The 227,447-nt window shown below is 56.8% G+C and carries 223 protein-coding genes, 2 tRNA genes, 1 pseudogene and 1 riboswitch (2 of these 227 cut by a window edge); of the genes and pseudogenes, 113 read left to right on the top strand and 113 right to left on the bottom strand.

The genetic code is table 11. The features are described from left to right. Positions 1–1,255: the 5' portion of a TonB-dependent receptor plug domain-containing protein gene (locus ACWFTY_RS03035; protein ID WP_447525924.1), read on the bottom strand. The gene continues 728 nt to the left of window position 1, outside the view; the window shows 1,255 of its 1,983 coding nt (coding positions 1–1,255); it begins with the start codon at positions 1,253–1,255; its stop codon lies beyond the left edge, outside the window. 225 nt (positions 1,256–1,480) lie between these two features. Here ACWFTY_RS03035 and ACWFTY_RS03030 point away from each other — a divergent pair, with 225 nt between their 5' ends. After that, positions 1,481–2,302 (top strand): hypothetical protein, encoded by an 822-nt coding sequence (locus ACWFTY_RS03030; RefSeq protein WP_447525923.1) that lies wholly within the window; start codon positions 1,481–1,483, stop codon positions 2,300–2,302. A 132-nt stretch (positions 2,303–2,434) separates the two neighbouring features. Next, on the top strand, positions 2,435–3,646 hold the full coding sequence (locus ACWFTY_RS03025) for a hypothetical protein (RefSeq protein ID WP_447525922.1): 1,212 nt from the start codon (positions 2,435–2,437) through the stop codon (positions 3,644–3,646). A gap of 34 nt (positions 3,647–3,680) precedes the next feature. On the opposite strand, the gene ACWFTY_RS03020 is transcribed toward ACWFTY_RS03025, so the two are convergent. Next, complete coding sequence (locus ACWFTY_RS03020) at positions 3,681–4,580, bottom strand: prephenate dehydratase (RefSeq protein ID WP_447525921.1); 900 nt, start codon at positions 4,578–4,580, stop codon at positions 3,681–3,683. A 211-nt stretch (positions 4,581–4,791) separates the two neighbouring features. Between ACWFTY_RS03020 and ACWFTY_RS03015 the strand changes: the two genes are divergently transcribed. Next, positions 4,792–5,421, top strand: coding sequence for a c-type cytochrome (locus tag ACWFTY_RS03015; protein ID WP_447525920.1), 630 nt, complete (start codon positions 4,792–4,794; stop codon positions 5,419–5,421). Positions 5,422–5,455: 34 nt separating this feature from the next. Here the strand turns inward: ACWFTY_RS03015 and ACWFTY_RS03010 are convergent, their stop codons facing one another. Further along, positions 5,456–6,325 (bottom strand): LOG family protein, encoded by an 870-nt coding sequence (locus ACWFTY_RS03010; protein WP_447525919.1) that lies wholly within the window; start codon positions 6,323–6,325, stop codon positions 5,456–5,458. A 49-nt stretch (positions 6,326–6,374) separates the two neighbouring features. Next, a complete protein-coding gene (locus ACWFTY_RS03005) occupies positions 6,375–7,052 on the bottom strand; it encodes an extensin-like domain-containing protein (RefSeq protein WP_447525918.1) in 678 nt (225 codons plus the stop codon). Between the two features lie 253 nt (positions 7,053–7,305). Between ACWFTY_RS03005 and ACWFTY_RS03000 the strand changes: the two genes are divergently transcribed. From ACWFTY_RS03000 to ACWFTY_RS02975, 6 genes are all read left to right on the top strand, one after another. Then, positions 7,306–7,617 (top strand): PepSY domain-containing protein, encoded by a 312-nt coding sequence (locus ACWFTY_RS03000; RefSeq protein WP_447525917.1) that lies wholly within the window; start codon positions 7,306–7,308, stop codon positions 7,615–7,617. A 115-nt stretch (positions 7,618–7,732) separates the two neighbouring features. After that, positions 7,733–8,905: a phosphoserine transaminase gene (locus tag ACWFTY_RS02995; protein ID WP_447525916.1), complete on the top strand. Its 1,173-nt coding sequence runs from the start codon at positions 7,733–7,735 to the stop codon at positions 8,903–8,905. Positions 8,906–9,018: 113 nt separating this feature from the next. Next, positions 9,019–10,602 (top strand): phosphoglycerate dehydrogenase, encoded by a 1,584-nt coding sequence (gene serA, locus ACWFTY_RS02990; protein ID WP_447525915.1) that lies wholly within the window; start codon positions 9,019–9,021, stop codon positions 10,600–10,602. Between the two features lie 65 nt (positions 10,603–10,667). After that, on the top strand, positions 10,668–11,783 hold the full coding sequence (locus ACWFTY_RS02985) for an ATP phosphoribosyltransferase regulatory subunit (RefSeq protein WP_447525914.1): 1,116 nt from the start codon (positions 10,668–10,670) through the stop codon (positions 11,781–11,783). A 12-nt stretch (positions 11,784–11,795) separates the two neighbouring features. Next, a complete protein-coding gene (locus tag ACWFTY_RS02980; protein WP_447525913.1) occupies positions 11,796–13,085 on the top strand; it encodes an adenylosuccinate synthase in 1,290 nt (429 codons plus the stop codon). Positions 13,086–13,182: 97 nt separating this feature from the next. Beyond that, a complete protein-coding gene (locus ACWFTY_RS02975) occupies positions 13,183–14,469 on the top strand; it encodes a dicarboxylate/amino acid:cation symporter (RefSeq protein ID WP_447525912.1) in 1,287 nt (428 codons plus the stop codon). Between the two features lie 52 nt (positions 14,470–14,521). Here ACWFTY_RS02975 and ACWFTY_RS02970 read toward each other — a convergent pair whose 3' ends face one another. From ACWFTY_RS02970 to ACWFTY_RS02935, 8 genes are all read right to left on the bottom strand, one after another. Beyond that, on the bottom strand, positions 14,522–15,760 hold the full coding sequence (locus ACWFTY_RS02970; RefSeq protein ID WP_447525911.1) for a dicarboxylate/amino acid:cation symporter: 1,239 nt from the start codon (positions 15,758–15,760) through the stop codon (positions 14,522–14,524). A gap of 72 nt (positions 15,761–15,832) precedes the next feature. After that, the gene (locus ACWFTY_RS02965; RefSeq protein WP_447525910.1) at positions 15,833–17,632 is read right to left on the bottom strand and encodes an SLC13 family permease; all 1,800 of its coding nucleotides are present in this window, start codon (positions 17,630–17,632) and stop codon (positions 15,833–15,835) included. A gap of 3 nt (positions 17,633–17,635) precedes the next feature. Beyond that, positions 17,636–18,202, bottom strand: coding sequence for a hypothetical protein (locus ACWFTY_RS02960; protein WP_447525909.1), 567 nt, complete (start codon positions 18,200–18,202; stop codon positions 17,636–17,638). Next, positions 18,199–19,266, bottom strand: coding sequence for a chorismate synthase (gene aroC, locus ACWFTY_RS02955; RefSeq protein WP_447525908.1), 1,068 nt, complete (start codon positions 19,264–19,266; stop codon positions 18,199–18,201). Before aroC ends, ACWFTY_RS02960 begins: the two co-directional genes overlap by 4 nt. A 69-nt stretch (positions 19,267–19,335) precedes the next feature. Then, entirely contained in the window at positions 19,336–20,139 is an 804-nt protein-coding gene (fabI, locus tag ACWFTY_RS02950; RefSeq protein WP_447525907.1) for an enoyl-ACP reductase FabI, read from the bottom strand. A 66-nt stretch (positions 20,140–20,205) separates the two neighbouring features. Continuing rightward, positions 20,206–21,141, bottom strand: coding sequence for a YihY/virulence factor BrkB family protein (locus tag ACWFTY_RS02945; RefSeq protein WP_447525906.1), 936 nt, complete (start codon positions 21,139–21,141; stop codon positions 20,206–20,208). 18 nt (positions 21,142–21,159) lie between these two features. After that, a complete protein-coding gene (locus ACWFTY_RS02940) occupies positions 21,160–22,080 on the bottom strand; it encodes a DnaJ C-terminal domain-containing protein (protein ID WP_447525905.1) in 921 nt (306 codons plus the stop codon). Positions 22,081–22,149: 69 nt separating this feature from the next. Continuing rightward, complete coding sequence (locus tag ACWFTY_RS02935) at positions 22,150–22,608, bottom strand: ABA4-like family protein (protein ID WP_447525904.1); 459 nt, start codon at positions 22,606–22,608, stop codon at positions 22,150–22,152. A gap of 103 nt (positions 22,609–22,711) precedes the next feature. Here ACWFTY_RS02935 and pdxH point away from each other — a divergent pair, with 103 nt between their 5' ends. Then, positions 22,712–23,287: a pyridoxamine 5'-phosphate oxidase gene (gene pdxH, locus ACWFTY_RS02930; protein WP_447525903.1), complete on the top strand. Its 576-nt coding sequence runs from the start codon at positions 22,712–22,714 to the stop codon at positions 23,285–23,287. Next, positions 23,284–24,078: a PhzF family phenazine biosynthesis protein gene (locus ACWFTY_RS02925; RefSeq protein ID WP_447525902.1), complete on the top strand. Its 795-nt coding sequence runs from the start codon at positions 23,284–23,286 to the stop codon at positions 24,076–24,078. Before pdxH ends, ACWFTY_RS02925 begins: the two co-directional genes overlap by 4 nt. A gap of 33 nt (positions 24,079–24,111) precedes the next feature. Here the strand turns inward: ACWFTY_RS02925 and ACWFTY_RS02920 are convergent, their stop codons facing one another. Then, positions 24,112–25,254, bottom strand: coding sequence for a serine hydrolase domain-containing protein (locus ACWFTY_RS02920; RefSeq protein ID WP_447525901.1), 1,143 nt, complete (start codon positions 25,252–25,254; stop codon positions 24,112–24,114). Between the two features lie 29 nt (positions 25,255–25,283). On the opposite strand from ACWFTY_RS02920, the gene ACWFTY_RS02915 reads away from it, so the two are divergent. Beyond that, entirely contained in the window at positions 25,284–25,652 is a 369-nt protein-coding gene (locus ACWFTY_RS02915; RefSeq protein WP_447525900.1) for a hypothetical protein, read from the top strand. A 1-nt stretch (position 25,653) separates the two neighbouring features. Here ACWFTY_RS02915 and mnmA read toward each other — a convergent pair whose 3' ends face one another. Then, the gene (gene mnmA, locus ACWFTY_RS02910; RefSeq protein WP_447525899.1) at positions 25,654–26,787 is read right to left on the bottom strand and encodes a tRNA 2-thiouridine(34) synthase MnmA; all 1,134 of its coding nucleotides are present in this window, start codon (positions 26,785–26,787) and stop codon (positions 25,654–25,656) included. 189 nt (positions 26,788–26,976) lie between these two features. Between mnmA and ACWFTY_RS02905 the strand changes: the two genes are divergently transcribed. The 6 genes from ACWFTY_RS02905 to ACWFTY_RS02880 all read left to right on the top strand — a co-directional run bounded on the left by ACWFTY_RS02905 (position 26,977) and on the right by ACWFTY_RS02880 (position 34,321). Then, entirely contained in the window at positions 26,977–27,309 is a 333-nt protein-coding gene (locus ACWFTY_RS02905; protein WP_447525898.1) for a hypothetical protein, read from the top strand. A gap of 120 nt (positions 27,310–27,429) precedes the next feature. Continuing rightward, positions 27,430–27,729: a CtrA inhibitor SciP gene (gene sciP / locus ACWFTY_RS02900; RefSeq protein ID WP_089133443.1), complete on the top strand. Its 300-nt coding sequence runs from the start codon at positions 27,430–27,432 to the stop codon at positions 27,727–27,729. Between the two features lie 165 nt (positions 27,730–27,894). Next, positions 27,895–28,158: a GlsB/YeaQ/YmgE family stress response membrane protein gene (locus tag ACWFTY_RS02895; protein WP_447525897.1), complete on the top strand. Its 264-nt coding sequence runs from the start codon at positions 27,895–27,897 to the stop codon at positions 28,156–28,158. 251 nt (positions 28,159–28,409) lie between these two features. After that, a complete protein-coding gene (locus ACWFTY_RS02890; protein ID WP_447525896.1) occupies positions 28,410–29,588 on the top strand; it encodes an efflux RND transporter periplasmic adaptor subunit in 1,179 nt (392 codons plus the stop codon). Positions 29,589–29,615: 27 nt separating this feature from the next. Next, positions 29,616–33,041: an efflux RND transporter permease subunit gene (locus tag ACWFTY_RS02885; RefSeq protein WP_447525895.1), complete on the top strand. Its 3,426-nt coding sequence runs from the start codon at positions 29,616–29,618 to the stop codon at positions 33,039–33,041. Positions 33,042–33,115: 74 nt separating this feature from the next. Continuing rightward, on the top strand, positions 33,116–34,321 hold the full coding sequence (locus tag ACWFTY_RS02880) for a DUF445 domain-containing protein (protein WP_447525894.1): 1,206 nt from the start codon (positions 33,116–33,118) through the stop codon (positions 34,319–34,321). On the opposite strand, the gene ACWFTY_RS02875 is transcribed toward ACWFTY_RS02880, so the two are convergent. Together ACWFTY_RS02875 and ACWFTY_RS02870 are read right to left on the bottom strand one after the other, a co-directional pair. Then, positions 34,318–38,994, bottom strand: a complete 4,677-nt coding sequence (locus ACWFTY_RS02875; protein ID WP_447525893.1) for an NAD-glutamate dehydrogenase — start codon at positions 38,992–38,994, stop codon at positions 34,318–34,320. The genes ACWFTY_RS02880 and ACWFTY_RS02875 overlap by 4 nt on opposite strands. Positions 38,995–39,187: 193 nt before the next feature. After that, positions 39,188–40,765 (bottom strand): PAS domain-containing protein, encoded by a 1,578-nt coding sequence (locus ACWFTY_RS02870; protein ID WP_447525892.1) that lies wholly within the window; start codon positions 40,763–40,765, stop codon positions 39,188–39,190. A 9-nt stretch (positions 40,766–40,774) separates the two neighbouring features. Between ACWFTY_RS02870 and ACWFTY_RS02865 the strand changes: the two genes are divergently transcribed. Further along, positions 40,775–40,850: transfer RNA gene (locus ACWFTY_RS02865), tRNA-Thr, on the top strand. 217 nt (positions 40,851–41,067) lie between these two features. Here the strand turns inward: ACWFTY_RS02865 and ACWFTY_RS02860 are convergent. The 11 genes from ACWFTY_RS02860 to ACWFTY_RS02810 all read right to left on the bottom strand — a co-directional run bounded on the left by ACWFTY_RS02860 (position 41,068) and on the right by ACWFTY_RS02810 (position 53,717). Continuing rightward, the gene (locus tag ACWFTY_RS02860; protein WP_447525891.1) at positions 41,068–41,439 is read right to left on the bottom strand and encodes a hypothetical protein; all 372 of its coding nucleotides are present in this window, start codon (positions 41,437–41,439) and stop codon (positions 41,068–41,070) included. 187 nt (positions 41,440–41,626) lie between these two features. Further along, complete coding sequence (locus ACWFTY_RS02855; RefSeq protein WP_447525890.1) at positions 41,627–42,301, bottom strand: hypothetical protein; 675 nt, start codon at positions 42,299–42,301, stop codon at positions 41,627–41,629. Positions 42,302–42,417: 116 nt separating this feature from the next. Then, positions 42,418–43,410: a sterol desaturase family protein gene (locus ACWFTY_RS02850; RefSeq protein ID WP_447525889.1), complete on the bottom strand. Its 993-nt coding sequence runs from the start codon at positions 43,408–43,410 to the stop codon at positions 42,418–42,420. Between the two features lie 210 nt (positions 43,411–43,620). Further along, positions 43,621–45,387 (bottom strand): allophanate hydrolase, encoded by a 1,767-nt coding sequence (atzF, locus tag ACWFTY_RS02845; protein WP_447525888.1) that lies wholly within the window; start codon positions 45,385–45,387, stop codon positions 43,621–43,623. After that, positions 45,387–48,983, bottom strand: a complete 3,597-nt coding sequence (uca, locus tag ACWFTY_RS02840) for an urea carboxylase (RefSeq protein ID WP_447525887.1) — start codon at positions 48,981–48,983, stop codon at positions 45,387–45,389. The genes atzF and uca overlap by 1 nt, the downstream gene beginning before the upstream one ends. Then, a complete protein-coding gene (locus tag ACWFTY_RS02835; protein ID WP_447525886.1) occupies positions 48,980–49,615 on the bottom strand; it encodes an urea amidolyase associated protein UAAP2 in 636 nt (211 codons plus the stop codon). Before ACWFTY_RS02835 ends, uca begins: the two co-directional genes overlap by 4 nt. A gap of 20 nt (positions 49,616–49,635) precedes the next feature. Continuing rightward, the gene (locus ACWFTY_RS02830) at positions 49,636–50,460 is read right to left on the bottom strand and encodes an urea amidolyase associated protein UAAP1 (RefSeq protein ID WP_447525885.1); all 825 of its coding nucleotides are present in this window, start codon (positions 50,458–50,460) and stop codon (positions 49,636–49,638) included. Further along, entirely contained in the window at positions 50,457–50,945 is a 489-nt protein-coding gene (locus tag ACWFTY_RS02825) for a CopG family ribbon-helix-helix protein (protein WP_447525884.1), read from the bottom strand. Before ACWFTY_RS02825 ends, ACWFTY_RS02830 begins: the two co-directional genes overlap by 4 nt. A 13-nt stretch (positions 50,946–50,958) precedes the next feature. Continuing rightward, entirely contained in the window at positions 50,959–51,777 is an 819-nt protein-coding gene (locus ACWFTY_RS02820) for an ABC transporter ATP-binding protein (RefSeq protein ID WP_447525883.1), read from the bottom strand. Further along, positions 51,774–52,589, bottom strand: coding sequence for an ABC transporter permease (locus tag ACWFTY_RS02815; protein WP_447525882.1), 816 nt, complete (start codon positions 52,587–52,589; stop codon positions 51,774–51,776). Before ACWFTY_RS02815 ends, ACWFTY_RS02820 begins: the two co-directional genes overlap by 4 nt. Positions 52,590–52,631: 42 nt before the next feature. Next, entirely contained in the window at positions 52,632–53,717 is a 1,086-nt protein-coding gene (locus ACWFTY_RS02810) for a putative urea ABC transporter substrate-binding protein (protein WP_447525881.1), read from the bottom strand. A 212-nt stretch (positions 53,718–53,929) separates the two neighbouring features. On the opposite strand from ACWFTY_RS02810, the gene ACWFTY_RS02805 reads away from it, so the two are divergent. From ACWFTY_RS02805 to ACWFTY_RS02785, 5 genes are all read left to right on the top strand, one after another. Further along, a complete protein-coding gene (locus ACWFTY_RS02805; protein ID WP_447525880.1) occupies positions 53,930–54,991 on the top strand; it encodes an MBL fold metallo-hydrolase in 1,062 nt (353 codons plus the stop codon). A gap of 17 nt (positions 54,992–55,008) precedes the next feature. Further along, positions 55,009–56,019, top strand: a complete 1,011-nt coding sequence (locus ACWFTY_RS02800) for an MBL fold metallo-hydrolase (protein WP_447525879.1) — start codon at positions 55,009–55,011, stop codon at positions 56,017–56,019. Positions 56,020–56,053: 34 nt separating this feature from the next. Next, a complete protein-coding gene (locus ACWFTY_RS02795) occupies positions 56,054–57,010 on the top strand; it encodes a Vgb family protein (RefSeq protein WP_447525878.1) in 957 nt (318 codons plus the stop codon). A 307-nt stretch (positions 57,011–57,317) separates the two neighbouring features. Continuing rightward, complete coding sequence (locus ACWFTY_RS02790) at positions 57,318–58,331, top strand: sterol desaturase family protein (RefSeq protein ID WP_447525877.1); 1,014 nt, start codon at positions 57,318–57,320, stop codon at positions 58,329–58,331. Between the two features lie 213 nt (positions 58,332–58,544). Next, entirely contained in the window at positions 58,545–60,914 is a 2,370-nt protein-coding gene (locus tag ACWFTY_RS02785) for a TonB-dependent receptor (protein ID WP_447525876.1), read from the top strand. Positions 60,915–61,020: 106 nt separating this feature from the next. On the opposite strand, the gene ACWFTY_RS02780 is transcribed toward ACWFTY_RS02785, so the two are convergent. Then, on the bottom strand, positions 61,021–62,604 hold the full coding sequence (locus ACWFTY_RS02780) for a tetratricopeptide repeat-containing sulfotransferase family protein (protein ID WP_447525875.1): 1,584 nt from the start codon (positions 62,602–62,604) through the stop codon (positions 61,021–61,023). 245 nt (positions 62,605–62,849) lie between these two features. Between ACWFTY_RS02780 and ACWFTY_RS02775 the strand changes: the two genes are divergently transcribed. The 3 genes from ACWFTY_RS02775 (at position 62,850) to ACWFTY_RS02765 (ending at position 66,494) form a co-directional block, all read left to right on the top strand. Then, the gene (locus ACWFTY_RS02775; RefSeq protein ID WP_447525874.1) at positions 62,850–65,234 is read left to right on the top strand and encodes a molybdopterin cofactor-binding domain-containing protein; all 2,385 of its coding nucleotides are present in this window, start codon (positions 62,850–62,852) and stop codon (positions 65,232–65,234) included. A gap of 14 nt (positions 65,235–65,248) precedes the next feature. After that, entirely contained in the window at positions 65,249–65,704 is a 456-nt protein-coding gene (locus tag ACWFTY_RS02770) for a (2Fe-2S)-binding protein (protein ID WP_447525873.1), read from the top strand. 241 nt (positions 65,705–65,945) lie between these two features. Next, complete coding sequence (locus tag ACWFTY_RS02765; protein ID WP_447525872.1) at positions 65,946–66,494, top strand: GNAT family N-acetyltransferase; 549 nt, start codon at positions 65,946–65,948, stop codon at positions 66,492–66,494. 234 nt (positions 66,495–66,728) lie between these two features. Here the strand turns inward: ACWFTY_RS02765 and ACWFTY_RS02760 are convergent, their stop codons facing one another. From ACWFTY_RS02760 to ACWFTY_RS02745, 4 genes are all read right to left on the bottom strand, one after another. Continuing rightward, positions 66,729–67,055: a DUF423 domain-containing protein gene (locus ACWFTY_RS02760; protein ID WP_447526934.1), complete on the bottom strand. Its 327-nt coding sequence runs from the start codon at positions 67,053–67,055 to the stop codon at positions 66,729–66,731. Between the two features lie 291 nt (positions 67,056–67,346). Then, a complete protein-coding gene (locus ACWFTY_RS02755) occupies positions 67,347–68,222 on the bottom strand; it encodes a class I SAM-dependent methyltransferase (protein WP_447525871.1) in 876 nt (291 codons plus the stop codon). 15 nt (positions 68,223–68,237) lie between these two features. Continuing rightward, a complete protein-coding gene (locus ACWFTY_RS02750) occupies positions 68,238–68,636 on the bottom strand; it encodes an ArsR/SmtB family transcription factor (protein WP_447525870.1) in 399 nt (132 codons plus the stop codon). After that, the gene (locus ACWFTY_RS02745) at positions 68,633–69,265 is read right to left on the bottom strand and encodes a peroxiredoxin (protein WP_447525869.1); all 633 of its coding nucleotides are present in this window, start codon (positions 69,263–69,265) and stop codon (positions 68,633–68,635) included. Before ACWFTY_RS02745 ends, ACWFTY_RS02750 begins: the two co-directional genes overlap by 4 nt. Positions 69,266–69,365: 100 nt before the next feature. Between ACWFTY_RS02745 and ACWFTY_RS02740 the strand changes: the two genes are divergently transcribed. The 8 genes from ACWFTY_RS02740 to ACWFTY_RS02705 are packed head-to-tail and all read left to right on the top strand — an operon-like array spanning position 69,366 to position 77,097. Further along, positions 69,366–70,283: an MBL fold metallo-hydrolase gene (locus ACWFTY_RS02740; RefSeq protein ID WP_447525868.1), complete on the top strand. Its 918-nt coding sequence runs from the start codon at positions 69,366–69,368 to the stop codon at positions 70,281–70,283. After that, positions 70,283–70,723 carry a YeeE/YedE family protein gene (locus tag ACWFTY_RS02735; protein ID WP_447525867.1) on the top strand — a complete coding sequence of 147 codons (441 nt, stop codon included), beginning with the start codon at positions 70,283–70,285 and terminating at the stop codon, positions 70,721–70,723. The genes ACWFTY_RS02740 and ACWFTY_RS02735 overlap by 1 nt, the downstream gene beginning before the upstream one ends. Continuing rightward, positions 70,720–71,127, top strand: a complete 408-nt coding sequence (locus ACWFTY_RS02730) for a DUF6691 family protein (protein ID WP_335651446.1) — start codon at positions 70,720–70,722, stop codon at positions 71,125–71,127. The genes ACWFTY_RS02735 and ACWFTY_RS02730 overlap by 4 nt, the downstream gene beginning before the upstream one ends. A gap of 28 nt (positions 71,128–71,155) precedes the next feature. Next, a complete protein-coding gene (locus ACWFTY_RS02725; RefSeq protein WP_447525866.1) occupies positions 71,156–72,751 on the top strand; it encodes a TIGR01244 family sulfur transferase in 1,596 nt (531 codons plus the stop codon). A gap of 8 nt (positions 72,752–72,759) precedes the next feature. Then, positions 72,760–74,529 carry a SulP family inorganic anion transporter gene (locus ACWFTY_RS02720; protein ID WP_447525865.1) on the top strand — a complete coding sequence of 590 codons (1,770 nt, stop codon included), beginning with the start codon at positions 72,760–72,762 and terminating at the stop codon, positions 74,527–74,529. Then, the gene (locus ACWFTY_RS02715; RefSeq protein WP_447525864.1) at positions 74,526–75,947 is read left to right on the top strand and encodes a cytochrome ubiquinol oxidase subunit I; all 1,422 of its coding nucleotides are present in this window, start codon (positions 74,526–74,528) and stop codon (positions 75,945–75,947) included. The genes ACWFTY_RS02720 and ACWFTY_RS02715 overlap by 4 nt, the downstream gene beginning before the upstream one ends. Continuing rightward, a complete protein-coding gene (cydB, locus tag ACWFTY_RS02710; protein ID WP_447525863.1) occupies positions 75,944–76,948 on the top strand; it encodes a cytochrome d ubiquinol oxidase subunit II in 1,005 nt (334 codons plus the stop codon). The genes ACWFTY_RS02715 and cydB overlap by 4 nt, the downstream gene beginning before the upstream one ends. Further along, entirely contained in the window at positions 76,948–77,097 is a 150-nt protein-coding gene (locus ACWFTY_RS02705; RefSeq protein ID WP_339821567.1) for a DUF2474 domain-containing protein, read from the top strand. Before cydB ends, ACWFTY_RS02705 begins: the two co-directional genes overlap by 1 nt. 22 nt (positions 77,098–77,119) lie before the next feature. Here ACWFTY_RS02705 and polA read toward each other — a convergent pair whose 3' ends face one another. Together polA and ACWFTY_RS02695 are read right to left on the bottom strand one after the other, a co-directional pair. Further along, positions 77,120–79,924 carry a DNA polymerase I gene (gene polA, locus ACWFTY_RS02700; RefSeq protein ID WP_447525862.1) on the bottom strand — a complete coding sequence of 935 codons (2,805 nt, stop codon included), beginning with the start codon at positions 79,922–79,924 and terminating at the stop codon, positions 77,120–77,122. A 50-nt stretch (positions 79,925–79,974) separates the two neighbouring features. Further along, a complete protein-coding gene (locus ACWFTY_RS02695; RefSeq protein ID WP_447525861.1) occupies positions 79,975–80,823 on the bottom strand; it encodes a GGDEF domain-containing protein in 849 nt (282 codons plus the stop codon). Between the two features lie 356 nt (positions 80,824–81,179). On the opposite strand from ACWFTY_RS02695, the gene ACWFTY_RS02690 reads away from it, so the two are divergent. Next, positions 81,180–81,596, top strand: a complete 417-nt coding sequence (locus ACWFTY_RS02690) for an MAPEG family protein (protein ID WP_447525860.1) — start codon at positions 81,180–81,182, stop codon at positions 81,594–81,596. A 36-nt stretch (positions 81,597–81,632) separates the two neighbouring features. After that, entirely contained in the window at positions 81,633–82,148 is a 516-nt protein-coding gene (locus ACWFTY_RS02685) for a DUF1993 family protein (RefSeq protein ID WP_447525859.1), read from the top strand. Positions 82,149–82,155: 7 nt separating this feature from the next. Here the strand turns inward: ACWFTY_RS02685 and ACWFTY_RS02680 are convergent, their stop codons facing one another. Next, positions 82,156–82,875 (bottom strand): energy transducer TonB, encoded by a 720-nt coding sequence (locus ACWFTY_RS02680; RefSeq protein WP_447525858.1) that lies wholly within the window; start codon positions 82,873–82,875, stop codon positions 82,156–82,158. An 84-nt stretch (positions 82,876–82,959) separates the two neighbouring features. After that, positions 82,960–83,043, top strand: a riboswitch (ZMP/ZTP riboswitch). An 18-nt stretch (positions 83,044–83,061) separates the two neighbouring features. Here ACWFTY_RS02680 and ACWFTY_RS02675 point away from each other — a divergent pair. Next, entirely contained in the window at positions 83,062–83,745 is a 684-nt protein-coding gene (locus ACWFTY_RS02675) for a DJ-1/PfpI family protein (RefSeq protein ID WP_447525857.1), read from the top strand. A 52-nt stretch (positions 83,746–83,797) separates the two neighbouring features. Then, a complete protein-coding gene (locus tag ACWFTY_RS02670) occupies positions 83,798–85,012 on the top strand; it encodes an MFS transporter (protein WP_447525856.1) in 1,215 nt (404 codons plus the stop codon). On the opposite strand, the gene ACWFTY_RS02665 is transcribed toward ACWFTY_RS02670, so the two are convergent. The 5 genes from ACWFTY_RS02665 to ACWFTY_RS02645 all read right to left on the bottom strand — a co-directional run bounded on the left by ACWFTY_RS02665 (position 85,009) and on the right by ACWFTY_RS02645 (position 90,103). Beyond that, positions 85,009–86,013: an NADP-dependent oxidoreductase gene (locus ACWFTY_RS02665; protein WP_447525855.1), complete on the bottom strand. Its 1,005-nt coding sequence runs from the start codon at positions 86,011–86,013 to the stop codon at positions 85,009–85,011. The genes ACWFTY_RS02670 and ACWFTY_RS02665 overlap by 4 nt on opposite strands. Before the next feature lie 106 nt (positions 86,014–86,119). Further along, the gene (locus ACWFTY_RS02660) at positions 86,120–87,193 is read right to left on the bottom strand and encodes an MBL fold metallo-hydrolase (protein ID WP_447525854.1); all 1,074 of its coding nucleotides are present in this window, start codon (positions 87,191–87,193) and stop codon (positions 86,120–86,122) included. 21 nt (positions 87,194–87,214) lie between these two features. Continuing rightward, on the bottom strand, positions 87,215–88,591 hold the full coding sequence (locus ACWFTY_RS02655; protein ID WP_447525853.1) for an L-serine ammonia-lyase: 1,377 nt from the start codon (positions 88,589–88,591) through the stop codon (positions 87,215–87,217). A gap of 179 nt (positions 88,592–88,770) precedes the next feature. Next, a complete protein-coding gene (locus ACWFTY_RS02650) occupies positions 88,771–89,058 on the bottom strand; it encodes a putative quinol monooxygenase (RefSeq protein WP_447525852.1) in 288 nt (95 codons plus the stop codon). A gap of 25 nt (positions 89,059–89,083) precedes the next feature. Further along, positions 89,084–90,103 carry a zinc-binding alcohol dehydrogenase family protein gene (locus tag ACWFTY_RS02645; RefSeq protein ID WP_447525851.1) on the bottom strand — a complete coding sequence of 340 codons (1,020 nt, stop codon included), beginning with the start codon at positions 90,101–90,103 and terminating at the stop codon, positions 89,084–89,086. A gap of 112 nt (positions 90,104–90,215) precedes the next feature. Between ACWFTY_RS02645 and ACWFTY_RS02640 the strand changes: the two genes are divergently transcribed. Then, a complete protein-coding gene (locus tag ACWFTY_RS02640) occupies positions 90,216–91,115 on the top strand; it encodes a LysR family transcriptional regulator (protein WP_447525850.1) in 900 nt (299 codons plus the stop codon). A 64-nt stretch (positions 91,116–91,179) separates the two neighbouring features. On the opposite strand, the gene groL is transcribed toward ACWFTY_RS02640, so the two are convergent. After that, positions 91,180–92,832 (bottom strand): chaperonin GroEL, encoded by a 1,653-nt coding sequence (groL, locus tag ACWFTY_RS02635; RefSeq protein WP_447525849.1) that lies wholly within the window; start codon positions 92,830–92,832, stop codon positions 91,180–91,182. A gap of 46 nt (positions 92,833–92,878) precedes the next feature. Further along, positions 92,879–93,169 (bottom strand): co-chaperone GroES, encoded by a 291-nt coding sequence (groES, locus tag ACWFTY_RS02630; RefSeq protein ID WP_447525848.1) that lies wholly within the window; start codon positions 93,167–93,169, stop codon positions 92,879–92,881. Between the two features lie 327 nt (positions 93,170–93,496). Here groES and ACWFTY_RS02625 point away from each other — a divergent pair, with 327 nt between their 5' ends. The 7 genes from ACWFTY_RS02625 to sppA are packed head-to-tail and all read left to right on the top strand — an operon-like array spanning position 93,497 to position 99,011. Further along, positions 93,497–93,790 carry a BufA1 family periplasmic bufferin-type metallophore gene (locus tag ACWFTY_RS02625; RefSeq protein WP_447525847.1) on the top strand — a complete coding sequence of 98 codons (294 nt, stop codon included), beginning with the start codon at positions 93,497–93,499 and terminating at the stop codon, positions 93,788–93,790. Positions 93,791–93,808: 18 nt separating this feature from the next. Continuing rightward, positions 93,809–94,723: an MNIO family bufferin maturase gene (gene bufB, locus ACWFTY_RS02620; protein ID WP_447525846.1), complete on the top strand. Its 915-nt coding sequence runs from the start codon at positions 93,809–93,811 to the stop codon at positions 94,721–94,723. Beyond that, positions 94,707–95,435, top strand: a complete 729-nt coding sequence (locus tag ACWFTY_RS02615) for an HvfC/BufC family peptide modification chaperone (protein ID WP_447525845.1) — start codon at positions 94,707–94,709, stop codon at positions 95,433–95,435. The genes bufB and ACWFTY_RS02615 overlap by 17 nt, the downstream gene beginning before the upstream one ends. Before the next feature lie 4 nt (positions 95,436–95,439). Continuing rightward, the gene (locus ACWFTY_RS02610) at positions 95,440–95,880 is read left to right on the top strand and encodes a DoxX family protein (RefSeq protein ID WP_447525844.1); all 441 of its coding nucleotides are present in this window, start codon (positions 95,440–95,442) and stop codon (positions 95,878–95,880) included. 4 nt (positions 95,881–95,884) lie between these two features. Next, complete coding sequence (locus ACWFTY_RS02605; RefSeq protein ID WP_447525843.1) at positions 95,885–96,409, top strand: sigma-70 family RNA polymerase sigma factor; 525 nt, start codon at positions 95,885–95,887, stop codon at positions 96,407–96,409. 28 nt (positions 96,410–96,437) lie between these two features. Next, positions 96,438–97,064 (top strand): NrsF family protein, encoded by a 627-nt coding sequence (locus tag ACWFTY_RS02600; RefSeq protein WP_447525842.1) that lies wholly within the window; start codon positions 96,438–96,440, stop codon positions 97,062–97,064. 51 nt (positions 97,065–97,115) lie between these two features. Further along, a complete protein-coding gene (gene sppA / locus ACWFTY_RS02595; protein WP_447525841.1) occupies positions 97,116–99,011 on the top strand; it encodes a signal peptide peptidase SppA in 1,896 nt (631 codons plus the stop codon). On the opposite strand, the gene ACWFTY_RS02590 is transcribed toward sppA, so the two are convergent. From ACWFTY_RS02590 to mdh, 9 genes are all read right to left on the bottom strand, one after another. Next, on the bottom strand, positions 98,984–99,616 hold the full coding sequence (locus ACWFTY_RS02590; protein WP_447525840.1) for a trimeric intracellular cation channel family protein: 633 nt from the start codon (positions 99,614–99,616) through the stop codon (positions 98,984–98,986). The two genes, sppA and ACWFTY_RS02590, sit on opposite strands and share 28 nt — an antisense overlap. Next, the gene (locus tag ACWFTY_RS02585) at positions 99,613–100,293 is read right to left on the bottom strand and encodes a PepSY domain-containing protein (protein WP_447525839.1); all 681 of its coding nucleotides are present in this window, start codon (positions 100,291–100,293) and stop codon (positions 99,613–99,615) included. The genes ACWFTY_RS02590 and ACWFTY_RS02585 overlap by 4 nt, the downstream gene beginning before the upstream one ends. Before the next feature lie 149 nt (positions 100,294–100,442). Further along, entirely contained in the window at positions 100,443–101,159 is a 717-nt protein-coding gene (locus ACWFTY_RS02580; RefSeq protein ID WP_447525838.1) for a hypothetical protein, read from the bottom strand. A 29-nt stretch (positions 101,160–101,188) separates the two neighbouring features. Continuing rightward, complete coding sequence (lpdA, locus tag ACWFTY_RS02575) at positions 101,189–102,595, bottom strand: dihydrolipoyl dehydrogenase (protein ID WP_447525837.1); 1,407 nt, start codon at positions 102,593–102,595, stop codon at positions 101,189–101,191. A gap of 101 nt (positions 102,596–102,696) precedes the next feature. Next, entirely contained in the window at positions 102,697–103,959 is a 1,263-nt protein-coding gene (gene odhB / locus ACWFTY_RS02570; RefSeq protein WP_447525836.1) for a 2-oxoglutarate dehydrogenase complex dihydrolipoyllysine-residue succinyltransferase, read from the bottom strand. Positions 103,960–103,976: 17 nt separating this feature from the next. Continuing rightward, positions 103,977–106,763, bottom strand: a complete 2,787-nt coding sequence (locus ACWFTY_RS02565) for a 2-oxoglutarate dehydrogenase E1 component (protein WP_447525835.1) — start codon at positions 106,761–106,763, stop codon at positions 103,977–103,979. A 179-nt stretch (positions 106,764–106,942) separates the two neighbouring features. Next, positions 106,943–107,236: a GIY-YIG nuclease family protein gene (locus tag ACWFTY_RS02560; protein WP_447525834.1), complete on the bottom strand. Its 294-nt coding sequence runs from the start codon at positions 107,234–107,236 to the stop codon at positions 106,943–106,945. Between the two features lie 104 nt (positions 107,237–107,340). Then, positions 107,341–108,231, bottom strand: a complete 891-nt coding sequence (gene sucD / locus ACWFTY_RS02555) for a succinate--CoA ligase subunit alpha (protein ID WP_447525833.1) — start codon at positions 108,229–108,231, stop codon at positions 107,341–107,343. 76 nt (positions 108,232–108,307) lie between these two features. Next, entirely contained in the window at positions 108,308–109,270 is a 963-nt protein-coding gene (gene mdh / locus ACWFTY_RS02550) for a malate dehydrogenase (protein ID WP_447525832.1), read from the bottom strand. 311 nt (positions 109,271–109,581) lie between these two features. Here mdh and ACWFTY_RS02545 point away from each other — a divergent pair, with 311 nt between their 5' ends. Then, the gene (locus ACWFTY_RS02545) at positions 109,582–110,676 is read left to right on the top strand and encodes a hypothetical protein (RefSeq protein WP_447525831.1); all 1,095 of its coding nucleotides are present in this window, start codon (positions 109,582–109,584) and stop codon (positions 110,674–110,676) included. Beyond that, entirely contained in the window at positions 110,673–111,713 is a 1,041-nt protein-coding gene (locus ACWFTY_RS02540) for a phosphotransferase (RefSeq protein WP_447525830.1), read from the top strand. Before ACWFTY_RS02545 ends, ACWFTY_RS02540 begins: the two co-directional genes overlap by 4 nt. Here ACWFTY_RS02540 and zapE read toward each other — a convergent pair. The 7 genes from zapE to ACWFTY_RS02505 form a co-directional block, all read right to left on the bottom strand. Then, positions 111,710–112,825: a cell division protein ZapE gene (gene zapE / locus ACWFTY_RS02535; RefSeq protein ID WP_447525829.1), complete on the bottom strand. Its 1,116-nt coding sequence runs from the start codon at positions 112,823–112,825 to the stop codon at positions 111,710–111,712. The two genes, ACWFTY_RS02540 and zapE, sit on opposite strands and share 4 nt — an antisense overlap. Next, positions 112,822–113,316: a PaaI family thioesterase gene (locus tag ACWFTY_RS02530; protein WP_447525828.1), complete on the bottom strand. Its 495-nt coding sequence runs from the start codon at positions 113,314–113,316 to the stop codon at positions 112,822–112,824. The genes zapE and ACWFTY_RS02530 overlap by 4 nt, the downstream gene beginning before the upstream one ends. Positions 113,317–113,337: 21 nt before the next feature. Next, positions 113,338–114,120, bottom strand: coding sequence for a succinate dehydrogenase iron-sulfur subunit (locus ACWFTY_RS02525; RefSeq protein WP_447525827.1), 783 nt, complete (start codon positions 114,118–114,120; stop codon positions 113,338–113,340). A 104-nt stretch (positions 114,121–114,224) separates the two neighbouring features. Continuing rightward, positions 114,225–115,016: an alpha/beta hydrolase gene (locus ACWFTY_RS02520; protein WP_447525826.1), complete on the bottom strand. Its 792-nt coding sequence runs from the start codon at positions 115,014–115,016 to the stop codon at positions 114,225–114,227. Between the two features lie 599 nt (positions 115,017–115,615). Beyond that, complete coding sequence (gene rpsI, locus ACWFTY_RS02515) at positions 115,616–116,155, bottom strand: 30S ribosomal protein S9 (protein WP_447525825.1); 540 nt, start codon at positions 116,153–116,155, stop codon at positions 115,616–115,618. Continuing rightward, positions 116,155–116,634, bottom strand: a complete 480-nt coding sequence (gene rplM / locus ACWFTY_RS02510; RefSeq protein ID WP_447525824.1) for a 50S ribosomal protein L13 — start codon at positions 116,632–116,634, stop codon at positions 116,155–116,157. The genes rpsI and rplM overlap by 1 nt, the downstream gene beginning before the upstream one ends. A 238-nt stretch (positions 116,635–116,872) precedes the next feature. Next, on the bottom strand, positions 116,873–117,925 hold the full coding sequence (locus tag ACWFTY_RS02505) for a COX15/CtaA family protein (protein WP_447525823.1): 1,053 nt from the start codon (positions 117,923–117,925) through the stop codon (positions 116,873–116,875). A 200-nt stretch (positions 117,926–118,125) separates the two neighbouring features. On the opposite strand from ACWFTY_RS02505, the gene ACWFTY_RS02500 reads away from it, so the two are divergent. The 6 genes from ACWFTY_RS02500 to ACWFTY_RS02475 all read left to right on the top strand — a co-directional run bounded on the left by ACWFTY_RS02500 (position 118,126) and on the right by ACWFTY_RS02475 (position 124,049). Further along, positions 118,126–118,494 carry a MerC domain-containing protein gene (locus tag ACWFTY_RS02500; RefSeq protein WP_447525822.1) on the top strand — a complete coding sequence of 123 codons (369 nt, stop codon included), beginning with the start codon at positions 118,126–118,128 and terminating at the stop codon, positions 118,492–118,494. Between the two features lie 46 nt (positions 118,495–118,540). Further along, positions 118,541–118,999 (top strand): Fur family transcriptional regulator, encoded by a 459-nt coding sequence (locus ACWFTY_RS02495; RefSeq protein ID WP_447525821.1) that lies wholly within the window; start codon positions 118,541–118,543, stop codon positions 118,997–118,999. 97 nt (positions 119,000–119,096) lie between these two features. Further along, on the top strand, positions 119,097–121,025 hold the full coding sequence (dxs, locus tag ACWFTY_RS02490) for a 1-deoxy-D-xylulose-5-phosphate synthase (protein ID WP_447525820.1): 1,929 nt from the start codon (positions 119,097–119,099) through the stop codon (positions 121,023–121,025). 50 nt (positions 121,026–121,075) lie between these two features. Next, a complete protein-coding gene (locus ACWFTY_RS02485) occupies positions 121,076–121,759 on the top strand; it encodes a pyrimidine 5'-nucleotidase (protein WP_447525819.1) in 684 nt (227 codons plus the stop codon). Continuing rightward, a complete protein-coding gene (gene dapD / locus ACWFTY_RS02480; protein ID WP_447525818.1) occupies positions 121,756–122,592 on the top strand; it encodes a 2,3,4,5-tetrahydropyridine-2,6-dicarboxylate N-succinyltransferase in 837 nt (278 codons plus the stop codon). The genes ACWFTY_RS02485 and dapD overlap by 4 nt, the downstream gene beginning before the upstream one ends. Beyond that, a complete protein-coding gene (locus ACWFTY_RS02475; RefSeq protein ID WP_447525817.1) occupies positions 122,592–124,049 on the top strand; it encodes a carotenoid oxygenase family protein in 1,458 nt (485 codons plus the stop codon). The genes dapD and ACWFTY_RS02475 overlap by 1 nt, the downstream gene beginning before the upstream one ends. A gap of 90 nt (positions 124,050–124,139) precedes the next feature. Here the strand turns inward: ACWFTY_RS02475 and ruvB are convergent, their stop codons facing one another. From ruvB to ACWFTY_RS02430, 9 genes are all read right to left on the bottom strand, one after another. Next, positions 124,140–125,165: a Holliday junction branch migration DNA helicase RuvB gene (gene ruvB, locus ACWFTY_RS02470; RefSeq protein WP_447525816.1), complete on the bottom strand. Its 1,026-nt coding sequence runs from the start codon at positions 125,163–125,165 to the stop codon at positions 124,140–124,142. Then, the gene (locus ACWFTY_RS02465; RefSeq protein WP_447525815.1) at positions 125,158–125,871 is read right to left on the bottom strand and encodes a hypothetical protein; all 714 of its coding nucleotides are present in this window, start codon (positions 125,869–125,871) and stop codon (positions 125,158–125,160) included. Before ACWFTY_RS02465 ends, ruvB begins: the two co-directional genes overlap by 8 nt. Further along, entirely contained in the window at positions 125,871–126,476 is a 606-nt protein-coding gene (gene ruvA, locus ACWFTY_RS02460; protein ID WP_447525814.1) for a Holliday junction branch migration protein RuvA, read from the bottom strand. The genes ACWFTY_RS02465 and ruvA overlap by 1 nt, the downstream gene beginning before the upstream one ends. Positions 126,477–126,597: 121 nt before the next feature. After that, positions 126,598–127,068 (bottom strand): crossover junction endodeoxyribonuclease RuvC, encoded by a 471-nt coding sequence (gene ruvC / locus ACWFTY_RS02455; protein ID WP_335653331.1) that lies wholly within the window; start codon positions 127,066–127,068, stop codon positions 126,598–126,600. A gap of 1 nt (position 127,069) precedes the next feature. Next, entirely contained in the window at positions 127,070–127,420 is a 351-nt protein-coding gene (locus ACWFTY_RS02450) for a DUF3147 family protein (RefSeq protein WP_447525813.1), read from the bottom strand. Then, the gene (locus ACWFTY_RS02445; RefSeq protein ID WP_447525812.1) at positions 127,420–128,169 is read right to left on the bottom strand and encodes a YebC/PmpR family DNA-binding transcriptional regulator; all 750 of its coding nucleotides are present in this window, start codon (positions 128,167–128,169) and stop codon (positions 127,420–127,422) included. The genes ACWFTY_RS02450 and ACWFTY_RS02445 overlap by 1 nt, the downstream gene beginning before the upstream one ends. Positions 128,170–128,191: 22 nt before the next feature. Then, on the bottom strand, positions 128,192–128,512 hold the full coding sequence (locus tag ACWFTY_RS02440; RefSeq protein ID WP_447526933.1) for a heavy metal-binding domain-containing protein: 321 nt from the start codon (positions 128,510–128,512) through the stop codon (positions 128,192–128,194). Between the two features lie 42 nt (positions 128,513–128,554). Beyond that, positions 128,555–128,797 carry a DUF2312 domain-containing protein gene (locus tag ACWFTY_RS02435; RefSeq protein ID WP_067197204.1) on the bottom strand — a complete coding sequence of 81 codons (243 nt, stop codon included), beginning with the start codon at positions 128,795–128,797 and terminating at the stop codon, positions 128,555–128,557. A 44-nt stretch (positions 128,798–128,841) separates the two neighbouring features. Then, the gene (locus tag ACWFTY_RS02430) at positions 128,842–129,150 is read right to left on the bottom strand and encodes a DUF1244 domain-containing protein (protein ID WP_447525811.1); all 309 of its coding nucleotides are present in this window, start codon (positions 129,148–129,150) and stop codon (positions 128,842–128,844) included. An 86-nt stretch (positions 129,151–129,236) separates the two neighbouring features. Here ACWFTY_RS02430 and pyk point away from each other — a divergent pair, with 86 nt between their 5' ends. Then, positions 129,237–130,688 carry a pyruvate kinase gene (gene pyk / locus ACWFTY_RS02425; protein WP_447525810.1) on the top strand — a complete coding sequence of 484 codons (1,452 nt, stop codon included), beginning with the start codon at positions 129,237–129,239 and terminating at the stop codon, positions 130,686–130,688. Here pyk and ACWFTY_RS02420 read toward each other — a convergent pair. The 3 genes from ACWFTY_RS02420 to galE all read right to left on the bottom strand — a co-directional run bounded on the left by ACWFTY_RS02420 (position 130,685) and on the right by galE (position 132,552). Next, positions 130,685–131,272, bottom strand: coding sequence for an HAD family hydrolase (locus ACWFTY_RS02420; RefSeq protein WP_447526932.1), 588 nt, complete (start codon positions 131,270–131,272; stop codon positions 130,685–130,687). The two genes, pyk and ACWFTY_RS02420, sit on opposite strands and share 4 nt — an antisense overlap. Positions 131,273–131,320: 48 nt before the next feature. Beyond that, positions 131,321–131,446 carry a type B 50S ribosomal protein L36 gene (ykgO, locus tag ACWFTY_RS02415; protein WP_011415100.1) on the bottom strand — a complete coding sequence of 42 codons (126 nt, stop codon included), beginning with the start codon at positions 131,444–131,446 and terminating at the stop codon, positions 131,321–131,323. A gap of 101 nt (positions 131,447–131,547) precedes the next feature. Further along, positions 131,548–132,552: a UDP-glucose 4-epimerase GalE gene (gene galE / locus ACWFTY_RS02410; protein ID WP_447526931.1), complete on the bottom strand. Its 1,005-nt coding sequence runs from the start codon at positions 132,550–132,552 to the stop codon at positions 131,548–131,550. Positions 132,553–132,705: 153 nt separating this feature from the next. On the opposite strand from galE, the gene ACWFTY_RS02405 reads away from it, so the two are divergent. Together ACWFTY_RS02405 and ACWFTY_RS02400 are read left to right on the top strand one after the other, a co-directional pair. Continuing rightward, the gene (locus ACWFTY_RS02405) at positions 132,706–133,314 is read left to right on the top strand and encodes a DUF4136 domain-containing protein (protein ID WP_447525809.1); all 609 of its coding nucleotides are present in this window, start codon (positions 132,706–132,708) and stop codon (positions 133,312–133,314) included. Beyond that, a complete protein-coding gene (locus ACWFTY_RS02400; protein ID WP_447525808.1) occupies positions 133,311–134,435 on the top strand; it encodes a M14 family metallopeptidase in 1,125 nt (374 codons plus the stop codon). The genes ACWFTY_RS02405 and ACWFTY_RS02400 overlap by 4 nt, the downstream gene beginning before the upstream one ends. A 42-nt stretch (positions 134,436–134,477) precedes the next feature. Here ACWFTY_RS02400 and ACWFTY_RS02395 read toward each other — a convergent pair whose 3' ends face one another. Then, on the bottom strand, positions 134,478–134,666 hold the full coding sequence (locus ACWFTY_RS02395; RefSeq protein WP_447525807.1) for a BBE domain-containing protein: 189 nt from the start codon (positions 134,664–134,666) through the stop codon (positions 134,478–134,480). A gap of 33 nt (positions 134,667–134,699) precedes the next feature. Beyond that, the gene (locus ACWFTY_RS02390) at positions 134,700–135,116 is read right to left on the bottom strand and encodes a DUF4135 domain-containing protein (protein ID WP_447525806.1); all 417 of its coding nucleotides are present in this window, start codon (positions 135,114–135,116) and stop codon (positions 134,700–134,702) included. 41 nt (positions 135,117–135,157) lie between these two features. Between ACWFTY_RS02390 and ACWFTY_RS02385 the strand changes: the two are divergent. The 4 genes and pseudogenes from ACWFTY_RS02385 to ACWFTY_RS02370 all read left to right on the top strand — a co-directional run. Continuing rightward, positions 135,158–135,421, top strand: a pseudogene (locus tag ACWFTY_RS02385) (hydroxymethylglutaryl-CoA lyase); the annotation flags it as partial. 116 nt (positions 135,422–135,537) lie between these two features. Beyond that, positions 135,538–137,595, top strand: a complete 2,058-nt coding sequence (locus tag ACWFTY_RS02380) for a hydantoinase/oxoprolinase family protein (protein WP_447525805.1) — start codon at positions 135,538–135,540, stop codon at positions 137,593–137,595. 1 nt (position 137,596) lies between these two features. Continuing rightward, a complete protein-coding gene (locus tag ACWFTY_RS02375) occupies positions 137,597–139,471 on the top strand; it encodes a hydantoinase B/oxoprolinase family protein (protein WP_447525804.1) in 1,875 nt (624 codons plus the stop codon). Next, positions 139,468–140,679 carry a CaiB/BaiF CoA transferase family protein gene (locus ACWFTY_RS02370; RefSeq protein WP_447525803.1) on the top strand — a complete coding sequence of 404 codons (1,212 nt, stop codon included), beginning with the start codon at positions 139,468–139,470 and terminating at the stop codon, positions 140,677–140,679. Before ACWFTY_RS02375 ends, ACWFTY_RS02370 begins: the two co-directional genes overlap by 4 nt. 228 nt (positions 140,680–140,907) lie before the next feature. On the opposite strand, the gene ACWFTY_RS02365 is transcribed toward ACWFTY_RS02370, so the two are convergent. From ACWFTY_RS02365 to ACWFTY_RS02355, 3 genes are all read right to left on the bottom strand, one after another. Further along, positions 140,908–142,422 carry an aldehyde dehydrogenase family protein gene (locus ACWFTY_RS02365; protein ID WP_447525802.1) on the bottom strand — a complete coding sequence of 505 codons (1,515 nt, stop codon included), beginning with the start codon at positions 142,420–142,422 and terminating at the stop codon, positions 140,908–140,910. Next, a complete protein-coding gene (locus ACWFTY_RS02360; RefSeq protein WP_447525801.1) occupies positions 142,422–143,354 on the bottom strand; it encodes a polysaccharide deacetylase in 933 nt (310 codons plus the stop codon). The genes ACWFTY_RS02365 and ACWFTY_RS02360 overlap by 1 nt, the downstream gene beginning before the upstream one ends. A gap of 301 nt (positions 143,355–143,655) precedes the next feature. Beyond that, positions 143,656–144,849 carry an FAD-dependent oxidoreductase gene (locus tag ACWFTY_RS02355; RefSeq protein ID WP_447525800.1) on the bottom strand — a complete coding sequence of 398 codons (1,194 nt, stop codon included), beginning with the start codon at positions 144,847–144,849 and terminating at the stop codon, positions 143,656–143,658. Between the two features lie 426 nt (positions 144,850–145,275). On the opposite strand from ACWFTY_RS02355, the gene ACWFTY_RS02350 reads away from it, so the two are divergent. From ACWFTY_RS02350 to ACWFTY_RS02340, 3 genes are all read left to right on the top strand, one after another. After that, positions 145,276–145,956 carry an isochorismatase family protein gene (locus tag ACWFTY_RS02350; protein ID WP_447525799.1) on the top strand — a complete coding sequence of 227 codons (681 nt, stop codon included), beginning with the start codon at positions 145,276–145,278 and terminating at the stop codon, positions 145,954–145,956. Positions 145,957–146,006: 50 nt separating this feature from the next. Then, complete coding sequence (locus tag ACWFTY_RS02345; RefSeq protein WP_447525798.1) at positions 146,007–146,774, top strand: maleate cis-trans isomerase family protein; 768 nt, start codon at positions 146,007–146,009, stop codon at positions 146,772–146,774. Positions 146,775–146,899: 125 nt separating this feature from the next. Beyond that, positions 146,900–147,523 (top strand): isochorismatase family protein, encoded by a 624-nt coding sequence (locus ACWFTY_RS02340; protein WP_447525797.1) that lies wholly within the window; start codon positions 146,900–146,902, stop codon positions 147,521–147,523. Here the strand turns inward: ACWFTY_RS02340 and ACWFTY_RS02335 are convergent. Beyond that, positions 147,505–148,311, bottom strand: coding sequence for an IclR family transcriptional regulator domain-containing protein (locus ACWFTY_RS02335; RefSeq protein WP_447525796.1), 807 nt, complete (start codon positions 148,309–148,311; stop codon positions 147,505–147,507). The two genes, ACWFTY_RS02340 and ACWFTY_RS02335, sit on opposite strands and share 19 nt — an antisense overlap. 298 nt (positions 148,312–148,609) lie before the next feature. Here ACWFTY_RS02335 and ACWFTY_RS02330 point away from each other — a divergent pair, with 298 nt between their 5' ends. Then, entirely contained in the window at positions 148,610–149,407 is a 798-nt protein-coding gene (locus ACWFTY_RS02330; RefSeq protein WP_447525795.1) for a crotonase/enoyl-CoA hydratase family protein, read from the top strand. A 174-nt stretch (positions 149,408–149,581) separates the two neighbouring features. Next, a complete protein-coding gene (locus tag ACWFTY_RS02325; RefSeq protein ID WP_447525794.1) occupies positions 149,582–151,231 on the top strand; it encodes a GMC family oxidoreductase in 1,650 nt (549 codons plus the stop codon). A gap of 38 nt (positions 151,232–151,269) precedes the next feature. Here the strand turns inward: ACWFTY_RS02325 and ACWFTY_RS02320 are convergent, their stop codons facing one another. After that, a complete protein-coding gene (locus tag ACWFTY_RS02320) occupies positions 151,270–152,211 on the bottom strand; it encodes an alpha/beta fold hydrolase (RefSeq protein ID WP_447525793.1) in 942 nt (313 codons plus the stop codon). Between the two features lie 220 nt (positions 152,212–152,431). On the opposite strand from ACWFTY_RS02320, the gene ACWFTY_RS02315 reads away from it, so the two are divergent. After that, entirely contained in the window at positions 152,432–153,736 is a 1,305-nt protein-coding gene (locus ACWFTY_RS02315) for a class I SAM-dependent methyltransferase (RefSeq protein WP_447525792.1), read from the top strand. A gap of 173 nt (positions 153,737–153,909) precedes the next feature. Next, positions 153,910–155,109, top strand: a complete 1,200-nt coding sequence (locus ACWFTY_RS02310; RefSeq protein WP_447525791.1) for a DUF1330 domain-containing protein — start codon at positions 153,910–153,912, stop codon at positions 155,107–155,109. 232 nt (positions 155,110–155,341) lie between these two features. On the opposite strand, the gene ACWFTY_RS02305 is transcribed toward ACWFTY_RS02310, so the two are convergent. Continuing rightward, a complete protein-coding gene (locus ACWFTY_RS02305) occupies positions 155,342–156,502 on the bottom strand; it encodes a class I SAM-dependent methyltransferase (RefSeq protein ID WP_447525790.1) in 1,161 nt (386 codons plus the stop codon). Positions 156,503–156,746: 244 nt separating this feature from the next. On the opposite strand from ACWFTY_RS02305, the gene ACWFTY_RS02300 reads away from it, so the two are divergent. Next, complete coding sequence (locus ACWFTY_RS02300; protein WP_447525789.1) at positions 156,747–158,357, top strand: GMC family oxidoreductase; 1,611 nt, start codon at positions 156,747–156,749, stop codon at positions 158,355–158,357. Between the two features lie 112 nt (positions 158,358–158,469). Here the strand turns inward: ACWFTY_RS02300 and ACWFTY_RS02295 are convergent, their stop codons facing one another. Further along, positions 158,470–159,117, bottom strand: coding sequence for a hypothetical protein (locus ACWFTY_RS02295; protein ID WP_447525788.1), 648 nt, complete (start codon positions 159,115–159,117; stop codon positions 158,470–158,472). A 67-nt stretch (positions 159,118–159,184) separates the two neighbouring features. Here ACWFTY_RS02295 and ACWFTY_RS02290 point away from each other — a divergent pair. The 4 genes from ACWFTY_RS02290 to ACWFTY_RS02275 all read left to right on the top strand — a co-directional run bounded on the left by ACWFTY_RS02290 (position 159,185) and on the right by ACWFTY_RS02275 (position 162,577). After that, positions 159,185–160,530, top strand: a protein-coding gene (locus ACWFTY_RS02290) for an IS3 family transposase (protein ID WP_447524529.1) whose coding sequence is annotated in 2 segments (ribosomal slippage) — positions 159,185–159,514 and positions 159,517–160,530 — 1,344 coding nt in all. Because the reading frame shifts where the segments join, the coding sequence is not laid out codon by codon here. Between the two features lie 235 nt (positions 160,531–160,765). Further along, on the top strand, positions 160,766–161,242 hold the full coding sequence (locus ACWFTY_RS02285; protein WP_447525787.1) for a hypothetical protein: 477 nt from the start codon (positions 160,766–160,768) through the stop codon (positions 161,240–161,242). Next, on the top strand, positions 161,239–161,955 hold the full coding sequence (locus ACWFTY_RS02280; protein WP_447525786.1) for a M48 family metallopeptidase: 717 nt from the start codon (positions 161,239–161,241) through the stop codon (positions 161,953–161,955). The genes ACWFTY_RS02285 and ACWFTY_RS02280 overlap by 4 nt, the downstream gene beginning before the upstream one ends. Before the next feature lie 22 nt (positions 161,956–161,977). Next, the gene (locus tag ACWFTY_RS02275; RefSeq protein WP_447525785.1) at positions 161,978–162,577 is read left to right on the top strand and encodes a hypothetical protein; all 600 of its coding nucleotides are present in this window, start codon (positions 161,978–161,980) and stop codon (positions 162,575–162,577) included. 111 nt (positions 162,578–162,688) lie between these two features. Here ACWFTY_RS02275 and ACWFTY_RS02270 read toward each other — a convergent pair. After that, positions 162,689–162,776 (bottom strand) — tRNA-Ser (locus ACWFTY_RS02270). Between the two features lie 208 nt (positions 162,777–162,984). Here ACWFTY_RS02270 and ACWFTY_RS02265 point away from each other — a divergent pair. From ACWFTY_RS02265 to ACWFTY_RS02240, 6 genes are all read left to right on the top strand, one after another. Next, a complete protein-coding gene (locus tag ACWFTY_RS02265) occupies positions 162,985–163,965 on the top strand; it encodes a peptidylprolyl isomerase (protein WP_447525784.1) in 981 nt (326 codons plus the stop codon). Positions 163,966–164,459: 494 nt separating this feature from the next. Continuing rightward, positions 164,460–165,449: a peptidylprolyl isomerase gene (locus ACWFTY_RS02260; RefSeq protein ID WP_447525783.1), complete on the top strand. Its 990-nt coding sequence runs from the start codon at positions 164,460–164,462 to the stop codon at positions 165,447–165,449. Positions 165,450–165,535: 86 nt separating this feature from the next. Continuing rightward, positions 165,536–166,657, top strand: coding sequence for an alanine dehydrogenase (ald, locus tag ACWFTY_RS02255; RefSeq protein ID WP_447525782.1), 1,122 nt, complete (start codon positions 165,536–165,538; stop codon positions 166,655–166,657). Positions 166,658–166,788: 131 nt separating this feature from the next. Further along, positions 166,789–167,760, top strand: coding sequence for an oxidoreductase (locus tag ACWFTY_RS02250; protein WP_447525781.1), 972 nt, complete (start codon positions 166,789–166,791; stop codon positions 167,758–167,760). Continuing rightward, positions 167,757–167,966 carry a DUF5818 domain-containing protein gene (locus ACWFTY_RS02245; RefSeq protein WP_447525780.1) on the top strand — a complete coding sequence of 70 codons (210 nt, stop codon included), beginning with the start codon at positions 167,757–167,759 and terminating at the stop codon, positions 167,964–167,966. The genes ACWFTY_RS02250 and ACWFTY_RS02245 overlap by 4 nt, the downstream gene beginning before the upstream one ends. Next, complete coding sequence (locus ACWFTY_RS02240) at positions 167,963–168,481, top strand: GNAT family N-acetyltransferase (RefSeq protein ID WP_447525779.1); 519 nt, start codon at positions 167,963–167,965, stop codon at positions 168,479–168,481. The genes ACWFTY_RS02245 and ACWFTY_RS02240 overlap by 4 nt, the downstream gene beginning before the upstream one ends. On the opposite strand, the gene rpoN is transcribed toward ACWFTY_RS02240, so the two are convergent. The 5 genes from rpoN to ACWFTY_RS02215 form a co-directional block, all read right to left on the bottom strand. Further along, complete coding sequence (gene rpoN / locus ACWFTY_RS02235) at positions 168,478–169,983, bottom strand: RNA polymerase factor sigma-54 (protein WP_447525778.1); 1,506 nt, start codon at positions 169,981–169,983, stop codon at positions 168,478–168,480. The genes ACWFTY_RS02240 and rpoN overlap by 4 nt on opposite strands. Before the next feature lie 2 nt (positions 169,984–169,985). Continuing rightward, on the bottom strand, positions 169,986–170,747 hold the full coding sequence (gene lptB / locus ACWFTY_RS02230) for an LPS export ABC transporter ATP-binding protein (RefSeq protein ID WP_447526930.1): 762 nt from the start codon (positions 170,745–170,747) through the stop codon (positions 169,986–169,988). A 232-nt stretch (positions 170,748–170,979) separates the two neighbouring features. Then, positions 170,980–171,528 carry an LptA/OstA family protein gene (locus ACWFTY_RS02225; RefSeq protein ID WP_447525777.1) on the bottom strand — a complete coding sequence of 183 codons (549 nt, stop codon included), beginning with the start codon at positions 171,526–171,528 and terminating at the stop codon, positions 170,980–170,982. Next, positions 171,529–172,173 (bottom strand): LPS export ABC transporter periplasmic protein LptC, encoded by a 645-nt coding sequence (gene lptC / locus ACWFTY_RS02220; protein ID WP_447525776.1) that lies wholly within the window; start codon positions 172,171–172,173, stop codon positions 171,529–171,531. It lies immediately after the preceding gene. Positions 172,174–172,230: 57 nt separating this feature from the next. After that, positions 172,231–172,848, bottom strand: coding sequence for a ribonuclease D (locus tag ACWFTY_RS02215; protein ID WP_447525775.1), 618 nt, complete (start codon positions 172,846–172,848; stop codon positions 172,231–172,233). 234 nt (positions 172,849–173,082) lie between these two features. Here ACWFTY_RS02215 and ACWFTY_RS02210 point away from each other — a divergent pair, with 234 nt between their 5' ends. Together ACWFTY_RS02210 and ACWFTY_RS02205 are read left to right on the top strand one after the other, a co-directional pair. Continuing rightward, positions 173,083–173,445: a DUF4870 family protein gene (locus ACWFTY_RS02210; RefSeq protein WP_447525774.1), complete on the top strand. Its 363-nt coding sequence runs from the start codon at positions 173,083–173,085 to the stop codon at positions 173,443–173,445. Between the two features lie 188 nt (positions 173,446–173,633). Further along, positions 173,634–174,308: a cold-shock protein gene (locus ACWFTY_RS02205; protein WP_447525773.1), complete on the top strand. Its 675-nt coding sequence runs from the start codon at positions 173,634–173,636 to the stop codon at positions 174,306–174,308. Positions 174,309–174,459: 151 nt separating this feature from the next. Here the strand turns inward: ACWFTY_RS02205 and ACWFTY_RS02200 are convergent, their stop codons facing one another. From ACWFTY_RS02200 to ACWFTY_RS02185, 4 genes are all read right to left on the bottom strand, one after another. Then, positions 174,460–177,969, bottom strand: coding sequence for an autotransporter domain-containing protein (locus ACWFTY_RS02200; protein ID WP_447525772.1), 3,510 nt, complete (start codon positions 177,967–177,969; stop codon positions 174,460–174,462). Positions 177,970–178,312: 343 nt separating this feature from the next. Then, entirely contained in the window at positions 178,313–178,777 is a 465-nt protein-coding gene (locus tag ACWFTY_RS02195; RefSeq protein ID WP_447525771.1) for a Dps family protein, read from the bottom strand. A 137-nt stretch (positions 178,778–178,914) separates the two neighbouring features. Beyond that, positions 178,915–179,481, bottom strand: coding sequence for a TMEM165/GDT1 family protein (locus ACWFTY_RS02190; RefSeq protein ID WP_447525770.1), 567 nt, complete (start codon positions 179,479–179,481; stop codon positions 178,915–178,917). Positions 179,482–179,492: 11 nt separating this feature from the next. Next, on the bottom strand, positions 179,493–179,828 hold the full coding sequence (locus tag ACWFTY_RS02185; RefSeq protein ID WP_447525769.1) for a hypothetical protein: 336 nt from the start codon (positions 179,826–179,828) through the stop codon (positions 179,493–179,495). A gap of 197 nt (positions 179,829–180,025) precedes the next feature. Here ACWFTY_RS02185 and rpmG point away from each other — a divergent pair, with 197 nt between their 5' ends. Next, entirely contained in the window at positions 180,026–180,193 is a 168-nt protein-coding gene (rpmG, locus tag ACWFTY_RS02180; protein WP_066741431.1) for a 50S ribosomal protein L33, read from the top strand. A gap of 18 nt (positions 180,194–180,211) precedes the next feature. Here rpmG and ACWFTY_RS02175 read toward each other — a convergent pair whose 3' ends face one another. Continuing rightward, positions 180,212–180,580 carry a response regulator gene (locus ACWFTY_RS02175; RefSeq protein ID WP_089133587.1) on the bottom strand — a complete coding sequence of 123 codons (369 nt, stop codon included), beginning with the start codon at positions 180,578–180,580 and terminating at the stop codon, positions 180,212–180,214. 52 nt (positions 180,581–180,632) lie between these two features. Between ACWFTY_RS02175 and ACWFTY_RS02170 the strand changes: the two genes are divergently transcribed. The 5 genes from ACWFTY_RS02170 to ACWFTY_RS02150 are packed head-to-tail and all read left to right on the top strand — an operon-like array spanning position 180,633 to position 183,988. Then, positions 180,633–180,923 (top strand): DUF3572 domain-containing protein, encoded by a 291-nt coding sequence (locus ACWFTY_RS02170; protein WP_447525768.1) that lies wholly within the window; start codon positions 180,633–180,635, stop codon positions 180,921–180,923. Beyond that, complete coding sequence (locus ACWFTY_RS02165) at positions 180,916–181,593, top strand: HAD family hydrolase (protein WP_447525767.1); 678 nt, start codon at positions 180,916–180,918, stop codon at positions 181,591–181,593. The genes ACWFTY_RS02170 and ACWFTY_RS02165 overlap by 8 nt, the downstream gene beginning before the upstream one ends. A 12-nt stretch (positions 181,594–181,605) precedes the next feature. Continuing rightward, positions 181,606–182,073, top strand: a complete 468-nt coding sequence (locus ACWFTY_RS02160; RefSeq protein ID WP_447525766.1) for a RidA family protein — start codon at positions 181,606–181,608, stop codon at positions 182,071–182,073. Next, positions 182,070–182,828, top strand: a complete 759-nt coding sequence (locus tag ACWFTY_RS02155; RefSeq protein WP_447525765.1) for a glycerophosphodiester phosphodiesterase family protein — start codon at positions 182,070–182,072, stop codon at positions 182,826–182,828. Before ACWFTY_RS02160 ends, ACWFTY_RS02155 begins: the two co-directional genes overlap by 4 nt. A 5-nt stretch (positions 182,829–182,833) precedes the next feature. Beyond that, positions 182,834–183,988 (top strand): GNAT family N-acetyltransferase, encoded by a 1,155-nt coding sequence (locus tag ACWFTY_RS02150; protein ID WP_447525764.1) that lies wholly within the window; start codon positions 182,834–182,836, stop codon positions 183,986–183,988. Between the two features lie 18 nt (positions 183,989–184,006). Here ACWFTY_RS02150 and ACWFTY_RS02145 read toward each other — a convergent pair whose 3' ends face one another. Then, positions 184,007–184,303, bottom strand: coding sequence for a hypothetical protein (locus tag ACWFTY_RS02145; RefSeq protein WP_447525763.1), 297 nt, complete (start codon positions 184,301–184,303; stop codon positions 184,007–184,009). A 173-nt stretch (positions 184,304–184,476) separates the two neighbouring features. Beyond that, entirely contained in the window at positions 184,477–185,316 is an 840-nt protein-coding gene (panC, locus tag ACWFTY_RS02140; RefSeq protein WP_447525762.1) for a pantoate--beta-alanine ligase, read from the bottom strand. A 101-nt stretch (positions 185,317–185,417) separates the two neighbouring features. Between panC and ACWFTY_RS02135 the strand changes: the two genes are divergently transcribed. The 3 genes from ACWFTY_RS02135 to pgmG all read left to right on the top strand — a co-directional run bounded on the left by ACWFTY_RS02135 (position 185,418) and on the right by pgmG (position 188,178). Continuing rightward, positions 185,418–186,242 carry a division plane positioning ATPase MipZ gene (locus ACWFTY_RS02135; protein ID WP_447525761.1) on the top strand — a complete coding sequence of 275 codons (825 nt, stop codon included), beginning with the start codon at positions 185,418–185,420 and terminating at the stop codon, positions 186,240–186,242. Positions 186,243–186,245: 3 nt separating this feature from the next. After that, a complete protein-coding gene (locus tag ACWFTY_RS02130) occupies positions 186,246–186,680 on the top strand; it encodes a J domain-containing protein (RefSeq protein WP_447525760.1) in 435 nt (144 codons plus the stop codon). 88 nt (positions 186,681–186,768) lie between these two features. Then, complete coding sequence (gene pgmG, locus ACWFTY_RS02125) at positions 186,769–188,178, top strand: phosphoglucomutase/phosphomannomutase PgmG (RefSeq protein ID WP_447525759.1); 1,410 nt, start codon at positions 186,769–186,771, stop codon at positions 188,176–188,178. Positions 188,179–188,363: 185 nt separating this feature from the next. Here the strand turns inward: pgmG and ACWFTY_RS02120 are convergent, their stop codons facing one another. Then, positions 188,364–188,486, bottom strand: a complete 123-nt coding sequence (locus tag ACWFTY_RS02120; RefSeq protein ID WP_276308613.1) for a hypothetical protein — start codon at positions 188,484–188,486, stop codon at positions 188,364–188,366. 359 nt (positions 188,487–188,845) lie between these two features. On the opposite strand from ACWFTY_RS02120, the gene ACWFTY_RS02115 reads away from it, so the two are divergent. The 4 genes from ACWFTY_RS02115 to ACWFTY_RS02100 are packed head-to-tail and all read left to right on the top strand — an operon-like array spanning position 188,846 to position 192,327. After that, complete coding sequence (locus ACWFTY_RS02115) at positions 188,846–189,244, top strand: MAPEG family protein (protein WP_447525758.1); 399 nt, start codon at positions 188,846–188,848, stop codon at positions 189,242–189,244. 8 nt (positions 189,245–189,252) lie between these two features. Further along, positions 189,253–190,959, top strand: a complete 1,707-nt coding sequence (locus ACWFTY_RS02110) for an N-acyl-D-amino-acid deacylase family protein (RefSeq protein WP_447525757.1) — start codon at positions 189,253–189,255, stop codon at positions 190,957–190,959. Positions 190,960–190,991: 32 nt separating this feature from the next. Next, on the top strand, positions 190,992–191,405 hold the full coding sequence (locus ACWFTY_RS02105) for a DUF1801 domain-containing protein (RefSeq protein WP_447525756.1): 414 nt from the start codon (positions 190,992–190,994) through the stop codon (positions 191,403–191,405). A gap of 7 nt (positions 191,406–191,412) precedes the next feature. Beyond that, complete coding sequence (locus ACWFTY_RS02100) at positions 191,413–192,327, top strand: histone deacetylase family protein (protein WP_447525755.1); 915 nt, start codon at positions 191,413–191,415, stop codon at positions 192,325–192,327. Here the strand turns inward: ACWFTY_RS02100 and ACWFTY_RS02095 are convergent. After that, positions 192,317–193,408, bottom strand: a complete 1,092-nt coding sequence (locus tag ACWFTY_RS02095; protein ID WP_447525754.1) for an AI-2E family transporter — start codon at positions 193,406–193,408, stop codon at positions 192,317–192,319. The two genes, ACWFTY_RS02100 and ACWFTY_RS02095, sit on opposite strands and share 11 nt — an antisense overlap. Before the next feature lie 181 nt (positions 193,409–193,589). Here ACWFTY_RS02095 and ACWFTY_RS02090 point away from each other — a divergent pair, with 181 nt between their 5' ends. From ACWFTY_RS02090 to ACWFTY_RS02075, 4 genes are all read left to right on the top strand, one after another. Further along, a complete protein-coding gene (locus ACWFTY_RS02090) occupies positions 193,590–196,100 on the top strand; it encodes a ligase-associated DNA damage response DEXH box helicase (protein WP_447526929.1) in 2,511 nt (836 codons plus the stop codon). A gap of 58 nt (positions 196,101–196,158) precedes the next feature. After that, positions 196,159–197,109: a retroviral-like aspartic protease family protein gene (locus ACWFTY_RS02085; protein ID WP_447525753.1), complete on the top strand. Its 951-nt coding sequence runs from the start codon at positions 196,159–196,161 to the stop codon at positions 197,107–197,109. A 105-nt stretch (positions 197,110–197,214) separates the two neighbouring features. Then, positions 197,215–198,189 (top strand): retroviral-like aspartic protease family protein, encoded by a 975-nt coding sequence (locus tag ACWFTY_RS02080; protein WP_447525752.1) that lies wholly within the window; start codon positions 197,215–197,217, stop codon positions 198,187–198,189. Positions 198,190–198,361: 172 nt separating this feature from the next. Beyond that, positions 198,362–199,186, top strand: a complete 825-nt coding sequence (locus tag ACWFTY_RS02075) for a transporter (RefSeq protein WP_447525751.1) — start codon at positions 198,362–198,364, stop codon at positions 199,184–199,186. 521 nt (positions 199,187–199,707) lie between these two features. On the opposite strand, the gene ACWFTY_RS02070 is transcribed toward ACWFTY_RS02075, so the two are convergent. Next, positions 199,708–200,358, bottom strand: coding sequence for a glutathione S-transferase (locus ACWFTY_RS02070; protein ID WP_447525750.1), 651 nt, complete (start codon positions 200,356–200,358; stop codon positions 199,708–199,710). Then, a complete protein-coding gene (trhO, locus tag ACWFTY_RS02065; protein ID WP_447525749.1) occupies positions 200,355–201,293 on the bottom strand; it encodes an oxygen-dependent tRNA uridine(34) hydroxylase TrhO in 939 nt (312 codons plus the stop codon). Before trhO ends, ACWFTY_RS02070 begins: the two co-directional genes overlap by 4 nt. Before the next feature lie 81 nt (positions 201,294–201,374). Here trhO and pdeM point away from each other — a divergent pair, with 81 nt between their 5' ends. From pdeM to ACWFTY_RS02040, 5 genes are read left to right on the top strand one after another with little or no spacing between them, the layout of a single operon-like run. Next, complete coding sequence (gene pdeM, locus ACWFTY_RS02060) at positions 201,375–202,103, top strand: ligase-associated DNA damage response endonuclease PdeM (RefSeq protein WP_447525748.1); 729 nt, start codon at positions 201,375–201,377, stop codon at positions 202,101–202,103. A gap of 17 nt (positions 202,104–202,120) precedes the next feature. Beyond that, positions 202,121–203,263 carry an 8-amino-7-oxononanoate synthase gene (locus tag ACWFTY_RS02055; protein ID WP_447525747.1) on the top strand — a complete coding sequence of 381 codons (1,143 nt, stop codon included), beginning with the start codon at positions 202,121–202,123 and terminating at the stop codon, positions 203,261–203,263. Continuing rightward, the gene (bioD, locus tag ACWFTY_RS02050; protein ID WP_447525746.1) at positions 203,260–203,889 is read left to right on the top strand and encodes a dethiobiotin synthase; all 630 of its coding nucleotides are present in this window, start codon (positions 203,260–203,262) and stop codon (positions 203,887–203,889) included. The genes ACWFTY_RS02055 and bioD overlap by 4 nt, the downstream gene beginning before the upstream one ends. Further along, entirely contained in the window at positions 203,886–205,151 is a 1,266-nt protein-coding gene (locus ACWFTY_RS02045; protein ID WP_447525745.1) for an adenosylmethionine--8-amino-7-oxononanoate transaminase, read from the top strand. The genes bioD and ACWFTY_RS02045 overlap by 4 nt, the downstream gene beginning before the upstream one ends. 57 nt (positions 205,152–205,208) lie before the next feature. Then, complete coding sequence (locus ACWFTY_RS02040) at positions 205,209–207,059, top strand: cation:proton antiporter (protein WP_447525744.1); 1,851 nt, start codon at positions 205,209–205,211, stop codon at positions 207,057–207,059. Here the strand turns inward: ACWFTY_RS02040 and ACWFTY_RS02035 are convergent, their stop codons facing one another. After that, a complete protein-coding gene (locus ACWFTY_RS02035; protein ID WP_447525743.1) occupies positions 207,060–207,749 on the bottom strand; it encodes a YggS family pyridoxal phosphate-dependent enzyme in 690 nt (229 codons plus the stop codon). A 35-nt stretch (positions 207,750–207,784) separates the two neighbouring features. Between ACWFTY_RS02035 and ACWFTY_RS02030 the strand changes: the two genes are divergently transcribed. Further along, on the top strand, positions 207,785–208,357 hold the full coding sequence (locus ACWFTY_RS02030) for a thiamine phosphate synthase (protein ID WP_447525742.1): 573 nt from the start codon (positions 207,785–207,787) through the stop codon (positions 208,355–208,357). 10 nt (positions 208,358–208,367) lie between these two features. On the opposite strand, the gene ACWFTY_RS02025 is transcribed toward ACWFTY_RS02030, so the two are convergent. Beyond that, positions 208,368–209,105, bottom strand: coding sequence for a hypothetical protein (locus tag ACWFTY_RS02025; RefSeq protein WP_447525741.1), 738 nt, complete (start codon positions 209,103–209,105; stop codon positions 208,368–208,370). A gap of 350 nt (positions 209,106–209,455) precedes the next feature. Here ACWFTY_RS02025 and ACWFTY_RS02020 point away from each other — a divergent pair, with 350 nt between their 5' ends. The 4 genes from ACWFTY_RS02020 to holA are packed head-to-tail and all read left to right on the top strand — an operon-like array spanning position 209,456 to position 214,004. Next, entirely contained in the window at positions 209,456–209,905 is a 450-nt protein-coding gene (locus tag ACWFTY_RS02020; RefSeq protein WP_447525740.1) for a DUF3576 domain-containing protein, read from the top strand. Between the two features lie 27 nt (positions 209,906–209,932). Then, positions 209,933–212,461 (top strand): leucine--tRNA ligase, encoded by a 2,529-nt coding sequence (gene leuS / locus ACWFTY_RS02015; RefSeq protein ID WP_447525739.1) that lies wholly within the window; start codon positions 209,933–209,935, stop codon positions 212,459–212,461. Further along, positions 212,458–212,979, top strand: a complete 522-nt coding sequence (lptE, locus tag ACWFTY_RS02010) for an LPS assembly lipoprotein LptE (protein WP_447525738.1) — start codon at positions 212,458–212,460, stop codon at positions 212,977–212,979. Before leuS ends, lptE begins: the two co-directional genes overlap by 4 nt. Further along, positions 212,976–214,004 carry a DNA polymerase III subunit delta gene (gene holA, locus ACWFTY_RS02005; RefSeq protein WP_447525737.1) on the top strand — a complete coding sequence of 343 codons (1,029 nt, stop codon included), beginning with the start codon at positions 212,976–212,978 and terminating at the stop codon, positions 214,002–214,004. The genes lptE and holA overlap by 4 nt, the downstream gene beginning before the upstream one ends. 15 nt (positions 214,005–214,019) lie before the next feature. Here holA and ACWFTY_RS02000 read toward each other — a convergent pair whose 3' ends face one another. Further along, positions 214,020–214,565 (bottom strand): DUF4402 domain-containing protein, encoded by a 546-nt coding sequence (locus ACWFTY_RS02000; RefSeq protein ID WP_447525736.1) that lies wholly within the window; start codon positions 214,563–214,565, stop codon positions 214,020–214,022. A 115-nt stretch (positions 214,566–214,680) separates the two neighbouring features. Here ACWFTY_RS02000 and msrB point away from each other — a divergent pair, with 115 nt between their 5' ends. Continuing rightward, positions 214,681–215,079 carry a peptide-methionine (R)-S-oxide reductase MsrB gene (msrB, locus tag ACWFTY_RS01995; RefSeq protein ID WP_447525735.1) on the top strand — a complete coding sequence of 133 codons (399 nt, stop codon included), beginning with the start codon at positions 214,681–214,683 and terminating at the stop codon, positions 215,077–215,079. 86 nt (positions 215,080–215,165) lie between these two features. Further along, the gene (locus tag ACWFTY_RS01990) at positions 215,166–217,280 is read left to right on the top strand and encodes a transglycosylase domain-containing protein (protein WP_447525734.1); all 2,115 of its coding nucleotides are present in this window, start codon (positions 215,166–215,168) and stop codon (positions 217,278–217,280) included. A 9-nt stretch (positions 217,281–217,289) separates the two neighbouring features. Here the strand turns inward: ACWFTY_RS01990 and ACWFTY_RS01985 are convergent, their stop codons facing one another. Genes ACWFTY_RS01985 through ACWFTY_RS01975 form a run of 3 tightly spaced genes read right to left on the bottom strand, consistent with a single transcriptional unit; the run spans position 217,290 to position 219,089 of the window. Beyond that, a complete protein-coding gene (locus tag ACWFTY_RS01985; protein WP_447525733.1) occupies positions 217,290–218,036 on the bottom strand; it encodes a M48 family metallopeptidase in 747 nt (248 codons plus the stop codon). After that, complete coding sequence (locus ACWFTY_RS01980) at positions 218,023–218,469, bottom strand: YcgN family cysteine cluster protein (protein WP_447525732.1); 447 nt, start codon at positions 218,467–218,469, stop codon at positions 218,023–218,025. Before ACWFTY_RS01980 ends, ACWFTY_RS01985 begins: the two co-directional genes overlap by 14 nt. Next, entirely contained in the window at positions 218,457–219,089 is a 633-nt protein-coding gene (locus ACWFTY_RS01975; RefSeq protein ID WP_447525731.1) for an SCO family protein, read from the bottom strand. Before ACWFTY_RS01975 ends, ACWFTY_RS01980 begins: the two co-directional genes overlap by 13 nt. 95 nt (positions 219,090–219,184) lie before the next feature. Here ACWFTY_RS01975 and ACWFTY_RS01970 point away from each other — a divergent pair, with 95 nt between their 5' ends. Continuing rightward, positions 219,185–219,838, top strand: a complete 654-nt coding sequence (locus ACWFTY_RS01970; RefSeq protein ID WP_447525730.1) for an ankyrin repeat domain-containing protein — start codon at positions 219,185–219,187, stop codon at positions 219,836–219,838. A 10-nt stretch (positions 219,839–219,848) separates the two neighbouring features. Here the strand turns inward: ACWFTY_RS01970 and ACWFTY_RS01965 are convergent, their stop codons facing one another. The 11 genes from ACWFTY_RS01965 to ACWFTY_RS01915 all read right to left on the bottom strand — a co-directional run bounded on the left by ACWFTY_RS01965 (position 219,849) and on the right by ACWFTY_RS01915 (position 226,984). Continuing rightward, on the bottom strand, positions 219,849–220,364 hold the full coding sequence (locus ACWFTY_RS01965) for an MmcB family DNA repair protein (protein WP_447525729.1): 516 nt from the start codon (positions 220,362–220,364) through the stop codon (positions 219,849–219,851). An 80-nt stretch (positions 220,365–220,444) separates the two neighbouring features. Continuing rightward, positions 220,445–221,152 (bottom strand): cell wall hydrolase, encoded by a 708-nt coding sequence (locus ACWFTY_RS01960; protein WP_447525728.1) that lies wholly within the window; start codon positions 221,150–221,152, stop codon positions 220,445–220,447. Between the two features lie 203 nt (positions 221,153–221,355). Then, on the bottom strand, positions 221,356–221,694 hold the full coding sequence (locus ACWFTY_RS01955) for a DUF1491 family protein (protein ID WP_447525727.1): 339 nt from the start codon (positions 221,692–221,694) through the stop codon (positions 221,356–221,358). Continuing rightward, the gene (locus tag ACWFTY_RS01950; RefSeq protein WP_447525726.1) at positions 221,687–222,169 is read right to left on the bottom strand and encodes a PaaI family thioesterase; all 483 of its coding nucleotides are present in this window, start codon (positions 222,167–222,169) and stop codon (positions 221,687–221,689) included. Before ACWFTY_RS01950 ends, ACWFTY_RS01955 begins: the two co-directional genes overlap by 8 nt. A gap of 9 nt (positions 222,170–222,178) precedes the next feature. Continuing rightward, positions 222,179–222,646, bottom strand: coding sequence for a PTS sugar transporter subunit IIA (locus ACWFTY_RS01945; RefSeq protein ID WP_447525725.1), 468 nt, complete (start codon positions 222,644–222,646; stop codon positions 222,179–222,181). Between the two features lie 128 nt (positions 222,647–222,774). After that, positions 222,775–223,347: a ribosome hibernation-promoting factor, HPF/YfiA family gene (gene hpf, locus ACWFTY_RS01940; protein WP_447525724.1), complete on the bottom strand. Its 573-nt coding sequence runs from the start codon at positions 223,345–223,347 to the stop codon at positions 222,775–222,777. A 47-nt stretch (positions 223,348–223,394) separates the two neighbouring features. Further along, on the bottom strand, positions 223,395–224,093 hold the full coding sequence (dnaQ, locus tag ACWFTY_RS01935) for a DNA polymerase III subunit epsilon (protein WP_447525723.1): 699 nt from the start codon (positions 224,091–224,093) through the stop codon (positions 223,395–223,397). Positions 224,094–224,120: 27 nt separating this feature from the next. Further along, positions 224,121–224,726 (bottom strand): dephospho-CoA kinase, encoded by a 606-nt coding sequence (gene coaE / locus ACWFTY_RS01930; protein WP_447525722.1) that lies wholly within the window; start codon positions 224,724–224,726, stop codon positions 224,121–224,123. After that, positions 224,726–225,544 carry a shikimate dehydrogenase gene (gene aroE / locus ACWFTY_RS01925; protein ID WP_447525721.1) on the bottom strand — a complete coding sequence of 273 codons (819 nt, stop codon included), beginning with the start codon at positions 225,542–225,544 and terminating at the stop codon, positions 224,726–224,728. Before aroE ends, coaE begins: the two co-directional genes overlap by 1 nt. Then, a complete protein-coding gene (locus ACWFTY_RS01920; RefSeq protein WP_447525720.1) occupies positions 225,541–226,146 on the bottom strand; it encodes a Maf family protein in 606 nt (201 codons plus the stop codon). Before ACWFTY_RS01920 ends, aroE begins: the two co-directional genes overlap by 4 nt. Continuing rightward, on the bottom strand, positions 226,139–226,984 hold the full coding sequence (locus ACWFTY_RS01915; protein WP_447525719.1) for a pyruvate, water dikinase regulatory protein: 846 nt from the start codon (positions 226,982–226,984) through the stop codon (positions 226,139–226,141). Before ACWFTY_RS01915 ends, ACWFTY_RS01920 begins: the two co-directional genes overlap by 8 nt. A gap of 301 nt (positions 226,985–227,285) precedes the next feature. On the opposite strand from ACWFTY_RS01915, the gene hemE reads away from it, so the two are divergent. Next, on the top strand, positions 227,286–227,447 hold the beginning of the coding sequence (gene hemE / locus ACWFTY_RS01910; protein WP_447525718.1) for a uroporphyrinogen decarboxylase. The gene runs 873 nt beyond the window's last position; only the first 162 of its 1,035 coding nucleotides appear in the window; it begins with the start codon at positions 227,286–227,288; the stop codon falls past the right edge of the window.

The raw sequence follows: 227,447 nt of genomic DNA, 5'->3' as shown, positions 1-227,447 counted from the left end.
TCCAGTTGCCCGGCTTGTACAAAGCCGACAGTCGGGGGCTGAACTGCGTGCCGAATTCGTCATGAAAGTCGACCCGGGCGCTGGCAGCAAGCGTGAGGTCATAGGTCGCCTCCTGCTCGATCTGCGCGAAGACTGCCGGGACCTTGTAGCTATAGTCGAAGGCCGGAAAGCGGTCCGAGCGGAAGCCGTCTGACTGGTAAGCCACACCGCCGACCCAGGACGTACTACCGCTGGTTCCTGCAACAGAAGCCTCGACGAAAGCATTGCTGTGCCGGTCATCTTCGACAACCGCGCCAAAGCGATGAAGATGCTCCTGCCGCATGGCAGAGGCTCGCAAATGCAGACTGACAAGCTCGCTAATCGGCTTTTCCGCGACCAGCCCGGCATCATATCGCTCGGTATCCTGCGCTTGCACGAACGTCGTGCCGTCGGGGACAGTGCGTCCCGGAAGCGTGCCGCCCACCCGGTCCTCGGTCATCGCGCAGAGCGTGACGTACAGGGAAGAGCCGTCCTCGCCATTCCACTGGAAGCGCGGTCGGGCAGTGAAGCGATCATAACCAGCCATATCATACCAGCCGTCGCCATCGAGATCCTGACCGCTTTGCCGGTGCGCTCCGGCGGTCAGGGAAAGGCCGCTATTGGCGCTGATCGGCCCGGCAACATAAGCGGTCAGATCCTGCCCGTTGCGGGTGGTTGCATTGGCGAGAATGTCGGCTTCGAACTCATCACCCGGCCGCTTCGAGACGAGATTGATCACGCCGCCCAGCGCCGATGCGCCGTAGAGGGCCGATGCAGCCCCTTTTATCACTTCCACCTGCCCGAGATCCGTTGGCGGAATCTGCAGCAGCCCCAGCGACGCCGCCTGACCGCCATAAAGCGGAAGATTGTCGGCCAGCAATTGCGTGTACCGTCCCTCGAGCCCCTGAATGCGGATATTCGCCGCCCCGAGCGCAGGCGAGGTTACCTGTACCCGCACGCCGCCAGTCTCGTTGACCAGCATGGCGATGTTTCCGGGCCGCATGATCGCCTTTTCTTCAATCTCTTCACCGGCAATGACTTCGACGCGGATCGGTTCGTCCTGGACACGGCGATTCAGCCGTGTGCCCTGGACAATGATATAGTCATTTTCCTCTTCCGACTCATCGTGGACCTGGCCTGCCTCGACTCGACCAATCACTTGCGCAGAGAGCGGTATCGGGAGGACGAAAACAGGCAAGGGGCAAAGCAACAGAAAACGCAGGCGGCTGGGGATCACGACAACAGTCCTTTTTGAACAATATCAACGCGGCGGCCTATGCACCCTCTAGTGGCTATAGGGTCAAGCCATCCTGAAAAGCGAATGGCTGAATTTTACGTGGCAAACGGCAATGACCTCGCGGACATCTTCAACATATCCGGCAAGATACACCCCCTCTTTCCTACAGTGTACCATATCGGTTATATTGCGGTCTTCTTGCAACCAAAAAAATTGGATAAGGATATGATCGACCAACCGTTCCCCAATGATGCTCCCCAACCCCCGACACCAAGCTGGACCCCTGAAAAACAACGTGAATTCCTGGAAGCGCTCGCACGTTGCGGCTCGGTCAAGGCGTCAGCCGCCTATGTCGGAATGAGTCGCGAAGGCGCTTATCGCTTGCGCCGACGGCAGGAAGGGCGCGCTTTTGACCGGGCGTGGGATGCAGCGCTGATCCATGCCCGCGATCTTTATACCGAAACTCTGCTCGAAACCGGGCTGCACGGCTGGACCGAGACGGTCTGGTATCACGGCGAGGAAGTGGGTGAACGGACGCGCTTTTCCGCCGGACTGCTGCTCGCGGCGCTGGCGCGGCTCGATGCCAAGGCCGATGGTCTCGATCTGGCCGGCGAGCCCGCGCGCGAGGCGGCGGCAGATTTTGACGCAATGGTCGAAGCAATCGGCGAAGGTGATGATTGCTCTGCCATGCTCGAAGCGCAGGATCGCGCGGCGCAGACCCGGCGGGCACCGCCGCCGAACCCCTATATGGCCGGATCAAGCGATGATGAGTTGCTCAACCGGCTCGAAATGTTTCAGGAACGCGAGCGGATCGGCGCAATGGCACCGGAAGACGTCGATACGTCCGATCTCGATCCATACGAGGCGGACGACTGGGATGATCTGCAATGGTCGCGCGCCGAGCGCAGCGGCATGATGGATCAGCCCGGCTTTTGGGAAAAAGCCAATCCCGTCGGATGCGATGATGACGGCCGCGACGATGACGACTGCAACGATGGCTCTGATGATGGGAATGGCCCGGGTGAGGATGGTCCGTCTTTCCACTAAAGGGGGTGTGACCCGTGTGACCCTGAATAGCGTCGACACCCCGTGTTCAGCCTTGCACGAGAAACCCGTCGACAAGCAATCCGCGACAGGCCTATCCTCCTTTTTCTTTCGCCACCATCATCGGACCCTGCCTTGCTATTGAATATTCTCATCATCCTGTCGGTGATCGCCACCGGTTTGCTGCTGCTCGCGCCGCGCCTGTCAAAGTCGCAGGTCTGGCGCGCAACGGTGACGCCACTGGCCTCGATCATCGGCAGCGGATTCCTGGTGCTCGCGCCGATATTGGTATCGGATTACGGCTATATCGCCCCGCTGATCATGGCCGGACTATGTCTCGGTGCCTATCTGTTCGGGGCGGCGATCCGCTTCAATATCTTTCACCGCAATGTCCGCGAACCGGTCCAGAACGACGGGATTGACCGGCTGGAAATTGCCGCTTCCTGGGCGCTGGTCTTCGCCTTCACCATTTCGGTCGGCTATTATCTAAACCTGTTCGGCGCCTTTGGCGTCAGCCTGACCGCGTTCGACAGCCCGGCCAATGCCAAGCTGCTGACCTCGGCCATCTATATACTGATCCTGATCGTCGGATGGACCCGAGGGTTCAAGGCGCTGGAAAGGATGGAATATAGCGCCGTGACGCTAAAGCTGGCGATCATCGTCGGCCTGCTGGTCGGACTGACCTGGTATTTCTATCAGAAGGCAAGCGCCGAGACGCTCTTCATGCATCCGCCTATGCTCTCCGGCTGGCCCGCGCTCACCCTCGCCTTCGGCCTGATCATCACGGTGCAGGGTTTTGAAACCTCTCGCTATCTAGGGCGAAACTATGATGCGACGACCCGGATCAAGTCGATGCGCCTCGCCCAGATCGTCAGCGCGGTAATCTACATGATCTACATCGGACTATTTGCCTATAGTTTCGAGCGTGAACAATTTGCCCTGACCGAGACCGCGATTATCGACATGATGGGGATCATCACACCGATCCTTCCGCTGCTGCTGGTCGCCGCTGCGCTGGCGGCGCAGTTCAGCGCCGCGATTGCCGATACCAGTGGCTCGGGCGGGCTGGTCGAGGAACTGACCAAGGGTCATGTCAAGGCGCGCACCGGCTATGCGATATTGGTCGGCATCGGCCTGCTTTTGACCTGGAGCGCCAATATCTTCCAGATCATCGCTTATGCCAGCCGTGCCTTCGCGCTCTATTACACGCTGCAATCGGTGATCGCGGCGCGGCGAGCCTTCCTGATAAAGGGTGAACGGCTAAAGGGTTTCGGCTTCATCCTGCTGGCGATGCTCGGGGTGATGATCGTGTTGTTCGGCAATGATGTCGAATCGTCGAACGCGTGAGCAAGCGGCGAAACGGTACGCCAGGGCAAGCCGGCTAGGCGATGACCGTCCGCGGCCGCGCCTGCCGATAGGTGCCGAGTATCCGCACGCTGTTGCAGTGGAAGCCGAGTTCGGCGAGCGCCCGGTCAATCGCCGGATCGCCGGGTGCGCCCTCGATATCGGCGAAAAATTCGGTGGCGGCGAAGCTGCTGCCCTGCTGGTAGCTTTCCAGCTTGGTCATGTTGACGCCATTGGTCGCGAAGCTGCCGAGCGCCTTGTAGAGCGCCGCTGGAATATTTTTGACCTCGAAAATGAAGGTCGTCATCACCGGCCCATTGGGTTCGGGTATCGCCGCTTCCGGAGCGAGCACGACAAAACGGGTGATATTGTCCGGCGCATCCTCGATCGCATCGGCGATCGGCTGCAGGCCGTAAATTTGCGCGGCAAGCTTGGGCGCGATGGCAGCGGCATGCGGATCATCCTGCTGGGCAACGAAGGCGGCGGCGGCGGCGGTATCGGCATAGGCCACGGGAATGATCCCGCGCTTGCGGAGATAGTGGCGACACTGGCCGAGCGCCTGCGGATGGCTCATCGCTGTGCGGATCTCGGCATCAGCCGATCGCGCCATCAGGCAATGGCTGATCTGCATGAAATATTCGTCGACGATATGCAGGCCCGATTCGGGGAGCAGAAAATGGATATCGGCGACCCGGCCGTTGAGAGAATTTTCGATCGGAATGATCGCGCTACCCGCCGTGCCATGCTTCACCGCATCGATCGCATCCTCGAAGGCGAAGCAGGGAACCGGCAGGCCGTCCGGCGCATAGTCGAGCGCGGCGAGATGGGAGTTGGCACCGGGCGCGCCCTGAAAGGCAATCGCCTTTTCCGGCTTTTCAGCGCCTTTTTCGGTCATTTTGCGGACCATGCCCAATGCGTTTTTCGGAAAACTGTCCATCTCGTCCCTCTTTTACGCTGCTGCGATAGTCGAACCGGATGCAGCGGGGCAAGAGGGAAGTGGCCCGCCCGTCAGGGGGGTGTACATTTCGCATGGGCCGTAGCATAATTTACGGCAATTGAGGCCTTGCGTTGGTCCGTTGCTCTCTTTACAGACAGCACAAATTTGGCAGGCCCTTGGCCGCCGCTCACTCAGGGGTTTGAGAGACAATATGAGCAACAATAACACCATCGCAGGTTGGGTCCTGGCTGGCGGCATCGCTGCCCTCGGCTTTTCCATTGTCAGCGGAAAATATTTCCACGCCGGCAAGCACGAACGTCCCGAAGTCATGGGCTATGTGATCGAAGGTGTTGAATCCTCCGGTGGCGCTGCTGATGCGGGCCCGTCGATCGAGACCCTGTTGCAGACAGCCGATGCCGCTGCCGGTGAAAAGGTCTTTGCCAAATGCGCAGCCTGCCACACGATCAACCAGGGCGGTGCCAATGGCATCGGTCCGAACCTTTATGCTTCCATGGGCAAGCCACACGGCCATGTCGCCGGCTTTGCCTATAGCGACGCGCTGAAAAGCGTTCCCGGCAACTGGGACTGGACGAGCATGGACGCCTGGCTGACCTCGCCGCGCAAATATGCCAATGGTACGAAGATGACCTTTGCCGGCCTCGGCAAGGCTGAAGACCGCGCCAATCTCATGGTCTATCTGAATGCGCAGGGGTCTAACATTCCGCTCCCGGCTGCACCGGTGGCCGAAGAGCCTGCGGCAGACGAAGCAGAAGCAGAAGCTGGCGTTGATGCAGAAGCCCAGGAAGCGGTTGAAGCGGACGCAGCGGCAGCTGAAGAATAAGACGAAGCCCGGATTGCCCGGCAGCCTGAATGGGCTAGTCGCAATCCAGCCCGTAAAATTGCTGGATAATATCCCAGGCCTCGCCTGCAGTTTCGACAAACTGGAACAGCTCGAGGTCCTTGCGGCTGATCGTGCCTTCGTCGGCCAATGCGTCGAAGTTGATCACGCGATTCCAGAAATCCTTGCCGAACAGCAAGATCGGCAGCTTCTCCATCTTGCCGGTCTGCACCAAAGTGACCAGCTCTAGAAATTCATCCAGCGTGCCGAAGCCGCCCGGAAAAACCGCGACCGCTCTGGCTCGCAGCAGGAAGTGCATCTTGCGCAGCGCGAAATAGTGGAACTGGAAACTTAGCGACGGCGTGACATATTCATTGGGCGCCTGTTCGTGCGGCAGGACGATATTGAGCCCGATCGACTCCTCGCCGGCATCGGCAGCGCCGCGATTGGCCGCCTCCATGATCGAAGGGCCACCGCCGGAGCAGACAACAAAATCGCGTTTGCCATTTTCTGCAATGCCGCAGGCGCTGGCCAGCCGCGCCAGATTGCGGGCCTCATCATAATATTTGGCTTTCTCTTTCAACCGCTCGGCAATTCTGCGCGATTCGTCGTCAACCGCCGCCTCGATCAGCGCATCGGCCTTGTCCGGCTCCGGAATCCGAGCCGACCCGTACATCACCAGGGTCGAGCCTATGCCGGCTTCGTCGAGCAGCATTTCCGGCTTGAGCAGTTCCAGTTGGAAGCGGACGGGCCGCAACTCCTCGCGGAGCAGGAATTCGGTATCCTGAAATGCCAACCGGTAGGCCGGGTCCCGGGTCTGCGCCGTTTCCAAATGGGCCTTTTCGGCAAATTCGGCTTCCTGCTTGGCACGGTAAAAGCGGCGGTCGTGGAGATCTTTATTGGTCATGCCCTAGCCCTAAAGCATAGATTTGTGACTGGCCAGTGGCCTTATGGTCCTATCGACAATATCCGTTTCCACTCATGTCGAGATGGAAATGGTCGCGGTGCGCTGCATTGTAATTGGGACTGAGAACGGTGCCAAAGCGCTTGCAGGCGCTGTCATGGATCGCGGCGAGGAACTGCATTTCCCGACGGCCGCTTTTCCAGTTATTCTCGACCGTTATCCGGCGACCGTCGGTGAGTACGAAAGCGGAAACGTCGATCGCATTGGCGTGCGCGTGCTGCGACAATTTGCCCGACCCGGCGATATTGCGGCAACTATAGCTGCCCATGGTCTCGATCCGCTTGAGGTCGCTGCCGAGATATTTGCGGGCCGCGCGTTTGACGGCATATTCGGTCCAGGCGGCAAATTTGCCGGCCAGTTCGCATTTGACCGGACCGAGATTGGTGACATCAGCACCGACATCGAGCAGCTTGATACTGTCGATCTGGCTGCACCCGCCGCTGAACTGACGGTTGGGCAAGGGAGAGAAGCGGACGTTCGCCTTGCCAAGATCGCTGAAACACTGGCGGGCGGAGGGTGTGGGATCGAAAGATCCCAGACCAGCCGAGGCCTGTGGCCGCGGCGATTGACCACTGCTGCCTACCGGAATTGCCCCGCAAGCGCTAAGCATCAACGAGCCGAGACCCAAAACTCCTATGGCCCGCCCGCGACGTCCAATATTCGATTTCATATCCATGACGGACGCAATGACAGAAGATGGTTAAATCCAGACTGAAACTCATGGTAAATGAAATCTTACCGACGACCTGACGCGATGGATGCGACAAATTACTACAAATTTATACTAGACCATCGCGTCTACAAAACCCATGATCAGCCCATGTTCTTTCTGTCGTGCGAGGCTTTAGATTTTATGGCAAATAGCAGGACAGAAGCCAGCAGTGCGAATCGCTGAAAACCGATAAGACTTGGAGACAATGAAGATGAAATATACCGTAATAACCGCCGCCGCAGCTGCTCTAGTTGCCACTGCAGGCCTGTCATCCCCTGCCCTCGCCACCGGCAAGATGACATGCGACGCCGGACCGGAATCCGGCTGGAAAACCCGCACAGAGCTGGAAGCCGCGTTGGTCAAGCAGGGCTGGACAGTCAAAAAATCCAAAGTCGATGGCGGCTGCTATGAAGTCTACGGCACCACCCCCGAAGGTGATCGCGTAGAGGCCTATTTTAACCCGGTATCATTAGAAAAACTGCTGGTTTCAAAGCGCGGCAAGATTCTTTTCCAGAAGAAATAGCCGGTTTCATCCGCAACCAAGATCACGCTTGACATGCTGCGGCGCACAAGACAAAGCGGCGCCGGGCCACGCGGTCCCAACGCCGCGCGAGCTCTCTGTAAGGAGAAGCGTTTAAATGACTGATACTAATGTACCGACGCCAGAATTGCGTCCTGACTGCCCGAATTTTTCTTCGGGCCCTACAGCCAAATTCCCCGGCTGGTCCCTCGACAAAATCAACACCATCGCCATGGGTCGCTCGCATCGCAGCGCCACCGGTAAAGCTCGGCTGAAATATGCCATTGATCTGAGCCGCGAACTGCTCGGCATCCCGGACGACTATCTGATCGGCATTGTGCCGGCTTCCGATACCGGAGCCGTCGAACTGGCGATGTGGAATATGCTGGGTGCCCGTCCGGTTACCGTTGCTGCGTGGGAAAGCTTTGGCAATGTCTGGATTCAGGACGCTGTAAAGCAGCTCAAGCCTGCCAATCTGACCGTCCTTGAAGCCGATTATGGCGAAATTCCCGACCTGACCACGATCGACAAGGGTGATGATGTTGTCTTCACCTGGAACGGCACGACCTCGGGCGCAAGAATTCCCGATACCGACTGGATTGCCGCCGACCGTGAAGGTGTCACCATCAACGACGCGACCAGCGCCGTCTTTGCCCAGCCGATGGACTGGTCCAAACTCGATGCAACCACCTTTAGCTGGCAGAAGGTCATGGGATCAGAAGCCGCTCACGGCATGCTGATCCTCAGCCCGCGCGCCGTCGAACGGATTGAAAGCTACACCCCGTCCTGGCCGCTGCCGAAAATCTTCCGCGTGAAGAAAGGCGACAAGCTCAACACCGCGATTTTTCAAGGGGCTACGATCAATACGCCTTCGATGCTCGCGACCGAAGATTATATCGCTGCGCTCGAATGGGCAAAGTCGATCGGTGGCCTGTCCGAACTGCACGCCCGCGCTGACCGCAACGCCAAAACCGTTCACGACTGGCTCGAAGCCACGCCGTGGATGCGCAATATGGTCAGCGATCCGGCCAAATGGACCAACACCGGCGTCTGCATGGTGTTCCAGGGCGACTGGTATGAAGGTCTGAGCGACGATGCCAAAGCCTCCGTGCCGAAGAAAATTGCCGCGATGCTCGAGAAAATGGACATTGCGTATGATTTCAATGGCTATCGTGATGCGCCGCCTTCGCTGCGCATCTGGTGCGGTTCGACCGTCGAGCAGGAAGACGTTCGCCGTCTGCTGCTCTGGATCGAATGGGCCTATGCTCAGGTGAAAGCCGAAATTTCCTAATATATGTGTCGCCCCGGCCAAGGCCGGGGCCCACGCCAATGTCCGAGATATGCCGGCATTGGTTCGGAGGCCGCCCTGCGCTGGCCTGACGATCCCAACAAGGAATCCAAGATATGCCAAAAGTACTTATATCCGATAAAATGGACCCGAAAGCCGCCGAGATTTTCCGCGAACGGGGATGTGAAGTTGACGAAATCACCGGACTGACGCCGGAAGAGCTGATCAAGATCATCGGCGAATATGATGGCCTCGCCATTCGTTCTTCGACCACCGTCACACCCGAAATATTGGCAGCCGCAACCAACCTGAAAGTGGTTGGCCGTGCCGGTATCGGTGTCGACAATGTCGATATCCCGGCCGCTTCTGCCAAGGGTGTCGTGGTCATGAACACGCCATTCGGCAACAGCATCACTACCGCGGAGCATGCGATCGCGCTTATGTTCGCTCTCGCCCGCCAGCTTCCTTCGGCCGATGCCTCTACCCAGGCCGGCAAATGGGAAAAATCCAAATTCATGGGCGTGGAACTGACCAGCAAGACGCTTGGCCTGATCGGCGCCGGCAATATCGGTTCGATTGTTGCGGAACGCGCGATCGGTTTGCGGATGAAAGTTGTCGCTTATGATCCATTCCTGACCGAAGAGCGCGCGGTGGAAATGGGTGTCGAAAAAGTCTCGCTTGATGACCTCCTCGCCCGTGCTGACTTCATCACCATGCACACGCCGCTCACCGACCAGACGCGCAATATTCTATCGGCTGAAGCCCTTGCCAAAACAAAGCCCGGTGTCCGGATCATCAACTGCGCACGCGGTGGCCTGATCGACGAGGTGGCTTTGAAAGAAGCACTTGAATCCGGCCATGTTGCCGGTGCTGCGCTGGACGTCTATGCACAGGAACCTGCGAAAGAGAACGCGTTGTTCGGTACGCCGAACCTGATTTGCACACCGCATCTGGGCGCGTCGACCAGCGAAGCACAGGTGAATGTAGCGATCCAGGTAGCCGAACAAATGGCCGATTATCTGGTCAATGGCGGCGTCGAAAACGCGCTCAACATGCCCAGCCTCTCGGCGGAACAGGCGCCGAAGCTGAGGCCCTATATGGCGCTTGCGACGCAGCTCGGCTCTCTCGTCGGCCAGCTGGCAGCCGACCAGATCAAGGGCGTTGCCGTTGAAGTGGAAGGCGCAGCAGCCGAACTGGACCAGAAGCCGATTACAGCCGCAGTGCTGGCCGGTCTGATGCGGGCCTATAGCGACACCGTCAACATGGTCAACGCACCCTATCTGGCGAAAGAACGCGGCCTCGACGTCCGCGAGATTCGCCATGAGCGCGAAGGCGACTATCACACGCTGGTTCGGGTATCGGTGACAACCGACGAAGGCGAAAAATCGGTTGCCGGCACCTTGTTCGGATCTTCCGGACCACGACTGGTCGAGATGTTCGGCATCAAGGTTGAAGCCGATATGGAAGGCGACATGCTCTATATCGTCAACCGGGACGAGCCAGGCTTTATCGGCCGCGTCGGTTCGACGCTTGGTGAAGCGGGCGTAAACATCGGCACGTTCCACCTTGGTCGTCGCAGCGATGCGCCGGGCGGTGAAGCGGTATTGCTGCTTTCGATCGATTCGCCGGTGGAAGAGCCAGTTTTATGGTCCGTTTGTCAGCTGGAAGGCGTGAAGACGGTCAAGGCATTGAAGTTTTAATTCTGTAGCAACGTAGCAAAGAAAAAGGATGGCCTGAGCGGTTGCTTGGGCTATGGAGCAGGGCCATGCAAAAGCCATCCAATCTCTTGCCCGAAGGGTTCCACGACGCGCTGCCGCCTTATGCCGAGGCGGCATCGCGACTGGAACGCGATGTTCTCGATACACTGGCCAGCCATGGCTATGCCCGGGTAACGCCACCGCTCGCCGAATATGAAGATGGCCTGACCGAGCGGATGCAGGGGGCTTCCCGTAACGACCTGATGCGCCTGGTCGATCCGATTTCTCAACGCACCTTGGCGCTACGCCCCGACATGACTGTACAGATCGGTCGAATTGCAACGACCAGTCTCGCCGACCGGCCGCGTCCACTAAGGTTGAGCTATTCCGGCCAGGTTTTGAAACTGCGCTCAGGTCAATTGCAGCCAGAACGTAGCCGGTTGCAGATTGGCGCGGAACTCATCGGCAGTGATAGCGTCATAGCCGCCAGCGAAATTGTCTCGGTTGCGATTGAAGCGCTGGAACGCGCGGGCGTCTCCGGCATCACAGTCGACTTCACCATGCCCGACCTGATCGACATATTGGCGGCAGGCCCGTTACCATTGAACGAGACACAGATCACCGAAGTGCGCGGCGAACTGGATATGAAGGATGCCGGCGGCCTGAGCGCTATTGGCGCAACCGGCTATCTCCCGCTGATCGAGGCGACAGGCCCGTTCGACGAGGCAATGGCGAAATTGCGCAAATTCGACACGGGTGGCCGACTCGAGTCTCGGCTCGATGGCGTTTCCCAGATCGCTGAAAGCATCCGGGGCAAAGCCAGCCTGACACTTGATCCGACCGAACGACACGGCTTTGAATATCAGAACTGGTTCGGCTTCACACTTTATGCCGATACATTCATCGGCGCATTGGGTCGCGGCGGCAGCTACGAAATCATGAGCGCGGATGGTGGATCCGAGAAAGCTGTCGGCTTTTCACTTTATCCCAATCCGTTAATCGAGGCTGGTTTTGGAGCAAAGGCGAGCGACCAGATCTTTCTGCCCCTTGGCCACGACCGCTCAGCCGCAGCAGCGTTAAGAGAAGAGGGCTGGCGCACAGTGGCGGCCCTGTCAGACACTGACCAGGCCGAAGCACTTGGTTGTTCCCACATTTTGAACGGCGATCAGCCGGAACCATTATAAGAAAGTGATTCAATGGCCAATGTAACGGTAATCGGCGCACAATGGGGTGATGAAGGCAAAGGCAAGATTGTCGACTGGCTGTCCGAACGCGCCGATGTCGTGGTCCGCTTTCAAGGCGGTCATAACGCCGGCCATACGCTCGTCGTCGATGGCGCGGTCTACAAGCTGTCCCTGCTCCCCTCGGGCATCGTCCGCGGTGCATTGTCGATTATCGGCAACGGCGTCGTACTCGATCCATGGCATTTGCGCGAAGAAATCGCCAAGCTGACGAGCCAGGGCGTAGCAATCAATACCGATAATTTTGGTATCGCCGAAACCTGCCCGCTGATCCTGCCGATCCACCGCGATCTCGACGCGATGCGGGAAGATGCCAGCGGCAAGGGCAAGATCGGCACCACCCGGCGCGGCATTGGCCCGGCCTATGAAGACAAGGTCGGTCGCCGCGCGATTCGCGTTTGCGATCTCGCCCATCTCGACGATCTGGGACCACAGCTTGACCGGCTGTGCGCACATCATGACGCGCTCCGCGCCGGCTTTGGCGAACCACCGGTTGATCGCGAGCGGCTGCTGAATGACCTGAAGGAAATTGCCGACAGTGTTCTGCAATATGCCCAGCCTGTCTGGAAACGGCTCAATGAAGCGCGCCGCGACGGCAAGAGAATCTTGTTCGAGGGCGCACAGGGCGTGTTGCTCGATGTCGATCATGGTACCTATCCGTTTGTTACAAGCTCCAATACGATTTCCGGTACCGCTGCGGGCGGCTCCGGCATTGGGCCTTCGGGAACCGGCTATGTGCTCGGGATTACAAAGGCTTATACAACGCGCGTGGGTTCCGGTCCTTTCCCGACCGAGCTGGATGACGATATTGGTCAGCGGCTTGGCGATCGCGGCCATGAATTCGGTACCGTCACCGGTCGCCAGCGGCGCTGCGGCTGGTTCGATGCGGTTCTGGTGCGGCAAGCTCTGGCCGTATCCGGAGTGGCCGGCATTGCCCTGACCAAGCTGGACGTGCTGGACGGCTTCGAAGAGCTGAAAATCTGCGTCGGCTATGAACTCGACGGCGTGACTTATGACTATCTGCCACCGCATCATCAGGATCAGGCAGCGGTTAAACCGGTTTACGAGACGCTGGAAGGCTGGAACGAAACCACCGCCGGTGCCCGCAGTTGGGCCGACCTGCCGGCGCAGGCGATCAAATATATCAGGCGGGTCGAAGAGTTGATCCAGTGCCCGGTGGCTCTGGTGTCGACTTCGCCGGAGCGCGAAGATACGATATTGGTGACGGATCCATTCGCGGATTGAAGCTGCCGCTTTATCTCGAGCGAGGATTCTGGATGCATCGTTGTCATGAAGACGGAAACCGGCAGAAGTCGGGCATTGTGCCAGTGAATATATCCTTATGTTAGACGAAACCAGTTCGGAACTGACCCATCTGATTCAGCAGAGTACCAAATTGCGGATCTGGGCCCGCTCACGACTTTGGGCACAAGTGCTCATCGCGATGGTGATCGGCATCGGCACCGGCATGCTGCTGGGCCCGACCGCCGGACTGGTCCCGATTTCTACGGCCAATATGATCGGAGACTGGCTTGCCCTGCCCGGCCAGCTTTTTCTCGGCCTGATCGCGATCGTTCTGGTGCCCTTGGTTTTCGCATCCATCGTCAGCGGACTTGCCGGTGCCCCTTCAAATCAGGCGATGCGAAAGCTGGGCGTCCGGCTCGGACTGTTCATCATCTCGACCACCTTCGCTGCCGCCTGGATCGGCATTTATCTGGCTCGCCTGTTCGAGCCGGGTACCGGACTCGAAATGCCGGTAGAAGCGGTTCAGGCCGATGTTCAGATGTTCGACATCTCCAGATTACCGGATCTGGTCGCCGGCGTTCTGCCTACCAATCCGGCCGCTTCCGTAATCCAGGGCGATTTGCTGGCAATCGTGATTCTTGCAGTGCTAACCGGGGTTGCCGCCAGCCAGATTCAACGAGAGAAGGCGGAACCTCTCCTCTCCGTGCTCGATTCACTGATGTCCATTTCCATGACAATCGTGAAATGGGCGATGCTGTTATCTCCGCTCGCCGTTTTCGGGTTGATGGCACAGCTGATGATCCAGATCGGGCCGAATTCGTTGCTCGGCCTGCTCAACTATGTCGGCACGGTCCTCCTCGGGCTGGCGCTTCTCTTCCTGATCTATGCCTTGCTGCTGAAGCTGATCGGCGGGCTTGAATTCCGTTCCTTTTTCAAAATAGCCGGCCCGAACCTGCTACTGGCATTTTCCACGTCCAGTTCATCTGCGGTCATGCCGAGCACGATCCAGACCGCACGCCGGTTGCATGTGCCGGACGATGTAGCGAACCTGGTGGTTCCGCTCGGTGCGACCATGAACATGGCGGGCACCGCTCTCTATCAAAGCATTGCCATATTGTTTCTGGCGCAAATATCGGGCGTCGACTTAAGTCTCGCGGAAACATTGCTGCTGGTCGGTACTCTGGTGGCGTCATCAATCGGAGCACCAGGAACGCCCGGCGTCAGCATTGCGATACTGGCGAGCGTGGCAGCTGGCTTCGGCATACCGGCTTCTGGACTGGTTATCATTCTTGGCGTTGATAGGCTGCTGGACATGTCCCGAACCGTTGTGAACGTGACCGGCGATGTCACAGCGGCGGTGCTGATGAAAAAGGCGCTCACCTGAATCATTCTGGTTCGGTTATCGGGTCAGACCATATTACAACGGCAAGTCTTACCTAGACATCGTCCGCCGAGATCATTTCCTCACGGTCGATCTCGCCGGTCATCGCCGCCACCGTCACCGCAACAGCGGCATCACCGGAGACATTGGTGGTCGTCCGCATCATATCCATGATCCGGTCGACGCCAGCGACAAAGGCGATGGTTTCGAGCGGGACGCCGACGCTGCCGAAGACCAATGCCATCATAATCAAGCCCGCACCGGGAATACCGGCGGCGCCAATTGCACCCAATGTCGAGGTGATCGAGATCAGCAGATAGTCGCCCCAGCTCAAATCAACGCCGAATATCTGGGCGCCGAACAAGGTGGCCAAACCCAGATACATGGCGGTGCCGTTCATGTTGATTGTCGCGCCGAGCGACACGACAAAACTCGCGACCGAGTTGCTGACACCAAGATTGCGTTCCACACAGCGCAGGGTCACCGGCAGGGTCGCGTTCGAGGAAGCTGTGGAATAGCTGACCGCAATCGCATCCACGATACCGCGGAAGAAGTCGATCACCGGCAATTTGGCGACGAACTTGATCATCCCCGAATAGACGATGCCGATAATCAGCAGGCAACCGAGATAGTTGAGCCCGACCAGTTGCGCCAGCGAGATCAAGGCGTCAGTACCCAGCGTACCGGCCACCCATGCCATCAGCGCGAACACGCCAAAAGGTGTCAGTTCCATCACGATCATCGTGACTTTCTGCATCACAATAGCACCGCTATCAAAAATCTTCGCCAGCGGCTTGCCGTCTTCCTTGGCCATCAATATGCCGATGCCGATCAGCAGAGCGAAGACGATCAGCGGCAATACGCGAACATCGGCCATCACCTGCACCGGACTGTCGGGCACGATAGAGAGGATCATATCGACGGCGGTCGCATCATTGGGTGCAGGCGTAGGCCCCATTTCAATGGCATCGGTATCAACGCCGTACCCCGGTTTGAAAAATGTGCCGAGCGCGAGTCCCAGCCAGGCCGCAATCTGTCCGGTAATCACGAACAGAATCATCGCCCGTCCACCAACGCTGCCCAGTTTTTTGAGATCTCCGAGCGCCGCCACGCCGGCCACCAGCGAGAAGAAGATCAGCGGGACGACCAGCATCTTGATCGCCTTGATGAAGAAATCGCCGATCCATTTGATGGTTTCGGATTCAGGCCCCCAGATCAGGCCGGTGATGACACCCAGAACAAGTGCCGCGATCACCCGTTGCCAAAGCGGAATCTTGAACCAGAATGCCAGCATGTAATGTTCCCCGTATTTTCCCGGCCCAAGCCTATCGTCAGCAGGAGAGCGCGGCAAGCCTTTAGGGCTGAACTACATCCAGAAGCTGATTGCGAGACAGGTTGACAGTCCGACACCAAAGGTCAGCGGAATGCCGGCCTTGAAAAAATCGGTGAACCGGTAATTGCCCGCCGCGTACACCAGCGTGTTGGTTTGATAGCCGATCGGCGTGGCAAAGCTGGCGGAAGCCGCAAACATGACCGCGATGACCAGAGGCCGTGGATCGACACCCAGATCATTGCCCAGCGCGATGGCAATCGGTGTAATTATGATGGCGACCGCATTGTTTGTCACAATCTCGGTCATGATCACCGATAGGACATATATAGCAAATACCAGTCCCCAGGGCGGCACTTCCCGCAAAAAGGGCGTCAGTTCGGAAACGAGCAGGTCGACACTGCCGGCCTGCTGCAGGCCCAGACCGACCGCGAGCATCCCGAATATAAGCACCAATACATTGCCGTCGATCGATCCCCAGGCTTCCTCGGCGTCAATACAGCGCGCCAGCAGGATAGCGCCGACCGCGAGGATAGCGGCGACCGCCAGCGGGATCACATTGAGTGCGGCGAGAACCACCACTGCGACGAGAGCCCCGATAGCAATCGGCGCCCTGTCTCTGCGAAAAGCACGAATCTTCGTTTGCCCTACCCCGAATAAATTGGGATTTTGATACATGCGGTGGATATCTTCGCTGGAACCGGTCACCAGCAACCGGTCGGCCGCGTGAATGCGTGCATTGGTCAGATCAGAGCGTGGCAGATTGCGATAACGGGTCATGCCCAATATCCGGACATCGAGCTGCGACAGGAAGGGAATGTCATATAGCCGGTTACCGATGCTGGGATGGCTCGGTGCCACCGTGGCCTCGACCAGTTCTTCGCCCAACGGCCCGGCGTCGCCCTTGTGAACTATGCCGACTTTGAAATCTTCTGATTCGCGCAGCGAGATCAGTTCGGCGAGATCCAGTTGTACAACAATCCGGTCGCCTGCCCGAAGTTCATGAAAATCGAGGTCATGGCGGATGTAACTGCTCAACCGCTTGACGGCCGTGACCTCCAGCCCTGCCCGGCGCAGTTCGGGGACGGCGGAAAGCTTCTTGTCGATCACCGACGCCTTGCGACGGACCGTCAGTTCGGTCAGAAAAGCGCTTTCGTCACTGCTGTCAAACTGGCCTCTGACATCGCCACTCGGCAGCAGCCAGCTACTGAACAATACCATCATGATTGTCCCGGCAACCGCTGCGATCAGTCCGTAAGGCGTGATTTCGAATATACCGAAGCCGGCCAACCCCTGATCGCGCGCGACCGCATCGACGATCAGGTTGGTCGAGGTACCGATCAGCGTGGTCGTGCCACCCAATATGCAGATGAAGCTCAGCGGGATGAGCAGTTTCTTGGACGAGAAGCCGGTCGCCCGCGAGAGACGCAGGATGATCGGAATCAGAACGATCACCACCGGCGTGTTGTTCATGAAGGCAGAAGCAACAAACGCCCCGAGAAACATCTCCGCGACCGCCAGCTTGGGTCGTCGCTTTGCGCGCTTGATGATGAAACCGGCAATGGCATCTATGGTGCCGGTGCGTAGAAGCGCACCCGACAGGATGAACATCGCGGCAATGGTGATCGGCGCCGTGTTGGAGAAGACCGAAAACAGGCCATCGGAATCGATGATCCCGAGAAACAGGAACATACAGGCACCGAGCACCGCGACCACCGCGGCGGGAAAGCGCTCCATGATGAATCCGGCGAACAGAAACACCAGGATCACAAGCCCGATGATCGCCTTGTTTGCCTGGATATATTCATCGATGATATGAAGAATAAGGTCGATCATGGATCAGGCGCATCCTTCAATGTAACTTACCGGCTCGGCTAATCCAGCACGAAAGCTTTCTACCTGTTTTGCCGGACTGGGACCGCCAGATAAATCTGATGCAAATTCGCCACCGCTATCATTCGGTGTTCTAGTTTCGAAGATCATTTTATAACGACGATCGCGCGATTCAAGCACGAGATATGATCCCGACTTCCCCAAATAGGGATGATGTTCCATTTGTATCCAACTGCCGTAAATCGAATTTACCGTGACTTCACTCATCCCGATTTTAGCACCCGATCTGGTTTGATAATCATCCGTATCAACCTCGATCCGGCCAAGGTGGCCATCCACTATCATGAGTCCAAGGTTAGGGTGCTCTGGAATTTTCCAATATGCGCACGCGTTAGCTTTAACTTCTGGATAGGCATCATATTCGAGGGTCGCACCGAATTTACTCTGCAGTTCGCTAACCGACATGCCTATCCTGATATCTCCCAAACCCGTAAAAGTAAGTCCCGGCGCAGATGCTCCAGTTAGTGCGAGAGCAGCGATGGGTAAGGTTATGAATGAAATCAGTTTCTTCATCCACATTGCGCCCGGTGCAGCAACTTCTGATCGGCGAGAACCAGCGCCATCATCGCTTCGACGACCGGAACGCCGCGGATACCAACACAAGGATCATGGCGGCCCTTGGTCGATATTTCGGTCGCCTCGCCTGCGGGAGTAATGGTCGGTACGGGCGTCAATATGGAACTGGTCGGCTTGAACGCTACCCGACAAAAAATCGGCTGGCCTGTCGATATTCCGCCAGCGGTGCCACCGCTATGGTTGGCCAGAAATTCTGGACCGTCTTTTCCGGGCCGCATCGCGTCGGCATTTTCTTCGCCGCGTAGTCGGGCGGCGGCGAAGCCGTCACCGATTTCAATACCCTTGGTGGCGTTGATCGTCATCATCGCTGCGGCAATCTCGCTATCCAGCTTGGCATAGACTGGTGCTCCCCATCCCGCGGGTACGCCAACCGCTTCGCAGGCAATAATCGCGCCGATGCTGCTGCCATCCTTGCGCGCACCATCGACCAGCGCTTCCCAGCGCTTCGCGGCTTCTGCGTCAGGGCAGAAAAACGGGTTTTTGCCGATCTCATTGGCATCAAAATTCGCAGGATCAATGGCATCGCCGCCGATTTCCGCAACCCAGGCCCGAATCTTCACTTCCGGAATCACCAGCCGTGCTACTGCACCGGCAGCAACCCGCGCCGCGGTTTCGCGGGCACTGGAACGGCCACCACCGCGATAGTCGCGAAAGCCGTATTTCTGATCATAAGCATAATCGGCATGGCCGGGACGATAGGCTTTGGCGACTTCGCTATAATCTTTGGAGCGCTGATCGACATTCTCGATCATCAGCGAAATCGGCGTGCCGGTCGTCTTGCCTTCGAAAACGCCGGAGAGAATTTTGACCTGATCCGGTTCTTGGCGCTGGGTCGTATATTTCGACTGACCGGGACGCCGCGCATCGAGAAACGGCTGAATATCTGCTTCGCACAGTTCCAGTCCGGGAGGACAGCCGTCGACCAGCGCGCCAAGCGCAGGTCCGTGACTTTCTCCCCAGGTGGAAAAGCGGAAAGCATGGCCAAAGATATTAAAACTCAAAACTCGCTCTCCGCGCTGAAAAATTCAATATTATTTTCGAAAGGACATTTCACGAAAAACCGGCGTTGATCAATCCAATGTGATATCCGGTGCGTCTTCCTGCTTCATGCCGACTGTATGATAGCCTGCATCGACATGATGGGTTTCGCCGGTGACGCCAGAGGAGAGGTCGGACAGGAAATAGAGAGCCGAAGCGCCGACATCATCAATGGTGACATTGCGCCGCAACGGTGAATTCAGCTCGTTCCATTTCAATATATAGCGGAAGTCGCCAATTCCGGAGGCTGCCAGCGTTTTAATCGGTCCGGCGGAGATTGCATTCACCCGGATTCCGTCAGGGCCGACATCATGCGCCAGATATTTGACCGAGGCTTCGAGTGCGGCCTTGGCTACGCCCATGACATTATAGTGCGGGATGACTTTTTCGGCACCATAATAGGATAAGGTGAGCATGGATCCGCCCGCGCTCATCAACGCAGCGGCGCGTTTGGCAACAGCGGTAAAGCTGTAGACGCTGATATTCATGGTCATCAGAAAATCGTCCAGCGTCACATCGTAATATTTACCGCGCAGCGCTTCCTTGTTGGTGAAGCCGATCGCGTGGACGACAAAATCAATCTTGCCCCAGCGTTTTTCAATCTCGGAAAATGCTGCATCAAGCTGGTCCATATCGCTGACGTCGCAATCAATCAGGAAATCGCAGCCCAGTTGTTCTGCCAGCGGCTTGACGCGCTTGGCCATCACTTCGCCCTGATAGCTAATCGCCAGTTCGGCTCCGTCCGCAGCCAGGCGCTGTGCGATACCCCAGGCCAGTGACTTGTTATTGGCAAGCCCCATGATCAAGCCGCGCTTGCCCTTCATTAAATCACTCATCGCCCCGGTCTCCTGAAATCAGATAATCGCCGCTGATAAACGCTATCCGAATGATTTTCCAGCGGATCATTCACTAACCCCGTTTCGCGAGGGCCGTTCGGCCAGCGCAGCGTTTATCTCGGCGCCGATTACCATGCCGAGGCCGACAAGGTAGAAAAATATCAATGTGATAATGACACCGGCAAGGCTGCCGTAAGTAAGCTGATAATTTGCAGCATATTTTAAAAACACCGGCAGTAATCCGGTGATCAGCAGCCACCAGCCGCTGGTAAAAACCGCCCCCGGCCATTTGGGATATTGGCGTGGCCTATATTGGCGGGGCGTAAGCAGGCGGAACAATAGATAAAGCGTCGCAAACAGGACCAGAAACGGAATGGCGTTGGAAAGCGAAACCCAGAGCGCATCGCTTTGGACAGCGGGGAAATAGGTGCCCAGAAATCCGCTGATACCCGCCACTACGAATCCCGCGCTAAGTGCCAGCATCGCAAAGAACACCGAAAACAAAATGAGCACGGTCGATGTCAGGCGATATTCCCAGAACGCGCGCTGCGCCTGCACGCCATAGGCACGGTGGAGAATCTCCCGGATTGTCTCGATCAGACTGGTCGTGGTCCACAGTCCGACGATCGCGCTGAGCCAGAGCAAAGGTCCGGTGCGTGCGGTCATCGCGTCTCTGATCGGATCATGCAGCGCGCTGGAAACCGAAGGTGGAACCGTCTTTAGAAAGGCCTCGACAAAATCGGTGCCGACAGCTGTCTGGCCAAAACCCCCTACAATTGCCGCAGCAACAATGAAGAAGGAAAACACGGCAAGCAACGACAGATAAGCAAAATTTCCGGCAAAAGTGAAGCCGTCATAATAGACGCCCACAGCGGTTCGCTTGAGGATGATGAAGGCACTGCCAACCAGATCCTCGTCGGTCAGCTTTTCGTTGGCATCATCGCCGGATTTTACTGACTCTTTCGCAACCTGCCGCCGGGCTTCGGGAGAAAGTTTAGACATGGAAAATCCAGGCCAAGCCTATACACCCATGCCGGCACGGGGATTTTCTTCTGGATTCCAGTCCTTGACAAATTCCGCGAGCTTTTCATCTTTTTTCGGCAAGATGATCATCAAAGTGACTAGCTGATTTCCGCGGACACCCGATTTCCCATGGAAGCCTCTGTTTTTCAAACGCAGCGTCTTGCCCGAATCCGATCCGGCAGGAATGGAAAGCATCACCGGTCCATCCACCGTGGGAACCTTGATCTTGGCGCCTTCCACGGCCTCTTTCAGACTGATCGGCAGTTCCAACCTGATATTGTCACCATCGCGTTTGTAAAAGGGATGGGAATTAATATGGATCGTGACAATGGCATCACCATTGCCACCCGGTCCTTGCCGGCCCTTGCCGCTAAGCCGCATTTGCGTGCCTTCTTCGACACCCTTGGGCAGGCTAAGATCAATAGTCTTGCCATCTTCCAGCGTGATACGCTGTTTCTGGAGCGTTGCAGCAGCGATAAATTCGACCTTTAGCCGATACGCAACATTGGCACCCTTGGGTGGCGGTGCACTACGCTGGCGGCCGCCAAATGGCGAACTGTCGCCGCCTCCACCACCAAAAAGGCCTTCAAAAATATCGCCAAAATCCGCGCCGGCATTGCCGAAATCATGTTGCTGGCCGCCAGGACTGCGTTGATATCCGCCGCCACCACCGCCAAAGCCGAAAGGCGCAGTGGGATTGCCCTCCCCGTCAATCTCTCCGCGATCGAACTGGCCCCGCTTTTCCTTGTCCAGCAGCAGGTCATAGGCTTTGGTGACGTCGGAGAAACGCTCCGTCGCCTTGGGATTATCCTTGTTTTTGTCCGGGTGCAGTTCCTTGGCGAGCTTGCGATAGGCAGACTTGATCTCCTTGTCGCTGGCACCCTTGGCAACACCCAATGCTTGATAGGGATCTATCATTATTTGACCTTTTTCAAATCCTTACCATGCAGAGATTGGCATTTATCGCCAATTTTCAACTCTGCTGTCTTATTCGGGCATAACGGCATCTGCAACCTTGTTGTGCCGCGTGAAACGCAGCAGCAGATAAAGAACCAGCCCCAATGGCCCCAACATTAGAACAAACAACAAGATAGGTATCTGCATCCAGCGTGCAAACCCGTATTTATCCGCATTGCGCGCAACCCATAGACCGACAAACAGATCAAACGCGAGATAGTGGATCCATCCCACCGTCGCCCCGCCAGGGCTGGACAGCAGTTGCTGGACACCCGCCAAGGTTGAAAAGTCCGGAAAACCGCCGCTGCCACCATCAATCATGCCGGTCATCAACGGGATGATGATCACTGCATAGGCACAGGCCAGAAGACCGATGCCGCCGTAGAACAGCCCGGTCAGTATCGCTTCCCCGCGTGGCGCAAATGCAAGAATCAACCACATCAGCAATGCGTAATTATTGCTGATCGTAAAAATCAGGTCCCAGTTCATGATGCCCACCCCTTTGCAATATATCTAGCAGAAACCCGCGCCGTGTCGCAGATCAAATTTTTGTTTGTTTGCGGGTCGTCGACAGGATGTTACAGAATGACTCATGACCAATCCATTTTCACTATTCGACACGTGGTTCACCGAAGCACGCACCACCGAAATCAATGACAGCAATGCGATGACGATCGCCACCGCCGATGCCGACGGGCAGCCCTCAGCGCGTATGGTGTTGCTTAAAGGCCATGGCCCCGACGGCTTCATTTTCTACACCAACCAGCAAAGCCGCAAGGCCGGCAATATCGGTGAAAACCCCAAGGCCGCGATACTGTTCCACTGGAAAAGCCTGCGCCGCCAGATCCGGATTGAAGGCCATATCTCGACGGTAGCAGATAGCCTGGCCGATGCTTATTTTGCTTCCCGAAGCAGGGATTCGCAGCTCGGGGCTTGGGCCTCGGACCAGTCCCGCCCGCTCGTTGATCGAGCCACCTTCGAAGCCCGATTCGCGGAAATGACCCACCGGTTTGACGGTAGCGATGTTCCCCGCCCCCCGCACTGGTCGGGCTATCGTCTGACGCCTGCGCGTTTCGAATTCTGGCAGGACCGGGCGCACCGGTTGCACGAACGGCGGACCTTTGTCCGCGACGGTGACGACTGGACGGAAGGACTGCTCTACCCATGACAAATTTGCCTTATTATCATGTCGATGCTTTTGCCGACCGTCCCTTTACCGGCAACCAGGCAGCAGTATTGCCGCTCGAAAGCTGGCTCGATGACTCGGTTCTGCAGGCCATCGGCGAGGAAAATAATTTCGCCGAGACCGCCTTCTACCTGCGCGACGCAAGCGGTGCAGCAGATTACGAACTGCGCTGGTTTACCCCTACGATGGAAATCGCGCTATGTGGTCATGCAACGCTGGCCAGCGGGCATATCATATTGTCGCAGGATCCCGAGCGGCAGCAGGTAACATTCCGGACAAGAAAAGCCGGGATATTGACCGTCAAGCGCGACGGTAGTGGCTATGCGCTAGACCTCCCGGCCTACGCCCCTGCGGTAAAAGAAATGCCGGAGATTGTCGCACTGGTCGGTGGTAGCCCGGTCGAAACCCAGTTTCACGCCGGACGCTATCATGTCCTTCGCTACAAAAATGCCGACGAGGTACTGGCGCTCAAACCGGACCTGAAAGCCCTCGCCGCCCTCGGCAATGCGCAATTTATCTGTACCGCACCCGGCAAGGACACCGATGTGCTCAGCCGGGTGTTCGTCCCCGGCGGCGGGGTAGACGAGGATAGCGTTACGGGTTCGGCGCATGCCGTGCTTACGCCCTTTTGGGCCATGCAATTGGGCCGCGACAGCTTTACCGCTTATCAGGCAAGCCGGCGCGGCGGCTATGTCAATTGCCGGCACGACGGCGACCGGGCGTGGCTGGGCGGGAAATGTGTGACCGTTGTGGAAGGTGCATTTCGCCTGTAGCGACCCGACGGAAGCGCCAAAGGAAGCGGACGTTTAGCCCCTAATCGGGAACAGCGCCATGATCCGGCCAATCTGCGCGCTCATCGGTGCAAGGACATCATCTTGCGTCTTGCCAAGCCGGACCACCGTCAGCTGTTGCTCGGGCGAAACAACAATCTGCTGTCCCAGATGACCAAGAGCGGCAAATATCGTGTCAGGTCCGTTGTCGGGAAATAATATCTGGTTGCGGCCTTCGGGTCGTTTCTTGTTGAGCCAGATATGGCCGCCATAAGCAGGATCGTTTGGCGACGATTTTTTCATGAATTTCACCCAGCTGACCGGCAAATGCTGAGCGCCTTTGCGGGCGCCGTTGTGACGCAGGAATTCTCCGAACGTAGCATAATCCCTTGCAGTGGCATGAAGGAAGCTGCCGCCCAGAAATGTACCATTCGGATCGAATTCCGGATAGGTGCCATCCATTCCCAGGGGTTCGAGCAGTCGCCCCCGAATGAAGCGCAAGGTGACATCACGCCGGACCAGCGGGTCGGTGCTCTCGGTCAAAGTACGGGTAATGATGTCGGAAAGGATGATGCTTGTGGCGCTGCTATATTCGAACTTCTCGCCCGGCTTTGCTTCCATCGGGCGGGCCTCGGCATAAGCGGCTGTATCCTGCGCGCCATCCATGAACAGCATCCGGTTTGTATCTGCCTCGAAAACGGTCTTCCCGTCCTCTCCGGCCACTTCCGTATGATCGAGGCCGGATGACATGTGAAGCAAATGACGGAGGGTTATGTCGCCACGCGGGTCGCCGGGTCTTTGCCACGCGGGCACGGGAGCAGGGTCATCAAGCACCAGCCGCCCATCCGCGACCAGAAATCCGATCAGCGCACCGGTAAAGCTTTTTGCCATCGACCAGCTGATGAACCTTGTGTCTTCATCATAATCATCGCCATAGCGCTCGGCGATAATTTCTCCCTGGTACATGATCAGAAAGGCCCGCGTCTCCGCCATCGCCGGATCTTCGAACAATGGCGCAATTGCCGCATCGAGACGCGCCTTGGCGATCGGGCTGCCGTCCGAGATATAGGCCAGCTCCGCGGCGCTTTTCTGTGGTGCCGCCTTGGTTTCACCATTCCCTCCGCAACTGGAAAGGGCAAGCATCAGGGCCGGTATCAAAGCGAGTTTAATCTTGTGCATATTGCATCGTTGCACCAATAGAAGCCGCTATGGCAACTGTAAAAGACACATCCCGAGCGCCCCGAAGCAGGATGCGGATCGCGCTATATGCCGCTGCGCTGTTCCTGCTCATCCTGATCGCCTTGTTCGCGTATAATTACAACAGCATCAAGGGACAGCTCGACGTCGGCACCGGTTATGGAGCGCGGGTTGCCTGTTCCTGCCACTTTGTCGGCGGGCGGGATATCGAGGATTGCGGCAAGGACTTCGAGCCGGGCATGGAAGTGATAAGCTTGTCGTTGGATGAAGAGCGCAAAAGGGTGACGGCCTCTGCCTTGCTGATGGAGACGGCTACTGCCGAGTTTCGCGAAGGCTGGGGCTGCGTGATGCTAACCGACGAACAGGTACAGGCCGAATAAACTAGACTTCGGCGCCTGCCAGCCATTGCTGCTCAACCGCATCGGTGCAGTCTATCCAGCCGCCACCCAACACCCGTTCCTTGTGATAGAATACAGCGGCTTGCCCCGGAGACACGCCGAATTCCGGATTGTGGAATTGCAGCTTTTGCCCTTCCAGCCGGGCCAGAGTCGGCTTGGCCATCGAACGGACTTTAACATCGACCGGGCCAGCATAGTCGCCGCCGATCCAGTTGATGTCGCGAAGAGAGGCTGACGCAATCGCCAAAGCGGCTTTCGGGCCGACAATCACGCGTTTCGCTTCTGGCTCCAGTCGAATCACATAGAGCGGCTCGGCCTGTCCGCCGATTTCCAGTCCCTTGCGCTGACCCACGGTATAATGGATGAGCCCTTTGTGCCTGCCCAAGGACGTACCATCGATATGGACGATCTCGCCATCATCATCCGCGTCCGGACGCAATTTGCGTACGACGCTGGCATAGTCGCCATTGGGAACGAAACAGATATCCTGGCTGTCAGGCTTGAAGGCCACCGCCAATCCCATGTCTTCGGCAATTTCACGCACCTGCGTCTTGGGCATATCGCCGAGCGGAAAACGCAGATAATCCAGCTGATTTTGCGTAGTTGCGAACAGAAAGTAGCTCTGGTCGCGAGCCGGATCTAGCGCGCGGTGCAATTCAGCCCCGGTCGGTGTCTCAACCCGGCGGACATAATGTCCGGTCGCCAGACAGTCGGCGCCCAGTTCGCGAGACAATTGTAGAAGATCGGTGAATTTGACGCCCATATTGCACTGCACACAGGGAATCGGTGTCCGGCCGGCCATATATTCGTCGGCAAAGACATCCATCACCGAATCCTTGAACCGGCTGGCGTGGTCAAAGACATAATGGGCAATGCCAAGCCGGTCGGCGACAGCGCGGGCGTCGCGAATATCCTGTCCGGCACAACAGCTGCCGACCCGCCCCACGGCTTCGCCATGATCGTAAAGCTGCAGGGTAATGCCTATGGTTTCCGCGCCGGTACGCGCCGCCAGGGCCGCCACGACGCTCGAATCGACACCGCCCGACATGGCAACCACAATGCGCTTGCCTGTCAGGTCATCGCCCAGCTGAAAATTTCCGCTAATTTTATCCATCATCACAATTGCACCCCTTAAAGAAATCCCGCCGCTTGCGCCAGCGCAGCGAACATTTCCCTTTCAGAACCCCGATATGATCCATTTTGGCACGAATTGGCTCGATACAAGGAAGGATTGCTTAACTTCTCCTAAGGCCTCGTAAACATCCCTTTTACACTAGTTTATATCTTCGCTGCTAGACCGGCGTCTATGGAAATGAACTTCCCCCATAAAGGCTCGCAATGGCCAGAGCTTGATCAAGCCCAAGATGTTCCCGCCCAGCTTGCGGATCATCAGGCGTTGCTTGCGAAAGCCATTGCCAGACAGACATCCAGCCAGTCGGCCCGGAAGTTTGTTGCAGCTAGACAAGGTCCGGGAGGCGGCAAGCGGGCAATCCACGCTTCCTTCATGGATGAGCGGATGGCTTTTTTCGCCGGACTGCCTCGTTCAGACATGACCGGCCACAAGGAAGAAATATTGTTCAGGACCGGGAGTTTTCGGCCTGATCTGGCTCAGCAGGAAATTAAAAAGATGCAAGAATAATCGAATTTATGAACGCGACGTTTACCTTGGCAGTTCAGGTAATCGAAAAGCTCTGCCGGTACGAAGGCCAGACGTAACGGGAAACGGGGTAAAATGCCGAAAGGCAAAATTGAGGGTAGTATGATTGAAAACCAAAAAATAAAACCAGCGCAAGTTGTCGGGCCCCTTGGCGAACCGCTCACCATTGATGATTTGCCGAAACCCGGTACGACTCGCTGGGTCGTCCGCCGCAAGGCGGAAGTCGTTGCAGCAGTAAACGGCGGCTTGCTGACCGTTGATGAAGTTTGCGACCGCTATGACCTGTCTCTGGAAGAATTTGCATCCTGGCAACGGGCTGTGGACCGGTCGGGCATGCCCGGACTGCGAGTCACCCGAATCCAGCATTACCGCGACTTGTACGAGCGTCAGCAGAAATATTAACCGGTATCTGCCCGGCATAATATTCCAGACAATATATATTGAATAGGGCCGCCGGGCATGTTCCGGTGGTCCTTTTTTATTCCTTCAAGTTGAAGCATTAATCGTTTATGTAATTGTATTCGCGAGTGTAAAGAGTTTATATTCGCATATAATCAGGAGGTACATATGGGTTGGATTATTGCATTGATCGTTGGCGGTATTGCGGGCTGGTTGGCAAGCATGGTCATGGGGCGTGATGCTTCCATGGGCGTTTTCTGGAATATCATTGTCGGCATCATCGGATCGATAATTGGCAATTTTGTCGGCGGCTATTTCGGCTTTGGCGGCAGTATCCAGGAATTTTCGATCATCGGTTTGTTCACCGCTTTTGTCGGTGCGGTTGTTCTGTTGCTGATACTCAACGTTATCCAGCGTGGTCGGGTGCGCTAAAACTCGCTCTTCAGCAGGAAATTTTGGAATGAGAAGGGCCGGTTCGTTCGCGAATCGGCCCTTTCATACGATGATGTTGATCGTTGATCGAAACGGGGCTTGAAAAACTGGCCGAATCCTGTTCCGGCTTGCTGCCGGTGCTATATTTATGTAACACAGCTGATGAAAATCCGGACTGGCCGGAAAATCAGCGATTCTTTTGTGTATTGCAGTGCGAAAATGCGATAAGAGCCCGACTGAAGAGTAAAAAAATGAACTATGAATCCACCATCCCCAGCGAAGATATCGCAACTCTCGACGATGTCGAAGCGCGCAGCACCAATCGCCGGCGGCTGATCATCACGGTTGCCGTCGTCGTGGCGTTGCTGCTGGCCTATATCGGCTATAATTATTTTGCCGGTGGTGCCGTCGAAGATGATGCAGCGAGTCAGGCGCCAATGGTCACGGTCATGAGCCCCGGCAAGCAGCAAGTTGTGCGAACCATCAATGCGACGGGGACCTTGGCAGCGCGACGCGAGATCCAGGTCAGCGTAGTCGGTGAAGGTGGTCGCGTAACCAATGTCTATGTTGACGCTGGCGACTGGGTCAAACAGGGTCAGATCATGGCGACCATCGACCAGTCAGTCCAGTCCCAGCAAGCAGCGAGCCTCGAAGCATCGGTTGGCGTGTCTCGCGCTGATCTCAATCTGGCGCAGGCCAATCTCGATCGCGCGGAAAAGCTTGTCGACCGGGGATTTATTTCCAAAGCCGATATTGACCGGTTGACGGCGACACGTGATTCCGCAGCCGCCCGCTTACGCGTATCTCAGGCACAGTTGAACGAAGCCCGTGCACGCAACGGCCGGCTGAACATCGTCGCTCCCAAGGCTGGTTTTGTTTTGGAACGCAACGTTGAACCGGGCCAAACTGTCACGCAGGGCAGCGGAACTTTGTTCCTGATGGCACAAAATGGGGAAATGGAATTGCAGGCGCTGCTCGGCGAAAGCGACTTGGCCAATATTTCCGTGGGCACCGTTACACAGGTCACTCCCGTCGGGACCGACAAGGTTCTCACCGGCCAAATCTGGCAAATTTCTCCGACTATTGATCCGCAATCGCGTCAAGGCATAGCCCGCATTTCGCTGGGCTATGACAGCGCCTTGCGGCCAGGCGGCTTCGCCAGCGCGCGCATCCAAAGCGGAACATCCGAGGCTTCGGTCATACCTGAATCGGCATTGCAAAATGATAGCAAAGGAAGTTTCGTTTATATCGTTGGAGCGGACAATAAGGCGGTGCGGCGCGACGTCACTGTCGGTTCGGTGTCCAGCGCCGGGCTTTCCATTACTTCCGGTTTGAACGGAAATGAAAAGATAGTGCTCCGTGCGGGCGGCTTCCTGAGCCCTGGCGAAACCGTCCGGACAGAGGTTCAGAAAAATGCTGGCGGCGCCTGATCTGTGCGCGAATTTGAGGCCTGATCGATGAATCTTCGCAATATATCCGCCTGGAGCACACGCAATCCGGTCGTGCCGCTGGTACTGTTTGCCGCGCTGCTGTTTGCCGGCTTGCTCAGTTTCAACCGCATGGATGTCGTGGACAACCCGGATGTCGAATTTCCGGCTGTGTCCGTTCGGATCTCCCAACCCGGTGCCGCACCAACGGAGATTGAAAACCAGATCACCCAGAGGGTCGAGGCGGCGGTCCGCTCGATCAGCGGCGTCAAGAATATCAGCTCTACTGCCAGCGAAGGCAGCAGCAGTACGTTCGTTGAATTTGAAATTGGTGCAGACGTAAACGACAGCGTCAACGAAGTTAAAAATGCCGTTGACCAAGTCCGCGGATCCTTGCCGGACGGCATATTGGAGCCGCAAATATCCAAAGTAGACGTGGCAGGCGGACCGATAGGATTCTTTGCTGTCAAAGCCGACGACATGACCGTCGAACAGCTCAGCTGGTTTGTCGATGACACGGTTGCCAAGCAACTGTTGACCGTCAACGGCATGGCAGAGGTCAACCGCTTTGGCGGCGTCGATCGTGAAATCCGTGTTATTTTGAAGCCAGACCGGATGCAGGCGCTGGGCGTGACCGCCAATCAAATCAACAGCGCGTTGCGCCAGGTGAATATAAATGCTGCCGGCGGGCGGGCCGAAGTGGGCGGCACCCGGCAATCGGTCCGCGTTTTGGGCAATGCCGATGATGCCTATGAGCTATCGCAAACGCAAATAGCCCTGCCCAACGGCCAGATCGTAAAATTGAGCGATGTCGCTGACGTGACGGACTCTTTTGGCGAGCGCAGTTCGATCAGCAAGGTCAAGGGCGTGGAGGTTGTTAATTTCTCGATGGACCGGGCGCGCGGCGCTTCCGACGTCACAGTTTACGATGCGGCGATCGAAATCATGGACAAGATCGAGGCAGAAAATCCGGGCATTGAATTCATTCCGCTCGGCACCAGCGTCGACTATACCAAATCGCAATATAAGAGCTCGATGCTGGCCATGATCGAGGGTGCCATTCTGGCGGTGGTCGTGGTCTTCATTTTCCTGCGTGACTGGCGCGCAACGGTCATCTCGGCCATTGCCATTCCATTGTCGGCGATCCCGACTTTCTGGTTCATGGATCTGCTGGGGTTCAACCTCAATTTTCTCTCTCTACTGGCGCTCGGCCTGGTTGCAGGTGTGCTTGTCGACGATGCCATTGTGGAGATCGAGAATATCGTGCGCCATATGCGCATGGGTAAAACCGCCTACCAGGCATCAATCGACGCTGCCGACGAAATCGGACTCGCGGTCGTCGCCACCTCTTTCTGCATCGTCGCTGTGTTCTTGCCGGTCGGGTTGATGCCTGGAATATCCGGTCAGTTTTTCAAGAACTTCGGGATTACGGTCGTTGTATCGGTCCTGATGAGTCTGGCCGTCGCGCGTATGATCACGCCGATGATCGCTGCCTATTTCCTTAAGGCCAAAGGCCATGCAGAGCATGGCGAAGGCGTCTGGATGGATCGCTATATGCGCTTGCTGAATTGGGTATTGGACCGTTCCGAATCTGATCGTATTCGGCAGACGCTGGTCCCCGCTAAAGCGGCATGGTGGCAATATCTGATCGGCTTCATTCTTTTCGCTCTGATCTTTGCAGCGTTCGTCGGCGTGGCACAAATGGTCGGGTTCATGATCAATGATCTGATTGCCGTTGTGATACCCAGCGACTTTTTAAGGGCGCTATTGAGCCTCGTCTTCGCTGTCGTGGCGGGTCTCGCGGCGGCCACTTTGGTCGCTATCGTCATCCGGAGGGTCGCGAGCGCTTTGGGCAGCGGCTTCGCCGACTGGTATGCTTACCGCGCCGGCCGGTTCCGCGCACGGGCTCACGACCATCGCATATGGATGATGGGCGTCGGAGTGGTCGCCTTTGGCATAACCGTGATATTATTTGCGATCACCCCCCAGGAATTTCAGCCAACTACAAATCAGGACACCAGCCGGGTCGAAATTGAGGTGGTTCCGGGTACGACCCTTGAACAAACCGAAAAAATCGCCGACCGGGTATCAGACCTGATGTACGCTCAGCCGGAAGTCGAGCGCGCCCTGACGCGCGTTCGCGAAACGAATGCATCGGTCTTCGTTTCTTTCAAGGCCAAACGCGACAAGACGTCGATCGAGTTTGAACAAGGCATGTTGCCGGAGCTTCAGAAGATTCCCGACGCCCGGATCTCTTTCCAGACACAAAATGGCGGTGGCGGGACCGGACGCGACATCTCCATCATGCTGACCGGGTCAGATCCCGACTTGCTCGATTCCACTGCAGCGCAGCTGGTTGAGCAGATGAAAGACATTAAGCTGGTCCGCGCTCCGCGCATTGCATCGGACCTGAGCCGGCCGGAGATCATCATCACGCCCTATATGGATCTGGCCTCTCAGCTTGGTATCACCACCGCTACGCTCAGCCAGACCATCCGCATCGCGACCCTTGGCGAGATCGATCAAAATGCAGCGAAATTCTCCCTTTCGGACCGGCAAATTCCGATCCGGGTGATGTTGCCGCTCGAATCGCGCAATGACCTGACGACCATTGAGAATCTGCCCATTCCGATCGCCAGTGGTGGCACTGTTCCCCTCAGCCGCGTAGCCGCGGTGAGTTTCGGGTCCGGGCCGACTTCGATCCAGCGCTATAATCAGAACCGCAGGACATTCGTTGGTGCCGATCTGGCGCCGGATGTCATCAAGGGCGAAGCGATGGAGAAAATCTTCGAGCTTCCGATCATGAAGAACCTGCCCACGGGCGTTTCCAACGAGGCCTTTGGCGAGGACGAATGGCAAGCGGAACTGGCAGTGAATTTCATGATCGCGCTGATTGCCGGCATTTTGCTCGTATTTGCGACATTGGTATTGCTCTACAAACGAGTAATGTCACCACTGGTCAATATGGGTTCACTGGCTCTGGCACCGCTCGGCGGCATATTCCTGGTATGGGTCACTGGCGATTCCCTTTCCATGCCGGTGCTGATCGGCGTACTCATGCTGCTCGGTATTGTCAGTAAGAACTCGATTTTGCTGATCGACTTTGCGATCGAGGAAATGAAGCGAGGAGTTCCGAAATACGAAGCCATCATGGATGCCGGGCACAAGCGCGCCCAGCCGATCGTCATGACCACCGTGGCGATGACAGCCGGCATGGTACCGACTGCGCTCTCCCTGTCGGGTGATGGCGCATGGCGTGCCCCGATGGGTACGGTGGTGATTGGCGGTTTGATTGTATCGACTTTGCTAACCTTGGTAATCGTGCCCGCAGGGTTCAGTCTGGCAGACGGATTCGAACGGCGCGCGGGCCCGTGGCTTCGCAACAAGATGCTGACCTACAAGACCGGTGATGATCGCCATGACCGGTCCGATACAGAGGTCCAGCCCGCCGAGTGAAGCCGATATCGTCACAAACAGGTAGCCCGGACGGACCGAGATTCACCGTCAAAACCACCAATGCCAGCCGTGATATGAAAATCATCGCCACCGGCATGCTGGTGGTAATGGCGATCATCTATTTTTCTGCGAAAAGCTATGAAGCGGTGCATCCGGCGCTTGGATTTGTGCGTGCCTTCGCCGAGGCTGCAATGGTCGGCGGTCTGGCAGACTGGTTCGCTGTCACCGCCCTGTTCCGCCACCCGATGGGCATTCCGATACCGCATACGGCAATCATCCCGCGCAACAAGGACCGGATCGGCGACACGCTGGCCAATTTCCTCAAGGATAATTTCCTGATTTCACGTCTGGTTGCCCAGCGCATGCGCAATGTCGACCTGGCGAGTGGAATCGGACGCTTTCTGCAATCACCGAGCGGTGGAGAGGGCCGGCTGAAATTCGGCGCGTCCCGGCTATTGGGTGATGCCATTGCCTCGCTGGACAAGGATCGCCTCGGCACCATGTTCAAGGGTGCGGTCAAAAAACAGGCCGTGGGCCTCGATATCGCGACGCCGATGGGGCAGATATTGGAAGCGGTCATGGCTGAAAAGCGTCATGGCCCGTTGATTGATTCCACCATCCGCTGGGCCTATCGTACGCTCGATACCAACGAAGCGGTGATCCGCAATATTGTAACCGATCGCGCCAATGCGGTGATGCGCTGGACCGGTCTGGATGACCGGGTCGCCAACGAGGTGCTGGACGGTCTTTACAAATTGCTCGCCGATATGGCTGCCGATCCCCATCATCCGGTTCGCGCCAAGACCGAAGAAAGCCTGGAACAACTGGCCGCTGAACTGCAGCAAGACCCGGAGCTGCGACAGAAAGTCAACGAGTGGAAACTCGAGATGATCGAAAACCCCGCCATTGCGTCATGGCTTGATGGCATCTGGGAACAGGGCCGGGAAGCACTGCTGCGGGCGGCGCGTGATCCCGATGCAGCAATGGCCGGCCAATTCGGTGATGCGCTGATCCAGCTGGGCAACAGTCTGCAGCAGGATAAGCAGCTCAATCGGCAGATCAACCGGTTCGGCCGGCGTGCGGTTATCGGTGTCGTCTCTAGCTATGGCGACAATATCGTCAAACTGGTGTCAGAGACGATCCGCAGCTGGGACACGCAGACTATCACCGACCGCGTCGAAAATGCCGTTGGCCGCGATTTGCAGTTCATCCGCGTGAACGGCACCATCGTCGGTGGACTGGTCGGACTGTCCCTTCATACGCTAGGATACTGGATCTAGCGCGAGAGCAGCAACCGTGCCTGCCCGGCAATTTGCGCCAGCATAGCAATTGACGGTTTTGGCGTTTGCTGTGCCCGGTCCATGATCTTTCGGAACTGGGCCACGCGGTCGATATTGCGATCGCCCCAGCTTTCGACAAATTGCTGCATGTCCTTACCCCGGGTCCGGCGCAGGAAATCGAGACGCATCTGCTGAAAATCACGCGCCAGACCTGCAACCAGCAAACGGTCCCAGGGATCGGACGGATTGATCCGGGTCGCGGTCATTTGCGCCCAGTCGAGGCCTAGCTGACTACCAAGCTGGGTAAAGGCTACCGCGACATCCAGTGCATCGATTTCCCGGCTATGGGCCAGATAGGCGATGCCGGCGGCACCGTCATTCTTGTAGATATTGGCGATCTTGTTCGCGATTTCAGGCGTTGCGCCTGCTTCGACCAGCGATTTCACCTGTTTGGCCGCTTGCAAGTGACCTTCGGCGGTTATCAGATTTTCGACATTTTCGTTGAGCACAGTAACGCCCGGCGCCAGCATATTGACGGTATCGTCGATCCGGTCGTCCGAAACCCCGATTCGCATCAGATCCGCCATGTGCGAGCGCAGCACATAAGCGAGGCGGTCAAAGAGAGTGATTCTGATATCTTCGGCAATCTCCGCTACTTCCAGTGCGTACCATAGCCGGTCGGCGTGGAACAGACGTTCTGCCATGACGAAGGCGCGCGCCACCTCTCCCAATGTGCATCCTTCTTCCTCGGCCAATTCGAACGGGTCGATCAGCCCCAGCCGGTTGATCATCCGGTTTGCCAATTTGGTGGCGATGATCTCGCGGCGTAACTGATGGTTGAGAATGGCCGATTCATGGCCTTCCTGCATCGCAGCTGGAAATGCCTGCAACAACTCGCTGTTCAGTCCGGGATCATCACCCAGATCACTGTTTTCGATTGCATCCTGCAGCGCGAGCTTGGCGGTTGAAATCAGTACAGCCAGTTCCGGCCGATACAGGCCCCGGTTTTCCTGGCTGCGGCGGATCAGGTCTTCGTTGCTGGCCAGTCCCTCAACCGCCCGGTTCAACTGCCCATGTTCCTCAAACTGCTCAATCAGGCGAATATAGGAAGGCAGCGATTTCGCACCACCCATTTCAGCGATCGAAAGCCCCAATGCCTGCAGCCGGTTATCTTCCAGAACCAGCGCGCCGACATCATCGGTCATTGATTTGAGCAGCGCATTTCTGACGTCAGGCTGCAGCTTGCCGCTGGCCAGTTCCGCATTGAGCGCGATCTTGATATTGACTTCATGATCCGAGCAATCAACCCCGGCACTATTGTCGATAAAGTCGGTATTGATCCGCCCGCCCCTGGCAGCGAAAGCGATGCGTGCGGCGTGGGTAATACCCAGGTTGGCCCCCTCGCCTATCACCTTCACGCGCAGTTGCTGGGCATTGAGGCGAATCTTGTCATTGGCCGGATCACCAACCTCGATGTGATTCTCTGACGCGGCCTTCACATAGGTGCCGATCCCGCCAAACCACAGCAGATCGGCCTCGCATGCCAATATGGCGGTCATTAATGCGGATGGAGTCGTCTCGTCGTCTTCGGGCAGGCCGAGCAACTTGGCAGCCTGCTTGGAAATCTTGATCGTCTTCGAACCGCGTGAAAATACTCCGCCGCCCTTGGATATCAGATCCTTGTCATAGTCATCCCAGCTGGACCGCGGCAATTCGAACAGTCTTTTCCGCTCGTTCCAGCTTTTCGCCGGATCGGGATCAGGATCGATGAAAATATGTCGGTGGTCAAAGGCTGCCACGATTTTCAGGCTCTTCGAAAGCAGCATGCCATTGCCGAACACGTCACCGGACATATCTCCGACACCGACAACGCGGATCGGTGCGGTCTGAACATCTACGCCCTTTTCAGCAAAATGGCGCTGTACCGAGACCCACGCGCCCCGCGCCGTGATCCCCATTGCCTTGTGATCATAGCCGTTGCTGCCGCCGCTGGCGAATGCATCGCCGAGCCAGAAACCGCGATCGATTGCGATCTGGTTGGCGATATCGGAGAAGCTTGCCGTGCCCTTGTCGGCCGCCACCACGAAATAGGGATCATCCTCGTCGAGCCGTTGCACCTTCGCGGGCGGCACGACTTTGCCCTCGACGATATTGTCGGTCACCGACAACAGGGCGGAAATGAAGATCTTATAGGCTTCGACACCTTCGGCAAGAAACGCGTCGCGGTCATCGCCGGAAGGCAATTGCTTGGCAAAAAAACCGCCCTTCGCACCGGTCGGCACGATCACCGCATTTTTAACCCGCTGGGCTTTCATCAAGCCCAATATTTCGGTGCGGAAATCATCCCGGCGGTCGGACCAGCGCAGGCCGCCGCGGGCCACCGGACCGGCTCGCAAATGAATGCCTTCGACACGCGGACTGTAGACGAATATCTCGCGCCACGGCACCGGCGCCGGTAGCTCGGGAATTTTGGCGCTTTCAATCTTGAAGGCAAGCGCTTCCCCAGCCTGATAGGCGAAGGCATTGGTGCGCAATATCGATTCAATAACCGCGCGGAACAGCCGCAAAATGCGGTCATCGTCAATTGCATGGACACTGACCAGAGCAGAATCCATGTCGCGTATCGCAAGGCTCGCAGCTTTCGCACGGTCGCCTTCAAAATCCGGATCATGCAAGGCACGGAAAAGTACTATCATTGCAGCCGTGACATCCGGGGCCTCGGCCAGAGCCTCTACAACCGTGACCAGACCATAGCTCAGCCCGGTCTGGCGCAAATAGCGGAACCAGGCCCGCATCCACACCGTCGAGCGAGCGTCGATGCCGGCGGTCGTGATAAGCTGGTTGAAGGCGTCATTTTCAGCCTCGCCGTCCAGCACGCTGGTAATCGCCGCCTCGATTTCATCGGAACGGGCAATCAGCCTGTCACAACGTTCCTCGGACCGCAGCTCAAGCAAAAAATCGTGAATGAAGCCCAACCGGCCATCCTCCAGCGGAGTCGGCACGGATTCGAGCACCGTAAACCCGAAATTCTCCAATGTCGGGACAGCATCCGAAAGCGGCAGCGCACCACCCAGATGATAGATTTTCAGCCGCAGCAGATCATCGGCGTCGCTGGCAAGCCGGTAAAGCCGGGTCGAACGTTGCCCACCCCGCTCCAGCTTGAACAGCCGCATGATGTCCTTGGCCGCTTCCAGCGCGCCATAGGTCGACTGATATGTGCCGGGGAAACAATTGGCGTAACGCTGCGCCAAGACTGCTGCCCGATTTTCCTGCCCGGCTTCCCTCAGGTTGCGTTCGACTTCCGGCTTCCAGCCGCGCACCATATTTTCCAGTTCCTGATCGAGCAGGTCCGGGTCCGGAATTCTGCCATCGGGTCCCATGTCGAGCGTATAACGCAAGGAGGATACACCACCCTCTTCCAGCGTACTGGACCAGCTCAATATTTTCGCGCCGGTCGCCTCTGTTAGCATATTTTCGACATTCTGCCGGCGCGCGGTCGATAGCTGCTCACGTGGAAGCCATACAAATGCAAACAGATGGCGGGCGAGCGGCGAAATCACGCTGTGCAGTTTCGGGCGCGGCCGATCGATCAGGGACATCGAGATCAATGCCAGTTTTTCAAGATCATCCTGCGCAAAGGTGATCAGCAGATCATGCGGTAGTGATGTCAGTGCATGGGTGAGACTTTTCCCCGCATGACCCGCGGTCGAAAATTCGAACTTGTCAAACAGCCGGGTGAGCTGTGTGCGCAAAACCGGAATATTCTCAGGCGCAGCGGCTAGCGCGGCACTGGTCCACATACCGGAAATGATCGATAGCGCGGCTATCTTGTTCTTTTCCCTTTCCGGTATAATGATCAAATCCATCAGGACATGACGATGCACCGTGGACAGCTGGTTGGATTTAATGATTAGCGGTGCTTGCCCGCCATTTTCAAACCACTCAAAAGCACGTCTCCGGCTTTCATCGGAGAGTATCGGCTGCTGCCGCATCCGGGCAATGCCGATCTGTTGTGTGCGGCGTCCCTTGGTATCGACTCTTTCATGGCCGAGCAATGTGAGATTGCGATCAAGGAACCAGCGGAGCAGAGTCGCCCCCTCGCCTTCTGGCAGGCCGTCGGCATTTTCACCCAATACGATCTGCAGTTTCAACCAGTCGGCAACGGCAGCGGCCACATCCTTGAGGTTCGCGCGCAGCGCCTTGACCAGTTCCCGGCGAATACGGGCATCGGTTCTCTCGAGTTCGATATAGATTACCGATTCCCGTTTCTCGCCACCGGATGCCTGTTCGATAAATTCGATCAGCTGGCCTTCGGCATCGCGCCTGACAGCGACAACCGGATGGATCAGTCGTTCGATGTTCAGGCCGAAACCGGCAATGGTCGCGCAAACCGAGTCGACCAGAAACGGCATGTCGTCGTTTACGATCGCGAGCCGCAAATGTCTGTGATTCTGCTGGCCACTGACGCTTTCCAGCGACAGGTTCGCTTCGCTGCCACGGCGTTCCTGGGCGGATCGCAATGTGAATCGCGCCGCCTCCTCACAAGCCTTTTCGTCAAAACCGATATTTTCGCCCGGCAGGGCGCTTTCGCGAAAAGCGGCAACCAGCACCTTTTCGAGGCTATCGGTTTTTGTACGGGCTGGCTTGGATTTCCGTTCGCGATTGGTCGCCATTTTTCCCCCAAGTGGATCGAGACGGGTCAGCAACCCGTCGGCATGCCCATGCTATGCGCCCAATCCGCTACACGCTCAAGAGGCTAGCCGTTCCTTTTCGGAGGCGGATAAGAGATTATTACCGATAGTGATATTTCTGTTACATATGCAACTAGTCCGGATGGCAACAGCTTTGCTGCTGCGCCAGACGCAATCAGATTTCGGTATGTTTCAATGCCTGGCTGGTCAGCTTGTCATTGCCGCGAACCGGCCCGACGATGGACAATTCTCCATCCGGACCCTTGCGGGCAACCAGCACGACAAATTCGGAGTCGCCGGCATCAATATCCTGCAATTGCTGCGACGGTGCCGAGCGCAGTTTCGCCAGCAAATCTTCTCCGGCTGACCTGAGCTTGTTCAGCAGACCGGAGGTCCGTCCTGCAGCGCGTTCGGCATGGACAATCGCCTTCAGACCGCCCTCATGCTGGCCGAGGAGATCGCCGAGTGCCCCTTTGGCAATCGCGTTGCGTTTCGCATATTTAAGCACAGCTGCATATTCGGTCAGGCGCGTCTTGTCATAACGGGTGCCAAATACCAGTTTGACAATCGGTGTCATTGGCGCGCGTTCCTGCACTACCAGGCCGCTATCTTCGAGCAGCATCTCATATTCGCCTGGAAACAGCTCGGTCATCAGATAGAAATCATAGGCATGGCTGATCGCGGCATAAAGCGCCGCACGGCTGCGCTGTTCATTATGCACGGCATCGTCGGCGCTGCTCCGGGCAGCGGACAACCAGTCGGCCAGACTTGCATCCTCGGCTGGCTGGTCTGGCGATTCCGCCACAACCTCTTCCGGTATGATTTCAAATGCGGAAGTGAGTTCCAGTTGCGGCGTTGGTTCCCGATCATCCCGATTGGTCGCATTTGGCCCGTCTTCCCAGACCGGGCCTGCCACCTTCCGTTCCGGAGCGGAGAGCATCGCTTCAGACACTTCCTCTTCAATCTCCTGCTGGACGGCGTCGGCGGCCACTTCTTTCCAGTTGATGACGCCATAGATGAAATCGATTGTGTCATCATCGGTCGAGAAAGGCAGCAGGATGCCGCGATACATGATCGTGATGCCCTGGTGATTGACGAATTCGGCTTCAAAGCCGATCGGCGCCTGATTGGCGATAATCTGCAGATAATGATCGGTAATCCGCGACAGCAGCGAACGCGCCGGCACGTCGGCTACCGCGGTGATCGACGCATCGATCTTGCACTCTTCCCGAAGCTCGCGGCCCAGAAACTGGATCGACGGATTTTCCACGCCATTGGTAAAATCGAGCAAAACGCTGTTTGGCCCGAAATCATCGTCTGATTCGGGGGACAGATCCTCGACATTGGGGAATTGCCGTTCACCGAGCAAGCCGGCCCAGAAATTATAGGCACGCACATGCATGCGGCGCTCATCCTGACTGATCGGCGGCGGCGCCTCTACAGCGGCGTCGTCATCGTCAAAGACCGTGTAATCAGGCACCGAAGCCATGTCCTGGTCGCCAAGTTCGCTGTGATTCTGTAGGTTTTCCATGCTGCCCCATTGCGATTGCATCAATTCCACACTGGTCTGCACCGCACATGGTAAATATATAGTAAATTTCGCGATGATGATCGCCAGGCCCGATTGGCGCGAAGACCCGAACCAGCCGAAGACGACTGCTCGAAATATCAACCGCGCGGACTTGTCACAGCAAAGCTCTGCTGTTAATGGCGCGCGATCAATGGAAATTGCTTGAGCCAGACCCTCATCCATTTCATCGATGCCGCTTTAGCTCAGTTGGTAGAGCATCGCATTCGTAATGCGGGGGTCAGAGGTTCGAATCCTCTAAGCGGCACCACCACTCTCAGCTTAGTAAAATCGCGCTTGCTGCTGAAAGTGCCCAAATGTGGAGACGCTCGTGGGTATGGCGTGGGTGACGCTTTGCCTGGGCAATTTGTGATTTGCTATCGGTACAATCGAAGATGGCAAACACACCTTCCGACGTCACTGCTTGGATGTCATCTTTCCAAAGACCTTTGTTCGCCCCTGTAAGCAGACATTCAGTGTGCACCCATTTACTCGCACTCGAATGGCAGCAACCGGGTAGGTGCCGTCATATTGAAAGCCCACATCTCCAACCAGCAATTGATAGCTTTTGCCATTCCATGTTCGAACCAGCCTTGTTCGCGACTTGAGTGCAATTTCAGGGGCATCCCGGCGAGGCTGGATTTTGCCAGCCTCTTATGCAGCTTTGCTGTCTTCATTTTAAAAGACGGCGTCAGGTCGCCATGCATGCGCTGCTGGACGTGCGCAGGGAAACGAGCCTTTTTGGGAACATGGATGACGGTGAAAAATTTGACGCGATCAAAAAGCCAAATCGCAAAAATTATTAGACTCACAATATTCCGGATCCCGGAAAAAGATGAAAAGCAAGGTGCGGTCACCACTTGGAAAGGTTGCGCCTTCGCAAAGCTGAGAAAGATATCCCTATTATTATATATATTCATCGTACTGAGCGGCAAAAGTCTGTTTCAGGCTTGTCTTCGCGGTATTTCGGCCCTTTGATATCTCGAACTTCTCAATCGACAAATTGATAAGGGTGCAGCAGCTATTGATGGGAACGAAGTTCGAATATCATTCCCGACTAAGTCGTTCGACTGAATTTATGTCATTAATCGACGGCATATCTGACAATGTCCTGCGAAACCTCGACTTCATTAGCCATGGCTCAAGAATGCGTCCTACGACGTAGAGCGTCGCGAAGATCGCCGCTAAAATATAAGCGGTTTTGGGCGAGTATTTTTCATATTTTTCATTTTCTTTGTCTTTTTTGTCCGGCTTTTCCGGTGCGGGTGCACCCAAGGCTGCGTCAAACCAGTGCAACTTTACATCCTTGTCCTCTTCGTCAGTTTTTTCCGATTTATCGGCGTCTTTTCCGGACTTTTCTGCTGCTTCAGCTTTGGACTTTTCATACTCGCCAATCGCGACGTTAACCTGGCCCAAGGCCAGAAACAGCAACGGGGCCAGAAAGCAAGCCAGCAATGCCGGGCTGGTCACCTTATATGTGAGCACCGAACGCCCTTCTCGCTCGTCGACCGTCAGCGTGCCACTGGTGAAAGTTGCCAACTTGTCCTGGGCGGCGGGATTATGCTTGCTGAACGTCAGCGTGTCGCCTTCGATCTCGTAGCTTGTTCCATTGGTCTGGAATAGCGGATCAAGCTTGTCGAAAGCGCTTGCCGGGGACATTGGCGTTTCGAGGGGCAGCGAGCCCTTCGCGCGCCAGATCCAGTCGATGAAAGGCAATTTCACTTACAATTCCTCCAGCAAGTTCCGAGAAACAAGAGAGCCTGTCGCTTTGCACCGCTCAGTGGCAAATATAATTCCTGCCGAGAGAAAGTTGTTTCAGGCAGGGGCAAAATGGTCAACTATTCGGCCGGTATCGCGGTCGGTGGCTGCCGGCGATCCTTGATCCGGGACTTGATTGACTTATAGCCTTCGGTGAACGGAAAGGTCATGGTCTCGTTGATCGGCATCCGTCGTCCGCCTTCCATTCCGAGCAATTCCGCCTCGCCATCGACACAGGTTCCGAAGAGGCGGTCGAATATAATCCAGCTGGCGCCGAAATTGCTGCGTGTTGCTTCATAATCTTGCGAGTGGTGCACGCTGTGATGCTCGGTGGTGTTGAACAGAAAGCGCCACCAGCGCGGCGAATTGAAGCGGACATTGATGTGCTGGTAGATACCGACCGTCAGTCCGATCGCGCCTGCCAGCAGAAAGGCCCGCGGGATGAAATCGAAGAAGCCGCCGATGCCAAGCCCGATCAGGAACAGTTCGATAGGATTGCCGACCGCGCCCTTGTTGATGTTCAATTGGGTGATGTAGTGATGCGGCGCATGGGTCAGCCAGAGCGGATACCAATTATGCATGCCGCGATGCATCCAATATTGACCGAATTCGAAAATCAGCGAGATCATGAGAGCCTGCACAAGCAGCGGCAATCCGGTGAACCATGAGAATTTGTCCCAGTCAAAAGAGCCTTGAATGGCTTCAATCATGACTCCGTCGCCGATGTAATTGTCGACCATCCGGAGCAACGTGTAACCGAGCCCGACATAGAATAGGTCGGTGGCAAATTCCTTCCAGGTTAGACGCCAGCTATCATAACGCGGATTGACCCATTCGAGTCCGAGCAGGAACAGCTTGAAAGCGATCCCGATCATGATGGCCGTGGATGCTACGGCAATGGAACTGGGTGCGTAATACCAGAAGGCCAAGACGGCGAAGAGCACGGTGGGCTGGAAATATGTGAAAATGAATTGCTTGGCCGGTCCGCCTTCGACCCTGCCGATGTTTTCCCATCCGACAGTGACTGGCGCTTCGGCTCCAATGATCCTGTTTCCTACCCGAACTCCGTTCATACCACCTACCTCTTTAACCTGAGGGCCGAGGCCCAAGAATAGCTACTGCCCGAGCGCGAAACCGGCCCGGTATTGCAGTGTCTCTCCTGTGAACGATTCTTATTTTTTGGTATGACGGCTATGGTATTGATATTATCAAACACGTCAAGCGTAATATTTGCGTGACTAGCGGTGACGCAAGTTTCTCCTGCTTAGCGGCTAACAAGCGTGCTATTTCGCGGCGATAAAGGCGCGCCAGCCGCCGAGATTCGTAATATCCTGTGCGCCTGTCGTGGCGCGAGACTCGGCAACAAAGCCTTTGACGCTGCTGCCGTCGGCCAAGGTAACGGTCCCGATTGCGAGCGGGACAGGAACTTCTGCCACAAAGCTACCGAAGGCGGCGACGTCGAGTTCGTAGACTTCGACCTTAATGGCAGCACCATCCTCGCTATGTACCAGCGCCGGCTTTGGCGGGACGCTGTCGGCGATCGCGAAAAGGCGATAGGTGGGAGCGGTTTCGAAGGCTCCGACGAACACGGCATCGCGCGAGGTCAGTTGCCAGTGCAGTGGCATGTCTTTCAAATGGGCGCCGACGACGGCAAGTTTCACGCTTTCCATTTTTCCCTCCAGATCAAGTGCGGGCGGAGCAGGCAGTTCTGCTACCGCGAGATAGTTTTCTGCTGCACCGAGCAAGGCTTGATCGCTGTCGGCAGGGCCGATCAAGGTGATACCGAAGCCGGTCCCGTTCGAACGGGTGCCGGCGGGCACAGCGACTGCTGCCATGTCGAGCAGGTTTACGAAATTGGTGTAGAAGCCGAGATTGCTGTTCAACGCGATCGGTGCCACCAACAGTTCCGCGACGCGATAGGTGGTGCCGGTGGTGGGAAAGGCGAGCAGGTCGACCTCGTCCCATAGCCCGTCCGCTTGGCGTTTGAGTTCAGCGAGGCGGTACATGCCTTTGAACAGATCGACCGCGCTGATGTTTAACCCGGGCTCGACAACCGCGCGTACCGTTTCATGGATTGCATCGGGATTGCTGGCCAAGAGATCCTCAATGGCTGCCGTTCGTTCAGCGACCCAGGGACCATTGTAAAGAAGGCTCGCCGCTTCGTTGAGCGGCGATATGTCCAGCTCGATGATTTCCGCATCGGTTCCCAAACGGGCGATCGCCTGATCATATAGATATTCGGACTGGCTATCGCCGAACCATGCGCGCTGGTCGCGGCGCGGCACGCCGATCCGCTTGGCTTGAATCGAGCAATCAGCCAGCGGCTTCGAATAAGGATCAGATGGATCAAAGCCCGCGAGCACATCGTCCACCAGCCGTGCATCGGACAGATTATCGGTAAACACCGTGATACAGTCGATGGTGCGACACGCAGGTATGAGGCCGTCTGTGCTCCAGCGGCCCTTAGTGGGCTTGAGGCCGACAAGATGGTTGAAAGCTGCCGGGACCCGTCCCGAGCCGGCTGTATCGGTGCCAAGTGCGAAACCGACAAGGCCCGCCGCAACCGCGACGGCCGACCCCGAACTCGATCCGCCGCTGACATAAGCCAGATTATAGGCGTTGCGCGGTATGCCATAAGGACTGCGGGTGCCGACAAGGCCAGTCGCGAATTGATCGAGATTGGTTTTCCCGACGCAAATGGCTCCCGCTTCGAGCAACTTTGCAGCCACGGTCGAAGAAGCGGCCGGGAAATAGGCGTAGGCAGGACAACCCGCCGTGGTCTCAAACCCGGCGACGTCGATATTGTCTTTTACTGCAAAGGGCACGCCAGCAAGCGGGAGCTGTTCTCCAGCCGAAATGCGGGCATCAATCTTGCGGGCAGCAGCAAGCAAATCAGTGGGCTCGGCCCGGCTGATCCATATTTGCGGTTGCACCGCATCATAAGCGTGAAGACGAGCGAGCGTTTCCTGCGCCACTGCAAGCGCGCTTGTTTTCCCGCTATTTACGGCTGATGCGATCGCTGCTGGGCTTTGCCGGTCGAGCATGGTCATCAGTGCCTCCTCAGCGCCAGCATTGGCGCGCCGGGTTCCAGCGACTGACGCTCGCGGATATAAAGTGCTGCAATCGTGCCGTTATCGGGGCTTTCGAGCGGACTTTCCATCTTCATCGCTTCGATCACGGCAATCACGTCCCCTGCCTGTACCTCATCCCCTTCTGCAACCAATAGCTTCCACACGCTTCCGCCAAAGGGGGCCTCGATCAGGTCAGTGCCCTCGGGCACTTTGATTGCGGGAGCAACAGGAGCGCCGATTGCGGGGTCTTCTGCCAGTTGGGTGACACGGTCGAATTCTCCGCTTTTTTGCCATTCGGCGCGTTCGGTCTCAAATGCGGACTGACGCGTTGCTTCAAAAGCGTCAATGGATTCGGCATTTTCAGCCAGAAAGGCACGATGGTCGGCCAGACGGAATTCCGATTCCTCGACCCGGATCGAACGGCGGCCATTGGGAAAATCCCTTCTCCATTCGACCAGTTCCTCGGCACTTACGCTGAAAAAACGGATTTGATCGAAGAAGCGCAGCAGCCAGGGCTTGCCGTCAACAAAGGCATCGGTCTGCCGATAGGTGTTCCAAACCTGAATGGTGCGGCCGAACAACTGATAGCCGCCGGGGCCTTCCATGCCGTAAATGCACATATAGGCACCGCCTATTCCGACGACATTGGGCGGGGTCCATGTCCGGGCCGGATTATATTTGGTCGTTACCAGCCGGTGCCGGGGATCGACCGGAGTCGCCACGGGCGCACCGAGATAGACGTCGCCCAGCCCCATTACGAGATAGCTCGCGTCGAAAATAATGTCCTCGACAGCGTCCGCGTCGGGCTGGCCATTGATGCGCCGGATGAACTCGATATTGTCCGGGCACCATGGTGCATCGTCCCGGACGGCGGCCATATATTTTTCGATCGTTTCCAGCGTCGCCGGGTCCCGCCAGCTGAGTGGCAGATGCACGATCCGGGAAGGAACCGTGAAGTCCTCGAGATCGCCCAGTTGATTATCGGCTTCCATGAGCGCAGCAAGCGCGCCCCTCTGGTCAAGAATGTCGTCATCGAAATGCAGCTGCAAGGAGCGGATGCCGGGCACGATATCGATCACGCCTGGCAAGGCTTTTTCCTCGAGCAGCGTCATCAGGGCATGAACGCGAATGCGCAGTTCGATGTCGAGGACAATCTCTCCATATTCGACCAATATATTGCGGTCACCCTGCTGCCGGTACACCGTGCGGGGGCGCAGCCCCTGGGCTGGTGTGTCAGCGAGGATCGGGGAAAGATCGGCGATCTCGCGCTGCGGGCCGGTGCGGGATGGGTTCGCCGTCAGTTCTAGTGGGACGCGGTCCGCAGCTTTGGCATCATCAAGCGTGACCGGTACGAAACGCAGGCGGTCGCCCGGGGCAAGCTGTCCGATTTTCCACTGATCCGCGGCGATCACCACGAACGGACAGACAAATCCGCCGAGCGATGGTCCATCGGGGCCGAGGATGATCGGCATGTCGCCGGTAAAATCGACCGCACCGATAGCATAAGGATTGTCGTGAATGTTGGAGGGATGCAAGCCCGCCTCCCCGCCATCGGCCCTTGCCCATTGCGGCTTGGGTCCGACCAGACGAACACCGGTGCGGTTGCTGTTATAATGCACACGCCAATCGGCATCGAGGGTCGCGCGGATGTCGTCGTCGGTGAAAAAGTCCGGTGCGCCGTGGGGACCGTACAGGACACGCAGCGTCCAGTGGTTGCCGAAATCCGATATTTCGGAAACCGGTGCGGGCGCGCTGACCTCCGCTTCCGCCAGATGCAGCGTGTCACCTGCCACCAGTTTTCGTGCGGCATGGCCTCCGAATTGACCCAGTTCGAACGTGCTGCGACTGCCGAGATAGGCTGGAATGTCGAGGCCACCGGCGATCAATATATAACCGCGCATGCCGCCGCCGCTCACACGGCCAAGCGCGAGCGTCTGGCCTGCAGCGATGTCGAGCGGGACGCCCCGTTCCACTGGTTCATCGTCCAGCCGGGCGCCGAAATCGGCTCCCGTGACGCAAATGCGTGCGGGTGCGTTGAAATAGAGGGTTGGACCGGTAAACGTGATCTCGAGCCCGGCCGTTCCTTCCGGATTGCCAAGCCGCTGGTTACCGATGCGAAAGGAATGGTCGTCCATCGGGCCGGAAGGTGGCACGCCGACCGACCAGAGACCGACGCGGCCCGGCCAGTCCTGAACCGTGGTTGCTGTGCCGCCGGAAACCACCCGGATGCTGTGCGGATTATAGACGATCGTATCCAGCAATCTGGTCGCGACCTGTCCGGAAATGAAGCGTTCATCGCGGATGACGGCGCGCAGCCAGCGGAGATTGGACTCGAGCCCGTCCACGCGGCTTTCGTCGAGCGCGACCTGCATTGCCGCAATGGCTGCCTCTCTTGTATCGGCGTGAACGATGAGCTTGGCGATCATCGGATCATACCAGGCGCTGATCGCGCTGCCGGCCGTGCACCATGTTTCGGCACGAATAGATTCAGGAAAACTGATGGCAGTGATCGTGCCGCTGGTCGGGCGATAATCCAGCGCAGGATCCTCGGCATATAGGCGTACCTGCACCGAATGGCCTTTTGACACTGGCGGCTTGCGATCCAGGAACGAGAAGTCCCCCGTTGCCCCGCGGATCATCCATTCGACAAGATCAATCCCCATCACCTCTTCGGTGACGCCATGTTCGACCTGCAGCCGGGTGTTCATTTCCAGAAAGAAAAATTCCTGACGCTCGGCGTCGAACAGGAATTCGACTGTACCAGCGGAAAGATAGCGGGCAGCTGCGCCCAGGCGGACCGCTGCGGCGATCAGTTCGCGCCGCACGTGATCGTCGAGATCCGGCGCAGGCGATTCCTCGACGACCTTCTGGTTCCGTCTTTGTAGCGAACAGTCTCGTTCGCCGAGCGGCATGACCCGGCCGGTCCCGTCGCCGAATATCTGCACCTCGATATGACGAGCGCGGGCGATATAGCGTTCCAGAAACACACCGGCGTCGCCGAAATTCCCTGCGCCGAGACGGGCTACGCTGTCCCAATTCTTGCGTACGGCCGCCTCATCCTCGCAAATATGCATGCCAATGCCGCCGCCGCCAGCGGTGGCTTTCAGAATGACCGGATAGCCGATCTCGTTCGCAGCGCGTGCGGCATCATCCTCGTCGCCAAGAAGCCCCGTACCGGGTGCGAGAGGCAAGCCGTGCTCTTCGGCCAGCGCACGGGCACTGTGCTTCAGACCGAATGTTCGCATATCTTCCGGCGTGGGGCCGATGAAAACAATGTCGGCAGCAGCGCATGCTTCTGCAAATTCGGCATTCTCGGCCAGAAAGCCGTAACCGGGATGGATGAAGCCGGCACCGGTTTCGCGTGCGGCATTGATGATCGCGGCAATGTCGAGATAGCTCTCGGTCGCCGGGGCGGGACCGATACAGACGGCCACATCCGCTTGCGATACGTGCAGGGAATCGGCATCGGCCTCGGAATAGACCGCAACCGATCGCATCCCCATGTCGCGTATCGTCCTAATAATTCTGGTAGCTATCGCTCCGCGGTTGGCAATAAGAACCGTTTCAACGCTCATGCGGTGACGATCATTCGCACCGGGGTTGGATCAAAACCGTTGCACGGGTTGTTGATTTGCGGGCAGTTGGACACAACTACGATCAGGTCCATTTCCGCGCGCAGGTCGATCGTCAGCCCCGGGGCCGAAATACCATCGACGATCCCCAGCGCTCCATCTTCCTCGACCGGCACGTTCATGAAGAAGTTGATGTTGGAAACAATATCGCGCTTGCCGCGCCCTTCGGTCAGATTGGCCTCGAGGAAATTCTCGACACAGGCATGCTGGCTCTTGGTATGATGACCGTAGCGCAGTGTATTGGACTCGCAGGAACAGGCGCCACCGATCGTATCGTGGTAATCGACCGAAGTAGCGAGGATGGTCATCATCGCGCGCCCTTCGTTCGACCGCAGAACAGTACCGGCGCGAAGAAACAGATTGCCCTGCGCTGCGACGGTGTCCTGCGCGCTATAGCGTTCGGAGTCGTCGGCGGCTGAATAGAGCAGAAAGTCGACCGCCTGGTTGCCTTCCAGATCGACAATATGAAGGGTTTGACCGGCAGCGAGATGATGAAGCCACGGCGCCCGCGCGGGCACGATTTCATCATGAACGACGGTACCGGACAATACGGGAGTTTCTAGGGGAGTTGTCATTTTGGAGGCACGATCCCTTCCTAGCGACGGAAATAATCTTCAACATTTTGAAAGGCACGCAAGCCCTCTGGCGTAGCATTACGAATATCGTCGTCTTCGGGTGTCACGGCCCCGCGCCACGCGGAAATGCGCAGCGGGGTCACTGTCCATTTCTCGCGCGGATCGAGAATGTGCGGGCAATTGGCGATAACGACAATCACATCCATCTCGGCGCGCAGGACCAGTTCCCGCCCGGCATCAAAGGGACCAACCACCGGGGTAATCGTCCCGTCGGCTTCGATCTTCGTTCCTTTGAAAAAATTGACGCACGGATGTACGTCACGTCGTTCTAGCCCGTGTTTGGCGGATCCCAGCAAAAGACGGTCACGGCCGTTGGGAAAGGCACTGCTGTTGTGACCTTCTCCATATTTTCCTGTGTTGGTCGCGGCGTTGGATGTGCCGCAAAATGCGTCATGGGTCCCCGCATCGTCCTTCAATATGCTCATCATGACCCGGCCCATATCGGAGAGCAGCAACTTGCCGGCACCGAGATAGGCATTCCACTGCACCTTCACGGTGTCCGCGATATTGAGTCGTTCGGATGGCATTTCTGCGTTGAAAATCAGGACTGAGGCGCAGGCGTCACCCTCAAGGTCGATGAGGCGTAGGCGCGAACCTCGCGCCAGCGTGCGGGTGGTATAGCCGCCAGCGGCTATCGTCTCTTCCCAGAGCAAATCCTCGGCGGCCACATCGGCGGGCAAATCCTCGGCGACCGGAGGCAAGACGGGCATGGTGTCGACCTTCGTGCCCGCCATTGCCCGCGCATGATCGCGCGCCGCCATAGGATCCGCAAGTGGCTTGATCATGCCGCGGCGCTCCTGGTCTTTCTGCTCTTTTCAGTTGCTTCGTCCTGTTCGTGAAGCGGCGGCAGCAAGGCTGTGGTGGTGACAAGCCGTAGCTGATGCACCCCACGAATGCGCCGCAAGGAATCGCAAAGTCCGTCGAGCCGTACCGCTGGCCCCTGTACCAGCAGCACCTCGAGTGACTGGTCGTCCTCGAGAAAAACATGTTGAGAGGAGATGACTTCTTTTAGGTAATGTAGCTGGGTCGTAGCGAGCTGTTGGCGCACGCCTGCGTGGTCTCCACTATAAACCAGCGTAATGGTCCCTGCGAGCATCTCTTCGGGTCGAGTCAGCGCCTCATGTTCAGCCAGCGCATGACGAATCAGCTCTGACATTAGCTGGGACCGCGACGGCAGGCCCCGCTCTTCGACCATATTGTCGAGATGAAGCAATAATTCTGCAGGTAGGCTCATACTGAGCCGGGCTAGTTTGGTTGGTTCCGATATCATGTTTTTGCTCCTCTCAGTTATTATTAGTTGTGTCAACAGTAATACTGCTGACAATTTCGACACTGTAATTGCTCGCTGCGCCGATGCCCATATCTTCCGATAGTGCGTTCTTTCTATCAACCGGAATATCGTAGGCCACGGACGCACCGTAGCGGTGCGGGGCGTGCGGATCCTGGCGTAATTTGTCCAGGGCCAGAACTCTGGTTCCAAGCGAGAACGCTTCGCGGATATCATGGGTAACCATGATTATAGTCAGGGAATATTCGCTCCACAACCGCGTTATCAAAGCGTGCATATCCGACCGGATGCCCGGATCAAGGGCGCCGAAAGGTTCGTCGAGTAACAGAATACGTGGCCGTTTTATGAGCGCCTGCGCGATCGCCAGACGTTGTTGCATGCCGCCGGACATCTGCGCCGGATAGAGGTGCAGACTATCGCTTAGGCCAACCGCCGCCAGCATCTCTTCCGCTTCCGCAACCGCTACGCGCCGCCGCGCTCCGAATAGTCGTGCCGTTAACGGCGCCTGGGCACATTCGAGGCCGAACAATACATTGCCGAGGACCGTCAGATGCGAAAATACGGAATAGCGTTGAAACACGACACCACGGTCAGGCCCGCATTCGGGATTCAGCGGTACATCGTCGAGCAGGATCGAACCGGATGTCGGTGCTTCCTGTCCCAATATTACCCGAAGCAGGCTGCTCTTGCCTGCCCCCGAAGGTCCGATGATCGAAACAAAAGAGCCTTCTTCAATCTCGAGGTTGATGCGCTCGAGAACCACCTTGTCGCCATATTCGACCCACAGGTTTCGCAAGCTGAGAACCGTACTCAACGGCTTGCTCCATGTGCCCATGGAAACAGGCTGCGACTGGAGCGGGCGAGAAGAAAGTCCATCGCCACTGCGATCAACGCAATCCACGCGACATAAGGCAGAATTACATCCATCGCGAGATAGCGCCTGACGAGAAAGACACGATATCCCAGACCAATATCGGACGCGATCGCCTCCGCAGAGATCAGGAATACCCATGCCGGCCCAAGCGACAGCCGCACCGCCTGGATCAGCCGTGGCATGGCCTGCGGCAATGCGACCCGTAATATCAGCTGCCAGGTGCTTGCGCCCAGAGTCTGCGCCTTGACGATCTGTTCTCTCGGCAAGCCCCCGATGTGGGCAGCGATATCGCGGATCATGAAGGGCGCGATACCGATAACGATCAGCGCCACTTTGGACGCCTCCCCAAGACCGAAGGCAATGAACAATATCGGCAGCAAGGCAATAGGCGGGATGACCGCTATGCCGGTCACCAACATGCCGAAGGTAGCGCGAACGGGCGGCAGGATACCAATGAGCAATCCTACCAGCAGCGCCGACAGAGTCGAAATGCCGAGCCCGAGTCCGAGCCGCTGGAGACTGGCGAACGTGTCCGCCCAGAAGAGTAACCGGCCGGTAAGCTGGTCGGGTTCGAACAACAGTCCCCACATGGCCTGAACCATTGCTCCGGGTAGCGGGAGAAGCTTGTCGCTGGGATTGATCGAGTGGCGCTCTGCCGCCGCAAACAAGTAGATCATGACCAGTATCAAGATCGGAATGGAGCCCAAGAGCAGATTATTGCCTCGACTTATGCGACGATTCACCCAGCGCATGATACTCCTATCCCGATCTTGCTGTTTCCAGAGGTCGTCAGATTACAGCGCCCCATCAACGGCCATTTGCATATATGTCTCGTCGAAGCGCAAGGTGATATTATTCTTATCCCCCAGCGTTTTGCCGCCCGGGAATGCCATACCCACAGCATCGGCCGACTTCGCGCCCTGACCGAACAGTCCCTGCGAGAAGCTGAAGTCGCGCACGCGGGTCATGGTTTCGATCAGTGACTTGTCCGATGTTGCCGCAACGGCAGACTTGGGATCCGCATAAAGGAAGGTGGTTGCAAGCTGACCGTCGAACATTTCCGGCGTTGTGCCGGCGAGTGCAGCCATTGCCGCTCGCGCCGCCTTGCCTTCTTCATCCTGCTTTTGCATCAGTGCGGTTGTCTCGTACCAGATTCCGGCGAGGGCCTTGCCGAGATTTGGGTTGGCTTTGAGCGTTGCGGTATCAACGACCAACAGGTCGAGAATCTCGCCCGGAATATTGGCAGAACTGAATACCATTTTTGCACCCGGCGCCTGCTTCATCGTCGACAGCTGTGGGTTCCAGGCGACCGCGGCCGTCACATCCTTCGACAAGAAGGCACCGGCTATGTCCGCGTCCGAAGTATTGACGGTGCTGACATCAGTCATCGACAGACCGACTGCATCAAGCGCGCGTGCCAGCAGATAATGAGAAACCGAAAGTTCAACGAGATTGATTTTCCGGCCCTTGATTGCGTGAAGGTCGTCGGTACCTTTTAAAAGCACGCCATCATTGCCGTTCGAATAGTCGCCAACAATGATTGCGCTGGTGTCCTTGCCGCCGGCAGCGGGGATGGTAAGCGCATCCATATTAGCGACGGTGACGCCGTCAAGTTGACCAGCGGTGTACTGGTTCACGGATTCAACATAGTCGTTAACCTGAACGATATTGATCTTGATGCCGTATTTATCTTCCCATTTCTTAACGATGCCGGCCTGTTCGGCATATGGCCAAGGCATCCAGCCTGCGTAGATAGACCAGCCAATATTAAATTCAGTGCGTGGTGCTGCCGCTTCCTCAGCCGTTGGCGAGCACGACGTTATAATGAATGCACATGCCAGCATTGCCAATGCCCCTGCGCGGCGTATCCCTTTAATCATGATTCGATTTCCTTTCGCAGTTGCAGCATTGCGGCAAAACTACTCGTTGTCCATCTATATTTATTACTATTGATATATTTAGTAATATCCGTATGTTTCCTGAATACGCATGCCGAATCATCCGGAAATCGGGTGAAACGCGGCGTCTCGGGGGAGCATGCATCGAAAGCAGTCGGTTAACGCCGCACTGGAACCTTAGTCAGGAGTATTCGATGCCGCAAACGTCTGCACCAGCCCTTAATCCCACTGCCTCCGGCAATGGCAACGCCGAATTCGGATATAATCCTCCCGGCGTCCGCAACACCGATTCAGCGGTGCCACTCCACCCAGCAGGACCAGTAACTCATAATTACAACAGCGACGGGCCGGCTCCGGGCAGGCTGGCCTTTCGTTGGACCTACGGCTCCAACGTGGCAGCGAAGAACCGCGATCCACGTGTACAGGTGGTACAATATAATGAGGACAGTTTCGTCCTGCGACAAAATGTCTGCGTGCATTGGGAAGCGCCCTTCACCTATCTGCTATTTGGCAACAAGGGGGCTCTGCTGATCGACAGCGGCGCAACTGCCAACGCGAAACATTACCCGCTGCGCGAGACAGTGGATGCCATCGTCACCCGCTGGGGACAGGCAAGAGGGCGAAGCAGGGTGCCTCTGACCATTGCCCTGACATCGGGCGAAGACATTGCCCAGAACCAGGGGCTGGTACAATTTGCCGGACGACCCGATACAACCATCGTGCCCCCACCTTTCGATGTAATGAAACAACATTATGGATTTCGCAGCAGCTGGCCCTCCGGCGCCGGCGCAATCGATCTTGGCGACCGCGTGATCGAAGTTATCCCCACGCCCGGCACCCATAAGGATGGAGTCGCATTTTACGATCCCTATTGCCAAATATTGTTCACCGGAGACTTCCTGTATCCCGGCAAAATCAATATCAGCAATGACCGCGATTTCGTGACATCGCTCGAGCGGCTGAAAACTTTCGCGGCGGACCGTTCGCCAAAATGGATCCTTGGTGGCCATATCGAAATGATGTTCGCGCCGGGCAGATATTACCCGCGCTTCGCAACCTACAAGCCTTATGAACGGATATTGCAGCTCGAACCGGACGTGATCGACGAAGTGCTGCAATATGCGCGCGAAATCAGCGGCCAGGAGATGTTGCTCATCCGGCCGGATTTTGTGCTTTTCAACGGGGTCAGCCCCGACCAGCGGACGCCGGTCTGGCCTGAAGACGTGCCCCAGATCAACCCGCCCCGGCCGTTTTAGAATCAGAGAGGACTTTCATGGATCGTCGCACTTTCATATCATATAATGCCGCAGCCGCCACGGTTGCGGTTGCCGGTAATGCGCTAACCACATTCAGCAGTTCGGCAATGGCCGCCACGCGCCCGGCGCCAATAGATTTCAAAAGCAATGTTCCCGCACCGGGGGGCTTTCCCAAGCGATGGATTTGCGGATCGGCTTCCTGCATGGACAACACGGATCCACCGGTTCAAGTCCACTGGTATAATGCGCACACCGCGATCCTGCGCCAGAACAAAGCCTATAGTTTCGAGGCACCGTTCACGCCGCTTTATTTCGGCAACGACCGCGTCCTGCTGCTTGACGAAGGATTCACCACGCTGCGAAATGACTGGGATCTGCGCGGCGTGATAGACGAGTGTATCGCGGACTGGTGTTCGCGGAACGGTCGCGATCCGGCGAGTCTGGAACTGCTGGTTGCCTTCAGTCATCTCCACTCGGACCATTATGCTGCAGTCAACCAGTTCGCCGACCGGCCGAACACCCGCTACATGGGTCTAACCCACGAAGAAATGCTCGGTTTCTGGGGCATGACCAATTATCCGGAGGAAAGCGTGACTCTCGATCTGGGCGGCCGCGAGATCGAGATCTGGGGCTCGCCCGGCCACGTGGTGTCGGAATTTGCCTATTATGATAATTACACCCAGATTCTCTACACCGGCGACATGTTCTATCGCGGGCGCTGCTACATTACCTACTGGGAACCCTGGTTCGACAGCATGAAGCGGCTGATCGAATTTGTTGATACGCATCCCGTAACCCACGTCATGGGCTGCCACGTCGAGATCAGCAAGGACGACGAAGACTATCCCTACGGACTCACCCATCAACCGGACGAAGCACCGGTGCAGATGACGGTGAAGCAATTGCGCGAGGCCTTCGCCTATGCGCAGACGATCACCGAGCCAGGCATTTATTTCACCGGCACGGTTTTCCTCTGCAACCAGACGCGCAGTACCACCACCATCGATTCCAACCCTTATCGTTATTAACGTGCCGATACCGGCACTTCGCAGGAGTATTCACATGAAACGTTCGATCGCCCTGATGCTGCTTATTACCGCGGCCTGCTCTCCGGCAGATCAGCCACCAGCTGATTCTCCAACCGCGCTGCAACCGGCAAACTTGGTAGAGCAAGAGATTGAAGTACCGGATTTTGCGGATTTTCTCGCTGTCGACGGTGACACCGTCTGGGCCACCAATCGGGGCCGGGTCGAGCAATGGTCGACCGAAGGCATGCTTGCGTCGGTCAAGATGCCGCGCCCATGTGGCACGATGGCCATATTATCCGATTCGCTATGGGTAGCCAATTGCGAAGATGCGAACCTCTATCGAATCAACCTGGATACGGCGGAAGTGGAAGCGATGATTGCCACTGGCATTGCCAACCCGAAAGGGGAAACAAATGTGGTCGCGGGCGCCGGTTCGATCTGGGTACCAAGCGATGCGGAAGGAAAAATCGCCCGCATCGATCCGGAGACAAATGAAGTGATCGCAACCGTCGATGTTGCCCCGCAAACCTTTTTTCTCGCTTATGGCCTGGACGCATTATGGGCAGTGAGCAGCGATGGACGGTCGATCGAGCGTATCGATCCGGCGACTAACAAGGTGACCGGCACAGCCGAGCTCGGCAAGCAGCCCGGTTTTCTCGCTGCCGGCGAAGGCGCTGTCTGGGTACAGGAGCAGGGAGACGGCACGGTTGCGCGGATCGATCCCGAGACTGTCACGGTGACTGGCCGCATCAAAGTCGGCGATAGCTTGCTTTATGGTGACATTGACACCGGTGGTGGCATAGTCTGGCTGCGGACAACCGACGATCAGACCTTCGTCGCCATTGATGCGGAAACTCTGGATATCCTCGCCCGTCCGGGTGCTGCCGCTGGCAGCGGTGCCATACGCTATACGGCCGATGGCATCTGGACGAGCGCGCATGACGTACACTCTATTTCCTGGTGGAGCAGCCCCGGGGCAGAAGCCGAATAAGGAAAGCGTCTGCCTGTGGTCGCCTGTCCTGATTCGCTGTCCTTATTTTGAAGTTTGGCAAAAGCGGAAAGCCACGCAGCCGCAAGCCATGTCCAGCGCGCCGGAGGGAACCGCTAAACACTAAAAAAACCGGTGTTTTCGGGCATTTGGAACATTTATTGTGCACATGCTAACAAACCGTGGTTATTACTCTTGACGCATTAGGTAATATCTATATCGTAGGTCGTGTCGCGTTTGAGAACGGCATTCATTGGGAGAAGAAAACCTGAGGCATTAGGCCGATTTCCGGCTTGATAGGAGGTTTTCTATGGGTAAATCGTCAGATCGCGAGGCAGTAACAGAGAACGGGTCGGCCAGCTCCGCTACTGTTCGCTCCTGCACAATATCCGGTCCTGACAAGAGCGAGAATCCGGTCAAGCGGACATTGATCAACCTGATCCCTCCCGCAACGGTAATCGCTGTCGTCCTGTTCTGGATGTTTGCGCCCTCATCCATAACCGATAGCCCCTGGTCGATAGTTGTCACCGGCCTTGCCATAAGCTTTTTCGTCCTCGGCCTCGAGCAGCTGCTCGAGCGCCACGAGGGCTGGCGCCTGACGCGCAAGGAATTTGCTACCGATCTTTTCTATCTCACCCTCCAATATACCGCGATCGGGTGGGCGACGGAGACACTTGCAGACAAGCCGCTGGCCTCTTTCAAGGAGTCGATTGGAATCAGCACGGAATGGGCCATGCAGATGCCTTTTCTGCTGCAGGTTGCCTTGGTAATATTCCTCTACGAGTTCGGCCAATACTGGATGCACCGACTGATGCACGACTGGTATCCGGCCTGGCTGACTCATGCCCCGCACCACCACATTACACAGCTCAATGCCATGAAAGGATCTGTGGGCAATCCGATCGAACTGTTCCTGATCAGCCTCAGTGTCATTGCGATCTTCGATCTCGACACGGCTGCCCTGTTCTGCGGCTTCAATGTGCTCACCGTGGTGTCCACTTTTGCACACGCCAATGTGCGTTCGAACCCGCCTCTATTCTATTCCTATGTCTTCACCACCATCCGGCATCACAGTCTCCATCACACAGCGCTGAGCTATGAAGATACGCGGTGTAATTACGGCAATTCCCTGATCTTGCTCGACCGGATTTTCGGCACTTTCCGCGAAGGAGAATCCGAAGAGGTGGGCCAGGATGACCGCAAACGGCTGTCGATCTACGAGCAGTTCATCTTCCCGGTTCAACCACTCATCAACAAATTCAAGGCCGGACATGACAAGCCGACGTCGGCCGACATTCAAGGAGGAGAAAGCGTAGAAAAATAAGTTCGGGATCGCAAAAATCGGGCGGAATCATAACCGCAATTTTAGAAGCGCCTGCTTGAAAGCCGAATAACGGTAAGCGGGCAAAATGGAAGATCCTCAGGACAAAGTCGCAGGATGAACGACGTACGTCTGGCCCCCGGGGGGCATTTAATATGAGGGATAAGAATAATGATAAAGGACGCAAGACTCAAGCTAGGCCTGCTTTCAGCGACAATGTTGACCAGCACTATGGTCGCCACACCTGTGTACGCACAGGAAATGTCGGAAGATATCGCTGCTGAAGCGGCCGGCGCTGACAATATGATCATCGTCACCGCAACGCGGCGAGCGACGACGCTCATGGAAACACCCGTCAACATTTCGGTTGTCAGTGCCGAGGACCTCGAACGGAACCGGATCGACGACGTGCGCGATCTCGCCGATTTCACACCTGGGCTGACAATTTCAGACACGGGTCCAGGCTCAACAGGTACAATCGTCCTGCGCGGTCTCAATGCATCGGGCTCCGATGATGGCGGGGCGACCTACGACGATGCTTTGGGCATCTACCTGGGCGAAGTCCCCCTTTATTATGACTTCAAGCTTATCGATATCGAGCGCGTCGAGACGCTGCTCGGACCGCAAGGGACATTATACGGCCTCGGCACATTGGCCGGCGCGATCCGTTACATTCCCAACCGCCCCAATACCAGCGAGGTCGAAGGAGAGGTCCACGGCCGCGTCTACGCCAAGTCTCACAGCGACTCCTTCGGTGTCCAGGTTGACGGTATGATCAACATTCCAATCGTGCAGGATCACGTCGCATTCCGTTCTGCCACCGGCTATTATTTCGATCCCGGCTTCATCGATTATACGACTCTGGTCAAAGAGCCGGGCGTATCGCTTCCGCAACCGGATGGTCCCGACAGCATCTCTCCCGAGGGCTATGCTGCCAATCTCACCAGAGAAAAGGATCTCAACTACGAACGGACATTCACCACCCGCAACCAGTTGTTGTTCCAGACCACCGAAGATTTGAAGCTGATTCTGACCTATGCGTATCAGCAGACCAAGACGGGTGGCGGACAGTCCAACAGCGCCGGCGTGCTCGGGACTGGCCGCTATGAGAACGCCAGCCGTTTCACGGAACCGGTCAAACGCGATGCTCATCTGTTCAGCGCCGAAATCAACGCCAATGTCGCGGACATCTTCGATATTGTTGCCACGGGTGCCTATACCAAGGTCAATTACCACGGCCAGAGTGACGTGACCGACCTGCTGCTCGACCTGGATTACGACTATGAGCTTTTCCCCGCTTTCGCCGGATATACCCAGTCGGATACGTCCCGCAAGCAGAAGAATGCCGAAATCCGTCTCGTTTCAAGGCACGGCGGCCCGTTTAGCTGGGTGCTTGGCGGATTTTATAACGAGAATGAATATCAAAGCGATTATGCCGAGCGTATTCCGAACCACCCGTGGGTAGACGCGGTGACCAATCCCGAAGCGCTTGAATATGTCAGCTATGTTAGCTCAAAAGTGACCGAGAAGGCGATCTTCGGCGAAGGCACATTCGAGGTGACGCCTGAATGGCAGGTCACTGCCGGCGCGCGCTACTTCAAATATAGCTCCACGATCGCTGGCGCGGCAGCTCTGCCGGTGCTGGGAGATCCGCTCAGTCCATACGATCTGCCCGTGAACGGCGGCGATGCAGGGGAAGACGGCTGGGTGTGGAAATTCAACACTTCCTATAATTTCACCCCGAATCTGATGGCCTACCTCACCTACAGCAAGGGTTATCGTATCGGCGGTCCGAACCGTGTCGCGCCTTGCCCGGACAATATCGCACCCGGACAGCAGATCATCTGTGCCTTGCCCGAAGAACTGCAATATGGACCGGACACGACCAAGAATCTTGAACTTGGGATGCGGGCACAATTGTTCGACAACATGCTATCGTTCAATTTCAATGTCTTCCAGGTCAAATGGCAAGGCATCCAGGTCAATTCGTCGACGCTCTACGGTGCAACCGGTATTACGGTGAATGGCGGTTCAGCGGAATCGAAGGGTTTCGAGACTTCGTTCCAGTTCAAGCCGACCCCAGAACTGTCGATTCAGGGAACATATTCCTATACCGACGCCAAATTGACCGAGGACGTGCCCGGCATCATCACCATTCGCGAGACACCAGGAGATTATTCCAATCGGTTCCTTCAACTCGATGCTCTGGCAGGTGATCGCCTGCCTGGCTCGGCCAAGAACACGGCCAGCCTCGGTGTCACCTATGTCACGCCGGTCATGGATGGCGATATCGTTGCGAACTGGACGGCAACCTATCGCGGAAAAGTGGTTTCCCGGATCGGTTGGGATCGTGCCTATGGGGACAAAATCCCGAGCTATATCCTGAACCGTGCATCCATCTCTTACGACACCGAACGGTTCACTGTCGGTCTGTTCGTCGACAATGTTTTCGACAAATATGCAGTGGTTTCGGTCGCCAACGATCGCTCGCGAATTGGCGTCAATGACGGTGTCACCGTGCGCTATTACCGGCAGGCCGTTCTCAATCCGCGGACCGTCGGCCTTGAAGGACGGTTTAAATTCTGACCGTCTGGATTAACGAATGAAGCGGAGGGGCACTTGTCGGAAACGGCAGGTGCCCCTTCCATATGAGCGGCGCGTTTCGCTGCGGACTTTCCAGCCCGGCATCACTCTATTCTATCGGGATACCCTGTTCCTCGAAAAAGGCTCGTGCCGGCTGCAACGCCGCTTCGTGCGTGCGCCATTTTCCGACCGCGTCGGCATTGAGGGGACGGCGAACCTGTGCCGCGCTGGGCGTGGCCACGGCCGCACTATTCTCGTGGAACGTCAGACAGGCTTCGTCCCAGTCGAGACCGCAGTGCTCCAGAAGGCGCCGGGTCTGTACTTCCTGGTCCACGACCAGTTGTTCATAGGATAGCTGCAGCACCAGCCCGGGGAATAATTTATCCCACATCGCCATCAGCCGATCGAAGCGGGCATAGTAACGCGCGGTGTCGAGAAGGTCATATGAGTAAGCATAATAAGCGGACTGGCTGGCAAAAAGATTTTTATAATTGCTCCAGACCGTATCCATCGGATTGCGGCGCAGACAGACGATTTTCGCATGCGGCAAGGCGCGCGCAATATGACCGATATAGAGAAAATTGGCCGGTAACTTGTCGGTAAAGCGCGCCGTGCCATCATGTCTGTGGTGGTCCGCCTGGGCGAGATAGGCATCACCGATTTCCGCCGGATCGATTTTGCCGCTCGCCGTCACCGTTTCCTGGTCGATGACGGTACGCGACGCGGTAGCAGCCAGTCGCTTAACCGCGAGCGGCATCGCCTGCAGTTCACCCGCCGACGCCACACCGGAGTGCGAAGAGAGAATGCGATCAACCAGCGTGGTTCCCGTGCGGGGCATGCCGACCACGAATATCGGTGCCTGGTTAGAACGTCCTGAACCGGCGCGGAGGCTGTGCTTGGGCTCGGCGAACAGGGTCTCGATCGCGTCGAATATAGCCGCGTCCTGCGCGAAATCATATCGGAGCGCACGCTTGTGCTCGTCATTGGCCGTCGAAAGATGGCGGAATGATTCCGGGTCGCCGATATCTTCCAGTTCCTTCGCCAACGCATAGCGGATGCGCAGCCCGTCGCCGGGTTTCTGTGCTTTTGCAAGAGCAGCTTTCAGCCTCGGGACATGACTGGATTCTGCTGTTTGCCGCGAGGCTATGGCAAGGGCATAGTGGGCTCGCGCATTACCGGGATCTGCGGAAATTATGGCTTCATAATGGGTAAGGGCATCCTCGACCCTGCCGGTGAAGCCGCTCGCGGCCGCGAGATTATAACGATAGTCGATATTATCCGGTTCTGCTGCGACCGCCGATTGGAAAGGCTGGACTGATCCCTCATGGTCTCCGAGCCGGGTAAAAACGCATCCGATCGTATCGAACGTGCGCGCGTCGCTCGGTGCCAGCGCCATCGCTTTTCGCGCGGCATCACCGGCTTCACCATCACGCCGCAACAGGATGAGCAACTTCGCCAGTTGTGCCAGATGTTCCGCTTCGGGACCGCGCGCGACCGCAGCCTCGACAAGGGGCACGGCTTTTCCGATCTGGCCGGCTTCGGCAGCAGCAATCCCCAACAGAAAATAGCCGGCAGGTTGGTCCTCGTCCGCCGATATCATAGATTTGGCGGCAGCCGCCGCAGCCGGTATATCGCCGCGCTTCAACGCTTCCCTCGCTTGTGCTTCCAGCGTCAAAACGGAGTCGCGATCCACCGGATGTCGGCAATCAGTACTGACTCTGAACATATCGATCGGGAGTGCGCTGCGGAATAGTCCATTGGTTTATCTTATTAGCCGCTAACCGGTCGCTGTCAAAGCGAACTGGCTGGTCAAACGCGAAATCAACGGTTTATCGTAATAAAAATCCTTCTTTTCGTAATAAATTGTGATAGATTGATTTTGCATGCAGCACGGATCGTGAATCGCCGGTTTTATTGCCATAATTGAAGAGGTTTGAGATGTTCTTGGAAGATATCGGAATCATTCCCCCGCGTGAAAAAAAGCCGGTGCGGACCGAACAGCCTGTTTCGATTGTCAATCTCACCCGCCGGGGGTTTGTTACGGGGACGGGGCTCTTCATTGTTGGCGTAACGCTGGCCGGCTGTTCCGCTTATGCCGAACCGGTCATCGATGCCGACAGCATGGGCGTACCAAAAGCAGGTCCCAGCCCGTTGACCGATGTTGAAGGCGGGGATGCCACGCCCGCTTTGTGGATTGCGATCGAGAAAGACGGGACGGTCAGGATCACCTGTCACCGTTCGGAAATGGGCCAGCAGGTCTGGACGTCCATGGCCCAGATAGTCGCTGATGAACTGGAAGCAGATTGGATGAATGTCGCAATTGTCCAGGCCGAAGGGCACGAACGTTATGGCGATCAGAATACAGATGGCTCGAGATCGGTGCGCTACAATTTTCACCGGCTGCGGCTGGCTGGCGCCGCGATGCGACAGATGCTCGTCTCCGCCGCAGCGCTTTATTGGAAAATGGACCCTTCCCAATGCAGCGCCGCTCTGGGCAAGGTATCGAACAGCGAAAATAGCGATAGCCTGTCCTACGGCAATCTTGCCGAATTGGCGGCCAAACTGCAAGTGCCGGCGGAAGCCGATATTGTCATGAAAGAGCCAAAGGACTGGCGCTATATCAACAAGGCAATGCCGTCGCTGACCGTCCCGAAAATGACCCGGGGGGAAGGAACATATGGTATTGATGTGGATGTGCCGGACATGGTCTATGCGGTAATTGCCCGGCCACCCCAATTATTTGGCAAGACCGGTGCGGTTTCCGATAGCAACGCGCTGGCCGTTCCGGGCGTATTGCAAATAGTGAAGCTTCCGGATGCGAAGCCACCTGCCCTGTTTCAGCCGCTTGGCGGTATCGCGGTTGTGGGAGTCGATACATGGGCTGCGATCCAGGGACGCAATGCGCTGGAGGTCGATTGGCTGGACGGACCCAATGCAGGCTATGACTCGGACAATTTTCGCAAGGCGATGGAAGCAAAGGCGAAGCAGCCGGGCACCGTTCGCCGTAGCCGAGGCGATGCTGGTACAGCGCTAGCAGCTGCTGATAAAAATATCACCGCCGAATATTATACCCCGCATCTCTCGCAATCGCCGATGGAGCCTCCAGCGGCGACCGCTCGCTGGACCGGTGATAAGCTCGAATGCTGGGCCTGCGTTCAGGACCCGCAAGCAACCCGGCAAACACTGGCCGATCTGCTGGACATTGATAAGGAAGATATTACCGTCCACGCCACCTGGCTAGGCGGCGCGTTCGGGCGCAAGTCCAAACCGGATTTCGTCGTCGAGGCCGCTCTTGTCGCACGGGAAGTGGGCAAGCCGGTCAAGGTGACATGGACCAGAGAGGACGATATCCGGCATGGTTTCTATCATTCCACAAGCGCACAAAGGCTTGAAGCGGGGCTGGACAGTGAAGGCAAGTGCACCGCCTATCGTCACCGTTCCGTCTTCCCGCCCATTGGTTCCACATTCAACTCCGGCATGGCCGCGCCTTCCGATGGCGAAATGGGCATGGGCGCGACCGACGTGCCGTTTGCCATCCCCAATTTGCAGGTCGAATCCGGCAATGCCAAGGGTCATTTGCGCATCGGCTGGTTGCGGTCGGTTGCCAATATCTACCACGCCTTTGCCGTCCAGAGCTTTGCAGCGGAAATAGCGCATGCCGCTGGACGCGATCAAAAGGACTATCTGCTCGAACTGATCGGCGAACCAAGACTGATCGACCCCAATGCAGAACAGGCAAGCTACACGAATTATGGTGGCTCGGCCGAAGAATATCCAATCGATACCGGTCGGCTCGCCAATGTCGCCAGGCAAGCTGCCAAAATGGCCGAATGGGGAAGAAAGCTTCCCGAGGGACACGGCCTCGGCATCGCCGTCCACCGGTCCTTTCTGACCTATGTCGCTACCGTGATCGAAGTGAAGGTTGCGCCGGACGGAACTCTGACCATTCCGGGCATATGGCTCGCAGTGGATGCCGGGACCGTTATCAATCCACGCCACACAAAAGCGCAGATGGAAGGCGGCACGATCTTTGGTCTGTCCAACGCCCTTTACGGCGAGATAAGCGCCAAGAATGGCGCTGTCGTGCAGGATAATTTCCCGAGCTGGCGAGTCATGCGGATGGGCGAGGCCCCGAAAATTTTCGAAGTCGAAATCATTGCGTCCAACAGCCCCCCTGCGGGCGTAGGGGAACCCCCGACGCCACCTGCAGCGCCAGCGCTGGCCAATGCGATTTTCAATGCTACCGGGCAGCGTTTCAGAAGCCTGCCGCTGATAGGCGCAAATCGCGACACGCTGGATGTTCCGGCAATTGCGAAAAGTTGATTGAGGAGCATTTCATGGCAACGACACTGAACATAAATGGCAAAAACGAAACTGTCACAGCGGCTGCCGGAACGCCCCTGCTCTGGGTACTGCGCGATCATCTCAAAATGACCGGCACCAAATTCGGATGCGGGATTGCGCAATGCGGCGCTTGCACCGTCCATGTGGATGGCGCCCCGACACGGGCCTGTATCACGCCGCATGACAGTCTCGACGATGCCAAGATCACGACCATCGAAGGATTGGGAGGAGCCGCGGCTGATGTGATACGCGAGACATGGGTGGAGAATGATGTTCCCCAATGCGGCTATTGCCAATCTGGCCAGATATTGGCAGCCACCGCTTTGCTTAACGAAAATCCCAACCCGACGGATGCCGATATCGATGCGGCAATGAGCGGTAATATCTGCCGCTGCGCAACATATATGAGCATCAGACGTGCGATCAAACAGGCGGGGGGGAAACTCTAGCCAGGATTCTTTTTGCCAGGCGTATTTTTTACGCACCGCCAAATATTTCTACCCGCTCTCAATTCTCGCTTACAGCTTGTGGCTTGCTTATACGCTTGAACATGAACGGCAATAAATGGGGCGGTTGCTGACCATCCGCTTTTATTTTCGATCTCATCAGTTCTAATGACCGAAATTGAGTGGGAAGCGGAACGGCGGGTCAAGAATTGCAAACGAGCCAAGGGCGCGGCACAAGAATATTATGTTAGATACAGTTTCAATCAATGCCCAAAGATATTCGCTTCGCAAATTGGAGGCTGAAGATACGACGGCGCTCTTCGCGACACTTTCAAGCGAAAAGGAATGTCGATTTCTGTCGCGAGCACCTTTTGACAGTCACGCTGAGTTGCATTCCTGGCTCATGGATGCAGATTGGAATGGACGAAGCTGGGTTGCTATCGACAAATCAAATTCTGCAATCGTCGGCCGATTTGTCGCTATTCCGACAAACGATCCATACGTTACTGAAGTGGGATATATTACAGTTTCTGATCGTCAGGGCGAGGGAATCGCAGGTGAATGCACCGCTGCACTGATTTCATATCTATTCGAACAAGAGAAAAGCCGTCGAGTTTTCGCCGAGATTGATACCAACAACCTCGCTTCAATCGCGTTGGCAGAACGATTGGGCTTCAAACGTGAAGCCTGTCTACGAGAGCATGAGCGCACGCATATTGGGATTTGCGATATTTTGATTTATGGATTGCTTCGTCGGGAATGGACGGGGTTAGCGGATACTCGTTTAATATAGCTTCCCGAATGACTGATCGCCAAAAAAGCCCGCTTTCGTCTGAACGACCGCAAATGGGGGGGGCATTTCATCTGATCGACGCGACACTCTAATCTTTTGAGAGAAGATGGAGTGTTGGATATGAAGCAGAGGAAGCGAGAGATATCGAATCGCTAGCTGCGAGGGGAGCCGATGAGCAGTTTCGGGCGTCGTCAATGAACTGCGAGATCGGATCGTTCTGAAAACGAATATATCCTAACCGCGGTAATATATCCAACCAGCCCATAGCCATCCCCCAATCAGCAAGGTCCCTCCAATTGGCGTTACAGCGCCGAGCCAACGTGGTGCGCCAAACGCCATCGCGTATAATGTAAGGGCGAAAACGGCAGAGCCGACAAGAAGCAAGATTGCTGGACCTCTAGCGATGCCCATCATCGCCAGAGCAGCAACGGCATGGAGCAATTGATAAAGCCCGCCCGTTCGCAACCATTCCGCTTCCTGTTGTCCTGATGCAGCATGAGCCCCGAAAGCAACTGCAGCAACTGCCACCGCTGCCGAAATAGCTGCAAAAAATCCGATCAGCACATCTGCTCCTTCTCTTTCCCGAACAAGGGAACCGTGACTTGGTCCACACGCCGCGAGTTTGATATGTCGCAGCCTGATTGAGCCAAAGCGCCCGTGACTACCAATAACCCTGCTATGTCGATCAAGCCCCCTGATATCAGGGAAATCACACTTGAGACCTGTTCGCTGCAGAATGCTTCGCGCACCATCACTCTCAACTTGGTAAAATCGCGCTTATTTATAGCCCGGTACAGAAGCGATCAGCCATTTAGCACGGTTATCTGCGGACCGGTCAACCGGTTCAGATTCCTATGCGGTTGCGGACACCAGCCAGACTTTACCCTTCATCATAACGCCTTTTCCGGGGACGTGATGCTTGGCGAAAACTTCGGTCAGTTCCTTGCTGGCTGCCTCCATCACCGCCTCGCCCTTGTCACTCAATGCGCGGCCGACTGCCATCGAGGCAAAGGCAAATTCGACGGCTTTTTCTGGCGTTGCGCCAATCCCGCCGACGGGTTGCAGGCCTTCGTAAGCGACGACATCGACATTGGTAAAACCGCTGCCGTCCAGTATCTCGCCTAGATATTCCAGATCTTCAAAGGCAAACGGTCCCGGCGCGCGGGGCACTGCTGGCGGAATTTCGACGTGATTTCTGACGACGCCCATCATTTCCATCATCCACAGATTATCACGCGGCGGTCCCCATACCGCCAGATCGATACGCCCGCCTTTGCGGACCAGGCCGTGGAGATTTGTAAAGGCGCTGGTCGGATCTTCAAAAAACATGCTGCCGAAGCGGGAGAACAGACGGTCATAGGGCGCATCCGGCAATTGGACCGTGGAGGCGTCGGCGCAGGTAAATTCTATATTGGACGCGCCGCTTTTTGTTGCTCGCTCCTGCGCGGCGGCAACTAGATCGGGGGATATATCCAGACCCATGACCTTGCCGGACGGCGCAACCGCACTCGCGATGGCAAGCGTCGTCGCACCGCCTCCGCAACCAAGATCAATCACCGTCTCGCCGTCTTTATAAGCCGCGCGGGCCAGCAGGGCTTCGCCAATCGGGGCGATCATCTCTTCGAACAGCGATAGACTGGCCAGCCATTTGAGCCCCATCTCGCCGGCCCAGTCTTCCGGTTTCAGTGCTTCGGGTTGCTGATCCTGATTGGCGTTGTCATTGCTCATGATAATTTCCCTATCCTATAATATTTTTGCGAAGCCGGCGGTTCCTGTTCCGGTCATCGGTTTTTTCGCTGGAGCAACCGTCTTTGTCGCAGCCTCCATGATCTGCTGCGGATCTGGTTCATCGGTCAACAAGGCCTCCATCGTTCTCACACAGAGGCGGGATGCGTCATCAGCAAGATCGTACCAGATCTGCTTTCCCTCACGGCGTGTTTTCACGACATCTGCTTGTCTAAGGGCTGCTAGTTGCTGGCTCAGCGCCGGCTGACCGATGCCTGTTGCGGTGTCGATGTCGCTGACGCTGCGTTCGCCACGCAACAGAAAAGACAGGATCATCAACCGCTGCGGCTGGGCGAATATTTTCAACTTCTCGGTCGCAGCATCGGCCTGGTCCCGACTTTCGAAAATTGCCGTCACGGGGCCTTCACCACATGGCAGAACCAGTCGTCCTCGCGGCTGATATCACTGTCCGACAGCGGCGGTATTGCGAGCACATCATCGCCAGGCTGCCAACCTTCCGGGATCAGCACATCCTGCTCGTCGGCGAGCTGCAGGGCTGCCAGCATACGGAGCATCTCGTCGACCGAGCGTCCGACATTGTGCGGATAGCATGTCGTCGCCCGGATGATGCCCTCCGGATCGATAAAATAGCTGGTGCGCATCGCCGCGGAGTCGGCGGCATTTTCGTCGATCATGCCAAAGGCGCGACCGACTGCCATGCTCGGGTCCTCGACAATCGGAAAAGGTATTTTGACGTCGAACTTTTCCTCGATGGCGCGGGCCCAGGCGAGATGGGCGTACAGGCTGTCCACAGACAGGCCCAGCAAAGCGCAGTCCATCGCCCCGAACTGGTCCTGATGGCGCGCCAGAGCGACAAATTCGGTTGTGCAAACCGGCGTGAAATCGGCTGGGTGGGAAAAGAAGATCAGCCAGCGGCCGCGATAATCAGACAGTTTTTTGACGCCATGGGTAGTACGCGCCTCAAAATCCGGCGCGACGTCACCGATACGCAATGAACCTGACTTTACCTGCAACGCGTCTGACATTAATCTTCACCTCTCCCGAGAATTGGCAGTGTTGGTATCTTGACGCAACACATATAATGTATTACATAGTTTATGTAAATATGAATTTGAGGAATTATCTATGACTGATTCGGCACTGATTCATGCAACGGAACAAATCTCCCGTGCGCAGCAGCATCTCCCCGTTATCAAGGCTTTTTTCGATCAGCCGACGTTCACGGTGACCTATGTCGTGCATGACAAGGAGACGAAATGCGCCGCCATCATCGACAGCGTCTTCGATTTCGACCCGGCTTCCGGCCGGACCTCCTTCGAGTCCGCCGACGAGGTGATTGCCTATGCCGAGGAACAGGGCCTGACGGTCCAGTGGCTGCTCGAAACCCATGCCCATGCCGACCATCTGTCGGCTGCGCCCTATCTGCAGAAAAAGCTCGGCGGCAAGATTGCCATTGGCGAACATATCGTGACGGTACAGGACGTATTCGGCAAATTGTTCAACGCCGGAACCGAATTCCAGCGGGACGGATCGGATTTTGACCGCCTGTTCGCTGATGGCGACACGTTCAAGATCGGCAATCTCGAAGTGACGGTGATGCACGTTCCCGGCCATACGCCGGCCGATATCGCCTATGTTGTCGGCGATGCGGTTTTTGTCGGCGATACGATGTTCATGCCAGATTACGGGACAGCCCGGGCCGACTTCCCTGGCGGTGACGCACGCCAGCTTTACCGGTCGATGCGGCGCCTGTTGTCGCTGCCCGACACCACCCGCCTGTTCATGTGCCATGACTATCTGCCGGAAGGCCGCGACGAATATGTGTGGGAAACCACCGTTGCGGAACAGCGGAAGAACAATATCCATGCCCATGACGGCATTACCGAGGACGAGTTTGTCAAAATGCGGACCGAACGCGACAAGACGCTGAATATGCCGCGGCTGATCCTGCCTTCTGTTCAGGTCAACATGCGGGCCGGTCATTTGCCGCCCGAGGAAGATAATGGAGTGCGCTACCTCAAAGTTCCGTTGAACGGCGTCTGATGCTCGCTGCATTTCCCCACGCCATGCCGCTGGAAGGCCTGATCGGCGGACTGATGATCGGTGTCGCCGCCGCAGTGATGCTGCTCGGCCTCGGGCGCATCGCCGGAGTCAGTGGACTGGCAGCGCGCGCCACCGGCATTGCCGATGGCGGTGCGCCGCGCGGCATAGCCATAGCCTTTGTTATTGGCTTGCCGCTGGGAGCCTTCATCATCTCCCAGATCACCGGCGGCATCGAAACCCGCTTCCCGTCCTCCATCATCCCTTTGATCATCGGCGGTTTGCTGGTTGGCTATGGCACACGCCTTGGCTCCGGCTGCACCAGCGGCCACGGCGTTTGCGGCATGTCGCGCCTGTCGCCGCGCTCGTTGATCGCCACGGCGATTTTCATGGCCAGCGGTTTCGTCACGGTCGCGCTAATGCGTGCGGGAGGTTTCCTGTGAGACAGATACTGGTCGCTCTTTTCGCCGGAGCGCTGTTTGGCGCCGGCCTCGCCTTCTCGGGCATGGCCGATCCGGCGCGGGTACAGGGCTTTCTCGATCTCTTCGGTCATTGGGATCCGACCCTCGCCTTTGTGATGGGCGGAGCGATGATTCCGATGGCTTTCGCTTGGATCATCCAGCGGCGGCTCGACAAGCCTTTTGCCGACGCCCATTTCTCGCTGCCCGGTACTACGCTGATCGATCGTAAACTGACAATCGGTGCGGTCCTTTTCGGTGCTGGCTGGGGCATTAGCGGCCTCTGCCCGGGGCCTGGACTAGCCGATCTGGCGATCAATCCCCTGCCCGCCCTGGCATTCGTCGGCGCATTGCTGGCGGGCATGATCGCGCACCGGGTGACAAGTTAAATAGAGACACGATAATGAAGGATGTCCAATGACGAGCAAGCCAGAAATCACGAAGTTGAACGACGCCGTTAGCGTATCGCCGCAGCTCGGGCTTGACGATGTCACGGCATTGGCGAAAGCCGGCTTCAAATCGATCATCTGCAACCGGCCCGACGACGAGGCAGGCGACCATCCTCGTTCTGCTGCAGTGGCAAAAGCAGCGGAAGAGTCCGGACTGAAGTTCGCATATGTCCCGGCGGTGTCTGGTGCGATCACCGATCAGGACGGCCAAAAAATGGCTGCAGCGCTGGCTGATCTTCCCGCTCCCGTCCTCGCCTATTGCCGGTCCGGGGCCCGTTCAACTAAACTGACGGAAATGGCTCAGGCAAAACCAGCGAAGACTCTATCAAAATCGAGCCGCTTCAATGTTGTCATCGTCGGCGGCGGCTCCGCCGGCATCGCGACCGCTGCCAGCATGTTGAAGCGCAACAAGAATATATCGCTCGCGATTATCGATCCGGCCGAGGACCATTATTACCAGCCGGGCTGGACAATGGTTGGCGGCGGTGCCTTTTCTCCCGAATTCACCCACCGCAAGGAAAAGGACCTGATCCCTGCCCGTGCGCAATGGATAAAATCCGCGGTCAGCTCTTTTGATCCCGGGAATAACTCCGTTGCCACAGCCGACGGACAGGAAATCGGTTATGACGTGCTTATCGTTTGCCCGGGTATCAAGCTCGACTGGGAAGCCATTGACGGCCTGCCCGAGACCCTGGGCAAAAATGGCGTCACGTCCAATTACCGCTTCGATCTCGCGCCATATACGTTCCACCTGGTCAAACATCTGACCAGCGGGACAGCCTTGTTCACCCAGCCGCCGATGCCGATAAAATGCGCCGGGGCACCGCAGAAAGCGATGTATCTGTCCTGCAGCAAGTGGGAAAAACAGGGCGTTCTGGGCAATATAGACGTGCAGTTTCACAATACCGGCGCAGTGCTATTCGGTATCAAGGAATATGTGCCCGCCCTGATGGAATATGTTGAGCGATATGACATCGATCTGAAGCTGGAATCCAAATTGGTCGCAGTCGACGGTCCGGCGCAGATTGCAACATTCGAACAGAAACATGGCGAAGAAACCAAAAGGGTCGAGGTAAAGTTCGACATGATCCACGTCGTTCCGCCGCAAGTCGCTCCCGATTTTGTCCGATCCAGCCCGCTGGCAGCCGAAAGCGGTTTCGTCGATGTCGATCCGGCCACCCTGCGGCACAGCAAATATGCCAATATATTCGCGCTCGGCGATGCCTGCAACGCCCCCAATGCCAAGACGATGGCGGCCGTTCGCAAACAGGCCCCGGTCGTTGCCGTCAATGCGCTCGCCGCCCTCGAGGGCAAGCCAGCGGTAGCCGATTATGACGGCTATGGCAGTTGCCCGCTGACCGTCGAACGCGGCAAGGTCGTGCTGGCTGAATTCGGCTATGGCGGCAAGTTGCTGCCGAGCTTTCCGAACTGGCTGATCGACGGCACACGGCCCTCGCGACTGTCCTGGCTGCTCAAGGATACGATCCTGCCGCCGGTCTACTGGTATGGCATGCTCAAAGGCCGTGAATGGATGGTCAAACCCCACCGCATCGGTGCGGAATAAGCAGAGCCGTGAAAATTTCCCGCTATTTGCCGATCCTCGATTGGGGCAGTCGCTATAACAGCACGACGCTGACCAATGATGGCGTCGCCGCGATCATTGTCACGATCATGTTGATCCCCCAGAGTCTGGCTTATGCCATGCTCGCCGGATTGCCGCCGGAGATCGGACTTTACGCCTCGATCCTGCCGCTGATTGCCTATGCGATATTCGGGACCAGCCGGACATTGGCGGTCGGACCGGTGGCCGTGGTATCATTGATGACCCTGACCGCCGCGAGCGCCATTGCCGCGCCCGGCAGTGCCGAATTTATCGCTGCTGCATTGGTCCTGGCCCTGCTCTCGGGCCTGTTCCTGCTGCTTCTTGGCATATTCAAACTCGGCTTTCTGGCCAATCTGCTCTCCCATCCCGTGGTATCGGGCTTCATCACCGCCAGCGGCATCATCATCGCGACCAGCCAGCTGAAGTCGATTTTCGGCATCAAGGCTAGCGGCGCCGCCATGCCCGAACTGGTTTCCAGCATCGCCGCGACGATCGGGACTACCAATATCCCGACGCTGATCATCGGCGTCTCCGCAACCGCTTTTCTCTTCTGGGTACGCAAGGGCCTTAAACCGCTATTGATGCGCCTTGGCCTTCCTGCACGTCCTGCCGAGCTGATCGCCAAGGCCGGACCGATTGCCGCCGTCGCCGTTTCGACAATCGTAACGATCCTGTTTGATCTGGAGGCCGAGGGGGTCAAAGTGGTCGGCGATATTCCGCAGAGCCTACCGCCCTTCTCCGTTCCGCTGATCGATCTGGAACTGTGGAAAACGCTAGCGATACCGGCGCTGCTGTTGAGCATCATCGGATTTGTTGAATCCGTCTCTGTCGGCCAGACATTGGCGGCCAAGCGCCGTCAACGGATTGATCCGGATCAGGAGCTGATCGGCCTTGGCGCGGCCAATATCTCGGCTGCCTTTTCGGGTGGCTATCCGGTCACCGGCGGCTTTGCGCGGTCGGTAGTGAATTTTGACGCTGGCGCAGAGACACCGGCTGCTGGCGCCTTTACCGCAGTCGGGATCGCGTTGGCGGCGCTCTTTCTGACGCCGCTGCTCGCATCACTTCCCATTGCTACTTTGGCCGCTACCATTATCGTTGCCGTGCTCAGCCTGGTTGATTTCAAAACCCCGCAAACCATCTGGCGCTATTCGAAAATGGACTTTGCCGCCATGGCAGCGACCATCGGCGTCACCTTGCTCGCAGGCGTCGAGCCGGGCGTGATCGCCGGTGTCGGCCTAAGCTTGGCGCTTTTCCTGTGGCGCAGTTCGCGTCCCCATGCCGCCATCGTCGGACGGGTTCCCGAGACCGAGCATTTCCGCAACGTCAACCGCCACAAGGTTTTTACCGACCCCCGGATTCTAACCATCCGCATTGATGAAAGCCTGACCTATCTCAACGCGCGCTGGCTCGAGGAATTCATTCTCGAACAGGTCGCCGAGCAGAAGAGCGTCCGTCACGTCATATTGATGTGCTCGGCGGTCAATGCGATCGATGCCTCGGCGCTGGAAAGCATCGAGGCGATCAACCACCGGCTCGAGGACAGCGACATTTCGCTCCATCTGTCCGAAGTCAAAGGTCCGGTGATGGACCGGTTGGAACAATCGCATTTTCTCGAACAACTTTCGGGCAATGTTTATCTTTCGCAAAATGAAGCTTATTCTGCACTAATTGCAATTGCGGACAGCGAAGACAAAGCCGACACTGATATTGATATTTGGAGCGCAAGAGGCCTGATATGATAGAAAATGATCTCGCAATTAATCTGGCCCGGGCGCAATTTGCGTTCACCATAAGCTTTCACTTTCTGTTCCCGGCCTTCACCATCGGTATCGCCAGCTTTCTCGCGGTTCTGGAAGGCCTGTGGCTGAAAACCGACAATGGCGTTTACGCCAATCTGTATCGCTACTGGCTCAAGATCTTCGCAGTCGTCTTTGCGATGGGCGTCGTTTCCGGCATCGTCATGTCTTATCAGTTCGGCACGAACTGGTCGGTATTCTCCGACAAGGCCGGCCCGATAATCGGGCCGCTCATGGCCTATGAAGTGCTGACCGCCTTTTTCCTCGAAGCCGGTTTCCTCGGCGTAATGCTGTTCGGCATCAACAAGGTCGGCCGCAAACTCCATTTTGTCGCGACACTGGCGGTGGCAGTCGGTACCTTCATCTCCGCTTTCTGGATCCTGTCGGTGAACAGCTGGATGCAGACGCCAGTCGGCTTTGCCATCAACGAAGTCGGGCAATATGTGCCCGCAGCCGGTTGGTGGGAGATCATCTGGAATCCCAGCTTTCCCTATCGCCTGATCCACACGGTGCTGGCGGCTTATCTGACCACGGCCTTTGCCGTCGGTGCCGTCGGGGCCTGGCATCTGCTCAAAGACAAGACCAACCCCGGCGCGCGCAAGATGTTCTCCATGGCAATGTGGATGGCGGCTCTGGTCGCGCCAACCCAGATATTCATGGGCGATCTGCACGGCCTCAATACGCTCGAGCATCAACCGGCAAAAATAATGGCGATGGAAGGTCATTATGAGAGTCACCCCGATGGCGCGCCGCTGATCCTGTTTGGCATTCCCAACAGCAAGGAAAAGCGAGTCGACTATGCCATTGAAATACCCAAGGCATCCTCGCTGATTCTCAAACATGATCTGAATGCGCCGATGGCCGGGCTTGATACGATCCCCGACAAGGACGAACCGCCGGTTGGCATCGTCTTCTGGTCGTTCCGGATCATGGTCGGGCTTGGCTTTGCGATGCTCGGCATCGGCCTGTGGAGCCTGCTCGCTCGGTCGCGCAAGAAACTCTATGAGTGGCCCTTGTTGCACCGCGCGGCTTTGGTGATGGGGCCTTCCGGCTTTATCGCCGTACTGGCCGGCTGGGTAACCACCGAGGTCGGACGCCAGCCATTCACCATCTACGGCTTGCTGCGCACCAGCGAGAGCGCAGCCCCATTGGATGCTCCAGCAGTTGCGGCGTCATTACTGGCATTTGTTGTTGTCTACTTCGTCGTTTTCGGTGCCGGCATTGTCTACCTGTTCAAGCTCGCCGCGAAACCGCCGGAAGCCCACGAACCAACGCCGGACGACGCTCCCATTCGTTCGGCCGGCATCACCCCTGCAGCGGCGGTGCTCGAAGGGGATCATGAAGAAGGAGCAGCGTCATGAACGGCATCGACCTAACCGTCATCTGGGCTGGCATTATCGCCTTTGCTGTGGTCGTCTATGTGATCATGGACGGTTTCGATCTCGGGATCGGGATCTTGTTCCCGAATTTCAAGGTCGGCACAGACCGCGATACGGCGATGAACAGCATCGCGCCGGTATGGGATGGCAATGAAACCTGGCTGGTGCTGGGTGGCGGAGGCCTATTGGCCGCCTTCCCCCTCGCCTATGCGATCATCCTGCCCGCGCTCTACGCGCCGCTGATCGCCATGTTGCTGGGACTGGTCTTGCGTGGCGTAGCCTTTGAATTCCGCTGGCGCGACCCTTCCCACCGCGCACGCTGGGATTTTGCCTTTACCGCCGGATCGGTCATCGCGACCTTTGCCCAAGGCATTACGCTGGGCGCATTGCTGCAGGGTATTACGGTCGAAGGCCGCGCTTATGCCGGCGGCTGGTGGGAATGGCTGACGCCATTCAGCCTACTTACCGGCTTTGCACTCTTGGCCGGCTATGCGCTGCTCGGCTGCTGCTGGCTGATCTGGAAAACCGAGGGTCCCTTGCAGCGCCAGTGCTACAGCTATGCTGGCCGTCTCGGGATCCTGCTGCTGATCGCGATTGCCGCTGTCAGCATCGTGACCCCGTTTCTCGAGGCTGATTATTATAGCCGCTGGCTCGCCTATCCCGGTGTCATTGCGACGGCCCAGATTCCGCTCGCGACACTCGTCATTTCGGTGCTGTTCTTCCGCAGCCTGTCGAAACGACAGGAAGCCGCACCCTTTTTCTATGCGCTCGGATTGTTCGGACTAAGTCTCGTCGGTCTTGCCGTCTCGATGTGGCCCGACGTCATCCCCGGCCGGATCACGATCTGGGAAGCCGCTGCACCTTATGAAAGCCAGATGTTCATGCTGGTCGGCGCGGGCATCATGGTGCCGGTCATCCTCGCTTATACCGCGTGGGCCTATTGGGTGTTCCGCGGCAAGGTCGGATCGGACGGATACCACTAATGGCTTTCGATCCACTTTCGTCCAACGGCAAAACCGCCGATGGCGCGCCACTGCCCAAACGCCTGCTCTGGATGCTGGCTTATTGGGCGATGGGCGTGGCGGTCGTCGGTACGGTCGGCTATTTCATCCGCTTCTGGATCAAGACCTGAAGCCGGACTGTTCGCTTTCCGCTTAGTGCGCCTCGTCCCAGCTCTTGCCCGTCCCGATATCCACATCCAGCGGCACGGATAATTTCACCGCGGGTTCGGCTGCACCGGACATGACCGAACGGATCACTTCGCTGGCGGCTTCCACATCACCCTCGGGCAATTCGAAGACCAGTTCATCATGCACCTGCATCAGCATCTGGACGTCACCCAGTCCCGCCTCGGCCAGCGCAGGAAGCATTCGCGCCATCGCGCGCTTGATGATGTCGGCGCTAGTGCCCTGGATCGGCGCGTTGATTGCGGCCCGTTCGCTGCCCTGCCGTTCGGCCTGATTGGGAGATTTTATCCGCTCGAACCACGTCTTGCGGCCAAATAAGGTCTCGGTATAGCCGGTTTCGCGAACCGATTGCAGCGTCTTTGAAATATATTGATTGATGCCCGGGAAGCGCTCGAAATAAGTGTCGATCATCGCCTGCGCTTCGTCCGGATCAACCTCGAGCCGCTTGGCCAGGCCCCAGCGGGAAATGCCATAAAGGATAGCGAAGTTGATTGTCTTGGCGCGGGCACGGGCGTCGCGGTCTTCCGCGCCGAACAGCTCCCGCGCGGTGCGGTTGTGAATATCCTCGCCGTTGGCAAAAGCGTCCTTCAACGTCTCGACATCGGCGATATGCGCCGCCAGCCGGAGTTCGATCTGGCTATAATCGGCAGCAAGAATGACATTGCCCGGCGCGGCAACAAAGGCCTGCCGGATCTGCCGCCCGATCTCGGTGCGGATCGGGATATTCTGCAGATTCGGTTCGGTCGACGACAGCCGTCCCGTCTGCGCGCCACTGAGGGAATAGGACGTATGCACACGCCCGGTCTTCTGATTGATCTGTTCCTGCAGAGCATCGGTATAGGTGGATTTCAGCTTCGCCAGCTGTCGCCAGTCGACAACCTTTTCCGCAATCGGCTCGCCATCGCCGGCCAGCCGCTCGAGCACGGTTACATCGGTCGAATATTGCCCCGATTTGCCCTTCTTGCCACCTTTCAAACCAAGCTTTCCGAATAATATTTCACCCAATTGCTTGGGGCTGCCAATGGAAAACGGTTCGCCAGCCAATTCATGGATTTGTGCTTCCAATTCTTCCATTTGCTCGGCGAATGTCTTCGACAGTCGAGCCAGTTCCTCGCGGTCCACCAATACGCCGGTGCCTTCCATTCCGGCAATTACCGGAACCAGCGGACGGTCAACCATCTGGTAGACGCGGGTCGCCCGTTCCGGGACCATCCGCAGGCGCAATATTTCCCACAGGCGCAGCGTGACATCGGCATCTTCCGCGCCATATTCGGTCGCCTTGTCGAGCGGCACTTCGGCAAAACCGATCGCCTTCTTGCCGGTGCCGGTGATCGATTTGAAGCTGATACATTCATGCCCGAGATGCAGCTTGCTGAGTTCGTCCATCCCGTGCCCGTGCAGACCGGCGTCGAGATTGAAGCTCATCACCAATGTGTCGTCAAACGGGGTGATCCGGATATCATGCTGCGCCAGCACGCCCATATCATATTTCAGATTCTGCCCGACCTTGAGCACCGCATCATCCTCGAGCAGCGGCTTCAGATTCGCCAGCGCTTCCTCCAGACCGATCTGTTCCGGCGTCTCGCCGAACATGTCGCCGCTGCCGTGGCCGAGCGGAATATAGCAGGCCTCGTTGGGACCGGTGGCGAGGCATACGCCAACAACGCGGGCGGTGACGCTTTCCAGACTGTCGGTCTCCAGATCGACCGCGCAGACGCCCTGTTCAGTCGCACGAGCAATCCACCTATCGAGCGCCGCAATTGTCTGCACGCATTCATATTTTGACCGGTCAATCGCCGGAGCATCGGGCATTTTCACAGCATTCGGGGCTGCGGCATCGTCCGCAACGTCGGGATTTTGCGGCTCGGCATGGCCGTCCCCGCCAAGCTTCTTGAGCAGGCTGTTGAACCCGTGACCCTCCAGAAACGCGCGGAGCGGCGCGTCGGGAATATCCTGGATCAGGAAGCTGTCGAGCGTGTCGGGCAGCGGGCAATCCTCCCGCAAAGTCACCAATATCCGCGACAGCCGCGCCTGTTCGGCAAATTCGATCAGATTGTCGCGCATCTTCGATTTTTTCATCTCCGGCGCCGCTGCAAGCACGCTTTCGATATCGCCATATTCGTTGATCAGCTTCGACGCGGTTTTCGGTCCGATGCCGGGAACACCCGGAATATTGTCCGAACTATCACCCATCAGCCCGAGCACATCACCCAGCTTTTCCGGCCCGACGCCGAATTTCTCTTCGACAGTCGCGCGGTTCATCCGCGCATTTTTCATCGTGTCGAGCATGTCGACCCGGCCTTCGTCATCGGGTTCGATCAACTGCATCAGATCCTTGTCGGACGACACGATCGTGACTTTCCAGCCTTCCGCCAGCGCCGCCTTGGTGTAGGAGGCGATCATGTCGTCGGCCTCGACATTTTCTTCCTCGATCAGCGGCAACGAGAAAGCGCGCGTGGCATCGCGGATCATCGGAAATTGCGGCCTCAGGTCCTCGGGTGCCTCTGGACGGTTGGCCTTATACTGGTCATAGAGATCATTGCGGAAACTGGTGCCCGCCTTGTCCAGCACCACCGCCATATGAGTCGGGCCATCGGCCTTGTTGAGTTCGTCGGCGAGTTTCCACAACATCGTCGTATAGCCATAGACCGCACCAACCGGTTCGCCGCGTATATTGGTCAGCGGCGGCAGGCGGTGATAGGCGCGAAAAATATAGGCCGAGCCGTCAACGAGATAGAGATGATTGGGTTTGCTGTCTGTAGGGTCCGTCATAGCCGCCAGCACTAGCAGCGCCCGCAGGCTTCGTCATTTCAAATTCTGCCTCAGCGGAAATTTGAATGGGCGACAAACGGTTTGAAATCCTGCACCCTGTCATGAACGGGACGCGGCTTGGCGCTCATGCCGGGCTCGAACAGGGCCACCTGGTTGCGCCCGCGCCGTTTGGCAGTGAACAAAGCGGTATCCGCATTGCCCATAAGGGTTGCACGATCCTGATGCGGGGCGATGTCAGTCACACCAATGCTGACAGTGATCACGTGGCGCATGTTGTGATGCGGTTCGAAAATAGTATTCTCGATCTCGTGCCGGATGATCTCGCCAATGATCTGGCCTTCCGGTGCGCTGGTGTCGGGCAGGAACATGCCGAATTCTTCTCCGCCGATGCGGCCGACCAGATCATTTTTGCGCAGGATTTTCCGGAAGACACCGCCCAGCAGGATCAGTGCCTTGTCGCCAATCGGATGCCCGAAGTTATCGTTGATCGTCTTGAAATGGTCGACGTCGATAATCATCAGCACATTGGCCTGGTCATCCACCCGCAATTCATCGAGCTGGCTGAAAAAACTGTCTCGGCTTAGCAGGCCGGTCATACCGTCGAAATTTGCCCGCTGTTCGAGCGCCTTGTTCGCCTGACGCAAATCGGTTTGGGTTTCCTTGAGCCGGTTGGTTAGACCAACAAGCTTGAACCGCTGTTTCGACATATGGAGGCCCAGCGGAATGGTAATCGCCCAGGGTATCAAAAACGACATGTTGATCGCAGCCCAGAACCGATCGTCCATGCCGAAGAAGAGTATATATATGGTTCCGGTAAACGTGACCGATAACAATGCCGCGATTGCCGAAATGACGGCGGTCTGTCGAACGGGCGACAAGCTGGACATTGTTGTGTTCATGAAAACGTCAAATAGCGGACATATATTGAACGGCTGTGCAGATGAATGGTTAACGCGCTGGTCGGAATTGGCAGGGATACTGTTCGGATCTGGGGCAGTTCCGGCCGGTGACCGGCGTGTGGCGCGACGTCAATCGGGCAGAATCGACTGCAACCTAGCACAGTTATCGCGCAGCACCATTTCTACAAAATCCATGAAGGCGCGGTCCTGCGCAAATTCTCATGGCCCAAATTTGCACCAAGGCTGTGCGATTGAGCGCTTTGACTTCCCGTTTTCAGTCGCAAGAAATCTTGCATTGGCTCGATATCTGCCGCACGCCCCCCAAAAGATAAAGAAACCGACCAGGAGGATGCCGAATGACCATACCGATTATCGCGGCCGTCGCAGGCGCCGTTCTCATCATCCTGCAGGCCATATTGATGATCCTTGTCGGCATGCACCGCATCCGCAACCGGATCAATCTGGGCACGGGAGACGATCCGGCGCTGGAGCGCAAGATCCGGCGGCACGGTAATCTGGCGGAGAATGCCGCGCTGTTTATCGTTGTGCTGGCGCTGGCGGAAATGACTGTAGTGCCGAACAAAGTCGTAGCGATTATCGCTATCATATTCATTATCGGTCGCATCTTGCACGCGATCGCCCTGTCGACGGTCGCCGGATCGCAGGGCGCCAAAACCGGCAAGATTTTCCAAGCCTTTCGCGCCATTGGCGCGTTTACAACATTTGGCAGCTTTATCGCGCTGGGCGGCTATCTGCTCGCCGGCATATTCTAGATATTCACCCGCAACCCGATTTCACAAGGAAACGATATGACCACTGCCCTCTCCCAGATAATCAAAGGCTCGACCGCTCAGGCATTTCGCGGCCTGACCACTGTTCTCGCCAAGGCCAAGGAAACAGCAGAAGCCGCTGGGACTGCCGAAGAAGCTTATCTTGGCGCGCGCCTGTTTCCCGATATGAGCGACCTGAAATGGCAGGTCCAGATGATCACCGAATTTGCCGTTCGCGGCGCGGCCCGTATGAGCGGCACAGCGCCCGATGATCTGCCCAATTTGCCGATGGAAGGCGATACATTTGATGCGCTGATCCAACGGATCGCCGAATGTGCGGAGAAGGTCGCCGCGGCCGATGACGCAACGATTGACGGCAATGCGGACATGAAAATCACCATGCCGGTCGGGCCGGAGCAGACGATGGAACTCGACGGACAGACCTATGTGCTCAGCTTCTTCCTGCCCAATCTCTATTTCCACGTCACTACCGCTTACAACCTGCTGCGCATGCAGGGCGTCGCGATCGGCAAACGCGAATATATGGGCATGTAAAACAGGGTCAGTTGGCCCGCTGCGGCCCGCGCCCGTCCTGCCACCATTCCTGCAGCCAGCCATAGGGGCGCGCCACCGCCCGGCCGCGCTTGTCGCGCCCCGGTTCGAAGCGGAAGCGTTGTTCGATCAGCTTGCAGGTGGTGGCATCGAGAGTTGGGTGACCACTGGACTGCCGGATCCGGCAATCGCTTGCCCGGCCATCAACGCCAACGGTGAAATGCGCCACGACATTGCCGCGATTACCGGATTGCCAGACCGATTGCGGTATATCCTTGCGGCTGATCGTCCCGGACAGATAGCGCGGCCCGGTGACAACGCCGCCACCGCCATAGCCGTCGCCCTGCCCGCCGCTGCCAAAGCCGGGTCCGGCTTGATCAGAGGCCCCGGCTTTGTTTTCATCTCCTGGCCCGGCAACCGGTGCCGCAATGACCGGCGATTCTATCTCGAGTTTGATCACCGGTTCCGGTGCCACGATCTGGGTCGGTGCAGCCCTCTGGTTTTCCGGCGAGGACGCCTCTTCCACGGCTTCAGCCGGTTTCTCGGCAGAGGCCGGTTCCGGTGGCAGCGGAGGGGTGACATTGATGACCTTGAACCCGGCTGTCACGGTCTTTGCAACTTCCATTCCCATACCGCTGACCAGCGCATAGCCGATTATGGCATGAATCGTGATCACGCCTGCCATTGATTTTGCGCGCTCCTGCCAGCCATCTTCCGTCAGATAATCCATCCATATTGTCTAGCATGGAAAGCATGAATATATTCTGGCCGGCGCCAGTTGCGGTTTGTTGCCGTGCGCATTTTCTGTTACATTACGCCTGTTCGTGACTGGCGAGATCAGGATGGCATACCATCGGGGAACGGACGGATTTTACAGCCGATCGCCTGGGCGCATCTCGAATTTTGGAGTAGCCCCATGACCGATAGCTCGAAACCCTTCCATATTGTCTTTCTGCTGTTTAACGGCATCACCCAGCTTGATTTTACCGGCCCGGCGCAAGTGCTTTGCCGCATTCCCGGTGCCGTGGTCCACACTGCGGCGAGAGATATCAAGCCGATACAGACGGATAGCGGCTTTGCCATTCTGCCCTCGACCAATTTTGCCGATTGCCCGCAAGCCGACCTGCTTTGCGTCCCCGGCGGGCTTGGCATCAGAGATGTGATTCAGGATGAAGCCACGCTGCAATTTCTGTGCGATCAGGCCGCCGGAGCGAAATATATAACCTCGGTGTGCACGGGTTCGCTTGCGCTTGGCGCGGCGGGTTTGCTGGAGGGCAAGCGCGCCACCAGCCATTGGGCCTATACCGGTTTGCTCGAAAAATTCGGCGCAAAGCATAAAAAAGCACGCGTGGTCAAAGACGGCAATGTCATCACGGCCGGCGGGGTCACCTCGGGCATCGACTTTGCTCTGACCGTGGTTGCGGAGATTGCCGGACAGTCGGTGGCCGAATCGATCCAGCTCAGTCTGGAATATGATCCGCACCCGCCCTTCAATAGCGGCCACCCCGACGTCGCCAGACCCGAAACGCTCACTCTGATGCGTGAGCGGGTTTATGACAAGCAGGCCTCGGATCTCGCAGATATTATTGATAGGCAATAGTTTGGGAATTTTGATTTCCGCTTTTGCGCTTATCGCGTAAGCGCACACGGAAATGAGCAGTCCAGACCCCATCGCAAGCGATGCGCCCAACCGCATCAGCGAACTCAAACTTTTCCTCTTCGCGCTGTCGGCGGCAGCAGTGGTGGCCAATGGCTATTATATCCACCCGCTGATCACGCCGGTTGCAGAAGAATTCGGGGTCAGCGGTGCGACCATCGGGTTGGCGCCGGCACTCAACCAGATAGCCTTGGCGCTGGGTATATTATTGCTGCTGCCGCTTGGTGACCGGATCAACAACCGCAAGCTCGTGACCATATTTGTCGCCGGACAATTTCTCGCCATGCTGGCGATGGCGCTGTCCGGAAGCTTCACAACATTTGTCGTCGCTTCTTCCTTGCTCGGCTTTGTCACCATAGCGCCCTATCTGCTGCCCGCTTATGTCACCCGACGTGTCGCGCCCGGACGGATCGGCCATGTTACCGGGATCATGACTGCGGGTGTGACACTGGGAATATTGGGCAGCCGGGTCGGCGGCGGCTTGCTCGGCCATTATTTCGGCTGGCGATCGGCCTATTGGGTCGGGGTGGCGAGCATGGCGTTGCTGGTGATCCTGTTGCCGTTGATCATGGAGCGCAGGCGGGATGAAAAACCCTCCGGTGTCGAGCCACCGCGCTACGGCGAATTGTTGCGCTCGCTTTGGCCGATCATGAAATCCCTGCCGGAGGTGCCGCTGGGCGGACTGATCCAGGCATTGTCGTTCGGACTTTTTCTGGCGCTTTGGCTGGCAATAGGCCTGCATTTGCCCCGCAACGGCTATGGCGTCGACACCGTTGGCTATCTGGCGATCATCGCCATAATCAATGTGCTCGGCTCACCCTTTGCCGGCCGCTTCGCGGACCGGATCGGAGCGGAACGTGCGCGCATCTATTTCTCTCTCGCGCAGCTGGTCGGTGTCTGCCTGCTGCCGTTTGCCGGCGATAATCTCTGGATTTTGGTGGTCGCGGTTATTTTCAACACCATTGGCGGCGCATCGGTCGATATTTGCAGCCGAACGATCCTGTTCAGCCGCGCGCCGGAAATCAGGACCCGGCTGATGACCATCTATATCGTGATCATGTTTATCGGCGGCGGCATATCGAGCTGGCTCGGCGCGGCTACTTATGAATATGGCGGGTGGTCGGGCATTTCGATCATGGCATTCTGCTACGCGCTGACCATCATGGGACTGTCGCTTTGGGGGCTGCGCTTCCGGCAGGCCAAAGACTAGATTTTCACCAGCACCTTGCCGATATTGCCGCCGCTGAACAGTTTGCCATAAGCGGTCAGGACATTCTCGATGCCGTCGGTGACATCGAATGGCGTATCGATCAGGCCTTGGTCAAGCCATTGCTTCAGCTCCACCGTCAGCCGTTCGCCCTGATCGGCAAAATCGGGCGAGAAAAAGCCTTCGATACGCAGCCGCTTCATCAATATCTGGTCGAAATGTTCCGGCCCGCGCCCGCGTCCGTCGCCCTCATATTGCGCAAGCAGACCGCAAAGCGCGATTCGGCCGTAGAGCGCCATATTGGGCAGGACGGCATCCAGTATCGGCCCACCGACATTATCGAAATAGGCGTTGATGCCGCCTTCGACCTTGGCCAACTCGGCGGCAATGTCGTCATTCTTGTAATCAATCGCCTTGGTGATGCCGAGCTCGTCTTCCAGCCAGCGGCATTTATCGGGTCCGCCCGCCAGACCATAGACATTCGCGCCCAGAATCTTCGCAACCTGGCAGGCCAGCACGCCGGTAGACCCGGCGGCGGCAGAAACCAGCACATTGTCACCGGCCTTCACACCCGCGGTTTCCTGTATGCCCCACAGCGCCGTCCAACCGTTGAAGCCGAGCACCCCGAAATGCTGTTTGATGTCGTCGATACTGTCATCGACCTTCACCAGCCCTGCCAGTTCCGGCTGCAACACGCTATATTCGGCCCATTGCCCGAAGCCGCGCACCAGATCGCCTTCGGCAAAGCCGTCATGGCGCGAGGCTGCAACATGGCCGAGCACCAGACCGACCATCTTCGTGCCCAGCTCGAGCGGCGGCTGATAGCTGTCCTCGCGCTCTGTCATCCACATCCGGGTACCGGCGTCCATCGACAGATAGGCCGCCCTGACCAGCACTTCGCCATCGGCAATTTCCGGCATGGATTCGCTTTCGAGCGAAAGCGAGCCCGACACATCCTGTGCTTCGGGGCGGCTGTTCAATTGCCAAAAACGGTTTGTGGTCATGGTCGTGCCCTCGCGAAGGCGGGGGCCCATCTCCCGCTTGTGCGTTTAGACGCAATTTCAGGAGATGGGCTCCCGCCTGCGCAGGAGCACAGGAATTGTCGGCAAATTAAAGCAAATCGCCCTGTTCGATACTATCCTTATTGGCGGGAAGGCTGAACAGCATCCCGTCCTTGCCGAGTATCATCGGGCCATCATAAGCGACATCGGCGCCTTTCATGAAATAGGCGTCGAGATAGCCGAGCGGCAAAGCCGGCACGATATGCGAAAAGACCAGCATTTTCGCCTTCGCGGCCTGGGCCGTTTCTGCCGCTTCAACCGGAGTCGTGTGATAATCCGGAATATCCGCCATGATCTTGACCAGTCGCTTGCGCCCGACTTTTTGAAAGGCAGCTTCCAGCGTGCCCACCATCTCGGCATTCAGCACTTCATGGACCAGAAGATCGCAGCCATTGCAGGCTTTGGCAACAATCGGCAACTTCACCGTGTCCCCGCTGAACACAACCGAGCGGCCTTTATAATCGAAGCGATAGCCGACCGCGGGCGAGATCGGTTTGTGGGCGACAGAAAAGGCGGTGATCTTGATGCCATCCTGCTCGTACACAACCATTTGTTCCTGCCCGTCGGGAAGAGCGAATGGCTTCGCTGCGCCGCCGGCCCCGGTCAACGACATCGTCGCTTCGCCATGGTGGGCAATGCGATATTGCACGTCAGCCGCATAAGCCGCGTTCAGACCATCGACGATCGCCTCCACCCCTTCCGGCGCAATCACCGGCAACGGGGTGTCCCGGCCACCACCAGCCCAGCGCTGCAGCATCAATTCGCCCATGCCATCGATATGATCGCTGTGAAAATGGGTCAGCAACAGCGCCTCGGTCGCGCCGGGGTTAAGGCCCATCAGGCCCAGATTGCGCACCGCGCCGCCGCCGATATCCACAATGAACATCTTGCCGTCGATGATCACGGCCGAGCAGGGACCGGCACGGGTCGGATCGGGCAGCGGCGAACCGGAGCCGCAAAGTGCCACGTGCATGCCGTCTGGCAGATCGCCGATGACATCACGCGCCACCGCTGTTTCAACTGCGCTGACAAAGAGCCGCTTGCCAATCTGCTCCTGAAACAGAAGGGCAACGCCCACCCCGAACAGTATCAATACCATCAGACCCAGGCCCAGCTTCTTCATCGATAGTCCCTCCCGTTTTGGTCAGCATTCCACCAAATTGACGGCAAGTCCACCTTGCGACGTTTCCTTGTAGCGCTCGCTCATATCCAGTCCGGTCTTGCGCATCGTCTCGATGACCTCGTCGAGGCTGACGCGATGGGTGCCGTCGCCGAGGATCGAGAGGCGGGCAGCCTCAATCGCCTTGACCGCACCGACCGCGTTGCGCTCGATGCACGGCACCTGCACCAGCCCGCCGACCGGATCACAGGTCAGGCCGAGATTATGCTCCATGCCAATCTCCGCGGCATTCTCGACTTGCGAAGCTGTGCCGCCCCATGCCGCCGTAAGGCCTGCCGCCGCCATCGAACAGGCCACACCGACTTCGCCCTGGCAGCCGACTTCGGCGCCGGAAATCGAGGCATTTTCCTTGAACAGGGAACCGATTGCTGCTGCTGTCAGAAGGAAAGTCTCGACGCCCGCTGCATCGGCCTTTGGCGCAAATCTTTCATAGAATCGCAACACCGACGGGATGATTCCGGCCGCACCATTGGTCGGCGCGGTCACCACTTTGCCACCAGCGGCATTTTCCTCGTTCACCGCCAGCGCCCAGAGATTGACCCAGTCGAGAATGGTCAGCGGATCGGACAAGGCGCGTTCCTGCCGCTCCATCAGGCGGGCGTGGATCAGGGGCGCACGGCGTTTGACCCGAAGGCCGCCCGGCAAGATACCGCCCTGCAATATGCCGCGATCGATACAGGCCGACATCGCATCGGCAATGGCTCGAATATCGTCGCTTATCTGGTCATCGGATTTTCCCGTGCGCTCGTTGTTGCGCATGATATCGGCAATGGACAGCCCTTTTTCTTCTGCAATTCTGAGCAAATCGGCACCCGAGCAGAAAGGATGCGGCACATCCCACAATCCGGTTTCCGGATTATTGCTGCCGATCTGGTCCTCGTCGAGGATCGCACCGCCGCCGACGGAATAATAGACCCGCGTGTCGATGATATCGCCGCCGGAATAGGCATTGAACCGCATCGCATTGCTGTGGAAATCGAGCCGCTTCTTCTGGTCGAAGATCACCTCCGTTTCTTCGTCAAAGGCGATGTCATGCGAGCCGTTCAAGCTTATTTTCGCAAGGGAGCGGATTTGCTCCACCACGACATCTGCTGCATCCGGTTCGATATTTTCCGGCCGCTGTCCGGAAAGCCCCAGAAGGATCGCCCGGTCCGTCGCATGCCCCTTGCCGGTCAACGCCAGCGACCCGAAAAGCAATGTCTCCAGCCGCGTCACCCCGGCCAGCTTGCCGGTCTCCGCCAGCCGCCCCACGAACGTCGCTGCCGCCGACATCGGTCCCATCGTATGCGAACTCGAAGGCCCGACGCCAATCTTGAAAAGTTCGAAGGTGCTGCAGACCATAGCGCGTTATCCCTCACACTACCCGGCACTGGCCGGGCTCCATCTCCTGAGCAGCGGGCTATACCAAGGCGAAAGCGTGGATGATAGCTATTGTAACCAAATTGCGTCGTCGACGCTGCTAACAGCGGACAGACAACGGGCCGGAAGTTTTCTCCCAGCCCATATCATTTCGATAATTTCTAGCCTGCCTCGGTCATCTCGTAGAGCGTGAACTCGGCAACCGCTCCGGCGGTTTTTGCAGACCAGCGCTGCAGTCCCGGCCCTTGCATATGGTCCTGCCAAAGTTCCCTGCTTTCCCATTCTTCCTGAAACATGAAATGGTTCGGGTCGAGATTATCCTGATAGAGGATGTAGGAGATGCAGCCTTTCTCGGCACGGGTCGGTGCGAGCAGCAGATCAAGTTCGGCCATCACCAGATCGCGTTTCTCGGCTACGGCGTGGATATGGGCGTTGATTACCAATGTCATTCTATGTCCTTTTCGTCGGGTTATTTCAGGAACCGAAATTCTCGAGCACGATCTTGCCGGTCGCCCGTCCGGTTTCCAGCAGGGCATGCGCCTTGCGGAGATTCTCCGCATTGATCGGCGTGAATATTTCGCTGACCGTCGACCGGATTCTGCCCGCATCAATTTCGTCGGCGACATAGCTGAGCAGCTTATGCTGTTCGATCATGTCGGGCGTCTGGAACATAGAACGGGCAAACATGAATTCCCAGACCAGACCCGCGGCCTTGGTCTTGAGCACATCCTGGCTTAGCGGCTTTTCATTTTCAACGATCGTCACGATCAGTCCCTGTGGCCGGATCAAATCGGTAACCGCATCCCAGTGGCCGTCGGTATGGTTGAAGATCGCAATATGATCTACATATTGCAGCCCCAGCGCCTCGACCTGCGGGCGCAGCGATTCACGGTGATTGATCACATGATCGGCGCCAAGGTCGCGGACCCATTGCGATGTCTCTTCGCGGGAAGCGGTTGCTATCACCGTCAGACCGCCGGCTTTTGCCAGCTGGATCGCAATAGAGCCAACCCCGCCAGCGCCGCCAATGATCAATATCGTCTCGCCCTTGTTGCCGCCGTCGCGGTCGATACCCAGCCGTTCGAAAAAGGCTTCATAGGCGGTGATGGTGGTTAGCGGCAAAGCGGCTGCGGCGGCAAAGTCGAGCGATTTCGGTTTGCGACCGACAATTCTTTCATCCACCAGCTGATATTCGGCATAAGCGCCAGACCGCGTGATATCTCCGGAATAATAGACTTCGTCTCCGGGACTAAACAGGGTGACGTCCGCGCCAACAGCCTCCACGACACCTGCGGCGTCCCATCCGAGAATGCGGGGCGTTTCCTCGACGTCATCCTTGGGCGCCCGTACTTTTACATCGACCGGGTTGACCGCGATGGCGTGAATTTTGACCAATATATCGCGGCCTTCGGCGACCGGCTTGTCCAGTTCCACGTCGATCAGGGATTCCGGATTTTCGATGGGCAGGTAACGGGTTAATCCAATGGCTTTCATATTTGGTATCCTTTTTCTGACGCCGGTCCGCCGGCTGTGGGGTTTCAATACAATATTCTCCTGGATGAATAATTGATTGATTTTTGAAATCACTATTCGATATATCTGAATAATGGATTGGGATCTTCTTTCGCTGCGATTATTTCTTCGGGTGGCTGCACTGCGTGCGATCGGCAAGGCGGGGCAAGAATTCGGCTTTTCTCCCGCCACAGCAACGCAGCGCCTGCAGGCCTTGGAAGCCAGTCTTGGCGTCAGCCTGCTCAACCGCACCACGAGGTCAGTCACGCTGACCTTGGATGGCGAGCGTTTCCTGACCCACGCCAAGGGGATTATCGATGCGGTGGAAGAAGCGCGGCTGGACATCTCCGGCGGCGAGACCCGGATCAAGGGCCTGCTACGGGTCACCGCGTCATCGACCTTCGGTCATCGCTATATCGCTCCGCATATCGCCGAATTCATGGCGGATCATCCCGAAGCGGAAGTGCAGCTGCATCTGTCGGACAATGTCGTGGATATTGTCGAGCAGGGCTATGATCTTGCTATCCGGGTCGGTGCGCTGGCACCATCTAGTCTGCGGGCACGCAAGCTGGCGGAAAGTCCCCGAGCGCTCGTTGCCTCGCCAGAATATCTTGCGAAGCGCGGCTCTCCCGGCGATCTCGATGATCTGAAAAATCACAATTGCATATTGCAGGGCGGCGGTCAGAACTGGTTGTTTCAACTAGCGGATAAACGGCAAAGGAAAATAGCGGTCTCCGGATCGTTCCAGACCAATAGCGGTGAAGCAGTGGCGATCGCGGCACTGGATGGGCTCGGAATCGCGATGAAGTCCTTATGGGACGTTCAAGACCATCTCGAGTCCGGCCGCCTGAAAATCCTGTTGCCCGAACTTCGCATCCTGCCGGACTGGGACATATGGGCGGTGCGACCTGCTTCGCCCGTGCTGCCCGCTCGAACAAAATTATTCACCAGCTTTCTCGAGGAAAAGTTCAAAACCCTGCCAAAGCGACCATGAAAAAGGGCCGGAAGTTTCCTTCCAGCCCCTCTTGTTGGTTTCAGCCGTAGCTGGGTGGTTGGGTTTAGAAGCCCATTCCGCCCATGCCGCCGCCCATGCCGCCCATGTCGGGCATGCCGCCACCGGATTTGTCGTCTGATGGCGTTTCTGCCACAGCCGCTTCGGTGGTGATCAGCAGACCGGCAACCGAGGAAGCGTCCTGCAATGCTGCACGAACAACCTTGGTTGGATCGATCACGCCGGCTTTGACAAGGTCTTCATAAACATCGGTCGATGCGTTGAAGCCGAATTCCTTGCTCTTCTGGTCCAGCATCTTGCCAGCAACAACCGCGCCGTCAAAGCCCGCATTTTCAGCGATCTGACGAACCGGAGCCTGCAGCGCTTTACGAACAATGTCGATGCCGCGGGTCTGGTCGTCGTTGATGCCTTCAAGGCCTTTGAGAGCCGAAGTAGCATAAAGAAGCGCAGCACCGCCGCCTGGGACAATGCCTTCTTCAACAGCAGCACGGGTTGCGTGCAGCGCGTCGTCGACACGGTCTTTCTTCTCTTTCACTTCAACTTCGGATGCGCCGCCAACTTTGATCACAGCAACACCGCCAGCGAGTTTCGCCAGACGTTCTTGCAGTTTTTCTTTGTCATAGTCGGAAGTGGTGTTTTCGATCTGGTTACGGATTGCTTCAACACGCGCCTTGATGTCGCTCTTCTTGCCAGCGCCGTCGACGATCGTGGTGTTATCCTTATCGATCGTGACATTCTTGGCTTCACCGAGCATGTTCAGCGTAACGCTTTCCAGCTTGATGCCGAGATCTTCGGAGATCATTTCACCCTTGGTGAGGATCGCGATATCTTCGAGCATCGCTTTGCGACGATCGCCGAAACCAGGAGCCTTGACCGCTGCGATCTTGAGGCCGCCGCGCAATTTGTTGACTACCAGAGTAGCCAACGCTTCGCCTTCAATATCTTCAGCAATGATCAGAAGCGGACGGCCGGCCTGAACAACAGCTTCCAGAATCGGGAGCAATGGCTGCAGGTTGGTCAGCTTCTTTTCGTGGATCAGGATGTAAGGATTTTCGAGGTCCGCAATCATCTTGTCCGGGTTGGTGATGAAGTAAGGCGACAGGTAACCGCGGTCAAACTGCATGCCTTCAACAACGTCGAGTTCAAAGTCGAGACCCTTGGCTTCTTCAACCGTGATCACGCCTTCTTTGCCGACTTTTTCCATCGCTTCAGCGATTTTCTCGCCAACTTCGCGATCGCCGTTGGCGGAAATAATGCCAACTTGGGCAATTTCATCGCTGCCCTTGACGTCTTTCGAACGCTTCTTGAGATCCGCAACCACGGCTAAAACAGCCTGATCGATACCGCGCTTCAGATCCATCGGGTTCATGCCGGCAGAAACGGATTTCATGCCTTCTTTGACGATGGCCTGAGCCAATACGGTAGCGGTGGTGGTGCCGTCGCCAGCAACATCATTGGTTTTCGATGCGACTTCACGAAGCATCTGCGCGCCCATATTCTCGAACTTGTCTTTCAGTTCGATTTCCTTGGCAACCGATACACCGTCCTTGGTGATGCGCGGTGCGCCAAAGCTCTTGTCGAGCACAACATTACGACCCTTGGGGCCGAGGGTTACTTTTACAGCGTCAGCCAGCGTGTTCACACCTTTAAGGATGCGCTCGCGAGCGTCGCGGCCAAATTTTACGTCTTTAGCAGCCATGATATTTTCTCCTGCTTATTGATTGAAATTATGACGGGGTAAGCAACTACTTCTCGATAATTCCGAGAATATCGCTTTCCTTCATGATGATCAGCTCTTCACCTTCGACGGTAACTTCCGTGCCGGACCATTTGCCGAACAGGATCTTGTCGCCTTTTTTGACGTCGAGCGGAGTAGATTTGCCGTTATCATCTTTCAAGCCGTTGCCGACTGCGACAACCTTGCCTTCAGATGGCTTTTCCTGGGCGCTATCCGGAATGATGATGCCGCCAGCTGTCTTGGTGTCCGCTTCAACGCGACGCACCAGAACACGGTCATGTAATGGACGAAATTTCATAGATTTCCCTTTCTTGTCCAATCCAAATCTCTTCAGACCAGCCGTTGCGGCTGGTCGACAGAGCAGAATTTGTGTGAATTAGCACTCTCTCCTTTCGAGTGCTAACGAAGCCCATGTAATAGCTATTCATCCGCCGTCAAGGGAAAGGGCGGAAAATATTTCTCTCCATTTTTGTTAGATTTCCAAGGCCTTGCGATTCGTTTTGGCGGCAATCCGCATTGCTACGGAGGCCCTGTGTAACCGGATTGCCGGATACGGCGAATGTCAGTGTGAGCCCGCTTCGGCTGGTTCGGACTAGGTCCCCCAATTTCTAAAGAGGAAAATATCATGTCTACTTTGATCAAAACAACCGCCGCTGCCGCCGCTCTGGCTGCTGCTGCAACCATGTCCCTGTCTGCCACCGCTGCCCAGGCTGCGGGCGCCAAGGAAAAATGCTATGGCGTCGCACTCGCCGGCAAGAATGATTGTGCAGCCGGTCCGGGCACCAGCTGCGCCGGAACATCCACGGCCGACTATCAGGGCAATGCCTGGAAAATGGTCGCCAAGGACAGTTGCGTCAAGATGGGCGGCACCCTGACCGCGCACAAGGGCAATGCGAAACCGGTTCCCAAGAGGGGCTGAACGCGCTAAATTCCGTGGATGTCCGCAATTCCTGACCCTCACGCTTCATCGGTGGTAACTATGCCGCAATCCCTCCCCCCATCGGGTGGCATAGGTCTCAAGTCGGTACATTATAGCAATGTGCTGGATGAAGCCCCGGAAGCGAAATGCCCATCCTGGGTTGAGGTACATCCACAGAATTACTTCGGCGATGGCGGTCCGGCACACCGCTGGCTCACTGCCATCGCCGGGGTTTATCCCCTGAGCTTTCACAGCGTCGGTCTGTCTCTGGGCAGCGCCGACGGGCTCAATAGCGCTGATCTCGACAAGCTGGCCGCGCTCTGCGATCGCTACCAGCCGGCAATGGTGTCCGACCATCTCAGCTGGAGCGGCAACGCCCATGACCGCTACCCCGATCTACTGCCCATTCCCTATACACAAGAAGCGCTCGACCATTTCGCGGGCGAAATCGGCAAGGTGCAGGATCGCTTGCAGCGTCCTATCCTGATCGAGAATCCTTCCCGTTATCTCAGCTATCGCGACGACGAGATGAGCGAGACCGACTTTATCGACGCGCTCTGTCGTCAGGCGGGGTGCGGCCTGCTGTTCGACATCAACAATGTAGAAGTGGCCGCGACCAATGTCGGGCTGGATATGGAAGCCTATATCGACGCGATCGATCCGGGGATCGTCGGCGAAATCCATCTTGCAGGCCATGCGACGGAAAAGCACGACAGCGGGCCACTGCTGATCGACGATCACGGATCGATTGTCAGCGATGTCACCTGGAACCTCTATCGCCGTTTCATCGAACGCGCCGGCCCGATTGCCACTCTGATCGAATGGGACACGGACATTCCCGAATATGAGGTGCTGATGGCAGAAGTCACCAAGGCCGAAACCATCCTGGGCGCCCCCTTTTCGGAAGTGCAGCGCCATGCCCTCGCTCGCTGAAGGCCAGTCCCGTTTCATCGCATGCCTGCAAAAAGGCCCGGCCCATTTTCCCGATGATATGTTTGCCGAGGACAAGGCCCGCGCGCTGCTGGGCTTGAAAGCCCACGCCAATACGATTTCCCACGCCCGGCTGGTGGCGCTGGAAGACTGCTATCCCCGGCTGCACGCCCATATGGGGCACGAACAATTTCACGCCGTCTCGCGCGACTATGTCGAACAGGATCATATCATGACCTGCGACCTCAATCACATCGGTGCCGGTTTCGCCGCTTTTCTGGGCGAGCGCCAATATGGCGCTACCGAGATTGATCTCGCCCGGATCGAATGGGCCTGGCTGGAAAGCTATCGCAGCGCCGAAGCCATGCCCCTCGCCCTGGCCGATATTGCCACGCTCGCGGAAGCCGATCTGCTGGCTTTCCCGGTCATCCTCCATCCGGCTATGCGCCTGCTGGAACTTGCCGGCCCCTTGTCACCGGAGCTACCGGAGCTGGCCGATTTTGATCCGCAAGCGCTGATGATCGCCCGCCCGGAAGCGCAGATATTATTCCATCCGCTCACCGCGGTAGAACATGCTGTTGCAGAAAAAATTGCCGATAGCGAAACCATGGGTAACCTTTTGGAACATGCTCTCGAATTGAGTGATGAAGCCACGGCGATGCAGCATATTGTCAAGCTGATCCAGGCCGGGGCGCTGAAGCGAATCAAGGGGTAGAGAAATGACCGATATGATAAAAAAGCTGATCGCCATGATCAGCGGTTCCGTGCCGGAGGGCATCGCCCTTCTGTTCACCCGCGTGGCCCTTGCCGGCATTTTCTGGCGCTCGGCGCGCACCAAAGTCGAAGACGGCAGCTGGCTGCAGATGAGCGACACGACGGTTTTCCTGTTCCGGGAGGAATATGGCATGCCCTATCCGGAAATTACCGGCCTGCTGGCTACCTATGCAGAGCATTTCCTTCCGATCCTGATTGTGCTGGGCCTGTTTACCCGCATCGGTGCAGCCGGTCTGCTGGGCATGACATTGGTCATCCAGTTCTTCGTCTATCCGGAAGCCTGGTGGCAGACCCATATCATCTGGGTCGCTCTGGCCGGCATGTTGATCGTGCGGGGCGGCGGGATGTTCTCGCTGGACCGGTTGATCGGTCACAAGTTCGGCTAATCCAGTGATCGCCAATGAAGAAACTTTTCGGCGCCTGATGATCAAGGCACAGGGCGGCGACAAGCTCTGCTATTCGACCCTGCTCACCGAATGCGAAAAATGGCTGCGCCGCTATTATGCCCGCAAGATCAATCCGGCGGCGATTGATGATCTGGTGCAGGAAACGCTGATTTCGCTGCATCGGAAGCGGGCGAGCTACGATCCGGCGAGGGCGTTTCTGCCCTGGCTCGCCGCCATCGGGCGCTACCGCTGGATCGACAGCCTACGCAAGATTTACCGGCACGAGCATGACCAGCTCTATGAAGAGATGGTTGCCGATCCGCAGGACGAAACGGTAACCGCCAAGGTCAGTCTGGAACGGCTGCTCGGCATGATCCCGCCAAAACAGGCAGAGGTAATCGGCCTGGTCAAGATTGAAGGCCTCAGCATCAACGAGGCAGCGGCAATGACCGGCCAGTCGGAATCCTTGGTTAAAGTGAATATCCATCGGGGGCTGAAAAAGCTGTCGTCGATGGTCGAAACAGAGTGATAGTAGAAGAGTATATATGATGTCGGACATGATGATAGATCGTCTCGTCGAAGAACTGACGCCGGTAAAGCCGTTGAAGAATCGCGACGGGCTTGCGCTCACGCTAGCGATTGCCGCAATTCTTGCGGCGGCGGTTGCAATGCTGACCGGAATCCGCGGAGACATATTGATGGGCATGCCGCATCCGATGTTCTTTCTGCGGGGCGGTGCCTTGCTACTGCTCGGCGTGACCAGCAGCTATGCGGTTATCGCGATGAGCCAGCCGGCGGTCGGCAACAGCTTCAAAGGCTGGATATGGGCGCTGCTGGCGGCCTTGCTCTTTCCGGCAACCGCCATTGTCATGGCAATGATCGCTGCCCCCGATAATGTGGCAATATTCGTGCCGCGCTATGGTGTAGAATGTCTTGCTATCAGCATGCTGGTGGGTAGCGGCATCGCAGCAGCACAAGTCTTTTGGCTCCGGCGCGGCGCACCGGTTGCTCTGGAACGCGCGGGCTGGCTCGTCGGCATGTCGTCCGGCGCTCTGGGCGCGGCGGCCTACAGCCTGCACTGCCCGTTCAACAGCATATTCTATGTCGGTCTATGGTATTCTCTAGCGGTGGCATTGTGCGCGATTCTCGGCCGGTTGGTCATCCCGCGTCTTATCCGCTGGTAATATTCGGCCTCGGTCCCATATAGGACGGGTCAATCCAGTCAAAACGGGGATATGAATATGCAGTTTGCGCGGGCGGCGTGGAGATTTCTGGTCGCAATAAAGGATGGCATGGTATTGATCGCCATGTTGCTGTTTTTCGGCGCGCTTTATGCTCTGCTGTCGACTCAACCCAATAGCGGCGCGATCCGCGATGGCGCATTGCTGCTCGACCTGAACGGCGTGATTGTCGAAGAGCCCGCAGCCCCCACGTTCGAGGATTTTCTGGCAGGTAATGCTGGCAACAGCCCGCGCGAATATCGCTTGCGGGATGTCGTCCACGCCATTGATGCCACCGTGGAAGACGACCGTGTCAAAGCGATTGTGCTCAATCTCAGCAGTTTCGTCGGGGGTGGCCAGACCAGTCTGACCGATATTGGCGACGCGCTCGCCCGCGCCAGGAAGGCGGGAAAACCGATTTATGCATTCGCCAGCTTCTATAGCGATGACAGCTACCAGCTAGCCGCCCATGCCACAGAAATCTGGATGGACCCGATGGGCGGAATCATTTTTGCCGGCCCCGGCGGCAACCGTCTCTATTATAAAGGCCTGATCGACCGGCTCGGCGTCACTGCCAATATATATCGTGTCGGCACCTATAAAAGCGCAGTCGAACCCTATATGCGCGCCGACCAGTCGGACGCATCGCGAGAAGCCTCCGAAGCGCTTTATGGCGTGCTTTGGGACAGCTGGCTGACCGAATTGAAGAAATCCCGACCCCAAGCGAACGTCAAGCCATTTGCCGACGATCCCGCTGCGTTCATCACCGCTGCCGACGGCGACTATGCAGCCGTCGCAATGGAGCAGAAACTGATCGACAAGCTGGGTGACCAGACCGCCTTCGACCGCTTTGTTGCAGAGCAAGTGGGCGCGGACGAAGAGCCCTCGCCGGACAGTTTCAAGAGCATCAATTATGATGATTTCGTTGCCGCACATCCGGTCGAGACTGACGGCTCCGCTATCGGCGTCATCACCGTCGCCGGCGAGATTGTCGGCGGCGATACCGGCCCCGGCATGGCCGCCAGCGGGCGGATCGCCGAACTGATCTACACCGCGCTGGACGAAGACGACATCAAGGCTCTGGTGGTCCGCGTGGATTCCCCCGGTGGCTCGGCCTTCGCCAGCGAGGAAATTCGCCTGGCGTTGCTCGAAGCCAGGAAAAAGAAACTGCCTATCGTCGTTTCGATGGGCGATGTTGCGGCCAGCGGCGGCTATTGGATCGCGACCGCAGGCGACCATATCTTCGCCGAGCCCGATACAATTACCGGCTCCATTGGCGTATTCGCGGTTCTGCCCAGTTTTGAAAAAGCGCTCGCCAAATGGGGGGTCACCGCCGACGGCGTGCAGACCACGCCGCTATCGGGCGAGCCGGATTTTGTCGGCGGTTTCAGCGACGATCTCAATGCTATTTTGCAGGCCGGTGTCGAAGACAGCTATGGTGACTTCATCAAACTGGTTGCGGCAGCGCGCGGCAAGACGTCAGCAGAAGTCGATACGATCGGACAAGGCCGCGTCTGGGATGGCGGGACCGCCCGGCAACTGGGTCTGGTCGACGGCTTTGGCGGCATGCCGGAGGCGCTCGCGGAAGCTGCCAGGCGCGCCGATCTGAAGGAAGGCGATTATCACGCCCGATATCTTGATCCGCAGGTCAGTCTCTCGTGGCTACCGTTTGAAGGTATTCCGTTCGTCCGTCAGGAAAGTGCACCGGTCACCGGCGTGATCGGCTGGGCCGCGCAGCGTCAGAAGGCAATTTTCGCTCAAGCCATGACAACCGCTCAGGGCCTGCTCGTGCGTGAAGATGTACAGGCATTGTGCCTCGAATGCGGCACTGCAGTGCCCCGGAACACAAAAGCTTCCGCCGGCTGGATCGACCGGCTGCTAGGCTATTCCTTGTCTTCGGCACCGCGATAGGCGGGCAAAGACAGGCCCTTGATGATCGCAAGCGCGCGCAATGCAAATCCCGCGGTAAAGGCGATCAGCGCAGCGATGAAGCCCTGCACCCCGATCTGCACCAGCAGAACGAACACGGAAGCAGCAAGCGCTCCTGCGGTCACGTAAAGCTCGGGACGGATGATGATTGACGGTTCTCCCGAGATCAGATCGCGGATCACCCCGCCAACGCTCGCGGTGATGATGCCCATGATCGCGGCGGGGACCGGGTCAATCCCCAGCTGCATCGCCTTGGCAGCGCCAAAAACCGAATAGGCGGCCAGTCCGATCGCGTCGAACCAGTCGACCGCTGCCGGTCGCCAGAATTTCACCGGCGTGACCCAGACTAGCAAAGCAATCCCCAGACATAATATCGGCACCCGCGCGTCCTGCACCCAGAATACCGGCGCGCCGATCAACAGATCACGGACCGTGCCGCCGCCGACACCGGTGACCAGCGCGAAAAAGCCGAAAGTTACCAAAGTCTGCCGGTTGCGCGCCGCGACCAGCGCTCCGGAAATGGCAAATACCGCAATCCCGAACAGATCGAGCCAGCCGAGCGCACTATACAAGAAACCGGAATTCATGATGCTTTCCTTCGTCTGCGCCGCGTGAACAGCATGACAAAGCCGAGTATCGAACCCAGCAGGGCAATGGCTGCCGAGCCGATCAGGATCGGATGGCTGGTATCCTCACGCGTCTGCAGGTCCATGATGTGCAGCCCCCACATGAAATCGAACGCGCGCCAGAATTTGGTGCGCACCGCGAGCAGTTCGCCACTGTCCGCATCGATATAGAAGCGCGCATCATCGTCAAACACAACCTGCCACGATGGCCGTCCGCTGCGCTGTTCCATCGGCGCCTGGTTCTCCGCAAATAATGTAACGGACCGGATTGCCGCCTTGTCGGACCGGGCCGCGCTCGCCAGCATATTGGCCTCGGCGCCCGAAACCGGGGGCAGCAAAGCGCCGGTCTCGGAATCCGCCCGCCGCTTGCCGCCATCGGCGTAGGCAATCACCCAAAACGGGCCCATGCTATTTTGCTGCAAGGTCAGACTCTTCGCCTGACGACCCTCGAGCAAGGGCGGCACGGGCTTTATCGCGCCCAGCGCCGGTGCCTCGCTACGCAGATGATTGCCGCGCACGGTTTCGATCGGCTGCGCTACCATCAGCAATCCGCTGGCGGTCCAGATGATGACCGGCACCCCGATCAACCAGCCCAGCCAGACGTGCCAGCGCACGAGTTTATGATGTTTGATCGCCATGCATGCCCCCAAAACTGCCGTAGCAATATTAATATGGAAAATTGACCGCCATCATCGGTCGATTGATAGCCCTGCCCACGATCAACAGTTGCTGGCAGCTCAACTGGCAGACGGTTGGCTGAATCACGGAATAGGCCGCCGCAGGACAGTCACCAGCAATATCTGCTGTCGGCCCCGTTCTGCCTTCTCCCGTCCTTCAACGCTGCAACATTTTCCGAATCCTGCAGATAAGCGCTTTCGTCGTTCATTTTCATGCCGTTGCTGAGAAGACTCGCCTCCAGAAGTGCTTGTCTGCCACCCTCTTTCGCTTGCTGTTTCTCGTCGAATAACAGCGCATAAGGGTTTTCTTGAACCCATTTAAACGCCTCTTTCCTGAGCATCTGCTGCTTCTCAATATCACAAAACGCATATCCATTGATCGCCGGTCCCGCCAGTCGAACAAATGAGACAATCGCGGCGTAAGTTTCGCCTTTAGGCGTCAACGGAGCAGGTCTGCTATAGCCTTCCAGGACATCTGCCATTGTGAAAAATCGATCCTTGGCCGCATAAAACCAGAAGACGGAAGCATCGCGTTCGCCAACGTCATAAAGGCGCGAGGCCAGTACCATCATTGTCAGAGGCGACACATTCTCCGGCTCCAACCGAATTGCAGATTGGACTTCCACTATCCTGGCATGATCATCAGATCGCAAAAGCTTGTCAAATCGACTGTCCACGCGAACGGTTCGCTTTTTCTCCGTGTCGGCGGCAGTATAAAAGGGCGTGATATAGATATCGACCGAACGAACCTGATTTTCTGTTTTTCCCCAGGCAAGTCCGTTAAATGTGGAAAAACAGATTATGGTCGCCAACATTCTCCAGAACATAAAATACTCCCGTAATCCGCAGCCGATACTCACATATGGATCGGCTTGCCCTGCACCGCCATTGCCGCTTCCTTGATCGCTTCCGAGTGGGTCGGATGGGCGTGGCAGGTATAGGCAATATCTTCCGAGGTCGCGCCAAATTCCATCGCTTGCGTGACCTGCGCGATCATCGTGCCGGCGAGCGACGAGATGATATGGGCGCCGAGCACGCGGTCGGTTTTAGCATCCGCGATGATCTTCACATAGCCTTCGGTGTCGCGGTTGGTCTTGGCGCGGCTGTTAGCGGCGAACAGGAATTTGCCGACCTTATATTCGACGCCGCTTTCCTTCACCTCTTCCTCTGTTTTGCCGATGCTGGCAATCTCGGGATAGGTGTAGACAACGCCGGGGATCAGGTCGTGATTGACGATACCCTGCTGTCCGGCAATAAATTCCGCTGCAGCAATGCCTTCATCCTCGGCCTTGTGCGCGAGCATCGGACCGGGGGTCACGTCACCAATCGCATAGACGCCAGGGACTTCGGTCTGGAAGTCATGTCCGACCTCGATCTGGCCGCGGTCGTTGGTTTCCACGCCCGAGTTCTCCAGCGCGAGGCCGCCGATATTGGGCTTGCGGCCAATCGCCACCAGCACGACATCGGCTTCGATCGTTTCGCTGTCCCCGCCCTTGGCCGGTTCCATGGTGATGGTCGCTTTCTTGCCCTTGACCGTGCAGCCGGTGACCTTGGTACCGGTGCGGATATCAAAGCCCTGTTTCTTGAACATCCGAGCGCTGTCCTTGCGGATATCGCCGTCCATGCCGGGCAGGATCTGGTCGAGATATTCGACCACGGTGACCTTCGCGCCGAGACGCAGCCAGACGCTGCCCAATTCCAGCCCGATCACGCCGCCGCCGATGACGACCATATGACCCGGCACTTTCGGCAGTTCCAGCGCGCCGGTGCTGTCGACCACGACATGTTTGTCATTGTCAATTTCGACACCCGGCAACGGCGTAACCGACGAACCGGTCGCAATCAGGACATTTTTCGCGGTGTAGCTCTTGTCGCCGACCTTGACCGTGTGACTGTCTTCAAACGAACCATGGCCCTTGATCCAGTCGACCTTGTTCTTCTTGAACAGAAACGCAATGCCGCCGGTCAGTTCTTCAACCGCCTTCAGTTTCTCGGCCAGCATCTGCTTGAGATCGAGCTTTGCGCCAGTCAGTTTCACGCCGAATTTCTCCAGCGCACCCGAATGGGCTTCATGATAAAGTTCCGAAGCGTGCAGCATCGCCTTGGACGGGATGCAGCCGACGTTAAGGCAGGTGCCGCCAAGCGTCTCGCGACTCTCGATACAGCCGGTCTTGAGACCGAGTTGCGCCGCGCGGATCGCCGCGACATAGCCGCCGGGCCCGGAGCCGATTATCAGAAGATCATAGTCGAAATTGTCGGTCATAGTTCACCTCTATACTCGCCATCCTGAACTTGTTTCAGGATCTCTGGAGGTCCTGAGTTGCAAACCATCGGAGATAAACAAGTTCAGGATGACGAAAAAAATTACAAATCAATCAAAAGCCGCGCCGGATCCTCGATTGCTTCCTTCATCCGCACCAGGAAGGTCACCGCTTCGCGGCCGTCGATCAGACGATGGTCATAGCTGAGCGCCAGATACATCATCGGGCGGACCACGATCTCGCCGTCGACGACGACAGCGCGATCCTCGATCCGGTGCAGGCCGAGCACAGCCGACTGCGGCGGGTTGATGATCGGGGTCGACATCAGCGAACCGAACACACCGCCATTGGAAATGGTGAAGGTACCGCCCTTCATATCTGCCATGGTCAATGTGCCATCCTTGGCGCGCTTGCCGAAATCACCGATCGTGTTTTCGACATCGGCAAAGCTCATCGACTCGGCGTTGCGGATAACCGGAACGACCAGACCATTGGGCGCGCTCACCGCGACCGAAATATCGGCATAATCATGATAGACGATTTCCTCGCCATCAATCTGCCCGTTGACCGAGGGCACGTCTTTCAGCGCCATGCAGGCGGCCTTGACGAAGAAACCCATGAAGCCGAGCTTCACGCCATGTTTCTTGGCGAACAGCTCTTTATATTTGCTGCGCGTCTCGATCACTGCGGTCATGTCGACATCGTTGAATGTGGTCAGCAGCGCTGCGGTCTCCTGCGCCTCTTTCAGCCGCCGTGCGACGGTCTGTCGCAAGCGGGTCATGCGGACGCGCTCTTCGTTGCGGTTGCCGCCCTGCGATGATGAGGGCGATGGCGCCGCCGGTGTCTGCGCGCTGGTCGCTGCGCCAGCCTCGGCCTTCGGCACCTGCTGCGCACCGGATTTCACATATTGCTCGACATCGGCCTTGGTCAGCCGGCCATCCTTGCCGGTGCCGCTGATCTGGCTCGGGTCGACACCATGTTCTAAAACCAGCCGGCGTACCGACGGCGACAGGGTGATGCTGGTGGTAACCTCGTCCTGTTTGTCCGCAGCCTTGGCGGCAGTGACAGAAGGGGATTTTTCCGGTGGGTCGACAGGTGTCTCCGCAGCTTTCGACGGGGCCGCGCCGCTACCCGCTTCAATCGTCGCGATGACCGCGCCGACTTCAACCGTATCGCCAACCGCGACCTTATGTTCGCCCATCACACCGGCTTGCGGCGCCGGCACTTCCAGTGCCACCTTGTCGGTTTCCAGGCTGGCAATCGGCTCATCGGCAGCGACCGCATCGCCAGGCTGCTTGAGCCATTCGCCCAATGTCGCTTCGGTGATCGATTCGCCCAATGCCGGGACTGTTACTTCTATAGCCATATTCTACTACTCTCTTTTCAATCCTGTACGGGATGCCCGAGTGCTTCAGCGATCAACCGCTCCTGCTGCTGCTTGTGCCGCGAGGCCAGACCGGTTGCGGGCGAGGCCGCAGCGGCGCGTCCGGCGTAGACCGGTTCGGTTGGCCCGACGTCCGCCAGAGCCAGAGCTTTCTCCAGATAGGAGCGGACAAAATGCCAGCTGCCGTTATTCTTTGGCTCTTCCTGGGCCCAGACTACCGTCTCGAGATTTTTCATCCGCTTCAGACGGACCACCAGAGGTTCGCCGGGGAACGGATAAAGCTGCTCGATCCGGATGATCGCGGTATTCTTGTCGCCCGCCTCGTCGCGCGCCTCGATCAGGTCATAGGCGACCTTGCCCGAGCACAGCACGACGCGCTTCACATCCTTGTCGGCAGGCGGATTGGTGTCGGACAATATCCGCATGAAATGATGGTCGCCCTGGAAGTCTTCCGCTTTCGATACCGCCAGCTTGTGTCGCAGCAGTGACTTCGGCGTCATGATGATCAACGGCTTGCGGAAGCTCCGCAGCATCTGGCGGCGCAGCACGTGGAAATAATTGGCCGGGGTGGTGATGTTCGCAACCTGGATATTATCCTGCGCACAAAGTTGCAGGAACCGTTCCAGCCGTGCCGAACTATGTTCCGGCCCCTGGCCCTCATAACCATGGGGCAGCAACATCACGAGGCCGTTGGCCCGCAGCCATTTGGCTTCGCCCGAGGCAATGAACTGGTCGATCATGATCTGCGCGCCATTGGCGAAATCGCCAAATTGCGCTTCCCACAATACCAGGGTTTTCGGATCGGCACCGGCATAGCCATATTCAAAACCAAGCACGCCATATTCGGAAAGCGGGCTGTCGAGCACTTCAAACCGGCCATGACGAACCGTGCTCAGTGGCACATATTTTTCTTCGGTATCCTGATCGACCCATACGGCATGGCGCTGGGAAAAAGTCCCGCGCCCGCTATCCTGACCGGACAGGCGAATATTATAGCCTTCGGAGACCAGTGATCCGTACGCCAGAGCTTCGCCGGTTGCCCAGTCGAAATTCTCTTTCGTCTCGAACATCTTGGCTTTGGCGTCGAGAACCCGGCCGAGGGTCTTGTGAATGCGCAGGCCTTCGGGAACCGTCGTCAATGTCCGGCCGAGACTGTCGAATAATTTCGCGTCGATCGCGGTTTCCGCATTGCGGCGCGCGGTTTCCGGATCGGCCGGAATATGCAGGCCCTGCCAGCGACCACCAAACCAGTCGGCCTTGTCGGCCTTGTAATCGGCCGCGGCCTGAAATTCGGTTTCGAGATGGTCGGCAAAGGCGCTGCGAGTCTGGTCTCCCCAGTCCGCGTCGATCACGCCCTCCTCGACCAGCCGCGCTTCATAGAGCTTGCTGACCTTGGGGTGCTTCTTGATCGCTGCATACATGATCGGCTGGGTGAAGCTCGGTTCGTCGCCCTCATTATGGCCAAAGCGGCGATAGCACCACATGTCGATCACGATATCCCGGCCGAAGCGCTGGCGAAATTCCATCGCAATCTTGCAGGCGAAGGTCACCGCTTCGGGATCGTCGCCGTTGACGTGAAAAATCGGCGCCTGCACGCCTTTGGCAACGTCCGACGGATAAGGCGAAGAGCGCGCAAATTGCGGGCTGGTGGTAAAACCGATCTGGTTGTTGATCACGAAATGGATGCAACCGCCGGTATTATAGCCGCGGATGCCGGAGAAGCCGAGGCACTCCCAGACGATGCCCTGACCGGCAAAGGCCGCATCACCATGAATGAGTACTGGCAGGACCTGGTCATGTTTTTCCAGATCGTCGCGCGCAACCTGCTGGGCGCGGACCTTGCCGAGCACAACCGGGTCAACTGCTTCGAGATGCGACGGATTGGGCACGAGGCTCATATGGACATTGATGCCGTCAAATTCGCGGTCGGTGGACGTGCCGAGATGATATTTCACATCGCCCGAGCCGCCGACATCTTCGGGACTGGCGGAACCGCCATGGAATTCGTGAAAGATGACCTTGTAGGGCTTTGCCATCACATTCGCGAGAATGTTCAGACGGCCACGATGGGCCATGCCATAGACAATATCGCGGACACCGGACTGACCACCATATTTGATGATATTCTCCAGCGCCGGCAGCATCGATTCGCCGCCGTCGAGGCCAAAACGCTTGGTCCCGACATATTTCTTGCCGAGGAAATTTTCATATTCCTCGCCTTCGATCACCTTGTTGAGGATCGCTTTCTTGCCTTCCGGCGTGAAGTGGATTTCGGCGTCTTTGCCCTCCATCCGCTCCTGCAGAAAGCGCCGTTCCTCGATATCGGCAATATGCATATATTCGAGACCGACCGGACCGCAATAATTGGCGCGCAAGACGGCTTCGATTTCGCGGATAGACGCGGTTTCAAAACCCAATACCCCGCCCAGGAAAATCGGCTTGTCCATCGATTCTGCGGTAAAGCCATGGAATTCGGGAGTCAGATCGGCCGGCTCTTCCAGCTTCGACAGGCCGAGGGGATCAAGATTGGCACCCAGATGCCCGCGCACCCGATAGGTACGGATCAACATCATCGCCCGGATGGAGTTTTCCGCCGCCTGAGCAACCTCTGCATCGGACATGGATTTGCCGGACTTTTCAGCAGATGCCTTTATCTCGATGCCCATTTGCGTGGGATCCAGCGCGCTGTTCAGTTCGTCGGCATCATCAACCGGCCAATGCTTGCGCTGCCAACTCGGGCCTTGCTCATGCTCCGAGCCGATAAAATCCTGATTCTCAAAACCCATTGTCTTACCTTTTTGTTCCCCTGCGAAGGCAGGGGCCCATCTCCAAATCTATCGTCCGATCACAACCGCCTTTTGTTGCGACCAGGCTCGGCAGAGCGGAAATGCCATCAATCTGCTTTGCCTGCCGTTTCCGTGATGGCCCCCTGCCTTCGCACGGGCACCACAGGACGACGGCGAATTCACTTCACAATCTCGAACCACAAATCCCGCCATTCGGGATTTCCTTCTTCAATCCGCCGGACCTTCCAGTCCCGCTTCCACTTCTTGACCTGCAATTCCCGCAACCGCGCTTCATCCAGATCGTCATGAGCTTCAAACCAAACCAATAGCTTGCAACCATGTTCCTTGGTGAAGCCATCAATCAGCCCATTGCGATGCTGATAGGTTCGCTTGACCAAATCGCTGGTTGATCCGGTGTAAATCGCTCCGTTTTTCCGGTTTGCCATAAAATAGACAAAGCCGGGCTTGCTCATCGTCAGTCCCTTCTATCCGTGTACCTGCGAAGGCAGGTACCCATCTCCCGCTTGCTCCGCTTGACACAATCGGGAGATGTCCCCCTGCCTTCGCAGGGGAACGATTAAACCAGCTCCTTCAACATCGCATCCAATGTCGTGCCCAGCTCACTCGGCGAAGGCGACACGCGGATACCCGCTGCTTCCATCGCCGCGATCTTGTCTTCCGCGCCGCCCTGGCCACCGGAAACAATAGCACCGGCATGGCCCATGCGGCGTCCCGGAGGCGCCGTAAGACCGGCGATAAAGCCGACCATTGGCTTGGAACGGCCCTTCTTGGCTTCGTCGGCAATGAACTGCGCCGCTTCTTCTTCCGCGCTGCCGCCAATTTCACCAATCATGATGATCGACTTGGTTTCATCGTCAGCCAGGAACAGTTCCAGCACGTCGATGAAGTTGGTGCCGTTGACCGGGTCACCGCCGATGCCGACAGCCGTGGTCTGGCCGAGACCAACCGCCGTGGTCTGGTGAACGGCTTCATAGGTCAATGTACCGGAACGCGAGACCACGCCGACCGAACCCTTCTGGAAGATGCTGCCGGGCATGATGCCGATCTTGCATTCGCCGGGAGTCAGAACGCCGGGGCAGTTCGGGCCGATCAGGCGCGACTTGCTGCCCTGCAGCGCGCGCTTGACGCGAACCATGTCGAGCACCGGAACGCCCTCGGTAATCGCAACGATCAGCTCGATCTCCGCGTCAATCGCCTCAAGGATCGAGTCCGCTGCGAACGGAGGTGGAACATACACAACCGAGGCAGTTGCGCCGGTGGCGTCCTTGGCTTCCGCCACGGTGTTGTAGTTCGGCAGACCGATATGGGTCGTGCCACCCTTGCCCGGTGTAACGCCCGCAACCATCTGCGTGCCATAAGCCAAAGCCTGTTCAGTATGGAACGTGCCGGTATTGCCGGTCATGCCTTGGGTTATGACCTTGGTATTCTTGTCGATTAAAATGCTCATAAAACTACTTCCTCGTCGCTCCGGGCGAAAGCCGGGCTTTCCCATGAGACCCCGACGTTCGCCGGGATATTGATTTTTATGCCAGACTTGAATCCAACGCCTTGCAAGCTGCCAGCAGTTCCTTGACCGCGTCGACTGACACGTCGAAATTGCCCTGTGCTTCTTCGCTCAGTTCGATTTCGATAATCTTCTCGACGCCGTCTTTGCCGATGATGCACGGCACGCCGACATAGAGATTGTCGACGCCATATTGACCGGTCAGGTGGGCCGCAGCAGGCAGTACCCGACGCTTATCCTTGAGATAGCTTTCCGCCATCATGATCGCGCTGGTTGCCGGCGCATAATAAGCCGAGCCATTGCCGAGCAACTGGACGATTTCGCCGCCGCCGGAGCGGGTGCGCTGGACGATCGCGTCGATTTTTTCCTGCGTGGTCCAGCCCATCTTGATCAGATCGGGGATCGGGATACCGGCAACGGTCGAATAAGCCGGAACCGGAACCATCGTATCGCCGTGGCCGCCGAGAACAAATGCGGTGACATCTTCAACCGAGACGTTGAATTCGTCAGCCAGGAAATGACGGAAGCGGGCGCTGTCAAGAACGCCGGCCATGCCGACAACCTTCTGGTGCGGCAGTCCGGAAAATTCGCGCAAGGCCCAGACCATCGCGTCGAGCGGGTTGGTGATGCAGATAACAAAGGCATCCGGCGCGTGGGTCTTGACGCCCTCGCCAACAGCCTTCATTACTTTCAGGTTGATGCCGAGCAGATCGTCACGGCTCATGCCGGGCTTGCGCGGGACGCCTGCGGTCACGATGATCACATCGGCGCCGGCAATATCGGCATAATCGCTGGTGCCTTTAAGATTGGAGTCGAACCCGTCGACCGGAGCCGCCTGACTCAGGTCGAGCGCCTTGCCCGCTGGCATGCCTTCGGCAATATCGAACAGGACGACATCACCCATTTCTCTGGAAGCTGCGAGGTGGGCGAGCGTGCCGCCGATCATGCCTGCGCCGATCAGCGCAATTTTGTTACGGGCCATGTGGGAAATTCTCCTAAGAATAGAGTCGAAAATGGATATTAATGTCAGGATTAGGCCCCTAATCTGACAAATTCAACCGCAGAAAGCACCAATTTGACTGCTATCTTTGCAAACAGTTCGCAGTAGCAATAACTGTGCTTCGACCTCGTCATCCTGAACTCGTTTCAGGACGCCGGGAGGGGGAGAGCCGTCAGAGGTCCTGAAACGGGTTCAGGATGACGAAGAACAGCAAACATGCTTCCAAATCTTCCAATCTTTTGCGTTGCAAAGTGAAATTCAAATGGCATGATGCAAAGAAAAGAGGATGCAACATGCTGACAAAAGGCGACGATTATCCGCTGCACCAGACGCCGGAACCGATGGCGCTATCGGGCGGAAACCGCAATTTCTACGACCGCTATTTCTTCAACGGCTATAGCGCGGACGGCAGCATCTTCTTCGCCGCAGCCCTCGGCATCTATCCCCAGCTCGACATTATGGACGCCGCCTTTTGCGTCTCGATTGACGGCAAACAGCATAATCTGCGCGCCGCCAAACGCATGGGCAGCGAGCGGCTTGATCTGACGGTCGGGCCGATCACCGTCACGATAGTCGAGCCACTTCAAAAGCTGAGACTGATCGTTGCCGGCAATGACAGCCCGATCACCGCAGACATTACACTCACCGCCCGCCACCAGCCGATCGAAGAACCGCGCTTCATCCGCCGCGAAGGCCCGCGGCTGATGATGGACTATACCAGAATGACGCAGAACGGCGACTGGTCGGGCACAATCACCGTCGAAGGTCGGGATATCGATATCGCCAATTGCCGCGGCACCCGCGACCGTAGCTGGGGCATAAGACAAGTCGGAGCATCCGAATCGCAGCCACCACCGGCAGGCGAATTTCCGCAATTCTGGTGGCTCTGGACGCCGCTCAATTTCGATAATCACGCCTGTTTCTTTCACAGCAATGACGATGGTGACGGCCTTCCTTGGAACCGGCGCGGTGTGGTCGATACAATATCCGGAACCGCCGAAGAGTTCGAACCGAAGGCGATCGATCTCAGCTATCACAGCGGTTCCCGCCGAATCAAACAGGTGGCGCTCGAAACCGGCACCGGGTCGCTCTCGATCACACCGCGTACAGGCGATGCCGCTCGGACATTCTATATGTCCGGCCTCGGCTATCTCCATCCGGTCTGGGGCCACGGTATGGATCACGGCGACCTAGAGGTCGCGCATGATGTCATCACTCTCGACCCAGCACCGGCAATCGATATGACCACCATCCATATCCAGGCGCTCAGCGATACTGTGCTCACCGTCGATGGCCAGGAGCATCACGGCATTGGTGTTGTCGAGCAGCTGTTCATCGGCCCCCATGCCACCAGCGGCCTGGCGGGCATCATGGACCCCGCAGCATGAGTCGCCGCTTTCCCTTACGTCCCGAAGAATTCGAACCGACTTTCATTGAGCAGGTTTTCGGCGCCACTCCCGGCTCACTCGAATCGCTGACTCATGAACCGGTCGGCACGGGCCAGGTCTGCGACAGCTACCGATTCACCTGCGACTGGTCCGGTGGTGATCATCCGGCGACCTTCATCGCCAAATGCCCCAGCGCCGATCCGGTCAGCCGGGGCGCCGCCGCGATCTTCCATCTCTATGATATGGAAGTCGGCTGGTACCGCGATATCGCCGACGATTGCGGCGCGCTCTGTCCGAAATCCTATCACGCCGATATCGCCGAGAACGAGCAGGAATTTGTGCTCCTTCTGCAAGATATGGCACCCGCTTCGCAAGGCGATCAACTGGCAGGCGCTTCGTTGATTCAAGTGGAGACAACATTGGCGGAGGCCGCCGCCCTCCATAATTTTCAACCGGCCAGCGGGTTCGACAACCTAGAATGGCTGAATCATGGCACCGGCAACAGCCAGTTTCTCGAGACCAGCTTGCCCGCCGGCTATCCAGTCTTTCGCGAGCGATTCTCTGCCTTGCTATCGCCGGAGATATTGGACCTCGGCCAGCAGCTGGTTGACCGCATCGGTTCCTATATTGCGCATGAACCGCCGGAATTGACCGTCACCCACGGTGATATGCGACTCGACAATATTCTGTACCATACCGATGGCCAGATTGCGGCGCTGGTCGACTGGCAAACCTGCTCTCTCGGCAACCCGGCCAATGACGTGGCCTATCTGATCGGAACCAGTTTCGCCGATCCGGAAGAAAGGCGCGAACAAGAGGAAAAATTGGTCAAAACCTATTTGTCAAACCGGTCGAATTCCCCCGCTTTCGAGATCTTCTGGACTGAATATCGCCACCATGCCTTTTCCGGTTTCATCATGGCCATCAACGCTTCGCTCCATGTCGAACAGACAGAACGCGGCGACAGAATGTTCGCAGCAATGGCAGAGAGACCAGCGCAAATGGCGATCGATCTGGATAGTTTAAGCCTGCTCTAGACCGCGGCGCCGTGACCCAGAGCAAGATAGTCATCCGATTGCATCTCGAGCAGACGCGATGCGGTGCGTTCAAACTCGAAGGAACCATCCCCTTCCGGATATAGCGAATCCGGTTCCGCGTCGGCGCTGGCCAGCAGCTTGACCCGATATTCGTAGAGCGCATCGATCAGCGTGACAAAGCGCGCGGCCTCGTTGCGATTCTCTTTGGATAGCACCGGAATTCCGACAATGATCACGCTGTGATAGTGGCGGGCAATCGCCAGATAATCCTGTGCACCCCGGGCTTCTGCACAAAGCCGTTTGAACGAGAAAACGCCGACGCCCTTGAGCGATTTCGGTACGGTCAGCATCCGGCCACCCTGCACCTCTATTCCCGCCGACGGAACGTGGGCACGGTCCTCGGGCGGATAGTCGGTCAGGCGGAAGAAGGCTTCGCTCAACGCCTTTGTTGCCGCCTCGCCATTGGGCACATGCCAGAGATCAACGTCGCCCAGCCGCTCGCGCCGATAATCGGTCGGCCCGTTAAGCGAAATCACATCGAGCCTCGTTTTGAGAAGATCGATAAACGGCAGAAAATGCTCGCGATTGAGACCGTCCTTGTACAGATCGTCGGGCGGGCGGTTTGACGTGGTGACAATCGTTACCCCCTCATCGACCAGCCCGGTGAAAAGCCGCGACATGATCATCGCATCGGCACTGTTATTCACCACCATTTCGTCAAAAGCGAGAAAGCGCGCTTCGCCTGCCAGATTCTTGGCCACCGGGATCACCGGATCGCCCTGCTCCTTCTTTCGCTCTTCGTTGAGCCGGGCGTGAACATCGAGCATAAATTCGTGAAAATGCGCGCGTTTTTTGCGATGAATTTCGAGACTATTGTAGAACAAGTCCATCAGCATCGACTTGCCACGTCCGACTCCGCCCCACATATAGACACCCTGCGGTGCCTGCGGCTTCTTGCCGAATGCGCGCCATAATATGCTGCCCCGTGGCGGCACGGCCTCCAGCTCCTTTTGCAAACGGGCCAGCCGTTTTGCACAAGCTTCCTGGTCAGGATCTGGTTTCAGTTCCCCTTGCGCGATCAAAGCCAGATAACGCTGGTAGAAAGAACTCATTGCAAGTCCGTTTTCCGGCGCGGCGCCTTTTTCACAATGGCGGTGAAGGAGGCCATATTATCCTCGCCATTCTCGCCCTGCACAACCAGCCCGCGCATGAACAAAAAGCGCCCCGTTTCGCGCGTAATCTCTACCTGTGCTTCAAGCGGTTCGTCCATCCGCGCAGAGCCAAGGAAATGTGTCTGCAATTCCAGTGTTACAGCATAGCCGGACGGACCGAGTTCCAGCACCCGCATTGCGGCAAACAGCGAACAGTCGATAAAGCCCATCATCGTTCCGCCATGGACCGCATCGCCGAGATTGCGGTGCTTGCGTTCGGGGAACATGCGGACTCGAGCGACTTCATCGCCCACTCCGTCGCCACCGCGCCGTACAACCATTTTTCCTAGAAAACTATTATAGCAATCCGGATCATTCAGCTGCCATATGCTCCAACCCGGATAGTCCGGATCAGGATCGCTGATGTCAAAATTACGCTCGGCTTCGGTCATGAACTGGCGTCTGCGTCCGAATCAGATTTCGCGCGAAGCGGTCATCTTCTTGATTTCGGCTATCGCCTTGGCCGGGGACAGACCCTTCGGGCAGGCGTTGGCGCAATTCATGATCGTGTGGCAGCGATAGAGCCGGAATGGATCTTCCAGTTCGTCGAGCCGCTCACCGGTCATTTCATCACGGCTGTCGGCGAGCCAGCGATAGGCCTGCAGCAGAATCGCGGGACCAAGAAACTTGTCGCTGTTCCACCAATAGCTCGGGCAGCTGGTCTGGCAGCAGGCGCACAGGATGCACTCGTACAGACCATCGAGCTTGCCGCGATCTTCCGGCGACTGCAGCCGTTCCTTGCCGGATGGCGTCGGCGTAACCGTTTTCAGCCAAGGCTGAATCGAGGCATATTGCGCGTAGAAATGGGTGAAGTCAGGGACCAGATCCTTGATCACTTCCATATGCGGCAGCGGGGTAATGGTTACCTTGTTCCCGCAATCTTCAATCGCGGTGGTGCAGGCCAAGCCATTTTTGCCGTTGATATTCATTGCGCAGGAGCCGCAAATGCCTTCGCGGCACGAGCGGCGGAAGGTCAAAGTAGCATCCTGTTCCGACTTCATCTTGATCAGCGCATCAAGCACCATCGGCCCGCATTCGTCCGTGTCGATTTCGAACGTGTCGTAGTGCGGGTTCTCGCCTTTGTCCGGATCGTAGCGATAGACTTTGAATGGGCGCTTTTTTCCGCCGGTCAGCGCTTGATGCAATTCACCGGTTTTGCGGATCTTGCTGTTCTTGGGGAGCGTAAAAGTAGCCATGTCTATCGGATTCCCTTGTTCTGCGGATGGGCATAACCAAGAAGTGCTGCTTTCTCAACCGTTTTGCACTGCAAAAAAGACTAGTCGGCTTTCGATTCATGCAATCACTTGTGGCGCTCGAAAAAGGCGACCATGTCATCCAGCACCGGGGCCTTGTGACGAAATGGCTTGGCCAGCGCCATCATGATCTCGAGATGGTCGACATCGGGATATTCGACATATTCAGCGTCACCACCTGCTGCGAGGATTTTATCGCGCAAAACCTTGCTGTTGCGTGGTTTGACCTGTGTATCATTTGTACCGCTAGACAGCCACAGCGGCGGAGCATCGGACCGGACGAAATTGATTGGCTGGGTCATCTCCGGTTCGGGATACTCGCCAAAGCTCTGCTTCGTTGTCTCGGAATCAAACGGATAGAAATCATAGGGTCCGGCCAGCGCCGCCACGCCCCTGATCAGGTCGGGTGATTTGCCCTCGCGCCCCAGCCACTGCCGGTCCAGCGCCAGCATCATCGCATTATAGGCACCGGCAGATTGCCCGGAGAGGAATATCCGGCTCGGATCACCGCCAAGCGCCTTGATATTGTCGTCCACCCATGCGAGCGCCTTGGCGCTGTCTTCGAGGAAACCGGGAAAACGCGTTTTGGGAAACAGGCGATAGTCGGGCAACACCACCATATAGCCGCGATTGGCCAGCGCCCGTCCGGTGAAAGCATAATGATCCTTGGCTCCGTCGCGCCAGCCGCCGCCATAGATGAAGACGACAACCGGACGCGGTCCGGTCGCAGCGGTTTTTGGAGTCCAGATGTTGAGTCCAAGGCCAAGCGCCTCATCGTAGATCTCATCCTGTATGAGCAGCCTGGCATCGCTGTCGCCCGGCATGACATTATTGACCATATCCAGCTGCCTCGGGCCCGGCTGCGCAAAAAACCACCAGGCAAAACATCCGCAAGCGAGGAGGAGCACTCCGATTATGACAAGCCATTTCATAGAAAGAGCCTTAGCCAGCCGCTCAGGCACTGGCAATGGCGCCAATCGATCGGCTGATCGTGATCCGGGACGGCATCGGATATGCAAGCCCGTTGGCATGCTGACTTTCTCCATACGGTCACGTTGACCCCCGTGCGGATGGATAATTCACAAAGCCGAGCAACAATAGAGAGTTAGAATAAACTAGGTTTCACTATAAGGAGAAGCTCAACCATCTGATCATTAATGGGAAAAATTAGAATCTGTGTCGCGAACCATGCTCTTCAGTTGGTTCAGCAGCGACGATTCCGCTTGTCCGCGTGGTTCGCAACAGCAGATGGCTGTTTTCCGCCAAAGGCGCTGGTGCGGTCCCGAACATTTTCTATCTCGCGATATTGACCAGCATCATATTGCTCGTCTTAAGCTGGGCAGTAATCAGAAAACCCCAGCAACCCGCTCCAAAATCCCGAAAGTCATAAAAAAAGGCGACCCGCAGGCCGCCTTTTTCGCAATTCGATCTGGTTTGCTTAACGCTTGGAGAACTGGAAGCTCTTACGCGCTTTTGCCTTACCATATTTCTTCCGCTCGACCTTACGGCTGTCACGGGTCAGGAAGCCTTCTGCCTTGACCGCTGACCGCAGAGCCGGCTCATATTTGGTCAACGCTTGCGAAATGCCGTGCTTGACCGCACCAGCCTGTCCTGAGAGACCGCCGCCTTTAACGGTGACGACGACGTCATATTGACCTTCGCGTTCAGTGATCGCGAAAACCTGATTGAGCACCAGACGCAGGGTCGGGCGAGCAAAATAGGTTTCCTGATCGCGGCCATTGACCGTGATCGTGCCTTTGCCAGGCTTCAGCCATACGCGGGCAACCGCGTCTTTCCGGCGACCGGTCGCATAAGCACGACCGAATTTATCCAGCTCCTGCTCGCGCAAAGGCATGGTGGAGACGGGTGGCTCAACGGCTACAGTTTCGGCATCCGCGTCAGCAGCAATTGGCGCATCGACTACGGCAGGGCCGGCGATATCTTTAAGATCAGCGAGATCGGTTTTTACGTCAGACATTATGCGCCCACCTTATTCTTACGGTTCATCGAAGCGACGTCGAGCGCCACCGGGTTCTGGCCGTTATACGGATGCTCGGTGCCAGCAAAAACGTGCAATGCACGCATCTGGGCGAAACCAAGTGGACCCTTGGGGATCATCCGCTCGACAGCTTTTTCCATGACGCGCTCGGGGAAACGACCTTCGAGGATCTTTTCCGCCGTCGTGCCGCTGATGCCGCCGGGATAACCGGAGTGCTTGTAATAGGTTTTCTGCTTGGTCTTGTTGCCGGTGAACTTCACCTTCTCGGCGTTGATCACGATGACATGATCACCGCAATCTACGTGAGGGGTGTAGCTTGGCTTATGCTTGCCGCGCAAAAGGTTGGCGATGATCGATGCAACCCGGCCAACGACCAGATCTTCGGCATCAATGATATGCCATTTCTTTTCGACATCAGCTGGCTTGGCCGACTGTGTCTGTTTGGTGATACCCTTCATGGGGTGGCTCCTTCTTGGAGAGTGAGATTCAAAAATAACAAAAGCCGGACACGAGGATCCGGCCGACTGCGGCGCTATTGGCGCTGTTTTTTCTGCAAGTCAAGCGAAAGCGGGGCTTTGCTAGCGGGTATAATAATACCGCAACCGATTTTCAGACCCTCATGCACCTTATCCTCAAGTCAGTTTGGCAACGGCTGGGTAATATCGCAGGGTTAGAAATTCAGCGACACGGAATCGCTCATCGTTGCGTACGACCAATCAGATGCACGCCCCAGACCGTCGATGCAACAACCAGCGCACCCACCGCCTGATGCAATACCGCCAGATGGATATCGATGCCGGTCATCACCGTTGCGATGCCGAGCAGTATCTGGCTGCCGAAAGCGATGTGGATCGAAATGGAAGCGCGGCGATCAATGGGCCGGGCTTTCCGCGCGAGAAAGACAAGGAAGCCGACCACAACCCAGGCCCACCAGCGGTGGATGAAGTGGATCAGATAGGGATCATTATTAAGCGCATTCCAGATGCCGCTACCCCAGTTGATCCCGCCAGGGACGAAATAGTCGTTCATCAGCGGCCAGGTGCTCGACACATAGCCAGCATCCAGACCTGCGGTATAAGCGCCAAAGAGCAACTGGAAAAAAAGAACTGCCAACACCGCCAAGCCAAGCCCGGTCATCCGAGCCGGTTTTACGTTGCCAGCAGACAGCTGGCGCAGATCAAGCGCCGTCCAGACCAGACCGCCGAGAATGAACAACGCGGTGAGCAAATGTACAGCCAACCGAAAATGGCTGACATCCGTCCGTTCGCTCAGGCCGGAACTGACCATCCACCAGCCGATCGTGCCCTGCAGCCCGCCGAGCGCGAGCAAAGCCACCAACCGCCAGCCATATCCCGACGGGATCGCCCGCTTCATCGCAAACCACAGCAGCGGTAGCGCAAAGGCCACGCCAATCAACCGCCCGAGCAGCCGGTGCACCCATTCCCAGAAATAGATATATTTGAAATCCGCCAACGTCATGCCAGCCGGACCGTTGATCTCCAGATATTCGGGGATCTGCTGATATTTTGTGAATTCCGACAACCAGTCCGCTTCACTCATCGGCGGCAACGCACCGGTCACCGGCTTCCACTCGGTTATCGACAGCCCCGATTCGGTCAGCCGGGTGATACCGCCAACGACAACCATGATGAACACCAGAAAGGCGACGGAGTAAAGCCAATTAGATATGGCTATGGGACGGGGGCGTGCCGCGTCTGTCGGATGGTTCAAGGCGATCGGATCAGTCATTGGCCGCTATTTGGGATCAAAACCATGGTCTGACAACCAGAAACAAGGGAACCAACCGCAAAAAGCCGGAAATATCCGACCATATCAGAAATGATATGTTGTATCTTAACAAGCTTCTTCCTATATCCAGCGCACGCAACCAACAAGTGAGACAGTGAGTCGTGTTTACGACAGCGAAATTTTGGGACAGAAACGGTCTGATGGTCAGCGATGGCTTGTGGGACCGTATCGCCGTGCTCATTTCCGGCCTGTGTCTTGCGCATTGTGTCGCAACCATTGCCTTTGTCGCCCTTCTGTCTTCTGCAGGCGGCATGTTCCTGAATCCACTGGTCCATGAAATTGGTCTGGGGATAGCCATTGCCCTCGGTTTTTTTGCTCTGGGACGCGGCGTGCTGGATCATGGCTATATCATGCCGGTTGCTATCGGCAGTCTGGGGCTGGGAATGATGATGGGCGCGATCACGCTTGGTCATGAAAGCGGACATGATGGCCGCGAAGTCCTGTATACCATGCTGGGCGTCGGTTTGCTCGCGCTGGCCCATGACCTGAACTACCGCGCCACCCATTAATTTGCTGCCCATTGCCCTCGCGGCGAAACATCCCTAAATTGCCCTTATGGGAAAACATGATCATCATGAGCATCACGGCGAATCTTTAGCCGACGCCGCGCGCGCCAATCTGGAAAAATCCGGAGAGAAATGGACGGATACGAGAGCCGCTATTTTTGAGGCGCTCGCCGGATTCTCTCGCCCGGCATCAGCCTATGACATCGCCGAACTGGTTTCTGCCGCGCGCGGTAAACGCGTTGCACCGAATAGTGTCTACCGGATACTCGACCTGTTCGTGGCGAATAATCTCGCGATGCGGATCGAAAGCGCCAATGCCTATCTCGCCAACAGCCACCCTGGCTGCGAGCATGACTGTATTTTCCTGGTTTGCGACAGCTGCGGAGAGGCAACCCATATTGATGACGACCCCCTGTCCCAGCAAGTGCGCAAAGTAGCAAAAAGTCAGGGCTTCAACTCCATCCGCCCGGTGATCGAGGTGCGCGGCATTTGCCAGAAATGCAGTTGATCCAATCCGATTGTCAGCAAATGTTAACAAGCAGCCTGCTGAAAGTTCGACAGAGCATCGCGATGCCGTTAGAACTGGAAACAAACAGGGAGTGAATATGCCAGTTTCGAATACACCATTACTGGATGATGTCTCCTTTCCAGCCGATCTGCGCAAATTAAAGCCCACGCAGCTCCGCCAGTTTGCCGATGAGCTGCGCTCCGAAGTGATTGACACCGTATCCACAACCGGCGGCCATCTCGGCGCTGGCTTGGGCGTTGTCGAGCTTACAACGGCGATCCATTATGTCTTTAATACGCCGGAAGACCGCTTGATCTGGGATGTCGGCCACCAATGCTATCCGCACAAGATCATTACCGGTCGCCGCGACCGGATCCGTACCCTGCGCCAGGGTGGCGGCCTCTCCGGTTTTACCAAGCGCTCGGAAAGCGAATATGATCCCTTTGGAGCTGCGCATAGCTCGACCTCGATCAGCGCCGCTCTCGGCTTCGCGATTGCCAACAAACTGAACGACAAGCCCGGCCGCGGTATTGCCGTCATCGGCGACGGCGCGATGAGCGCCGGCATGGCCTATGAAGCGATGAACAACGCTGCGGCAGCCGGCAACCGGCTAGTCGTTATCCTCAATGACAATGACATGTCGATCGCGCCGCCGGTCGGCGGGCTTTCAGCCTATCTCGCCCGGATCGTATCCTCCAGGGAATTTCTCGGCGTCCGCCAGCTGGCGCGACGTATCGCCAGAAAACTGCCCAAGCCGCTGCATGATGCAGCGCGCAAGACCGATGAATATGCCCGCGGCATGACCATGGGCGGGACACTGTTCGAGGAACTGGGCTTCTATTATGTGGGTCCGATTGACGGCCATAATCTCGAGCATCTTATCCCGGTTCTGGAAAATGTTCGCGATGCGGCTGAAGGACCTTGTCTGATCCATGTCGTCACCGAAAAGGGCAAAGGCTATAAATTTGCCGAGGAAGCCGCTGACAAATATCACGGTGTCGCGCAGTTTGACGTCGTGTCCGGCAAGCAGAACAAGGGCCCTGGCGGCGGACCGCCCGCCTATCAGAATGTATTTGGTGAAACGCTGGCCAAGCTGGCCGACAGCGATTCGCGCATCTGCGCGATTACCGCAGCCATGCCATCCGGCACCGGCGTCGACAAATTTGCCAAGGCCCATCCCGACAAAGCCTTTGATGTGGGGATCGCCGAACAGCATGGCGTAACCTTTGCCGCCGGTCTAGCTGCGCAGGGTATGCGGCCTTTTTGCGCGATCTACTCCACCTTTCTGCAACGCGCCTATGATCAGGTTGTCCATGACGTGGCGATCCAGAACCTGCCGGTACGCTTTGCCATCGACCGCGCCGGTCTTGTCGGAGCGGATGGTAGCACCCATGCCGGATCTTTCGATGTCACCTATCTGGCGACACTGCCCAATTTCGTTGTGATGGCTGCGGCAGACGAGGCGGAACTGGCGCATATGACTTATACCGCGGCCTTGCACGACAGCGGCCCGATCGCCTTTCGCTATCCGCGCGGCAACGGCACCGGTGTCCCGATTCCAGAAAAGCTCGAACAGCTGGAAATCGGCAAGGGCAGGATCGTCAAACAGGGCACAAAGGTCGCGATTCTGTCGCTCGGCGCCCGGCTCGAAGAAGCCAAGAAGGCAGCAGAGCGGCTCGAGGCCAAGGGGCTCAGCACAACTGTCGCCGACTTGCGCTTTGCCAAGCCGCTTGATGAAGAATTGATCCGCAAATTGCTTACCACTCATGAAGTTGCAGTGACGGTCGAGGAAGCCTCTGTCGGCGGCCTCGGCGCGCATGTCCTGACCTATGCTTCCGACAATGGCCTCACCGATGCAGGCCTGAAAATCCGCACTATGCGCTTGCCGGACGTGTTTCAGGATCAGGACAAGCCGGACGTGCAATATGCCGAAGCAGGACTGGATGCGGATGGTATTGTCGATACGGTGCTCAAGGCGCTGCGGCACAACAGTGCAAATGTCGAGGATGCCGGAGCGCGGGCCTAGTCCATATTGCTGCTTGTGATTGCCAGAAACGGTCTTTAGGCGATTGCGACATGCCACCTGAACTCTCACATATCGATCACTGGATTTTTGATCTCGATAACGTGCTCTATCCAGTCGAGTGCGATCTGTTTGCGCTGATTGATATCAAGATGGGCGAATATATCGCTCAGGCTCTTGATTGTGATCTGGTCGAAGCACGAAAAATCCAGAAGGGCTTTTTCCACGATCACGGCACGACGCTGGCTGGGCTGATGCACCATCATGGGACCGACCCAACGGATTTTCTCGATTTTGTCCATGATATCGAGATGGACAGGCTCACCCCGGCACCCTTGGTGCGAGCGGCGATCGAAGCGTTGCCTGGCGAGAAGCTCGTTTTCACCAATGCCGACAGACCCTATGCCCAAAAAGTACTGGAGAGACGGGGCTTTGATGGCCTATTCCACCAGATGCACGATATCCACGACACCGGCCTCATCCCCAAGCCGCAGGACGGCGCCTATCACAGCATGATCACCGCCACCGGCATCGACCCCGCTCGCGCGCTATTTGTCGAAGATACGGCGCGCAATTTGCGTCCGGCGAAAGACTTGGGCATGACGACAGTATGGATCAACACCGGCGCAGAATGGGCTGGTCGCGAGCATGATCCGGCCTATATTGACCACGAGATTACCGATCTGGAAAGCTGGGTCACCGGCCTCCACAAAGCGAAGGAAGAACAACCGACATGACCGCAGCATTGCAGACCATCATCGACGACGCCTGGGACAAACGTGAGTCTCTCGGCCTGACAACGCAGGGCGAGGTCCGCGAAGCCGTGGATGCAGCGCTGGCCATGCTCGACAATGGCAGCGGCAGGGTCGCCGAGAAAAAAGATGGTCAGTGGGTCGTCAACCAGTGGCTGAAAAAAGCAGTGCTGCTCTCCTTCCGGCTCAACGATAACAAACTGATCGACGGACCAGGTGGCGCCAATCACTGGGACAAGGTGCCCAGCAAATTTGCCGGCTGGGGTGAAAACCGTTTCCGCGAAGCGGGTTTCCGTTCCGTGCCGGGCTCAATCGTCCGTCAGGGCGCACATATCGGCCGCGGCGTCGTTCTGATGCCAAGCTTTGTCAATATCGGCGCCTTTGTCGATGAAGGTAGCATGATCGACGGCTGGGCCACGGTCGGCAGTTGCGCTCAGATCGGCAAGAATGTCCATATTTCGGGCGGCGCCGGAATCGGCGGTGTGCTTGAACCCTTGCAGGCTGGCCCGGTGATTATCGAAGACGGCGCGTTTATCGGCGCACGATCGGAAGTCGCCGAAGGCGTCCGGGTGGGCGAAGGCGCAGTGCTCTCCATGGGTGTCTATCTCGGCGCTTCCACCAAGATTGTCGACCGCGACACGGGCAAAATCTGGATCGGTGAAGTGCCGCCTTATGCCGTCGTCGTGCCGGGAACCTTGCCGCCAAAGATCAATGTTGATGGCGCACCGCAACCCTCGCTCTATTGCGCCGTGATCGTCAAGACGGTCGATGCGCAGACCCGGTCCAAGACCGGCATCAACGAATTGCTGCGCGACTGATGGCAACGGGGGTGGATCAGGTGAAGGTTACGCTGGAGCCGAATGACCACCCCTATCGCAATGGTGCCTGGACCCCGGTGTTCGAGGAACTCGACACAGAGGATCTCGAAATAATCGGGACCATTCCGGCTGACATTGACGGGCTTTACGTCCGCAACACCGAGAATCCGGTGCATGGCAGCATTGGTCGTTATCATCCCTTTGACGGCGACGGGATGATCCATACCATCCGTTTGCAGAATGGGAAGGCGACCTATCGCAACCGCTTTGTCCGGACGGAGGGTTTCGAGGCCGAACAGATAGAAGGCGGCCCCTTGTGGGTCGGGATCATGGGCAAGCCTGACGATTCCAAGCGCAGCGGCTGGGGTGCGCATGGCAGCGTCAAGGACAGCAGCTCGACCGATGTCGTGGTCCATGCCGGTGCGATCCTCTCGACATTCTATCAATGCGGCGAAGGCTACCGGCTGGATCCGGATACGCTGGAGACCCTCGGCACGGCGGACTGGGTTCCTGAGGACGGCATTTCCGCGCATCCGAAGGTCGACGAGGCCACCGGCGAATTGTTGTTCTTCAACTATTCCACCACAGCGCCCTATCTCCATTATGGCGTGGTCGGGGCGGATAATCAGCTCAAGCATTTCATTCCCATCCCCCTCCTTGGCCCGCGTCTACCTCATGATATGGCGTTCACCGAAAATTTCGCGATTTTTAACGACTGCCCGCTCTACTGGAAACCGGAACTGATCGAACGGAACCTCTATATTCCTGCCTATCATCCCGATGAGCCGACCCGATTCGGCATCATCCCGCGCATGGGCCAGCCGGAGGACATAAAGTGGTTCGAGGCCAAGCCGACTTATGTTTTACACTGGTCCAATGCCTTTGAGGATGGCGATGAAATCGTCCTCGACGGCTATTTCCAGAATGATCCGGTGCCGCCACCACTGATCGATTTTCCGGCCGGCTATGAAAGCATGGGCGCGAGTATCGATCTGCACAGCTTCAAGCCCGAATTGCATCGCTGGCGGTTCAATATGAAAACCGGAGAGACCAAAGAAGAAACCTTGTTCGATGATTATCCGGTCGAGTTCGGAATGATCAACCAGCAGATCGCTGGACGGCCCTATCGCTACGTCTATAGCGTCACCGGCGAGCCGGGCTGGTTCCTGTTCAACGGGCTGACCAAACATGATCTGGAGACAGGCACAGCAGAACATCTGAGTTTTGGCGAGCAACGCTTCGGGTCCGAGGCGCCTTTCATCCCGCGCGCCAACGCGCAGTCGGAAGATGACGGCTATCTGATCAGTTTCATCACCAATATGAAGCAGGACCGGTCGGAATGTATCATCATCGATGCGAAGAATATTTCGGCGGGACCGGTCTGTACGATCATTTTACCGCACCGCATTAGTAGTGGCACCCATGCGACCTGGGCTTCGGCGGAGCAATTAAGGTAACACGTCATGCCAGCGAAGGCTGGCACCCAACCCAATATCGCGATTCAGATCAAGCTCGGCTTAGACCCCAGCCTCTGCTGGGGCGACAGGTTAGTCAAACAACTCTCCGCCCACTTCTTTCCCGGCAGGCGGCGTCAGACCGAGATGCTGCCACCCACGATCATTGAGCGTGCGGCCTCGCGCGGTGCGGGCGATCAGGCCGAGCTGGATCAGATAGGGCTCGATAACTTCCTCCACCGTGTCACGCGGTTCGGACAGACCTGCTGCCAGCGTTTCCACGCCAACCGGGCCGCCTTTGTAGACATCAGCAATCATGTAGAGATAGCGCCGGTCGATCGCGTCAAGGCCGATGCTGTCGACCTCCAGCCGGGTTAGAGATGCATCGGCGATTTCCCGGTCGACGAGTCTCGTGCCCGCTACATTCGCAAAATCCCGCACCCGGCGGAGCAGGCGACCGGCGATACGTGGCGTTCCTCGTGCGCGGCGCGCGACTTCTGTGGCACCATCCGGCGCAATTTCGAGATCGAGCAGCCGCGCGGCGCGGTGGACGACCAGTTCTAGTTCCTCGGTCGAGTAGAAATTGAGCCGGACCGGGATGCCGAAACGGTCACGCAGCGGCGTGGTGAGCAGCCCTTGCCGCGTGGTCGCGCCAATCAGGGTGAAAGCAGGCAAATCAATCCGCACCGAGCGCGCCGAGGGCCCCTCGCCGATGATCAGGTCTAGCGCGCGGTCTTCCATCGCCGGATAGAGCACTTCCTCGACCACCGGATTGAGCCGGTGAATCTCGTCGATAAACAGGACATCGCCTTCTTCGAGATTGGTCAGCAGCGCTGCAAGATCGCCAGACTTGGCGATGACCGGCCCCGACGTAGCGCGAAAACCAACCCCTAGTTCGCGCGCAATGATCTGCGCCAGCGTGGTCTTGCCCAGACCGGGAGGGCCAAAGAACAGCACATGATCCAGCGCCTCGCTACGCCCCTTGGCCGCCTCGATAAACACCCGCAAATTGCCGCGCGCCGCCTCCTGCCCGATAAATTCGTCGAGCGTTTTCGGACGCAATGCTGCGTCAATGTCTTCGACTTTGCGTTCGGGGGATTGCAGGCGATCTTCAGTCATTTAATGTCCAGAAATTCTTAGATTTTTTGGTATATGCATTTATCCGTTTCACTAACTCCTTGTCCTCCATTTCAAGTTGAAATAAAACGCTTTCAACTCTCTCCCAAGACACTTCGCTAGGTCCCATTTCTTCAACCGATCGAGAATACTTGAAGAGGCTTTCGACCATGGCATGAATCTGAGCCGATTGAATCATCCAATCATCAATATTTTCGACAAGGCCTGCACGCCTTTCTTGCTCCGTCTTGTTTTGAAGAACTTCAACGCGCGACCAAAGTGTTTGAATCTGCCTAATTATCTCGGAAATCGGTTCGACCACGCTGGGTGCATCGGTGGATATTATAACAGCTTGAAACTCGCTAAGGTGTTGATCAGGCGTTGCCGGTGGATTGAAGTCTTTAGTATATTGCTGTTTGCGTACCACAATTTTGGCATCATTCAGCTCTAAAAGCATCTGGCGCATGGTTTCACAAAGTCCACTAAGCGCTAAAGGAAGAGTAGCTCGTACGGCCTTATGTTGCCGAGCAATTCGTTCCACTTCATGTCTTTCATTTTGCGAGATTTGCCGGTTCAAAAAAATTGCACCAATCAAAGCCGCCAGAAGTGCCAAGGCGCCTGCTTCTATACCTTGCCATTCGTATAGGCACTGACTGAAATCGTTGATCCAATCCGCTGGAATGTCACAACTAGCGTGCGACGTATCCATCACCTCGCCGCCTTCTTCAATGCCAGCCTGACCAGCGCATCCAGTGTCGCGCCATCGCCGACCTCGGCATCCGCTGCCGCCACCGCTGCACTCGCATCCGCCGGTTTGAAGCCGAGATTCTGCAGCGCGCTGACCGCATCGGCACTGTTGTTCGATGGCGCGTGAACTGCGCCGCCTGCTCCAATAACCGGATCAGTCGCAATGCCGCCAACCTTGTCCTTCAATTCATTGACAATTCGCAGCGCCAGTTTCGGCCCGACGCCATTGGCGCGGCTGACCATTGCCTTGTCGCCGGTCGCCACGGCGCGGGAGATTTCGCCCGGTTCGAGCGCCGACAATATCGCCAGCGCGACCTTGCCGCCGACGCCCTGCACCGAGATCAGCAAGCGGAACCAGTCGCGCTCCGACCGGCTGGCAAAGCCCATCAGGCGCATGTCGGTCTCGCTGACCTGCATTTCGGTATAGATGGTAGCGCCATCGCCTTTGCCGCCAATCGCACCGATGGTGCGCGAAGAGCAGAAAACCAGATAGCCGACGCCCTGCACATCGAGCACGATATTGTCCGTGCCGATTTCGTCGATTGTGCCGGTCAGTTTTGCGATCATATCATCGTATTAATGCAAGGGCGGCACAAGTCCAGTTCCGTTCGTGCTGAGCTTGTCGAAGTACGGATTCGCGCGCTCCATGGTCCTTCGACAGGCTCAGGACGAACGGTGATTGGATCGTTTAGCGCTTCCGGTGATGCGCATGGGTGATCGCCACGGCCAGCGCATCGGCGGCATCCGCTCCAGCCAGCTTCACGCCGGGCAGCAGGATCTTTAACATCGCCTGCACCTGTTCCTTGTCGGCATTGCCGACACCAACCACAGATTTCTTCACCGTCCGCGCCGAATATTCGCCGACTTCGATACCGGTCCGCGACGCGCCAAGCAGCACCACCCCGCGCGCCTGCCCCAGTTTCAGCGTACTCTGCGGATTGCTGTTGACGTAGACTTCCTCGACCGCCGCGCCATCCGGCTTATATTCCAGCAGCAGGTCGGTCAGTTCGAGATCGAGCTTCAGCAAGCGGCTGGCCAAGGACATTTTGGTGTCGGTCTTGATCTGGCCATTGGCGATATGGGACAGGCGATTACCGTCCGCCACGATCACCCCCCAGCCGGTGGTACCAAGACCCGGATCGAGGCCGAGAATGATCATCTTAGATCGGTAGCCCGATGCGGCGACCGACAAAAGCCATGATCATATAGAGGCAGATCGTCAGCAGACATCCGGCCGCCAGCGACAGAAAGAAGCTGATACCATTGCGAAGCATCATCGGAATCAGCAGGAACATTGGAAGAGATGGAAGCACATACCAAAATGTCGCCTCGGCGTGCAGCGCCATATTTTCCGCGTCAGGGCGCGCATACCAGAGAAAGATCATACCTAATATCGAGATCAAAGGCAGCGAGGCGACAAGCGCCCCGAAGCTGGGCTGGCGCTGTGCAATGCCTGCCACCAGAGCCACGATCACTCCCGCGAGCGCAGCCTTGGCGGCAAATTCCCACATCACTCGGCGTTCAGTTTTTCCATGATTTCGTCGGACACGTCATAATTGCCCCAGACGGTCTGGACGTCGTCATCTTCTTCCAGCATGTCGATCAGGTTGAGCAAGGTCTCGGCCTGCTCCTGATCGACTTCGACCTGCACCGAAGGCCGCCAGGCGAGTTTGACGCTGGCCGCTTCGCCAAGCGCTTTTTCCAGGGCACCGGACACTTCATGCAAGTCTTCCATCGCCGTCCAGATTTCGTGGCCGTCTTCGTCGGTAGAAATATCTTCGGCGCCTGCCTCCATCGCAGCTTCAAGGACTTTTTCCTCGTCGCCGGCGCTGGCCGGATATTGGATATAGCCGACCCGGTCAAAACCGTGCGAAACCGAACCGCTTTCACCCAGATTGCCACCATTCCGAGACATAATCGTCCGAACATTGGTGAAAGTACGGTTATTATTGTCGGTCAGCGTTTCGATGATCAGCGACACGCCGCCGGGGCCAAAGCCTTCATAGCGAATCTCGCTATAGTCATCGCCTTCGTTCGCCGTCGCTTTTTCGATGGCGCGCGTAATATTGTCTTTCGGCATCGACACCGCTTTCGCGCTGTTGACCGCGAGCCGCAGGCGCGGATTGAAATCCGGGTCCGGCATGCCGGACTTGGCCGCCACGGTTATCTCGCGCGAGAGCTTCGAAAATTGCGCGGCGCGCTTCTTGTCCTGAGCGCCCTTGCGATGCTTGATATTGTTAAATTTACTATGGCCTGCCATTTTACCTCAAATTCCCGAGTTATTATTCCACGATTACCGCGGTTCCCGATGCCGATACCATCAGCATCGAACCCTTGTCGCCGACGACCTCATAGTCAAGATCGACGCCGATAACCGCATTGGCGCCGACCTTCACCGCCTCTGCTTCCATCTCCGCCAGCGCTTCATCGCGCGCGCGTTTCAGGACATTTTCATATTTGCCAGAGCGCCCCCCGACAATGTCGGTGATGCTGGCGAACAGGTCGCGAAACAGATTCGCGCCGACAATCACCTCGCCAATAACGATCCCGCGATAATCGCGAATCGCATGGCCCTCGATACTGGGTGTCGTGGTAACAATCATCATTGCTCTCCCGCCGCTAAAGACTGGCTATTAGCCTATTGGTCAGGCCAGGCCAAGCGCCGCTTTATAGGTGTCGAGAATAGCTTCCATTTCCTGACGGTCATGGGCTTCCATTTTCCGCAGACGGACGATCTGGCGCATGATCTTGGCGTCATAGCCCTGCGATTTCGCTTCGGAATATACATCACGGATATCGTCCGCCATGCCCTTTTTCTCTTCTTCCAGCCGCTCGATGCGTTCAATAAACAGACGCAGCTGGTCTGCGGCAACATTGCCTTCGCTCATTCTTCATTCCTTTGAAATATTTTATTCGGACTCGTAGCCCGTCTTTAAGATGCGTCGGCGTTTTTGGCCACGCTTTCCTTCATCTTTTTAAGCCGTTCCGGTGTCGCTTCGGTCTGGTATTTTTGTTTCCACTGATTGACCGGCATGCCGTGGATTGCCTCGCGGGCTTCGTCCTTGGTCATCGAGCCACCTGCATCAACCGTTGCGTCCATCACCCAGTCGGCGAGACAGTTGCGACAGAAACCGGCCAGCCCCATCAAATCGATATTTTCTGCGTCATGGCGGTGCTGCAAATGGGTAACGAGCCGGCGGAAGGCGGTGGCGGCTGCGGTATCGGATATTTGTTCGGTCATGTTCGTTTCCGTTGTTTTTTGTTTTTAACCTGTCATGATTTGCGAATAGGCACCAGACAAGTAAAGCGCCACTAAGGAATTTGAAAATGGCATCGCCGATCTTCTCCCGTAACCGCAAGGTCAAAGTGCTGGCTACGCTCGGTCCGTCCAGCGGCAGTCCCGAGATGATCGAGAAAATGTACCGCGCCGGCGTTGACGCTTTCCGGATGAACATGAGCCACGGCGAGCATGAGGCCCATGCCGCCAATGTGAAGTCGATCCGGGCGCTGGAGAAGAAAATTGGCCGGCCGATCACCATTCTCGCCGATTTGCAGGGGCCGAAGTTGCGCATCGGCACATTCGCCAAACCACCGGTGATGTTGAGAGAGGGCCAGCGCTTCACGCTCGACATGCTCAAGGAGACGGGCGACGCGATGCGCGTCACCCTGCCGCACAAGGAAATATTGGGCACGCTGCAGCCGGGCCACACATTGTTGCTGGACGATGGCAAAATCCGGCTGGAGGTGACCAAGGCCGATGGCAAGAGCGTCGAGACGAAAGTGATCGTCGGCGGCGAAATTTCCGACCGCAAGGGCGTCAATGTTCCGGAAGTGGTGCTGCCGGTCAGTTCGCTCACCGACAAGGATCGCAAGGATCTGACCTTCGCGCTGGGACAGGATGTCGACTGGATCGCGCTCAGTTTTGTCCAGCGCCCCGAAGATGTTGCCGAAGCCCGTCGCCTGATAGGCGGAAAAGCGGCACTGCTCGCCAAGATCGAGAAGCCCGCAGCCATCGACCGGCTAGACGAGATACTGGAACTGTCCGACGCGGTGATGGTGGCGCGCGGTGATCTCGGCGTGGAACTATTGCCGGAACAGGTGCCGCCACTGCAGAAAAAAATCGTTGCCGCTGCCCGCAAGCTTGGCCGCCCGGTGGTTGTCGCCACCCAGATGCTCGAATCGATGATCAAGTCGCCCACTCCGACTCGCGCCGAAGTGTCCGATGTCGCGACCGCGATCTACGACGGCGCCGATGCAATCATGCTGTCGGCGGAATCCGCCGTTGGTGACTGGCCGATCGAAGCGGCGACGATGATGGACAGGATCGCTGCACAGGTGGAAAATGACCCGTCTTATGCCGATCGGGTGCATTTTACCGAAACGGTGCCCGATGAGACCACCGCGGACGCGCTGGCGGCGGCGAGCTACAATATCGCCCGCACGATCGAGACGTCGGCGATCGTCTGCTATACATCCTCCGGCTCCACCGCCCGCAGAATGGCGCGCGAACGGCCTTCTGTGCCGTTGCTGGTGCTCACGCCCAACCGCCACACTGCCCGACGGGTCGGCCTGCTGTGGGGCGCCTATGCCGTGGTCACAAAGGATGTTAGCGACTTTGAGGAAATGATTGCGAAAGCCAAGCGTATGGCCTTGCGGCACAAGCTGGGACAGGCTGGCTCCCGACTGATCGTTTGCGCGGGCGTGCCTTTTGGCACCCCGGGGTCGACCAATCTGTTGCATATCGTGCGGCTCAGCGGCGATGAACTCAAGCGCAGCTAGAGCAGGCGCAAGATCTTCAGTTCGCTTTCCAGTCCGGCGGCATCGCTGAAATGATGTCCGGGGAGCCCGATTGCCTCACCTGCCTCGATATTGTCCAGCCGGTCGTCAATGAAAAGACATTGGTCGGCGCGGCGGCCAAAGCGTTGCAGCGCCAGTTCGAAAATGGCTGCATCGGGCTTGATCAGTTTTTCTTCTCCAGAAATGACAATATCGGAGAATTTTTCGAATATCGGCGCCGATGGCCGGAACTGTGCCCAGGATTCGGCACCGAAATTGCTGATTGCGAATAGCGGGACGCCACGGTCGCCAAGTGCATGAACAAGATCCAGCATGCCTTCGACCGGCCCCGGGATGGTTTCCGGGAACCTTTGGGAATAGGCAAAGATATGATCGCTATATTCTGGAAATTCCCGGCTGCGCTCCGCGACCATGTCGGCAAAGGGACGACCCGCATCATGCTGGAAGTGCCATTCCGGCGTCACGACATGGGCCAGAAACCAGTCCAGCTCTTCCGGGTCGTCAATCAGTTTTGTGAATAGACAGCGCAAGTCCCAGCGATACAGGACATTGCCTATATCGAAGATTACGGTGTCAATTTTGGAGATGGCAGAACCCCCGCCACAAACAGGCAGTTAGCCCTGGCGTGCTTTGAACCGGCGATTCGTCTTGTTGATCACATAGGTGCGACCACGGCGACGGATAACGCGGCAATCCCGGTGACGGTTTTTAAGCGACTTCAGTGAGTTGCGGACTTTCATTTTGGTACCACGCCTTGATTTTCTGAATTTCTTGAAAGCAGCCATGCTGCGTTGAAGCAGGGCAATTAAGGTCGACAGCCATCAAAGTCAAGCGACCAGCGCTATTCTCCACGAATTTCGATCAGTTTGCGCTCCCACGCCAGTGCATGGGCGACAATTTCATCAAGATCGGCATGTTTCGGCTGCCAGGGAAAGCGCTCCATGATCGCCCGGTTGTCGGAAATCAGCGAATCGGGGTCACCGGCGCGCCGCCCCTCCATTTTCCGTTCGATTCGCATGTTGGTGACCCGGTCAACCGCATCGAGAACCTCGAGCACCGAAAAGCCGCGGCCATAACCGCAATTGAGCAGGTGATTCTGATTCGGGTCCGCAATCAGTGCTTCCAGCGCCAGCACATGGGCAGCGGCCAGATCGGAGACATGGATATAGTCGCGGACGCCGGTCCCGTCGGGCGTATCATAATCTGTACCAAAGACAGCGACACTGTCGCGCTTGCCGAGCGCCGCTTCCACCGCAACCTTGATCAAATGGGTGGCACCCGCCGTCGACTGCCCGGTCCGTGCCTGCGGATCAGCGCCGGCGACGTTGAAATAGCGCAGCGCACAGAAATTCAGGTCATGCGCCGCCGCCACGTCGCGGAGCATATGCTCCGTCATCAGCTTGGACATGCCATAAGGATTGATCGGCAACTGCGGCGTGCTCTCGCTGACCGGACTTTCCTCGGGGATGCCGTAGGTCGCTGCGGTCGATGAAAAAATGAAATGATGGACGCCGCCGGTCACTGCCGATTCGATCAGACTGCGGCTCTTGGCGCTATTATTGTGATAATATTTGAGCGGGTTATCAACCGATTCAGGCACGATGATCGACCCGGCGAAATGCATGATTGCGCCGATATTGTCGTCCTTGATGATCCGCGCGAGAAGATCGGAATCCTCGATATCACCTTCATGAAAGGCCACATCCTCCGGAACCGCCCAGCGAAAACCGGTGGTCAGATTGTCGATCACCGCAACTGGCCAGCCGGCATCGCGCAGGGCCAGCACTGCGTGGCTGCCGATATAGCCGGCCCCGCCGGTGACCAATATGGTGAAGGGTTTCGCCATGGTTTCGTAATTCCCCTGTTGTTCAATATCGGCCATTTATCACGTCGATATATCCAACCGGTTAAGCGCGGGTGGCCGTGGATGCAATTTTTTTGCCACAGTCCTTAAGATTATGCGCTAATATGCTACGGGGCAAGTTAAGGAGTTAGTATTATGGCCGGTTTTCAATCATTTGCGACATTGGCATTGGCAGGATCTCTATTGTCAGGATGCATGGCGATGACCCCGCCGGTTGATGTCACCCGTTTTCACAACGCCCAGGTTGCCCCGATTGTGCCGGGCAGCATTTCCATCAAGGCCAATATTACAGATGACGGCCCTGGCCACAGCATCGAATATGCCAGCTATAGTGCGGCATTGCTCCGGGAACTGCAGCGCGTTGGCTTCACCGAAGCCCGCGATGACTCCGAAAACAGCGATTATGTCGCACGCTACACGCTCGAAAGAGCGGTATTGACCGCCGGCGGGGCGCGGTCACCCGTTTCGGTGGGTGTCGGCGGCAGCACTGGCAGTTACGGTTCCGGCGTCGGCCTGGGCATTGGCATTAATCTCAGCGGGCCGCCGAAGGACAAGATCGTCACCGATCTGTCTGTTCGCATAGCCAAACGCATCGACGGCAATGTCGTATGGGAAGGCCGCGCGTCGATCGAGGCGAAGGAAGGATCTCCGGCATCGCAACCCGGTCTGGCGGCAGCGAAATTGGCCGAAGCGTTATTCAAGGACTTCCCCGGAGAGTCCGGAACCACTATCAGGGTAAAATGAGCATAAAAATCACCAGCGCATTCGATAGCGGCAATATCGAAGTCCACGCCATAGAAGGCAACACTGCAACCCTGTCTATCCGCAAGGACAAGGACAGCGAGTTTTTCCAATGGTTCCATTTCCGGGTGGCCTGCGAGATTGGCGACGAACTGGAACTGAACATTGGCGGGCTGAAAGAATCGGCCTATCCGCAGGGATGGCCCGATTATAACGCCTGCGTCAGCGAAGACCGGGAATATTGGGGCCGCGCGGCAAGCAGTTACGACGAGGAAAGCGGCACCCTTTCGATCCGCTATACCGCAAGCAGCAATATTATCTGGTTTGCCTATTTCGCGCCGTACAGCATCGAACGCCACCATGATCTGATCGCGGAGACCGCCGGGTTTGAAGGTGTCACGGTACGGACGCTTGGGCATAGCCTAGAAGGCCAGCCGATCGACTGCGTCGAAATAGGCAGCGGCGACAAGCAGGTCTGGCTCTACGCCCGCCAGCATCCTGGCGAAAGCATGGCCGAATGGTGGATGGAAGGTGCGCTGGAAATGCTGACCGACCCCGCTGACCCCAATGCACGATTGCTGTTGCAGCATTGCCGCTTCCATATCATCCCCAATATGAACCCGGATGGTTCGTGTAGAGGGCATTTACGAACCAATTTCGCCGGCACCAATCTCAACCGCGAATGGCATGAGCCGAGCGCCGAAAAATCTCCGGAAGTGTTGTGCGTTCGCAATGCGATGGACAAAAGCGGCGTGAATTTTGCGATGGATGTTCACGGCGACGAAGCGATTCCGGCGGTCTTCATTGCCGGCTTTGAAGGCATTCCGTCAATCACCGACGCACAGCTCGAGAAATATCACGGCTACCGCAACCGCCTCGCCCAGCGCACGCCGGATTTCCAGACCAGACTGGGCTATCCGACCGCCGCCAAAGGCAAGGCCAATCTGTCGATGTCGACCAATCAGCTGGCCGAAAGGTTCGGCGCAGTGGCAATGACGCTGGAAATGCCGTTCAAGGACAATCACGATCTGCCCGATGCCGAGCAAGGCTGGTCACCCGAGCGCTGCAATTTGCTGGCTCGTGAATGTCTTGCAACGCTGGCCGAGATGATCGACGATATCTAGAGGATTGGCGACAAGGGAAGCGCTCGAGCGGGCAGCCGGGTATCAGACGCCATATCCGATGAAGATATTGTCGGGATCATAACGCCGTTTGAGCGCAGCAAGTCGCGCTGCTTCATCGCCAAAATAGGCCGCCATGGGATCGGGAATATCCTGTTCGGCAAAGCCGGCATAGATGCCGTTGTTCGCATAGGGGCGCAGCATATCGCGGCAGTCATCGACCCGGTCTTGCATCGATGTGCTGACGGCCTGGCTGCCTTCCCGACCCTATAACCGCATCAGCGCGAGTATCTGTCCGATCCCGCAGTAAAATTGCCGGCACTCCGCTGCATCGGCGGCATATTTATGAGTGATGAACTGCGCCCAGCCGTGATCGTCCTTGTCGAGCACCTTTGGAACCTTGATATGCAGGGGTTCATAAAGCTGCCCGTTCAGCCATTGCAGAAATTCGCTAAGCGCGGTGTCGATCGCGAGCAACCGCGGCTTATAGACAATCTGCCCGGCATCCGTGTCGATAATGCTGACGGTCTTGCCGCCATTATGCGTGTCGCCCTGCCCCAGAGACAGAGCAGTCAGCGCAACCGTATCGCGCCCCAACATGGCGGCAATTTGCGACCGGTCGGCGCACCAGGCGGCAGGTGCAATCCCAGCAGCCCTATCCGCACAGTGGACAGCTTGACGCAATAGCGTTCTTGGATCCGTTGAGATGTTCCAGTTCCTTGGCCATGAGTGGAAACATCCCTTCAAATCAAAATACAGTCGAGATCGTGGAAGTCGGTCCGCGCGACGGCTTGCAGAATGAGCAAGCTATCGTCGATACTGCAAACAAGATTCGGCTGATTGAAAAGTCAATCGCATCGGGCAGCCGGCGCATCGAGGTGGCGAGCTTTGTGAACCCCAGACGCGTTCCACAAATGGCCGATGCAGACGAGGTTTGCGCCGCACTCCCCGATCGAGACGACGTCACCTATATCGGTCTGGTCATGAATTTGGACAAGCTAATCGCTAGCAGTGACTGGTTGTCTGGAATCATGGGCAAGAAACTGCCCGGTTTGGTGGCAATCGCACCCGCCTTTCCGCAACAAGTACAATGAAGGTATATAATATGGGTTATCGTTTGGGCGTCGATGTAGGCGGTACATTTACCGATCTGTTGCTGTTTAATGTCGAAAGTGGCGCGTTCTGGAGACATAAAACCCCCTCTACCCCTCACGACAGTTCCGAAGGCATTCTGACCGGCGTAACCGCCATCTGCCAAGCGGCGGAAGTTGATGCGCGGGATATCGAATATTTCCTGCATGGAACCACTGTCGCCACCAATGCGGTGCTTGAAGGCAAGGGCGCGAAGGTCGGCCTGATCACCACAGAGGGCTATCATGACATCATGCAAATCGCGCGCAGCCTGGTGCCTGGCGGATTGGCTTCGTGGATCGTGTGGCCCAAACCGCAGCCTTTGGCAGCACTAGAAAACACGGTAACGGTCGACGGCCGCATGGATGCTCACGGCCAGGAGTTGCGGCCGCTTAGCGAGCCAAGCATCGCAAGCGCCATCGCCACGCTCAAGCAACAGGGCGTGGAGGCGATTACCGTGTCGCTGATCAATGCCTATGCCAATGGTTCACACGAAAAGCGGATCGGCGCGATGGCGCAGGACTTGCTCCCCGATATTCCCGTTTCGCTTAGCCACGAAGTGCTACCCGAGATGCAGGAATATGAGCGCACCTTGACGACCGTCGCCAATGCTGCGGTGCGGCCTGTCGTCAGCCGCTACATTTCCAGCTTGCGTTCAAAGCTGGCTGACAAGGGAATCAATGGCAATCTGTCGCTCTTGCGATCCGATGGCGGCTTGATGACATCACAAAAAGCGGAAGAGCATCCGGTCGATATCCTGATGTCGGGCCCTGCAGGTGGCGTTACCGGCGCGATCTGGGTGGGCCGCAATGCCGGGTTGAAGAATATTCTGACCCTTGATGTCGGCGGGACATCGACGGACGTCGCGCTGATCGAAAATCTCGAGCCGCGGCGGGTACGAACCACTGAAGTCGGCCATTTGTCAGTGCGTGCATCCTCTCTCGATGTAAAAACCGTCGGCGCAGGTGGCGGCTCCATAGCCTATGTGCCTGAACTGACGAAAGCTCTCCGGGTGGGACCACAATCGGCCGGAGCGGTGCCAGGACCAGTGGCCTATGGCAAAGGCGGTGAAGAACCGACGGTGACCGATGCCAATGTCGTGTTGGGATATCTGCCGGAAAACCTGCTGGGAGGCAGCTTCAAACTCGATCGCGCAGGTGCTACGAAAGCCGTGCAGAAAATTGCTGACGCCTTGGGCATAGGATTGATGGAGGCGGCACGCGGCATCATCGATATTGTGAACGAAAATATGTTTGGCGCGTTGCGCATGATCTCTGTCCAGCAAGGATATGATCCGCGGCATTTCGCGCTCATGGGCTTCGGCGGTGCTGGTCCGCTGCACGTCAATGCCGTTGCAAAGTTAACCGGAAGCTGGCCTGCAGTCTCTCCGATGTCGCCAGGCGTGTTGTGTGCGCTCGGCGATGCTACAACCCGGATGCGGACAGAAACTGCGCGGTCCTTTTCGAAATTTGCATCTGACACGGACTCCGAGGAACTCATCCAATTATTGTCGGAAATGGCAGCGCAAACCCGCGCCGAGTTACTTACCGACGGTGTCGCCGAAGCAGATATCAGCAGCGAATTCGAAGTCGATGTCCGCTATGCCGGGCAAGCGTTCGAAGTATCATTGACCATAACCCCCGAAATGCTCGAGCAAGGCGGAATTCAAGGGATTCTGGATCGTTTTAACGAGGAACATAACCGCCTCTTCACGTTTAACATGGATACACCGCACGAAATTGTGAATTTGCGGGCCGTCGCACTTGGCCGTTCGCTCAACCTGCCTTCCGCCGAACTTCCGAAAGGCAACGGAGATCCGTCGGTGGCAAAAATACGCGATCACAAATTGTGGATGGACGGCAAGGAGCAGGATGGCGCGATCTATGACCGGTCCAAACTGACCCAGGGCGATATCATTCCCGGACCTGCAATTGTCGTCGAAATGGACTCGACGACGCTCATCGAATCCGATTGCGTGGCTCAGGTCGATGCGGTCGGAAATATTCTGATTAATCTAGCGGAGGGGGAATAAAATGCCCGCAACTATCATTGAAACGAACAACACCCCCTTTGCCAAGAAGGACATTGATCCGGTCACTCTCGATATTATCGAGAATGCCCTTCGAAACGCTCGTGTCGAGATGGACGCAACGCTGGTGCGCACGGCAATGTCACCCGGAATCCGCGAACAGGGCGATGCATTCCCGCTGATTGCCGACCACAAGGGAAAAATGATCGTGGGTCAGTTCGGGAGTTTTATCGACGGCTTTTTGCGCCAGTTTGACGGAACGCTTGAGGACGGCGACATGGTTCTCCTCTCCGATCCCTATAGTTGCGAAGGCGCAGTCAGCCACAATAACGACTGGCTGGTGCTACTGCCGGTCTTCAAGGACGGTCGTCTGATCGCCTATACAGCCATGTTCGGTCACCAATCTGATATTGGCGGAAAAGTGGTGGGCTCCATGCCGATCAACGCAAAGTCTGTTTTTGAAGAAGGCGTCCGCATTCCGCCGGTCAAAATCTGGCGCAAGGGTGAATATAATGATGACCTGATGAAACTGGTCATGCACCAGACGCGCAAGCCTGACTGGTGCCAGGCCGATCTGAATGCACTGGTTGCGTCCTGCCGGGTAGCCGCCCGTCGCGTCATCGAGATGGCCGAACGATTTGGTGACGATATATATATCAGCGCCACCCAGGAATTGCTGGCACGCAACCATCGCGCGATGAAACAGCTGATCGGGATGGCCATCGGTGAAGAAAAAGTCAGCTTCGAAGATTATATCTGCGACGACGGCATGGGTTATGGCCCCTACAAGATCAAATGCACGATGTGGCGTGACGGCGAAAAAGTGATCCTCGATTTCGACGGCACCGACCCGCAAAGTCAGGCTTCGATAAACTTCCTGTTGAACGAGAATATGTTCAAGATGTTTTTCGGCATCTACATGATCATGATCTTTGATCCACAAATTCTGTTCAACGACGGATTTTACGATCTGATCGAAGTCCGCATCCCCGAAGGTTCGTTGCTGAAACCAAAATTCCCTGCAGCCCTTTCGGGTCGCACCCATGCCCTTGGCCGGATCTTTGATATTCTGGGTGGCCTTCTGGGTCAGAAAACTCCCGAATTCTTAAACGCAGCAGGCTTCAGCTCTTCACCCCATCTGTTCTATTCCGGTTATGACAAACAGGGAGAATGGTTCCAGCTATTCCAGATCGGCTTTGGCGGCATACCGGGCAGACCACTGGGCGACGGCCCCGATGGTCACTCGCTCTGGCCAGGATTCACCAATGTCCCGAACGAATTCCTGGAACGCTATTTCCCGCTGGTAATCGAACGCTATGAAACGGCCGCCGATAGCGGCGGTGCAGGCCTGCACCGCGGCGGCAACGGCATCCATATGACCTATCGCTTCCTGTGCGAGGGGACCATTTCAATCCATGACGATCGCTGGTTCGTGCCGCCCTGGGGCGTCAATGGCGGCCTTCCCGGCAAGCGTGCCCGCAAGATATTGGAAAAGGCCGACGGCACCCAGGAAATCGTTGGCAACAAGGTCGAGGAAATCCATGTCGCCGAAAACGACCAGTTACATTTCATTACCTGGGGCGGAGGAGGCTGGGGCGATCCGCTCGAACGCGATCCGGACCTGATCGGCAAGGAGGTTGTCCAGGGGCTGGTAACAGTTAACGGTGCGCTCGATTATGGCGTAGTCGTCAACGAGCAGGGTATAGTCGATGTCGGCGCAACCGAGGATCTGCGCGCGTCGATACGGGCCCAGCGACCGGAGTTATCAACGTTCGATTTCGGACCTGATATCGAAACCCTCCGGGCAAATTGTGAACAGGAAACCGGACTACCCGCGCCGATCCAGCCTGTCTGGCAGACAATGAAAGAACCGAAATGACCGTAGCAAACACAGGCGCATTGAAAGATATCCGGGTTATCGAGATGGGCCAGCTAATCGCCGGACCGTTCTGTGGCCAGCTATTGGGCGATATGGGCGCAGAAGTAATCAAGGTCGAACCGCCTGCGGTTGATGGCAAGGGCGGTGGCGATCCGATGCGCAACTGGGGTCGCGGTGAAGATAAATTATGGTGGGAAGTGGTCTCACGGAACAAGAAGGCCGTGTCAGCCAATCTTCGTGTTCCGGAAGGACAGGAACTCGTCCGCAAGCTGGCGGCGACCGCTGACATCCTGATAGAAAATTTCAAACCCGGTACAATGGAAAAATGGGGTCTGGGTCCGGACATTCTGCACGAAATAAACCCGCGCCTGATCATCGTTCGGGTTTCCGGATATGGCCAGACTGGCCCCTATTCGTCTCGCGCAGGTTTTGGCGGAATTGGCGAAGCGATGGGGGGATGGCGCTATATCGTTGGCGATCCTGACCGCGCACCCAGCCGTATGGGGATCTCCATCGGCGATACGATGGCCGCCAGCTATGGCTGCATGGGCGCGCTCGCAGCACTGCATTCTCGTGAAACCACCGGCAAGGGCCAGGTTGTCGATAGCGCCCTGTACGAGGCCGTATTGCAAGTCATGGAAAGCGTCGTCCCGGAATATGACTATTCCGGTTATATTCGCGAACGCTCCGGTTCGGTATTACCCGGCATCGCGCCATCGAATGTCTATAAATGCGCGGATGGAGAATATCTGATCGGTGCCAATCAGGACGCAGTTTTCGCGCGACTTTGCCAAGCCATGGATCGGCCCGAACTGTCCGCAGATCCAAGATATATCAATCACGTGGCTCGGGGGACAAACCAGACCGAGCTGGACGAGCTAATTGAAGAATGGACAAAAACGCTCAAAGTGGACGAGTTGGAGACGCTGATGATTGCGCATTCCATCCCGGCGGGCAAAATGTACCGGGCACCGGAAATGATGGATGATCCGCATTTCGCGGCGCGCGAAGCGATTATCGAACTGGAAACACCGCGTTGGGGCACATTAAAAATGCAAAATGCCTTCCCCAAATTGTCCGGCACGCCAAGCACGGTACGAACCCCTGCACCCGATCAAATCGGGCAGCATAATGCCGAGATTTACGGAGAATTACTGGACATCAGTGAACACGCGCTGGCCCAATTGTCCGAGCAAGGAGTGATCTAGCATTGCGGCAAGGCCTATAGGCGGTAACCGCCGCGCAAGCGCGCGTGTTACCCGCCAGTCTTGACAGCCATAATCCCAATTGCTGCGACCATCACCTTCTTGTTCGATCAATGGGTGCAGAGCCTGATGACAGATCCTGGCATTTGGAATAATCCGCCAGTGATCTGATATTTCTCTAACGTGGTCATTGATCCACATTATCTCGAGCCATAGACAGGCGCGATTTGATCAGACCACTGCGCAGACGGTTTTCAATTCAAGATAATTATCGAGAGCCGCCTGCCCGCTATCGCGGCCGAAACCGGATTGTTTGGTGCCGCCAATAGGCAGCGCGGCATCGAACATCAGATGGCTGTTGATCCAGACTGTACCGGCCTGCAGCCGATTGGCCAGGCGCATCGCATTGGACAAGCCTTCGGTCCAGATACCGGCAGCCAGCCCGAAATTGCTGTCATTTGCTGCGGTCAGCACTTCGTCGATATCGTCAAATGGCGTCGCGACCAGCACCGGGCCGAATATTTCTTCGCGCACCACATTCATGTCGGCTTTGACATCGGTAAGAACCGTGGGCTGAACAAAACTCTCATTCGCGCCCATTGTTTCGCCACCGCACAAAACAGTTGCGCCCGCGTTGAGACCATCCTCGATATAGCCCGCTACGGTCGCTGCGTGTTTTTTTGAAACCAGTGGCCCCAATTGCGTCGCGGGATTGAGCCCGTGCCCCATAACCATGTTGCCGGCTGCTTCAACAACGCCTTCGACGACCTTATCAAAAACCGAACTATGCGCATAAAGGCGCGAACCGGCGACACAGACCTGACCACCGTTAAAGAATATCGCGTTGGCAGAACCGGCCGCCGCTGCTGCAATATCTGCGTCAGGCATGACAATCACCGGAGATTTGCCGCCCAGTTCCAATGTAACCCGCTTCAGATTGCTTTTGGACGCTTCCAAGATGGCACGTCCAGTGTTTGTCGAACCGGTAAAAGCAATTTTGTTAACCTGCGGATGCTCGGCCAGACGCGCGCCCGCTTCGCTACCAAAGCCCGTAACCAGATTGATCACCCCATCTGGCAATCCAGCTTCTACCATCAATTCGACTAAGCGGACCGCGGTCAGGGAGGTGTCTTCTGCCGGCTTTAACACGATGGTACAGCCAGCTGCCAAGGCCGGAGCCAGTTTCATCACGGTCAGAACCAGCGGGCTATTCCAGGGAACAATCGCTCCGACCACGCCCACAGGCTGCTTCAAGGTATAAGCGAATATCTCTTTGCCTTCGGGTTGGTAGTTGATCGAAGTCGGAATGGTCCTTCCTTCAATCGCCAAAGCAAGGCCTGCAAAATATCTGAACTGCGCGATCGCGCCGGGAATTTCGGCCCAGCGTCCGACATGCAGGGGCTTGCCCTGGTCCAGCGTTTCCAGTTCTGCCAACTCGTCGATATTGGCTTCCATAAGGTCCGCGATTTTATTCAATGTTCCGGACCGTTCCATCGGCGTCATCGTCCGCCAGGGACCGGCGTCAAAAGCCTTCCGCGCTGCGGAAACGGCCAGATCGACATCCTCGGCCGCCGCCCTGGCGACCTCACCGATCACGGCGCCGGTTGCCGGATCACGTGTCTCGAATGTTACGGAAGACAGAGCATCGACCCATTGCCCGTCAATGAAAAGCTGGTGCTTCCGGCGATTGACGAAAGCCTGGGCCGCCGCAGATAACGCCGGGGCGCTAATATCTATATCCGCCATTATTTGCCTCCTCCGCCCGTCAACTGGCCCGGAATATGGCTTTCGTGAATTTCAGCATAATAATCAGCAATTTCTTCGCGAGTGGCCCACCAGACACCATCAAGGCCTTTGGCGAATTCGATAAACTCCCGCACCGCCCGAATCGTGTTCGCGCGGCCCGAAACATGAGGATGAAAACCGACATTCATAATCCGGGCCTGTTGCTCTCCTTCTTGGTGCAACACGGACAGTTCCTCGATCAAAAGATCGCGATATTCGTCTGTGGTCCGCATGTTCCGGGTCACTATGGTAAAGTCGTTGATCACATTGGAATAAGGTGTCGCAACGATCGGCCCCTTGTCGGTCCGTATCATATAGGGCTGATCATCATTCATGATATCGCAGTAAAACTTGAAACCCTCTTCCGCGAGAATCGAGGGCGTGTTCAATGTCCCGCGCAGGGAGGATGATAGCCAGCCGACAGGCCGCTTGCCGACATGTTTTTCGTAAATCTCGATGGATCGCTGGATAATCTCCCGCTCAGCAGCCGGATCATCATGAAAATCAGTGAGCAGCTCGCCCTGTTCGTAATTGTGGGCAATCAATTCCCAGCCACGCTCCAGACATGCGTCCGTCATCGCCTTGCGTCGTTCGAACGTCACCGCGTTGGTGGTACAGCTTGCCTTGACGCCCAATTCGTCAAACAAATCGAACATCCGCCAGATGCCTACCCGCTGACCATATTCGCGCCAGCTGTAATTAGGATAGTCGGGAATACGTCCAGCCAAAGCGTTTGGCAACAGCGCCGGGCCACCAGCATAATAAGGTTGATCCGTGTCCTTCGTAAGGTCCCAGGTTTCAAGGTTGAACGTCAATATCAGTGCGACTTTTGCACCATTCGGCCACTGCAGTCGGCCGCGCTGCGGCATTGGCACATAGTCATATTCAAACATCTGGTAGTGCTCCTTGATTTTGACCTTCATGGCTTAGTGCCACCAATGCCCGATCGAATAAACCGTTTGTGGACTCCCTATGGGACGCAGCGCACCAATGAATTGGCTCCTTATCGACAGGCGATCAACAAAACCGTCCATAGTGGTCATATTTGGTCACGTGGCGTCCACACAGCTTTTTCCCGAATAACGGCTGAGGCCGCTCCAAGTGATTTCCTAAGGCGCCGAATCTCTTGCGATTTCCATATCCCTTTGGCCCCAATGTCCCGATCCAGCTCTCGTCCAATAATTGATCGTGGCTCTAGTTCGGTATGGATGTGCGATCGCTCGGCAACATGGATTGGCGCAGCATGTAGTTGCGACGCTTGACCGGATCCTCGACCAGCTGCCGCATAGCATCCTTGCGCAAACGGTGCTGCTCGGAATCACCTTCCTTCATAAACTCCATATTCTGGATGGTTTGTGCCTGAACCAATTCTATGGTTGCGCTGAGCCGTTCATCGTTAAACGAGTTCAACAATACATCCGGATCCCCCTCGTCCTGCAAAATATCGACCATTTTGGGGCACAGGTTAAAGGCATCATGAATTCCGCTGTTCATACCCAACCCGCCGAGCGGGTTGTTTAGATGCGCCGCATCGCCAATAATCACCACCCGCTTGTCACGGAGGCTTTTGGCGACCCGTTGATGCACCCGGTAAATAGTCCGATGGTCCGTAGACACATCTGGCTTGGCGATCAGTCCCGAGAATACCTTCTCTTTTTTTGCATCGGAAAGCAGATAGCTATCGGCCTCGTTTTCTTCGGCCGGCACAAGCACTCGCCAGAGCGAGGGAACGCGCAACAAGACCAGCCATTCCATCGGATCGGAAACATAATTTACGTAATCAAGATCGATAATATGATCTTCTAGTGCTTCCGTGGTTGTCAGACAGAGAAACTTTTCTGGATAGGTAAAGCCTTCAAACTCGACCCCCATCAGCTTGCGAACAACGCTGTTCGCGCCATCTGCGCCGATTAGATATTTGGCCTCAATATCAAGAATATCGAAGGGCGTCTCTATACTGACTTCGACGCAATCCTCTTTCTGTCGATAACCTAGCATCCGGTGATTAAACAGTACTGTGGCTTTCGGTTCTGCTTCGATCCGTTCGGCCAACATGCGCGCCAGATGATATTGTTCGCATTGTATCCGAAACGGATATGCAGTGACGTCCGCAAGCTCGGACAAATCGAAGCGAAAGGTTTCGCCGCCGCTGCGTTCGCGCCATTGAAAAACAGGTGCCTTTAAACCCATTTCGATCAATTCGTCTGCGATACCAAGCGTATTCAGCATCTCAAGCGTCGACGGATGGAAGGTCGAAGCCCGCAGATCCTGAGTCCCTGCTTCTCCGGCATCAATGACGGTGACGTCAATACCTCTTCGCGCCAGGTAGTAACCCGCAACACAACCAACAGGCCCGGCCCCAACTATTACGACATCTGTTTTCTTCATTTATTGTAACCGTCCTTCATTGCTTGGACGGCGTTCATGCGCGAGCGGTTATAAGAGCGCGAGATATTCCCGATATTTAACCGCCTGTCGGCACATTTTTCTGTTCAGCACAATCCTCGCTCTTTCAACAAGGCCGCACATGAGAGTTGAGCATCTCCAAAACGAATATCTCAAAACCGTGGCCCCTTGGACCCTGCCCTAAGTCAAATGCCGGCGGCGACACGCTTGCGTTACGGCACGAGCGCTCCCTGGTAGAAACAACGTGCCCTACCCGCTCTGCGATAATATTGACCACATCACTTGCCGCGTTTGCCGCTTTCCATGAAACAGGGTGCAATTGCGTTTCGTAACTTGTCGCGACGGTTGCTTGGTCACCAAGTTTACAAGAAAACTGGCCCCGTACAGGGAAAATAGAAGGATTTATCCATGGCATTGATTGGCTCAAAAATGGTTGAAGACGGCCGGACAGCCCGAGAAATTTTTGAACAGCTTATGGGTAATCCTGCGCGCAATAAATTTGGATTTGGTGACAAACTGGCCATCGTCAACGTGGATTTGCAGCAATCCTATACCCGTACCGACATGTTCAAAACCGCCTATGAGACCGATCCACACCAAATCGACTATATCAATCGTATTTCCTCCCTTGCCCGCGCAAAGGATATGCCTGTCATCTGGAGCCGCGTCGCTTTTAAGGAAGATGCCGCTGATGCTGGTGTCTGGGGAACCCGCACTGATACCGAAGATTCCCTCCAGAACATCAAATATGGCAGCGAGCGACATAAACTCGATCCGCGCTGCGAGGTAGAGCCCGATGACCTTCAATATACCAAACGGATGCCCAGTGCCTTTTTCGAAACGCCGTTGGCAAGTTACCTGACCTGGCACAAAGTTGACACAGTGGTGGTGACGGGCGGCTCCACGTCAGGGTGCGTGCGCGCGACGGCAGTCGATGCGTTAAGCCATGGCTACCGGGCTATCGTTCCGATCGAAACCAGCGCTGACAAGCACGAGAGCTATCATTTTGCCAATCTGACGGATCTGCAAATCAAATATGCGGATGTCGAACCGGTGCAGACCGTAATCGACTGGTTAGAGGCGAAATAATTCGAGCGGCACCGAACCCCCATCCCTGGCGATATCATGTGGAGAAATTTATGTCGTTGAAACCGCGCCCCGCGCCCGACGCCTTGGGCTACCGGAAATTGTTCGGGGTGCTTGGTCCGTCGACCAACACTGTGGTTCAGCCGGATTTCGACGATATGCGGGTCCATGGTGTCACCAACCACTACAGCAGGATCGTCGTCGAGGACGCGCAAGCAATTTCCGACGAAACCTTCATGGCCGGTACGCTGGAAATATCGAACAACACGCTGGACGCCGTGCGTGGTGTACTGACCTGCAACCCCGACTATCTGGTGATGGGCATGTCGGCCGTGACTTTCTATGGCGGCGCAAAGGGTGCGGAAAAATGGCGGGATAATATTGAGGCCGAGGCCGGCCTTAAACTGTGCACAGGTTCACAATCGCTGATTGAAGCATTTAAGGCCTATGGCGGCGTGAAAAAGATTGCCGTGATTTCCCCTTATTATCCCTCAGCCAACAAGCAGATTGCAAATTTCATGTCGGATTACGGCATTGAAACGGTCCGCGATATTTGCTTGCGGTGCCCAAGCTGGACATCGATTGCCCAAGTCCCGATGGAAACATTGCGCGGCAAATTGAAGGAACTTGACGGCGATGATGTGGATGCATTGGTGCAAGTGGGCACCAACCTGTCGATGACCCGCCTTGCAGCGGCAGCCGAAACCTATCTTGGTAAACCGGTTATCGCAATTAACACCGCCACCTATTGGAACGCCTTGCGTCAGAACGGAATTGATGATCGGGTGTCCGGGTTCGGCACGTTGCTCGAAGAATTCTAGCGATTATGACATGGAAGCCGACTTATGACCGACATGTTTGATTTCATCAGAATTTTAGAGAAAATGGGTGCGGATCAGATGCTGGCAGTGCAGAAAGAATTTGGTGCTAATCTCGGGAGGCGTGGATGAACGAACTGGAAGACAAATATCAAACGGCAGGCTTCGGTGGTTCGCTAGAATTCGGCAACCGGCCAGCTTTGGTTCTGGTTGATTTGGCACGCGCTTATATAGATTCTTCATCGTCACTGTATCTGGGTGACGAAAGCGCCTTTCTTGCCAATATTGAACTGGTCGCAGCAGCCCGCGATGCCGGTATTCCTGTTATTTTTACCCGCGTGGAATATATGCACGGTGGTAGTGATGGCGGACTATTTTACAAGAAGGTCTCTGCTTTGTCCTTGTTCCAGAAGGGTGAGCCCATGGCAGAGTTTGATCCGCGGTTGTGCCCCGAAGCCGAGGATATCATTGTTACCAAACAATATCCCAGCGCCTTTTTTGGAACCTCTCTAGCCGCCACATTGACCGCCATGGGCATAAACAGCTGCATTATATCCGGTTTTTCGACTTCTGGCTGTGTGCGTGCCAGCGCATTGGATGCCCTGCAAAATGGCTTTGTTCCGATAGTCGTCAGCGAGGCCTGCGGAGACCGTGATCCCGCTGTTCAAAAAGCAAACCTGTTTGACCTTGGCGCAAAATATGCCGAGGTCATATCTCTCTCAGCTGCGAAAACTTACTTGTCTTCAATCTGAGCCAAATCTTGAGCGACTTTATTGGCCGTGGCCTGAAGGTCGGTCAAGAATTGCTCCGCCGCTTTGCTGGCGTTCATCGCGGACGCAAAATATATCAGACCGATAGTGCCGGCAATTATTCCATTTTCGCGCATGATAGGAACGGCAATGGAAGATGTCTTGCCATCATCAGCGGTATAGGTGTTGCGGTTATGGATAGCATAGCCATTTTTGCGAATCTCGCTTAGAAGAGAGCCGTCGCGGACCAGCAAAAGACCGACCTTGGACGTATCATTGTCGGTCATTTTCCAACCCTCGATGATCGCTTCACGTTCTTCGTCATCGCAATGGGCAATATAGGCCTTTCCTGTCGCACATTCTGATATTGGCAACGTGTATCCAGGATAATAGTTGGTAAATGTCAGCGAGGTCAGGCCATGGGTTGAATCACGCACCATCATGCTGGTCCCAACGCGGGTCGCCAGTGAAATCGGCCAGTTCAACTTGTGCGTAAGGGCTACAATATGGTCGCGCGCAACGGTGACCAGTTCATCTTCCGCTTGAAAGCCAGTGGATAATGTCTGCACCAGCCCGGTTACCCGGTACCGCTTGCGCGCCGGCTCTCGCTCGATAAAGCCTTCGTGGATCAAAGTCTGGACGATGCGGCAAGCCGTAGGATAGGGAATATTCGCTGCTCGCGAGATTTCCATCATCGAGATCGGGCCAATGCGGTTCGTAGCCTGAATGACGGCGATTCCCCTACTGATGGCCCTTATCGGAACTCCGCGATCAAAAGTCTGTTTTACCATAGCCGACTGTCCTTCTTTTGAATTCATATCTATCCAAGTGCCAGGTAAAAGCAATCCGCTGTGCGGATAAATGACTGAGGCGGGGCTTTGTCTAAGCCCATATCATTCAATAGGGCCTTGAAACAAAATAACAGATCCCGGGATTATATTTCCCGAATTTCGGAACATATCAAATTTGATTAGCGGGCACTCGTGAAACATATTTTGCATAACTCTTGTTGATCAGAGGGGGTTTGCCATAGCTTGAATCGCGGCGACCTGGAATTGTGACATCGGTAAACACATGAAGGAAGTTGGAATGGCATTATTGAAAATTGAGCGACGCGACCATATCGCAATCCTTACCCTTGATCGAGCGGTCACAATGAACGCGCTCGGCCTGGATGGCGATGGCGCCGAGTTTCGCGAGACTTGCGATGCCATCAATATGGACCAATCCATCCGTTGCGTCATCCTGACCGGTGCGGGAAAAGCATTTTCTGCTGGTGGCGATGTGAAGGCCATGCTTGCTCGCGAAGGAAATTTCGCGGGCAATGGCACCCAGATCCGGCAAGGCTATCGGAGCAATATACATTTAATTCTTCGAGCGCTCGAATCTCTGGATGTCCCGATCATTGCTGCGATCAATGGCCCTGCCATAGGCCTGGGCTGCGACCTCGCCTGCCTTGCCGACATAAGAATTGCATCTGAAAAAGCCAAATTCGGCGTCACTTTTCTTAAAATTGGTATCATTCCGGGCGACGGTGGTGCCTGGGTTTTGCCACGCATCATCGGTATGAGCCGCGCGGCCGAACTATTTTACACCGGAGACGTTATTGACGCGGAAACGGCAATGGATTGGGGACTTGTCAGCCGCACCACGCCACCAGAAGAATTGCTCGATACGGCGATCGATCTCGGCCAGAAAATTGCCAGTCAGCCGCCCCACGCATTGCGGATGACGAAAATGCTTCTTCGGCAAGGGCGCAAGGTCGACTATGATACGATGCTGGAAATGAGCGCGGCGACGCAGGCCCTTTCGCATCTGACCGAAGATCATATCGAAGGTGTTTCGGCGCTTCTCGAAAAAAGGTCGGCGGTATTTACTGGAACGTAGCGATGCTGGCACCTGTTGCCAGTCCCACGTATTTCCGGGTTGATCGCCTGTCGAGAAGAAAACGACTCGCTCTTTGCGGACCGGACCCATGAATCTAGTCTAGCGTCCACTATGGCTCTGCGTCATATCCCGTAAGATTCGATATCCGTCTCCCTAGCTACGATCGGTCCCAATATGCCAGTCAATTACAAACGTCGGAACATCTTGCGCGGCATCGCGATTGGCGGAGGCGTGACTGCGCTAGGAACGACCACCGGCTATGCAATGTATGAAAGCGCCGATTTGCCCGAAGACTGGGACTATATCATTATCGGAGCAGGCTCGGCGGGATGTGTGCTGGCCAACCGCCTGTCTGCCAACCCGGGCAACCGCGTTCTGTTGCTTGAGGCAGGGCAAAATGTTTCTGACGCGGAAGTTTCATTCCCGCCCGCATGGCCTGGATTAGCCGGTGGAGCTTATGACTGGGATTACCAGTCGACCGCCCAACCCGGCCTTGATGGTCGATCCGTAGCACAGCCCCGTGGCAAAGGCCTGGGCGGCTCGACATTGATCAATGCGATGGGGTTTCAGCGGGGCCCCGCGCAAGCTTATGATAGATGGGCGCAGCAGACCGGAGATGACCGGTGGGCCTTCGCTTCCTTGCTGAAATATTTCAAGAAGCTGGAGACTGCATCAGGCGGCGCCAGCGAATATCGCGGCGGCAATGGACCTCTCAACGTTTTGGAATTGGGCGGAGTCAAAGACAAAACTCCACTTGCACAAGCCATTTTTGATGCCGGAATTGCTGCGGGACATCCTTTCAATCCCGACTGGAACGGCGCCCGTGCCGACGGAACAATTTGGTCACAGCTGAGCATCAAGGATGGAAGGCGGCACACGGCTTCGTCTGCCTATCTCGATACGATATCGGATCGTGGGAACCTTACGATCATGACCGAAGCGACGGTGAGCAAACTCAAGATCGAGAAAGGGCGCTGCACATCCGTGATGGTCACAATATCCGGCCAGCACAAGACTCTCACCGCAAGGCGTGACACGATATTAAGCGCCGGTGCATTTGATTCGCCGCGCCTGCTGATGCTCTCAGGCATTGGCGACAAACACCGGGTTGAAGCCGCAGGTGTAGCTGTCGTGCATCATCTGCCGGGGGTGGGGCAGAATCTTGCGGATCATTTGCTTGCACCGGGGCTGTTGTTTGGTTCCAACCGAACCATCCCGGCTTCCCGGTATAATCACAGCGAATCGATGGTGGTGGCGCAAAGCCAACAATCAGCCGGTTGGTCCGACCTGATGATCATGGGGCTTAGCATCCCCTTTGTCAGTCCGGATTTCGGACCGCCGCCTTCCAATAGCTTTGCCTTTGTGCCTGCACTCACCCATCCGAGAAGCAGAGGCAGCATAACCATCAAGAGCCCCGACATGAATGTCCCCGCCGTTATCGACCCGGGCTATCTGAATGACGATTCCGATGTTGATGCACTGGTGGACGGCTTTGAAATCGCGCGGGAGATCGCAGCGGCAAAGCCTTTGGAAAGCTGGATCGCAGAAGAGCTTTTTCCCGGTCCTGCCGTGACCGATCGCAAAGCGCTCGCTTCCCATGTCCGCAAGGTGGCGTCACCATTTTTCCACCCCGTGTCTACCTGCGCAATGGGGCTGCCGCATGACGAACTTGCAGTACTTGATAGCGCCTGCAAGGTCCGCGGCATCGATGGCCTTCGTGTTGTCGATGCGTCTTCATTTCCGTCGATACCGCAGGCGATGACAAATGCAGCCGTTGTGGCTTTTGCCGAATGTGCGTCCGATATCATAATCGATGACACCTGATATAATTGCTGCCGGCAATCCGGGGGCCAGCCGGCCTGTTACTCGGGGTTGTCACTCCAGTTGGCGATGACAAATCGAGCCAGCTCGTCGTTGAACGCATTCGCCTGTTCCGCAAACGGAGAATGTCCGGCACCTTCAAAAGCATGCGACTTGATCGTCGGAGCTGCTTTTACAAATGCCTCCAGCGCTGCCGGTGAAACGGAGGGGTCTTCGCTGCCATGCAATATCAAAGTCGGTATTTCGCCGAGCAAAGGTACCAGATCACCATTGTCTGACGGGTGCTTGCGCAGCGCCGCCTGGGCATAGCCCGGCACCATCATCCCCAACATCCGCGCCTCGTCGATCCACTCGGGCGGCGCTTCCGCTGCTGTCAGCATCGTCAAGAATATTTCGACCGCTGCGAGTTGATCATCGAACGACGTGCTTTTCCGCAGCTCCTGCAATTTCATTAGTTGCGCGAGAAGCTCGGGATCGGGACCACCGGCGGGTGGCGTGAAAGGAATAAATCCGCCCAGTGCTCCGACCATCACCAGGCCAGACATATTTTCATGTCCATATTCGCGAAGATAGTCGGCAGCGACCAATGTGCCATAGGACCATCCGACTATTACCGGTTTTTTCAATTTTGCCGCATGCATCACCTTGGCCATATCCGCAGCCCAGATCGCCGGGTCTGCATATGCTTCGGTCTGCCATGGCTTGCCGGACATTCCGTGGCCGCGAAGGTCGAAAGCGACCATTCGAAAATGGTCTGAAAGACTGGACTCCATCTGAGGAGAAAAGCTCGCAGTACCCATGCCAAGTCCATGAACAAAAAGTATCTCGGGCCCTTCCTCTGGCCCGGTGATGGTGACCGCTAGCGGAACACCTCCCTCACCTTCAACATAGAGTGTTTCGGCAGAGGCTGCTGCAATGGAACATTGGACAATTGCGAGCGCGAGCGCTGCACCGACTGTTCTCAACATTGTTATCAGTTTCATTTCTATCGCTCCTGTCTGCAGCTTCCATAAACGCCCTCGGCCGGCTGAAACCCAGAACAGCCTGTAAAGCAATTCTTCGGAACCAGTGTGAGACTACTCGTAGGCCCACTCGCCGAGAATGCACTCAGTTCGCGACTTTATCGAGGCTGCATTTAGTGAAAGGGTAAGCACAAGAGACAATCCATAAGTTTCTTTCTATCCGCTGATAGCTATTTTGGATTTGAGCAAGCAGCCGATCCAGTATCTTTATGATCCACATAATCCTGATAACCGTTTTGCCTATGCTGAACATATCCTGGAATTCGTTGTCGTCGATCAGTTTTTATCTGATCTCAAATTATTGTGGACCCTTATTATGTCAGAAAATACTTTACTGTGCGGACAGCATGAAATGATGCCGCAGACTACACATGACGAGGCGTCACAGCTCGGCTATGTTCGCAGCTTGCGGCGATTGATCACATCGCAACTGACGCCCGGCCACAAGCTGGTATATGACGCGCGGATATCGAAAGAAATCGAGAAAGACCTCGGACGCCCGGCGAAACATCGCAACGAAGTGAAGCCCTATCTCGAGAAGGACGGCTATCACCAGATGTGGTCGGCCATGCTGCGCACGACCCAGGAATTGATGTGGAATGCGGTTTACCGCTGCGTCGATCGTCAGGCAGGCGAACTGAACAGCAAGTTTCAGCAATTTAAAAAGATTCAGGGGCCCGGTTCCCTGACCATAGATCCTGACTTTACAATTCCGCCCTATAGTGACCGGGTTGACAATCACACCCAGCCCGGCGGCTATCACAGCGAAATTGCCGAGGATGATGTCACTGCCGGCGCTGCCTACGAGCAGAGTATCCATGTCTATATGATGGGCGGGATGGGCCGGTTTAATGATGATGTAGGCAAAATGCTCGGCCATTATGTGGAATGGAAATATCCCGATTTCCGGCCGCTCAAAATTCTCGATATCGGCTGCTCCGTCGGGCACAGCACGCTGCCCTACACCGAATTATATCCGGAAGCAGAAATCCATGCCATCGACCTCGGTGCGCCGCTGGTTCGCTATGGCCATGCCCGCGCACGATCGATGGGCAAGGCCATTCATTTCTCTCAGCAAAATGCCGAAAGCACCAATTTCGAAGACGAGAGCTTCGATCTGATCGTCTCGCACATCATGATCCACGAGACATCGACCAAGGCACTCACCAACATCCTGAAGGAATGCCGGCGGTTGCTGAAACCGGGCGGACTGACCGTACATCTCGAGATGTTGCCATTTTCCAAGAAAACCCCGCTGCAGCAATATCTGACCGACTGGGACAGCGTCAACAATCACGAGCCATTCATCGGCAAGATGAATGATCTGGATATGAACGAAGTACTGCGTGACTCCGGCTTCAGCGAAGACGAACGGTTCGTGGAATTTGTGCCAATCGGATTTGACCAACCGGACAAGGGCTCGCTTGATTATACCCATCTCATCGGCACAGAACGCCATATTTTCGGTGCCCAAAAGGCGGGCTAAGCCGATGAGCGGCACTGTCTGCGAATGATATCGGGTGGCGATGCAATTTGGTGAAGACCAAAGTCGCGTCTTGAATGCCAAAGGCGCATCGTCACATCATTGTTCTTCACATTCGTGAATCGGCTTCGATAAGCGGCGCATCCACTGCCAATTTATAGTCAAAGGAAACACCCATGGCCGCTTATTTTATTGGTACGATTGATATCGAAGACGCCGAGACTTTCGATCTTTACCGATCGCTCAATCCTTCGATCGTCGAGGCTGCAGGCGGCAAGTATATCATCAAGGGCCAGCCCGTTTCGTCACTGGAAGGCGACGATTTTCGCAGCCGTTTTGTCATGATTGAATTTGCCAGCGAAGCGGCTTTGCAGCGCTTTTACAACTCTCCCGAATATGTGGCACTCCGGCCTTTGCGGGAACGCAGCTCGAAATCGTCCATCGCATATATCAACACAGACAGCGCCTCCAGTGATTGCACAGCGTACCAGATCCCGAGATTCGGAGATGATGTCGATCTGAAACCTGTCACGTCGACCATGGCGGAACTTGCTGCGGACGATCTGCGCATCCAGCCCACCCTGATTTCGCTAAACCCGGTCGACTGGAAAATCCGTTCCGGCATATTGGCCGCGCTTCCCTTTACCTTCCCCTACACACCTGGAGCCGAAGGCGTTGGTGTCATTGAAGCGGTTGGTGCAGATGTTAAGGGGTTTCGCCCCGGTCAGCGCGTAATGGCATTTTCCAGCCTGCTACGGGGCGGCTGGTTCGCGAACAAGGTCGATGTCTCCGCCAGCCAGTGCGCGCTGGTACCCGATGACATGTCGGACGAACAAGCTTCTGCGCTGAGCGTACCGCTTCTTACGGCGCATCAGGCCATCAAGCTTCATAACGGAACTATTGAGCGGGCATTGGTGATCGGCGCCTCTGGCAGCGTCGGCTCCATAGCCACCAAGCTTTTGAGCCAGATCACCAAAAACGTTGATGGAATTTGCTCCCCCAGCAATGCCAGTCATGTCACTGGTCTCGGCGGGAATGTTATCGCTGCGGAACAGGCTGCAGAAGGCCAGTATGACTTCATACTCGATGCTGCAGGCGGACCAATGATCGAGACGGCTTATCGGAGCCTCGCCAAGGGCGCCACACTGGTTTCCATCGTCCAGCCGGTTGATGAAGCCCGGGCGAAAGCGGCGTCTGCTCAGGCTATTCGCTATTCGGCGCAACCGGATGGCAAACAGTTAGCGGATTTGATGGCAGACCATAAGGATCTACCCGCTCCGCGCGTTGCGTTGACTCTGCCACTGGCTGAAATCAACACCGCCCTGCATCTGTTAAAATTCGGACGGGTCCGCGGCAAGATTTTCCTTAAACCTTAAGCAGACTAGCCGGGAGTCCCGTCAACTTTGCCGCCGCCATTCTTTGGCGGCCATTCCGGTATGTCCAGAATTCGGTCGAGCGGATCGAAGGGTTGCACCTAGCGTTGAAATGTGCGCTTTTTCGACCCTGATCATTAGTCGCTCATCATCCTAACAGTTCCCCACAAAGCAAAGCGGCCCGGGCATTTCTGCCCGGGCCGCTTGTCCGATCAAGGACCGGTTAGCTTGATTTTCAAGCCTGTTTTTGCGTGCCGACGATAGTGTAATAACCGATACCAATCACGACACCCTTGGCTTTTTTGGCCTTCATGATTTCAGGCATTGTCTTGGGCAGGTGAACACTTTCAATCTGCTCCATGAAGAAATTCTGTTCGGGAAAACCAGCATCTGCATAAAGACCGGCCAGATTCTCGTCCTGCAAACCGCCCATATAAGGTTCGTTATTATAATGGGCGTTCCACTCGCACAGATACTGGCCATATGGGTCGGTTGCACCAACAACGTCCATATGGATCATCACCCCGCCTGGCTTGAGTATACGGTGGCATTCGTCAACAATGTTTTTGAGCGCCTTGTGGGATGTCTCGTGCATCAAGATATGTGACACAACAAGATCGAAGGATTCGTCCGGGAAATTCGTCTTTTCCGCGTTTTGCTGAGTGAAATGGACCGCCTTGCCAAGCGATTTGGCGCGATAATGCCCATATTCGAGACATGGCGCAGCCACGTCCAGAGCGTGCATTTCTGCATCAGGATAAATATCCAGATACGGAACCGAACTATGACCGATGGTGCAACCCAGATCCAATATCGACTTGGGCTCGAGGTCAGGAAAATTACCCTTGATCCACGTCGCAAGGGAAAGGCCCATATCATCGGCCAGCGGACCGGTCTTGCCATGGAAATAGACGTTCACGGTACGATCAAACTCCGCTCCGGCGAGAAAGTCGCCGTCTTCGGTCTTGGTATGATAGCCGCCCGGCTTGCAGTGAATGTCTGCATGCGTGTGATAGTCTGGAATTTCCAGATCGGGATCCAGCGTCAACGAACCAGCAGCATTATCAAGTCTGGCCGCCTTTTCCTTCAGAGCAGGCATTTGCCGTTCGATGCTCGGGCGTACCGTATGGTACATCATTTCCTGGCTGGTCCGCATAAGCGAAGCCCACATATTGTTAAATGGCTGCGCGTCTAGGGCTTCACGGACTTCCTTGCGGGTTTCGGGCGGTCTGCCGAGTTCCTTTTGAAACTGTGGTACGATCTTCGAGTGATAGAGAATGTCATTGCCTGGCATCACTTTCTCGTAAAGATGTACCATGAAGCTGCGCAAAAACGCCTGCTGCGATAGTTCATCATGATTGGCTTCTGGATACATATCATGCACTGGCTTGTTCATTTCTCACCTTCCGGTTTTGACATCACTAAGAATCACTCTTTCCGCCAGATCTGAGCCAAATTATTCCCAGACAAGGGCGGCACACAGAAAACCTGTGTTCTAATATATTTTATACGTCACGATATGGCGATGACCTATAAGCAAATTACTATTGAGCAATTGAAGGGTTCGATTGGACAATATGCCGTCCCAATCCATAGCCTTGTATATACTGGAATCTATCTCTTAACGAGCGGAAAACTTCATGAAACCAACCGACGAATTTGACTATATCATAGTTGGTGCCGGCTCTGCCGGGTGCGTTCTTGCGGATAAACTGTCGCAAAATGGCCGCTACACAGTCGCTGTAGTCGAAGCCGGCGGACCAGATTCCTCCCTAGTGGTGAAAATTCCAGCGGGTGCCATGCGAGCGTCCGGCAATCCGGATTTCGACTGGTGCTACATGTCCGAGCCCGATCCGACACGCGATCAACGCACGGATGCCTGGCCACGCGGACGGGTGGTTGGCGGCAGCAGCTCTACCAATGGTCAGCTTTGGGTCAGAGGCCAGGCCGAAGACTACGACGCATGGGCAGCACAGGGAAATGCAGGATGGTCCTATGACGATGTACTGCCCTATTTCAAGGATCTCGAAAGTTACACCGGGCCCTCGAATGATGGTTTGCGCGGAACAGAGGGACCGCTTCACGTAGAGATGCTCCGCAAACCCCATTTGCTGAGTTCCGCTTTTGTTGCAGCCGCCTCTGAAACCGGCATTCCTGCCATATCGGATTATAATGGCGCAAACCAGGAAGGCGCATCGGTAGTACAAGTGACGCAGAAACGGGGTTGGCGGCAAAGTGCCTCGAAAGCGTTTCTTCGAGGCGCCCTAAAGCGGAATAATGTTCATCTGATCGTCAACGCGCTGGTCCGCAATATCGACATTGAAGACAAGGTTGCGCGCGGCATTACCTATTCGAGCGACGGAGTGACCAAGTCGCTGCGAGCCCGGCAGGAAGTCATTCTGAGCGCAGGCGCAATCGGTTCGCCGCAACTGCTCATGGTGTCAGGCATAGGTCCCGGCGACCATCTCAAGGGTCTTGGCATTGAGGTTGTCGAGGATCTGCCTGGAGTTGGCCAGAATCTACAGGAACATTCCGGGATATGGGTCGTGCAGGAAGTCGTCGACACGGTCCGCACCGTTAACCAGGATTACAATCTCATGGGGGTTGTCCGAAACGGGCTGCGGTTCCTGATCGACGGCACGGGGGCAGCGGCCAGCCCGCCTGCCCAGGCCACAGCATTCATCCGGTCCGGACCACAGGAAGCTACGCCTGACGTCCAGGTGCTGTTTACGCCTCTCGGCTATACCATTGAAGGCCAGAACGTCGTGCCGATGAGGTCGCCTGCGATGATGTGCGTGCCGACGGTCTGCCATCCGGACAGCCGCGGGGAAATCAGGCTGAACACCGCCTCGGCGGCAGACGCTCCTCTCATTTTTCCCCGGCTATTGAGCGATGACCGGGATTCGGCTCGCCTGCAGGCGGCGTGCGAGTGGGTGCGCAAGGTTTTTGAGGCACCGTCGATGAAGCCATATGCAAAGTCCGAGCAGTTTCCCGGCCCGCAGGTGCACAGCGATGCTGACTGGCGCGAGCTTTTTCGTGCGGCCGCCGGACCAGTCTTTCACGTGACCAGCACATGCAAGATGGGATCCGGACCCGACAGCGTCGTGGATGCCAATCTGCGTGTGCGAGGAATCGACCGGCTTCGTGTGGTCGACGCTTCCATCATGCCGCGTATCACCAGCGGCAACACCAATGCGCCGGCGATGATGATCGGCGCGAAAGCCGCCGATCTGATTTTACAGAAGGCATGAAATATTTTGCCCGGAACGCTTCTTATGGGAAGCATTCCGGGCAATGTTTAGCAAATCTCACAACAGCATATCGCAAATCCATTTCTGAAGCCGGAGACTGTCATTGCGGCTTTTATTTGTGCGCCGGCTTTGCTTCCGGAGTCGCTCCAAGCGGCGTCACGTTCAACTCGGTCAGCTCATATCTGAGCGCCGGTCCGGGACCAAAGCGAACATCGGCGCGGACGACGATCCGGCTACCTTTGGTTAGCCAGACTTCCGATCCGCTTGCCATCCGGAAATGTTCGGTAGGAATGTCATAACCTTGCGGCATCGTAATCGATTCTTCGCCGACGAGTGTGTAGGTCGTTGGCCGGAAGCTTCCGGCCATGGTACCGCCATAGGAGCCGCCCATCCAGAAGACTTCACGCGCTTGATCGCCTGCGGCTTCCAGATCATAATTGAAGAAATGCGCGCCGTCTGCGACAACCGGACCGGTACCGATCGATCGCATCTTCTGGATATTGTCAGAGGCGACAGAGGACAGCTCAATACCGTCGGTAGGGGTTTTCAGAGCCTTGGTTGTACGAACAGCCTGGTCAACGCCTTCGTCCGTCTGCAAGACATAGGACGAACCCAGCGCCTCGGACATCGAACGATTGTGCATGAACGCCTCATGGGCGATTCCATCGGCTTCGATGACAATCGTGGCATGCCGGACTTCGCCGGCTCTCGCTGTTTCGGATGCGATCTGAAGAACACGCTGTCCCCCGTCAGCATTCAATAGACAGACTGGCTGCATAAAATAAGCGAGTGTTTTGGTTTCATTGCAGTGACTGTAAGGAACGGAAATGAAACCAAAACACTCGAAAGCCCCCGCGGAGCGGGTGGTCAAAGATATCCGCAGAGCGACCCGCAAACAGTATAGCGCGGAAGAGAAGATCCGGATCGTGCTGGAGGGTCTGCGCGGCGAAGATAGCATTGCCGAGCTATGCCGCCGTGAGGGTATCGCGCAGGGCGTGTATTACAAATGGTCGAAGGACTTCATGGAGGCTGGCAAGCGCAGGCTGGCTGGCGATACTGCCCGCGCTGCCAATACTGATGAGGTGCGCGACCTTCGTAAGGAAGCCCGAGATCTGAAGGAGGTTGTCGCTGAACAGATGCTTGAGATGCGTCTGCTTAAAAAAAGCATGATCGGGGATGGGGAAGGCGAAGAATGAGATATCCTGCATCAGAAAAGCTCGAGATCATCAGGCTGGTCGAGAAAAGCCATCTGCCTGCCAAGCAGACGCTCGACAGGCTGGGCATCGCCCGGCCTACCTTCTACCGCTGGTATGATCTGTACCAGCGGTTCGGCGAAGAGGCGCTAGAAGATCGGCGTCCCGGTCCGCGCCGGGCATGGAACCGGATCCCGGAGGAGGTGCAGGACAAGATCCTGGATATGGCGCTGGAACGCTGCGAGCTATCGCCCCGCGAGCTGGCGGTGACGTTTACCGATGAACAGCGCTACTTCGTGTCGGAGGCCAGCGTTTACCGCCTGCTCAAGGCCCACGACCTGATCACCAGCCCGAACTTCATCGTGATGAAGGCCGCCAGCGAGTTCAAGGACAAGACAACGGCGCCCAACCAGCTGTGGCAGACTGATTTTACCTACCTCAAGATCATTGGCTGGGGCTGGTATTACCTGTCGACGATCCTCGATGACTACAGCCGCTATATAATCAGCTGGAAACTGTGCACGACCATGCGCGCAGAAGATGTCACCGATACGCTGGAGCTGGCTCTTGAGGCATCAGGCTGCGGGCAGGCGCATGTGCTGCACAAACCGCGCCTGCTATCGGACAACGGGCCAAGCTACGTTGCGGGTGAACTTGCGGATTATCTGGCCGACAAGAAGATGCGCCACGTTCGCGGTGCACCGTTCCATCCGCAAACCCAGGGCAAGATCGAACGCTGGCACCAGACCCTCAAAAACCGCATCCTGCTCGAAAATTATTATCTGCCCGGCGATCTCGAAGCGCAGGTCGAGGCGTTCGTCGAGCACTATAATCACCAACGTTATCACGAGAGCCTGAAAAACGTCACACCCGCCGATGCCTACTTCGGCAGGGCAGAATCTATCATCAAACAACGAGAAAGGATCAAACGAAAAACCATCGAACAAAGGCGATTGCAATACCGCAAGATCGCCGCCTAATATCAACCAACCAGATGGAACCAAATACTCGCCTATTTTAAACCGCCATATGTCTCAAATTATCTGACGACGGACAGATCGGCACATTCTGGCAACGGAGATCATACCTCTTGTTGCGCCAGTTGATATATTTGATGATGACAGCTTTAAGAGTGCGGTTGAAGATTCGACTGGCAGCAGTGCCTCCGTCGCCGACAAAATTGCCCATCAAACTGCAAAAACCATAAGTGAACGCATGGGAGAGGATCCCGTGCTTTATGAGCGGTTCGGCAAGCTGGTAGCGGATGCGATAGCCCAATTCAGAGCGGGTCGCCTCACCGAGAAAGACTATTTTGATCAGATTAAAGCAATCCGTGATGATCTGGTGTCCTCAGTAGAAGGCAAGGATTCTGTGCCGGCCATTGTGCAAGGCGATTCTTTAGGCTCGGCAATCTTTCGGTTGTGTGACGGTGTTCTTAGCGAGATTGCGGGTGACAAATCTGAAGATATTTCCGCTAACACTGCTGCCGAGTTTGCAGGCATCGTCCGTTCGCATCGCAAAGTTGGATGGCAAGATGATTCAGATGTCGAGAACGCTATTCGCAATGCGATGGATGACTATCTCTATGACGAGCTGAAAGAGGGCCAAGGACTTTACGGGCTTTCCGTTGAAATTATGGATGAGATAATTGATCGATCGCTAGAAATCGCAAAACGTCAGGTTCAGCAATGACCGCAAAGCTGTACACCTTTGGCGCTGGTGACACAGAAATGGAATTTTTACTCCACCGTTCCAATCGGAAATCGTTGGGGATAACGGTTGAGCCAGATACTAGTATCGTTGTCCGCGCTCCCGCTAGTTCTAGTATTGGTGACATTGAACAGGTGCTAAAAAAGCGAGCTAGTTGGATACTTGAGAAGCAAGCTGAATTTGAGCTTTTTCGTCCCATCACGCCGCCCAGACAGTTTCTTTCAGGGGAAACATTCCGATATCTAGCCAGGGAATACCGGTTGAGAGTCGATCCTGGTCAAGCTTTTGGGGTGAAATTGACGCCGACTCACATAGTTGTGGGTGGCTTGACGCGTAATGAAAACGGACGGGTCAGAAATCGTCTTCTGAATTGGTATAGACAAAGGGCCAAACAGATATTTGCTGACCGGCTAACGATCTGCTTGAGAGCTTTTTCATCCGAAGTCGATAACAAACCAAGGTTGAGTGTTCGCCCAATGGAGAAACGCTGGGGCAGCCTGACTACAGGGGGAAAATCGCTGATTCTTAATGTAAGGCTGATCGAAGCTAGCGAAAGAATGATCGATTACGTTATCTTTCACGAGCTTTGTCATTTTATCCATCCTGATCACGGCGTCGGATTTTATGGGCTCTTAGATCGGAAAATGCCAGATTGGCGCAAGCGGAAACTCGCATTAGAAAAACACATGATTTAGGTCCGCAATATGGAGATACGGAATGCCCAATAACCTGAGGTTTGGCTTAATGAAGCCGGATGAAATGATTGCGAAAGCCCGGCGAGAGATGGATCGTCTTGCCGCCTCAGCAGACGATCAAAAATCCGACCATGCAATGAACGCCGCTCTTACCATATCCCACATTTTAGAATGGATTTTCCACGCGACAAAAGAGAGGGGATTGGAGGTCGGAAACCGTTCTGACTTTCTCGACGCTGCACGATCTGCGTGTGGACCGCTTGCACAAATCACTGATATTGCCAACGCATCAAAGCATTTTGAATTGACCCGGGCTCGAACCGACGCAACAGCCGTTGGTGACGGGAAACTAGTACTGTTTCAAGATCTCATGCTCCGGGACATTGAGCCGCCCCACATGCCCTCTGCTGGCAAGGTAGCCGGCATCAGAACAATTATCGACGATGATGAGATAGTTGGATTTGAAACAATTGTTACTGGCCAGCGGATAGATGCACCATCAGGTCCTACACTATTTGAGGTCGCCTGTGATGATGCTCTGGATTCTCTGATCAGGGCCAACGATTCTATCCAAAATGACAAATTGCCTGAGTGGCTGACCACTGAAGTACAGCGGGGTTGATCAATGTTACGGTAGCGAATGTAACCGATTGGCTATGTGGTAACAGATGGGGTAACCAATTTATGGGAATCAGTTTTTATCCCTTAATTACAATAATTTATATTGAATAGATGGCGGAGCCGGAGGGATTCGAACCCTCGATAGGTTGCCCTATACACGCTTTCCAAGCGTGCGCGATCGACCACTCTGCCACGGCTCCGCAAATACTGTCCGACCCGTGAATCCGGTCGAATATCAGACAGCGCCGCTTCCCTAATGCCGGATTCGCGCTTTCGCAAGCGATAGTGTCGGGTTAGGGTACCCGTCAGGAATGAAACCCGTTCGTCCTTGAGCCTGCCAAAGGACCAAATGCGCCAAGCCGGATGCTTCGACAGGCTCCGCACGAACGGAATTTTGGGGATGTTTTTATGCGAAAAATCAGCGCTATTATTTCACTGTTCGCTCTGCTGGGCACGATGCCCGCCCTCGCCCAAGAACCCGAAAATCCCGAATATCCCAGCCCCAATGCCATCGTCGATGCAGCCCCGGCCAGCGACTGGGTGAAGATCGCGCCGAGCGACTTGCTGGTCATGGATCTTGCGCCGGACGCCGCGGGCAACCTCCGCCGCGTGGTCATCCAACTGATGCCGGAACCTTTCTCGCAGGCCTGGATCCGCAATATTCGCAAGCTGGCCGCCGCGCACTGGTGGGATGGCACCAGCATCAACCGGGTGCAGGACAATTATGTCGTGCAATGGGGGGATGCCGGTTACGATAATCCGGAATCCGGCGAGACAGAGCAGAAGCCTTTGCCGAAGGGATTGGAGACGGTGCCGGGGAGTGATTATCAAACCAATAAGTTCACTCCATCGATTAAGAAACATGTTCTCGATCTTCGTGATGCGGCCTATCCTGATGCGTTCGATAATTATAGTTCTGGAACAGGCTTTGGGGCGGGCTGGCCCTATGCAACTGATCAAACGTCGGTTTGGCCCATCCACTGCTACGGCGCGGTCGGCGTCGGCCGCAACTATTCCCCCGATACCGGCAGCGGCGCAGAACTTTACACCGTGATCGGCCATGCGCCGCGCCATCTTGATCGCAATATCGCGGTGGTGGGGCGGATTATCGAAGGGATCGAGCATCTCTCCAGCCTGCCGCGCGGCAAGGGGCAGTTGGGTTTCTACGAGGATGCCCGCAAGCGCGTGCCGATCACGTCTATTCGTCTTGGTAACGCATTGGCCGAAGAAGCATCGCTCGCGTTCGAATATCTCGATACCGAAGGTGAAGCATTTGCCAAATATGCCGATGCCCGCGCCAATCGGCGTGATCCGTTTTTCATTGTGCCAGCTGGCGGAGCGGATATCTGTAATATTCCGGTGCCGGTGAGACGGGTGAAGGGAGAGTGAGGAGTGCAGTGCACCTGCGGAGGCAGGTGCCCATCTCTTGTCATGGCGTCTAGTCGCTGGCCCGGGAGATGGATCCCCGCCTTCTCGGGGACACAATTGACGACTTTCCGCTTTCCGACATCATGATATGTGATTCACAGATGGTTCCCCGGCGAAGGCCGGGGCCCAGAATATTCCCGCCTTCGCCTTTTAAACCGCAACGACAGGACTCGACTGGACCCCGCCCTGCGGCGGGGCACAATTTTGCCTTTCCTACATCCGACAGTTTGGATTAGTCTGGCCTCATGTTCAAACCCCTTGCCTCGTCCTTCCATCTTCGGTTTCCAGCAATTTCCGTGCGCCGATCATCTTCCGGAATAGGGGGTGTGACCCTGTGTGATCCTAAGAACATTCGCCGGCGCGGGACCGGGAACGAAAACCGCCTGCACAAGGGCAGAAAGCCTATTTCTTCTTAACAGTGTAAAGTTTGTAAAGTTCAGCAAGGAAAGAGTCGCATGAATAGCTATTTTCGATCAGCGCACATCGCCTTTTGGGCCTTGGCCGCAGCATGCTTTTCATTCTCCTCTCCGGTTCTGGCGCAAGAGGAGGTCGCAGAAAAAAGCCCCACCGAAATTCTCGCCACCGCGCCCGCAGAACACTGGCTGCCCATCCCCCTCACCGACCTTATGGTCCTGGCCCTACCCGACGCCACCGACGGAACGAAACGACAGGCGGTGATCCAGTTACTCCCCGCCAATCTCTCCGGCGGCCATGTCCGCAACGTCCGGACCTTCGCAAAAACCCGCTGGTGGGACGGCACCAAAATCTACCGCGTCGCCAAGGATTTCGTCACCCAGTTCGGCGGCAATCCCGATGCCAAGGCGCTCCCGAAGGGTCTCGAAACCGTGCCGGAGAGCGAATATTTTAACGCGGCGCTCGGGGTGAAACGCGACGCCGATATGGCAGCCCTCAAGGCTGCGGTCGACTATAGCAATGAATATCAGGGCACCGAAATCCGTCCGCTGATGACAATGATCTACGAAAATGGCGGCGCGCAAAAAGTCGGATTCGGCGGCGGCTGGCCAATTGGCAGCAAGACTATCGACGGCGAGACGAAATATTTTCCGCTGACCTGCCGCGGGTCGCTGTCGCCCGCCCATTATGATCCGCCGGATGCCGGAACGGGCGCGGAGATATCGGTGATCACCGGTGAAGCGGCGCGCAGCCTCGACACCACATTCGGCATGGTCGGACGGGTGATCGACGGCCTTGAACATTTGCAGAATCTGCCGCTGGGCACCGATCCGGGCGGCTTCTACGCCGAAAAGTCGCAATATACCGAGATCAAATCGATCCGGCTGGCCAGCGAATTGCCGCTCGCCGAGCAGCCCGCCTATGAATATCTCGCCAGCTACAACCCGACGCTGCTGCAATATATCGAGGCCCATGGCGGCTATGGCAATATCTGCACCGTATCGGTGCCGATTAGGAAAGTTTCAAAATAGGGTAATAAAATTACAACGCATCTCGCGCGAAGCGTCATTTGCTGGTAATGATATGCGGTTAGACTCGATAGAACAGGAGCTCCTCCATGCGCGTTGGTACCCCCAGAGAAATCAAGAATCACGAATATCGGGTCGGCCTGACCCCCGAATCAGTCCGCGAACTGACCGCCAATGGCCATGATGTGCTGGTCGAGACCGGCGCCGGACTTGGTATCGGCGCGGAAGATTCCGAATATATCGATGCCGGCGCAACCATCGCGCCGACCGCAGCCGACATCTTCGAAAAATGCGAAATGGTGGTCAAGGTCAAGGAACCGCAGGCCATCGAACGGTCGATGCTGCGCGAAGGCCAGATATTGTTCACCTATCTCCACCTTGCCCCGGATCGCGAACAAACCATCGATCTGGTGACGTCCAAAGCCATTTGCATTGCCTATGAGACGGTAACCGGCACCGGCGGATTGCCTTTGCTCAAGCCGATGAGTCAGGTTGCCGGACGGATGTCGATCCAGGCGGGCGCGACCGCGCTTGAAAAAGCCCATGGCGGCCGTGGCATATTGCTGGGCGGCGTCCCCGGTGTCGCACCCGGCAAGGTCACGATCATCGGTGGCGGCGTTGTCGGTTTCAACGCTGCGCAAATGGCCGCCGGTCTCGGCGCGGATGTGACAATCCTGGATCGCGATCCGGATGTGCTGGAATCGGTCGGCACCCATTTCGAATCGCGCGCCAAGACGCGCTTCTCGAACAAGGCCAATCTGGCCGAATGCGTCGCCGAAGCTGATCTGGTGATCGGAGCGGTCCTGATCCCGGGTGCAGAAGCGCCCAAGCTGGTGACTCGCGAGATGCTCAAAACCATGCGGCCCGGCTCGGTCTTGTGCGATGTTGCGATCGATCAGGGCGGCTGCTTTGAAACTTCGAAAGCAACGACCCACGAAAATCCGACTTACGTCGTCGATGATATCGTCCATTATTGTGTTGCGAATATGCCGGGCGCGGTCTCGCGCACATCGACCTACGCGCTCAACAATGTGACCCTGCCCCATACGCTGGCCATTGCCAACAAGGGCTGGGAAGCGGCGCTGCGCGATGATCGCCATCTCGCCGAAGGGTTGAACGTCTGGAATGGTCATGTGACCTACAAGGCCGTCGCCGAGGATCTGGGCTATGATTATATGCCGGTGTCGGAGATTGTGGGATTGAAAGTCTGACGGCGATTGGGGACGGATGCAATATTGTGAACCTGCGTAGGCAGGTGCCCATCTCCAGAGGGTGCAGCCGGACGCAATAGCAGGAGATGGACCCCGGCCTTCGCCGGGGCACAAAGAGAAAGAAGCAACAAATGGCAGCAGCAGACCAGAAACCGCTCGGCTCGGGATTTCACGCAAAGAGCGAACCGCAAGAGATACTCGCCGGCATCGACCTGACCGGCAAGACCGCGATCGTCACCGGCGGCTATTCCGGCATTGGTCTGGAAACCACCCGGGCTCTGGCGGATGCAGGCGCGACCGTGATCGTGCCGGTGCGGGATCCGGCCAAGGCGGAGGAAAATCTCTCCTCGATCGAGGGCGATGTCTCTTCGGCAAAAATGGATCTCGCCGATCTCGATTCGGTGCGCAGCTTTGCCTCTTCGGTCTATGACAGCATCGACTCGCTGGATCTGCTAATCAATAATGCCGGTATCATGGCCTGTCCCCTCGAACGGGTCGGACCCGGCTGGGAAAGCCAGTTCGGCGTTAATCATATGGGCCATTTCGCGCTGACCAAGGCGCTGCTGCCCTTGCTCGAAAAGGCCAGCGCCCCCCGCGTCGTCGCGCTGTCGTCGATTGCCCACAAGCGCAACGGCATCCTCTGGGACGATATCCAGTTCAAGAAAAACGAATATCAGAAATGGGTCGCTTATGCCCAAGCGAAGAGCGCCAACGCGCTGTTCGCCAATGCATTGAGCCGCCGGATGCAGAGCTTTGGCGGCCGCGCTTTCTCGGTCCATCCTGGCGGAATTTTTACACCGCTGCAACGCCATTTGCCGGTCGAAGAGCAAGTGGAACTGGGCTGGCTGAACAAGGACGGTACCGTGCCACCGGCGGTTGCCGAAATTTTCAAGAGCACTACGCAGGGCTGCACCACGAGCCTATGGGCCGCCACTTCACCGCTGCTCGATGACATGCCGGGCGTCTATTGCGAAGATTGCGACGTCGCGCAGTTGATGGGAGAGGATTCCCTGCCTTATCAGCATTGCGTACCGCATATTACCGTCGACGCGGATGCCGAGCGGCTCTGGGAGATCAGCGAAAAATTGCTCGCCGCTGCATGATGGTGACGGACGACCAAAAGGTCAGGGAATATGCCGGACTGCTGCAGCGCGATGCGGCCGGGTTCCTGCTGCAATGCGATGATGGCCAGCGCTATCGGCTCGAGCTGTTGCGCACGCCGATTGACGAAGTCGAGAAGCGGGTGGTGGTGACCGGGCGGATCATCGATAACGCAAGTCTTGAAACTGTAGGGATCAGACTGGCATGAATTTCGACCGCGCAAAAATCGGCGATATCGATGAGCTCCACGCTCTGGTCGAAAGCGCCTATCGCGGTGAAAGCGCCAAGCGCGGCTGGACCCATGAAGCGGACCTGCTCGACGGACAACGGACCGATGCAAAGGCGCTCCGCGAGATTATCGCTGCAGACAATCAGGTCATCCTGTTCGCAAAAAAAGGCGATGCCATCGCCGGTTGCGTCCAGCTCTCCCGTGTCGGTGACGGGCTCGCCTATCTGGGTCTGCTGACCGTCGACCCGGCTTTGCAGGCAGCGGGACTGGGCAGGCAATTGCTGGCGGAGTCCGAACAATTTGTCCGCGAACAGTGGCAGGCAAAAGCGATCGAGATGACCGTCATCCGCCAGCGCAATGATCTGATCGCTTATTATGAACGCCGCGGTTACGGGCGGACGGGCGAACTGCGCCCCTTCCCGCACGGTGACCCGCGCTTCGGGCGGCCAAAGACTGCGGAGCTGGAATTCGCGGTGCTGCGCAAGCCGGTCTAGGCGGCCTTGCCTTCAAGCGCTTTCTGCCGACGGCGCTGCACCGAACTGCCCATGCCGAGCGCTTCGCGATATTTGGCGACCGTGCGCCGGGCAATGTCGAAGCCCCTGTCCTTGAGCAAGGCCACCAGCTTGTCGTCGGACAGGATCTTCTTGGGGTCCTCGTTATCGATCAGGGACTTGATATGACTCTTCACCGCCTCCGCCGACGCCGCCTCGCCACCGGTCGAAGACTGGATGCCGCTGGTGAAGAAATATTTGAGCTCGAACGTCCCGCGCGAACAGGAGAGATATTTGTTCGATGTCACCCGGCTGACCGTCGATTCGTGCATTTCGATCTGCTCTGCAACGTTCTTGAGTGTCAAAGGTCGGAGATGCGCGACGCCCTTGCGGAAAAACTCTTCCTGCTGCTTGACGATTTCGGTCGCAACCTTGACGATCGTGCGCTGTCGCTGATCGAGCGCCTTGACCAGCCAGTTAGCGTCCGCAAGGCATTCGTTCAGCCACTCCTTCGACTGCTTGTCCTGCGCGCCGTCTTTCAGTTCGGAATAATAGCTGCGGTTAACCAATACTTTTGGCAAGGTCGCGCTGTTCACTTCGATGATCCAGCGGTTGGCGCGTTCGGCGATGAAGACATCGGGCACCACAGACTGCACCGCACCGCCACCGATCTTGCAGCCCGGCTTCGGATCATAGTTGCGCAATTCGCTGATCATATCCATCAAGTCTTCGTCATCGACACCGCAGATCCGCTTGAGCTGCGGCAGAGCGCCTTTCGCCAGCAAATCCAGATTATCGATCAACCGCGCCATCGCAGGATCATAGCGGTCGGCGTCCTCGGCCTGCAGCACCAGACATTCAGCCAAATCGCGCGCGCCGACACCGACAGGATCGAGTGTCTGGACGACGCCCAATATGCGCTCGACGTCTACCAGACCGACGTTAAGCCGCTGGGCCAGCTCCAGCAAGTCCGCCTGCAAATAGCCGCATTCGTCGATCTGATCGATAATATGCTGCGCGACGAACAAGTCCATACCGGAAAGAACCGCTCCGGCCTGATCCATCAGATGATCGGTCAGGGTTATTTCAACAGTCAGCATATTCTCGAAGTCCGGCGCTTCACCCCCAGCCGCCGAGCCGGAACTCGCACCGTTCAATCCCAATTGCCCGTCGAGTGCACCGTCGCTCTCAGAAAGACTATTGCTGGAAAAGCTGTCCGTATCGCCTTGCATGTCGAGTGTAGATTCGGATTCCGATGGACCGGAAGACAATATTTCGTCGCTCCCCTGGGCACCGGGCTCGCTCAATATTTCGCCATCGGGCGCTTCGCCACTCTCGGTCGAAATTTCACCGGTATCAAGAAGCGGATTCTTTTCAACCTCGTCGGAAATGAAGGATTCCAGCTCGAGATTGGACAAGGTCAGCAGCTTGATCGCCTGCTGCAATTGCGGCGTCATCACCAGCGACTGACTCTGCCGCAAATCGAGGCGAGGCGCGAGTGCCATGGCTAGAGCGCGAAGCCTTCACCCAGATAGAGCCGCCGTACGTTGGCGTCCGCCACCAGATCTTCCGGACTGCCGGCGAACAACACCTGGCCGTCATAGATGATGCAGGCGCGGTCGACGATATCCAGCGTCTCACGCACATTATGGTCAGTGATCAATACGCCAATGCCGCGCTCGCGCAGTTGGCAAACCAGATCGCGGATGTCTGCAATCGACAGGGGATCGATGCCCGCAAAGGGTTCGTCCAGAAGTATGATCGAAGGACTTGCTGCGAGAGCACGGGCAATCTCGCACCGCCGCCGTTCGCCGCCTGACAGCGCCATCGCCGGCGAACTGCGCAATTTCATAAGGCCAAATTCATCGAGCAGCCGGTCGAGCGTCTCCGCCCTTACCGTAGCATCGGGCTCCACCATCTCGAGCACAGCCATGATATTCTGTTCAACGGTCATTCCGCGGAAAATTGACGTTTCCTGCGGGAGATAGCCAATGCCCAGGATCGCCCGGCGGTACATCGGCAGCGACGTAATGTCTTCACCGTCGAGCATGATCCGCCCCGCATCCGGACGAACCAGACCCATGACCGAATAGAAGCAAGTCGTTTTTCCTGCTCCGTTCGGGCCTAATAGACCGACGACTTCGCCGCGACCCACGGACAGTGACACATCGGAAAGAACCGAGCGTTTGTCATAGCTTTTGGCGATCGAAACGACCGCCAGACCATGTTCCATGGCATCGCTGGCCATGGCGGCACCCGGATCCGCCATGGTCGCTGCTTCAGTCACGGATGTATCGTTCATCATTCGTCCTCATTTGCATGATCTGTCTTGTCTACCGGCTAACAACATGCCCCAATCTTATCGGAATTGGCAAGCTTTGTGCATGGAAGATCGAAATGAACCTCTACCGGTCGAAAATCCAGTGGCATAACGAAGCAGGCCGGCGGGGCTCTCCCGATGCCGCGATCGAACTGAATTTCTTGTAACACTGGTCGGGACTTCAGTCTTTCCGCTGCGGAACCGTAAAGGTACCGGACACCCGTCCGCTGGAGTCCTGGGAACCGGCTGAAGAACCGCCGGTCGAGCGCCCGTCTATCGTCGATCTGCCCGATTCGAGGTCGATAATGACCCGGCCACCGGAGAGACGATTCGTTCCCTGTGTGAGCGTAACATTACCGATCAGGGTTATTAGACGTCGATTAAGGTCGTAAATAGCGACATTGCCGGAGGCGGTGTCGCCGGCTTTGCGAATGGTGACCCCGCCGGACGCGTCGATCCGGTCGATCTCGATCCCCCCGGTGCTGCGATAGGCCACCGTCATGCGCGCTGCGTTGAGCGTCAGTCCGGCCTGCTCGACACGAACCGCGCCCGACAGGACAACACGGTCGGCACGATCCTGAACCTCGATCCGCCCGGCGTTGAAATTCACCGGTGCATTGCTGTCATGGCTTCCGAAAACCTGCGCCGGGGCCGAACCCGCGAACAGAAAAAATGCCGACGCAAGGGCAAACGTGCCAGCGGACAGGGAAAGAAAAGGGTATAATTTCATCTAGGGTCTTCTTAGTCCATTTTGCTCGATCCGCAAACGCGCATTGCCATCGAGGCTTACAGTGCGTTCTGCCAAATCCGCTTCGAGCCGGTCTGCTCCAAACGTTCCGATATTGGTCCGGCCTTCCACCGCGCCTTCGCTTTGCAACGTACGCTGCTTAAGATCGACGGTGACGTTGCTGGTAGAAAGGCGGTAGCCGCTAGCCGCTTCGACTTGCACCGGCCCCGGCACGCGGACATTTTCCTGATCCATATCATAGCTGCCTTCGCTGGCACGTATCTGGGCAGGCCCTTCCTTCAGCAATATCCGGGCAGAAAGATCCTTCAACTCGACAACTGCTTCGCTCGAGCTTTTCTGAACGGCGGAGCCCGCTTTCAACGAAAATGGCCGGCCTTCGCTGTCCTCGCCCCGATAGAGCGCCTCGGTCACCCGCATGCGTTCCTTGGCGACATCAACGCTATTCTTGTCCAGCACAAAGCTCAGTTCACCGCTTGTCGTGAACGGAGCCAGAGCGAGCATCGCGCCCAATAGTCCGACTCCCACAGGAAGAATGAAACGCAGCAATTTTACGTTTCGGTCATGCGAACCATTGGGGGCGGCAAATTCCTGGCGCTTCGTCCGGACAGGGTTGACGGTGGTCACCATGGCTACACCATCATCCCAGGGTCATTGTCGCGACAACCGGGCAAGAATATTGGCCGTTCAGGCATGTGCGAAAATGTCTGTTTCCGGCCAGCCAGCCAGGTCCAGTCTCGCACGGTCCGGCAGAAAATCAAAGCAGGCCTGCGCGAGAGCGGTTCTGCCCTCCCGTTCAAGCCGAACCTCGAGTTCATCCTTCAATCTGTGCAGGAAGCGAACATCGGATGCGGCATATTCCCGCTGGGCATCGCTCAGTACAGGATTGCCCCAGTCACTCGATTGCTGCTGCTTCGAAATATCCTGACTGAGAAGCTCGCGGACAAGTTCCTTCAGTCCATGGCGATCGGTATAGGTCCGGATGAGCCGCGAGGCGATTTTCGTGCAGAATACCGGCTCGGCCATCACGCCCATATAATGTTCGATGGCGGCAAGATCAAAGCGCGCGAAATGATAAAGTTTCAACCGGTCGGGGTCGGACAATATTGCCCGGAGATTGGGAGCAGAATAATCACTATCGGGGCCAAAACGGATAAGATGCTCGTCATCCCCGCCATCTGATATCTGGAGCAGGCACAGGCGATCACGGGGGGTCTGGAGTCCCATGGTTTCCGTGTCCACAGCAACGGCGCCAGCACCTAGAACGTCAGCCGGAATATCTTCTTCATGAAAAAAAACTGCCATTAATATTTGCCTGTCTATTTTATCGCTGGGCTAACTTCATTTTCTCAACCGTGGTACCGGCATGCCACCTTAATCTGGCTTCTGGGTTTGAACCCGGGCCGAACCTCCGGCTGCGAAAATTGACAGCAGCGCATCATTGAATATGCTATGTGCCGCAGGCCGGTTCAAACAGCAAGTTTAGTTTGAGCTTCGATACGCATCGAAAATGCGGGGATAAGATAGGGGTTTGACAATATGACACAGAAAATACCTGAACCGGTGGCTCCCGGCTTCGATCTGAATAAGGCAACGATAATCTCGCTCCTCTATATCGCCGGATTTTTTGTCGGTATCACCGGCTTGGTCGGCTTCGTCCTTGCCCTGATATGGAAAGACGAGGTCGCCGGAACGTGGGAAGAAAGCCATTTGCAATTTCATATCATGACATTTGTCATCGGGTTGGTGATCGGGATTGTCGGTGTGATTCTCTCATTTATATTGATCGGCATTCCGATTCTTCTGGCCCTCGCGGTCTGGATATTGGTCCGCTCGGTGGTTGCGTTGCTGAAAGCCCAGAAACATGAACCGATTGCCGATCCGAAAACCTGGCTTTTCTAAACAGGATCGTTTGGACATCAGTTTTGTTCCGGCAGCTACCAAAACACCGAATTCATTCGCTTATTCCTCCATTTTTCTATATGGATGGCCCGTGCGGTAATAGGATTCGCGCAAAGCAATGCTCCGGAGATCGTCCGCTGCGACATTGGTATTACTAGGTAGGGCGAATTGAAAGTGACGATTTAAGAATGGGTTTTGACAGAAACCGGCGAGGTAGAGGCCGGGACAAGCGCGACGGCTTCGGTGACGAAAACTTCGATGGATATCAAGGTGATAACGGTCCGCCCGTAGAAAGATACACGCGGCCGGACAGTGATTCCGGTGGCGCCAGACGGAGCGGCGGAATGCCGGATCAGGTTGTCGGTGAAAGCACCGGAACCGTAAAATTTTTCAATGCGCAAAAAGGCTTTGGCTTCATCGTGCAAGACGGTGGCGGCGAAGATGTTTTTGTTCATATCAGTCAAGTGGAACGCGCCGGTCTGAAAGGCCTCGCGGAAGGCCAGACATTGCGCTTTTCGCTGGTTGACCGCGGCGGAAAAGTTTCCGCTTCGGACATTCAGATCGAAGGTGACCTTATCGAGGTTCCGGATGGCGGCGGTTCCCCTCGCGAAGATCGCGGTGGCGGTGGTGCCCCTCGCCGGGAACTGACCGGGGAAAAAGCCACGGGTACCGTGAAATTTTTCAACGGCAGCAAAGGCTTCGGTTTCATTCAACGTGATGACGGCCAGCCCGATGCATTTGTCCATATTTCAGCCGTAGAGCGTGCCGGTATGCGCGGGCTGGAAGAAGGCGACAAGCTGGAGTTTGAACTGGAAGTGGACCAACGCGGCAAGACTGCTGCGGTTAATCTGGTCGCAAAATAGCGGCTTGTACCACATCAAATATTTTAAAAATGGCGGGCTTTGACCCGCCATTTTTTTTTGCGCTGCGAAGGACACATAAGACCTCCGAATCATCCGGGCACAGAAAAGCCCGCCGGATTTCTCCGGCGGGCTTTCTCAAGTCTTTCGGCCGTTAAAAGCGGAAGCTGATCGCGCCCGAATATACCTGGCTGGAAACATCCGACCGGCCAACCGTTGAATCGGCGGAAAGGTCAAACGAGACATTGCCCATATTGTAACGCAAGCCAACGCCGACTTCGCCCCAGTTCTTGTCCCTTCCGGCCAGCGCGAATGGAACTACCGCACCATTTCCACCGACGAAATTCGCGCCGAAGCTATTCGGGTTATCCTCGAATTCGTGGACATAATTCATAGACGCGCGCATCTGTAGTTTCCGGCCCGGCTTGGACTTGAACTCGATACCGGCCAGCCCCTGGATGCTGTCATAATCGGGACGAATAATCGTCAAAGCCGGTCCGCCGCCCTGTTCGTCCACATTGCTGAAGTTGATCTTCGCTGCACGAGCCCGAATACCGGGAGCCGCGATCACATCGAACATTTCAATCTCTTTCGACAGGCCGAGTTCAGCGGCATAGACCATACTGTCATCGTCGGTTGTCAGATTGAACGACTGCGTACCAAGCGACACGGTACGAAGCGTCTCAGCATTATAGGTACCCAATGTGGCACGACCGTCCAGGATCAGCCCGCCGGAAAGGTCTTTCCGGCCGTAGATCGAACCCATGATCGCTGTTGATTGCGCCGAATTGCCCAAGGCAGCCGTCGCATCGACATCCGAATAATAAGCCGAGATCCCGATGAAGGATGATTCGTCGAGATAATATTCGAGGCCACCGGCGATGAAGAAGCCGTCAAACTCGTCTTCTCCGTCAGAGCCCGCCGCAGGATTGGTGAGTGGCATGGAACCGCCATCGCCATTCACAAAACCACCCGCGAGATAGACGGCCATGTCCTCGTTGACATTGCCGGAACGGACTTCGGTATCATCTGCATTGGCTGCTGCATCACTCAGGGCGCTAGCGCCATTCATCGCAATCCCACCCAGTGACGTGGCCGCCAATTGCATCGGACGACCGATCACAGCGACAGTGCCGCCATTCGAAGACCGGTCAGCGAGGCTGATTCTGTTTTGGTAGAAATCGGAAACGTTACCGAGGAACGCTTGACCCATGGCCTGAACAGTTGATTCCGTTGTCGGAGCCCAGCTGTCAAAAGTGGCCTGGATGGTACCGGCATCGGTAAAGTCCAGGAAGGTGAACAGGCCTGAGACAGCTGCGTTACCGCGGTTGTTATCCATAAGGCTGGCAAAGCTGGTCTGGACCGGGTTCCCGGCATCGACAACATTCTGATAGCTCTGAGCGCTGATGGTTACATCAACGGCATTTGCACTATAGCTGAAGTCCGAAAGCAGGATTGCAGATATCTGTGCCGCGCCGTCAAACTGGTCGGTCACACCGCCAGCTGCCGTTACGATACGATAGGTGCTCGGGGTTGCCGTCTGGAAGCCGTCGATCGGCGAGAACACCACTGTACCGCCTACATTGGCTTCATCACTGACTGCCAGAAGATCCGAATCTCCGGATGCACCAATATCAATCATCAGGGTGGAACCGGATGATAGGATGACGTTACCGTTCACGGTCAATGTACCGATCGTGCCGACCGAACCGGGGGCAATACCGCCCGCGATGTTGGTCAGGAAGGGTGCATTGATGGTACCCGAACCCGAGAGCAATCCGGAAAACAGCGAATAGTCACCAACACTACTCAAGGTTCCATCGACTGCGATCCGGCCAGCGGTCTGGTTGACGTCGATCAAGGCAGAAAGACTAGATCCGGCATTGATCATCAATCCGGCGGAGCCTCCAACATTGAGGCGATCAATTGTCACATCGCTGTTCAACGAGGTCGTGCCCGCCTGATCCAATGTCACTTCGAAATAGCGCGCCTTTACGCCGCCCGCCACGTCTGCATCGATATTATCGGGAACAAAATCGGTTGCTCCAGCAAGGCCATTATCGAGGGTCGCAGCTGGGAACGGATCACCTTCCGCCTGCGGAGTTTCTTCCGCACCCTCTGGTCCGCCATTGGCGGCGATTGCAACAGGCGTTGCGCCGCCACTGATGGCAATGTCACCAACTGGAGTCGCGCCACCGCTGATGGCAATATCCTCGACTAGCGTTGCACCGCTGCTGATAGCGATATTTTCAACGATCATGCCGTCGCCGCGAATGGCGGCATTGGCGATCAGCTGAGGCGATCCTGCCGATTGCGCGGAAACCACAGCAACCTGCACGTCATCACCAACTGTGGCTGCCTGTGCGTTGGGAATCTGTGCAACACCGATGGAAGATGTTGGTGCCGGTGTTGGCGCTGGCGTGGGCGCAGGACGAGCTGGCGGCGTTGGGGTGCCGGTTGCCAGATCGAGACATTCGTCTCCGACATTATCGCCCTCAAGGTCGAAACAGACTTCACCAAATTGCGGTGTGGACTGCGTGACGCCGCCCGATTGCGTATCAGGGAAGCCATTTACCACATTGCCGTTTTCATCAATGATGCGATAGGCCGGATCGAGGTCGGTCTGCCAGTGAGTCGCATCTTCCCAGTCGCCGTCGCCCGCTTTTGCGCTGACATAACGATAGGGATTATTCGCTGCTATATAGTCGGCGAAGAGGAACAGAGGCTGGTAAAAGCTCTCTGTGCCGTAGGAACTGAAAACCTGCTCGCCAAAGAAACGGGAGCCGCCGGACAGGACACCGATCTGCAGATCTTCGGTCGACAGATCGTTGTTTGCCGCATCAAGGATCAACGGACCGCCAGAGTCGCCACCAGCCGTCGTGCCTTCGACTTCGAGAGGCTCATCTTTGTAAAGATTAAAGTCGAATGGGTTGGTCTTGTTGGGATCGTCAAAGTCGAGCCGGTAAAGCACCTGTGGCAAATCGCCAAATGGATCACCGAACAGGAACGTGTTTCTGTCATCGAAATTGGTCAGGGCGCCGAGCATATTTTCAGCAGATTTGCGGCGCCAGTCAATGCCCAAATTATCGCCGGCGGTACCGCTGCCGGTGCGGCCATAGCCGGTAATTTTCACATGATAGCCAGTGCCATCGACGTCATCAATCGCACCGGGATCGGGAAGCGGCGAGAACAGCAGAGCCCATGTTGGGATATTGGCAGCCGGATCCGAAAGCGTAGCCAAGGCAATATCACCTTCGAGAAAACCAGCACCTTCGGCACGGGCTACGGAATCAGGATGATAGGCAATCTGGCTGATATTATAGACGAACAGATCTGGGTTGGAAGCAAAACCATTGTCGAGCCAGTCGATGAAACCGGGAAGAGAATTACCGTTAAACGAGAAAGCGGACTGGATCGCACCATTGGTATCATAATCACTTTCCGGGCGATCGTTGACGCAGTGAGCGGCAAACAGCACGGTGCGCGGATTGATCAGGGTACCGGTGCAGACAAAACCGTCATTGCGAAAAAACTGGCCAACGCCGTTCACGCTATCTGCCGGGTCGCTGATATCTGCCGGCGTGTAATTGTCATTCGGCACAATGGCCTGTGCCGGTGTTGCGAGTGCGAGCGTGGCAATCACCCCCGCTGCAGCAGTCCGCAAAAGTACCGATCTGCTTGAATGTCCGAAATTCCTGTTCATCGAAGAATGCCCCTTGCAATATTTAGTCAGAATAGACCCCTGCCATTACTGTGCTTGTTTTCGCCATGTGAATCAAAGCGAAATTTGCAAAATTTTTGGCGCCAATTGACAAAACGTTGAATTTATGGGGTTTTCTCGAGAAGAAAATCCGAATTTTGGTTACATATGTGATGATTCAGCAACAGAAATGTCCGGATATTGGCCAGAAAAACTGCCGCCGCCCGTTTATATAAGTAAGCAAGCGGCGGAAATTTGGTTCAACTGGCGTTATCTGTTCGGGCAGAAAGATAATATCTGCCTTCGCTTAATCTTTCTGCACGATCTCGAGCAAAAACCAAGCGCGTTCTTCGGCCTGGTCGGTCCAGTCGTCGAGCAGGCCATCGGTAGCATTGTCACCGGCCTCTCCCGCCAGGTCCTTGGCTTCGCGGAGCTTTTCGACAAGCTTCAGATTATCCGAACGCAATTCATCCAGCATATCCGCCGCCGCAACCTTGGCATCGTCATTGTCGGCAATAGTCTGCCGCTTGGCGATATCGCCGATGGAGGTAAGCGTACGATGTCCGTTTTTACGAACACGTTCGGCAATCAGGTCTGTAGTGCCGATTATCTGTGCCGCATGTTCGTCGAACATAAGATGATAGTCGCGAAAATGTGGGCCGGAAACGTGCCAGTGGAAGTTTTTGGTCTTGAGATAGAGAGCAAAACTGTCCGCCAATATTCCGTTCAGCGCTTCGGCTACCGCCTTTTTTGCATTGTCGCCTGTGGTCATAATCATTCTCCTTTTAGGACTCATCAGTCTATGGAAAGGAGATTAGAATATATTGATGGCCCGATATAACCGGAAGTTTTGCTATCTAAGATTGATAATATCGATCTAGTAATCCGAACAGAATTTCCGGAGCGACATCAGAATATGCCCCATGCGCCAAGTGCCAGAATCGCGCCGACTATAAGAAAGCCGGCGCCGCCTGCATAGCGGACGGTCGCCATCGGGACATGCTCGGCCAATTGCCGGTGTAACAATATGGCGGGCACGCAGGCAATCATCACCCCGATCCATCCACCGGCTGCGGCGAAAGCCGCCATGTCGGTTCGCGCGGCGGTGGCCATCAGAACAAATTGTCCCTTGTCGCCCAGTTGCAGAATGAAAAGGCCGAGAAACGAAGTCCAGAACGGCCCGAACTTCCATTTTTCCAGCAAGTCGACCGGACGGCGCCATGCCACCATGCCAAAGCCAGCAAATATCAGCGACAAGGCATAGAAAAGTTGCAGGGCGTCTTCGCTGATCCACTGGTGAACCGCTGCGCCGGCGATGGCCGAAATCACGCAATTGCAGAGAGTGGCGAGACCGAGGCCCAGGATGATCGGGGACACACGGCCATATCTGATTGCCAAAGCTGCACATAATATCTGCGGCCGGTCGCCAAATTCAGCGACGGCCAGGGCAAAAAGCGAAGTTAGGAACGCATCCACTATTCCCGGCGCTAGGCCTGTCCGCCGAGACGAAGCGCGACATTGGCCATCAGCGCTTCGGTCATCGCCGGGTTCATCTCTTCAATATCAAGCGTCGCACGCATCGCTTCTAGATAAGAGCGCGCGATGATCCTGGCACCGCCATTCTGCATGGCTGGTTGCAATGCACTTTCCAGCGCACAGCTGAGGTCGCGGAGCGCTAATAGTCGGTGCTGCATCGCTTTTTGCCGGACATGGTCCAGATGCATAAGAAATTGCAGCGGATGCTGAACCGCCAATTCTGCCGGCAGATCATCAAGCAAGTTCAACATTTCGGCCTGCACAAATAGATTCTGGTCGTGATTCATCGCAACTGTCCCTGTTTCCCCGTGACCATGCAAAAACATGGTTAAATAGTGGTAAACAAAACAGCATTTGCCGCCTTCGGAGCTACGAAGGCTTTTTCTTGACATTCATCGGGCTTTTCACCATTAGCGCGGGGAACGAATGCGGCGCCGGATAGCGTCGCTGTTTTTATTTCAGCTTCTGCCTTAAGGAATGCACCATGGCGAAACCAGCCAATGTAAAGATCAAACTCGTCAGCACGGCGGACACAGGCTTTTTCTATGTGACCCGCAAGAACCCGCGGAATCTCACCGAGAAAATGGTGCAGCGCAAATATGATCCGGTTGTGCGCAAGCATGTCGAATTCAAAGAAGCCAAAATCAAATAAGCAGCTTTTGGCTTAGCTTTAGCGGTGCAGAACCTTCTGTACCGATTCGATGAATTTCGCGACTGATATCGGCTTTGAGACATAAGCCTCTGCTCCGGCACTCAATATCCGGTCTTCGTCACCCTTGCCGGCATAAGCGGTCACGGCCATGATCGGTATGATCTTGAGTTGACCATCTTTCTTGATCTGCTCGATCAGTTCCAGACCGCTGACATGCGGCAGCTGGATATCCATCACTATAAGATTGGGCACGAAGCTCCGCGCTTTTTCGAGCACTTCCCGGCCATCGCTGACCGGTTCGACGACAAAACCATGAGCCCGCAGCAGATCGCAGAATAGCTTGAGGTTCAATTCATTGTCCTCAACCACCAATACTCTTTTTGCCACTACCGGATTTGCCCTTTCAAACTTGCTGCCGAACCATTAGGCGAAAGCGGCAATGGAAACAAATCCCAATCTCGGGCCAGATAGCGAAATCATCGCCCTGCAGGCGCTCGGATGGGTGCTGCAGGATCAGGACCGCGCGGAGCGTCTGCTGGCGTTGACCGGTCTGGATCCCCGCGAACTGCGATCAGGCCTTGAAGACCCAACAATGCTGGCATCCCTGCTTGGCTTCCTCGCCAATCACGAACCCGATCTGGTCGCTTGTGCAGAGGCCATCGGCGTTGCCCCTGCGAAATTGGCTGCCGCAGCGCAGCATTTAAACTCTCCCGGAGAATTTTATGAGTAAAAAGCCGCTTCTGATCAGCGACTGCGACGAAGTCTTGCTGCATATGGTAGTTCCCTTCCAGCAATGGCTGGATAGCGACAAGCACATCCATTTCGACCTGGAAAATGGTAGCGATTTTGCAAATGCTCTGCGCCACAAACATGACGGCACCCAGGTTCTGCCCGAGCAAATCTGGCCGATGCTAAAGGAATTTTTCGACAGCGAGATGCACCGGCAGGGGGCTATCGAAGGCGCGGTCGAGTCGATCAACAAGCTCGGTGAAATTGCCGATGTCGTTATATTGACTAACCTGCTGGATGACCGCCGCGAAGCGCGGGCAGAACAGCTCAAAGCGGTTGGCATCGATTTCCCCGTCTACACCAATCAGGGCGGCAAGGGCGAACTACTGACCAGTATTCTCGCCGAATATGAGCCCAGTGTAACGGTGTTTGTCGATGATCTCGGCCATCAGCACGGCAGCGTCGCCAAACATGCGCCCGACGTCTGGCGCCTGCAGATGGTTGGCGAACCGATCATGGCGAAACATATCAAGACCAATCCTGCCGCCCATGCCCGCATCGATCTGTGGAACGAAGCGACGGACTGGATATCGGACAAGTTTGACAAAGCCGCACCGGCTCCGGCGATGGATTTGCCATCGCAAGAGCTTGACCCTGCGAACCATGCGTGAGAGTTTTGCTTTATGACCGACAATATTGAAAAAGCCCTGACAGCGAAGGGCATTGAATTGCCGACACCGGCAGCCCCGGTTGCCTCTTATGTTCCCGCCGTCGAAGTGAATGGCATGCTCCATATCAGCGGCCAGGTGTCGATGCAGGACGGCAAGCTGATTACCGGACGGCTTGGCGACAATATGTCGCTGGAAGACGGGCAACAGGCCGCCAAAGCCTGTGCGATGATGATCGCGGCGCAGATCAAGAAGGCGGTCGGATCGCTCGACCGGGTCGACCGGATTGTCAAACTCGGCGTCTTCGTCAACAGCACCGCGGACTATACCGACCATCCCAAAGTGGCCAATGGCTGCTCCGATATGATGGAAGTGATTTTCGGTGCCGCAGGGGTGCATGCCAGAAGCGCCGTCGGAGTCGCGGCGTTGCCGCTCGGCGTCGCAGTCGAAGTTGACGCCATCATCGCCCTGAAACCCGAGTGATCGGGACACTGCTCGACAATGCGCTCGCGCCGGCTCCGGCACCCGGTCGTGTGGCATTCCTAAAGGGCCAACCTTATGCCCATCGCGGGTTGCACGGCAATGGCGTGCTGGAAAATAGCCCCGCTGCCTTCGCGGCCGCGATCAAACTGGGCCACGGAATCGAGTGCGATGTTCAGGCAGCGGAAGATGGCCGCGCCTTTGTCTTTCATGACTATGATCTGGACCGGTTGACGGATCGAACGGGGCCAATAGGAAAATTGCGGTCCGAAGATATTGACCGGATCCAGCTGAACGGCGGCCACGGCAAGATCCCGCGTTTAAGGGAAATATTGGCGCAAGTCGCTGGCCAAGTGCCGATTATGATCGAAATCAAGTCGCGTAATCTGCGGGTTGGTCCGCTCTGCCTGTCGGTTCGCCGCGCTCTGGAAGGCTATGGTGGCAAGGCGGCTGTCATGTCCTTCAATCCGCTGGTTGGCGCCTGGTTTCGCAAGAATGCCGACCATATCGTCCGCGGGCTGGTGGTCACGGAAGAGGGCAGCAAGAACTGGCGCGGGCGGATTGCCCGCCACCGCAATCTCTGGACAGCAAGGCCGGATTTTCTGGCCTATGATATTCGCGATCTGCCGTCCCGCTTTGCCGCTGCGCAACGCGCGCGGGGCCTGCCAATTGTCACCTGGACCGTACGCTCTGCCAAACAGGAGGAGATCGCGTCAGTATATGCGGACGAACCGGTTTATGAGATGCCGGAGAACTGATAGCAATGTCTGCGACGCCCGTTACCCCCACCGAGATTGTCGCGCGCGTTGCCGATGATATCGCCAGCCTGCCAGTGGACCAATGGGATAGCTGTGCCGGATCGGCCAATCCGTTTGTCTCCCACGCATTTCTGTCTGCAATGGAAGAATCGGGTAGCGTCGGCCCGGGCACGGGCTGGAAATCTCTGCCGATCATCATAGAAGATGAGGCGGGCGAAATCGCGGCCTGCCTGCCCAGCTATCTAAAGTCGCACAGTCAGGGCGAGTATATTTTCGACCAGCAATGGGCGCATGCCTATGAAAATGCCGGCGGCCAATATTATCCGAAAATCCAGATCGCAGCGCCCTTTTCACCGGTGCCCGGACCACGCTTGCTATTGCGCGACGAGTCTCTCGCCATACCGTTGTTGCGCGCGGCCGAGCAACTGGCGGAGAATAACGGCATCTCGTCCGTGCACGCAACATTTGTCGATGAGGACCAGCTCGACCATTTTCGCGCAGCGGGCTGGATGATCCGCACCGACAGCCAGTTCCACTGGCGCAACGACGGCTATGAAGGTTTTGATGATTTCCTCGCCGCCTTGTCTTCCCGGAAACGCAAGGCGATCCGCCGGGAACGGGCCAAGGCTCAGGAGGAAGTGGACATTGTTCATCTATCGGGAGATGAAATCGAGCCGCATCATTGGGACTATTTCTGGAAATTTTATCAGGATACCGGAATGCGCAAATGGGGGCAGCCCTATCTGACCCGCGAAGCTTTTGATCTGTTGCACCGGAAAATGGGCGACAAGCTACTGCTGATATTTGCGATGCAGGACGGCGTCCCGGTCGCGGGCGCGCTCAATGTTATTGGCGAAGAGACGCTTTACGGGCGCTATTGGGGCTGCACGCGCAATATCCCCTTTCTGCATTTCGAGATTTGCTATTATCAGGCGATCGATGCCGCCATTGCGCGCGGGTTGAAGACGGTCGAGGCCGGAGCACAAGGCAGCCACAAGCTGGCGCGAGGCTATCAGCCGGTGCCGACCTGGTCAGCCCATTATATCGTCGATCCGGGATTCCGCTCGGCGATTGCCGATTATCTCGAACGCGAGCGGCAGGCGGTTGCTGCCGATATCGAATTTCTGGCCGATATGGGGCCGTTCAAAAAAGCCGGTTAGTTTAAAAACAGATTAGATTCAGGCCGCCCGGCGCGAAGTTTCCTGTAGCCAGCTACGTGCTTCCCGCTGTGCTTCGGCAATTTCGCGCGCGGTCATATCTAGCGATATTTCTGCGCGGCACATCTTGCTTTCGTCATGTCCAGACAATGCTGCCAGATTAAACCATTTATGCGCTTCGATCAGATCGACCTCGACGCCATCCGATCCGGTGGAATAGATCACACCCAGATCAAAATATGCATTACTGCTGCCGTGCGATGCCTCGGCGAGGCGGCTTTCGATTAGAAAGGCGGCGCTTTTCATGCTGTTGCCCATATTGTCAGTCCCTGTTCCTGTTGCCGCATTTCTTGGCGACAGGCCGACTTTCAACGCAATGTCCTAAAGAAATGGTTAACGCTAATCGCAGAAACTCGGTTTGGCAGCTTCAAAGCCCCACGAAATCAGGTGTTTTTTCCAACTTATTTGGTTAACAAGAGAGCGCTGTAACCTTAGGAAACGGGGATATTGTCGATCAACCGGGTACTGCCGATACGGGCGGCAGCGAAAAGCCGGGCCGGTTTTGCAAAAATATCGAGAACCGCCAGCCTATTGGCGTCGCGAAGCTCGAGATAATCGATTTTGTGAAAGCCGGAGCCGAGTAACTTTGCTTTGGCGGCCTCCAGTATATCGGCAATATCGCCGCCGGCCGCGATCGCATTGGCCGCTTCCCGCATTGCATCGGGGAGCGCAACGGCATTGGCTCTTTGCTCTTCCGTCAAATAGGCATTGCGCGAGGACAGGGCCAGGCCGTCCCGGTCACGGACCGTCGGCACACCAACTATATCATGGGTGAAATCCAGATCGCGCGCCATCCGGCGGATGACCGCAAGCTGCTGATAGTCTTTTTCACCGAAATAGGCGGCGTCGGGGCGGACCTGGTTGAACAATTTCGCCACCACCGTGGCGACGCCGTCAAAATGGCCCGGGCGGGCAGCGCCGCACAGCCCGTCGCTGATCCCGCTGACGCTGACATTGGTGGCATAGCCATCCGGATAGACCTGATCGGCGGTGGGGGCCCATAGCAATTTGACGCCCGCCGCTTCCAGCAACGCAGCATCGGCGGCTTCCTGACGCGGATAGGCATCAAGATCCTCTCCCTCCCCAAACTGGGTCGGATTGACGAAGATCGATGCCACGACCGCGTCGCATTGTTCCATCGCCACTTCCACCAGCCGCATATGCCCTGCGTGCAGCGCCCCCATGGTCGGAACCAAACCGATTTTGGCTCCAGTTTGGCGAAACGCCGCCAAAGCGTCCCGCAGCGGGTCAAGCTGTCGAACAATTTGCATGCATCACTCTTTGCGTTTAGATTTTTCTGTAAAGCTCGTGTAAGCTATGGGACGGTGTATCGTCCTTCGCAAGGGCCAAGAACAGGGATATTGATCAAAACGTGACCAGCAGTGCGTATCATATTGTCTTCGCCAACGAGAAAGGCGGGACCGGCAAGTCGACCACCGCGGTCCATGTCGCGGTTGCCCTGGCCTATCAGGGTCACAAGGTCGGAATCATCGATCTCGATCCGCGCCAGCGGACATCCTATCGCTATCTGGAAAATCGCGACGCGACGATGAAGCGACTGAACATTGATATTCCGCAGCCATATTATGAAGTGTTCGAAGACGACAATCTTGCCCGGCTCGAGCAGCTGATGGCACAAATGTCCGCCAATGTGGATTTCCTGCTGTTCGACACACCGGGTCGCGATGACAAATTCGCCCGCTTTGTCGCTACCAGAGCGAATACACTGGTCACGCCGATCAATGACAGCTTTGTCGATTTCGACCTGATCGGACAAGTTGATCCGGAGACCTACAAGGTCCGCAAACTGAGTTTTTATGCCGAACTGATCTGGGATGCGCGCAAGGCGCGGGCCAAGGCGGACGGCACGACGATCGACTGGGTGTTGTTGCGGAACCGGACCCAATATGTCGAAGCGCATAATATGAAACGCATCGTGGCCGCGCTGGCCGAACTGTCGCAACGCGTCGGCTTTCGTATCATTCCGGGGCTCAGCGAGCGTGTAATCTATCGCGAGCTTTTCCCGGCCGGCCTGACGATGCTCGACAAGAAACATCTTGGCCGGCTTGCCACCAGCCATCTGGCGGCGCGTCAGGAATTGCGCGAATTGATCAAGCATCTAGCGCTCCCGCAGACCGCAGAACAGATAGCCGACGGCGCCGCCCCGGCCGCGACGAAACCCAAGCTGGTCGCCTGACCGATGATGCCATTGCTCATCTTTGGCGGCGCGATTCTGGCCTGGCTGATATTGTCAGGCAAGGCCAAGACGATGACCACCAACCAGTGGCTGGCGCTGGTCGTCGCTCTATTGGGCGCGAATTTCCTGCGCGGTGGAAGCTGGATCATGGGCGGGGCGATGCTCGCCGGCGCGGCCTTTCTGAGCGGCTGGCGCATATTGATACCGGCGCGCAGCGTCGAGGAACCGAAGCGCAAGCCGCGGAATTTCGAACTGGACCGGGCGCGATCCGTATTGGGCGTGAGCGACGATGCCGGCTTTATCGAAATCAATGCAGCCTGGAAACAACGGCTGGCGGAACATCATCCGGACAATGGCGGTGACGAGCAGCTGGCGAAGATGATCAACCGGGCGCGGGATCTGTTATTGGAAGAATTGGAGGCATCCGGCCGTCGGTAGCCATCCCGTCATATTTTGAGAGTATTGCTGGATTTTCGCTATGTTGCGCCTTAGAAACAAGGCCAGCCCAACAACCAAGGTCATGCCCATGAACGCCCCGACATCCCACCAGTTCCATTCCACTTCCCTGCGCGAATATGACATTCGCGGCATCATCGGCGAGACGCTGGGAGCAGACGATGCCTATGCGATTGGCCGGGGTTTCGGGACTTTAATTGCGCGCGATGGCGGGACGGCGGTTGCTACCGGATTTGATGGACGCGAGAGCTCCCCGATGCTGGAAGAGGCGCTTGTCCGGGGTCTCAACGATGCCGGAATCAATGCCATTTCTGTCGGAATGGGCCCCACTCCGATGCTATATTATGCCGAATCTGTACTGGAAACGGTCCAGGGCGGCATAATGATTACCGGAAGTCACAATCCTGCCAATTATAATGGCTTCAAGATGGTGTTTCAGGGCCGCCCGTTTTTCGGCGCCGACATTTTGGGACTGGGCACGATGGCAGCCAGCGGAGACTGGGACAGCGGAACGGGCACGCTCGAGCGGATCGATATTGAAGATGAATATGTCGAGCGGCTGCTGAAGAATTTTACCGGCGGCGTCTACAAGGTCGGCTGGGATTGCGGCAACGGCGTAGCCGGACCGGTGATCGAGAAACTGACCAAGCTGCTCACCGATCGCGGCGCGGGCGAGCATCATCTGCTCTACACCGATGTCGACGGTTCCTTTCCCAACCATCATCCCGATCCGACCGAGGAAAAGAATCTCGCCGATCTGAAGGCACTGGTTGCCGAGAAGGGCCTCGATTTCGGCGTGGCCTTTGACGGCGACGGCGACCGGATTGGCGCGATCGATGGCGAAGGCCGAGTGATCTGGGGTGATCAATTGCTGCAAATCTATGCCGAGGATGTGCTGAAGAGCGAGCCCGGCTCCACGATCATCGCCGACGTCAAGGCATCACAGGCCTTATATGACCGGATCGCGGAACTGGGCGGCAAACCGCTGATGTGGAAGACCGGCCACAGTTTGATCAAATCCAAAATGAAGGAAACAGGCTCTCCGCTGGCTGGCGAGATGAGCGGCCATGTGTTTTTCAAACATGATTATTACGGTTTCGATGACGCGCCTTATGCCGCGATTCGCCTGATTCAGGCGGCGACCAATATCGGCAAGAGCGTGACCCAGTTGCGCAGCGATATGACGGATATGATCAACACACCCGAAATGCGCTTTCAGGTCGATGAAAGCCGCAAGTTCCCGGTGATCGACGAAGTGTTGGCGCGGCTGTCGGCCAGTGGCGCGGACGTGAATGATATCGATGGCGCTCGGGTGAACACCGAAGATGGCTGGTGGCTATTGCGCGCCAGCAACACGCAGGATGTTCTGGTCGCACGGGCCGAAGCGAAGTCGGAAGAAGGCCTCGACCGGCTGATGGCGCAGATTGACGAGCAGCTGGCATTATCGGGACTGGAGCGCGGCGAGCAGGCGGGGCATTAGTGCCCGACTGCCGGTTGGCAGATACACTCCGGTCGATTTTCATCAGATGAAAGTCGCGCCGTTGGTTGCCGGACCAACCGCAGAGATCACCAATATTGCCGAGCAGAACATGGCGGCGAAACCGGCGGCGATTTCCTGACGTAAAGTGAAGCGGGGCATGATATTTTCCTTCCTACTGGTGGGCGTTATGCGATCAGGGCAGCGGAATTTTGAACAGCCGGGCCGACACTGGCGACAACCAGAACGGCTGCGGAGAAAAGAGCGGCAAAAGCGGCGGCTACCTGGTTCTGGATATTTACGTTGGTCATTTTGTATTTCCTTTTTTGTTTAAATTTCTGCTTCGCAGTTGCTGTAGCGAAGATAACAACAGCATTGCATGGGGCGTGCCAGTTTCAGTATTTAATGATATTTCAAGGACTTATACCTTTATCGATCAAGAGTCATATTTGCGTGATGCCGACTAGTGGGGATTATTTCCAATATTTGGGTTTCGTTGTTCGCCTATACGCGGCGCGGCAGATGGAAGGGTCGAACAGGCGGGCGCAAGTAGCCCAACCATCGCCTCCCGAATTCAGCCCCCCAATCCATTTCTTATCGAAATGCACTGTGGTCAGGCCCGATCCATTCGTTCAGGACAGTCTGAAAAAGGGATGGGGATTAGCGGATCATGGACCCGTATATTTATGTGGCGATTGTCAGCGCACTGGCTCTGCTCGCTTATTATTTTACGCTGCTGATGGCAGGACTGGCGCGCGGCCGTTTCCAGATCATACCGCCATCGCATAGCGGCCCGCCGGAATATGAGCGCCATGTCCGCGCGCATCAGAACACTCTGGAGCATCTGGTGCTATTCCTGCCCGGCCTCTGGCTCTTCGCTTATGTCGTCAGCCCCTATTGGGCCGCTGGAATCGGACTGATCTGGCCGTTCATGCGGGTCGGCTATGCTCTGGGCTATCACAAGGCACCGGAAAAACGGCTGCTTTGGCTCTACGCCAGCATGCCGCCCATCTATATATTCATACTTGGCACCTTGATCGGTGGCATCGTTCAACTTGTGAGAGGGTGAGACAAAACATGACAGAAATATATGATCTGGTAATTCGCGGCGGTACCATCGCCGACGGCAGCGGCGGTGCTCTTATCGACGGTGACATCGCGGTCAGCGATGGCAAGATAGCGGCGATCGGACAGGTGTCCGGCCAAGGCCGCGAAGAAATTGATGCCAGCGGCAAGATTGTCACCCCCGGCTTTATCGACGTACACACCCATTATGACGGCCAGTGTATCTGGGCGGAGGAACTTAGCCCCTCGTCCTCGCACGGCGTGACCACGGCGATCATGGGCAATTGCGGCGTCGGCTTTGCGCCCTGCCGCAAGGAAGATCACGACATGCTGATCAATGTGATGGAAGGCGTCGAGGATATTCCGGGCGTGGTGATGTCCGATGGCCTGCCCTGGAACTGGGAGACCTTCCCGGAATATCTCGACGTTGTCGACAAAGGCAAACGCGATATCGATATCGCTGCCTATCTGCCCCACTCGCCCTTGCGCGTATATGCCATGGGCGCGCGCGGAGCGTCTCGCGAACCGGCCAATGACGATGATCTGGCAATGATGCGCAAACTGGCGCGGGAAGCGATGGAAGCTGGAGCTATTGGCTTCGCTACGTCGCGACTGTCGATCCACAAGACGGCCGATGGCGGCTCTATCCCGACATTCGAAGCCGATGTCGCCGAGCTGGAAGCAATTTGTGGCGGCATGAAGGATGCCGGCACCGGAACCTTTCAGGTCGTGCTCGATGCCTTTGTCGGCTGGGACAAGGAATATAAGGTGATCGAGCGGGTGATCGAATCATCCGGCCGACCGGCCACCTTCACGCTGGCATCCGGCAATGACGGTCCGCCGCGCTGGCGCAAGGTGCTGGACATGATAGACGCCACCCATGCGAATGGCGGCAAAGCGACCGCCCAGATCATGCCGCGTCCGATCGGCCTGATCGCCGGGCTGGAGCTGACAGTCCATCCGTTCATTCTCTGCCCGAGCTGGGCAAAAATTGCCGACCTGTCCGTAGAACAGCAGGTTGCGGCGATGCGCGATCCCGAATTGCGCGCGGCCCTGCTCAGCGAAGATTTTGAACATGGCCATCCGTTCAACGCGCTGGCCCGCGACTGGAACTGGTTGTTCCCGCTCGACAATCCGCCGGATTATGCGCCGCCAAAAGAAATGAGCATGGCCGGACAGGCGGCAGCCAAGGGCTGCACGCCGCAGGAGATTGCCTATGACCGGCTGCTCGACACCGACGGCAAAGGCCTGTTCCTCGCTGCACTGGGCAATTACGAGAACGGCACACTGGCCAGCGCCCACGAGATGCTCAGCCATCCGCATTGTATTCCCGGTCTGGGTGACGGCGGTGCCCATTATGGCGCGATTTGCGATGCCAGCTACTCGACCTATTTGCTCACCCAATATGTCCGCAATCCGGGAGCCGAGAGTTTTGAGCTGGCGGAAGCGATCCATATGCTGTCGCACAAGGCCGCGAAAGCGGTCGGACTGGACCAGCGCGGCCTGCTCAAGCCCGGCGCAAAGGCGGATATCAACGTGATCGATCTCGACCGGCTGCAACTGCATCTGCCGGAGATTGTGCGTGACCTGCCCGCAGGCGGGCAAAGACTGCACCAGCGCGCTACCGGCTATGATGCGACGATGGTGTCGGGCGAGATTATCCGGCGCTTCGACCAGTCGACGGGTGCGCGACCGGGGCGGCTGATACGGGGAGCGTGACAAAAAGCCCGGCCGGCTGATAATGGTGGGGAATGACAGACGAAATTCCCGAACCCACGCGCTTCGCCTGGGAAGATCTTTCCGAACAGCTGGCCGGGAGGTTGGTTCAGCTCCGCCAGCTGATTCTGGAAACTGCGAGCGAGAATCCGGCCATCGGTCCGCTTGAAGAGACGATCAAATGGGGAGAGCCCGCGTTTCTGCCGTCGGCAACCGGGTCCGGCACCACATTGCGAATCAATCCCCACAAGAAATCGCCCGACAAATATGCGCTTTATGTGCATTGCCAGACCGATCTGGTCGAGCGCTACCGGCAGCTATATGATGACGAACTGACATTTGACGGCAATCGGGCTGTGGTGTTTGACAGCAAAGAGGAACTGCCCGTCGATGCCGTCAAACATTGTATCGCCATGGCCCTGACCTATCATCTGCGGAGGCCGCGCTAATCCATCCATGCTCCATATCGTCCACCATCCTGATTATGTAGCGCCGCGCCCGGCAAGCGGCAGCTTTGTCTTTGATAAATATCAGCTGGTGATGGAGGCCATCCGCGCCCATGCGCCGCTGCATCAGGCCCATCAGCCCCCGCTTATGGAGCGCAAGTGGATCGAGGCGGTTCATGACCCCGCCTATGTCGAGCAAGTGCTGACCGGGAGTGTTCCACGTGAAATAGAACGCCGGATCGGCTTTCCGGTGTCTGCGGATATTGCCAGCCGCGTCCAATATACGTCGGGCGGCACCTGGCTGGCCGCACGGCTTGCCCTGAAACATGGCTATGCGGCGAACAGCGCCGGTGGCAGCCATCATGCTCTGGCGGATACCGGCGCCGGCTATTGCGTTTTCAACGATCTGGCAGTCGCTGCCAACCGGCTCTTGGCGGAAGGCGAAGCCCGCAAGATTCTCATTGTCGATCTCGACGTGCATCAGGGCGACGGTACCGCCGTGTTGCTGGCCGGGCGCGAGGATGTTTTCACCCTGTCGATCCACAGCGAACGCAATTTCCCAACCCGAAAGGCGCGCTCCAGCCGCGATATTGCGCTGCCCGATGCGGTTGAAGACGATGCTTATCTCGCGATACTGGATGTGAATCTACGGGAGATTCTCGAGAGCTTTAAACCGGATATGCTGCTCTATCAGGCAGGGGTCGACTCGCATGCCGATGATCGGCTGGGCCGGCTGGCGCTCACCGATTCGGGACTCGAACAGCGCGACCGGATGGTCATCCGCAAAGCCCGTGACCGCGGCATAGCCGTCGCCAGTGCGCTAGGGGGCGGCTATGGCCATGACCATCGCGCGGTGGCGATGCGCCATGCGCAGTCGATGATGACAATGGCGGACGAAGCGGATCGCTACGCGACTATTCGCTAGCTTTTTCCTGTTCTACCTGACCCTGTTGCATATCGGAGAAGATGCTCCAGATCGCGATGAACAGCGCGGCCACCAAGGGGCCGATCACGATGCCGTTGATACCGAATAGCTGCAGACCACCAAGCGTCGAGATCAGCACGACATAGTCGGGCATCCGCGTGTCCCTGCCCACCAGAGTCGGCCGGACGAGATTGTCGACCATGCTGATCACGAACACGCCGCAGAGAACCAGCACGACGGCCTGCCAGACAGCTCCCGTGATGAACAGATAGAGCGCGACCGGGACCCAGACGAAACCGGTACCGATTGCCGGAATCAGCGAGAATATGCCCATCAACACCGCCCATAACAATGCGCCCCGGATATCAAGCGCCCAGAATACGAGGCCGCCGAGACTGCCCTGGATGATCGCGATGATCAGGCTGCCCTTGATGGTCGCCCGGATGACCACCAGAAATTTTTCCATGAGAATGCGCCGCTTTTCCTCTCCGAGCGGAACCATCTGTTCGATCCGGTCGCTCAGCGCCCGACCGTCGCGCAGCAGGAAGAAGGTCAGGTAGAGCATGACACCAAGGCCGAGCATGAACTGGAAAGCGCCCTGGCCGACGCTGAGCAACTGGGTCACCAGAAATTCAAGAATGGCGGAAATCGACTGTTCGATCTCTGCCCGGATGCTGTCAAAATCGCCATAGCCATAAACGGCGAGCTGGTTTTGCAGCCATTGCGGCAGGGAATTTTCAAACGCCGCAAAGACAGCGCCGAAATCGATTTCCCCATCCTGAATCCGCAAATAAATACTCGCCGCTTCCTGGGCCAGCGCCATGCCGAGCAGAATCGTCGGGACGATCACCAGCAGCAATATGAGAATCAGGGTGATGACCGCTGCCAGATTGGTCCGGCCCGGCAAATAGCCCAGCAGGCGTTCGTAGACGGGCCGGAACAGCACAGCGACGACAACACCCCAGACAATGGCGCCGAAAAACGGCTCGATCAGAACCGCAAAGGCCAGCGAGACAATCACCAGCAGAGTGATCATGAAGCCCCACTCGACCCGTTTTTCCGATGTTGTCCGATTGTCCATCTTTGTCGCTCTTGTTCGGTCGGCTGTTGCGACCATGTTGAAACTGCTCTGTCCGGCAGATACGGGAATATTTCAGAGCGAGCAAGGATCAGGCGCGATTGCCAGTCGCAATATCGACACTATATTGTGCAGGAAGCGTGCACGCGTGTCGATGCAGGAAAGACGGAGCAAGATCAGCGTAATGGCCGACGACAAAATTCCGCCAATCCTGACCGACTGGTTCGCCGCGCGCGGCTGGAGCGTTCGACGGCACCAGCTGGAGATGCTTGCGGCGGCCCGGGCCGGGCGTCACGCGTTGCTGACGGCGCCGACCGGAGCGGGCAAGACACTGGCCGGGTTTTTGCCAACGCTGGCGGAGCTTGTGGAACAGGCGGCCGAGAAAACCGTTCGTGCTGAGCCTGTCAAAGCATCTGGTCTGACGCAAACGGCCCTTCGACAAACTCAGGGCGAACGGAGCGATCTCCACACGCTGTACATCTCCCCGCTCAAGGCGCTTGCCGTGGATGTCCAGCGCAATCTGCTGACACCGATCGAGGAAATGGGGCTGCCAATCACAGTCGAGACGCGTAGCGGCGACACGCCGGTCAGTCGCAAGGCGCGCCAGCGGGTCAAACCGCCGCAGATATTGCTGACCACGCCGGAATCGCTCAACCTGCTGCTCAGCCAGCCGGAAAGCTTCGCCCTGTTCGCCGGGCTCAGGCGCGTGGTGATCGACGAGGTGCACGCCTTTGCCACCGGCAAGCGCGGCGATTTACTCGCCCTGTCGCTGGCGCGGCTGCAGAGGATTGCGCCAGAGATGCAGCGGGTCGCCTTGTCGGCCACGGTCGCCGAGCCGGATGATTTCCGCGCCTGGCTCGCGCCATATGGCGATATCGATAGCGTCACCCATGTGCTCGGCGCGGAAGGAGCGCCCGCCGATCTGTCGATCATGCTGCCGGAGACTCCCGAGGGCGATCCGGTGCGCGTGCCCTGGTCCGGCCATGCCGGCACCTATGCGATCCCGCAGGTGATGGAGCAGATACGCAGCAACCGGATGACGCTGGTGTTTTGCAACACCCGCTTTCTTGCCGAATTCACCTTCCAGCAGCTGTGGGACATCAATGAGGGAAATCTCGCGATCGGTATCCACCACGGCAGCCTGTCCAGGGAAGCGCGGCGCAAGGTCGAGAATGCCATGGCATCGGGTATGATGCGGGCGCTGGTCTGTACCGCCTCGCTCGATCTCGGGGTTGACTGGGGGGATATCGATTGCGTCATCCAGATGGGCGCGCCCAAAGGTTCGTCGCGGCTGCTGCAGCGGATCGGCCGGGCCAACCACCGGCTCGATGTGTCGTCCAGGGCGCTGCTGGTGCCCGGCAATCGCTTTGAATATCTCGAGGCACAGGCGGCGCTTGATGCGGTCAATGAAGGGCGCCGCGACGGCGAACCGTTTCGCGCCGGTGGTCTCGATGTGCTCGCCCAGCATGTGATGAGCTGTGCCTGCGCCGGACCGTTTCAGGAGGATGATCTGCTCGACGAAGTGCAAAGCGCCCTGCCCTATAGCGCCCTGTCGAAGGAACAGTTCGAGCGGGTGCTGAGCTTCACCCGCGACGGCGGCTATGCGCTCAAGGCCTATGACAAGTTCAAGCGACTGCGTCGCGATGCCAAGGGCGTGTGGAGCCTGACCCATCCGAAATTTGCCGCACAGCACCGGCTCAACGCCGGAATAATCGTCGACAGCGCGATGATGAATGTGCGGTTCAAAAACGGTCGCAATCTCGGCAAGGTCGAGGAAGGCTTTGCCGCCATGCTGTCGATCGGCGACACGTTTTTCTTCGCTGGCCTCAGTCTCGAGCTGATCAAGATGGATGCCAGTGATGTCATCGTCCGCGCGGCGAAAAAAGCGGCGATGATCCCGAGCTATGGCGGAGCGAGACTGCCGCTGACCACCCATTTGTCCGACCGGGTGCGCGGCTTTCTGACCGACCGCGCGGGATGGGCGCGCTTCCCCGATGATGTGCGCGAATGGCTGGAGATGCAGGACCATCGTTCGGTGATGCCCGAGCCGGGGCAATTGCTGGTCGAGACCTTTCCGCACAAGAATCTCCATTATATGGTCGCTTACAGCTTTGAAGGCTGGAACGCGCATCAGTCGCTCGGCATGCTGCTGACCCGGCGGATGGAGGATCGCGGCCTCAAGCCGGTCGGCTTTGTCGCCAATGATTATGCGCTGGCCTGCTATAGCGTCGAGCCGGTCACCGATCCCGCGCCTTTGTTCAGCGCCGATATATTGGAGGACGAATTTTTTGACTGGATCGAGGGCTCGCATCTGCTCAAGCGCGCCTTTCGCGAAGTGGCGGTGATCAGCGGCCTGGTCGAACGGCAGCATCCGGGCAAGCGCAAGACCGGCAAGCAGGTCACCTTCTCCACCGACCTGATCTTCGACGTGTTGCGCAAGTACGAGCCCGACCATCTGCTGATGCAGGCGGCCTGGGAGGATGCACGGGCGCGGATGACCGATGTCGGCCGGCTCGGTGATCTGCTCGACCGGGCAGCGGATTCGATAATCCATGTCGATCTGGAGCGGGTCAGCCCGCTGGCGGTGCCGGTACTGGTGATGATCGGACGCGAACATGTGGCGCAGGGTGCCACCGATGACGCGCTGCTGATCGAGGCGGAATCGCTGATCAACGAGGCGATGAAACTCGACTAGAATGCCAGCGCGGCGTACGGGATTTGGAGAGAAGAGCGTTATAGCGTAGGGTCTGCGGATGGCTTGTCTGACAATGCTGCTTCCTGTCTGCGCGTCGCTATTTGCGGCCCAGCTTGCGGCGTCCCTTCCGGTCGAACCGGAAACCGAGGCCCATATCGCCGATACGCTGCCCGAGCAGTTTCTCCAGCCGGATGCCGAACGGATTGCGATTGCACAGGACCGCCGCGAACGGATGACGGTGTCGGTCACCATCGCGGATAATGGACCCTATGAATTCATTATCGACACAGCCTCGCAGCGGACGATCCTTTCCGAGGAAATCGCTGGCGCGCTGGCGCTCGATATCGAGGAGGAGGTCACGATTGTCGCGCTGGCCGGTACAACCGTTGTACAGACCGTCTACGTGCCCAGCATCACCGTTGGAAAACGGAGCTATGACAGTTTGATCTCACCGACATTCCGTTCCATCAATATCGGCGCGGACGGCGTCCTCGGTCTCGACAGCCTGCAAGGACAGCGGATCCTGTTCGATTTCATAGGCAAGAATATCTCGGTCGAGGACACCGACGAAAAACTGAAAAGTCGCTCGCTTCGCGAGATTGTGGTGACGGCAAGGCGGCGCTCCGGCCAGTTGATCTTTACCAATGCGACAATTGCCGGGGTCAAGACCAGCGTGATCATCGACACCGGCGGAGAGCTTTCGATCGGCAACAAGGCGCTGCAACGACGGCTGCGCCTGAAATCCGCAGCGATGCAGCAAACCATACTTGTCGACGTAACCGGCCGCTCGATCGAAGCCGACTACGGGATCGCGGAAGAGCTGCTGATCGGCCGCGCCCGCTTCGGTATCATCCCGATCGCTTTCGTCGATATCGCCCCGTTCAAGGCCTTGAGACTGGACAAGAAACCGGCGCTGTTTCTCAGCATGGATGCCTTGCGCAAATTCGACCGGGTGGCGATCGATTTCGCCAACCGGAAAATCTATTTCTTGCTGCCGGAAGGTGCCTGAGAATATTTCTGGTCGAGGCAGGACGATGATATATGCTATAGCTATGAGCAGCCGGACAGCAGATACTAAGCTATCGCTGCCCGGCGAGAACAGATTGGAGAGACGATGTCAGCCCTTTTTATCAGCATGACACCCGCTATTCTGGCCTCGGTGCTGACGATGGCCTATCCCGTTCCTCTCGGCCAGTCGGTGAAACCCGGCAGCCTGACCAATCCCGAAGGCGAGATTGTCGATATCGATCAGGATCGCGCCAAGCGGATGACCGTTCCGGTCAGTATCGAGGGCAAGGGACCGTTTTCCTTCGTCATCGACACCGGTGCCGAACGGAGCGTGATCTCGCGAAAAATTGCCGACAGTCTGGCGCTCGAAGGGGAAGAACCGGCCGAATTGATGAGCATTGCCGGCACAAGCATGGTCGATATGGTCTATGTGCCGCGCCTGACCATGGGACGCAAAAATTATGATGGCCTGATTTCGCCGGTTCTGGCAGCCCAGCACATCGGTGCTGATGGGATATTGGGACTGGACGGTTTGCAGGACCAGCGCATTTTGTTCGATTTTCTCACCAACCAGATCATCATCGAAGACGCGGACGAAACACGCGGCCGGTTGAAATCACGAGAAATCGTGGTGACTGCCAAGCGGCGCTCCGGCCAGTTGATTTTCACCGATGCCACGATTGCCGGTATCGAGGTCAACGTGATCGTCGATACCGGAGCGCAGATGTCCATCGGCAATCTGGCTTTGCGGCAACGGTTGCAGAGACGCGCCAGGGAACTGGATGATGCCGATCTGCTGATATCGGTCACCGGCGAAACCCTGGGCGTGGAATTTGGCATGGTTCGCGATTTTCGTATCGGGCGCGCCCGGTTCCCGCGACTATCGATTGCCTTCGCTGATTCTCCGCCCTTCGAGCGCTTTGGTCTGGCCGACAAGCCGACCCTGCTGATGGGAATGGACGTGCTGCGGAAATTCGACCAGGTCGCGATCGACTTTCCCAGACGGAAAATCCACTTCCTGACCCCCAGGAACACCCGGCAATTTGTCGACGAGCCGAGGGTTGGCAGGATCCATTTCTGACTGGATAGCCGAACAGGATGCAGAGGACAGCTTCCCGGTCTCGCAAAACGGGACGAAAATAGTTTTTGCAAAATAATATGGATTAAACTGCAGCTGCGGTTCGTTCCTTCACCATGTGAACAAGCACCCGCCTCCCAGGCGCGTCGCTTTTTCTTCAAGGAGCGAACCCGATATGCGCATTTTTCTCACCCTGCCGATTTTTCTCGCTGCTGCCAGCCCCGCCCTGGCGCAGAATAAAGATCTTCAAAACGTACGCGTTCCGGAGGATGGCAGCACCAGGGACGAAACCCGGTTCCATCTGCTCTTCGGCGTGGACCATATGGAAGGCGATGTCGGCGAAGGGCTGGATTACAAGACCACATTCGCCACCACCGGCATTGCCATGACCAAAGGCCGGTTCAGTGCGTCCGCTTCGATTCCCTATATCTCCTCCACTGCTCCGCAGGAGGTGATCGTCAACCAGGGCGGGCTGTTCGGCACGCCGTTGTTGGGGTCGAACGGATCGCAGACCAGTCAAGTCAAGCGCGAGGGTATCGGTGATCTTTCGCTCAATGCCGCCTATTCGTTGCCCGTCTCTGGCGTCGATGCCCGTATCGGCGCTTCGGTCAAACTGCCCACCGCCTCCCGGGAGAAAGGGCTGGGAACCGGCAAGGTCGATTATGGCGTTAACGGCCAGCTCTCGAAGAAAATGGGTTCAATCGTGCCGTTCGTCGGCGCCGGCTATTCTATCATCGGCGAGCCGGATAATTTCGAAACACGTAACACTCTGTCAGGAACCGCCGGCAGCCATCTCCTGCTGGGCAAGAGCAGTGCGCTGACGGCTTCCTATTCCTATGAACAGTCCGCTTCAACCAGCATCGGCGACAGCCAGAGCATCAACATGGGATTCGGAACCAATCTGAGCCGCTCGGTCCGGATCGGCGTTGATGGCGCCGTCGGCCTGTCGGATGCAGCGCCGGATACGAGGGTAGGGCTGAAGCTTCGCGTCGGAATTTGATGATGGATTGGCTCTTGATACAGTGTCCGAGGGAACTGCGGTGAACGTGCACCCATTGTGGAACCGGCACCCGGAACACTCCTTTCTCCCTCTCGCTCAAGGGAGAGCGTTGTGCAGGCTTGGCAGCTTGCTGCCTGGTGGGAGCTGGGTGAGGTTTACTGGACCTGTATGACATCGCAACCAACCGGCCGTACACCCTCATCCGACTACATCTAGCCGTCTGCGCTGGCGCTCCGGCGGCAAGATTTTGTATCCTTCTCCCTTGAGGGAGAAGGTGCAGCGATCCCAAAATTCATCATCGCAAAAGCGCTTTCCTACATCCGGCCCGGTCGCTTATTGTCGCCACCGCTCCCGCGACAAGCGCGGGTCAGGCTCGCACGAAGACACAAAGCCACGAAGGCTATAAGATACAGCGTAATCCCGCTTCAATTTCGTGGTGATTTGCGTTTTCGTGGCTTTGTGCGAGTCCGGATAGCGCTGACCAGTGCAACAATCTCGGAACAGCGATGGCTTCGCTCGCTCTACTCCGCCGCTTCCAAAGCGAAAACCGGTTCCACATCTCTACTCACCCACTGCGGGTATTTTACCATCGTCGTGGCGAACAACGCAGACGCAAGATGATCGCCGAGCCATTTCTGCAGCGCTGGCAGCGGCAATTGGTTGAACCAGTCGCGGTCGTTATTGGCGAACTGGCGGACGAAAGGGAAAATGGCGTGGTCGGCCAAGCTGGGCTTCGCGCCTATCAGCTGCCCGGAGGCCTGAATCAGACCGTCGAGCTTTTTGAGGAAGACCTGTCCGGCAGCGCGATACTCCAGCGGGTCGACATTTTCATAGCGGACGGGATATTTATAACGGTCGAGAGCATGTTTGAACGGGCCGTCGGACTCCGCGATCAATTCGGATTCGGCAGCGCTTCCCTGCCGCCAGTTTTCCGGATCATTCCGGGCCAGCGCCCAGAGCATGATCTCGAGGCTTTCATCGATTACCTGTCCGTCGGGCAGCACCAGCACCGGCACCGTGGCCTTCGGCGAGGCGGCGATCATTTCGTCAGGTTTGTCGCGCAGCACGACCTCGCGCAGGCGGACCGGAGTCTCGCTGACCAGCAGCGCCATCCGCGCGCGCATCGCATAGGGGCAGCGCCGGAAGCTATAGAGGACCGGCAGGTCGGTCATTCGGTCCCGAGATGCTGCCGGCCCTCGGCAGCGGCTTTCTCGACCTGGCGCTGGCGTTCGCGATAGCGCGCGCGCTGTTCGTCGGTGCGCTGGTCGATGCAATGCGGGCAGGCTTCGCCGGGGATATAGTCGGGCGAGGCGCGGTCGGCGGCGTTCAGCGGCATCCGGCAGGCATAGCATTGGCCATAATCGGCTTCGCGCAATCCGTGGCCGACGGCGACGCGCTGGTCGAATAGGAAACAGTCACCTTGCCAGAGGCTTTCGGTTTCGGGCACATGTTCGAGATATTTCAAAATGCCGCCCTTGAGATGCTGGACATCATCAAAGCCCTTCGCCTTCACATAGGCCGTCGCCTTTTCGCAGCGAATGCCGCCGGTGCAGAACATGGCGATCTTCGGCGCCTTTTCCGAATCCTGCCGCAATTGTTTCGAAAAATCGTCGAACCATGCCGGAAAGTCACGGAAGCTCTCGGTGTCGGGATTGATCGCGCCGTCAAAGCTGCCGATCGCCACTTCATAAGCGTTGCGCGTGTCGATCACGATGGTGTCGGGGTCGGCGATCAGATTGTTCCAGTCGGCAGGGTCGACATAGGCACCTTTCTCGGTCGCGGCATCGACGCCCTCGACGCCCATCGAGACGATCTCTTTCTTCAGCCGGACTTTCATCCGCAGGAAAGGCATGGTGCTGGCCTCGGAATATTTGACTTCCAGATCTGCAAAACGGGGCAGCAATCGCAGTCCGCCGATCACCGCATCGATGGCGTCGGGCGCACCGGCGATGGTGCCGTTGATACCTTCGCTGGCCAGCAATATCGTGCCTTTGAGGCCATGCTCTTCGCATAGCGCCAACACTTGCAGGCGCAGCGCAGCAGGATCATCGACCACCGCAAAATAATAGAGCGCGGCGACTTTTACGGGGGATGGAGATTCGGTCATGGCTGCGCATATAGGGCGGTTGCGCAGGAAATTCCAATAGAGCGGCTTGCATAGCGCCTATGTTCATCGCATAGCAGCTCCATGGTTCCCCTTATGTTCGCCCATCACCGCTTCGATATCGTCGCTCCGGCCGCGCTTTACTGGCCCGCGAACAATGCGCTGCTGGTGGCTGACCTCCATCTGGAGAAGGCAAGCTTCTTTGCCCGACAGGGCCAGATGCTGCCGCCCTATGACAGCCAGGCGACGCTGGCAGAACTGGGCGCGCTTGTCAGCGAAACCGGCGCGACGCGAGTCTTCTGCCTCGGTGACAATTATCATGATGGCGAGGGCGAGGCACGGCTGGAACCGGAAGCGGCACGGCGACTCACAGAGATGACCAGCGCGCTGGAGTGGGTCTGGATCACCGGCAATCACGACCGCGATGTTGCCGGTCTATGGGGCGGCAAGGTGGTCGACGAATGGACCGGCGAGGGGCTGGCGCTGCGTCATGAGGCCACAGCGGGCAGCCACCTGCCGGAAATATCGGGCCATTATCACCCGAAAATCCGCATAGCGACACGCGGTCGCCATCTTTCACGCCGCTGCTTTGTCAAAGGCCGCCATCATCTGATCATGCCGGCTTTCGGCGCGCTGACCGGCGGCATGGCAGCCCATGATCCGGTTATCGAGGCCTGCGTCGGCGGGCCGGCAGAAGCGATCATCGGGCTGAAGGAGAAGCCGGTCTGTTTCCCGCTACCGTTCCGCAACACGGCGATAGATAAGGTCGATGATAGCCAGCTTGCATTGCCTCTGGCCACCACAGGCCGCTGACTGCTAACGGCGCGGTGATGGATCGATTCAAACCCTATCGCGACCAGCTGGACGCGCTCGAAAAAGCGGGGCGCAAGAGACGGCTGTTGATTCCGGCCGGCAGCGACTTTTCGTCGAATGATTATCTCGGGCTGTCCCGCAGCCCCTATCTGAAAGACGTCGCGCAGACCGCGATTGCCGATGGCATCGCGCACGGATCGGGCGGGTCACGGCTGCTCGGCGGCAACCATCCCGAACATGAAGCGCTCGAGGCTTTTGCTGCAGACCATTATGGCGCCGAAGCCAGCCTGTTCTTCGGATCGGGCTTTGCGGCCAATACGGCCTTGTTCGCGACTCTGCCGCAGACTGGCGATCTCGTCCTCTATGACGAGCTGATCCACGCCAGCGTCCACGACGGGATGAAGCTGGGCCGCGCCAGCTTCCAAGCCTTTCCCCATAATGATTGCGACGTGCTCGAGCAGAAAATCCGGGCGTGGCGGGCATCCGGCGGTACAGGGATGATCTGGATCGCAGCGGAAAGCCTGTACAGCATGGATGGAGACCGGGCACCGCTGGCCGATCTCGCGCGAATCGCCGATACGCATGACGCTATGCTGCTGATTGACGAGGCCCATGCGGTGGGCGTTTTCGGCGAGGGCGGCATCGGTCTATCCGGCGATATCGGTAGCCAGGAAAATGTCATCATCCTGCGGACCTGCGGCAAGGCGCTGGGCGGCGAAGGTGGCTTGCTGACCATGCCGAAGCTATTGCGCGAATTTTTCATCAATCGCGCCAGGCCGTTTATCTTTTCCACGGCGCCGAGCCCTCTGACCGCGCATCTGGCGCAGCATGCGATCTCCTATGTCGCGGACCATCCCGCACTGCAGACCCGTCTGGCCGACCATATGGCCCTTGCCCGGAGTTGCTTAGCCGGCCTGTCGCTCGGCGACCATCAGGACAGCCAGATTTTCCCGGTCATTCTCGGCGAAGACCGGGTGGCGGTAACCGTTGCCACCACGTTGCAGGGTCAAGGCTTTGATGTCCGCGCCATTCGCCCGCCGACGGTACCGGCCGGAACCGCCCGTCTGCGCATTTCGCTGACGCTGAATGTGACGCAGGAGGATATCCGGAACCTCGCGGCCGGATTGCATGAAGCACTGGCATTGGCGGAAGCGGCATGAGCGGGGCATTTGTCATCACCGGCACCGATACCGACATCGGCAAAAGCGTCTTTGCCGCGGCACTGACCGCAGCCCTGGGCGCCAGCTACTGGAAACCGGTGCAGGCGGGACTCGCGGATGGCACCGATAGCGAGACGGTAGCGCGAATCGGCGGAGTCGATCCCGCGCGGATATTGCTCGAACGCTACCGGTTGAAAATCCCCGCCTCGCCGCATTTTTCGGCAGCGCAGGAAGACATTGTCATTGGTCTGGACGATCTCGTCCTCCCGCAAGTCGAGGGCCCGCTGATTATCGAGGGCGCGGGCGGCGCGCTGGTTCCGGTCAATCCGGACCTGCTGTTCGCCGATCTCTTTGCCCATTGGATGCTTCCGGTCATCATCGTCGCATCGACCAGCCTCGGAACCATCAACCACAGCCTGTTGACGATCGAGGCTTTGCGCAGCCGCGGCGTGCCGATCCATGGCATCGCCTTCATCGGCGCAGAAAATGTCGATAGCGAACAGACCATCTGCCGGATTGGCGCAGTGCGGCATCTCGGGCGCTTGCCGATGATCGACGAGCTTGCACCCGAACCATTGCGCGAAGCCTTTGCCGCGCATTTCAACATTGCGGACTTCCTATCATGAGCATCAATATCTGGCATCCGTTCACCCAGCATGGTCTCGGCGAACCGATCCCTGAAATCGCGCGGGCCGAGGGTGCGTGCCTTTATCAGGCGGACGGCACCAGGATCATCGACGCGATATCGAGCTGGTGGGTACAGACGCACGGCCATTGCCATCCGAAGATAGTCAGTGCGATCCAGGAACAAAGTGCAAAGCTGGACCAGATGATCTTTGCCGGATGGACGCACGAGCCGGCGCGCGACCTGGCCGAGGGGCTGGCGGATTTCCTGCCGGAGTCACTCGACCATATATTCTTCTCCGACAGCGGTTCGACTGCAGTCGAAGTCGCGCTCAAGATGGCGCTCGGCTATTGGCATAATCGCGGCGAAGCGCGCCAGAAAATCCTGGTGATGGAACATAGCTATCACGGCGACACGATCGGCGCGATGTCGGTCGGCGCGCGCGGCGTGTTCAACCAGGCTTATGCGCCGCTGCTGTTCGATGTCGGCACCATAGCTTTCCCGGAAGCCGGGGCTGAACAGGAAACGCTCGACCAGCTGGAAGCTTTTTGCAGTGACAGCGGAAACCCGCCGGCGGCGTTGATTGTCGAGCCGCTGATTCTCGGCGCGGGCGGCATGAAAATCTACAGTCCGGTAGTCTTGGCCAAGATGGCAGAAACCTGCCGCGCGCATGACGTGCTGTTCATCGCCGACGAAGTGATGACCGGCTGGGGCCGCACCGGCACCGTCTTCGCCTGCGAACAGGCGGGCGTCGAACCCGACATATTGTGCATGGCCAAGGGCCTGACCGGCGGCGTCATCCCGCTCGCCGTGACCGCTGCCAGTGATGCTATTTATCAGGCGCATTTCTCCGAAAATCGCGCCCAGATGTTCTTTCACTCGAGCAGCTTTACCGCCAATCCGATTGCCTGCGCGGCGGCCAATGCCAATCTCGCTATCTGGCGCGACGAACCGGTGCAGGAGCGGATCAGCAGCATCATCACCTCTCATCGCGCCTTTGCAGAGCGACTGAAGCAAAAATCGAACGTCAGCGGGCTGCGTCAGTGCGGGACGATATTGGCCTTCGAAATCGACGATGGCGCGGGCGACTATATGTCCAGCCTGGGCCCGCAACTCCTCCGCTTTTTCCGGGATCGCAACATTTTACTTCGGCCATTGGGCAATACGATCTACATCATGCCTCCTTATTGCATCGGTCGCGAGGAACTGGATTCCATCTATGGCGTTATTGAGCAAGCGATCGGCCATTTCGGCAACGCCTGAATCTCAGGCCCGGGAAAGTTTTTTGCATAAGCCCGAAAAACCGGCCAAGGATAGTTCATGGAAATAATTGATTCACTCATGGTCAAGATTGCGCTGATCGGCCTGCTCGGCATCGGCGCGCAATGGATTGCCTGGCGGACCGGTCGTCCCGCCATCGCACTGATGTTGATTGTCGGCATAATCGCCGGCCCCGTTTTGGGCATTATCGATCCGGAACGCGATTTCGGCGCGCTGCAGGAACCGATCATCAAACTGGCGGTGGCTGTAATCCTGTTCGAAGGCGGACTCAGCCTGAATTTTCGTGAATTGCGACAAGCGGGCGGCGCGGTGTCGGCAATGGTGCTGGTTGCCGGTCCGATTGCCTGGGGGCTTGGCACTGCAGCGGCGCATTATGGTGCCGGTCTGTCCTGGGAAATATCCGCCCTGCTCGGCGGCATCATGATCGTTACCGGTCCCACCGTGGTCGGCCCGATGCTGCGCACGCTGCGCGTGCCGTCGCGGGTTCGCAACATCTTGAAATGGGAAGGCATTGTCAACGATCCGATCGGCGCTTTGCTCGCCGTCGGCATCTACGCCTATATCACCTATGAAGGCGCTGACGCCAATATCGCCGTCATCAGCATGGACGTCCTAGCCGCAAGCTTCATTGCCGGACTGATCGGCGCTGGCCTTGGTTTCGCGCTGACCTGGCTGTTTCCCAGAGGGATGGTGCCGGAATATCTGAAGGCTCCGTTCCTGCTGGTTACCGTAATCGCCGGTTTTGTCGTCGCCGACCTGATCAAACATGAGACCGGATTGATCACGGTCACGGTGATGGGCATCGTTATGGCCAACCGGCAAATCTATTCGAGTCAGGCGCTTTACCGGTTCAAGGAAGATCTGGCCGTGCTGCTGATCTCCGGTGTGTTCATCATTCTTTCGGCAACGCTGGACTGGGAAACAGTTCAGCAGTTCCGTCCGCAGTTTATCATCTTCCTGATATTGCTGCTGTTCGTGGTGAGGCCGGTCTCGGTACTGGTCGCCCTGCTGTTCAGTTCGGTGCCTTGGCGCGAGCGGTTGTTTATCGCCTGGATCGCACCGCGCGGTATTGTCGCGGTCGCAATCACCGGCCTGTTTGCGATTCGGCTGGTCGATTACGGAATGCCGGGCGCGGAGGCGCTGGTACCGCTCAGCTTTGCCGTCGTCATAGCGACGATTTTTGCCCACGGCTTTTCCGCATCCTGGGTCGCCGAGCGACTGGGCATATCCGAAGGAAAAGGCGAAGGCGTTCTGATTGCAGGCGCCAATCGCTGGTCGATCGCCTTGGGTAAAATGCTGAAATCTCTCGATATAGATGTTCTGGTAACCGACGACAGCAAGTTTGCCCTCCGCCGGGCCCGCAGCGAAGGCCTTGAGATCCGCCAGGGCGACGTGCTTGACGAGGCCCATAATGACAATATCGACATGGGCGAATTTCAGCATCTGATCGCAGCCACCGACAATGATAGTCAGAACCAGTTGATCACCGCCGATCTCGGCCCGGAAATGGGCTATGAACAGATCAGCCGGCTGGCCAATGACAGCCACAGCAAAAGCCGGGTCGGCCATGGGCGGCTGTTGTTCGAATCCGGGGCAGATTTCGGCACATTGCTCGACCGTGATCTGGCTGGCTGGCGATTCAGCAAAACCAATATCACCGAGAAATTCACCGCAGAAGATTATCGCAAGAATCTCGAAGAAGGCGAGGAACCGCTTGCCGTCCTTAAACCGGATCGCCGGCTGTTATTCTTTGCAACGGATGCCCGGCCAGTGATCGAAGACGGTGATGTCGTGATCAGCTATGTTAGGGCAGATACGCCGGAAGAGCGCAAAGCCGACAGAGCGGCCAAGGACAGTGAAAAGAACGGCGAAAAAGGTGACGGAAGTTGACTATCCGGCTTGAGGCGCGCGCTCACCGAACAGAGCCGTGCCGACGCGGATATAAGTAGCACCAAGCTTGATCGCTTTCTCAAAATCTCCGGACATTCCCATGCTAAGCTGATCGAGACCATTGTCACGGGCAAGCTTGGCAAGCAGAGCGAAATAAGGGACCGGGTTTGCATTGTCCGGCGGGACTGCCATCAGGCCGGCGACCGTTATTCCAGCCGTACGGGCTTGAGCGAGCAGCTCGGGAACAGTCTTGATATCACAGCCACCTTTTTGCGATTCTTCGCCAATATTGACCTGCAGGAAACAGGGAATGTGCCGGTCCTGCCTGTCCATTTCCTTGGCCAGCGCCTTGATCAGCGAAAGCCGGTCGAGCGAATGGATATAATCAAAATGAGCCACCGCTTCTGCCGCTTTGTTCGATTGCAACTGGCCGATCATATGCAGCTCGATATCGGGATATTCCGCTTTCAATGCCGGCCATTTTTCCATCGCTTCCTGCACCCGGTTTTCCCCGAACACGCGATGGCCATCCTCCAGCAAAGGCCGTATTTCATCGCTGGTGCGGGTTTTCGACACAGCAATAAGCGCAATATCGGACGGCTTGCGGTTCGCTATCCTGGCGGCCTTTTCGATTTTGCCGCGGATGTCTTCGAGTGGTGGGTTTGCCAAGTGTGGATCTCTCTCAATCATTCTCTTTCGCCAAGTCTGCGTCTATAGGCCTGCTTATGTTGCGAGACCAGCCCTGCCCCCTCCTGCCTGACCAGACAGGTTTGATTCTGCCGCAAATATGGCTGTTTACCGACGAGCGGAATGATGCCTCTCTCGAGCAATCCGTCCGGCGAATGCCGCGGGGTAGCGGGATAGTCTTTCGCCATTATCATTTGCCGGAAGCATCGCGACGAGCGCGATTTGAAACTGTCAAAAAGCTCGCCCGGCAACGGGGGCATTTGCTGTTTCTCGCCGGATCACCATCGCTGGCCCGGCGGTGGAGAGCCGATGGCGTGCATGGCCGGACGCGGCGTCCTGTGACGGGCGGATTGCTGCACAGCGTGCCGGTTCATGATGCCAGAGAAATCCAGCAAGCCAATCGTATCGGTGCGGATATATATTTTCTGTCACCGGTTTTCGCTACCCGGTCGCACCCTGGCCAGCGGTCGTTGAATGCATTGCAGACCCGCAGCCTTGCTGCATTGTGCCATGGCGCAGTGATATATTTGGGCGGGATGAATCGCCATCGCTACCGGGCACGCAAAAACCACCTGACCCACGGCTGGGCCGCGATCGACGCTTTACGCTAAATCGGGATTGTTAGAAGCGGAACTGGGTTCCGACATAAACAGCCTGGCTATCCTGACGATTGTCGGTCAGAGGCGCCATCCGGTCACGTTCGTTGTTGATCCGGACACCGGCAGTAACGTCGAGATTACGGGTCAGCGAGTAGCTGCCGCCAACATCAAGCGTATAATCTTTCTGGCTGGCATCCAGCGCGCGCGGTGCGGCGTTGATCGGTGCAGAAGCATCAATCGACATGCGCGGATTGAAACGGCTCTTCTTGCCATTATCTTCTTCGCCCAGCAGTCTTTCTCCGCCGATTTCGGAAAGATCCGGCAGATTGCCGGCCAGCTTCTTGACCGGAATCGCGAAGCTCTTCAGCCCCTTTGCAGTGCCGAGGCTATATGAAACCGGAGCAATTTTTGCCGCGCTTGTCACACCCGATCCGGGTGCGGCAGCGAGAATATTTTCGCGAATCGAAACAGCGTCCGACTTCTGGCGAACCACCACGGTGACCGAACGTTCGCCGTCACGGGTGCCGCCGGACGGGGTGAATTTGAAGCTCGCATTTCCACGCAAGGTGCTCAGATTATATTTGGCTACGAGATCAGGGTCGGCACCGGCAACGGTGAAGGAACCGATCGATCCGAGGGTCTTCAGCGATACTATTGCGTCATCACCGGAAAGGACTTTTGCCAAAGCAGGAGTCATGGCAAGGCCAGAGATCACGAGTCCCGTCGCTAACCAACCGAAATGACTGACCTTTTTCGTCATGATGAAGCCGCTTCCCCTTAATATGACCTTCGATATAACAAAATCCGCTGATCTGCACGAGTCAACATATTGTTTTTGTCCGATTTTCCCAAACTAGCATGTTTCTGTTGCAGTTCGGTTACGCTTTTGTCCGGACATCGTTTCACCGCCTAGCATAAAAAACATGAACCGGAGATGATTTTGCGGCCATTCAACTGGGGTTCAGTCCGTGCTGCACAAGAGCGAATCATGCGCTTATGCTTGCCCCTCGCGGCAAAGCATTTATAGAGAGCGCTGAAATGATATCATGTCCGGAGCAAATCCTGCAAAAAGGATGACGTACCGGCGCAAAATGCAACCAGGAGCGCTTCATGTCCCGCCTCAAAACATCTCTATTCCTGCGGTCTGCAACCGCTAGCCTGCTGACATTGTCTCTGCTTTCCGCTTGTGGTGGCAAAGAGCGGCCGCAAGCCGACATCGCCGCCTCGCAGGTCACGACTATCGGCGTGAACAGCTATTTGTGGCGTGCCTCGCTTGATGCGCTGTCATTCATGCCACTCACCCAGACCGACAGTAATGGTGGCGTGATCCTTACCGACTGGTATGTGAACCCGCAAAACCCGGGCGAGCGGATGAAAATCAATGTTTCGATCCTCGATCAGGATTTGCGCGCCGACGCCCTGCGCGTCGCGGCATCGCGGCAGGTTGCCACGAACGGAACCTGGGTGGACGCACCGGTCAAGGCTGCGACCACGCAGAAACTGGAACAGATCATCCTCACCAAGGCCCGCGACTTGCGGCGCGGTGCGATCACCAACTAATTTTCTCTACCATATAATGGGGCCGCAATGACCGATCAGCGATTCAATCCACTGGCGGCGGACAAACGCTGGCAAAAGCGCTGGGCCGAATCGCGCGTGTTCGAAGCGGATGACGCGAGCAGCAAGCCGCGCAGCTATGTGCTCGAAATGTTTCCCTATCCGTCGGGCCGCATCCACATGGGCCACGTCCGCAACTATACGATGGGCGACGTGCTCGCCCGATTCCGGCGGATGCAGGGCTATGAAGTGCTCCACCCGATGGGCTGGGACGCCTTCGGCATGCCGGCGGAAAACGCGGCGATGGAAAAGAAAGTTCATCCCCGCGAATGGACCAGAGCCAATATCGCATCGATGCGCAGCCAGCTGAAGACGCTCGGCTTTGCCTTTGACTGGAGCCGCGAACTTGCGACCTGCGATCCGGATTATTATGGTCACGAACAGGCATTGTTCATCGATCTGTTCAAAGGCGGTCTGGTCTATCGCAAGGAATCGGCGGTCAACTGGGATCCGGTCGACATGACCGTGCTCGCCAACGAGCAGGTAATCGATGGCAAGGGCTGGCGTTCCGGCGCGCAGGTCGAAAAGCGCAAGCTCAGCCAATGGTTCCTGAAGATCACCGATTTTGCCGAGGATTTGCTGGCTGGACTGGATGATCTGAAAGGCTGGCCGGAAAAAGTGCGGCTGATGCAGGAAAACTGGATCGGCAAGTCGCAGGGCCTGCAATTTCATTTCGATCTGGCGGAAGCGCAAGGCGATATCGCCAGCGTCGAGGTTTTCTCGACACGGCCGGACACGATTTTCGGCGCGAGTTTTGTCGCGCTGTCGGCTGACCATCCGCTGACACAAAAACTTGCCGGTCAGAATGACGCACTCGCCGCCTTCGCTGAAGAATGCAAAGCCGGCGGGACCACAGCAGCCGAACTGGAAACGATGGAGAAGAAAGGCTTCGATACCGGCCTGACCGTCACCCATCCGCTCGATCCCGACTGGCAATTGCCGGTCTATGTCGCCAATTTCGTGCTGATGGATTATGGCACCGGCGCGGTATTCGGCGTGCCGGCGCATGATCAGCGCGATCTAGACTTTGCCCGCAAATATGGCCTGCCGGTCAAGCGCGTGGTCTCCGATGGCGACGAAACCGGTGCTGATTATATCGGTAACGAGGCCTATACCGGACCCGGAAAGATCGTGAACAGCGCGTTTCTCGACGGCATGACGGTCGAAGCTGCCGGAAAAGCGGTTATCGATCGCGCGGGGTCCGAAGACTGGGGCAGGGCCCAGACGACCTGGCGGCTGCGCGACTGGGGCGTTTCGCGCCAGCGCTACTGGGGGACACCGATCCCGATCATCCATTGCGATGATTGCGGTCCCGTACCGGTGCCAAAGGATCAGCTACCGGTCGTCTTGCCGGAAGATATCGATTTTGAAACGCCGGGCAATCCGCTGGAACGCCACGCGACCTGGAAACATGTCGACTGCCCGAAATGCGGCATGGCGGCGCGGCGCGAGACCGATACGCTCGATACATTTGTCGACAGCAGCTGGTATTTCCTGCGCTTCGCCAGCCAGCCGGACGACCGGCCGTTTGATCCCGAAGTGGTCAAGCAGTGGCTGCCGGTGACGCAATATATCGGCGGCGTCGAACATGCGATCCTGCATTTGCTCTACGCGCGCTTCTGGACGCGGGCGCTGGCAAGCATCGGCAAGCTGGATTTTGCCGAACCGTTCGAGAGTCTGTTCACGCAGGGCATGGTGACGCACGAAACCTACAAACATGGCGACGGCAGCTGGCTTTCTCCGGACGAAGTCGAGAAAAACGGTGCCGACTGGGCCGTGATTACCGATGGTTCACCGGTTACCACCGGCCGAGTCGAGAAAATGTCGAAGTCGAAGAAAAATGTCGTCGACCCCGATCCGATCATCGAACAATATGGCGCCGATGCAGTGCGTTTCTTCATGCTCTCCGACAGCCCGCCAGAGCGCGATCTGCCCTGGTCTGAAGCCGGAATTGAAGGCAGCTGGCGCTTTGTCCAGCGTCTGTGGCGGCTGTTCATTGCCGTAGTCGACAGTGAAGATACAGCCGATGACAAAGCGCTGCGCCGCAAACTGCACCAGACTGTGGCTGGCGTCGCGGGCGACGTCGAAGCCCTGTCGTTCAACAAGGCGGTGGCGAAGATATTCGAACTGGTCAATCTGATCGAGAAATCCCAGCCGTCTGCAGACCGGACCATCGCGATCAAGTCGCTCGCGCGGATCGTCGCGCCGATGGTACCGCATATCGCCGAAGAAGCATGGGCTTTGTTTGGCGAAAGTGATCTGGTTGCCAATGCGCCCTGGCCGGAAGTCGACGAAAGTCTGCTGGTCGACGACGAAGTAACGATTGCGATTCAGGTGCGCGGCAAGCTCCGCGATACAATCACCGTGGCCAAGGGCAGCAGCAAGGAGCAGCTCGAAGAACTTGCTCTGGCCTCCGAGAAGGTGCAGCGTAGTCTCGACGGAGCGGAAATAAAAAAGGTGATTGTCGTGCCTGATCGACTGGTCAACATCGTAATATGAAGTCTGTGATCGCCCGGATCACCCTGGTGGTGACATTGTCGGCAATGCTCGCTGGCTGTAATTTGCGGCCGCTCTATGCCGGTGGCACCAATGGCGTGGTCGCCCAGCAGCTCGGCAATGTCGAGATTGAACCGATTGCCGGCAAGGCTGGCTGGCTGACCCGCAATGCGCTCAAGGATCAGCTCGAAGCATTCGAAGGCCAGCAGGCAAAATATCGCCTGACCGTTGCGCTGGAAGACAAGATTGCCGGATTTGGCGTACGCAGCGATGACCGGATCACCCGTGAACGCAGAACCTTGCGCGCCCGTTATCAGCTGGTCCGACTCTCTGATTCCGTGGTGGTACTTGATGCCACAGCCGGATCGGATGCCGGTATCGATGTGGTATCTTCGGAATATGCGACTCTGGCTGCGGAGGATACCGCGCTGGAAAATCTGGCGACCCGCGTTGCCAACCAGATTGTAACCCGGCTTTCACTGTTCGCCCGGGAAGAGGCCAGCGCGTCACCGCAGCCATGAAGGCAAAGCCGGAAGACATTGTCAGGCGCTTTCATGCCGGTTCCGATCAATTTCGACTGATCCTGCTATGCGGCCCCAATGTCACCCGCTGCCAAGCGCTTGTCGAAGAGCTGGTCAAACCGCTGGCACAATCCGCCGAACGGGTCGATCTGACCATAAGCGATATCAACGACGGTCCCGCCCGGCTCAATGACGAAGCCAATTCCGCTTCGCTGTTCGGCGACAAACGTTATCTCGTATTGCGGCTGAACAGCGGCGAAGCGGTCAGGGCGACAGCGGCAATAGACAATCTTCTAGCCAGCGACACAGCCGGCGATCCGGTGTTTGTCATTGCCCCCGGCATGGGCGACAAAACCGCGCTGGCGAAAAGCATCATCGCTGCGCCGGATGCATTGATCGCGACCTGTTACGAGACGTCACCGGAACAGGCGGCAGCGGCCATCCAGACCATGGCAAAGACCGAAGGCCTCCGATTGAGCCGCGAAATGGCGCAGGAAATTGCTGCGCTGACCAGCAATGATCTGGTGCTGGCGCGGATGGAAGTGGAAAAGATCGCACTCTATCTGGATGCGACGCCGGAAAACCCGCTCGCACCGGAAGCCAATATTCTGCTCCTGCTCGGCGCTGAAAATGACGAAGAAGATATTAATCTGCTGATCCATGCCGCGCTCAACGGCGATGCAGCCCGGCTGGCGCAGGAGATCGCCGCTGCACGTGCGCAAGGGATCAGCGAGATTGGCCTGATCCGGATCATGCTCCGCCATCTTACCAAGCTCGCGGAACTGCGCAGCAAGGTCGACAAGGGTGGCAATGTCGATTCCGTTGCCGGACATCCCAGCGTCTTCTTCAAGGAACAGAAACATTTCAAGCGGCAGCTGCGAATCTGGTCATCCGCCCATATCGCGCGACTGATCGAGCGAATCCTGCAGCTCGAGATCGCGATGAAAAGCAGCGGTCAGCCGGATCAGGTGTTGCTGGAGGAAGAGTTGCTGCTGATTGCCCGGAAAGCGGCAAGCGGTCGTTAGGGTCAGAATCCGGATTCACTCATAGTCGGCGGTAATCGCAATCCGACCCCGAAAACTGCCGCTGGCGTCTCCCCGAATGCGCAATTGGCCGCCAAAGGCAAAGATCAGCCGTCCCGACGGATCAAGCCTCGCCAGCGTCGGCAGATTGGTTTCCAGCCGCTCCAGCTCAGCCGTCGAACCATTGGGCGCGCTCAGCTGAATCCGCTCCGGCAGGTAAATTCGCACGCTCCGGCCCGGTTCGCCGGTCAGACGGCCTTCTCCGTGCAGCGCCATGCCGCCGAGATTAGCAATGCTGCCACGTATTTGCTTGTTTCCGGACATCGGGTCGATACTGACCACACCGCCGCTGCTGCTCAACAAGGCCATGCGCGAGAAATCGAGATTGGCGGTAATTTCAATCTGCAGCGGAATTTCCGGCTTGCCGCTAACCGCTTTGGAAAGGCTGTCGGACTGGGTACTGGCAGCACAGAGGCGGCATTGCGCCTGCAATTCCGCTGGCTGAAACGCCAGGGACGCAACCAATATTGCCACGATGAGCAAGGATTTAACCACCATCTTCATAATCCGATATACTGCCGAAATATGCCTAATATCCGGTTAAGTATCATATTTGCCCACGATGACTCTCTTCGCCAGATCCCTTGACCGGCTGCAATCAAACGCCCATTTAACAGAAATGGAAAAAACAATATTGAGCGACGAACAATGGCGGCAGCAGCTGTCTCCGGAACAATATCATGTGTTGCGCGAAGCGGGCACCGAACGGCCCTTTACCGGGGCGTTAAACACCGAATATCGGGACGGTGAATTTTTCTGCGCCGGATGCGGCAGCAAATTGTTTGAATCGGAAAGCAAGTTTGACAGCGGTTGCGGCTGGCCAAGCTTCTCCGCGCCTGCCGATTCTGAAGCGGTCACCGAGATCGAGGACAATAGCCTTGGCATGCGCCGGGTCGAGATACGCTGCTCCACCTGCGACGGCCATCTGGGTCACGTCTTTCCCGATGGACCGACCGACACCGGACTCCGCTATTGCATGAATAGCGCGGCGATGGCTTTCGAACCCAAGGACGACTGACTTTTTTCTGTGCTTCCCTGTTCAGCCTGCAGTAAGGCACCAGAACGCTAGAAAATCTCTAGTCAGTATTTAGTGGGTGGATCAATATGGCGCGGGCCAAAAAACGCAGCAATAATCAGGGCCCAGTGCGCAAGTGGCTGTGGCGGCTGACCAAGATCGGTCTGGTCGTCGGATTGCTGGCTGCGATTTCCCTGGTGGTTGCGGTCCTGGTCGTCCGTTCGTCACTCCCCGGCTTCGAGGATCTGAAATCCTCCCCCAACGGCCAGATGATCCGCGTACTAGATGTAAACGGCAAAGAGCTGTTTTCGATGGGCCCGAGCTACGGCGAGTGGCTGAAATATGCGGACATCCCGGAAGTCATGAAATCGGCGATGGTCGCCGTCGAAGACCGGCGCTACGAAAGCCATCCGGGCGTTGATCCGATCGGCATCGCCCGTTCGCTTCAGGTAAGGATGCAGCGCGGCCATTGGGCCCAGGGCGGGTCAACCATCACCCAGCAGCTGGCCCGCAACGTGTTTCTGAACAATAACCGGACCTTTGGCCGGAAAGGCCGTGAAATTTTGCTCGCGCTGGCGATGGAACGGAAATTTTCCAAAGAGCAAATCCTCGAGCTTTATCTGAACAAGGTTTATTACGGCGGCGGCGCCTATGGCATCGATGCCGCATCGCGCCGTTTCTTCGCGCACAGCGCCAGAGAGCTTAACCTGGCCGAGGCCGCGATCATCGCCGGTCTGGTCAAGGCTCCCTCCCGCTACTCGCCCACAGCCGATGCCACAGCGGCAATCGGACGGGCAACCGTGGTGCTGGAGGTAATGCAGGACGCCGGTGCGATAACCGCAGCCGAAGCGGCGAAAACCAATCCGGCATCGGTGAAGCTGGCGCCCGAACCACGGCAGAATAGCGTGCGCTATTTTACCGACTGGGCGCTGCCGCAACTGGACTTGTTGATCGACGAGAGCGTGGAGCCGATTGAAGTCTGGACAACGCTTGATCTCGATATGCAGCGCGTCGCCACTGCTGCAATCCAGTCCGGCGTGCCAGCGGGCGCTCAAGGGGCCTTGGTAGCGATCGACCGCGATGGCGCGGTGCGCGCGATGGTCGGCGGGACGGACTATGTGACCTCCAACTATAATCGCGCAACCCAGGCCGTCCGTCAGCCGGGTTCAGCCTGGAAAGTGTTCGTCTATATGGCGGCACTGGAAGCAGGTTACACACCCAATGATACCGTGACCGACGAACCGATCACCATCGGCAACTGGACGCCTCGCAACAGCGGAGACCGCTATGCCGGTGACATTGATGTCCGCACCGCTTTTGCCTTTTCCAAAAATACCGTCGCGGCGGCGATCGGCAATGATATCGGCACGTCGTCCATCGCCAATATGGCGCGCCGTTTCGGCATCACCACCCCGATCAACACCAATCCGTCGATGGTGCTGGGTACCTCCGATGTGCGACTGCTCGACATGACGCGCGCCTTTGCGTCGATCAGCGCCAAAGGCATCGCGATCACACCGTTCGGGATTACCAAGGTGCAAACGATGAAGGGCAATATTCTGTACCAGAGCAAATTTGACGGCAGCCGCGTGCTGGTCGACCCCTGGGTCGCAGCCGGCATCACCGATCTGATGCAGACCGCCGTCGCCACCGGCACCGGGCGGGCAGCGCAGATCGGCAGGCCGGTTGCCGGCAAGACCGGTACAACGAGCAGCAACAAGGATGGCTGGTTTCTCGGCTTTTCCAGCGGGTTGACCACCGGCGTCTGGATGGGCCGTGATGATGCCAAACCGGTTAGCGGATTGCAGGGCGGCCGGGCTCCGGCCAGCGTCTTCGCGCAGTTCATGAAAATGGCCGTAGCCAATCGCAAGGTCGAGAAATTCGATACCGAACTGGTCCTGCCGGAATGGCAACTGGAACCGGATGAAGACGAGCTGTTCGGAGAACCGGAAGACGGCATTTACGTGGACGAGAACGGCATGCCGATCGAAACCGGTCGGGGGATCGAATATGATCTGGAAGGCGGAGAAGCCTCAGATAGTCCGCGTCTGGATCAGGACTGGATCGATTCGGTACTGGGTCGCGGCGAGGATCCCGCTCCCCGCAAACCGGAACCAGCACCGGTGAAGAAACCGAAACCGCAGCCTCCGCAAAACCAGCCGGAGTCGCTGCTGCCCGAAGCCGCCCGTCTCGAACCGCAATAACAGGCCGGTTCAGCCAGCAGGCGGGGATTGCCGCTCCGCTCCCACCATATGCAGGCCACGGCCATGTTCCTTGAGCCAGCGATCGGCCACAAGGCGGTCCGATTCATATATCTGGTCGAGCAGGGCGTAGAATCGCCGACTATGGTCCATATGCGTGAGATGGGCCACTTCATGCGCCACCACCGAGCGGCGGACATGCGGCGGCGCCATGACCAGCCGCCAGCTCAATCTGATCGACTTCCGACCGGAACAGCTGCCCCAGCGGCGGCGCGCATCGCCGACTGCCAGGCGTGGTAAATCGGTCCCGGATCGGGTGCAGTAAAATTCAAGATCTTCGGCAAAAATCGTCCGCGCTTCGGCCTTGAGCCAGCGGAGGATACGGGTCTCGACATGTTCAGCCGGTCCGCCCAACCGAATTTCGCCTTCCACTATCAGTGGAGCCCGGGCAAATTCCGGTGACCATCTGATGACATAAGGCTCGCCCCGAAACGCGATCTGGCTGCCATCCTCTACCGGAACCGGGGGAACGGCTTCGGCAAAGCGGGCATTGAGCCAGTCGGACTTTGACTGGGCAAAGCGCAGCGCCTGGTTTTCAGATGCGTAAGTGGGCAATGTCAGGCGGACGACGCGTTTGACCGTATCCGCCGAGACAATGATCGAACGGGCCTGTTTGGATCGCCGCAACTGGAGGGGATAGCTCACCCCGTCGAGGCTGATGGCGAGCGCTTCGGAACGCGATGAACTAAAGAGGCTCATCGAGAATATGCTGTTCGAGCGGCCCGGCCTTGCTCTCCGGGATGACCTTTCCCCGGATTGACTGTCCAGCCGCATGGATCGATTCACGGTCTCCAGAGACCAGATAATGCCATTCCGGCAATGGCAGGCTCCGGGCACGCATCTTATAGGCGCAACTGTCGGGCAGCCATTCAAATTCTTCCAGCTTGTTGCGGGTCAGCCGAACACAATCGGGGACGTGGAATTTGCGATGCCGATAGTCGCTGCACTGCGCGCTCTGGAGATCGAGCAATTTGCAGGCAATATTGGTCATATATATCTGGCCGTCATCCTCATCCTCGGCTTTCAGCAGACAGCATTTGCCGCAGCCGTCGCACAAGGCTTCCCACTGGCCACGATCCAGCGATTCAAGCGGCTCTTCCCAGAACGGCTGATCGGCGCCTAGCGCACCCATCGGGCTATTTCGTCCGCGACCTGCTGCGGCGTGCCGTCAAATGGCAACAACGCCAGCGGCTCTCCGTTCGGGCCGAACAAATAGGCCTGTCGGCTGTGATCGACGAGATATTCACTCGAGGATTCGTCTTTCCGGATATCATAAATGATCAGATATTTTTTCGCGACAGCCGCAATTTCCTCGGCGCTTCCGGTGAGGCCGATAAGCCGCGGGTGAAAAGCGGACACATATTGTTTCAACACAGCCGGCGTATCGCGCCCGGGATCGACCGATATGAAAATCGGCTGGATTTTCTCGGCCAGCGCCGGATCGTCTTTTTCCGCCTGCTTCAACCCCAGCATGATATTGGCAAGATCGACCGGGCAGACATCCGGGCAATAGGTATAGCCGAAGTAGATGATTCGATATTGTCCCTTGAACTCGTCTTCCGAGGTTTTGCCGCCATCCTGGTTGGTCAGCGTAAATGTGCCGCCGATATTCGCGCCCGCAAGCGGCGGCTCCGCGCCAGCCGACGCGCCTCCGTCAGACGCAGGGTTGCAGGCAGCCAGAAGTGTCAGTAATCCTGTGGCAAGGATCATTTTTACGACATTATTGATATTGTTCATTACGGGGCCAGACATGGTCTGCTAGTTGATCAATTTCAACAGATAATTGATCGACAGCAATTGCAGTGGATCGGTGCGAATAGTCACCGGTCAATAAAACGGGGCTAAAAATGTTCAAGAAAAAACCTACGGTCACTCGCTCGTCCGGGAAGTTCGTCAAATTCCTGCAGCTTGCATGGCTCGCTGTTGCCGCTTTTTCGATTTCCGCTCCTGCTGCCGCCCAGTTTTCGGAAAGCTATAATTTTCTGAAAGCGGTCAAGGACAGGGATGGCGAGGAGGCGACAAAATTCCTCAGCCAACCGGGATCGGTGATCGTCAATACGCGCGACCGCGCGACCGGAGAGACGGCCCTGCATATCGTTGTGGCGCGTCGCGACAATATCTGGGTGGGTTTCCTGCTGCAAAAAGGTGCCAATCCCAATATCGCCGACAAAGAAGGGGTGACGCCGCTCATGCTCGCCACCCAGCTTCGCTTCGTCGATGGTGTGAGAACCCTTCTGGCCAAGAAGGCAAAGGTGGACGAGACGAATAAACAAGGTGAAACGGCCCTTATTCGTGCGGTCCAGCTCCGTGATAGCGAATTGGTCCGTCTGCTTCTTGCCAACGGTGCCGACCCGGACCGCACCGACTCTCTCGCTGGCAAATCAGCCCGCGATTATGCCACACTGGATCGCCGTGCCGCATCGATATTGGCAGAGATTGAAAAAGCGGATGGCGAAAAAAAGCCGGAACCTGAAGGCCGGTTCTTTGGACCGGAAGGTTAGCCTTCACTCGTTAACCGTCCGGTTCGTGCAGTCGCCAGGCCGGACTGATCCAACCATCTGAGATCGCCGTACGCTGCATGGCGCGGCGGGCCAGTCGCATCGTCTCGGTCTTGCGCCGCGCCGGAGCAAGCGCGGTGGTCGCAGCCGACCGCACCATTTCCGCATCATAGGCGTCGGCGATGATCAAACCGGTGCGATCGGGCAGGAAATCCGGTCCATCGACCGGAGATGCATCAAATCCTGCCGGTAAGGCCCAGTAGAAACGATCACAATAATCCAAATATTCGGTCCATTTGGCGTCGCCCAGCAAATCGCTGCGTGCGACCTTGATCTCGACGATGACAATCTGTCCCTTGGCATCAATCCCCATCAGATCCGCCCGGCGTCTGTTCCGCAAACTGACTTCGGGCAGCACCATGATATCGTGCCGCATGAACATCCGGGCGACGCCGCGGGCAACGGCCTGTGCGCCGGTCAGCTGATCGGTGGTCGTCAACACGCCGGAAGAATCATCGATTGTTGTCATCGCAATTGACTAGAACATAAAAAGAACAAAATAAAGGCCCCCATGCGGGAGCCTTCATAAGTTCGGTTTTGCCCGGACGTCTATTGATAGAAAATATGATTATCTATCGTAGCCAGCCGCTTGAGGCGCCAGCCCGGCGAGACATAGCGTGCATGAAAGAATAGCGCGCCTTCAACCGAGCTTTCCCAGCCATCGTTCATCGCTATTTGGGCGATTGCCACAGCATTGCGCCATTGACGATGTCCGGTCCGGATTGAAGGCATTTTGCCGCCGCGAATGAAAGAAAACTGCCGGCGCTGATAAACGACACCGCAGATGCTGTCCGGAAAGCGCGACGATTCGACGCGCGCCAGGACGACCCGGGCGACAGCAAGCTGGCCCTGCAGGGATTCGCTCTTGGATTCAAAATAGACGGTTCCGGCCAGACAGTGCATCTCTTCATCAAGAGAGCCTTCTACCGATTGCTGGCGCACCAGCTGCCGCAGGGATAAGGCACCGTCGTTGATGAACTCGCCGCTGTCATCAAAATCGCGTTCGGCTTCGCCATTGGCAATCTTGTCTGATTCCACGACATCCTCGGGAATCTCGGCGACCACTTCCTGTTGATCGGCAAAAATAATGGCTTGATTCGCTTCATCAGCTTCCAGCAGGGCCGGATCGACGAAAATTTCTGATTCCGGTGTCTCGTCGCTTGCTTCCAGAGCGAAAGACACATCGGTGACGGACAATGCCGCAATTGTAGTAATGGCAAGCGACAAGGCGCTTGTTGCACGAAAAATTTTGCTCATTAACCCGTATTTTTATGCGGTGAGACCAGAGCAGATCATGACAAACTCGTCAAAACTGCAAAAAATAGATCCAAAAAATCAAAGCGGAGACCTATTTCTGTTCCCCCCGTCTGCGTGTTTACTGCCTGTCATTTCGACAAACGAGCAGCAACCTGCGCATCAAAGTTGAGCGCCAAATATGGTTTTGACGAATAAAGTCAAGTTTACTGACCCATTAGGGCGATGAGCCGTTCCGCATCCGGGATGTCCAGTTCAATTAACCACATATCGGAGTCAAACCGGAATCTTTGGGCAATATATTCCGACAATTCTTTATTGTTATCAGTACCTTGCGGCCATATTTGCTGCCAATTGGGCTCACCATCCAGCGATGGCATATTCTCCAGCAGCCTAGGGTTCTCGCCCTTTTCTACGCATTGAATGAGTATGGCTCCGGATATCCGGTCGCCCTTTTTCAGGACTGCACCGAAACCGCCATTCTGGTTCACCAGTCTGAGAAGCGTCTGTACCTTCATTTCCGCGGAAAGCCGCGGTTCAATCATGTTTTTTATATCCAGGCAAGGACGCCAGAGGGATGTGCGAGCGCATGAAGGTTCCGGTACCGCGCGCTATTTCCTCGCCTTCGCTATCGATCAGCCGCGAATCCGCGACGAATACCCGCCGTTTACCACTAACCCACCGGCCTTCCGCAATGACCGGACCGGACTTGAGCGGCTTGGTGAAGAGCAGATTGAAGGCAGTCGTCAGGATGAAACGGTCGGACACCAGGCTATTGGCAGCGTAAAAAGCGGCATCGTCGAGCATTTTGAAATAGGCTGTGCCGTGCACTGCACCGGCGGCGTGATAATAGCGCTCATCCACGGTAAAAAAGATGCGCGCCACGCCAGCTTCGGCGATTTCCAGACGGGAATTGAACAGCCGGTTTATCGGAGCTTCGGCATAAAGCCGTTCCAGGGCCCGGAAATGTCCCTGCGCGCCGCCGCCGTTTTCCGGATCATCTGCTGGTTTATCGGTCATAGTCAAAAATCAGGCGGCCCGCTGTTCACGCTGCTTGTTCAACAGCGCATAAAGCGCATCCTGCCCCGATGCACCGCGAAGCTTCGCCACCATATGATCATCCCGCAAGAAGCGGGATACGGCGGCCAGCGCCTTCAAATGCTCGACGCCGCTTTTTTCCGGGGACAGCAGCGCAAATATCAGATCGACCGGCTTGCCGTCATGCGCGTTGAACGGCGCTGGTTCGGCAAGGCGCAGAAAAATGCCGACACAATGGTCGAGGCTGGTCAGTTTCGTATGCGGTATGGCGACCGATCGCCCGAAACCGGTTGATCCCAAGGCCTCACGAGCCTCCAGACCGGTCCGGATGGCATCACCATCAAGACGATAGCATTCCTGCCCGATACGGCCGATTGTGCGCAGGATATCGCTCTTATCGCCAACGTCCTGACAATCCCGCACGGCAGCGAGTTCCAGTCTAACGGACAAATCAGTCATGAATCTTTCCTTTTGTCCCGGTAAAACTCAGCCAATTCGACAGCCATAGCAAAATCTGGACGTTAGCGCGCGTTAAACCGGCCGTTATGAATACCGGTTATCCGCTCGCCTAAAGCGATACGACTCTATCAGCTATTTGGTTCCACCCAACCGATTGTGCCATCGGAGCGGCGATAAACCATATTATGGATACCAGTGCCAGAGTTTTTGAACAAAAGTGCGCTGGTATTGCGCAAATCCATCATCATCACGGCGTTGGAGACGCTCGCTTCCGGGATATCGGTGCTGGTTTCGGCGATGATTGGTGGAGAGTCACCATTCACTTCGCTTTCTTCCTCGTCTTCAACCGAGTCAAAAACCCGATAGGCCGCTTCTTCCTGCTTTGCAGCATATTGCGCCTGAACATGGTGATCATTGAGCCGTCGCATATAGCGGCGCAGCTGCTTTTCAATCTTGTCGGCAGCTTTCTCGAACGCCTGGTGGGCATCGCCCGCTTCGGCATCGGACTTCAAGGTCAGACCCTGCATCACATGAGTCACGATATCGCATTTGAAATGGGCGTGGGGTGCTTTGCTCACGGTGACGTTCGCTGAAATAGCCTTGGCAAAATATTTGCTGGCAATCGCGTTCATCCGATCCTCGGCATGGGTTTGCAACGCATCGCCGGTATCGACCTGATGTCCTGAAACACGAACTTCCATAATCACTCTCCTTTTAAATCTGTGCCGTTACGCAAACGGCGGTACAGTTAAACCTCGGTCCAAAGAGGGTCTTTTATGCCCTCGACAAAAATCTTGTGCCTTGCGAGCTCATCGTCGTTGGCATGATGCTCGCGCGGAGCCATGAATTGTTTACGCTCTGTCCGCTGTGATGTGGGTCGCATATTCTGAACAGATTCACGCTTCTTTATATCATCTGCCAGGCCAAGACCGATCTGCCGGCCGCCCGTCAACTCGATATAAAGCTGGGTCAGCAATTCCGCATCCAGCAGCGCACCATGTTTCACCCGATGGCTGCGATCGATACCGTAGCGCGAGCATAAGGCATCAAGCGACAATTTGGCACCGGGATGCTTGGATTTGGCGATCGCCAATGTGTCAATCATACGGAATTGGGAAATCGGCTTGTAGCCGCACAAAACCAGCTCGGCATTGAGAAATTTGAAATCAAACTGGGCATTGTGAGCAACGAGCTTCGAGTCCTCCAGAAAGGCCAGCAGCTCTTCGGCACCGGACGAGAACAGTTTTTTGTCCGACAGGAACACGTCCGAGAGGCCGTGCACATTCTCGGCGGCTTTTGGCATCGGTCGTTCTGGATTGTAATAGCAGTGAAAGCTCTGGCCGGTTTCGACCCGGTTGATCATTTCGATACAACCGATTTCTACCATCCGGTCACCATTTTGAGGATCAAAGCCAGTAGTTTCGGTGTCGAAAATTATCTCTCGCATAAGCTCAATATCGGACCGATCATTGGGTTACGCAAGAGCAGCTTTCAGTTTTTGAACAAGTTTACGTACCTGCTGACGTGTTTCTGCGTGCGGCAGCGATGTATCGATGACGGAATCGGCCTTTTGCCGTTTTTCCGCGTCCGGCAGTTGCAGCGCTTTAATCTGCTCGAACCGCTCTGTTGTCATGCCGGGACGGGCGAGAACGCGATTGCGCTGGTCGTCTTCACCGGCCGAGACCACCACGATATGATCAACGCCCTTGGCGCCCGATTTTTCAAACAGCAGCGGAATATCGAACAGGATCAGGGGCCGGCCCCGGTGTTTTTCGAGAAAGGCGAGCCGCATTTCACCAACCGCCGGATGAATCAGCCTTTCAAGCTGTTGCAGGGCAGCGGCATCACCGAGCACCATGGCTCCCAGTTTCTGCCGGTCTACACCATCGCTGCTCGTGCTGCCGGGAAACAGCGCTTCGATCGCCTCCACCAGTGCGCCGTCCGGGCCTTGCAGCTCGTGCACAGCGGCATCGGCATCGAACAAAGGAACGCCTTCTTCGACAAACATTTGTCCGACCGTGGATTTTCCCATGCCGATGGAACCCGTCAGTCCGACGATGAAAGGTCTGTCCCGCTCCATCAGGCGATCAGCAATTTTCTGAGTTGATCATCATCTTCCATCGGTGGCGTTGCGCCGAAAAACAGCTCGAAGGCCAGTGCAGCCTGGCCGATCAGCATGTCGAGTCCGTCGACCACCGCCAAATCGCGCTTTTTGGCTGCGCGCAGAAGTCCGGTCTTCAGCGGTGCATAGACAAGATCATAGACCAGCCCATCGGTCGGCAAGGGATCGAGATCCAGCTCGAGCGGCGGCTTGCCCGTCATCCCGAGCGGGCTCGCGTTGATCAGCAGATCTGCCGCGGGCAATTGTGCGTCCATGGGCAGGACGCTGCCCTTGGCCGACGCCTGCATGAGCAAGCCGGTTGCTTTCAGTCCGTTGCGCGCGACGATGGTGATTTCACCAATGCCGGCCTGTTTCAGAGCGAATAATACAGCCCGCGCTGCGCCCCCTGCGCCGATGACAACAGCGTGTTTTCCCGACCAGTCGGTATCGGCAATAGGAGCGAAAAATCCCGCAGCATCGGTGTTTGTACCCATTAGACTGCCATCGGCCTGCCGGACAATCGTGTTCATCGCACCGATCTTCTCGCGGACGCCCCCGGGATCAGCGACGAGATCGAGCATGGCGATTTTATGGGGAAGTGTAACATTGCAACCGCGCCAGGCCGGATCGGCGCGACGCCGCTCGATATAGTCGGGCAGTTCGTCGGGCGTGACATGGCAAGCGCGGTAATCCGCCTTGATCTCCAGCCGTTCGAGCCAGAATTTATGAATCAGCGGCGACTTGCTTTGTGCAATCGGGTCACCAATGACATCGGCGTAGGGGATATCTATATTCATGACGGTAAAATACCTCGAATGCGGAGATAGTCCAGCAAATGCAGGAGCGGCAGACCCATGATCGTGAATTGGCTTCCGTTGATGGCCGAGAACAGCTGGGCCCCTCTCCCCTCGATTTCGTAACAGCCGACACAATAGCGGATATTGTCCCATTCGGCTTCGACATATTGTTCGATGAAATGATCGCTCAGCACCCGCACCGAAAGCGTCGCGATATCGATATGCCGCCACACGGGAACGCCCTGCTCGGCAATGACCGCGGCGCTGAACAGCTTGTGCTTCTTGCCCGACAGCAATTTCAATTGCGCAACTGCATCGGCAGGGTCGGCCGGTTTGTCGAGCATCGTGCCGTCTTCGAGCGCCAGCACCTGATCGGCGCCCAGCACCATTCCGGCGCCGATCCGCCCGGATAGTCGGACCGCCTTGGCCTCGGCCAGCGCATCGGCGAGATTGCGGGCCGTCACACCCTCGCTCTTCAACCCGTCTTTCAGGGCATCTTCATCGACGTTGGGCGCAATCGCCTCGACGGCAACACCGGCGGCGGTCAGCATGGCGAACCGCGCCTTGCTTTTGGACGCCAGTACCAATTGTGCTTCACGCATCACCGCTGTCCTGCTCGATGTCGGCTGCGCCGACGTGGCGCTCGTTATAGAGATTGATGATTGCCGCCGCCGATTCCTCGATGGAACGCCGTGTCACGTCGATCATCGGCCAGCCATTGTCAGCGAACATCCGGCGGGCATATTGGGTCTCGGCCTTGACCTTGTCTTCATTGACATAGTCCGTTTCCGGAGCCTGATTCAGCGACAACAAACGGTTACGCCTGACCTGCACCAGCCGCGAAGCCCCCGTGATCAGGCCGACCACCAGAGGATTTTTCAGATGATAGAGCGAATCTGGCGGCGGTGATTCCGGCACGATCGGGATATTCGCGGTTTTGTAACCGCGATTGGCGAGATAGATGGATGTTGGTGTTTTCGAGGTTCGCGACACGCCAGCGAGGACGATATCGGCCTCTTCCCAATTTTCCCATCCGATCCCGTCATCATGGGCAATGGTGAACTGGATCGCCTCGACCCGGGCGAAATAAGCCGCGTCCAGGATATGCTGACGGCCCGGCCTGGCCTTGGCTTCCTGACCCAGCATATTGGACAGGGCATCGGTCACCGTATCAAGCGCCGGAACCGATGGCAGGCCCAGATGCCGGCATTCGCGTTCCAGTTTCGCTCTGATATCGCGGTTGACGATGGTGAATATGACCAGGCCGGGATTGTCCGCCACTTCGCTCAGGATTCGGTTGAGATGCTTCTCGGACCGGACCATAGGCCAGAAATGCTTGATAATCTCGACACCGTCAAACTGCGCAAGCGCCGCTTTCGCGATATTTTCCAGGGTCTCCCCGGTTGAATCCGAGAGCAGATGGAGGTGAAGTCGGTTCATGCCCTAAGCTTTGTGATTTCACGGGTGATAAAGCAAGGGATGAAGTTGTGGATAACCGGTCCGGTTATATTCTTCCCCGACTCCCGCAAATTCATCCACAGCCCGCCAACATTGATCGATTCCATCAACAGTCTGTGGATAACGGGGATCAATTTTGGGAATCGGTTAAATCTTCGTTTACTGCTGCCTGTCAATCTGTTTGTAATTGCGGCGCTGGCAGGTTACCGCCTTTTCCACGCTCTATCATCAACAACAATTTATAATAATCTATATAGATAATAATAAGGGTGACCGTCTTTCTATGCCGAATGGAAATGATTCACAGAAAATTTTGCTGCAGACATTGCTCGGCAAGAAGACCGATCAAACGCCGGTCTGGCTGATGCGTCAAGCAGGTCGCTATTTGCCGGAATATCGGGAGTTGCGCGCCAAAAAAGGCGGATTCCTCGAACTATGCTATGAT

The organism is Parasphingorhabdus sp. NYA22 (assembly GCF_976973735.1).
The sequence above is the reverse complement of the archived record's forward strand: the minus strand, read 5'-3'. Positions and strand labels throughout refer to the sequence as shown.

Excerpts from the sequence above, each read along its gene's own strand:
- ACWFTY_RS03030 (WP_447525923.1), top strand. The coding sequence starts at position 1,481 with ATGATCGACCAACCGTTCCCCAATGATGCTCCCCAACCCCCGACACCA.
- ACWFTY_RS02195 (WP_447525771.1), bottom strand. The coding sequence starts at position 178,777 with ATGACCACAGGCGACAATGCAAAAAAGGCGGTAGCCGAAGCGCTGAAC.
- ACWFTY_RS02055 (WP_447525747.1), top strand. The coding sequence starts at position 202,121 with ATGGATCGATTCAAACCCTATCGCGACCAGCTGGACGCGCTCGAAAAA.
- ACWFTY_RS02680 (WP_447525858.1), bottom strand. The coding sequence starts at position 82,875 with ATGGATTATCTGACGGAAGATGGCTGGCAGGAGCGCGCAAAATCAATG.
- ACWFTY_RS02970 (WP_447525911.1), bottom strand. The coding sequence starts at position 15,760 with ATGCTGGCATTCTGGTTCAAGATTCCGCTTTGGCAACGGGTGATCGCG.
- ACWFTY_RS02350 (WP_447525799.1), top strand. The coding sequence starts at position 145,276 with ATGGCATTGATTGGCTCAAAAATGGTTGAAGACGGCCGGACAGCCCGA.
- ACWFTY_RS02745 (WP_447525869.1), bottom strand. The coding sequence starts at position 69,265 with ATGTCAGACGCGTTGCAGGTAAAGTCAGGTTCATTGCGTATCGGTGAC.
- ACWFTY_RS02240 (WP_447525779.1), top strand. The coding sequence starts at position 167,963 with ATGAATTTCGACCGCGCAAAAATCGGCGATATCGATGAGCTCCACGCT.
- ACWFTY_RS02080 (WP_447525752.1), top strand. The coding sequence starts at position 197,215 with ATGTCAGCCCTTTTTATCAGCATGACACCCGCTATTCTGGCCTCGGTG.
- ACWFTY_RS01965 (WP_447525729.1), bottom strand. The coding sequence starts at position 220,364 with ATGACAACAATCGATGATTCTTCCGGCGTGTTGACGACCACCGATCAG.
- ACWFTY_RS02940 (WP_447525905.1), bottom strand. The coding sequence starts at position 22,080 with ATGATAGATCCCTATCAAGCATTGGGTGTTGCCAAGGGTGCCAGCGAC.
- ACWFTY_RS02800 (WP_447525879.1), top strand. The coding sequence starts at position 55,009 with ATGGATCGTCGCACTTTCATATCATATAATGCCGCAGCCGCCACGGTT.
- ACWFTY_RS02655 (WP_447525853.1), bottom strand. The coding sequence starts at position 88,591 with ATGGTCTGCAGCACCTTCGAACTTTTCAAGATTGGCGTCGGGCCTTCG.
- ACWFTY_RS02545 (WP_447525831.1), top strand. The coding sequence starts at position 109,582 with ATGCTGACAAAAGGCGACGATTATCCGCTGCACCAGACGCCGGAACCG.
- ACWFTY_RS01915 (WP_447525719.1), bottom strand. The coding sequence starts at position 226,984 with ATGAACCGACTTCACCTCCATCTGCTCTCGGATTCAACCGGGGAGACC.
- ACWFTY_RS02365 (WP_447525802.1), bottom strand. The coding sequence starts at position 142,422 with ATGGCGGATATAGATATTAGCGCCCCGGCGTTATCTGCGGCGGCCCAG.
- ACWFTY_RS02830 (WP_447525885.1), bottom strand. The coding sequence starts at position 50,460 with ATGATCAAGCCACTTGCGGATCCTATGGCGGCGCGCGATCATGCGCGG.
- ACWFTY_RS02310 (WP_447525791.1), top strand. The coding sequence starts at position 153,910 with ATGGCCGCTTATTTTATTGGTACGATTGATATCGAAGACGCCGAGACT.
- ACWFTY_RS02260 (WP_447525783.1), top strand. The coding sequence starts at position 164,460 with ATGAATAGCTATTTTCGATCAGCGCACATCGCCTTTTGGGCCTTGGCC.
- ACWFTY_RS02945 (WP_447525906.1), bottom strand. The coding sequence starts at position 21,141 with ATGTCTAAACTTTCTCCCGAAGCCCGGCGGCAGGTTGCGAAAGAGTCA.
- ACWFTY_RS01985 (WP_447525733.1), bottom strand. The coding sequence starts at position 218,036 with ATGAGCCTCTTTAGTTCATCGCGTTCCGAAGCGCTCGCCATCAGCCTC.
- ACWFTY_RS02485 (WP_447525819.1), top strand. The coding sequence starts at position 121,076 with ATGCCACCTGAACTCTCACATATCGATCACTGGATTTTTGATCTCGAT.
- lpdA (WP_447525837.1), bottom strand. The coding sequence starts at position 102,595 with ATGACCGACAATTTCGACTATGATCTTCTGATAATCGGCTCCGGGCCC.
- ACWFTY_RS02355 (WP_447525800.1), bottom strand. The coding sequence starts at position 144,849 with ATGAAGAAAACAGATGTCGTAATAGTTGGGGCCGGGCCTGTTGGTTGT.
- ACWFTY_RS02890 (WP_447525896.1), top strand. The coding sequence starts at position 28,410 with ATGAACTATGAATCCACCATCCCCAGCGAAGATATCGCAACTCTCGAC.
- ACWFTY_RS02045 (WP_447525745.1), top strand. The coding sequence starts at position 203,886 with ATGAGCATCAATATCTGGCATCCGTTCACCCAGCATGGTCTCGGCGAA.
- ACWFTY_RS02090 (WP_447526929.1), top strand. The coding sequence starts at position 193,590 with ATGGCCGACGACAAAATTCCGCCAATCCTGACCGACTGGTTCGCCGCG.
- ACWFTY_RS02690 (WP_447525860.1), top strand. The coding sequence starts at position 81,180 with ATGACCATACCGATTATCGCGGCCGTCGCAGGCGCCGTTCTCATCATC.
- ACWFTY_RS02185 (WP_447525769.1), bottom strand. The coding sequence starts at position 179,828 with ATGAATCACGACCAGAATCTATTTGTGCAGGCCGAAATGTTGAACTTG.
- ACWFTY_RS01950 (WP_447525726.1), bottom strand. The coding sequence starts at position 222,169 with ATGACCGATAAACCAGCAGATGATCCGGAAAACGGCGGCGGCGCGCAG.
- ACWFTY_RS02085 (WP_447525753.1), top strand. The coding sequence starts at position 196,159 with ATGGCTTGTCTGACAATGCTGCTTCCTGTCTGCGCGTCGCTATTTGCG.
- ACWFTY_RS02130 (WP_447525760.1), top strand. The coding sequence starts at position 186,246 with ATGATGCCATTGCTCATCTTTGGCGGCGCGATTCTGGCCTGGCTGATA.
- ACWFTY_RS03020 (WP_447525921.1), bottom strand. The coding sequence starts at position 4,580 with ATGGACAGTTTTCCGAAAAACGCATTGGGCATGGTCCGCAAAATGACC.
- ACWFTY_RS02580 (WP_447525838.1), bottom strand. The coding sequence starts at position 101,159 with ATGTTCTGGAGAATGTTGGCGACCATAATCTGTTTTTCCACATTTAAC.
- ACWFTY_RS02995 (WP_447525916.1), top strand. The coding sequence starts at position 7,733 with ATGACTGATACTAATGTACCGACGCCAGAATTGCGTCCTGACTGCCCG.
- ykgO (WP_011415100.1), bottom strand. The coding sequence starts at position 131,446 with ATGAAAGTCCGCAACTCACTGAAGTCGCTTAAAAACCGTCACCGGGAT.
- ACWFTY_RS02755 (WP_447525871.1), bottom strand. The coding sequence starts at position 68,222 with ATGAGCAATGACAACGCCAATCAGGATCAGCAACCCGAAGCACTGAAA.
- ACWFTY_RS02615 (WP_447525845.1), top strand. The coding sequence starts at position 94,707 with ATGCCCTCGCTCGCTGAAGGCCAGTCCCGTTTCATCGCATGCCTGCAA.
- ACWFTY_RS02850 (WP_447525889.1), bottom strand. The coding sequence starts at position 43,410 with ATGAACGGAGTTCGGGTAGGAAACAGGATCATTGGAGCCGAAGCGCCA.
- mdh (WP_447525832.1), bottom strand. The coding sequence starts at position 109,270 with ATGGCCCGTAACAAAATTGCGCTGATCGGCGCAGGCATGATCGGCGGC.
- lptC (WP_447525776.1), bottom strand. The coding sequence starts at position 172,173 with ATGGTGACCACCGTCAACCCTGTCCGGACGAAGCGCCAGGAATTTGCC.
- ACWFTY_RS02115 (WP_447525758.1), top strand. The coding sequence starts at position 188,846 with ATGGACCCGTATATTTATGTGGCGATTGTCAGCGCACTGGCTCTGCTC.
- ACWFTY_RS02810 (WP_447525881.1), bottom strand. The coding sequence starts at position 53,717 with ATGATTAAAGGGATACGCCGCGCAGGGGCATTGGCAATGCTGGCATGT.
- holA (WP_447525737.1), top strand. The coding sequence starts at position 212,976 with ATGAAGGCAAAGCCGGAAGACATTGTCAGGCGCTTTCATGCCGGTTCC.
- serA (WP_447525915.1), top strand. The coding sequence starts at position 9,019 with ATGCCAAAAGTACTTATATCCGATAAAATGGACCCGAAAGCCGCCGAG.
- ACWFTY_RS02095 (WP_447525754.1), bottom strand. The coding sequence starts at position 193,408 with ATGGACAATCGGACAACATCGGAAAAACGGGTCGAGTGGGGCTTCATG.
- ACWFTY_RS02835 (WP_447525886.1), bottom strand. The coding sequence starts at position 49,615 with ATGACAACTCCCCTAGAAACTCCCGTATTGTCCGGTACCGTCGTTCAT.
- ACWFTY_RS03015 (WP_447525920.1), top strand. The coding sequence starts at position 4,792 with ATGAGCAACAATAACACCATCGCAGGTTGGGTCCTGGCTGGCGGCATC.
- panC (WP_447525762.1), bottom strand. The coding sequence starts at position 185,316 with ATGCAAATTGTTCGACAGCTTGACCCGCTGCGGGACGCTTTGGCGGCG.
- ACWFTY_RS02715 (WP_447525864.1), top strand. The coding sequence starts at position 74,526 with ATGATAGAAAATGATCTCGCAATTAATCTGGCCCGGGCGCAATTTGCG.
- ACWFTY_RS02565 (WP_447525835.1), bottom strand. The coding sequence starts at position 106,763 with ATGGGTTTTGAGAATCAGGATTTTATCGGCTCGGAGCATGAGCAAGGC.
- ACWFTY_RS02675 (WP_447525857.1), top strand. The coding sequence starts at position 83,062 with ATGACCGATAGCTCGAAACCCTTCCATATTGTCTTTCTGCTGTTTAAC.
- ACWFTY_RS02075 (WP_447525751.1), top strand. The coding sequence starts at position 198,362 with ATGCGCATTTTTCTCACCCTGCCGATTTTTCTCGCTGCTGCCAGCCCC.
- ACWFTY_RS02215 (WP_447525775.1), bottom strand. The coding sequence starts at position 172,848 with ATGGCAGTTTTTTTTCATGAAGAAGATATTCCGGCTGACGTTCTAGGT.
- ACWFTY_RS02825 (WP_447525884.1), bottom strand. The coding sequence starts at position 50,945 with ATGATATCGGAACCAACCAAACTAGCCCGGCTCAGTATGAGCCTACCT.
- ACWFTY_RS02885 (WP_447525895.1), top strand. The coding sequence starts at position 29,616 with ATGAATCTTCGCAATATATCCGCCTGGAGCACACGCAATCCGGTCGTG.
- pgmG (WP_447525759.1), top strand. The coding sequence starts at position 186,769 with ATGAACGCCCCGACATCCCACCAGTTCCATTCCACTTCCCTGCGCGAA.
- ACWFTY_RS02250 (WP_447525781.1), top strand. The coding sequence starts at position 166,789 with ATGGCAGCAGCAGACCAGAAACCGCTCGGCTCGGGATTTCACGCAAAG.
- ruvC (WP_335653331.1), bottom strand. The coding sequence starts at position 127,068 with ATGATCATTCTCGGCCTCGATCCGGGTCTTGGTACCACCGGCTGGGGG.
- ACWFTY_RS02435 (WP_067197204.1), bottom strand. The coding sequence starts at position 128,797 with ATGAGCGAAGGCAATGTTGCCGCAGACCAGCTGCGTCTGTTTATTGAA.
- ACWFTY_RS02585 (WP_447525839.1), bottom strand. The coding sequence starts at position 100,293 with ATGGCGATCAAACATCATAAACTCGTGCGCTGGCACGTCTGGCTGGGC.
- ACWFTY_RS02735 (WP_447525867.1), top strand. The coding sequence starts at position 70,283 with ATGCTCGCTGCATTTCCCCACGCCATGCCGCTGGAAGGCCTGATCGGC.
- ACWFTY_RS02395 (WP_447525807.1), bottom strand. The coding sequence starts at position 134,666 with ATGCAAGACCGGGTCGATGACTGCCGCGATATGCTGCGCCCCTATGCG.
- ACWFTY_RS02150 (WP_447525764.1), top strand. The coding sequence starts at position 182,834 with ATGTCTGCGACGCCCGTTACCCCCACCGAGATTGTCGCGCGCGTTGCC.
- pdeM (WP_447525748.1), top strand. The coding sequence starts at position 201,375 with ATGGTTCCCCTTATGTTCGCCCATCACCGCTTCGATATCGTCGCTCCG.
- ACWFTY_RS02440 (WP_447526933.1), bottom strand. The coding sequence starts at position 128,512 with ATGATTGTTACCACGACACCCAGTATCGAGGGCCATGCGATTCGCGAT.
- ACWFTY_RS02370 (WP_447525803.1), top strand. The coding sequence starts at position 139,468 with ATGACCGTAGCAAACACAGGCGCATTGAAAGATATCCGGGTTATCGAG.
- ACWFTY_RS02040 (WP_447525744.1), top strand. The coding sequence starts at position 205,209 with ATGGAAATAATTGATTCACTCATGGTCAAGATTGCGCTGATCGGCCTG.
- ACWFTY_RS02320 (WP_447525793.1), bottom strand. The coding sequence starts at position 152,211 with ATGAAACTGATAACAATGTTGAGAACAGTCGGTGCAGCGCTCGCGCTC.
- ACWFTY_RS02265 (WP_447525784.1), top strand. The coding sequence starts at position 162,985 with ATGCGAAAAATCAGCGCTATTATTTCACTGTTCGCTCTGCTGGGCACG.
- dapD (WP_447525818.1), top strand. The coding sequence starts at position 121,756 with ATGACCGCAGCATTGCAGACCATCATCGACGACGCCTGGGACAAACGT.
- ACWFTY_RS02375 (WP_447525804.1), top strand. The coding sequence starts at position 137,597 with ATGCCCGCAACTATCATTGAAACGAACAACACCCCCTTTGCCAAGAAG.
- ACWFTY_RS02975 (WP_447525912.1), top strand. The coding sequence starts at position 13,183 with ATGTTAGACGAAACCAGTTCGGAACTGACCCATCTGATTCAGCAGAGT.
- ACWFTY_RS02935 (WP_447525904.1), bottom strand. The coding sequence starts at position 22,608 with ATGAACTGGGACCTGATTTTTACGATCAGCAATAATTACGCATTGCTG.
- ACWFTY_RS02525 (WP_447525827.1), bottom strand. The coding sequence starts at position 114,120 with ATGGCTACTTTTACGCTCCCCAAGAACAGCAAGATCCGCAAAACCGGT.
- sucD (WP_447525833.1), bottom strand. The coding sequence starts at position 108,231 with ATGAGCATTTTAATCGACAAGAATACCAAGGTCATAACCCAAGGCATG.
- trhO (WP_447525749.1), bottom strand. The coding sequence starts at position 201,293 with ATGACCGAATCTCCATCCCCCGTAAAAGTCGCCGCGCTCTATTATTTT.
- fabI (WP_447525907.1), bottom strand. The coding sequence starts at position 20,139 with ATGAGTGATTTAATGAAGGGCAAGCGCGGCTTGATCATGGGGCTTGCC.
- polA (WP_447525862.1), bottom strand. The coding sequence starts at position 79,924 with ATGACGGACCCTACAGACAGCAAACCCAATCATCTCTATCTCGTTGAC.
- ACWFTY_RS02405 (WP_447525809.1), top strand. The coding sequence starts at position 132,706 with ATGGCCGGTTTTCAATCATTTGCGACATTGGCATTGGCAGGATCTCTA.
- ACWFTY_RS02660 (WP_447525854.1), bottom strand. The coding sequence starts at position 87,193 with ATGAAGAAGCTGGGCCTGGGTCTGATGGTATTGATACTGTTCGGGGTG.
- ACWFTY_RS02475 (WP_447525817.1), top strand. The coding sequence starts at position 122,592 with ATGGCAACGGGGGTGGATCAGGTGAAGGTTACGCTGGAGCCGAATGAC.
- ACWFTY_RS02210 (WP_447525774.1), top strand. The coding sequence starts at position 173,083 with ATGACACAGAAAATACCTGAACCGGTGGCTCCCGGCTTCGATCTGAAT.
- galE (WP_447526931.1), bottom strand. The coding sequence starts at position 132,552 with ATGGCGAAACCCTTCACCATATTGGTCACCGGCGGGGCCGGCTATATC.
- ACWFTY_RS02325 (WP_447525794.1), top strand. The coding sequence starts at position 149,582 with ATGCCAGTCAATTACAAACGTCGGAACATCTTGCGCGGCATCGCGATT.
- ruvB (WP_447525816.1), bottom strand. The coding sequence starts at position 125,165 with ATGACTGAAGATCGCCTGCAATCCCCCGAACGCAAAGTCGAAGACATT.
- dxs (WP_447525820.1), top strand. The coding sequence starts at position 119,097 with ATGCCAGTTTCGAATACACCATTACTGGATGATGTCTCCTTTCCAGCC.
- ruvA (WP_447525814.1), bottom strand. The coding sequence starts at position 126,476 with ATGATCGCAAAACTGACCGGCACAATCGACGAAATCGGCACGGACAAT.
- ACWFTY_RS02020 (WP_447525740.1), top strand. The coding sequence starts at position 209,456 with ATGTCCCGCCTCAAAACATCTCTATTCCTGCGGTCTGCAACCGCTAGC.
- ACWFTY_RS02880 (WP_447525894.1), top strand. The coding sequence starts at position 33,116 with ATGAAAATCATCGCCACCGGCATGCTGGTGGTAATGGCGATCATCTAT.
- ACWFTY_RS02505 (WP_447525823.1), bottom strand. The coding sequence starts at position 117,925 with ATGACTGATCCGATCGCCTTGAACCATCCGACAGACGCGGCACGCCCC.
- ACWFTY_RS02520 (WP_447525826.1), bottom strand. The coding sequence starts at position 115,016 with ATGGTCAATAATGTCATGCCGGGCGACAGCGATGCCAGGCTGCTCATA.
- bioD (WP_447525746.1), top strand. The coding sequence starts at position 203,260 with ATGAGCGGGGCATTTGTCATCACCGGCACCGATACCGACATCGGCAAA.
- ACWFTY_RS02965 (WP_447525910.1), bottom strand. The coding sequence starts at position 17,632 with ATGATCGACCTTATTCTTCATATCATCGATGAATATATCCAGGCAAAC.
- ACWFTY_RS03010 (WP_447525919.1), bottom strand. The coding sequence starts at position 6,325 with ATGACCAATAAAGATCTCCACGACCGCCGCTTTTACCGTGCCAAGCAG.
- ACWFTY_RS02790 (WP_447525877.1), top strand. The coding sequence starts at position 57,318 with ATGGGTAAATCGTCAGATCGCGAGGCAGTAACAGAGAACGGGTCGGCC.
- ACWFTY_RS02625 (WP_447525847.1), top strand. The coding sequence starts at position 93,497 with ATGTCTACTTTGATCAAAACAACCGCCGCTGCCGCCGCTCTGGCTGCT.
- ACWFTY_RS02920 (WP_447525901.1), bottom strand. The coding sequence starts at position 25,254 with ATGCACAAGATTAAACTCGCTTTGATACCGGCCCTGATGCTTGCCCTT.
- ACWFTY_RS02465 (WP_447525815.1), bottom strand. The coding sequence starts at position 125,871 with ATGGATACGTCGCACGCTAGTTGTGACATTCCAGCGGATTGGATCAAC.
- groES (WP_447525848.1), bottom strand. The coding sequence starts at position 93,169 with ATGAAATTTCGTCCATTACATGACCGTGTTCTGGTGCGTCGCGTTGAA.
- bufB (WP_447525846.1), top strand. The coding sequence starts at position 93,809 with ATGTCCGCAATTCCTGACCCTCACGCTTCATCGGTGGTAACTATGCCG.
- ACWFTY_RS02105 (WP_447525756.1), top strand. The coding sequence starts at position 190,992 with ATGACAGACGAAATTCCCGAACCCACGCGCTTCGCCTGGGAAGATCTT.
- ACWFTY_RS02030 (WP_447525742.1), top strand. The coding sequence starts at position 207,785 with ATGTTGCGAGACCAGCCCTGCCCCCTCCTGCCTGACCAGACAGGTTTG.
- ACWFTY_RS02450 (WP_447525813.1), bottom strand. The coding sequence starts at position 127,420 with ATGTGGGAATTTGCCGCCAAGGCTGCGCTCGCGGGAGTGATCGTGGCT.
- pyk (WP_447525810.1), top strand. The coding sequence starts at position 129,237 with ATGGCATCGCCGATCTTCTCCCGTAACCGCAAGGTCAAAGTGCTGGCT.
- ACWFTY_RS02530 (WP_447525828.1), bottom strand. The coding sequence starts at position 113,316 with ATGACCGAAGCCGAGCGTAATTTTGACATCAGCGATCCTGATCCGGAC.
- hpf (WP_447525724.1), bottom strand. The coding sequence starts at position 223,347 with ATGGAAGTTCGTGTTTCAGGACATCAGGTCGATACCGGCGATGCGTTG.
- ACWFTY_RS02330 (WP_447525795.1), top strand. The coding sequence starts at position 148,610 with ATGGCATTATTGAAAATTGAGCGACGCGACCATATCGCAATCCTTACC.
- ACWFTY_RS01975 (WP_447525731.1), bottom strand. The coding sequence starts at position 219,089 with ATGTCTGGCCCCGTAATGAACAATATCAATAATGTCGTAAAAATGATC.
- coaE (WP_447525722.1), bottom strand. The coding sequence starts at position 224,726 with ATGGAGCGGGACAGACCTTTCATCGTCGGACTGACGGGTTCCATCGGC.
- ACWFTY_RS01955 (WP_447525727.1), bottom strand. The coding sequence starts at position 221,694 with ATGATTGAACCGCGGCTTTCCGCGGAAATGAAGGTACAGACGCTTCTC.
- ACWFTY_RS02205 (WP_447525773.1), top strand. The coding sequence starts at position 173,634 with ATGGGTTTTGACAGAAACCGGCGAGGTAGAGGCCGGGACAAGCGCGAC.
- ACWFTY_RS02705 (WP_339821567.1), top strand. The coding sequence starts at position 76,948 with ATGGCTTTCGATCCACTTTCGTCCAACGGCAAAACCGCCGATGGCGCG.
- rplM (WP_447525824.1), bottom strand. The coding sequence starts at position 116,634 with ATGAAGGGTATCACCAAACAGACACAGTCGGCCAAGCCAGCTGATGTC.
- leuS (WP_447525739.1), top strand. The coding sequence starts at position 209,933 with ATGACCGATCAGCGATTCAATCCACTGGCGGCGGACAAACGCTGGCAA.
- atzF (WP_447525888.1), bottom strand. The coding sequence starts at position 45,387 with ATGACCATGCTCGACCGGCAAAGCCCAGCAGCGATCGCATCAGCCGTA.
- ACWFTY_RS02895 (WP_447525897.1), top strand. The coding sequence starts at position 27,895 with ATGGGTTGGATTATTGCATTGATCGTTGGCGGTATTGCGGGCTGGTTG.
- ACWFTY_RS02285 (WP_447525787.1), top strand. The coding sequence starts at position 160,766 with ATGGGAGAGGATCCCGTGCTTTATGAGCGGTTCGGCAAGCTGGTAGCG.
- ACWFTY_RS01960 (WP_447525728.1), bottom strand. The coding sequence starts at position 221,152 with ATGAGCAAAATTTTTCGTGCAACAAGCGCCTTGTCGCTTGCCATTACT.
- ACWFTY_RS02540 (WP_447525830.1), top strand. The coding sequence starts at position 110,673 with ATGAGTCGCCGCTTTCCCTTACGTCCCGAAGAATTCGAACCGACTTTC.
- ACWFTY_RS02785 (WP_447525876.1), top strand. The coding sequence starts at position 58,545 with ATGTTGACCAGCACTATGGTCGCCACACCTGTGTACGCACAGGAAATG.
- ACWFTY_RS02645 (WP_447525851.1), bottom strand. The coding sequence starts at position 90,103 with ATGAAAGCCATTGGATTAACCCGTTACCTGCCCATCGAAAATCCGGAA.
- ACWFTY_RS02445 (WP_447525812.1), bottom strand. The coding sequence starts at position 128,169 with ATGGCAGGCCATAGTAAATTTAACAATATCAAGCATCGCAAGGGCGCT.
- ACWFTY_RS02430 (WP_447525811.1), bottom strand. The coding sequence starts at position 129,150 with ATGACCGAACAAATATCCGATACCGCAGCCGCCACCGCCTTCCGCCGG.
- ACWFTY_RS02275 (WP_447525785.1), top strand. The coding sequence starts at position 161,978 with ATGCCCAATAACCTGAGGTTTGGCTTAATGAAGCCGGATGAAATGATT.
- ACWFTY_RS02110 (WP_447525757.1), top strand. The coding sequence starts at position 189,253 with ATGACAGAAATATATGATCTGGTAATTCGCGGCGGTACCATCGCCGAC.
- ACWFTY_RS02280 (WP_447525786.1), top strand. The coding sequence starts at position 161,239 with ATGACCGCAAAGCTGTACACCTTTGGCGCTGGTGACACAGAAATGGAA.
- ACWFTY_RS02225 (WP_447525777.1), bottom strand. The coding sequence starts at position 171,528 with ATGAAATTATACCCTTTTCTTTCCCTGTCCGCTGGCACGTTTGCCCTT.
- lptB (WP_447526930.1), bottom strand. The coding sequence starts at position 170,747 with ATGGCGGATCCGGGTGCCGCCATGGCCAGCGATGCCATGGAACATGGT.
- ACWFTY_RS02665 (WP_447525855.1), bottom strand. The coding sequence starts at position 86,013 with ATGACCACAAACCGTTTTTGGCAATTGAACAGCCGCCCCGAAGCACAG.
- ACWFTY_RS02305 (WP_447525790.1), bottom strand. The coding sequence starts at position 156,502 with ATGAACAAGCCAGTGCATGATATGTATCCAGAAGCCAATCATGATGAA.
- ACWFTY_RS02500 (WP_447525822.1), top strand. The coding sequence starts at position 118,126 with ATGGTCAGCGATGGCTTGTGGGACCGTATCGCCGTGCTCATTTCCGGC.
- ACWFTY_RS02360 (WP_447525801.1), bottom strand. The coding sequence starts at position 143,354 with ATGTTTGAATATGACTATGTGCCAATGCCGCAGCGCGGCCGACTGCAG.
- ACWFTY_RS02035 (WP_447525743.1), bottom strand. The coding sequence starts at position 207,749 with ATGATTGAGAGAGATCCACACTTGGCAAACCCACCACTCGAAGACATC.
- ACWFTY_RS01920 (WP_447525720.1), bottom strand. The coding sequence starts at position 226,146 with ATGCGTGAAGCACAATTGGTACTGGCGTCCAAAAGCAAGGCGCGGTTC.
- ACWFTY_RS02145 (WP_447525763.1), bottom strand. The coding sequence starts at position 184,303 with ATGGGCAACAGCATGAAAAGCGCCGCCTTTCTAATCGAAAGCCGCCTC.
- ACWFTY_RS02985 (WP_447525914.1), top strand. The coding sequence starts at position 10,668 with ATGCAAAAGCCATCCAATCTCTTGCCCGAAGGGTTCCACGACGCGCTG.
- ACWFTY_RS01990 (WP_447525734.1), top strand. The coding sequence starts at position 215,166 with ATGGCGCGGGCCAAAAAACGCAGCAATAATCAGGGCCCAGTGCGCAAG.
- ACWFTY_RS02725 (WP_447525866.1), top strand. The coding sequence starts at position 71,156 with ATGACGAGCAAGCCAGAAATCACGAAGTTGAACGACGCCGTTAGCGTA.
- rpsI (WP_447525825.1), bottom strand. The coding sequence starts at position 116,155 with ATGTCTGACGTAAAAACCGATCTCGCTGATCTTAAAGATATCGCCGGC.
- ACWFTY_RS01980 (WP_447525732.1), bottom strand. The coding sequence starts at position 218,469 with ATGGGTGCGCTAGGCGCCGATCAGCCGTTCTGGGAAGAGCCGCTTGAA.
- ACWFTY_RS02165 (WP_447525767.1), top strand. The coding sequence starts at position 180,916 with ATGAGTAAAAAGCCGCTTCTGATCAGCGACTGCGACGAAGTCTTGCTG.
- ACWFTY_RS02980 (WP_447525913.1), top strand. The coding sequence starts at position 11,796 with ATGGCCAATGTAACGGTAATCGGCGCACAATGGGGTGATGAAGGCAAA.
- ACWFTY_RS02335 (WP_447525796.1), bottom strand. The coding sequence starts at position 148,311 with ATGGTAAAACAGACTTTTGATCGCGGAGTTCCGATAAGGGCCATCAGT.
- ACWFTY_RS02670 (WP_447525856.1), top strand. The coding sequence starts at position 83,798 with ATGAGCAGTCCAGACCCCATCGCAAGCGATGCGCCCAACCGCATCAGC.
- ACWFTY_RS02070 (WP_447525750.1), bottom strand. The coding sequence starts at position 200,358 with ATGACCGACCTGCCGGTCCTCTATAGCTTCCGGCGCTGCCCCTATGCG.
- ACWFTY_RS02740 (WP_447525868.1), top strand. The coding sequence starts at position 69,366 with ATGACTGATTCGGCACTGATTCATGCAACGGAACAAATCTCCCGTGCG.
- mnmA (WP_447525899.1), bottom strand. The coding sequence starts at position 26,787 with ATGATGGATAAAATTAGCGGAAATTTTCAGCTGGGCGATGACCTGACA.
- odhB (WP_447525836.1), bottom strand. The coding sequence starts at position 103,959 with ATGGCTATAGAAGTAACAGTCCCGGCATTGGGCGAATCGATCACCGAA.
- ACWFTY_RS02805 (WP_447525880.1), top strand. The coding sequence starts at position 53,930 with ATGCCGCAAACGTCTGCACCAGCCCTTAATCCCACTGCCTCCGGCAAT.
- ACWFTY_RS02340 (WP_447525797.1), top strand. The coding sequence starts at position 146,900 with ATGAACGAACTGGAAGACAAATATCAAACGGCAGGCTTCGGTGGTTCG.
- ACWFTY_RS02495 (WP_447525821.1), top strand. The coding sequence starts at position 118,541 with ATGGGAAAACATGATCATCATGAGCATCACGGCGAATCTTTAGCCGAC.
- aroE (WP_447525721.1), bottom strand. The coding sequence starts at position 225,544 with ATGAATATAGATATCCCCTACGCCGATGTCATTGGTGACCCGATTGCA.
- ACWFTY_RS02765 (WP_447525872.1), top strand. The coding sequence starts at position 65,946 with ATGTTAGATACAGTTTCAATCAATGCCCAAAGATATTCGCTTCGCAAA.
- groL (WP_447525849.1), bottom strand. The coding sequence starts at position 92,832 with ATGGCTGCTAAAGACGTAAAATTTGGCCGCGACGCTCGCGAGCGCATC.
- ACWFTY_RS02875 (WP_447525893.1), bottom strand. The coding sequence starts at position 38,994 with ATGGCGACCAATCGCGAACGGAAATCCAAGCCAGCCCGTACAAAAACC.
- ACWFTY_RS02770 (WP_447525873.1), top strand. The coding sequence starts at position 65,249 with ATGGCAACGACACTGAACATAAATGGCAAAAACGAAACTGTCACAGCG.
- rpoN (WP_447525778.1), bottom strand. The coding sequence starts at position 169,983 with ATGGCACTCGCGCCTCGCCTCGATTTGCGGCAGAGTCAGTCGCTGGTG.
- ACWFTY_RS02870 (WP_447525892.1), bottom strand. The coding sequence starts at position 40,765 with ATGGATGAGGGTCTGGCTCAAGCAATTTCCATTGATCGCGCGCCATTA.
- ACWFTY_RS02400 (WP_447525808.1), top strand. The coding sequence starts at position 133,311 with ATGAGCATAAAAATCACCAGCGCATTCGATAGCGGCAATATCGAAGTC.
- ACWFTY_RS02960 (WP_447525909.1), bottom strand. The coding sequence starts at position 18,202 with ATGAAGAAACTGATTTCATTCATAACCTTACCCATCGCTGCTCTCGCA.
- ACWFTY_RS02610 (WP_447525844.1), top strand. The coding sequence starts at position 95,440 with ATGACCGATATGATAAAAAAGCTGATCGCCATGATCAGCGGTTCCGTG.
- ACWFTY_RS02120 (WP_276308613.1), bottom strand. The coding sequence starts at position 188,486 with ATGACCAACGTAAATATCCAGAACCAGGTAGCCGCCGCTTTTGCCGCT.
- ACWFTY_RS02685 (WP_447525859.1), top strand. The coding sequence starts at position 81,633 with ATGACCACTGCCCTCTCCCAGATAATCAAAGGCTCGACCGCTCAGGCA.
- ACWFTY_RS02100 (WP_447525755.1), top strand. The coding sequence starts at position 191,413 with ATGCTCCATATCGTCCACCATCCTGATTATGTAGCGCCGCGCCCGGCA.
- rpmG (WP_066741431.1), top strand. The coding sequence starts at position 180,026 with ATGGCGAAACCAGCCAATGTAAAGATCAAACTCGTCAGCACGGCGGAC.
- ACWFTY_RS03005 (WP_447525918.1), bottom strand. The coding sequence starts at position 7,052 with ATGAAATCGAATATTGGACGTCGCGGGCGGGCCATAGGAGTTTTGGGT.
- msrB (WP_447525735.1), top strand. The coding sequence starts at position 214,681 with ATGGAAAAAACAATATTGAGCGACGAACAATGGCGGCAGCAGCTGTCT.
- sppA (WP_447525841.1), top strand. The coding sequence starts at position 97,116 with ATGAATATGCAGTTTGCGCGGGCGGCGTGGAGATTTCTGGTCGCAATA.
- ald (WP_447525782.1), top strand. The coding sequence starts at position 165,536 with ATGCGCGTTGGTACCCCCAGAGAAATCAAGAATCACGAATATCGGGTC.
- lptE (WP_447525738.1), top strand. The coding sequence starts at position 212,458 with ATGAAGTCTGTGATCGCCCGGATCACCCTGGTGGTGACATTGTCGGCA.
- ACWFTY_RS02695 (WP_447525861.1), bottom strand. The coding sequence starts at position 80,823 with ATGAACACAACAATGTCCAGCTTGTCGCCCGTTCGACAGACCGCCGTC.
- uca (WP_447525887.1), bottom strand. The coding sequence starts at position 48,983 with ATGAGCGTTGAAACGGTTCTTATTGCCAACCGCGGAGCGATAGCTACC.
- ACWFTY_RS01945 (WP_447525725.1), bottom strand. The coding sequence starts at position 222,646 with ATGACTGATTTGTCCGTTAGACTGGAACTCGCTGCCGTGCGGGATTGT.
- ACWFTY_RS03000 (WP_447525917.1), top strand. The coding sequence starts at position 7,306 with ATGAAATATACCGTAATAACCGCCGCCGCAGCTGCTCTAGTTGCCACT.
- ACWFTY_RS02245 (WP_447525780.1), top strand. The coding sequence starts at position 167,757 with ATGATGGTGACGGACGACCAAAAGGTCAGGGAATATGCCGGACTGCTG.
- ACWFTY_RS02160 (WP_447525766.1), top strand. The coding sequence starts at position 181,606 with ATGACCGACAATATTGAAAAAGCCCTGACAGCGAAGGGCATTGAATTG.
- ACWFTY_RS01970 (WP_447525730.1), top strand. The coding sequence starts at position 219,185 with ATGTTCAAGAAAAAACCTACGGTCACTCGCTCGTCCGGGAAGTTCGTC.
- ACWFTY_RS02775 (WP_447525874.1), top strand. The coding sequence starts at position 62,850 with ATGTTCTTGGAAGATATCGGAATCATTCCCCCGCGTGAAAAAAAGCCG.
- ACWFTY_RS02925 (WP_447525902.1), top strand. The coding sequence starts at position 23,284 with ATGACAAATTTGCCTTATTATCATGTCGATGCTTTTGCCGACCGTCCC.
- ACWFTY_RS02025 (WP_447525741.1), bottom strand. The coding sequence starts at position 209,105 with ATGACGAAAAAGGTCAGTCATTTCGGTTGGTTAGCGACGGGACTCGTG.
- ACWFTY_RS02650 (WP_447525852.1), bottom strand. The coding sequence starts at position 89,058 with ATGACATTGGTAATCAACGCCCATATCCACGCCGTAGCCGAGAAACGC.
- ACWFTY_RS02345 (WP_447525798.1), top strand. The coding sequence starts at position 146,007 with ATGTCGTTGAAACCGCGCCCCGCGCCCGACGCCTTGGGCTACCGGAAA.
- cydB (WP_447525863.1), top strand. The coding sequence starts at position 75,944 with ATGAACGGCATCGACCTAACCGTCATCTGGGCTGGCATTATCGCCTTT.
- ACWFTY_RS02170 (WP_447525768.1), top strand. The coding sequence starts at position 180,633 with ATGGAAACAAATCCCAATCTCGGGCCAGATAGCGAAATCATCGCCCTG.
- ACWFTY_RS02640 (WP_447525850.1), top strand. The coding sequence starts at position 90,216 with ATGGATTGGGATCTTCTTTCGCTGCGATTATTTCTTCGGGTGGCTGCA.
- ACWFTY_RS02300 (WP_447525789.1), top strand. The coding sequence starts at position 156,747 with ATGAAACCAACCGACGAATTTGACTATATCATAGTTGGTGCCGGCTCT.
- ACWFTY_RS02915 (WP_447525900.1), top strand. The coding sequence starts at position 25,284 with ATGGCAACTGTAAAAGACACATCCCGAGCGCCCCGAAGCAGGATGCGG.
- pdxH (WP_447525903.1), top strand. The coding sequence starts at position 22,712 with ATGACCAATCCATTTTCACTATTCGACACGTGGTTCACCGAAGCACGC.
- ACWFTY_RS02815 (WP_447525882.1), bottom strand. The coding sequence starts at position 52,589 with ATGCGCTGGGTGAATCGTCGCATAAGTCGAGGCAATAATCTGCTCTTG.
- ACWFTY_RS02590 (WP_447525840.1), bottom strand. The coding sequence starts at position 99,616 with ATGAATTCCGGTTTCTTGTATAGTGCGCTCGGCTGGCTCGATCTGTTC.
- ACWFTY_RS02795 (WP_447525878.1), top strand. The coding sequence starts at position 56,054 with ATGAAACGTTCGATCGCCCTGATGCTGCTTATTACCGCGGCCTGCTCT.
- ACWFTY_RS02380 (WP_447525805.1), top strand. The coding sequence starts at position 135,538 with ATGGGTTATCGTTTGGGCGTCGATGTAGGCGGTACATTTACCGATCTG.
- sciP (WP_089133443.1), top strand. The coding sequence starts at position 27,430 with ATGATTGAAAACCAAAAAATAAAACCAGCGCAAGTTGTCGGGCCCCTT.
- dnaQ (WP_447525723.1), bottom strand. The coding sequence starts at position 224,093 with ATGCGAGAGATAATTTTCGACACCGAAACTACTGGCTTTGATCCTCAA.
- ACWFTY_RS02000 (WP_447525736.1), bottom strand. The coding sequence starts at position 214,565 with ATGAAGATGGTGGTTAAATCCTTGCTCATCGTGGCAATATTGGTTGCG.
- ACWFTY_RS02600 (WP_447525842.1), top strand. The coding sequence starts at position 96,438 with ATGATGATAGATCGTCTCGTCGAAGAACTGACGCCGGTAAAGCCGTTG.
- ACWFTY_RS02905 (WP_447525898.1), top strand. The coding sequence starts at position 26,977 with ATGGAAATGAACTTCCCCCATAAAGGCTCGCAATGGCCAGAGCTTGAT.
- ACWFTY_RS02560 (WP_447525834.1), bottom strand. The coding sequence starts at position 107,236 with ATGAGCAAGCCCGGCTTTGTCTATTTTATGGCAAACCGGAAAAACGGA.
- zapE (WP_447525829.1), bottom strand. The coding sequence starts at position 112,825 with ATGAGTTCTTTCTACCAGCGTTATCTGGCTTTGATCGCGCAAGGGGAA.